The sequence below is a fragment of the Enterovibrio baiacu genome (assembly GCF_004120195.1).
Classification (GTDB): Bacteria; Pseudomonadota; Gammaproteobacteria; order Enterobacterales; family Vibrionaceae; genus Enterovibrio; species Enterovibrio baiacui.
In genome coordinates this window covers 288,357-514,989 of sequence record NZ_SCHN01000006.1, presented here as the reverse complement: position 1 = coordinate 514,989, position 226,633 = coordinate 288,357, and the positions used below count along the sequence as shown (strand labels likewise).

General features: G+C 48.3%; 180 protein-coding genes, 6 tRNA genes and 1 riboswitch (1 of these 187 running past the window's edge). Of the genes, 88 read left to right on the top strand and 98 right to left on the bottom strand.

Annotated elements, in window-relative coordinates; translation table 11 throughout:
- Positions 1 to 251: 251 nt before the first annotated feature.
- The 3 genes from EQP46_RS04830 to gap all read right to left on the bottom strand — a co-directional run bounded on the left by EQP46_RS04830 (position 252) and on the right by gap (position 2,759).
- Positions 252 to 422 carry a hypothetical protein gene (locus tag EQP46_RS04830; RefSeq protein ID WP_205685921.1) on the bottom strand — a complete coding sequence of 57 codons (171 nt, stop codon included), beginning with the start codon at positions 420 to 422 and terminating at the stop codon, positions 252 to 254.
- A 384-nt stretch (positions 423 to 806) separates the two neighbouring features.
- Positions 807 to 1,670 carry a D-hexose-6-phosphate mutarotase gene (locus EQP46_RS04825; protein WP_129492549.1) on the bottom strand — a complete coding sequence of 288 codons (864 nt, stop codon included), beginning with the start codon at positions 1,668 to 1,670 and terminating at the stop codon, positions 807 to 809.
- A 93-nt stretch (positions 1,671 to 1,763) separates the two neighbouring features.
- Positions 1,764 to 2,759 (bottom strand): type I glyceraldehyde-3-phosphate dehydrogenase, encoded by a 996-nt coding sequence (gene gap / locus EQP46_RS04820; protein ID WP_129492548.1) that lies wholly within the window; start codon positions 2,757 to 2,759, stop codon positions 1,764 to 1,766.
- 659 nt (positions 2,760 to 3,418) lie between these two features.
- Between gap and msrB the strand changes: the two genes are divergently transcribed.
- Positions 3,419 to 3,817, top strand: coding sequence for a peptide-methionine (R)-S-oxide reductase MsrB (gene msrB, locus EQP46_RS04815; RefSeq protein ID WP_129492576.1), 399 nt, complete (start codon positions 3,419 to 3,421; stop codon positions 3,815 to 3,817).
- A gap of 141 nt (positions 3,818 to 3,958) precedes the next feature.
- Here the strand turns inward: msrB and EQP46_RS04810 are convergent, their stop codons facing one another.
- Positions 3,959 to 4,828 carry a DUF2989 domain-containing protein gene (locus EQP46_RS04810; RefSeq protein ID WP_129492547.1) on the bottom strand — a complete coding sequence of 290 codons (870 nt, stop codon included), beginning with the start codon at positions 4,826 to 4,828 and terminating at the stop codon, positions 3,959 to 3,961.
- A gap of 172 nt (positions 4,829 to 5,000) precedes the next feature.
- Positions 5,001 to 6,767, bottom strand: coding sequence for a calcium-binding protein (locus EQP46_RS04805; RefSeq protein ID WP_129492546.1), 1,767 nt, complete (start codon positions 6,765 to 6,767; stop codon positions 5,001 to 5,003).
- A gap of 476 nt (positions 6,768 to 7,243) precedes the next feature.
- Between EQP46_RS04805 and EQP46_RS04800 the strand changes: the two genes are divergently transcribed.
- Positions 7,244 to 7,528, top strand: a complete 285-nt coding sequence (locus tag EQP46_RS04800; RefSeq protein ID WP_129492545.1) for a YeaC family protein — start codon at positions 7,244 to 7,246, stop codon at positions 7,526 to 7,528.
- Between the two features lie 92 nt (positions 7,529 to 7,620).
- Here EQP46_RS04800 and EQP46_RS24530 read toward each other — a convergent pair whose 3' ends face one another.
- The 3 genes from EQP46_RS24530 to sppA all read right to left on the bottom strand — a co-directional run bounded on the left by EQP46_RS24530 (position 7,621) and on the right by sppA (position 12,808).
- A complete protein-coding gene (locus EQP46_RS24530; RefSeq protein ID WP_129492544.1) occupies positions 7,621 to 9,195 on the bottom strand; it encodes a calcium-binding protein in 1,575 nt (524 codons plus the stop codon).
- 659 nt (positions 9,196 to 9,854) lie between these two features.
- Entirely contained in the window at positions 9,855 to 10,865 is a 1,011-nt protein-coding gene (gene ansA, locus EQP46_RS04790) for an asparaginase (protein ID WP_129492543.1), read from the bottom strand.
- Between the two features lie 86 nt (positions 10,866 to 10,951).
- Positions 10,952 to 12,808 (bottom strand): signal peptide peptidase SppA, encoded by a 1,857-nt coding sequence (gene sppA, locus EQP46_RS04785; protein WP_129492542.1) that lies wholly within the window; start codon positions 12,806 to 12,808, stop codon positions 10,952 to 10,954.
- A gap of 269 nt (positions 12,809 to 13,077) precedes the next feature.
- Here sppA and EQP46_RS04780 point away from each other — a divergent pair, with 269 nt between their 5' ends.
- The 3 genes from EQP46_RS04780 (at position 13,078) to EQP46_RS04770 (ending at position 17,785) form a co-directional block, all read left to right on the top strand.
- The gene (locus tag EQP46_RS04780; protein WP_129492541.1) at positions 13,078 to 15,087 is read left to right on the top strand and encodes an NADPH-dependent 2,4-dienoyl-CoA reductase; all 2,010 of its coding nucleotides are present in this window, start codon (positions 13,078 to 13,080) and stop codon (positions 15,085 to 15,087) included.
- A 92-nt stretch (positions 15,088 to 15,179) separates the two neighbouring features.
- Entirely contained in the window at positions 15,180 to 15,728 is a 549-nt protein-coding gene (locus EQP46_RS04775; RefSeq protein ID WP_129492540.1) for an NAD(P)H nitroreductase, read from the top strand.
- A 110-nt stretch (positions 15,729 to 15,838) separates the two neighbouring features.
- Positions 15,839 to 17,785: a DNA topoisomerase III gene (locus EQP46_RS04770; protein ID WP_129492539.1), complete on the top strand. Its 1,947-nt coding sequence runs from the start codon at positions 15,839 to 15,841 to the stop codon at positions 17,783 to 17,785.
- Positions 17,786 to 17,949: 164 nt separating this feature from the next.
- Here EQP46_RS04770 and EQP46_RS04765 read toward each other — a convergent pair whose 3' ends face one another.
- From EQP46_RS04765 to EQP46_RS04745, 5 genes are all read right to left on the bottom strand, one after another.
- Positions 17,950 to 19,557 (bottom strand): GGDEF domain-containing protein, encoded by a 1,608-nt coding sequence (locus EQP46_RS04765; RefSeq protein ID WP_129492538.1) that lies wholly within the window; start codon positions 19,555 to 19,557, stop codon positions 17,950 to 17,952.
- A 240-nt stretch (positions 19,558 to 19,797) separates the two neighbouring features.
- Positions 19,798 to 20,556, bottom strand: a complete 759-nt coding sequence (locus EQP46_RS04760; protein ID WP_129492537.1) for a sulfite exporter TauE/SafE family protein — start codon at positions 20,554 to 20,556, stop codon at positions 19,798 to 19,800.
- Between the two features lie 130 nt (positions 20,557 to 20,686).
- Positions 20,687 to 20,763 (bottom strand) — tRNA-Pro (locus EQP46_RS04755).
- Between the two features lie 126 nt (positions 20,764 to 20,889).
- On the bottom strand, positions 20,890 to 22,764 hold the full coding sequence (locus tag EQP46_RS04750) for a DUF3413 domain-containing protein (RefSeq protein ID WP_129492575.1): 1,875 nt from the start codon (positions 22,762 to 22,764) through the stop codon (positions 20,890 to 20,892).
- Positions 22,765 to 22,818: 54 nt separating this feature from the next.
- The gene (locus EQP46_RS04745) at positions 22,819 to 23,037 is read right to left on the bottom strand and encodes a YejL family protein (protein ID WP_129492536.1); all 219 of its coding nucleotides are present in this window, start codon (positions 23,035 to 23,037) and stop codon (positions 22,819 to 22,821) included.
- Positions 23,038 to 23,113: 76 nt separating this feature from the next.
- Here EQP46_RS04745 and yejK point away from each other — a divergent pair, with 76 nt between their 5' ends.
- The 7 genes from yejK (at position 23,114) to EQP46_RS04710 (ending at position 31,775) form a co-directional block, all read left to right on the top strand.
- Positions 23,114 to 24,127 (top strand): nucleoid-associated protein YejK, encoded by a 1,014-nt coding sequence (gene yejK, locus EQP46_RS04740; protein WP_129492535.1) that lies wholly within the window; start codon positions 23,114 to 23,116, stop codon positions 24,125 to 24,127.
- Positions 24,128 to 24,523: 396 nt separating this feature from the next.
- Positions 24,524 to 25,624 carry an Hpt domain-containing protein gene (locus tag EQP46_RS04735; protein ID WP_240671649.1) on the top strand — a complete coding sequence of 367 codons (1,101 nt, stop codon included), beginning with the start codon at positions 24,524 to 24,526 and terminating at the stop codon, positions 25,622 to 25,624.
- A 10-nt stretch (positions 25,625 to 25,634) separates the two neighbouring features.
- Positions 25,635 to 28,133, top strand: a complete 2,499-nt coding sequence (locus EQP46_RS04730; RefSeq protein WP_240671648.1) for a hybrid sensor histidine kinase/response regulator — start codon at positions 25,635 to 25,637, stop codon at positions 28,131 to 28,133.
- Positions 28,134 to 28,218: 85 nt separating this feature from the next.
- Positions 28,219 to 28,548, top strand: a complete 330-nt coding sequence (locus EQP46_RS04725; protein WP_129492534.1) for a nitrous oxide-stimulated promoter family protein — start codon at positions 28,219 to 28,221, stop codon at positions 28,546 to 28,548.
- A gap of 230 nt (positions 28,549 to 28,778) precedes the next feature.
- Positions 28,779 to 29,765 (top strand): TRAP transporter substrate-binding protein, encoded by a 987-nt coding sequence (locus EQP46_RS04720; protein ID WP_129492533.1) that lies wholly within the window; start codon positions 28,779 to 28,781, stop codon positions 29,763 to 29,765.
- A gap of 52 nt (positions 29,766 to 29,817) precedes the next feature.
- Complete coding sequence (locus EQP46_RS04715; protein WP_129492532.1) at positions 29,818 to 30,375, top strand: TRAP transporter small permease; 558 nt, start codon at positions 29,818 to 29,820, stop codon at positions 30,373 to 30,375.
- On the top strand, positions 30,372 to 31,775 hold the full coding sequence (locus EQP46_RS04710; protein WP_129492531.1) for a TRAP transporter large permease: 1,404 nt from the start codon (positions 30,372 to 30,374) through the stop codon (positions 31,773 to 31,775). Before EQP46_RS04715 ends, EQP46_RS04710 begins: the two co-directional genes overlap by 4 nt.
- Before the next feature lie 116 nt (positions 31,776 to 31,891).
- On the opposite strand, the gene EQP46_RS04705 is transcribed toward EQP46_RS04710, so the two are convergent.
- From EQP46_RS04705 to nhaC, 4 genes are all read right to left on the bottom strand, one after another.
- A complete protein-coding gene (locus EQP46_RS04705; RefSeq protein WP_129492530.1) occupies positions 31,892 to 33,016 on the bottom strand; it encodes a M20 family metallopeptidase in 1,125 nt (374 codons plus the stop codon).
- A gap of 79 nt (positions 33,017 to 33,095) precedes the next feature.
- Entirely contained in the window at positions 33,096 to 33,557 is a 462-nt protein-coding gene (locus EQP46_RS04700; protein WP_129492529.1) for a YjiG family protein, read from the bottom strand.
- On the bottom strand, positions 33,557 to 34,282 hold the full coding sequence (locus EQP46_RS04695) for a nucleoside recognition domain-containing protein (RefSeq protein ID WP_129492528.1): 726 nt from the start codon (positions 34,280 to 34,282) through the stop codon (positions 33,557 to 33,559). The genes EQP46_RS04700 and EQP46_RS04695 overlap by 1 nt, the downstream gene beginning before the upstream one ends.
- 271 nt (positions 34,283 to 34,553) lie before the next feature.
- Positions 34,554 to 36,002, bottom strand: a complete 1,449-nt coding sequence (gene nhaC, locus EQP46_RS04690; RefSeq protein ID WP_129492527.1) for a Na+/H+ antiporter NhaC — start codon at positions 36,000 to 36,002, stop codon at positions 34,554 to 34,556.
- Between the two features lie 692 nt (positions 36,003 to 36,694).
- Here nhaC and asd point away from each other — a divergent pair.
- Entirely contained in the window at positions 36,695 to 37,813 is a 1,119-nt protein-coding gene (gene asd / locus EQP46_RS04685) for an aspartate-semialdehyde dehydrogenase (RefSeq protein ID WP_129492526.1), read from the top strand.
- A gap of 191 nt (positions 37,814 to 38,004) precedes the next feature.
- Here the strand turns inward: asd and sodB are convergent, their stop codons facing one another.
- Positions 38,005 to 38,589, bottom strand: a complete 585-nt coding sequence (sodB, locus tag EQP46_RS04680; RefSeq protein ID WP_017007675.1) for a superoxide dismutase [Fe] — start codon at positions 38,587 to 38,589, stop codon at positions 38,005 to 38,007.
- A gap of 259 nt (positions 38,590 to 38,848) precedes the next feature.
- Between sodB and EQP46_RS04675 the strand changes: the two genes are divergently transcribed.
- Positions 38,849 to 39,178: a Grx4 family monothiol glutaredoxin gene (locus tag EQP46_RS04675; protein WP_129492525.1), complete on the top strand. Its 330-nt coding sequence runs from the start codon at positions 38,849 to 38,851 to the stop codon at positions 39,176 to 39,178.
- 104 nt (positions 39,179 to 39,282) lie between these two features.
- Here the strand turns inward: EQP46_RS04675 and EQP46_RS04670 are convergent, their stop codons facing one another.
- From EQP46_RS04670 to rnt, 5 genes are all read right to left on the bottom strand, one after another.
- On the bottom strand, positions 39,283 to 40,605 hold the full coding sequence (locus EQP46_RS04670) for a Na+/H+ antiporter family protein (protein WP_129492524.1): 1,323 nt from the start codon (positions 40,603 to 40,605) through the stop codon (positions 39,283 to 39,285).
- Positions 40,606 to 40,833: 228 nt separating this feature from the next.
- Complete coding sequence (locus EQP46_RS04665) at positions 40,834 to 43,167, bottom strand: VolA/Pla-1 family phospholipase (protein WP_129492523.1); 2,334 nt, start codon at positions 43,165 to 43,167, stop codon at positions 40,834 to 40,836.
- 42 nt (positions 43,168 to 43,209) lie between these two features.
- Entirely contained in the window at positions 43,210 to 44,463 is a 1,254-nt protein-coding gene (locus tag EQP46_RS04660) for an outer membrane protein transport protein (protein ID WP_129492522.1), read from the bottom strand.
- 442 nt (positions 44,464 to 44,905) lie between these two features.
- Positions 44,906 to 46,237 (bottom strand): outer membrane protein transport protein, encoded by a 1,332-nt coding sequence (locus tag EQP46_RS04655; protein ID WP_129492521.1) that lies wholly within the window; start codon positions 46,235 to 46,237, stop codon positions 44,906 to 44,908.
- Positions 46,238 to 46,516: 279 nt separating this feature from the next.
- A complete protein-coding gene (gene rnt / locus EQP46_RS04650; RefSeq protein ID WP_129492520.1) occupies positions 46,517 to 47,188 on the bottom strand; it encodes a ribonuclease T in 672 nt (223 codons plus the stop codon).
- A gap of 249 nt (positions 47,189 to 47,437) precedes the next feature.
- Here rnt and motY point away from each other — a divergent pair, with 249 nt between their 5' ends.
- A complete protein-coding gene (motY, locus tag EQP46_RS04645; protein WP_129492519.1) occupies positions 47,438 to 48,325 on the top strand; it encodes a flagellar protein MotY in 888 nt (295 codons plus the stop codon).
- A 99-nt stretch (positions 48,326 to 48,424) separates the two neighbouring features.
- Here the strand turns inward: motY and EQP46_RS04640 are convergent, their stop codons facing one another.
- The 14 genes from EQP46_RS04640 to EQP46_RS04575 form a co-directional block, all read right to left on the bottom strand.
- Positions 48,425 to 51,331, bottom strand: a complete 2,907-nt coding sequence (locus EQP46_RS04640) for an HD domain-containing phosphohydrolase (protein ID WP_129492518.1) — start codon at positions 51,329 to 51,331, stop codon at positions 48,425 to 48,427.
- Positions 51,332 to 51,562: 231 nt separating this feature from the next.
- Positions 51,563 to 54,463, bottom strand: coding sequence for an HD domain-containing phosphohydrolase (locus EQP46_RS04635; protein WP_129492517.1), 2,901 nt, complete (start codon positions 54,461 to 54,463; stop codon positions 51,563 to 51,565).
- Between the two features lie 239 nt (positions 54,464 to 54,702).
- Positions 54,703 to 55,119: a lactoylglutathione lyase gene (gloA, locus tag EQP46_RS04630; RefSeq protein ID WP_129492516.1), complete on the bottom strand. Its 417-nt coding sequence runs from the start codon at positions 55,117 to 55,119 to the stop codon at positions 54,703 to 54,705.
- Between the two features lie 120 nt (positions 55,120 to 55,239).
- Positions 55,240 to 55,881 carry an endonuclease III gene (gene nth, locus EQP46_RS04625; RefSeq protein WP_129492515.1) on the bottom strand — a complete coding sequence of 214 codons (642 nt, stop codon included), beginning with the start codon at positions 55,879 to 55,881 and terminating at the stop codon, positions 55,240 to 55,242.
- A gap of 22 nt (positions 55,882 to 55,903) precedes the next feature.
- Complete coding sequence (locus tag EQP46_RS04620) at positions 55,904 to 56,596, bottom strand: electron transport complex subunit E (protein WP_129492514.1); 693 nt, start codon at positions 56,594 to 56,596, stop codon at positions 55,904 to 55,906.
- Entirely contained in the window at positions 56,593 to 57,225 is a 633-nt protein-coding gene (gene rsxG / locus EQP46_RS04615; protein ID WP_129492513.1) for an electron transport complex subunit RsxG, read from the bottom strand. Before rsxG ends, EQP46_RS04620 begins: the two co-directional genes overlap by 4 nt.
- On the bottom strand, positions 57,222 to 58,283 hold the full coding sequence (gene rsxD / locus EQP46_RS04610; RefSeq protein ID WP_129492512.1) for an electron transport complex subunit RsxD: 1,062 nt from the start codon (positions 58,281 to 58,283) through the stop codon (positions 57,222 to 57,224). Before rsxD ends, rsxG begins: the two co-directional genes overlap by 4 nt.
- A 2-nt stretch (positions 58,284 to 58,285) precedes the next feature.
- Positions 58,286 to 60,898, bottom strand: coding sequence for an electron transport complex subunit RsxC (rsxC, locus tag EQP46_RS04605; RefSeq protein ID WP_129492511.1), 2,613 nt, complete (start codon positions 60,896 to 60,898; stop codon positions 58,286 to 58,288).
- On the bottom strand, positions 60,895 to 61,479 hold the full coding sequence (gene rsxB / locus EQP46_RS04600) for an electron transport complex subunit RsxB (RefSeq protein WP_129492510.1): 585 nt from the start codon (positions 61,477 to 61,479) through the stop codon (positions 60,895 to 60,897). Before rsxB ends, rsxC begins: the two co-directional genes overlap by 4 nt.
- Positions 61,479 to 62,060, bottom strand: coding sequence for an electron transport complex subunit RsxA (gene rsxA / locus EQP46_RS04595; protein ID WP_017009631.1), 582 nt, complete (start codon positions 62,058 to 62,060; stop codon positions 61,479 to 61,481). Before rsxA ends, rsxB begins: the two co-directional genes overlap by 1 nt.
- A gap of 333 nt (positions 62,061 to 62,393) precedes the next feature.
- A tRNA-Asn gene (locus tag EQP46_RS04590) sits at positions 62,394 to 62,469 on the bottom strand.
- A 182-nt stretch (positions 62,470 to 62,651) separates the two neighbouring features.
- Positions 62,652 to 62,727 (bottom strand) — tRNA-Asn (locus tag EQP46_RS04585).
- Positions 62,728 to 62,908: 181 nt separating this feature from the next.
- Positions 62,909 to 62,984, bottom strand: a tRNA-Asn gene (locus EQP46_RS04580).
- 181 nt (positions 62,985 to 63,165) lie between these two features.
- A tRNA-Asn gene (locus EQP46_RS04575) sits at positions 63,166 to 63,241 on the bottom strand.
- 933 nt (positions 63,242 to 64,174) lie between these two features.
- Here EQP46_RS04575 and EQP46_RS04570 point away from each other — a divergent pair.
- Positions 64,175 to 64,948, top strand: coding sequence for a class II aldolase/adducin family protein (locus tag EQP46_RS04570; protein WP_194956713.1), 774 nt, complete (start codon positions 64,175 to 64,177; stop codon positions 64,946 to 64,948).
- Between the two features lie 66 nt (positions 64,949 to 65,014).
- Complete coding sequence (locus EQP46_RS04565) at positions 65,015 to 66,190, top strand: mandelate racemase/muconate lactonizing enzyme family protein (RefSeq protein ID WP_129492508.1); 1,176 nt, start codon at positions 65,015 to 65,017, stop codon at positions 66,188 to 66,190.
- Between the two features lie 105 nt (positions 66,191 to 66,295).
- Here EQP46_RS04565 and EQP46_RS04560 read toward each other — a convergent pair whose 3' ends face one another.
- The gene (locus tag EQP46_RS04560; RefSeq protein WP_129492507.1) at positions 66,296 to 67,141 is read right to left on the bottom strand and encodes an amidohydrolase family protein; all 846 of its coding nucleotides are present in this window, start codon (positions 67,139 to 67,141) and stop codon (positions 66,296 to 66,298) included.
- Positions 67,142 to 67,143: 2 nt separating this feature from the next.
- On the bottom strand, positions 67,144 to 67,872 hold the full coding sequence (locus EQP46_RS04555; RefSeq protein WP_129492506.1) for an SDR family NAD(P)-dependent oxidoreductase: 729 nt from the start codon (positions 67,870 to 67,872) through the stop codon (positions 67,144 to 67,146).
- Positions 67,873 to 68,065: 193 nt separating this feature from the next.
- Between EQP46_RS04555 and uvrB the strand changes: the two genes are divergently transcribed.
- From uvrB to EQP46_RS04540, 3 genes are all read left to right on the top strand, one after another.
- Entirely contained in the window at positions 68,066 to 70,090 is a 2,025-nt protein-coding gene (gene uvrB / locus EQP46_RS04550) for an excinuclease ABC subunit UvrB (RefSeq protein WP_129492505.1), read from the top strand.
- Positions 70,091 to 70,393: 303 nt separating this feature from the next.
- Positions 70,394 to 71,851 (top strand): quorum-sensing sigma-54 dependent transcriptional regulator LuxO, encoded by a 1,458-nt coding sequence (gene luxO, locus EQP46_RS04545; protein WP_129492504.1) that lies wholly within the window; start codon positions 70,394 to 70,396, stop codon positions 71,849 to 71,851.
- Positions 71,852 to 71,853: 2 nt separating this feature from the next.
- On the top strand, positions 71,854 to 72,204 hold the full coding sequence (locus tag EQP46_RS04540) for an Hpt domain-containing protein (protein ID WP_017010084.1): 351 nt from the start codon (positions 71,854 to 71,856) through the stop codon (positions 72,202 to 72,204).
- Here the strand turns inward: EQP46_RS04540 and yvcK are convergent.
- Complete coding sequence (gene yvcK / locus EQP46_RS04535) at positions 72,197 to 73,087, bottom strand: uridine diphosphate-N-acetylglucosamine-binding protein YvcK (RefSeq protein ID WP_129492503.1); 891 nt, start codon at positions 73,085 to 73,087, stop codon at positions 72,197 to 72,199. The two genes, EQP46_RS04540 and yvcK, sit on opposite strands and share 8 nt — an antisense overlap.
- Before the next feature lie 183 nt (positions 73,088 to 73,270).
- Positions 73,271 to 73,837, bottom strand: a complete 567-nt coding sequence (locus tag EQP46_RS04530) for an LON peptidase substrate-binding domain-containing protein (protein ID WP_167482749.1) — start codon at positions 73,835 to 73,837, stop codon at positions 73,271 to 73,273.
- Between the two features lie 511 nt (positions 73,838 to 74,348).
- Positions 74,349 to 74,484: riboswitch (molybdenum cofactor riboswitch) on the top strand.
- On the opposite strand from EQP46_RS04530, the gene moaA reads away from it, so the two are divergent.
- The 5 genes from moaA (at position 74,473) to moaE (ending at position 77,178) form a co-directional block, all read left to right on the top strand.
- The gene (gene moaA / locus EQP46_RS04525; protein WP_129492502.1) at positions 74,473 to 75,459 is read left to right on the top strand and encodes a GTP 3',8-cyclase MoaA; all 987 of its coding nucleotides are present in this window, start codon (positions 74,473 to 74,475) and stop codon (positions 75,457 to 75,459) included. (Overlaps the previous riboswitch by 12 nt.)
- Before the next feature lie 38 nt (positions 75,460 to 75,497).
- On the top strand, positions 75,498 to 76,010 hold the full coding sequence (gene moaB / locus EQP46_RS04520) for a molybdenum cofactor biosynthesis protein B (protein ID WP_129492501.1): 513 nt from the start codon (positions 75,498 to 75,500) through the stop codon (positions 76,008 to 76,010).
- Positions 76,011 to 76,013: 3 nt separating this feature from the next.
- Positions 76,014 to 76,493 (top strand): cyclic pyranopterin monophosphate synthase MoaC, encoded by a 480-nt coding sequence (moaC, locus tag EQP46_RS04515; protein ID WP_129492500.1) that lies wholly within the window; start codon positions 76,014 to 76,016, stop codon positions 76,491 to 76,493.
- A complete protein-coding gene (moaD, locus tag EQP46_RS04510; protein ID WP_129492499.1) occupies positions 76,490 to 76,735 on the top strand; it encodes a molybdopterin synthase sulfur carrier subunit in 246 nt (81 codons plus the stop codon). The genes moaC and moaD overlap by 4 nt, the downstream gene beginning before the upstream one ends.
- A gap of 2 nt (positions 76,736 to 76,737) precedes the next feature.
- Entirely contained in the window at positions 76,738 to 77,178 is a 441-nt protein-coding gene (moaE, locus tag EQP46_RS04505) for a molybdopterin synthase catalytic subunit MoaE (protein WP_129492498.1), read from the top strand.
- Between the two features lie 142 nt (positions 77,179 to 77,320).
- On the opposite strand, the gene EQP46_RS04500 is transcribed toward moaE, so the two are convergent.
- Entirely contained in the window at positions 77,321 to 79,840 is a 2,520-nt protein-coding gene (locus EQP46_RS04500) for a glycosyl hydrolase family 18 protein (RefSeq protein ID WP_129492497.1), read from the bottom strand.
- Positions 79,841 to 80,681: 841 nt separating this feature from the next.
- Here EQP46_RS04500 and EQP46_RS24190 point away from each other — a divergent pair.
- The 6 genes from EQP46_RS24190 to oppF all read left to right on the top strand — a co-directional run bounded on the left by EQP46_RS24190 (position 80,682) and on the right by oppF (position 86,995).
- On the top strand, positions 80,682 to 80,840 hold the full coding sequence (locus EQP46_RS24190) for a hypothetical protein (RefSeq protein WP_167482748.1): 159 nt from the start codon (positions 80,682 to 80,684) through the stop codon (positions 80,838 to 80,840).
- Between the two features lie 595 nt (positions 80,841 to 81,435).
- Positions 81,436 to 83,106, top strand: a complete 1,671-nt coding sequence (locus EQP46_RS04495) for an ABC transporter substrate-binding protein (RefSeq protein ID WP_129492496.1) — start codon at positions 81,436 to 81,438, stop codon at positions 83,104 to 83,106.
- A 72-nt stretch (positions 83,107 to 83,178) separates the two neighbouring features.
- Positions 83,179 to 84,099: an oligopeptide ABC transporter permease OppB gene (gene oppB / locus EQP46_RS04490; protein ID WP_129492495.1), complete on the top strand. Its 921-nt coding sequence runs from the start codon at positions 83,179 to 83,181 to the stop codon at positions 84,097 to 84,099.
- A gap of 11 nt (positions 84,100 to 84,110) precedes the next feature.
- Positions 84,111 to 85,025: an oligopeptide ABC transporter permease OppC gene (gene oppC / locus EQP46_RS04485; protein ID WP_129492494.1), complete on the top strand. Its 915-nt coding sequence runs from the start codon at positions 84,111 to 84,113 to the stop codon at positions 85,023 to 85,025.
- A gap of 9 nt (positions 85,026 to 85,034) precedes the next feature.
- Entirely contained in the window at positions 85,035 to 86,000 is a 966-nt protein-coding gene (oppD, locus tag EQP46_RS04480) for an ABC transporter ATP-binding protein (protein WP_129492493.1), read from the top strand.
- Positions 86,000 to 86,995, top strand: coding sequence for a murein tripeptide/oligopeptide ABC transporter ATP binding protein OppF (gene oppF / locus EQP46_RS04475; protein ID WP_129492492.1), 996 nt, complete (start codon positions 86,000 to 86,002; stop codon positions 86,993 to 86,995). Before oppD ends, oppF begins: the two co-directional genes overlap by 1 nt.
- 94 nt (positions 86,996 to 87,089) lie before the next feature.
- Here oppF and EQP46_RS04470 read toward each other — a convergent pair whose 3' ends face one another.
- From EQP46_RS04470 to rluE, 5 genes are all read right to left on the bottom strand, one after another.
- Positions 87,090 to 88,223 (bottom strand): ribosomal protein uL16 3-hydroxylase, encoded by a 1,134-nt coding sequence (locus EQP46_RS04470; RefSeq protein WP_129492491.1) that lies wholly within the window; start codon positions 88,221 to 88,223, stop codon positions 87,090 to 87,092.
- Positions 88,224 to 88,624: 401 nt separating this feature from the next.
- Positions 88,625 to 89,995, bottom strand: coding sequence for an adenylosuccinate lyase (purB, locus tag EQP46_RS04465; RefSeq protein ID WP_129492490.1), 1,371 nt, complete (start codon positions 89,993 to 89,995; stop codon positions 88,625 to 88,627).
- Positions 89,996 to 90,016: 21 nt separating this feature from the next.
- Positions 90,017 to 90,637: a high frequency lysogenization protein HflD gene (gene hflD, locus EQP46_RS04460; protein ID WP_129492489.1), complete on the bottom strand. Its 621-nt coding sequence runs from the start codon at positions 90,635 to 90,637 to the stop codon at positions 90,017 to 90,019.
- 13 nt (positions 90,638 to 90,650) lie between these two features.
- On the bottom strand, positions 90,651 to 91,763 hold the full coding sequence (gene mnmA, locus EQP46_RS04455; RefSeq protein WP_129492488.1) for a tRNA 2-thiouridine(34) synthase MnmA: 1,113 nt from the start codon (positions 91,761 to 91,763) through the stop codon (positions 90,651 to 90,653).
- Between the two features lie 85 nt (positions 91,764 to 91,848).
- A complete protein-coding gene (gene rluE, locus EQP46_RS04450) occupies positions 91,849 to 92,508 on the bottom strand; it encodes a 23S rRNA pseudouridine(2457) synthase RluE (protein WP_129492487.1) in 660 nt (219 codons plus the stop codon).
- Positions 92,509 to 92,732: 224 nt separating this feature from the next.
- On the opposite strand from rluE, the gene icd reads away from it, so the two are divergent.
- Complete coding sequence (icd, locus tag EQP46_RS04445; RefSeq protein ID WP_129492486.1) at positions 92,733 to 93,983, top strand: NADP-dependent isocitrate dehydrogenase; 1,251 nt, start codon at positions 92,733 to 92,735, stop codon at positions 93,981 to 93,983.
- 146 nt (positions 93,984 to 94,129) lie between these two features.
- On the opposite strand, the gene EQP46_RS04440 is transcribed toward icd, so the two are convergent.
- Both EQP46_RS04440 and cspD read right to left on the bottom strand, forming a co-directional pair.
- Positions 94,130 to 95,617, bottom strand: coding sequence for a cytochrome-c peroxidase (locus tag EQP46_RS04440; RefSeq protein ID WP_129492485.1), 1,488 nt, complete (start codon positions 95,615 to 95,617; stop codon positions 94,130 to 94,132).
- A 453-nt stretch (positions 95,618 to 96,070) separates the two neighbouring features.
- A complete protein-coding gene (cspD, locus tag EQP46_RS04435; RefSeq protein ID WP_017012120.1) occupies positions 96,071 to 96,292 on the bottom strand; it encodes a cold shock domain-containing protein CspD in 222 nt (73 codons plus the stop codon).
- 825 nt (positions 96,293 to 97,117) lie between these two features.
- On the opposite strand from cspD, the gene clpS reads away from it, so the two are divergent.
- Together clpS and clpA are read left to right on the top strand one after the other, a co-directional pair.
- Entirely contained in the window at positions 97,118 to 97,438 is a 321-nt protein-coding gene (gene clpS, locus EQP46_RS04430) for an ATP-dependent Clp protease adapter ClpS (protein ID WP_017012119.1), read from the top strand.
- A 58-nt stretch (positions 97,439 to 97,496) separates the two neighbouring features.
- Positions 97,497 to 99,758 (top strand): ATP-dependent Clp protease ATP-binding subunit ClpA, encoded by a 2,262-nt coding sequence (gene clpA, locus EQP46_RS04425; protein WP_129492484.1) that lies wholly within the window; start codon positions 97,497 to 97,499, stop codon positions 99,756 to 99,758.
- Positions 99,759 to 99,829: 71 nt separating this feature from the next.
- Here clpA and infA read toward each other — a convergent pair whose 3' ends face one another.
- From infA to ald, 7 genes are all read right to left on the bottom strand, one after another.
- A complete protein-coding gene (gene infA, locus EQP46_RS04420) occupies positions 99,830 to 100,048 on the bottom strand; it encodes a translation initiation factor IF-1 (RefSeq protein ID WP_016961517.1) in 219 nt (72 codons plus the stop codon).
- A gap of 233 nt (positions 100,049 to 100,281) precedes the next feature.
- The gene (locus tag EQP46_RS04415; RefSeq protein WP_129492483.1) at positions 100,282 to 100,983 is read right to left on the bottom strand and encodes an arginyltransferase; all 702 of its coding nucleotides are present in this window, start codon (positions 100,981 to 100,983) and stop codon (positions 100,282 to 100,284) included.
- Positions 100,976 to 101,692, bottom strand: coding sequence for a leucyl/phenylalanyl-tRNA--protein transferase (aat, locus tag EQP46_RS04410; RefSeq protein ID WP_129492482.1), 717 nt, complete (start codon positions 101,690 to 101,692; stop codon positions 100,976 to 100,978). Before aat ends, EQP46_RS04415 begins: the two co-directional genes overlap by 8 nt.
- Before the next feature lie 102 nt (positions 101,693 to 101,794).
- Positions 101,795 to 103,516, bottom strand: a complete 1,722-nt coding sequence (cydC, locus tag EQP46_RS04405; protein ID WP_129492481.1) for a heme ABC transporter ATP-binding protein/permease CydC — start codon at positions 103,514 to 103,516, stop codon at positions 101,795 to 101,797.
- Positions 103,509 to 105,278 (bottom strand): heme ABC transporter permease/ATP-binding protein CydD, encoded by a 1,770-nt coding sequence (gene cydD / locus EQP46_RS04400; protein WP_129492480.1) that lies wholly within the window; start codon positions 105,276 to 105,278, stop codon positions 103,509 to 103,511. Before cydD ends, cydC begins: the two co-directional genes overlap by 8 nt.
- An 80-nt stretch (positions 105,279 to 105,358) precedes the next feature.
- Positions 105,359 to 106,321: a thioredoxin-disulfide reductase gene (trxB, locus tag EQP46_RS04395; protein WP_129492479.1), complete on the bottom strand. Its 963-nt coding sequence runs from the start codon at positions 106,319 to 106,321 to the stop codon at positions 105,359 to 105,361.
- Between the two features lie 120 nt (positions 106,322 to 106,441).
- Positions 106,442 to 107,557, bottom strand: coding sequence for an alanine dehydrogenase (ald, locus tag EQP46_RS04390; RefSeq protein WP_129492478.1), 1,116 nt, complete (start codon positions 107,555 to 107,557; stop codon positions 106,442 to 106,444).
- Positions 107,558 to 107,722: 165 nt separating this feature from the next.
- On the opposite strand from ald, the gene lrp reads away from it, so the two are divergent.
- From lrp to EQP46_RS04360, 6 genes are all read left to right on the top strand, one after another.
- On the top strand, positions 107,723 to 108,217 hold the full coding sequence (gene lrp / locus EQP46_RS04385; RefSeq protein WP_016961524.1) for a leucine-responsive transcriptional regulator Lrp: 495 nt from the start codon (positions 107,723 to 107,725) through the stop codon (positions 108,215 to 108,217).
- A 259-nt stretch (positions 108,218 to 108,476) separates the two neighbouring features.
- Complete coding sequence (locus tag EQP46_RS04380; protein WP_129492477.1) at positions 108,477 to 111,458, top strand: DNA translocase FtsK; 2,982 nt, start codon at positions 108,477 to 108,479, stop codon at positions 111,456 to 111,458.
- Between the two features lie 14 nt (positions 111,459 to 111,472).
- Positions 111,473 to 112,069: an outer membrane lipoprotein periplasmic chaperone LolA gene (gene lolA, locus EQP46_RS04375; protein WP_129492476.1), complete on the top strand. Its 597-nt coding sequence runs from the start codon at positions 111,473 to 111,475 to the stop codon at positions 112,067 to 112,069.
- Between the two features lie 15 nt (positions 112,070 to 112,084).
- On the top strand, positions 112,085 to 113,419 hold the full coding sequence (locus tag EQP46_RS04370; RefSeq protein ID WP_129492475.1) for a replication-associated recombination protein A: 1,335 nt from the start codon (positions 112,085 to 112,087) through the stop codon (positions 113,417 to 113,419).
- A 172-nt stretch (positions 113,420 to 113,591) separates the two neighbouring features.
- Positions 113,592 to 114,878: a serine--tRNA ligase gene (gene serS / locus EQP46_RS04365; RefSeq protein ID WP_129492474.1), complete on the top strand. Its 1,287-nt coding sequence runs from the start codon at positions 113,592 to 113,594 to the stop codon at positions 114,876 to 114,878.
- A 325-nt stretch (positions 114,879 to 115,203) separates the two neighbouring features.
- Entirely contained in the window at positions 115,204 to 116,766 is a 1,563-nt protein-coding gene (locus EQP46_RS04360; protein WP_129492473.1) for a methyl-accepting chemotaxis protein, read from the top strand.
- Positions 116,767 to 116,901: 135 nt separating this feature from the next.
- On the opposite strand, the gene EQP46_RS04355 is transcribed toward EQP46_RS04360, so the two are convergent.
- Complete coding sequence (locus EQP46_RS04355) at positions 116,902 to 117,702, bottom strand: hypothetical protein (protein ID WP_129492472.1); 801 nt, start codon at positions 117,700 to 117,702, stop codon at positions 116,902 to 116,904.
- A 266-nt stretch (positions 117,703 to 117,968) separates the two neighbouring features.
- The gene (gene metG, locus EQP46_RS04350; protein ID WP_129492471.1) at positions 117,969 to 120,014 is read right to left on the bottom strand and encodes a methionine--tRNA ligase; all 2,046 of its coding nucleotides are present in this window, start codon (positions 120,012 to 120,014) and stop codon (positions 117,969 to 117,971) included.
- 218 nt (positions 120,015 to 120,232) lie between these two features.
- Between metG and apbC the strand changes: the two genes are divergently transcribed.
- The 4 genes from apbC to EQP46_RS04330 all read left to right on the top strand — a co-directional run bounded on the left by apbC (position 120,233) and on the right by EQP46_RS04330 (position 125,359).
- Positions 120,233 to 121,324: an iron-sulfur cluster carrier protein ApbC gene (gene apbC / locus EQP46_RS04345; RefSeq protein WP_129492470.1), complete on the top strand. Its 1,092-nt coding sequence runs from the start codon at positions 120,233 to 120,235 to the stop codon at positions 121,322 to 121,324.
- 177 nt (positions 121,325 to 121,501) lie between these two features.
- Complete coding sequence (gene udk / locus EQP46_RS04340) at positions 121,502 to 122,143, top strand: uridine kinase (protein ID WP_129492469.1); 642 nt, start codon at positions 121,502 to 121,504, stop codon at positions 122,141 to 122,143.
- Between the two features lie 206 nt (positions 122,144 to 122,349).
- Entirely contained in the window at positions 122,350 to 122,937 is a 588-nt protein-coding gene (dcd, locus tag EQP46_RS04335; protein WP_129492468.1) for a dCTP deaminase, read from the top strand.
- A gap of 265 nt (positions 122,938 to 123,202) precedes the next feature.
- Positions 123,203 to 125,359 (top strand): AsmA family protein, encoded by a 2,157-nt coding sequence (locus EQP46_RS04330; protein ID WP_129492467.1) that lies wholly within the window; start codon positions 123,203 to 123,205, stop codon positions 125,357 to 125,359.
- A 74-nt stretch (positions 125,360 to 125,433) separates the two neighbouring features.
- On the opposite strand, the gene EQP46_RS04325 is transcribed toward EQP46_RS04330, so the two are convergent.
- The gene (locus tag EQP46_RS04325) at positions 125,434 to 125,877 is read right to left on the bottom strand and encodes a CBS domain-containing protein (protein WP_129492466.1); all 444 of its coding nucleotides are present in this window, start codon (positions 125,875 to 125,877) and stop codon (positions 125,434 to 125,436) included.
- A 225-nt stretch (positions 125,878 to 126,102) separates the two neighbouring features.
- On the opposite strand from EQP46_RS04325, the gene EQP46_RS04320 reads away from it, so the two are divergent.
- Complete coding sequence (locus tag EQP46_RS04320; RefSeq protein ID WP_129492465.1) at positions 126,103 to 127,137, top strand: metal-dependent hydrolase; 1,035 nt, start codon at positions 126,103 to 126,105, stop codon at positions 127,135 to 127,137.
- Positions 127,138 to 127,214: 77 nt separating this feature from the next.
- Here the strand turns inward: EQP46_RS04320 and cobO are convergent, their stop codons facing one another.
- The gene (gene cobO, locus EQP46_RS04315; RefSeq protein ID WP_129492464.1) at positions 127,215 to 127,805 is read right to left on the bottom strand and encodes a cob(I)yrinic acid a,c-diamide adenosyltransferase; all 591 of its coding nucleotides are present in this window, start codon (positions 127,803 to 127,805) and stop codon (positions 127,215 to 127,217) included.
- Positions 127,806 to 128,051: 246 nt separating this feature from the next.
- Between cobO and EQP46_RS04310 the strand changes: the two genes are divergently transcribed.
- The 3 genes from EQP46_RS04310 to EQP46_RS04300 all read left to right on the top strand — a co-directional run bounded on the left by EQP46_RS04310 (position 128,052) and on the right by EQP46_RS04300 (position 130,671).
- Positions 128,052 to 128,786 (top strand): dienelactone hydrolase family protein, encoded by a 735-nt coding sequence (locus EQP46_RS04310; RefSeq protein ID WP_129492463.1) that lies wholly within the window; start codon positions 128,052 to 128,054, stop codon positions 128,784 to 128,786.
- Positions 128,787 to 128,973: 187 nt separating this feature from the next.
- Entirely contained in the window at positions 128,974 to 129,465 is a 492-nt protein-coding gene (locus EQP46_RS04305; protein WP_129492462.1) for a low molecular weight protein-tyrosine-phosphatase, read from the top strand.
- Positions 129,466 to 129,696: 231 nt separating this feature from the next.
- Positions 129,697 to 130,671 (top strand): LysR substrate-binding domain-containing protein, encoded by a 975-nt coding sequence (locus EQP46_RS04300; RefSeq protein WP_129492461.1) that lies wholly within the window; start codon positions 129,697 to 129,699, stop codon positions 130,669 to 130,671.
- Between the two features lie 86 nt (positions 130,672 to 130,757).
- On the opposite strand, the gene EQP46_RS04295 is transcribed toward EQP46_RS04300, so the two are convergent.
- The gene (locus EQP46_RS04295; RefSeq protein ID WP_129492460.1) at positions 130,758 to 131,156 is read right to left on the bottom strand and encodes a hypothetical protein; all 399 of its coding nucleotides are present in this window, start codon (positions 131,154 to 131,156) and stop codon (positions 130,758 to 130,760) included.
- 9 nt (positions 131,157 to 131,165) lie between these two features.
- A complete protein-coding gene (gene potE, locus EQP46_RS04290; RefSeq protein WP_129492459.1) occupies positions 131,166 to 132,485 on the bottom strand; it encodes a putrescine-ornithine antiporter in 1,320 nt (439 codons plus the stop codon).
- A gap of 531 nt (positions 132,486 to 133,016) precedes the next feature.
- Here potE and adiA point away from each other — a divergent pair.
- Positions 133,017 to 135,311, top strand: a complete 2,295-nt coding sequence (gene adiA / locus EQP46_RS04285) for an arginine decarboxylase (RefSeq protein ID WP_129492458.1) — start codon at positions 133,017 to 133,019, stop codon at positions 135,309 to 135,311.
- A gap of 95 nt (positions 135,312 to 135,406) precedes the next feature.
- Here the strand turns inward: adiA and EQP46_RS04280 are convergent, their stop codons facing one another.
- From EQP46_RS04280 to EQP46_RS04255, 6 genes are all read right to left on the bottom strand, one after another.
- On the bottom strand, positions 135,407 to 136,594 hold the full coding sequence (locus EQP46_RS04280; protein WP_129492457.1) for a M20 metallopeptidase family protein: 1,188 nt from the start codon (positions 136,592 to 136,594) through the stop codon (positions 135,407 to 135,409).
- Positions 136,595 to 137,044, bottom strand: coding sequence for a hypothetical protein (locus EQP46_RS04275; protein ID WP_129492456.1), 450 nt, complete (start codon positions 137,042 to 137,044; stop codon positions 136,595 to 136,597).
- A gap of 3 nt (positions 137,045 to 137,047) precedes the next feature.
- The gene (locus tag EQP46_RS04270) at positions 137,048 to 137,872 is read right to left on the bottom strand and encodes a DUF3100 domain-containing protein (protein WP_129492455.1); all 825 of its coding nucleotides are present in this window, start codon (positions 137,870 to 137,872) and stop codon (positions 137,048 to 137,050) included.
- A gap of 350 nt (positions 137,873 to 138,222) precedes the next feature.
- The gene (locus tag EQP46_RS04265) at positions 138,223 to 139,527 is read right to left on the bottom strand and encodes an ABC transporter substrate-binding protein (RefSeq protein WP_129492454.1); all 1,305 of its coding nucleotides are present in this window, start codon (positions 139,525 to 139,527) and stop codon (positions 138,223 to 138,225) included.
- 10 nt (positions 139,528 to 139,537) lie between these two features.
- Complete coding sequence (locus EQP46_RS04260; protein ID WP_129492453.1) at positions 139,538 to 141,511, bottom strand: methyl-accepting chemotaxis protein; 1,974 nt, start codon at positions 141,509 to 141,511, stop codon at positions 139,538 to 139,540.
- A 298-nt stretch (positions 141,512 to 141,809) separates the two neighbouring features.
- Positions 141,810 to 142,565: a DNA repair protein gene (locus EQP46_RS04255; protein WP_129492452.1), complete on the bottom strand. Its 756-nt coding sequence runs from the start codon at positions 142,563 to 142,565 to the stop codon at positions 141,810 to 141,812.
- Between the two features lie 328 nt (positions 142,566 to 142,893).
- Here EQP46_RS04255 and cysB point away from each other — a divergent pair, with 328 nt between their 5' ends.
- From cysB to EQP46_RS04240, 3 genes are all read left to right on the top strand, one after another.
- A complete protein-coding gene (cysB, locus tag EQP46_RS04250; protein WP_129492451.1) occupies positions 142,894 to 143,868 on the top strand; it encodes an HTH-type transcriptional regulator CysB in 975 nt (324 codons plus the stop codon).
- A gap of 100 nt (positions 143,869 to 143,968) precedes the next feature.
- Positions 143,969 to 145,192: a methyltransferase gene (locus EQP46_RS04245; protein ID WP_129492450.1), complete on the top strand. Its 1,224-nt coding sequence runs from the start codon at positions 143,969 to 143,971 to the stop codon at positions 145,190 to 145,192.
- A 58-nt stretch (positions 145,193 to 145,250) separates the two neighbouring features.
- The gene (locus EQP46_RS04240; protein WP_129492449.1) at positions 145,251 to 145,976 is read left to right on the top strand and encodes a sulfite exporter TauE/SafE family protein; all 726 of its coding nucleotides are present in this window, start codon (positions 145,251 to 145,253) and stop codon (positions 145,974 to 145,976) included.
- A 112-nt stretch (positions 145,977 to 146,088) separates the two neighbouring features.
- Here EQP46_RS04240 and EQP46_RS04235 read toward each other — a convergent pair whose 3' ends face one another.
- Positions 146,089 to 146,973, bottom strand: coding sequence for a DUF3943 domain-containing protein (locus EQP46_RS04235; RefSeq protein ID WP_129492448.1), 885 nt, complete (start codon positions 146,971 to 146,973; stop codon positions 146,089 to 146,091).
- A 149-nt stretch (positions 146,974 to 147,122) separates the two neighbouring features.
- Positions 147,123 to 148,307, bottom strand: a complete 1,185-nt coding sequence (locus tag EQP46_RS04230) for an aromatic amino acid transport family protein (protein WP_129492447.1) — start codon at positions 148,305 to 148,307, stop codon at positions 147,123 to 147,125.
- Between the two features lie 244 nt (positions 148,308 to 148,551).
- Here EQP46_RS04230 and EQP46_RS04225 point away from each other — a divergent pair, with 244 nt between their 5' ends.
- Positions 148,552 to 149,811, top strand: a complete 1,260-nt coding sequence (locus EQP46_RS04225) for a CinA family nicotinamide mononucleotide deamidase-related protein (protein ID WP_240671646.1) — start codon at positions 148,552 to 148,554, stop codon at positions 149,809 to 149,811.
- A gap of 107 nt (positions 149,812 to 149,918) precedes the next feature.
- On the opposite strand, the gene glsA is transcribed toward EQP46_RS04225, so the two are convergent.
- The 6 genes from glsA to EQP46_RS04195 all read right to left on the bottom strand — a co-directional run bounded on the left by glsA (position 149,919) and on the right by EQP46_RS04195 (position 157,092).
- Positions 149,919 to 150,860, bottom strand: a complete 942-nt coding sequence (gene glsA / locus EQP46_RS04220) for a glutaminase A (protein WP_129492446.1) — start codon at positions 150,858 to 150,860, stop codon at positions 149,919 to 149,921.
- Complete coding sequence (gene gadC / locus EQP46_RS04215; protein ID WP_129492445.1) at positions 150,857 to 152,416, bottom strand: glutamine/gamma-aminobutyrate antiporter GadC; 1,560 nt, start codon at positions 152,414 to 152,416, stop codon at positions 150,857 to 150,859. Before gadC ends, glsA begins: the two co-directional genes overlap by 4 nt.
- Positions 152,417 to 152,552: 136 nt before the next feature.
- Positions 152,553 to 153,932 carry a glutamate decarboxylase gene (gad, locus tag EQP46_RS04210; RefSeq protein WP_129492444.1) on the bottom strand — a complete coding sequence of 460 codons (1,380 nt, stop codon included), beginning with the start codon at positions 153,930 to 153,932 and terminating at the stop codon, positions 152,553 to 152,555.
- A gap of 306 nt (positions 153,933 to 154,238) precedes the next feature.
- The gene (locus EQP46_RS04205; protein WP_167482747.1) at positions 154,239 to 155,525 is read right to left on the bottom strand and encodes a TRAP transporter large permease; all 1,287 of its coding nucleotides are present in this window, start codon (positions 155,523 to 155,525) and stop codon (positions 154,239 to 154,241) included.
- A gap of 9 nt (positions 155,526 to 155,534) precedes the next feature.
- Positions 155,535 to 156,011, bottom strand: a complete 477-nt coding sequence (locus EQP46_RS04200) for a TRAP transporter small permease (RefSeq protein WP_129492442.1) — start codon at positions 156,009 to 156,011, stop codon at positions 155,535 to 155,537.
- Between the two features lie 67 nt (positions 156,012 to 156,078).
- A complete protein-coding gene (locus EQP46_RS04195; RefSeq protein ID WP_129492441.1) occupies positions 156,079 to 157,092 on the bottom strand; it encodes a C4-dicarboxylate TRAP transporter substrate-binding protein in 1,014 nt (337 codons plus the stop codon).
- A 282-nt stretch (positions 157,093 to 157,374) separates the two neighbouring features.
- Between EQP46_RS04195 and EQP46_RS04190 the strand changes: the two genes are divergently transcribed.
- Together EQP46_RS04190 and EQP46_RS04185 are read left to right on the top strand one after the other, a co-directional pair.
- Positions 157,375 to 158,148, top strand: a complete 774-nt coding sequence (locus EQP46_RS04190; protein WP_129492570.1) for a glycerophosphodiester phosphodiesterase family protein — start codon at positions 157,375 to 157,377, stop codon at positions 158,146 to 158,148.
- Positions 158,149 to 158,360: 212 nt separating this feature from the next.
- Positions 158,361 to 159,107: a DeoR/GlpR family DNA-binding transcription regulator gene (locus EQP46_RS04185; protein ID WP_129492440.1), complete on the top strand. Its 747-nt coding sequence runs from the start codon at positions 158,361 to 158,363 to the stop codon at positions 159,105 to 159,107.
- 73 nt (positions 159,108 to 159,180) lie between these two features.
- Here EQP46_RS04185 and yfaE read toward each other — a convergent pair whose 3' ends face one another.
- The 5 genes from yfaE to ubiG form a co-directional block, all read right to left on the bottom strand.
- Positions 159,181 to 159,471, bottom strand: coding sequence for a class I ribonucleotide reductase maintenance protein YfaE (gene yfaE / locus EQP46_RS04180; protein ID WP_129492439.1), 291 nt, complete (start codon positions 159,469 to 159,471; stop codon positions 159,181 to 159,183).
- Entirely contained in the window at positions 159,468 to 160,601 is a 1,134-nt protein-coding gene (gene nrdB / locus EQP46_RS04175) for a class Ia ribonucleoside-diphosphate reductase subunit beta (protein WP_129492438.1), read from the bottom strand. The genes yfaE and nrdB overlap by 4 nt, the downstream gene beginning before the upstream one ends.
- Before the next feature lie 67 nt (positions 160,602 to 160,668).
- Positions 160,669 to 162,948: a class 1a ribonucleoside-diphosphate reductase subunit alpha gene (gene nrdA / locus EQP46_RS04170; RefSeq protein WP_129492437.1), complete on the bottom strand. Its 2,280-nt coding sequence runs from the start codon at positions 162,946 to 162,948 to the stop codon at positions 160,669 to 160,671.
- A 401-nt stretch (positions 162,949 to 163,349) separates the two neighbouring features.
- Positions 163,350 to 164,006 carry an HAD family hydrolase gene (locus tag EQP46_RS04160; RefSeq protein ID WP_129492435.1) on the bottom strand — a complete coding sequence of 219 codons (657 nt, stop codon included), beginning with the start codon at positions 164,004 to 164,006 and terminating at the stop codon, positions 163,350 to 163,352.
- 81 nt (positions 164,007 to 164,087) lie between these two features.
- Complete coding sequence (gene ubiG / locus EQP46_RS04155) at positions 164,088 to 164,801, bottom strand: bifunctional 2-polyprenyl-6-hydroxyphenol methylase/3-demethylubiquinol 3-O-methyltransferase UbiG (RefSeq protein WP_129492434.1); 714 nt, start codon at positions 164,799 to 164,801, stop codon at positions 164,088 to 164,090.
- A 684-nt stretch (positions 164,802 to 165,485) separates the two neighbouring features.
- On the opposite strand from ubiG, the gene gyrA reads away from it, so the two are divergent.
- The 12 genes from gyrA (at position 165,486) to EQP46_RS04090 (ending at position 182,245) form a co-directional block, all read left to right on the top strand.
- Positions 165,486 to 168,152, top strand: coding sequence for a DNA topoisomerase (ATP-hydrolyzing) subunit A (gene gyrA, locus EQP46_RS04145; protein ID WP_129492432.1), 2,667 nt, complete (start codon positions 165,486 to 165,488; stop codon positions 168,150 to 168,152).
- 300 nt (positions 168,153 to 168,452) lie between these two features.
- Complete coding sequence (serC, locus tag EQP46_RS04140) at positions 168,453 to 169,535, top strand: 3-phosphoserine/phosphohydroxythreonine transaminase (protein ID WP_129492431.1); 1,083 nt, start codon at positions 168,453 to 168,455, stop codon at positions 169,533 to 169,535.
- A 321-nt stretch (positions 169,536 to 169,856) separates the two neighbouring features.
- On the top strand, positions 169,857 to 171,236 hold the full coding sequence (locus EQP46_RS04135) for a uracil-xanthine permease family protein (protein WP_129492430.1): 1,380 nt from the start codon (positions 169,857 to 169,859) through the stop codon (positions 171,234 to 171,236).
- A 161-nt stretch (positions 171,237 to 171,397) separates the two neighbouring features.
- Positions 171,398 to 172,525: an ion channel gene (locus EQP46_RS04130; RefSeq protein WP_129492429.1), complete on the top strand. Its 1,128-nt coding sequence runs from the start codon at positions 171,398 to 171,400 to the stop codon at positions 172,523 to 172,525.
- 115 nt (positions 172,526 to 172,640) lie between these two features.
- Positions 172,641 to 173,924, top strand: a complete 1,284-nt coding sequence (gene aroA / locus EQP46_RS04125) for a 3-phosphoshikimate 1-carboxyvinyltransferase (RefSeq protein ID WP_129492428.1) — start codon at positions 172,641 to 172,643, stop codon at positions 173,922 to 173,924.
- 167 nt (positions 173,925 to 174,091) lie between these two features.
- Positions 174,092 to 174,778: a (d)CMP kinase gene (gene cmk / locus EQP46_RS04120; protein WP_026024552.1), complete on the top strand. Its 687-nt coding sequence runs from the start codon at positions 174,092 to 174,094 to the stop codon at positions 174,776 to 174,778.
- A gap of 102 nt (positions 174,779 to 174,880) precedes the next feature.
- Positions 174,881 to 176,551 carry a 30S ribosomal protein S1 gene (gene rpsA, locus EQP46_RS04115; protein ID WP_129492427.1) on the top strand — a complete coding sequence of 557 codons (1,671 nt, stop codon included), beginning with the start codon at positions 174,881 to 174,883 and terminating at the stop codon, positions 176,549 to 176,551.
- Between the two features lie 74 nt (positions 176,552 to 176,625).
- Positions 176,626 to 176,907, top strand: a complete 282-nt coding sequence (ihfB, locus tag EQP46_RS04110) for an integration host factor subunit beta (RefSeq protein ID WP_017009646.1) — start codon at positions 176,626 to 176,628, stop codon at positions 176,905 to 176,907.
- Positions 176,908 to 177,076: 169 nt separating this feature from the next.
- Positions 177,077 to 177,361 carry a LapA family protein gene (locus EQP46_RS04105; RefSeq protein ID WP_017009647.1) on the top strand — a complete coding sequence of 95 codons (285 nt, stop codon included), beginning with the start codon at positions 177,077 to 177,079 and terminating at the stop codon, positions 177,359 to 177,361.
- A gap of 6 nt (positions 177,362 to 177,367) precedes the next feature.
- Entirely contained in the window at positions 177,368 to 178,537 is a 1,170-nt protein-coding gene (gene lapB / locus EQP46_RS04100; protein WP_129492426.1) for a lipopolysaccharide assembly protein LapB, read from the top strand.
- 6 nt (positions 178,538 to 178,543) lie between these two features.
- The gene (pyrF, locus tag EQP46_RS04095; protein WP_129492425.1) at positions 178,544 to 179,239 is read left to right on the top strand and encodes an orotidine-5'-phosphate decarboxylase; all 696 of its coding nucleotides are present in this window, start codon (positions 178,544 to 178,546) and stop codon (positions 179,237 to 179,239) included.
- Between the two features lie 234 nt (positions 179,240 to 179,473).
- Positions 179,474 to 182,245, top strand: coding sequence for a M16 family metallopeptidase (locus EQP46_RS04090; RefSeq protein WP_129492424.1), 2,772 nt, complete (start codon positions 179,474 to 179,476; stop codon positions 182,243 to 182,245).
- A gap of 115 nt (positions 182,246 to 182,360) precedes the next feature.
- Here the strand turns inward: EQP46_RS04090 and EQP46_RS04085 are convergent, their stop codons facing one another.
- The 6 genes from EQP46_RS04085 to pspF all read right to left on the bottom strand — a co-directional run bounded on the left by EQP46_RS04085 (position 182,361) and on the right by pspF (position 188,736).
- Positions 182,361 to 183,167 (bottom strand): peptide ABC transporter ATP-binding protein, encoded by an 807-nt coding sequence (locus EQP46_RS04085; RefSeq protein ID WP_017012179.1) that lies wholly within the window; start codon positions 183,165 to 183,167, stop codon positions 182,361 to 182,363.
- Positions 183,151 to 184,161 (bottom strand): peptide ABC transporter ATP-binding protein, encoded by a 1,011-nt coding sequence (locus EQP46_RS04080; RefSeq protein ID WP_129492423.1) that lies wholly within the window; start codon positions 184,159 to 184,161, stop codon positions 183,151 to 183,153. Before EQP46_RS04080 ends, EQP46_RS04085 begins: the two co-directional genes overlap by 17 nt.
- Complete coding sequence (gene sapC / locus EQP46_RS04075) at positions 184,161 to 185,048, bottom strand: putrescine export ABC transporter permease SapC (protein ID WP_129492422.1); 888 nt, start codon at positions 185,046 to 185,048, stop codon at positions 184,161 to 184,163. Before sapC ends, EQP46_RS04080 begins: the two co-directional genes overlap by 1 nt.
- On the bottom strand, positions 185,035 to 185,997 hold the full coding sequence (locus EQP46_RS04070; protein WP_129492421.1) for an ABC transporter permease: 963 nt from the start codon (positions 185,995 to 185,997) through the stop codon (positions 185,035 to 185,037). The genes sapC and EQP46_RS04070 overlap by 14 nt, the downstream gene beginning before the upstream one ends.
- Before the next feature lie 3 nt (positions 185,998 to 186,000).
- A complete protein-coding gene (sapA, locus tag EQP46_RS04065; protein WP_129492420.1) occupies positions 186,001 to 187,620 on the bottom strand; it encodes an ABC transporter substrate-binding protein SapA in 1,620 nt (539 codons plus the stop codon).
- A 111-nt stretch (positions 187,621 to 187,731) separates the two neighbouring features.
- Positions 187,732 to 188,736, bottom strand: coding sequence for a phage shock protein operon transcriptional activator (gene pspF, locus EQP46_RS04060; protein WP_129492419.1), 1,005 nt, complete (start codon positions 188,734 to 188,736; stop codon positions 187,732 to 187,734).
- 186 nt (positions 188,737 to 188,922) lie between these two features.
- Between pspF and pspA the strand changes: the two genes are divergently transcribed.
- The 6 genes from pspA (at position 188,923) to tyrR (ending at position 194,794) form a co-directional block, all read left to right on the top strand.
- A complete protein-coding gene (gene pspA / locus EQP46_RS04055; RefSeq protein ID WP_129492418.1) occupies positions 188,923 to 189,588 on the top strand; it encodes a phage shock protein PspA in 666 nt (221 codons plus the stop codon).
- A 28-nt stretch (positions 189,589 to 189,616) separates the two neighbouring features.
- The gene (gene pspB, locus EQP46_RS04050) at positions 189,617 to 189,844 is read left to right on the top strand and encodes an envelope stress response membrane protein PspB (protein WP_129492417.1); all 228 of its coding nucleotides are present in this window, start codon (positions 189,617 to 189,619) and stop codon (positions 189,842 to 189,844) included.
- Positions 189,844 to 190,230 carry an envelope stress response membrane protein PspC gene (gene pspC, locus EQP46_RS04045; protein WP_129492416.1) on the top strand — a complete coding sequence of 129 codons (387 nt, stop codon included), beginning with the start codon at positions 189,844 to 189,846 and terminating at the stop codon, positions 190,228 to 190,230. The genes pspB and pspC overlap by 1 nt, the downstream gene beginning before the upstream one ends.
- A 176-nt stretch (positions 190,231 to 190,406) precedes the next feature.
- A complete protein-coding gene (locus tag EQP46_RS04040; RefSeq protein ID WP_129492415.1) occupies positions 190,407 to 191,801 on the top strand; it encodes a YcjX family GTP-binding protein in 1,395 nt (464 codons plus the stop codon).
- A gap of 8 nt (positions 191,802 to 191,809) precedes the next feature.
- Positions 191,810 to 192,835, top strand: a complete 1,026-nt coding sequence (locus EQP46_RS04035) for a YcjF family protein (RefSeq protein WP_129492414.1) — start codon at positions 191,810 to 191,812, stop codon at positions 192,833 to 192,835.
- Between the two features lie 420 nt (positions 192,836 to 193,255).
- Complete coding sequence (gene tyrR / locus EQP46_RS04025; RefSeq protein WP_129492413.1) at positions 193,256 to 194,794, top strand: transcriptional regulator TyrR; 1,539 nt, start codon at positions 193,256 to 193,258, stop codon at positions 194,792 to 194,794.
- 210 nt (positions 194,795 to 195,004) lie between these two features.
- Here the strand turns inward: tyrR and EQP46_RS04020 are convergent, their stop codons facing one another.
- Complete coding sequence (locus EQP46_RS04020; protein ID WP_129492412.1) at positions 195,005 to 195,484, bottom strand: methylated-DNA--[protein]-cysteine S-methyltransferase; 480 nt, start codon at positions 195,482 to 195,484, stop codon at positions 195,005 to 195,007.
- Positions 195,485 to 195,513: 29 nt separating this feature from the next.
- On the opposite strand from EQP46_RS04020, the gene rimJ reads away from it, so the two are divergent.
- Both rimJ and EQP46_RS04010 read left to right on the top strand, forming a co-directional pair.
- The gene (rimJ, locus tag EQP46_RS04015) at positions 195,514 to 196,101 is read left to right on the top strand and encodes a ribosomal protein S5-alanine N-acetyltransferase (protein ID WP_129492411.1); all 588 of its coding nucleotides are present in this window, start codon (positions 195,514 to 195,516) and stop codon (positions 196,099 to 196,101) included.
- Positions 196,094 to 196,720 (top strand): HD domain-containing protein, encoded by a 627-nt coding sequence (locus EQP46_RS04010; RefSeq protein WP_129492410.1) that lies wholly within the window; start codon positions 196,094 to 196,096, stop codon positions 196,718 to 196,720. Before rimJ ends, EQP46_RS04010 begins: the two co-directional genes overlap by 8 nt.
- Before the next feature lie 83 nt (positions 196,721 to 196,803).
- Here the strand turns inward: EQP46_RS04010 and EQP46_RS04005 are convergent, their stop codons facing one another.
- Positions 196,804 to 197,166, bottom strand: coding sequence for a HopJ type III effector protein (locus EQP46_RS04005; protein ID WP_129492409.1), 363 nt, complete (start codon positions 197,164 to 197,166; stop codon positions 196,804 to 196,806).
- Between the two features lie 377 nt (positions 197,167 to 197,543).
- Between EQP46_RS04005 and galK the strand changes: the two genes are divergently transcribed.
- The 7 genes from galK (at position 197,544) to EQP46_RS03970 (ending at position 208,545) form a co-directional block, all read left to right on the top strand.
- On the top strand, positions 197,544 to 198,743 hold the full coding sequence (gene galK, locus EQP46_RS04000; RefSeq protein WP_129492408.1) for a galactokinase: 1,200 nt from the start codon (positions 197,544 to 197,546) through the stop codon (positions 198,741 to 198,743).
- Positions 198,740 to 199,798: a galactose-1-epimerase gene (galM, locus tag EQP46_RS03995; RefSeq protein WP_129492407.1), complete on the top strand. Its 1,059-nt coding sequence runs from the start codon at positions 198,740 to 198,742 to the stop codon at positions 199,796 to 199,798. The genes galK and galM overlap by 4 nt, the downstream gene beginning before the upstream one ends.
- A gap of 108 nt (positions 199,799 to 199,906) precedes the next feature.
- Positions 199,907 to 199,997 (top strand) — tRNA-Ser (locus EQP46_RS03990).
- Between the two features lie 424 nt (positions 199,998 to 200,421).
- Complete coding sequence (locus EQP46_RS03985) at positions 200,422 to 201,930, top strand: DUF3360 domain-containing protein (protein ID WP_129492406.1); 1,509 nt, start codon at positions 200,422 to 200,424, stop codon at positions 201,928 to 201,930.
- Between the two features lie 829 nt (positions 201,931 to 202,759).
- Positions 202,760 to 205,042, top strand: a complete 2,283-nt coding sequence (locus EQP46_RS03980; protein ID WP_129492405.1) for a tellurite resistance TerB family protein — start codon at positions 202,760 to 202,762, stop codon at positions 205,040 to 205,042.
- Positions 205,043 to 206,353, top strand: a complete 1,311-nt coding sequence (locus EQP46_RS03975) for an ATP-binding protein (protein ID WP_240671645.1) — start codon at positions 205,043 to 205,045, stop codon at positions 206,351 to 206,353.
- A complete protein-coding gene (locus tag EQP46_RS03970) occupies positions 206,350 to 208,545 on the top strand; it encodes a DEAD/DEAH box helicase (RefSeq protein WP_129492404.1) in 2,196 nt (731 codons plus the stop codon). The genes EQP46_RS03975 and EQP46_RS03970 overlap by 4 nt, the downstream gene beginning before the upstream one ends.
- 776 nt (positions 208,546 to 209,321) lie before the next feature.
- On the opposite strand, the gene EQP46_RS24070 is transcribed toward EQP46_RS03970, so the two are convergent.
- The 3 genes from EQP46_RS24070 to EQP46_RS03955 all read right to left on the bottom strand — a co-directional run bounded on the left by EQP46_RS24070 (position 209,322) and on the right by EQP46_RS03955 (position 213,839).
- Positions 209,322 to 209,831 (bottom strand): hypothetical protein, encoded by a 510-nt coding sequence (locus EQP46_RS24070; protein WP_161972838.1) that lies wholly within the window; start codon positions 209,829 to 209,831, stop codon positions 209,322 to 209,324.
- A 435-nt stretch (positions 209,832 to 210,266) separates the two neighbouring features.
- The gene (locus EQP46_RS03960) at positions 210,267 to 212,123 is read right to left on the bottom strand and encodes an MFS transporter (RefSeq protein ID WP_129492402.1); all 1,857 of its coding nucleotides are present in this window, start codon (positions 212,121 to 212,123) and stop codon (positions 210,267 to 210,269) included.
- A 177-nt stretch (positions 212,124 to 212,300) separates the two neighbouring features.
- Complete coding sequence (locus EQP46_RS03955) at positions 212,301 to 213,839, bottom strand: phospholipase D family protein (RefSeq protein ID WP_129492401.1); 1,539 nt, start codon at positions 213,837 to 213,839, stop codon at positions 212,301 to 212,303.
- Between the two features lie 362 nt (positions 213,840 to 214,201).
- On the opposite strand from EQP46_RS03955, the gene EQP46_RS03950 reads away from it, so the two are divergent.
- The 3 genes from EQP46_RS03950 (at position 214,202) to EQP46_RS03940 (ending at position 215,860) form a co-directional block, all read left to right on the top strand.
- Positions 214,202 to 215,041: a hypothetical protein gene (locus tag EQP46_RS03950; protein WP_129492400.1), complete on the top strand. Its 840-nt coding sequence runs from the start codon at positions 214,202 to 214,204 to the stop codon at positions 215,039 to 215,041.
- Between the two features lie 73 nt (positions 215,042 to 215,114).
- Entirely contained in the window at positions 215,115 to 215,462 is a 348-nt protein-coding gene (locus EQP46_RS03945; RefSeq protein WP_129492399.1) for a hypothetical protein, read from the top strand.
- A gap of 41 nt (positions 215,463 to 215,503) precedes the next feature.
- On the top strand, positions 215,504 to 215,860 hold the full coding sequence (locus EQP46_RS03940) for a hypothetical protein (protein WP_129492398.1): 357 nt from the start codon (positions 215,504 to 215,506) through the stop codon (positions 215,858 to 215,860).
- A 95-nt stretch (positions 215,861 to 215,955) separates the two neighbouring features.
- On the opposite strand, the gene EQP46_RS03935 is transcribed toward EQP46_RS03940, so the two are convergent.
- The 3 genes from EQP46_RS03935 to EQP46_RS03925 form a co-directional block, all read right to left on the bottom strand.
- The gene (locus tag EQP46_RS03935) at positions 215,956 to 216,801 is read right to left on the bottom strand and encodes an enoyl-CoA hydratase/isomerase family protein (protein WP_129492567.1); all 846 of its coding nucleotides are present in this window, start codon (positions 216,799 to 216,801) and stop codon (positions 215,956 to 215,958) included.
- A gap of 97 nt (positions 216,802 to 216,898) precedes the next feature.
- Positions 216,899 to 217,681: a CmcJ/NvfI family oxidoreductase gene (locus EQP46_RS03930; protein ID WP_129492397.1), complete on the bottom strand. Its 783-nt coding sequence runs from the start codon at positions 217,679 to 217,681 to the stop codon at positions 216,899 to 216,901.
- A 266-nt stretch (positions 217,682 to 217,947) separates the two neighbouring features.
- On the bottom strand, positions 217,948 to 218,847 hold the full coding sequence (locus EQP46_RS03925) for a LysR family transcriptional regulator (protein WP_129492396.1): 900 nt from the start codon (positions 218,845 to 218,847) through the stop codon (positions 217,948 to 217,950).
- A 156-nt stretch (positions 218,848 to 219,003) separates the two neighbouring features.
- On the opposite strand from EQP46_RS03925, the gene EQP46_RS03920 reads away from it, so the two are divergent.
- Positions 219,004 to 219,429 (top strand): PACE efflux transporter, encoded by a 426-nt coding sequence (locus EQP46_RS03920; RefSeq protein ID WP_129492395.1) that lies wholly within the window; start codon positions 219,004 to 219,006, stop codon positions 219,427 to 219,429.
- Between the two features lie 137 nt (positions 219,430 to 219,566).
- On the opposite strand, the gene EQP46_RS03915 is transcribed toward EQP46_RS03920, so the two are convergent.
- The 3 genes from EQP46_RS03915 to ppsA form a co-directional block, all read right to left on the bottom strand.
- Entirely contained in the window at positions 219,567 to 221,051 is a 1,485-nt protein-coding gene (locus tag EQP46_RS03915) for a diguanylate cyclase domain-containing protein (protein WP_240671644.1), read from the bottom strand.
- 15 nt (positions 221,052 to 221,066) lie between these two features.
- Complete coding sequence (locus tag EQP46_RS03910; protein ID WP_129492394.1) at positions 221,067 to 221,591, bottom strand: hypothetical protein; 525 nt, start codon at positions 221,589 to 221,591, stop codon at positions 221,067 to 221,069.
- A gap of 374 nt (positions 221,592 to 221,965) precedes the next feature.
- The gene (ppsA, locus tag EQP46_RS03905; protein ID WP_129492393.1) at positions 221,966 to 224,335 is read right to left on the bottom strand and encodes a phosphoenolpyruvate synthase; all 2,370 of its coding nucleotides are present in this window, start codon (positions 224,333 to 224,335) and stop codon (positions 221,966 to 221,968) included.
- Between the two features lie 175 nt (positions 224,336 to 224,510).
- Here ppsA and ppsR point away from each other — a divergent pair, with 175 nt between their 5' ends.
- Together ppsR and EQP46_RS03895 are read left to right on the top strand one after the other, a co-directional pair.
- Positions 224,511 to 225,344 (top strand): posphoenolpyruvate synthetase regulatory kinase/phosphorylase PpsR, encoded by an 834-nt coding sequence (gene ppsR, locus EQP46_RS03900; RefSeq protein WP_129492392.1) that lies wholly within the window; start codon positions 224,511 to 224,513, stop codon positions 225,342 to 225,344.
- A gap of 309 nt (positions 225,345 to 225,653) precedes the next feature.
- Positions 225,654 to 226,633, top strand: partial view of a diaminopropionate ammonia-lyase gene (locus tag EQP46_RS03895; RefSeq protein ID WP_129492391.1) — the 5' portion only. Its footprint extends 211 nt past the window's final position; the window shows 980 of its 1,191 coding nt (coding positions 1-980); it begins with the start codon at positions 225,654 to 225,656; its stop codon lies beyond the right edge, outside the window.

Sequence of the window (226,633 nt, the reverse complement as noted above, 5' to 3'; positions counted from 1 at the left end):
TCGGGCGAATATGAATATCTAATTGTGTTTTCCCTGTATCAACACCGACGTTGATATTTTGCGTGATATTGGAATTCATAATAAGCTCACTCATGCTTGCGAAATGCGGGTTCGAGACCCAGTCGACTATTCGAGGTTTAAGCTTGGAGTCCTATGTGGCGTTCCTGTTTGTTATCGGTCTCTCGATAGAGGAGCCAGCGTTCAATCGAACTGCCATATAGAAAGCTTTAGTTGCAGCTAAAGCCTGGGTCTCACTTTACCCAAAACAGGTCATTTCGGTCAGGATATTTTCCATACAAGCGTTCAGCCGCATTGGCATAAACACTGCGATCTTCCCGGCAAAGGTCCAGAAACTCTTGAAGGCTCAGCTCTTCGTCTTTCGCTTCTTCGTAGCGCTGACGATAGTGGTCGAAAATACTCATGGTCCTGCCCCCTAAATCGTGCTGTTAACATTAAGAAAGGATATCGGCGCAGTCGCTTTCATATCCTCACTAATTTAAGACTAGTACCAACTGATCAATTTGCTTGGTTGAATTACTTGTTTTTTCGATATTTTTCCCTTTTGTGATAAGGCTTTGTATTCGGTATGTAACTTTTGCCAGTCGCAATTGTCCTTGTGTATTTCCTTGATTGAAGCGGGAAAATCTAAATCTTGAGACGGCAATAGTGGAATTTGCTGTTTGATGGAGAGGAGGTTGGTAGGGAAAATTTTGGGACAAGGTAACAAAAAAGAAAAGCCGAAGCGGGGGGGCTTCGGCTTCGTCATTTACGCGGCAGGCGGCGTTTTGCCGTCGCTTTACGTGTGATTAGCGGCTTACAATTTTTGTAGAAAGCGTATGCGTTTCGCCAGCGTTCAATGTCACGCTGCGATCGTATACCGCAGATTCAACGCAGACCATGGTTTCGTAGCTGTTATCTGCCATGTCACCCATGCTGATCGACAAGGCTTTCCAAGGGTTCCAGACAACCACGCCATTGTTGCCACTGTTGATCACGTGAAGGCGACGTTGCAGGGCAGGATCTTCTACAACGACCGTTTCGTCTGCATGCGGGTAAATGCGGTCAACTTCTTGGTCAAATTGCGTGTTACCAGCGCTTGGTTTACGTACGCCACCTTCAATGTATTCGTTGCCGAGGCCTGATACTGTGGTTGTGGTGATGTCACCGATGTTGAGGTAAGTGTGCAGTGCGCCGCCCAGTTGGAAGGGGGCATCACCTGTGTTGGTGCTGACCAGTTTTACATCTAGCGTGTCAGTCACTTCAACGAGGAGCTCAGCCTTGAATGCATGTGGCCAAATCGCGCGGGTTTCCGCAGAATCTTGCAGTGTTAGGCTAATGATCACGCCTTCATCGTTCTCACGGTGTTCGTTGAGCGTCCACTCGCTGGTGCGCGCGAAGCCATGAGAAGGTTCAGCGGCTTTACCAAACCAAGGCCAACAGACAGGAATACCACCACGAATGGCTTTGCTGCCACCAAAATCCGCTTTCTCGCTCATCCAAATGGTGTCTTTCTTACCGGTTGGTTGAAAGCTGAGTACGTGAGCACCAAAGAGAGAAATCGCCGCGGTTGCTTTTGGGTGAATAACGCGAACAACTTTGATGCCGTCTAATTCGCAAACGGTAACATAGTCAGAGAGTACAGCGAGGGTAGGGAGCTGTTTAACGTCCATGAAGAATGCCTTCTGAATGTGAAATTTAGGTACAAAAAAGGCGGCTAATAAGCCGCCTTTTGTCACTCATGCCTTAATGGCAATCCGGAATGATCACTTAGAGATGTGAGCAATCAGGTCCAGAACTTTGTTTGAGTAACCGATTTCGTTGTCGTACCAAGATACAACTTTAACGAATTTGTCAGTCAGAGCAACACCTGCTTTCGCATCGAATACTGAAGTTTGAACTTCACCGATGAAGTCTTGAGATACAACTTCGTCTTCAGTGTAGCCAAGAACGCCAGCCATTTCGCCTTCTGAAGCAGCTTTCATTGCCGCACAGATTTCTGCGTAAGTAGCAGCTTCTTTCAGGTTAACAGTCAGGTCAACAACAGAAACGTTTGCAGTTGGTACGCGGAAAGCCATACCAGTCAGTTTGCCGTTTAGTTCTGGAAGAACTACGCCAACTGCTTTAGCTGCACCAGTTGATGATGGGATGATGTTCTGAGAAGCACCACGACCACCACGCCAGTCTTTCGCAGAAGGACCGTCAACAGTTTTCTGAGTTGCAGTAGTAGCGTGAACAGTAGTCATAAGACCAGATTCGATGCCCCACTTGTCGTTCAGTACTTTCGCGATAGGCGCAAGACAGTTAGTAGTACAAGAAGCGTTAGAAACGATGTCTTGACCAGCGTAAGAAGCGTGGTTAACGCCCATTACGAACATTGGCGTTGCGTCTTTAGAAGGACCAGTTAGAACAACTTTCTTCGCACCAGCAGTGATGTGTTGGCGTGCAGTTTCGTCAGTCAGGAAGATACCAGTTGCTTCAGCAACAACATCAACACCTACTGCGTCCCACTGAAGTTCAGTTGGGTTACGTTCTGCAGTTACACGTACGGTTTTACCGTTAACAACTAGGTTACCGTCTACAACTTCAACAGTACCGTTGAAACGGCCGTGAGTTGAGTCGTACTTCAGCATGTACGCCATGTAATCAACGTCGATCAGGTCGTTGATTGCTACAACTTCGATGTCGTTACGCTCAACAGATGCACGGAAAACGAAACGGCCGATACGGCCAAAACCGTTAATACCTACTTTGATAGTCATTATGTTGCTCCACAACTTAATATCTAGTGAAAGGAAATTGGTAGTAAAATTACAGAATCGGTATCACCCATGCAAGCGAAAAACCGATCTAAATTGCGTAAAGTCAAAATTTAGTACGGATTATTTTTACACCACCCAAACAAATTTTGTGTTTCCTGTTAGAAAAGTTGAATTTATTGGGGTGAATGACGCGATGACTGATTTTTGAACATTGCGCACTGAAATGCATACAGCACATAAAACGTACGCAAATCGGTATATCGAAAAGTATGGTGAGAATAATGCGATGTTTGAGTGCGAAATATGAGAATTGGAACGAGTTCCAAGTTATCGACGGTGGGGGTATTTTGCCGTGTCATTTATGGACACGCTTTGACCTTGCGGTCGAATGAAGCTGGTTGAGTGCTGACCCGTATTCTTTGCTTTGAAGAGAAACATGCAAATCGTTAGAACTCAAAGTAATGATGTTGGCTGCTTTAGGGACTTTTACGCCGATGCGAGGTTAGTTAGCGCTCAACGTTGGGTGCATTGACGGTAAGGAGCATGCGTTTGATCACATCTATGCGTGTGAATGCTTATTGTCTGCGCGAGAACTGTTTTAAATAGACAATGGATTGATGCTTCGGCACAGGTAAATGTATTTAGCACAGGGAGTAATGATGACAAAAGGCGGCGATGATAAGTGGAAAGCATCACTTTCTGAGTTGGCTTATAAGGTTTGTCGCCTGGGGCACACTGAGCCTGCATATAGCGGAACCTTACTTCACAACCACCAAACAGGCTCTTACCATTGCATTTGTTGCAATCAGCGATTATTTGATTCGAACACGAAATTTGATTCGGGGTGCGGCTGGCCGAGTTTCGATGCGGCGATTGAAGGCACGGTTCGCTATGTGGCTGACCGAAGCCATGGCATGGTAAGAACGGAAATTCGTTGCTTGCAATGTGACAGTCACCTAGGGCATGTATTTGATGATGGCCCAACGAGCACGGGTCAGCGCTATTGTGTGAATTCTGTTTCCATGAAATTTGAAGCGACATCGTCTTCGGACGAATAACGGCACGTGATTTTCGGGATAAAAAAAGCGAACGTAAGACGTTCGCTTTTTTGTTTATGTCCTGTCAGCTGCTTTTAATTCAAGCCTATTTCATATTGATGTGCTGAAGTAATAATCAACGGGACATGCTCCGCTCAAAAACTATTCCTTTTTGTCATCAATGATGGCCATTGTGCTTAATAAACCCGCATTGAAATCACCATCTTCAATGGCGCTAGCAATGTCGCCTGCGATGTCTGAAATTTTATCACGGCGTGCATCTTCCATTGGGTAAAGCAATTTCAATTGCGCTTGTTTCGCAACGGGAAGATCCATGTTAGATCCGACGAGGGCCCATAGGTAAGCAATGTCTAGTTTGCCGAGTGAATGGTTTGCCGTTGCCAAAGATTTGATTGCTTCAGGAACCGTCTTATCACGCGTCTTTCCCGCTTTTCCGTCATAAAGCGACAAGGACTTGTGCAGTAATTCAATGGTGTGAGATTTGTCTTTATCGACGTAGTACGTGGCAAGACCGAGTTGTAGCTCAGGCGTGTCGAGGTACTCGGTTTCTTCTAGCTTCAAAAACTGCTCTAACGCTTCATTGTCACCCTGAGTCCAACGGTAATAAATGATCGAGGGTTGATAAGAGCTTTTCAATTCCGTTTCTAGACGCTCAATGGAATCGAAGGCATGGAACAGCGCTTCTGTACGGAGTGTTTTCTTCGCTTTCAGCGTGGTGGTTTCAATCTGTGCGACGAGCTCCATACACCGAGCATATTTCTTGGTGAGCATGAGTTCGTCGAATTTATTGAGGTCGGAAGGCTTCTTGGTGACGTTAAAACGCTTCCAGATGAGGTCGGTGCGCTCATGACGACACTGACCATCTTGCACATTCAGCTTGGCGCAAATCGAAGGGTTGTTTTCACAAAGTTGAGCGGTACTGCGGTTGCTTTCAAAGCAGCCCGTGACCAGTAACGTACCGAATACGGTAACAGCGAGTTTGGTGCTGAATTTGGCTCGACCTATCTTCATTCCGTGAAATGCTCTTCTGTTTTTAAATCGGGACACAAGACTTATAACATAAACACTTCTTCTTAGTTTATCTCCAATTTTGGCCTTTTGCGTGACCACGCAAGAAGAAAAAAAGGCCAGCATTAAGCTGACCTTTCTCTTGCTTACGGATTTTATCTGAATTTATAGACCGTTATACGATATCCGTGCCGAGGTAAGTAATGTTCTCTGCGTCGGTCCAAATCGTGATTTGATCGTCACTGAACTGGTCGTCAAACACATAAGCTTGAAGATCGCTGACTTGCGCGTTGGTGAGCCCCATCTGCTCGATCATGGCAGGTGTGATGTCTGCGTTTGATGTTGCTGTAGCATTGTATGTCCAATTCACACCCGTGAGGTTCAACGTGTCGTCACCATTTCCCAACCAAGCAACAAAACCCTGCCAGTCGCCATTGTTTGTATCATCAGATTGCTCATCAATTTCATGAACATTGATGGTGATGGTCTGGTTGCTACTGTCGCCTACTACTGCTTCTATACCTGCAATAACGTTACCTGTAACACCGGGCGTGGTTTGGTAGGAAGCGCCTGTAAAATCGGCATGATGCTCGCCTTCCACCAGTAAGGTATCGAACCCGGTTGAGGCATCGTAGATATTTTTGTTTATCTGCTTACCGCTCCCCAAGGTTCGGATCTGTGCTTGGAAATCATCTTGATCGAACACCAAGGTGTCTGCGTTGAAACTGCCGACGAGAATGTCTTGGCCTTCTTGCCCATCCAAGTAGTTGTTATCGCTCATCCAGCCCGAGAACAGGTAGTCATTACCTTCGCCCCCTAACAGCGTATTGCTACCAAGAATACCGTAGACTTCGTCGTCGCCGTCTCCGCCATCTAAGTGGTCATCACCGCGTTGACCTCGCAAGATATCATCGCCATCTTCGCCATAGATTTCATCGTCGCTTGAACCGCCACGTAAGTCGTCGTTTCCATCGCCGCCGTAAATTTCATCGTCATCACGACCGCCAAAGACGAGGTCATCGCCATCGCCGGTATCGATATAGTTGCTGCCTGCGGTACCATGAACTTCATCGTTACCGCCGTCTGCCCAGACTTCATCATCGCCTGCGCCAGCAATGATGGTGTCATCGCCGTCTTGTCCGAAGATTAGGTCAGCACCGTCGCCGCCATCCAGGGTATCGTTGCCGCGCCCGCCGCGCAGTTCATCATCACCTTCGCCGCCTTCTAATGTGTCGGCACCGTTTTGCCCAAACAAGCGGTCATCGCCGTTTCCACCATGAATGAGGTCATCACCGTCCTCACCCCACATTCTGTCGTCACCTTCGCCACCTGAAAGCACGTCATTGCCGTCGCCGCCTATTAGAGAATCATCACCACCTTCACCGTAAAGGCGGTCATCACCGTCATAACCATAAAGGGAATCATTTCCGCCAACGGTGAGATCTCCCGTGACTTGCTCTACTTCGATAGTGAGAGAAGAGGAGGGGATATTGGTGTCCACGTCGTTAAGATCGAGTGGACGCCATTCGAATCCCGCTCTATCTACAACAGGGAGTGAGTAAAAGACGAGCGTGGTGCCATCGGTGACATTGATATCAATGGCACTGGTGTTTTGCGCAGCATCTGTTGATTCGATGAGGATTTTCTTGCTCAGCACATTTCCGCTGCTATCCAAAATGGCGTAACCCACGCTTCTATCGTCACCAGAAGGGAAAGCGAATTGTGACAAATGCACTGACAGGGAAGTCTCACTAGAGATACTGTAGCTACCATCAGCATTTTGCACGAGCTGGGAAACCTGACTGCTCGATGAGTCGCCATAAACAACGTCGTCGCCTTCATAGGCTCTAAGGGTGTCATTTCCGCCTAGGCCATAGATGAGGTCGTCATCTGTTGTGCCTTCGAGCATATTTGCGGCGCTATCGCCTGTGATCGTAGCCATGGGTTTTACCTTCTAGTGGGCGCTTTAAACAATAAATAGTGCGCAACAGAACCATTCGCATTGCGCATTGATGTTGTGCAAAGTGTCGGGGGTAAAACCTGAAGTCGTTGATTATATTTATATGCGACGAAAGAACGCTACTTGCTGGTGGCAAGTGAGTTCTTCTTATTAGCCAGATAAAACAAGTTTTAGTGAAATGAGTTTCTCTACACCCTCGATAGTAGGGATACGGTGGCAAAAGTGGACGAATGTCACAAGACTATGGCTGTCTATTAATAAGAAAATCAGTACTATTGGGGTCTGGTGATATGCTGTTTTTTACCTAAAGCATGATCAAAATATGAGATCTCCATTCAAATTAGAATGGGTTTCAAACAAGACGCAATCGTGAAATCTTTGGTGTAAAGTAAACCAAATACTGGCCTTACGCGTTGATTAATGCGAGATGTAGAACCGAGGGAAGGTGCAAAACAAACATGGATATCGAACAACTACTAGAAAGCATCACACCTGAAGCATTTGAACGATTAAATTACGCCGTTGCGACGGGAAAATGGCCTGAAGGAACACCGCTGACACAAGAGCAGCGAGACAATGCGATGCAAGTGGTCATGCTGTATCAATCGCGCAACAATACTGACCCTCAGCACATGTCTGTGGCTGCTGGTGGGGACATCAAATTCAAGTCAAAGAGTGAATTAAAGCGTGATTTTTCGCCTGCGCAAGAAACCATTGTTCAGGTGAAAGCAACTGACGATTGATCGGTACTTTTTTCATTCTTAAAGATGAAATAAACGGCCCGGATGGGCCGTTTGTTGTTACATGCTTTTTATCACAATAAGATCGTCGTCAATTAAACGATATCAATACCGGATTGCGTCACGTGCTCAGCGTCCGTCCAAACAGTAATCTGTGAATTGCTGTTGAAGTCGAAAGTGAAAACGTAGGCTTGAAGGTCGGCAACTTCTGCTGCAGTGAGACCCATTTGTTGAATCATCTCTGGCGAGATATCGGCATTAGACACGCCTGCTGCATCGTAGCTCCAATCTGCACCAACGAGGTTCAGGGTGTCATCACCTTCACCAAGGTAAGCGACGAAACCATCCCAGTTGCTCAGGTCGATATCATCCGATTGTGCAAAAATAGCAAACTCGTTCACCGTGATAGTTTGGTCACCCGCATCGCCGACAACCGCTTCGACGCCCGAAATGACGTTACCCGTTATGCTTGCATCAGATTGATATTCTGCACCCGTAAAGTCAGCATGAACATCACCATCCACTTTGAGTGTATCGAAGCTGCTAGACGCGTCGTAAAGCTTCACGTTTACTTCACGACCAGCACCGTTCACGAAGGTGCTACCGTCAAAGTCATTCACATCAAAGATCAGCGTATCGGTGCCGATACCACCGACATACTGGTCGACGCCAACGCCGCCATCAAGCGTGTTACCATGCCCATTACCCGCAAAGATAAAGTCATCACCTTCACCGCCGAGTAATACGTTGCTGCCGTCGTTACCGAACAAGCGGTCGTTACCAGCGCCACCTTCAATGGTGTCGTTACCCTCTTTGCCGTGCAGAACGTCATCGCCGTCACCACCGTAAATGGTGTCGTCACCTAGGCCGCCACGAATGTTATCTTGACCTTCGTCACCATACAGTTCGTCATCACCTTGGCCACCGAAGATCAGGTCATTACCTTCTCCACCAGAGATGGTATCTTCACCAAGACCACCGTAAACCGTGTCATCACCGCCTTCCGCTGAAATGACATCGTCGTCAGGCTGGTTTGGCAGGAATTGATTCACATACACGTCAAACGTTGTATCAACGAAATCGCCTGAGCCCAAGTTCCAACGGTCATCCCAGATACTTGTATCACCGTCAATCTGTTCATGGTCTTGGCCATCACCGTTTTCGTTTGCCTGAGAAACATAAACGATAGATTCAATCGCACCTTGGGTAATAATTGGAATTTGGCCTGAGATATCAAGAGCAACCTCACCTTCAACATAGCCTTGAGAAGCGCCGTCAGGAATAAGGAAAAGACTGAGTGACGTTGCACCTTCTGTGTCAACACTGAAGATCGTCGCGGAGGTTGCAGTTTGTGCATTGGCTGTAAGTATTTCAGCGCTCAATACATTGCCATTACTATCGAGGAGAAAATAGCCAACAGAATTGTTGAATTCAGTATCGTTGGTGAAATTCGATAGACTGATATTGAACGTATCACCTTCACTGACGTCGTAAGTCCCGTCAGCGTTTCGTGCGCTCGGAGATGCCCCATTGGCTAACTCGCCGCCGATAATGAGATCATTCCCATCACCACCATTGAGAATATCGTCTCCCTCCAACCCATAGATGGTGTCGTCGGTAGAAGTGCCGTTTAACGTATCGTTTTGGTTAGTACCAATAATAGAAGCCATTTTTCATTGCCCTGTATATAGATTGAGCCGAAGCTCTGCAACTGACATTCATCGAAAATCCCAACACCGTTTATGTTCGTCATCGTGATGAGATCGCGATGCGATTATTCGCCTTGCAGTCGACGCTTTATGTTGTGTTGAGTGAGAAAGGTACTGAGAAGACCGACGACTACCTGGCCTTGTACCTAGGGAGAATTTAAATGTACAAATTTCTATGACAAGCGATGAGCTGTGAATTAAGTGGAATATGGAAGATAGTCTGATGTAAGTGTGACCAGAAATTTTCTTAAAGTATGTAATACCGTATAGGGAAAGTGCTAATAAAGAGGGGATAAGGCAATATGGGAATGGGTCTCACGTCCGCGTTTTTTCGCGATTTTTTGCTTTAATCTGCATGTATTTCGATGTAAAGGAAGGGTGTCTGGAATTAATTGCAGGCTTTCTTTTAAAGTGCAGTTTGTACAATAATACGAATCTCTAATGTATGTAAAATCATACATTCGAAAGGGTGGATTGAGCTATAAGATGTGAGCCAATAAGGCACATTTATTCATACATCCATGCTTGATGTAAGGGCAATACTTGATGTCAGGTGAGTGCAAATGAAAAGCAAAAAGCCAGCCGAAAACGACTGGCTTTGAGTGCAAGCTAATAGGGAATTAGTGCGTCAATTCACCACGAAGATCTTGTTGCAGCATGGTTCGGATCGTATCCATTGGCAGATCTTGACTGAGCAAGTAGTGCAGCTTTGCCAATGCAGCTTCTGGGGTCATGTCATAACCGCTTAGCACGCCCGCTTCTGCAAGCGCACAGCCTGTGGCATAGCCACCCATGTTCACTTTACCCGCAAGACATTGGGTGAGGTTGAGAACAACGACGCCGCGCTGAGTGGCTTCTTTCAGTAAACCCAGCAGTTCCGCGTTTTGTGGGGCGTTACCAACACCAAACGTTAGCAATATCATGGCATTCACTGGTTGCTTGAGCGCATTGCTGATGACATCCGGTGAGATACCTGGGTACATCATGATGATGGCGACAGGTTGCTCTGTGATGGTGTGAACCTTAAACGCACCTTCTGGCTTTTTATCAATCTCCGCACCGTGAAGTTGAATATTGATACCAGCTTCAAGCAGGGAAGGCAGGTTTGGCGATGTGAAAGCGTTAAACCCATCAGCATGCGATTTGGTGCTGCGGTTGCCACGAAGCAATTGGTTGTTAAAGAACAACGTGACTTCGTTAATCGGGTAATTTGCCGCGATATGCAGAGAGTTCAACAAGTTGGCTTGGCCATCAGAACGAAGCTCTGCCAAAGGAATTTGTGACCCGGTTACGATAACGGGCTTATCCAAATTCTCTAGCATGAAAGAAAGCGCAGACGCCGTGTATGCCATGGTGTCTGTACCATGCAAGATCACAAAGCCATCATACTTGTCGTAGTTGTCGCGGATATCGTCAGCAATGCGTTGCCAATCCGCTGGCGTCATATCAGCAGAATCGATGAGTGGGCTGTACTCATGGATCGTGAATTCAGGCATTTCTGGGCGATGGAATTCAGGCATTTGCTTAAGTTGTTCTTGCATAAAGCCAGACACAGGAATGTAACCCTGTTCAGATTTAAGCATGCCGATCGTGCCGCCTGTGTAGGCGATGTAAATATGTTTTCTTTCCATCTTCACAAATTCAATGTTGCCGAGGTAGTGGCGGCATTATACGTACCAGTGGCGCGAAAAAAACCCCGGCACTTGCCGGGGAGTTCTCAGTTTTCGAAATAACGGCAATTTGGACATAGGGCATATCGCCCATTTGGGTCATTGAGGTTATTCAAGTTGTTGATTTCTGATGCCGCTGCGTTAGCAAACTGTTCAAATGCGGGGGGCAATGTAAACGCGGTATCAAGACCGACAAACACCATGGTTTGATTGATCATGTCATAAATAAACTGCTGTGCAGGCGTGAGCGGCTCTTCCATCCAATCCAGTGAGTAATCGGTAATGCCTGCTAACTCTGCAGCGACAGAAACCGCATCGTCAAAGTCACCCATCTGATCGACGAGACCACGCTTCATGGCGTCATAACCTGTCCAAACGCGACCTTGAGCGACTTGATCGACATCCTCTACAGATAGGTTACGCTGGCTCGCGACGAGCTGAATGAAGCGCTGGTAGCCATTTTCGATGCCAAGCTGCATGATTTCACTGACCTCTTCCGGCAAGGCGCGTGTTACGCCAACACCCGAAAGCGGCGTTGTGCCGATACCGTCGTTGTAGACACCATATTTGGCGAGCGCATCTTCAAAGGTAGTGAGAATGCCAAAAATACCGATAGAGCCTGTGATGGTGGTTGGCTGCGCCAAAATACGGTTCGCGCTGGTGGATATCCAATAACCGCCAGATGCCGCGACACTCGACATAGACACCACAACAGGTTTGCCTGCTTCTTTGAGTGCTTCCACTTCATTGCGGATCACTTCAGAGGCAAATGCACTGCCGCCCGGACTATCAACACGAAGCACAACGGCTCTCACGGTATCGTCCAAACGTGCTTCTCGAAGGAGGGCACCAGTCGTGTCGCCACCCACGGTGCCTTCTTGCTCGGATCCATCAATGATGGCTCCGCTCGCCACCACCACGGCAATTTGATCTGCTTTTGGTAGGGTGAAATCGTTGGCGTTGTATTCGTAGATGCTGACGTAGTTGAAACTGTCATCGCCGTCGCTACCAAACTTCTCAGCCAGCTTGGTTCGGATTTGTTGGCGCGTCACCAACTCATCAACCAAGCCAAGGTTTTGTGAAAGTTTGGCGAAATCACCGTCTGCGGCCTTGATGGCGTTGAGCAAGGTTTCAGAGTCTGGCGAAATGGATTCAACCGTCACACCACGGTTCATCGTGATATCGTCAACGAATGCACCCCAAAGCTGATTAAGCCATACGGCGTTGGCTTCGCGTGCTTGTTCCGACATTTCGGTACGGGTGTAAGGCTCTACAAATGATTTATACGTACCGACGCGGAACACATGGGTGGTGATATCAAGGTTCTTTAACAGATCTTTGAAATAAAGATTGTACGTGCCATAGCCGCGCAGCAGCACCGCGCCGTCTGGCGACATCATGATTTCGTCCGCATAGCTGGCGAGGTAGTACTGGCTTTGGTTGTAATGTCCGCCAATCGCCACCACGGATTTTCCTGCGGCTTTAAACTCGTTGATCGCTTTCGCAATGTAGCGCAGCTTTGTCAGACTGGTTTCTGACATGTCGGACAAACTCAGCACCATGCCATTGATCTTGTCGTCCTTGGTGGCAGCACGAATTTGGTCGACCACATCAAACAGCACAGTTTCAACCTCTGCCGATCGGCCAATGAGATTTTGGGCTGCGATGTCATACGGGTCTAGGCGGCGTTGTTTTTCAACAATCGGGCCTGAAATATCAACCAGCAGCGCACGAGCGGGTTGATCGGTAGGTGTTGGTAATTCTGTGTCTTCAATCGTAAAGGCGAAGTAAATCGCAACGAGTAAACCAATAAAAAGCACGTTAAGTATTAACTGACGTGCAAACCCCAATATCTTCCAACACCATTTCAATACGGTGCCTAGAAACTTAAAAAGCGTTTTCATGAATAATTCCAGCGACTTTCCCTAGACATAATCGTAACGAATCCTATTTGGAATGCTAGGGTCTGAGGGTTTTTGATAACACTATTCTACATAAACCCTCGGCAAGACCTCATAAAAGCCTATGTATTTAGATAAAAAAAATCGCTTATCCATACCTTAGGCATTGGTATTTGATCGGTGTTGTAAAAATGTAAACAAACGTTTGAATTTTTGGTTTTGCAGGCTTATCTTGGTCAGACCAGAACTCATAATAAGAATGGAAGCGCCTAATGAATTCGCCTTACCCTCACTTGCTCGCTCCACTGGATCTTGGTTTTACCCAGTTAAAAAACCGTGTGTTGATGGGCTCCATGCACACAGGGCTGGAAGAATCTAACGATGGGTTTAAAAAGCTCTCTGCCTTTTATGCTGAACGTGCCAAAGGGGGCGTTGGGCTCATTGTGACGGGTGGCTTTTCACCAAACTTCCGCGGTCGATTGCACCCACTCAGCGCGCAATTCAGCAGCGGCAGAGCAGCGAGGGCGCATCGAAATATTACGGATGCTGTGCATGAACACGGCGGGAAAATCGCCCTCCAGCTGCTTCATGCTGGGCGCTATGCCATGCACCCTTTTGCCTTGAGTGCGTCCGAGGTGCGTTCACCGATTTCAAAGTTTGCGCCTTCTGAAATGAGTGAGCGCCAGATCAGAAATACCATCAACGACTTCGCAAAGAGTTCAGAGCTTGCGCGCGAAGCGGGGTATGACGGCGTTGAAATCATGGGTTCTGAAGGTTATCTGATTAACCAGTTCATCTGTAAGCGCTCAAACAATCGCTATGACGCATGGGGTGGCAGCTATGCGAACCGCTCACGTTTCCCGATTGAAATCGTGAAAGCGGTGCGTGAACGAGTAGGGAAAGATTTCATTATCATCTTCCGACTCTCCATGCTGGATTTGGTGGAACAGGGCAGCACACATGATGAAGTGGTTGAGCTAGCGAAAGCCCTCGAAGCGGCAGGTGTGACCATTTTAAATACGGGTATCGGTTGGCACGAAGCCCGTGTTCCGACCATTGCTACCCAAGTGCCGCGAGCGGCGTTCAGTTGGGTCACTGAAAGGTTGAAAGGGGAGGTGAATATTCCTCTCGTGACCTGTAACCGCATTAACACGCCAGAAGTGGGCGAATCTATTTTGTCGAGCGGGCAGGCCGATATGGTTTCGATGGCGCGCCCTTTCCTTGCGGATGCCAACTTTGTGGTGAAGGCCGAAGCTGATCGCTCGGACGACATCAATACATGTATTGCGTGTAATCAGGCATGCCTTGACCATGTGTTTAAAGGCAAGCGCGCAAGCTGTCTGGTTAACCCACAAGCGTGTTATGAAACAGAACTGGTGGTTGCACCTGCGACTGCCAAACGAAAAGTTGCTGTAGTCGGCGGCGGCATGGCCGGTATGTCCTGCGCTGTGACGGCGGCCGAGCGTGGCTTTGATGTTGTGTTGTTTGAAAAAGCCCCTCAGCTAGGTGGCCAGTTCAATCTTGCTATGCAAATCCCCGGTAAAGAAGAATTCAAGGAATCAATCCGATACTTCACGCGTCGCGTTGAGCAGTGTGGCATTGACGTTCGCTTGAATACAGAAGTGAATGCGGAATCGCTCGATGGGTTTGATGAGGTGGTGATCGCCACAGGCGTGAAACCGAGAATGCCAAACATTCCGGGTATTGATCATGAGAAAGCCATCGATTACCAAACGTTTATTCGCGAGCAGCCTGAGTTGGGCGGACGCATTGCGATTGTGGGTGCTGGTGGTATTGGTATTGATGTCGCGACCATGATCACTGAACCTGAAGATCAAACCTTGGATGAGTGGCTGCAAGATTGGGGCATTGATAAATCGTTGTCTCATGAAGGCGGGTTACTTCCTGCGCCACATTATGTTGCCCAACGCCAAGTGTGGCTGTTGCAACGTCGCCAAGGACGTGTTGGTAAAGGCCCTGGTAAAACGACAGGCTGGATCCACCGTAAAACGTTAGAAAAACGTGGTGTAGAACTGCTCGGTGGTGTGAGTTACGAAAAGATAGATGATGCAGGTTTGCACATTACCTTGGAAGGGCAAGAGCATATTCTTCCTGCGGACCATGTGATTATTTGTGCAGGCCAAGAATCCGTGAATGGCTTGGTCGCAGAGCTCGAAACCAAGGGCATTAATGCACACATTATTGGTGGCGCAGAGAAGGCCGGAGAGCTTGATGCAAAACGCGCGATTCGACAAGGTGTTGAGCTCGCAATCACGCTTTAAACGTTCGATATAAATCCGCAAAAGCCAGAGGGAAATATCCTTCTGGCTTTGTGTTATCTTGAGGGTAATTGTTTTCTTACATTGGATCATTCATGGACGCTTTAAGCCTACTGACACAACGTCGCTCTATCCCTCGTCTTTCTGAGCCAGCGCCATCCGGCGATGCACTCAACAACATGATTGCTGCGGGGCTTCGTGCTCCCGACCATGGCGGATTAACGCCTTGGCAATTTGTGGTGGCGACAGGCGAAGGGTTGGAGACGCTTTCTGACATTTTGAAACGTGCCGCTGAATCCGAAAACGCCGAAGACGCTGTGGTTGAAAAAGCGATGAAATCGCCGTTTTGTGCGCCCATGGTGATCACTGTTATCGCTCGCACCAAACAGCATGACAAAGTCCCTGTGATTGAACAGCACATTTCAGCGGGTTGTGCTGCTCAGGCGATGCAAATGGCGGCGGTAGCTCAGGGCTTCCAAGGATTTTGGCGAACAGGGAAGTGGGCGTATCACCCTGTCGTACGTGAAGCGTTTGATGTGTCCGGTGATGATGAAATCGTTGGCTTTTTGTATGTAGGAACACCGGGGTGTGAGCCTGCCAATCCACCTAAGCGTGACACCGACAAATACGTTACCTTCCTGTGATCTTCTGAACTCAATCTAACGCAAATAACTGGATGAATATCCAGTTATTTGTTGTTAATAATCCGCGATTTCGCTAAATTAACGCCAAGACCCTCAGTTTAGATTTCTTCATGGCTCGACTCTTTATCGCAGAAAAACCCAGCCTTGGCCGCGCAATTGTTGCCGCTTTGCCTAAGCCTCATAAAAACAATGACGGCTTCATTCAGGCCGCGAATGGTGACACAGTCACATGGTGTATTGGGCACTTACTCGAGCAAGCTGAGCCGGATGCCTATGATGAAAAATACAAGACATGGCGTCTTGATGATCTGCCGATTATCCCGTCTGAATGGTTATTGAAACCGCGAAAATCCGCCGCGAAGCAGCTTTCTGTTGTGAAAAAACTCCTGCGTCAGTTCGATGACATCATCCATGCTGGTGACCCAGATAGAGAAGGGCAATTGCTGGTGGATGAGGTGTTCAGCCACGCGAAATTGCCTGCGGCGAAGAAACAAAAAATCCAACGTCTTTTGATTAACGACCTGAACGTGTCGGCAGTAAAAAAAGCACTGTCAGCATTACGTAGTAACCTTGATTTTGTCCCGCTCTCAGTTTCTGCATTAGCCCGCTCTCGCGCTGATTGGCTGTATGGTATGAACATGTCTCGCGCCTACACCTTGCTCGGTAAACAGGCTGGGTATCAAGGCGTGTTATCTGTAGGGCGCGTTCAAACGCCGGTATTGGGTTTGGTGGTTCGACGTGATCGAGAGATCGAGGCTTTTATCCCTAAGCCTTTTTATCAGCTAGACGCAGTGATTCCGTATCAAGGGAGTGACATTTTGGCGCGCTGGCAGCCCAGTGAATCCTGTGAGCCTTGGCAAGATGAAGAAGGACGTGTGCTGTCGCGAAAGCTGGTAGAGAACGTTGCGAAACGCATTGAAGGCCAGCCTGCAACAGTGACGGAATCGGAGCGCAAGAACAGTAAACAAGCACCGCCTTTGCCATACAGCTTGTCGACCTTACAGATAGATGCCGCAAAACGCTTTAACATGAGTGCAGCGGACGTATTGTCATGTTGTCAGTCGCTCTACGAAAAACATAAAGTCATCACCTATCCACGCTCTGATAGTCGCTACTTGCCGAAAGGCCATTTCAAAGAAGCAGGAAGCGTGACCGCGGCGATCAGTAAAACCGCGTCGTCACTTGGTGAGGCAGTGAAACACGCCAATTTGTCGCTGCGTTCCAAAGCGTGGAATGATGCCAAAGTAGAAGCGCACCATGCGATTATTCCGACGGGAAAAAGCAGCAGTGCGCTAAGCAGTTACGAGCAAAATGTCTACGAGCTGATTGCTCGTCAGTATTTAATGCAGTTCTACCCTGTCGCAGAGTATGCCGAAGCCAAGTTGAACTTTGATATTGCAGGTGGGCAGTTCATTGCCAAAGGCAAACAGCTTACCGCGCAGGGCTGGCGAGTGCTGTTATCCCGCGACAAAACAGCACAAAAAGAAGACATTGAAAGCCAAGTTCCACCTCTGGAAAAAGGCACGGTACTGACCTGTCAGCGCGGAGATATTAAAGATTGCATGACAGAGCCGCCAAGGCACTTTACGGAAGCCACTTTACTTCAGGCGATGACAGGTATCGGTCGATTTGTACAAGATGCTTCGTTGAAGAAAATTTTGCGGGAAACCGATGGCCTTGGGACAGAAGCAACCCGCGCAGGCATTCTGGATTTGCTCTTCAAGCGCAGTCTACTTTCTCGAGAAGGAAAACAGATTCGGGCAACAGCCTCTGGGTGCGGTTTGATTGATGCCTTGCCAGAAAAGGCGGCTTACCCTGACATGACAGCACAATGGGAACGCCAGCTGCATGACATGGCAGAAAAGAAGGGCGCTTATCAGCCCTTTATGACGGCATTAGAGTCGGAGTTGTTGGCGCTAATGGGCGCTGTTCGACAAGGGCCTGTTCCTGAAAGTTTGCGTTCATTACCCCAAAGTCCTTCTCCGTTTAGGAAGAAAAAAGGTCGCGCATTTTCAAACAAGAAGAAGGGATATCAAAAGAAAGCAGCGAGCAAATAGCAGCAAGTATCTGCGCCTGACATGAACGAAAAAATAGCGAGGCTTTCCTCGCTATTTTTTATCAATGATGCCTAGAGACTAGAGACTAGAGACTAGAGACTAGAGACTAGAGACTAGAGACTAGAGACTAGAGACTAGAGACTAGAGACTAGAGGCAGATGCTGCTACAAGACAAACGCGCAATCTTTGCCGCTGCTCTTGGCTTCATACAAAGCAACGTCAGCATCAATGAAGAGTTGCTGTTGATTGCTCGCTCTATCAGGGATCGTGGTCTTTCCGCCAATACTGATGGTAACGAATGGCGAAACAGGCGAGGTCTCATGCATGATTTTCAGTTTTCGAACGGCGTTCAAAGCGCGTTGGGCAATGGCTGAAGCGCTTTCTGAGTCACACCCTGGGAGCAAGTAAACAAATTCTTCACCGCCGAATCGAGCAAACAAGGCCCCAGCACGTCGTTCTACCTTGCTCAGCGCAGTTGCCACTTTCATCAAACACAAATCACCTAAGGCATGCCCGTATTTGTCGTTGTATTGCTTAAAGTGGTCAATATCGATAATCAGCATGGACAGCGGCATGTGATAGCGCCTTGCGCGTCGCCATTCTTCTTCAAGCTTTTCGTCAAGCATGCGACGGTTAGGGACTTGCGTTAGGCTGTCTTCGCGTGAAATTTGGTTAAGGCGCTTATTTGCATTCTCTAACTGTGCGGTGCGCTCTGCAACGCGATGTTCCAATGATTGGTTAAGCGCTTTGAGATCGTCTTGCGCATGTCGTTGGATCAGGTGTTGAGACATGGTCACGCCGAGCAGCTTCAACAGCTCACTGTGATAACTTTTTAGTGGTGTGCCCGTTAACAAGTTGTCGCACGCTATCCATCCTATGGCTTGGTCGCTGTCCCACAATGATATCGTGGCGTTCCAACCGACCCCAACCTCTTTATTGGCGTGATAGAGCGGAGTGCCCTCATTGATGGTGATATGTTGGCGTCGGTCGAGTGTCTTTTTCGCGTGATAATGTTCTTCAATGGCGGTGGAATACCACTGCTCGTTAGTCACGACACCATTGATGTCTGTGCCGTATGTCCCCCGAAGGATCCCCGTGCGATTATTCACCAAGAAGATTGCCATGCGGTCAAAGTCTAATGCATGAATACACTCGTAAACGGCTGTGTGGAGCATGTTATCCAGGGAATGGGCATGCCATAAGCGCATCGAGATTTTGTGCAAGATATGGAGTTGCTCTAGCAAACCTTTTTGCGAGCAGACTTCTAAATGCCACTTCTTCAGCGTGAGATCATGGTTGCTTTTCTCATGCGCTAACGCGTCATGTTGTAAGTGGCCATCTAGCGAACTTGCAATGAAGGTCGAAAGCATGGTCAGCGTCGAATACAAACTCGCATCTAAGGGTTGAGAGAAGCGAATGGCTAGGCAACCAAAGGTGTCGCCTCGCACCGATAAATCGATCAGTAAATGGTTTGAACCAAGAATATCGATGCGTTTATCCGCCGCGAGCCAAGTATTGATCTGTTCAGCGGATGTGGACGATTCTTTGCTAAAGACAATAGCAGGCACATGAACATGAATATCTTGGTTTTTCATGGCTGTGAGCAGGTGCCAGCCATTCTCTGAGCCAGAAACGACAAACAATTCGAGTTGGGAAATATCGGCATGTTTGGAGAGCGTTTGAGCGAGCGACAAACAAAAAGAGTGCGTGTCTTTTTGCTGACAAACGGCTTCACTCACGCTGAGGCAGAACGCAGTGTCTAAAGCTTGCATGCCCGCCAACTCCCTTTTCACGACTAAATTCAAAGTGTGATCTTGCTTCTAAAAGATGTAAGGGTTGAGTATGACATCTATTGGCATTAGAAATGCCTGAATATTTATCATATACGACTTATATCACAGGTGAGGTGGGCGACATGTGATCACGGTAAACTCTTTGATAACAAAGAGATGTGAAGTGGTTTTAGGGGTCACATTTACGTAGCTTGCAAAAGCGATTTATTGTCATTAATTCTATGCAGTGTAGGCGAAAACACATCCAACTAAGGTCATGATGAACAAGAACCATTTCAAGGTTTTTGGGTTGGCCTTGATAGCAAATTTCACCGCAATCCATGCGCCGAACATGGACCCAATGGCGAGCAACAAGCCCGGCAACCAAAGAATCAAATCCTGCCAAATGAATATCGCGAGGGAGACACCGGTGAATGCGAGCGTGCACACCAGTTTAAGGGCATTACCTCGCACGAGATCGTACCTTAGCGTACCGCACAGCGCGGCCAGCAGGACGAAACCAACACCGGCTTGAACAAACCCGCCATAAAACCCCGCGATGCCTAAGCTGAGCCATGAGGCGGGCGTATCTGCGACTTTCTTTACGTCTGTTGCTTCTTCTGGTGTCACCAACGACGGCTTCACGAGCATGATAAAAGCCATGAGCAGCATGGTGCCCAAAAGCAGCGGTTTGATGATGGATGATGGCAACCACGCTGCCGCTGAAGCGCCAGTAGCGCCGCCCAGCAAGGTTGGGATAAGAATAGGGATGAGATCAGAGGTATCAAGCCGCTTATGGTGACGAAAGCCCGCCACACCAGAAACACTTTGCATCATCACGCCCACGCGGTTTGTGGCGTTGGCCACTTCGGCAGGCATACCGAGCACAATCAACGCAGGAAGGGTGAGGTTTGAACCGCCGCCAGCAAGGGTATTGATGATACCTGCAACAAAACCCAGCACGATGAGCAGCGCACCAAATGCTATCGAGATATCCATATCTTCAACCTTTGCGTTATCAAGCGAAAAACCAGCGCGTAATACTATAACGTAACGCGCTGAAAAAACGGGGCGTGTAGCGTTTAAACGAAAAAAGCCCGCAGCGACTATGCTGCGGGCTTTCGAAGAATGGTCGGTCTGAGAGGATTTGAACCTCCGACCCCTGACACCCCATGACAGTGCGCTACCAAGCTGCGCTACAGACCGACTAATTGAAATTCATGTTACGAACAGAGCGTTAATGTGTCAATTGTCTTTATTCATTTTCTCTGGGTGATTCAACCAGTTGGATAAGGAAGCAAAAAAGAAGGCAGCCCATTGGCTGCCTTCTTTTTATTGTTCTTCTGGGTGATAAAACCGCTTGAGCTCGTGCATGACTTGCATCAAGACAGACAGTTGAGGCTTGCCTTCTGGCTGCTGCTTGTAGTTGCTGTCATAAACACGGTAGTTACCGAATTTATCAACCACAGTGGTTTTGTCCGGCTGTACCACCACGATATCTCGGCTGTCTCCCGCAAGCACCCACTTGCGTGGCTTGTCAGCAAGTTCAAAAATATTGCGACCACTGGTGTAAAGCTCTGATGGACTATCTACCGCCAACATCGACTCCATCAAGGTAGGAACGATATCTAGGTGTGAACTGTACGCGTCAATCACCTGTGGCCCTTTGTTTGGCCAATGCACGACCAAAGGCACTTGCAACTGATATTTGCTGTAGTTGGTGTTGGCACCCCAGCTGTTCGAACCTGTCTCGTTAAACTCTGTTCCGTGGTTCGACGTCACGATGACGATGGTGTTGTCGAGTTGATCATTCGCTTCTAGGGAATCAAACAGGTCGCCGAGCAATTCATCCACGTAATACGCGGCATTGTTGTAGCTGTTTTTCAGCACTAGCGCGGTGTGGTCGCCAACGCTCGCCAATTCATTATCAAGGGAAGGCTGGAACGGACGCGTATAATCGCCGCCTTGCTCGTAATTGGTGACGCTTTTTAGCTCGAGGTACGCGAACCAAGGGGCTTTCGTGTCCGAGGCATTGACCCACGTACTGAGGGCATCTGTTGCTTGGTCATCAGCAACCCACGACGCTTCACCGTCAAAACGCTGAGCGGTGTCTAAATGTTTACCAAAGACGCTTTGGTAATAAATCGGATTGCTGAAATTGTCTGCGCCGAAAAGCCCAAACGCGTATTTTTTATCTTCCAGGGTGTCGATAAGCAGAGGGCTTAATCCCTCTGTTCTCGCGCTTTGCGCGTAGCTACCCGGTAAGCCATAGAACAAACCAAAAATACCCGCCATCGCATCATTGCTGGTGCTGAAATGGTGTTCAAACTTGGTGTTGTTGCCAGCAAATTCATTCAAGCGAGGCATCACAACAGGATCAAGCATATCGGCACGGAGGCTCTCTACCATCACAACCAAAAGGTTCTGATTGTAGCTGCTCGCGTTGGAAGCGAAGGAAACATTATCAAGAGGATAACGGATGACTTCGCTGTCCTGCTGACCGAGTTCATCACGGCGTGCTTGATATTCTTTGCGATCAAGCAGACCGTATTTCTCCATGAAGGTTTTTGCCGTCATTGGGTAAGAAATTGGGAAATTAGAACGTTGCGCTGTTACCGGGCTATACAAGAAAGCATCTGCCCAGATGTGGATCAGATGACTACCGATGAAGCACAGCGAGAACACGGTGGCGATAGGCACACCGACACGCTTGCGCGAGAGTTTACGCAGCTTGCGCCATACCCATTCGGACATGGCAATTTCGAGCAAGAAAATCGCGGGCACGACGACAAACAAATATTGCCAGTGCGCGTTCATGTCCGTCTTTTCACCGCTCAAAAGCAGCTCCCACACCAAAGGGTTCAGGTGCAGGTGCAGTGTTTGATACGCGTAGATATCCAGCAATAACGTTGTAAGACCCGCCGTTGCTACAAGCACAGCAAACAAGCGCATTAGGCGCTGCGACGGTATGATAAAGCTGGCAGGGAAGATAATCAGAATATAGACAGCGAAAACCAGAAAGCCGAAATGACCTATCCACGTTAAAAGTTGATAAGTTTGTCCAAGCAGGGTTTCTGGCCAACCCGACTGAGCGATATAGCGCGTGCCCAGCAACATGGCTGCAATGATGTTAAAAAAACTAAACCAGTGTCCCCAGCTGATAAGCTGTGACACTTTATCCCTGTAGGTATTTCCGCTGTCTACCATAAAGGCCAATTCTTCTCTTTATTCTTACTGCGCGATAGCCGAATTAACGGCTTATTACTCTGTATCGATTGAAGACACGAGAGCTTGAGCAAATTTTTCAGCGATCACTTTACGTTGCGCGGCTGGCAAGTTGTTATTGATCAGATTTGTCGCAATGTTACCAACAACCATCAGTGATAGGTCAGTAGACGCTTTGTGCTTTTCAAGAACATTGACCACATCACTCAGGATCTGTTCAACGTTTTTATCTTGATATTTAGAAGTAACAGGCATAGAAACTCTTGTCTTGTGTTCACAGAAGCCGCGTATAATACCCCACACTCTAGTCTGACTTAAAATGTTTTCAATTATGAGCCTCACGCTTTCAAACGTAATTCTTCATCAACTGAAAAAAGACGGTGAAGACTCGCTGGTCGTTCAGCTACGCGATCAACTCCTAACCCATTCTCCTTCAACGGAAAATTTAATCAGTGAAATCCACCGCATTTACAACGCAAAAGCCGGAAAAGGTTTTGGTCAATTTGCGCAGGAGAGTGACGTATCTGCGTGGCTAAAGGCCTCTCGCAAGCAAGAAATGGATTTTTTAACCTTTTCTGCTCAAACCGCAGAGCGCTTAAAGACGGAACTTGCCAAGTATCCTTTTGCTGATGAAGGGGTTTTGGTATTGGCAGAATACCGTTCACTGGCGACGGAATATTTGTTCATTGGTCTTTTGGAATCAAAAGCCAGCATGAAAGTCACCGACGATCTGGAAATCAGCTCAACGGATTACCTTGATGTGGCCAAGATGGACATCGCTGCCCGTATCGATTTGTCGACGTGGGAAAGCGATGCGGATTCAAACCGCTACCTCACCTACATTAAGGGCCGTGTTGGCCGTAAAGTGGCAGATTTCTTCCTCGACTTCATGCAAGCCGAAGTCGGTATGGACACCAAGCAGCAAAACTTGGTGCTGATGCAAGCCGTCGAAGATTACTGCGCAGATTCGCGTCTTGAAAAAGATGAAAAGCAGCAATACCGCAAGCAAGTTTACGATTACTGCAATGGCCAATTGCAATCTGGCGATGAAGTGATTGTAAAAGAATTGGCGAGCGAACTTCCTAAGAATGACCAAGGCGTGGATTTTTACCAGTTTGCGTCCGAGCAAGGTTATGAGTTGGAAGAAAGCTTCCCTGCAGACAGAACCTCCATGCGTAAGCTCACAAAATTTGTGGGTGGCGGTGGCGGCCTTTCGATTAACTTCGACAGCATGCTGCTTGGCGAGCGCATTTTCTACGATCAAGATACAGACACACTCACCATCAAAGGCATTCCACCCAATCTCCGCGACCAACTTACGCGTCGTTTGAACGTGGAAGAGTAAATCTTGCTGATTTATCTGTAAAAATGAAGTCGCTTATTGCGGCTTTATTTTTATATACTGCTATGCAAAAACACGCACAACATTTGCAAAGTTGGGCAAAGTTCCTAACTTAAAAGAAGCATATCTAGAAATGCTTACAACGTGATTTTTAACGCTGGCAGATTAATGGCTTAGGAAAGTGAAATTTTACAAAACTAAGCCTTTTTTAAAGGATTCCCTGTGATATCACCACTATCCATTTTCGCTTTGAACAGTCGAAAAAAAACAAGAAATAGCCAGCGTCTTCAACTGAGTCGGCTTTCAAAGTTGGTATGGGTGCTTTTTTTCGTCTCTTTTTTCTACGCTATTGCAACCTACAAAGAGATGTATCACGTCAAAGAGCACGCGACACATGTTGTGAAGCTCAATAATGCGGCGCAGCAATTACGACAAGCGGTTTCTGCCTCAATGCTCAACCAGCAAATTGAGCTGTCGAATATTGAAAAAGAAATTCAACATTTCCGTTTTCTGCTGCTGCGTACCAAATCTCACTCGATAGATGATCAATGGAACGACATTCAAAGCACCTTATTAGATGCCGATGCATTCGTGGAAGATGTCGATAATCTGCTTGCCTCCATTTACTCCGTATCGAACGTAACAAAGAAGCTCAAACTGCTCTCTGAAACCGAGGTTACCGTTGAACAGCAATTGTTGTTTCAGAGTATTACGAGCTACCTGCTTTTCGAATTGCATGGGCTCAATGATTCCAGAACAACCAGCCGTGCAGACCGTTTTAATGAATACATTTCCAAGTTAGAGATCATGCTTGCGGCGCGTTCAAGCAAACCGACGAGTGTGGAGATTTACGCGCTGTACACAGGGCTAGAGCGATTGAATCAGCAGTTGGAAAATGTTGATAGTATTATGAATCATCGTTTCGTGAGGGCGATGACCCAGCAACAAACCTATTGGACAACACAAGTCATCGCGTTGCTCGATCGCACTTTGATGCTATCCGGCATTGCGTTTTTGTTCCTTGCGGCGCAGATCCTGATCCGTTACAAAATCGAAAGGCTGTCGACTAACTTTTCACGAAAAGTATCAGCAGTGTCCTCTGAAGAAACCGGTTTGATAGAGGACGCCGCCGTGCAGTATGAGCGCGCTATTTTTGAAATCGATAACTTGATGGAGCAGCTTGAGGGTGATGCAGATGCCATTGATGCGGTGCTGAGCATGTTTGTCTCCGAGCATCAAACCGATGGCAAGAAGCTGCAAGCCTTTGCCAATAGGGGCGATTTAGAAGGCATGCGCGCGCTCATCCACAGCATGAAAGGTGTCTCGGGCAACATTGGCGCTTACGCGATGCAACAGTTCTGCATCCAGATTGAAAAAACGTTGTTGGCGGGTGAATTGCCAGATAAGCGTGTGGTCGAACAGTTTGACCCATTGTTAGCACTCACTATCAAAGACGTGCAGGGCGAGATAGAAAAACTCAACAAAACCATTGCTTCCTGAGGCTCGGCCCGTGTTTAAAAACGATATTCCTTGGTACAAAACGATCAGCGTCAAAGCACTGTGGATCCTCGGGCTTATGCTGGCGGTCGTGGTGGTATCCATTGTTTATGTGCTGGAAACCACGGGTGATAGCATGGTTCGTGATAGTGCCAATCAGCGTGTTGAAGCACAGGTGGAAACCGTCGCACAAAGCCTTGGACAACTCTCAAACAACATCGGAACGGTTGCCCTCACCATTGCCGATGTTCTGTCTGTCGATGACACTGAAGCCCAGATTGAACAAAAACTCGCGACGCTGCTAAGTAATGCGAACATCAGAAATGTGGTTGCCAGTGGTGGTTTCTGGCCTGAACCTTATCTCTATAACCCGTCTAGATCGAAAGCCTCCGTATTTATCGCTTTCAACGATGACGGCTCTTATCGACGTGTCACTGACTATAACGACGAATCTGCGCGTCCTTACCAAATCGAAGAATGGTACGCGCCAGCTCGCTGGTCTGTGCCGGGCTCTGCGTATTGGTCTCGGGCTTACATCGACCCTTACACGCAAGAGCCCATGGTGACGTGCAGCGTACCGATATACTCTGATGGCGTTTTCTTTGGCGTTGTGACCATCGATGTGCGCTTGGCAGAGCTTCAAGCTTTCTTAACCCGCAGTGGACAAAAGCTCGGTGGTTACCTTGCCATGTTTGACCGAAGTGGGCGCTTAATGTCAGATGCGGAGTCGGTGACGAAAGGCAACCCTAAGTTTGGCCCTTTGCCTACCACGCGTGAAATTGCTGCCAGTGACCCACAATTTTCTGAACTGGCTTTAGTGATCAGTGTGGCGACACAAGGTGACCGCCTCGTGCGCCAAAGCAACCAAAGGCTACAATCCCTCGCGAGATCCATGGTGCAATCTTCACCGGACATCGACATTGGCTATGCGCTGTCGATTGCGTCAGAAATGGTGCCGGATGAAACCGTGTTTAAAGGCTCAGAAAGGCTCTTTACCCACCGCCTGCAAAACGACCCCATGCTTCAAGAACCCACCTTGGTGTTTGGGCGCATTTTACCGGGATCTAACTGGATGCTCGTCGGTGCGCTGCCGGAACGATTACTGCTGGTCGAAGCCACAACCTTAAAGAACGATTTGTTCTTCGCGATGGCATTGGTGGGGATTTTGCTGGTGGGCGTGACTTACGCGGCGATTCACTTTTACGTTGTTAGACCCATGGCCAAAGTGCGACTTGCGTTGATTGAACAACGTGGTGATGGGCCGTTCTCGCCGATTGACTACATGGAGCAAGATGAGCTGGGTATGCTGGTGCGAGAGTTTAATGACATCAGTACCGATCTTGTGGATGCGCGGGAGAAAGCGTTAGATGCTGCGCGCGCCAAGCAACTGTTTCTCGCGAATATCAGCCATGAAATCCGTACCCCAATGAATGGGATCCTGGGTGCAACCTCTTTGATGCAGGACGAGCCGATGACGGGCAAACAGGCAGAATACTTGTCAGTGATTGCTCACTCTTCCCGTGGCCTAATGTCGCTTATCAATAACATTCTTGATTTCAGTAAGATGGAATCGAATCACCTGAAACTGGAAGAAGCGCCGTTCGACCTAGAGCAAGTTGGGCGTTATGTGCATGATTTGATGTTGCCAACGATCAAAGACAAGCCGCAACTTTGTTTTGAGTATGAGTTTGATGAGCATTGCCCGCGCCGCTTTATGGGAGATGCTCACCGTATTGAACAAGTGATGTTGAACTTGGTGTCTAATGCGCTGAAATTCACTGAGACTGGCTTGGTGAAGTTGAAAATTTGTGTGAGTAAGCAAGGTGGCTTGTATTCCGGTGTCGTGCTGCGAGTTACGGACACAGGGGTGGGCATTCCGTCAGACAAGTACAAACTGATCTTTGATGAATTCCAGCAAGCGGATGCATCAACCACACGCCGATTTGGTGGATCTGGCCTCGGCCTTGCGATTACAAAGCAATTGGTTGATTTGATGGGGGGCGTCATTTCCATCGCGAGCAAGGTTGGACGAGGTAGCCAATTTGATGTTTCTTTGCCGCTTCAAATCGAGAACGACGTGTCGAGCGAAACGGCGCAGGAATTGATCAGCCAACATCTCGATGCGTTCTTGGGAAAACAGTGTTTGTTGGTGGAAGATAATGCCATTAATCGCATGATTGCAGAGAAAATGTTGTCTAAACTTGGCTTCTCCATTGATATCGCAAAAGACGGTGTAGCTGCGCTGGAGAAAGCAGCATCACGCAGCTACGACATCATTTTCATGGATATCCAAATGCCACGAATGGATGGTTTAGAGGCAACGCGCCAGATCCGCGCATCGCAAAATATGAATCAAAGTACACCGATTGTCGCGATGACGGCGAACGTGCTGAAAGATGATATTTGGCGTTGTATCAGCAATGGCATGCAAGGGCATATCGGAAAACCATTGCGTGAAAATGATATCTACTCAGCGTGCATTAAAGTCATGTCTCGTGAATTTGAATCGTAAATTGATGGCAGAGCAATCGATACCGAACAATTAACTTGATCTGGGTCAATGGTTTTTCGCCGCGCGCGAGCAAAATAGCGCGCCTATGAATACTGTATCTGTAACGTCAACCCAACGACGCCAGCCTCTGTGGCTCGTTCGCGCGATGACGACATATTATTGCAAGCACATTCACCGTGGCAGCCAACTTTGTCCTCAGTGTTCTGCCTTGATTGCCTTTGAAGAAGCGCGATACACCCAGTGTGCTACTCAAATGGGGAATGCGTCTTGTCGTGAGTGTCATCGTCAATGTTATCCCGATGCGAAGCGACTGGAAATCAACCACATCGTTCGATGGGCTGAGCCTAAAATTCGCTGGCGTATTCCGTTCATCATCGCTCGCCATTACATGCATGGCCTCTTCCAACCGCAGTAATTTCACCGCTGCTTAACGGTTAAGTACGCGTCTTCATTGTCTTCTTTCTTAGAATGGGAAATGGGTGGAAATTCACCCCTTTCCCAATTTCGATCTCTCAGTTTTGTTTCTTGATTGTTAATTAAATGTTTCACCGCATTTAACCCTCATCTTCCTTGCGCTACTGATTAAAGGGAAAGCAAACATTCTCTGTGTGAATGTTTATCAAGGTAGGAAGAAGAGGACATTCTATGAAAAACCTTCAAAAGATGGCTTCCGCCATCGCACTGTGTGTGGGCATGGTTGCTGGTGCACATGCGGCTCCCGACACCATAAAATTTTCTCACGTGGTGGCTGAGAACACACCCAAAGGCCAAATGGCGCTTAAATTCAGAGATCTCGTGGCTGAGCGCATCGGCGATAAATATGTGGTTGAGGTGTACCCCAATTCACAACTGTTCGGTGACGGTAAAGAAATGGAAGCGCTGATCCTTGGAGACGTACAGTTTATTGCCCCATCTCTCTCTAAGTTCTCCAAATACACCAAACAACTCCAAATTTATGATCTCCCATTCTTGTTCAAGGACATGGAAGCGGTTGATCGTTTTCAACGAAGCGAAGCGGGACAAGCGCTACTGAAGTCGGTGCAAGGCAAAGGCTTGACGGGGCTTGGTTACCTGCACAATGGCTTAAAGCAATTGTCAGCGAACGACCCACTGCGTGTGCCTTCAGATGCTGACGGCAAGAAATTCCGCATCATGAGTTCTGACGTACTGGCGGCGCAATTTGAAGCGGTAGATGCCGTACCGCTGAAAAAGCCGTTTTCTGAAGTGTTTACCTTGCTGCAAACGCGCGCGATTGACGGTCAGGAAAATACTTGGTCAAACATCTATTCGAAGAAATTCTTTGAAGTTCAACCTTATATCACTGAATCCAACCACGGCGTGCTGGATTACATGGTGACGACATCAAATGAGTTCTGGGCAGGCTTGCCTGATGCCGACCGCGATGTGCTGAAAAAAGCGTTGGATGAAGCCGTTGCACACGGTAACCAAATCGCGAATGAAAAAGGCATGAAAGATCGCCAAAACATCATTGATTCGGGGCGTAGCCAAGTGATCACACTCACTGATGCTGAGCGCCAGCAATGGGTTGAAGTCATGAAACCTGTCTGGGGTGAGTTCCAAGAACAAATAGGTCAATCGCTGATTGACGCTGCGGTTGCCTCAAACCAGTAAGTTGTTTTAGCCCGACTTAACATGTCGGGCTTTTTGATGTTTGGAGTGGAACATGGTTCAGTTTTTACACCGCTTTGAGGAAGCCGGCATTGGCTTGTTGCTGGTGGCGATGACCTTGTTGGTATTTTTCGAAGTGATTTTGCGGTTCTTCTTTAACGAAGGTCTGCTTTGGGCGCAAGAGCTTACTTTGTACATGTCAGCATGGTTGGTGTTGATGGGCGCGTCGTGGGGGCTACGAGAGGGCGCGCATATTGGTGTGGATGCGCTGGTGAAGCACTTACCCGTTGGCATGCAAAAGACCGTAACGTTGGTAGCGCTAGGTGGGTGCCTAGTGTATTGCGGACTCTTTCTGTACGGGTCTTGGATCTACCTGAGCAAAATGAAAATGATTGGCATTGAAATGGAAGACATGCCGATTGAAAAATGGAAAGCCATGTCGTGTCTGATATTTGGCTTTGCACTTCTGGCATTGCGCGTATGCAGCTTGGGCTATGAAGTATGGACTGGAAAACGCGCGGGCTTTGGTTTCCATGATGAAGCGAAAGAAAGCATGCATTTGGCGCAAGAGCTTGAAGATGAATACGACGCTAAGGAGGGGCAAAACAAATGACCATTGCAGCACTATTTGGATTGCTTTTCCTTTGTATGTTCATGGGTATGCCCATTGCTATCGCGCTCGGTTTGTCGAGTGTGGCAACGATTTTGATGTTTTCAAATGATTCATTGGCATCCATTGCCTTGAAACTGTTTGAGGCCACCAGTGAACACTACACCTTGTTGGCGATCCCTTTTTTCATTCTCTCATCGGCTTTCCTTTCAACGGGTGGCGTCGCAAGACGTCTGATTAATTTTGCCATTGATTCTGTGGGTCATGTGAAAGGCGGCCTCGCCATGGCGTCTGTTATGGCCTGCATGCTCTTTGCGGCGGTATCGGGCAGCTCTCCTGCTACAGTGGCTGCTATCGGCTCTATCGTCATTGTGGGCATGGTGAAAGCAGGGTACCCCAAAGCGTTTGCCGCCGGTGTGATTGCGAATGCGGGCACCTTGGGTATTTTGATACCACCTTCTATCGTGATGTTGGTGTATGCCGCAGCAACAGAAGTATCAGCGTCGCGCATGTTCATGGCGGGCTTTATCCCAGGTTTGATGATGGGCGGCATTTTGATGCTGGCGATCTATATCGTCGCGCGCATTAAAGGCCTTCCCTCACAGCCATTTCCGGGTGTCGCCGCGTTAATGCACTCTGGGCTTCGGGCGCTTGGTGGGCTCATGCTGATTATCATTGTGCTCGGTTCTATTTATGGCGGTGTTGCCAGCCCGACTGAGGCTGCGTCCGTAGCTGCAGTCTACGCGTGGCTCGTCAGTGTGTGGGGGTATCGCGACATTGGCCCGCTCAAAGATGTGCCTTGGCGTCGGGATGGTGAAGGCACAGCCAGCATGTTGCTGAGAAACCTTGTTTCGTTGCCGATGGTGATGGTCAAGTCGTTTACCGACAAAGAAGTGAATAACGTGGTTCGCGATGCGTCGAAAGTCAGCATCATGCTGCTCTTCATCATTGCGAATGCCATGCTGTTTGCGCATGTGTTAACGACGGAGCGCATTCCTCATACCATTGCGGAAACCATTGTAGCGTGGGGATTGCCGGCGTGGGGCTTCTTGATCGTGGTGAACATCCTGCTGTTGATTGCGGGTAATTTCATGGAACCATCAGCTATCTTGCTGATCATGGCTCCGATCTTATTCCCTATCGCGACGCAACTTGGCATTGACCCTATTCATCTTGGCATCATCATGGTGGTGAACATGGAGATAGGGATGTTAACGCCACCAGTTGGGCTGAATTTGTTTGTGACCGCGGGGATCACGGGGGAAAGCATGGGGTGGGCGATACGTGCGGCACTGCCTTGGCTGGGTCTGCTGCTGATCTTCCTGATTCTGATCACTTACATTCCGCAGATATCGTTGTTCTTGCCGGATTATCTCGATTCACTTCGAGGGTATAAATCCTGATGTAACGACCAAAGATGATAAAAAGGGGCGATATCGCCCCTTTTTTATTTGTACGTTTGCGAATAGCTGCCCGCATCGAGTCGACGCGGAGCAGGCGCGAAGACCCGCGATAATACTTACTTCGCCAACTTCTCAAGTACTGCTTTCAGCAGTTTGATGCGGGGCTCAATAGAGTGAAGCTCAAGGTATTCTGCATCGCTGTGGAAGCCCGCACCGATTGGCCCCAAACCATCAAGGGTTGGTACGCCTAAAACGGCCGTAAGGTTCGCATCAGAGCCGCCGCCCACTTCCTGCCAAGTGATGTCGATACCCAGATCTTTTCCGGTTTCTTCGATCATCGCCATCAGGCTTTCGGTTTTACTCGTCGGTGCCATGGCAGGTTTGGTTGCTTCACGCACCAAAGAGACGGTGACGCCATCAACAAACGGGGTTTCCGTCAATGCGCGGATTTTAGCATCTACTCGCGCATATTCATCGTTGTCCCAGAAGCGCACGTCAACAACCGCTTCAGCGTGTTGTGGAACAATGTTCGCACCGTCGCCGCCATTCACAACACCCACGTTCAGGGTGGTGCCTGATTCGAAGTCCGTCATTGCGTTCAAGGCTAGGATCCAATTGGCCATCTCAGTGATTGCACTGCGGCCATTTTGTGGTTCATTGCCCGCGTGCGCCGCTTTACCATGGAACGTCATTCTGTAACGCGCCATGCCTTTGCGTGCTTTTACCAATGAGCCGTCAGCACGCGCAGCTTCAGCAACGAGCACGTGACGTGCATCTTTTGCTACGGATTTCAGCCATGCTTCAGAGTGCAAAGAACCAATTTCTTCATCTGGGTTCATACAAACACAGATAGACAACGCATCGCGAACAGTAAGATCCAGCTCACGCAGTGCGTATACCACGTTGAGAAGACCTGATTTCATGTCAGAAACGCCTGGGCCGTATGCGCGGTTTTCATCAGTGCTCATCGGGCGCTCAGCCGCTGTGCCCACAGGGAAAACAGTGTCCATATGACCAATCAGCATCACATCGATGTGTTCTGCTTCAGGCTTGTTGCGGATCTCAAGACCCACGCCAGCAATGCCACAATCAACACGTTTGATGTTCCATCCGCCCATGTCTTCGTATTTTTCGGCCATGATGTTGGCAATCACTTCGATGCCTTCAACAGTCAATGTGCCGCAATCTACATTGATCAGGGGACGTAGTTCTTCTAGATAGGTGTTCAGAGAAAAGTTCATAGCAACTCCGGAAATCCGTTTGGAAAGCAACGCCGAGCCTTCATTGAATGAGAAAAGCGCTCGGCGTGAGAGAAAAGCGTTAAACCAGAATGTTCATCACCAACATTGCGCCAAGGGCGTTGATCACTGAGATGATAACCATGGCAGGGATGTAGCGACCTTCAGTACCGATTGGGCCAAGGATGCGGCCAAGGTATTGAACTTGTGAACCCATTAGGTAGATTGCAGGGGCAAGAATCGCAATGTGCTCGCCGTTCAAGATGCCTTGGTCAAATAGGCTAATCACAACGCCCACGGCACCACCCATCGACATCCATGCGCCGATAAGCACGGCCGCCGCTTCACCTGGAAGACCAAACACTGCCATCACTGGAGAGAATAGGGTGCCCATCAGATCTAGCGCGCCGGTAATTTGCAGCGCTTTGATGATCACGAATGCCATAAGAACGTTTGGTACGGTTGACGTTGTTGCGATGTTCCAGCCTTTCTTAGCGCCTTCTACGAAAATATCCGTCACCATTGGTTTTTTTGCTTCAGCCATTATGCTTTTTCCTCGGTTAGCGCGTTGTCGGTTTTGTCTTCTTTGCCTTCAGTGATGTTCAAGTAAACGCGGAACAGGTTTGCACCCACGAATTTGAATACGAACATCACGGCAACCGCGAGACCGATAGAAGAAGAAACGGCCAAAGAGCCGTCCATCAGTGTCAGGGTGAACAGCACCGCGCCTGATGAGAAGAAGTTCACGATCGCTGCACCTGCAGAGAACTGGAACATGGTGAAAATATCTGCTTCACGCTTGGTAAGGTGCCCCTCGTCTTTTAGCTGACGTGTCATGGCTGCACCCGCATCGGTACTTTGTAGCGATGCAATCAACGCAAGACCGGTGTTACCAGGTATGTTCATCAATGGACGAAGCAGAGGTGTAAGCAATTTACGCGCAGCATCCAGTGCACCGTAGTGCTCAAGCACGTTGATCATGCCCAGTGCGAACATCACGGTAGGGATCAGTGTTAACGCGAACAGGAAGCCGTCACGAGCACCGCTACCGCCTTTACCACGCATAGAGGTCGTTGCAGCTTGGATGCCGTCAGCGGTTTCGTTGACGCCGTAAACAACGCTACCGAACGAACCGTTCAATGTGGTGAAATCAAAAACGCCATACCATTCGTTAGATTGGAGTAATCCTGAAAAGAAAACGACGGCGAAGGCGAGGGCAAAGTAACTACCGATAGTAACTTTGCGAGTTTGCTCGCTAGGAGTGCTCATAGATACCTCTTTGGGCTAAGTGTGTTTGCGTATGCAAAATGAAATCTGCCTCCATTCTCTTCTGCGAGGGAATCCGCACTTTGATTGGGGTCAATATGTGCTACTAAATGGTGGGGATTTCGCGTGGTGCAATGTTGAATGTGTGATCGTGATCTACTATCAGCGGGCGTGTCGTGGTGGCGGATTTTTTGGGCTAAAACAAGGATGTAAACACTTTTCGCGAGATGTAAAAAAGGCAGCGTTCGCTGCCTTTATCAATGGCTTGTCGATATTACGCTTTTTGCAGTGCTGCAGCGCCTTCTAGGCTTGCGTTATCGGATGCAACTTCGTGCTGTTGGGTTGGCTCAACAGGGTCAACAAACCAACCAAGGTACGAGGTCACAATGGTCACGATAATACAGACAAAGCTCAGCCACATGAACGGGGCATAAGACAGGGTGGCAACACCTAAAATACTTGCCATGTAAATACCGTTATCACTCCAAGGCACCATACCTGATGTCAACGTGCCGCCAAACTCAGCGTTACGAGACAGGTTCTTACGGTGGTAACCAATGCGGTCATAGTTCTTCGCACAAATCTTCGGTGTCAGAATCAAAGACACGTACATGGCAGAACCAAATACGTTCCCAAGGAATGCCGTACCAATGGTGGACGTAGCAAGACTACCTGCTGAGTTCACTTTACGCTCGAAAATCTTCGCGATGGTTTCAAGTACACCTACCTTGTCTAGCAGGCCACCAAAGCCCAGACCGAACACAATCACAGCCACTGAACCTAGCATGGATTCCATGCCGCCACGGTTTAAGATGGCATCAATGAAGCTCACACCCGACTCAATTTGGAACGGTGCCCATGCCGTGTTGATTGCGGCAAGCGGGTTCATGTCTTGAACCACGATAGCCCACACGATACCCAATACAGAACCAAGTGAAATTACCGGGAATGAAGGAAGGCGAAGAGCCAGAAGCAACAACACTATCGCAACAGGGATAAAGGACATTGGTGAAATCACGAATTGTTTGTCCATCGCGGCAATCACGTCACTCACCTGTGCCATGTCAACGTTGCCGGCGTAGTGCAGGCCTAACGCGGTGAACAAAATACCAGTGATGATGTAACTGATCAGCGCGATTGGCAGCATGCCTTTGATGTGCTCAACGATTTCGACACCCGACATAGAAGACGCAAGGATCACGGAATCAGAAAGCGGAGACAGTTTGTCACCAAAGTAACAGCCAGAGAGCACAGCGCCCGCAGTAACGGGCGCAGGAACACCAAGGCCCTGACCAATACCCATCATTGCGATGCCAGCCGTACCCGCTGCACCCCATGATGTGCCCGTCGCCAGCGCAGTGAGTGAACAGATGATCATGGTAGCTGCGAGGAAGATGGATGGGTGAATCGCTTTCAAACCGTAATAAATGATGGTTGGAACGATACCGCCCGCAATCCAGGTGCCGACCAGTGCGCCGACAGCCAGAAGAATTAATACTGCGCCAAGACCATTTGCAATGCCGTTGGTGGCCGCTTTTTCAAGATCTTTGTACTGATGACCGAGCTTAATGCCGAGGCCGATGATTAAGAACCAACCAATGTACAGCGCCAATTGAATAGGTAAGTTAAGTTTGGCGGTAAAGGAGAATGCCAACAACAGGAACAGACCGAGCGCCATGAATACTTGGAACAAAGAAGGAAGTTGCGCCGAGCGTTTTTTCATATATCAAACCTTTCTTGAGAGTCGGGCCCGTGTCGGTTCCTTCCGGTGAAATACATAACCAAGTCACGTCAAAATGAACGTCTGTACGCGTAAATTTCGCGTTCTAACGTCGCTTTCTCTGAAGTCGCAGACATCATTACCTTGAGGTCGCTTGGGTATACAAACAATCACAAACAGTGGGCTGTTATTACTACCATCCTGGCGGCGAGAGTTACTTTAGCGAAAGAGGATAGAAGAGGTGAACAAGAATTTCATTTTATGTGACTTATGCGCTCAAGGGGTTATTTTTCATGGTTTACCTGACGATAATTGTATGGATATGGTTAATTTGTGTGATTGTAATGCGGTTAATGTGTGTTTCTAAAATGTGTGTGAAAATGTAAACCTGCAGCATTTAAGATGGTTTACTGGGATATTTTTGAAGTCATTGTTCGTCTAAATCGAATAGCTGAGGTTTTTACGTGTAAGGCTTAGTGAGAGAAGCCTCGTAAAAATTGTCTTTCAGTCGCTTCGTCCTACTTTTAAGTGGCAACCTTTAAAACTTGGTGTTTATTTTTTGTTCGGAACGCATTCTATGCGAATGTGTTGAGATTTTTCTCGTGCTTAGGCAAAAAGATGCAGTTTTTGCTTGTTATTTGTGTCGTTAATTTTCAAGATAAGTGAAGAAATTTAAACAAGGAGTGTGAGAGCGAATGAAAAGAGTAGGGTTAGTAGGCTGGCGCGGTATGGTAGGTTCTGTACTGATGCAGCGCATGGTAGAAGAGCGTGACTTTGATGTTATCGAGCCGGTTTTTTACAGTACCTCTCAAATTGGTATCCCTGCGCCAAACTATGGCAAAGATGCAGGTCTTCTCGAAGATGCCTTTAATATCGAAAGCCTAAAAACATTGGACGTTGTTATTACCTGTCAAGGTGGTAGCTACACAGAAGAAGTGTATCCAAAGCTACTGGCTGCTGGCTGGAAGGGATATTGGATTGATGCCGCATCAACACTTCGTATGAAAGAAGACAGCATCATTACGCTGGATCCGGTTAACTTTAAGCAAATCCAAGAAGGCATTCACAAGGGAACGAAAACCTATGTGGGTGGTAACTGTACTGTCAGCCTCATGCTGATGGCGGTGGGTGGCCTTTACAAAGAAGGTTTGGTTGAATGGATGACCGCGCAAACGTATCAAGCCGCTTCAGGTGCAGGTGCGAAAAACATGCGCGAATTGATCAGCCAAATGGGTGTGATCAATGACGCGGTGAGCCTTGATTTGGCAAACCCTGCAACGTCCATTTTGGATATCGACCGTAAAGTGGCTGAAACGCTGCGCTCTTCAAGTTTCCCAACCTCAGAATTTGGTGCGCCATTGGCTGGTTCTTTGATCCCTTGGATCGACGTGAAACGTGAAAATGGTCAAAGCAAAGAAGAGTGGAAAGGAACGGTAGAAACCAACAAGATCCTAGGTCTTGAAAGCAACCCTGTCCCGATCGATGGCACGTGTGTGCGTATCGGTGCAATGCGTTGTCACAGCCAAGCATTGACCTTGAAGCTGAAGAAGAACGTTCCTTTGGACGAAATCGAAGGCATCATTGCTGCGCATAATGATTGGGTGAAAGTGATCCCGAACGAGCGTGACATTACCGTGCAAGAGCTGTCTCCTGCAAAAGTAACAGGGACTTTGTCTGTGCCTGTGGGCCGTCTTCGTAAGATGGCAATGGGTGATGACTTCTTGAACGCATTCACTGTGGGTGACCAACTACTGTGGGGTGCTGCAGAGCCTCTACGTCGTACACTTCGCATTATTCTTGCTGAAGTGGCGTAACACCGCGTTCAACGCCAGTTAAAATATAAGACCTCAAACAAAGCCGCTGACCATCAGCGGCTTTTTTGTGACAGACGTTTTTGGCATCTTAGCTTCTAGCTTCTAGTTTCTCGGTGAACGACAAGCAAAAAAATACCCCGCCGAAGCGAGGTATTTCGTTCACACTCAAAGGTGCGGAAAGAACCGAGAGATTACGCTGCTAGGTTTTGAGCAACGAATTCCCAGTTAACCAATGCCCAGAATGCATTCATGTAGTCTGGACGCAGGTTACGGAAATCGATGTAGTAAGCGTGTTCCCACAGGTCAACAGTCAGAAGTGGTGTAACACCTTCTTCAGTCAGTGGGGTGCCTGCGTTTGACGTGTTCACGATATCGAGAGAACCGTCAGCTTTTTTTACCAACCAAGTCCAAGAAGAACCGAAGTTGTTGATTGCTGAATCAGTGAATTTCGCTTTGAATTCTTCGAATGAACCGAACGCTTTCGCGATGGCATCTGCAACATCACCTGTTGGCTCACCGCCACCATTTGGGCTTAGGCAGTGCCAGTAGAAGGTGTGGTTCCAAATTTGCGCAGCGTTGTTGAACACACCGCCAGTAGATGTCTTTATGATCTCTTCCAGAGATTTGCTCTCAAGCTCAGTACCTTCAACTAGGCCGTTAAGCTTAACAACGTAAGTGTTGTGGTGCTTACCGTAGTGGTATTCCAAAGTCTCTTGAGAGATGTGCGGCTCAAGTGCATTTTTTTCGTAAGGAAGAGCTGGTAGTTGAAATGCCATTACTCGATTCTCCATGATGGGTGGGGTTGCCCCCTGACATTATTGCTTCCTGTAGATTTGTCTTACACTTTAGGTGACTAAATTGTCGACGTTTCTACTTATAGACTGACTGCAAAACAGTTTAGCAAGTTTTTACTTTATTAAAAGAATAATTTTAAAAAAAGCGGCTGAATATGTCCTTACAGTTTTTAGGCATTTTTTTCCGCGCTTTTCCCAGTTAATATGAACGAAGTCATCACACTTGGTGTTCGAGGAAGTAATGGAAACTATTGATAAAATCAAACAGCAGATCGAAGAGAACGCGATCCTGCTTTATATGAAAGGCTCGCCTAAGCTACCTAGCTGTGGCTTTTCTTCTCAGGCTAGCCAAGCGCTGATGGCGTGTGGTGAAAAATTCGCTTATGTAGATATCCTGCAGAACCCAGACATTCGTGCTGAGCTGCCAATCTACGCGGAGTGGCCAACCTTCCCACAACTTTGGGTTGAAGGTGAGTTGATTGGTGGCTGTGACATCATTCTGGAAATGTTCCAGAAGGGTGAACTTCAACCTATCATCAAAGAAGCGGCAACACGCCGTGATGCGGAATAAAACCTCGACGTTTTTAACGCAATGATTCAAAAAGAAAAAGCCGCTGACCATCAGCGGCTTTTTTATTGAATATTAGTGTACCGTTTGGGCTATAAGTGCTTAGGTTACAGCACCATTGCAGCGATCCAACCAAAGCCAATCAATGGCAAGTTGTAGTGAACAAAGGTGGGCACAACTGTGTCCCATATGTGCTCGTGCTGACCATCAGCGTTCAGGCCTGAAGTGGGGCCAAGGGTTGAGTCAGAAGCTGGGGAGCCTGCATCACCCAAGGCTGCAGCTGTGCCCACCAGCGCGATCGTCGCCATCGGTGAGAAACCAAATGCCAATGCCAGTGGCACATAAATGGTCGCGATAATCGGGATGGTGGAAAATGACGAGCCAATACCCATGGTGACGAGTAGGCCTACAACCAACATCAGCAGCGCGGCGAGTGGTTTGTTGTCACCAATGCTAGAAGCCAGTGACGCCACTAAGGTTTCAACGCCACCCGTCGCTTTCATCACGGCTGCAAAACCTGCAGCTGAAATCATAATGAAGCCAATCATGGCCATCATATGCACGCCGCGGGTGAAGACATCGTTCGTGTCTTGCCATTTGATGACGCCGCCGACAGTGAACACCATGAAACCAGCAAGTGCACCCACGATCATCGAACCCGTATAAAGCTGTGCACCCAAGGTTGTCGCGATTGCGACGATAGCCACAATAATGTTTTGCGGTTTAATTTCCGTTTTTTCAGGCTCTGCCGCGCGGATTTTTTCTTCTGAGTAGTGTCGAGGTTTACGGTAGCTGATGAACGCAGCGACCAACACACCAAATAGCATACCCGCTGCAGGTAAGAGCATGGCCTGAGGCACTTGGCTTGCAACAACATCTAGTCCGTTATCGTGCAGGTTTTTCAGCAAAATATTGTTGAGGAAAATGCCGCCAAAACCAATCGGTAACACCATGTATGGCGTGATCAAGCCGAAGGTAAGAACACACGCTACGAGTCGGCGGTCTAGGTTTAGTTTTGCGAACACATGCAAAAGAGGCGGAATCACAATGGGAATAAACGCAATGTGTACAGGAATGACATTTTGCGATGACATTGCAAGCAGTGCGAGTGCAACCAACACCATGTATTTCAGTGCACTTGTCGCCGTGGCATTGTCTTTACCATTGAGTTTACGAATCACCGCTTGTGCAAGAAGATCGGTAATGCCAGAACGACTAATTGCAACGGCAAACGTACCTAACATGGCGTAACTCAACGCGATGGTTGCACCACCGCCAAGCCCACCTTCAAACGCTGAAATGGTATCAGTTAGCGATAAGCCACTAACCACACCGCCAAGAATGGCACTAAAGGTGAGCGCGACGACAACGTTAACCCTTAAAAGGGCCAACATTAGCATCACACAAACCGCGATAACGACCGGATTCATGAGTTTTTTTCCCTACTTCTCTGCGCCCAAAACGAGCAAAAAATTATCCCAAATGTGTATAACCAAACCACCTCGTCATCCTTGATGAGTCAAAAGGTAGCTTGGGTATCACCTTGCGAAGATCACAGTTTGCGTTTTTTTTTAACGTTGTCGAGAGGAATTTGTAAAGAAGAGAGAAATAAAGAAAAAGGCCAGCAGTGCTGGCCTTTTGGGGGGATTTTATTTAGCTTATTCAAGCACGCTTGTGTCCGATACTGAGTAGTCTTCTGCTACACCACTCAAGAACTGAACCAGCTGAGATTGCATCTCAGTGGTATGGCCTAGATCTGCTAAGTTTGCATCTTGAGGCGCAATCACAGAGCTGTGCTGGCCAACATCACTGAACTTCGTAAAGTTTCGACCATTGCTGGTGGCTTGTGAAGCGCTGTCTACAACAGCCAAGCCTAAGCTTGTGGCGAGCGGTATAGTGCCTGCGAAGGGAGCGTTTGTTACTGCATTAGGCACGGTGTCATCATCTTTTACCTGCTGCATGTAAATTGGAAGTCCATCTAAGACGTTTGTACCCTTATAATCATTGAGTGCAACAAGGTTAAATGGATCAACCGCGTCAATCACCGTTTGCGCGGCATAAGCAAACTGATTAATTACGCTTTCTTGCTCTGCAGCTGGCACACCAGCCGTCACCTGCGAACGAACCAGTGGGCCAAATGACTCTGAACCTAAAAGCAGATTTACGATTTGCCCACCCGTGTTTGCTGCCGCAACGCGAGAGAATGTAAATAAGGTATCTGCTGCGCTATTGTCCGTGGTAGCAGTGCTAAGCGTATTGTTAGCAGTGGCGACAGTGCTAAACCCGGTGATTCCTCCTAAAGAATGACCAAACAATGCTGGGTGAGTAGTCGCAGTATTATCCAGCGTGGCCAGTGGTGTATTGGTAAATAAACCTGCCGCTTGCGAGAGCGTAACAGCGGCGCGAAGACCGACATTGTCTAGGGCACTTTGGCGTAAGTTATCACGTCCTACTGGCAAGTAAGCCAAGTTGAGATAGTTAGTTGCGTCAACATTGGCCGAGCGAGTTGAATCCAAGCTACGTTCCCCGTGTATAGGTTGGTCAATCGCAAGTACCGCAATATCCTTACCTAACCCTTTCGCACCATTGATAATGTTAGCTGCAAACGCATACGCATTTTCTTTCGCTGACGTAATACCATGTTGATAAATCACTAACTCAACCGCACCAGAAGGGGTTGTCGGTGAGAATAGAACAAAAGGAACATCATCCAACGATTTTACCTGAGGGATAGGGCTGAATCCGGTGATGATCCGCTCAGCATCCAATTGAGCGCCATTTGCTCCTGTTAACGTTAAACCGACAAGCTTGAGTCGCTCTGTTACATCATCCGCCAGCTTCGCTGTATCAACACCTGCCGCTGCAAGTTGTTGAGCCACTGTGCTGGCGTTTTCATCACCGAGCGCGCTCAAAATGATAGCAAGGCTTGGCATCCCAGATTCGAAGGGGGTAGTGTTCCAATTAGCTGCTCCTTTTTCGAGGAAATAAGGCAGTTTAACGGTTCCCTTTGTGACGGTAACGGTATTGGCGGCGTACGATCCCACGAGCAGTGGCGCTATCGTTCCATTAGGGTCGATATAAGTCGCAAAGTTTGTATCAGCTTGAATTGCGGTTGCATAGTCCTCACCGGATGCTGGGACAGACATTAGGTATGCTTGTGATAGATCAACGTTGTTTGGGTTGGCAGAACCTTTCCAGATCGCGTTGAAATCACCAACACCGGACGCAATTGCCGCTTTTGTGGCATATAAGGTGCTGCCCACGGATTGGGTCGTAAACCAAGAACTATAAACAATATCCTGAGGCTGGACGCCTACCGCTGAGAATATGGAATTAACCCCTTGTGTAAGCGCACTGGCGGGTTTTAGTGATTCCACCAACGTTGGGTTTGAGTCTGAAATCAACGTCGCGTAAGAGCGGGTCATGCCCACGCCGTCGCCGTTTTTATCTGTAAACGCATTAGAGATTGCAAAGGCGTATTCGGAAGAGGGCTCAAGTGCTTGGGTAAAAACAACGATGGCAGACTCAGCGCTCGTAATGACATTAAAGTCAGTACCAAGTTGAAGTACCTTTTCTACGGAAGGATCGCCGTCTCGATCTGTTAGGCTCTTCGTTAATTTAACAATGCTGATCCCTGTGGTTGCAAAGCCATCGGCAAGGCCTGCGCCTTTAAACGATAGGCTCATTGGCATTGACACTGGCCATCCGTCCATCGTTCCCATTGCTGCGGCTGGATTTGATAGGGCATTGTCGCCACGTGTTGGAATATCTAGCGTTCCATCAGTTTGGTTCATCAAAAGAAAACTTGGCCCCGGAATGCTAGCGTCAGCCCCGGCCAATTGGAAATTAACTTGTGTTGGTGCGTTCAAGCTGTCCTGGATGTAGTCTTCATAGCTACCGTTTGCGCTTCCACCGCTTAATTCTGATTCACCGCCACATGCCGTTAAACCCAATGCTGATGCTAGAGCAAGTACAACTAATTTCTTGTTCATAGGTAATCCTTTATTCATCTTCAATACTCCCTGGATAAATGGCTAGAAGCTGTAGTTAGCTTGCATCGCACCGATATAAGCAGCCCCTTTTGCAGAGAACGTACGTTCTCCCGTCAGACTGGTTTCGGTGAAGGTTCCAGATTTACTGGCGATATAGGTAACGCCAGCATCGAAGGTTAAGCGAGGGGAGTAGCGATAGGTTGCACCAGCAGAAAACCAGTAGCGATCAGAGTCAGGAATACTCAGTGTTGATTTGCCTGCTTTCTCATCAAAGGCAAAACCTGTGCGAACGGTCCAGTCCTCAGAGATGTCATACGTTGTGCCTAAAGACCAACGGAATACACTTTCATAATCTTCTTTTTTGTCGAAACATACACCCTGAATACCATCAGAAGTACATTGAGCATTGGTTGCTTTTAGCTCTGTGAATGAACTCCATTGGCTCCACATCATGCTGTAGTGCACTGCAAGGGAAGGGTTTAGTTGGTGAAAGCCAGACAATTCAGCAATGGCGGGCAAAGGAACAGACAAATCACCAGTGACCACTTGTCCAGCGGTGTTGGTAACTTGACCAGTGTGGTCAGTGAATTCACCTTCGAAATCGAGATCGATTTGTGAGCGATAAGCAATGCCGAAGCGATTATCTTTGTCTAGCTCAAACAGCGCGCCTACGTTCCAACCAAACCCCCATGTATCGCCTTCCATGCTGATGAGTTTGTCTGAGAAATTGTCGGTGTTGAAGCTAGGAGCAAGTGCACCAACATGACGATTTAATTCTGCAATGGCATAAACCACGTTAATACCCGCACCAAAACTCACTTGGTCATTAAGGCGATACGCAATAGAAGGGTTGAGGTTTACGCTCGCGAGTGACGTGTCACCTGCTACATCGCCCGCTTCAAATGCATCTGGGTAGTCTGTTGCGACGCCGTAGACAGTGTATAAGCCGACGCCCCATGCCCATTTATCATTGATCGGGCTAACGTAATAGGTGGCGGGTACGAATTGCATGGGCGCAACGTCCGACGCTTTTTGATTGTTGCTGGTATCCGTGATGTCTATTTCTGGGTCAACAATGTGAAGAGCTGTAGAGAGTTGTGCTTCCTTAAACATGGTCATTTGTGCAGGGTTGCGTCCTATGACTGATGCGTTATCAGCGATGGCGGCGTCACCGGCATACGCTCGGCCTAACCCGCTTGCAGAGTGTTCTGATACCTGAAACCCCGCACTCCATGCGGATGGCGCAGCTAATGCAACTGCCAGTGCAATCGCTGTTCTTGATAGTTTTTTTGACATACAGCCTCTCATTCCAATTGAGCAATGGGTCGCTAAGCAACCTAAACGCAATACATTCAATGGGTTGAAACAGCAGAACGGCTTTTATAGGTTATTTTTAAGCTGTTCAGATTACTTCGGAAGCTAATATGTCACGGTATGAATAATTGTTAAATAGCTGTTAAATCACCTGTAAGTGTCTTAATTTTCGGGATTTATTGTCCAGTTTCAAAACTGACGTTTGAAGTAATTACACTAATCAAGGCTTTTTATCAGATAAACCCTAACAATTAAGGGGTTGGTCTATATTTTGACGCGATGGATATGTGAACGTATGTTTAAAAATGGAAGGGCGAGACGAAATTCTGCATTTCAATGGGTTACATTCACATTTCATTAATGTGACAGGCAACAAAAAAGCCGATTGCAAAGAATCGGCTTTTCTTATTAATGAAACAAGTTGTTAGAAGGTGTAGTTGGCACTTACGCTGTAGATATAAGCATCACCGCCAGCTTCGAATTCAAAAGCAGTACCGCTTTCAGTTTCGTTTCCTGTTACTGTGTCGCCTTTCAAGTAAGCAAAACCACCGTCAATAGTAAGCGCTTTTGTTGCTTGATAAGTTGCACCGACAGTATACCAAGTACGCTCACTATCTGGGATGCTCAATGTGCGGTGAGAACTTGGAACAGGACTTTCATCCAAAGCTAAACCTGCACGTAATGTCCATTGTTCGTTCAAAAAATGAGTTGTACCAATAGCGTAGCGCCATGAATCATCCCATTTTTCATCTTTCTGAAGGCAGACGCCGTCAGCAGCATTAGGGGAGGATGCACAATCGGTTGTAGCTCCAGTTGCTAACAATTCTTGAAAACTGCTCCAGCCAATCATCATTGCGCTATAGTGTATCGCCCATTTTGGCGCGACTTCATGATAACCAGAAAACTCGAAGATATCAGGTAAATTTAACTCCAGTTCACCGTTAACTTTTTGGCCTGGCTTTCCGGCATAAGCAGTATTAACACCGTTGTAATCACCTTCAAGGGTAATATCTGTTTGTGAGCGGTAGGATATCCCTAAACGGTTTTTTTCATTAATTTCCCATAACGCACCAACGTTCCAACCGAAACCCCATCCGTCTCCTTCAAGGTGAGATACAACATCAGTAGGCTGCGTCACACCAATATTCGCTAAATTTGAAGCATTTGAGCCGTATACCGCTGCACCAGCATTTCGGGTTAGTGAAGCATCTGCGTATATGGCGCTGATACCCGCACCCAAACTGAACTGTGGCGATATTTTATAGGCGTAATTTAAGTTGAAATCTACAGTTGCCAGTTCAGTTTCCCCTGCGATAGGTCCCGCTACTGAATCGGATGGAAACTCGGTCGCTAACCCAAAATTCGAAAATGCTGAAAGGCCAATTGCAGATTTGTCATTTAGAGGACGAACATAGTGAATGTTTGGTACAAAAGCGTCTGGAGCGACTCCACTATGCTCTGAAGACGTATTCGGGATAGCGGCCGGTGGATTACTACCAACAGATGTCACTTTTGCATCAACATCAGGCTGGATAAATGAAATACCACCTGAAACTTGGGCTGAATCAAACATGGTCATTGCAGCAGGGTTGCGCACAGCTACGGCTGCATTGTCCGCAATTGCTGCCTCACCCGCAAAAGCTCGGCCTAGGCCGCTCGCGGAATGTTCACTGATTTGGAAACCTGCACCGTGTGCTTGGAATGTCGCTACAGCAATCGCTGTTGATAGTAAGGTACGTTTTGTTAGACGGTTCATCTAAATGCCTCTCTTTCACTGCTTTATTGTTTTATCCGCTATCCCTGCGGGTTGACCGAGACAGGTGGTGCGGTTCAGTTCTAAGAGAGTATAAGCATGGAATTAAAAATGTAGGTTTTTTGTTATCAATAGTTTGCGCAAGATCTAACCTATTTTTTCGGCGGTGATGAGAGTGATTTCATACTTTTGTTTAAAACGTGCGATTGACAAGGTGGGAATAACGGCGGATCGCCTTATTTTTCATGCAGATCCGCCTGTTAAATTTTTGAAGAGGATGCGTTACTCTTCTGAAGTTTGTTCGGAATCACTTTCCACAGGAACGACAGGCCAGCCGCCCAATTTCTTCCATCTGTTAACAATCTCGCAGAAAAGCTCTGCGGTGCGCTCGGTGTCATAGAGGGCCGAGTGCGCTTCACGGTTGTCGAAGGCAATACCTGCGGTTGCACACGCTTTTGCTAATACGGTTTGACCCAAAGCAAGGCCGCTTAGTGCTGCCGTATCGAAGGTAGCAAAAGGGTGGAAAGGGTTACGCTTTAGTGCGCTTCGCTCGGCGGCTTCCATGACAAAGCTATGATCAAAGTTGGCATTGTGCGCCACCATGATAGAGCGTTGGCAGCCTTGTGCTTTTTGTTCTTTGCGAATGAGCTTAAAGATTTCTTTGAGTGCATGTGACTCATCAACAGCACCTCGAAGTGGACTGAAAGGGTCACGAATGCCATTAAACTCCAAGGCTTCTTTCACCAACACCGCGCCTTCAAAAGGGGCAACGTGAAAGTGCATTGTTTTGTCTGGCATTAACCAACCTTCTTCATCCATTTTCAGGGTGACGGCACAAATTTCCAGAAGCGCGTCTGTTTTTGCATTGAAACCTGCCGTTTCAACATCAACGACAACTGGGAAATATCCACGAAATCGTGCTTTTAGGGTATTTAGGTTGGTTTCTTGGCTCATGTCTACAAAGGTAAAAGTAAATCAGGTAGGCATTATGGCAGAAGCGACGCGGGTTCTAAAGGCATCTTCCCCTTAGTTATGTATATACTGCGCCCATTGCTAACGAACGAATTACGTTGTTACCTCAAATCTTGCCCACGTTTTCTGCGTGACAGGGAATGTGCCGTCTAAAATAGACCTAAAGAACTGCGCGTGTTTTCCGATACAATAAAGACTTATTCATTCACTTGAACAGGACGTAGCCCTGCCATGACATTCGCCAAGCCTTTTACGCTGTTATCGCTTTGCATTGCTGCTAGCACCTTGCCTGTGACAGCGAATGCCACCAAGTTGTATGGTGCAAAGCCAACAGAATCCGTTTGGCAAATGACGGTGGACTCTCCAATTGAGTGCCGCGTTGAACACATGATCCCCAATTTTGGCAATGCGACCTTTACGTCTCGCGCCAGTAAGAAAATTAACCTCGACTTTGAATTGCAAATGCGTCGCCCGATGGGCAAGACCGAAAACGTCGCGTTGCTGTCCATGCCTGCGGTATGGATGCCAGGAGACCGTGCGGAATATATCGATCGTATTCGTTTCTATAAGCAGTTTGATGGGTACGTCGATGGTCAAACAGCGTGGAGCATGTTGGCCGAGCTGGAAGATGGCCGCTTTCCCACTTTTAGCTTTAGAGAATGGCAGAGCAAGGGAAAACGCGTCGATGTGTCTCTGTCACCGGTGGCTTTTCAAACGAGCTATAACGAATTCAGCAGCTGTGTAGACAGACTATTACCTTATTCATTTGAAGATATAGCATTTACCACGCTGCATTATGACGACAATGGGGATGAGCTTAATAAATCGTCTATGGCGAAGCTGGCACAAATTGCCGAGTTCGTTCGCTACAGCCCTGACATTGATTTGGTGTTGCTGGCGACATACACAGACGGCCGCGGTGCGAAAGCTGCGAACCAAAAATTGTCGGAAAAACGCGCGAGAACCTTGGAAGGCTACTTCATGTCTCTCGGATTACCGAAAGATCGCATTGGTATTGAAGCGTTTGGTGAACGTCGACCGATTGCGGAAAACGATAGCCCAATTGGACGAAACAAAAACCGCCGCGTTGTGATATCTCTGGGTCGCTCGATTATCTGATCATTCGATGAATGGTGTCGCGCGCTAGGCGTTGACAATGCGTGACGATGTGAGTGATGAAAATCCCCGCTTTCGAAAGGAATGCGGGGATTTTTCGCTTTAGGCTTCGCTCACTGTTTTGGGCTTTGCTTTTTGTGCGGGTTTGATGATGGCCAGCAATGCTGCTTCATCAACGCTATCGCGCTGAGATGCAGGCAAGAACGCCTCTGCGTATCGTAGGTATACTTTCTCTTCAATGAAGATCCTATAAAGCTTCGGATCGATATGCTTATCCTTGGCCATAAACGCGAGGATTTTGAGTGCTTCGCTGAGCGATTTGGCTTTCTTATAAGGGCGATCGCTGGCGGTCAACGCTTCGAAAATATCGGCAACTGACATGATACGAGCGTCTATGGACAAATTGGTGTCATCCAATCCATAGGGATACCCTTTACCATCAAGTTTTTCATGGTGTCCGCCCGCAATCTCAGGGACGCGCTCCAAGTGCTTAGGGTAAGGCAGCTTTTTAAGCATATTGATGGTTTGGATGATGTGGTCGTTGATAATGAAACGCTCTTCTTCCGTTAACGTGCCACGTTGGATCGACAAGTTATACAGCTCGCCACGATTATATTGAAGTTCAGGGATAGCTAGGCTAAATTCCCAGTTTTCAAAGGTCTCTTGTTGCTGAGAAAGCCAAGGAATATGGTGGTACAGATCATCAGAAAGCACCTGTTCTTTGCAAGGCAGTGCGCGTGATGGCATTTGTTTGCGGCGGCTTTCCTCTTCCCACGACAGGCCAAGCGTGTCGTCAATGGTGCGATGCCAGGTACGTAGTGCAATGGTTTTGAGACGCGTAATGCTTTGTTCATCCATGAATTCTGCGCCGACATTACTTTTTGCAACGAACGCAAAATCATCATCCAGCGCATCAAGTTCTTTTTTCAACCAAACATCGAGTTCCTGTTGAGGCATGCCTTCGGCACGTTTCTTCCAATACTGAATTTCTTTATCGCGTTTTAACACTTCAAAGCGTGTACGCACTTCGTGGATACGGTTGTAAATGGTTTCCAATTTAGTGGCTTTATCGACGACATATTCTGGTGTTGTCACCTTGCCACAGTCATGCAACCACGCAGCGAAATACAGCGCTTCTCGTGATTGGTCATTGAGGGTAAAGTCAGGGAAATAGGCGGTGTCTTTATTGACCGCATCCGCGAGCATAAAGGTGAGCTCAGGAACACGTTGGCAATGTCCGCCTGTATACGGTGATTTGGTATCGATCGCAGAAGCCATCATCTCAATAAAGGATTTGAAAAGATGCTTTTGCGCAACAACGCGATCCCAGTTTTCTTTGATCAGCGAAGCGAAACCCAAAAACTGACGAATAAAGGGAAGCTTCTCTTCTTGTTTTGCAGTGACAGGGCGATTAAAGCCAACCATGACATAGCCAATGCAGTCACCATCTCGATTGTTCAATCGTAACAACCACGCATGGTGGAGAGTCGAAGGCAAATTACCGTTGTCTTGCTCTACCACTGTCGGCGCAAAACTCACGAAGTTTTGGTCAGAAATCTCTTTCTGAATACGTGTTGACGTAGACAGCAGTTTTTCCAGATGAATATCGCTGCCACACGTTGTTGATGGATATTGGGCTGTCAGTTCGAGTGCATCGCGATCATTGGCTGAATTTGTCCACATCAAGACATAGTTGGCATCTGTCGTTTGTTGGCAATGTAAAACGATGTCAGTCAGAAGCGAGTCAAAGTTCGAGCTGTGTGAGACGCGGTGCAAGGTATCTAGAAAGCCACTGATGGTGTCTGACATCATGCTGATGGACTCAGACAATTCTTTGACTTCAACGACATTCGATTTCACTTTCGATACGGTAGAAAAATCGAATTGGCGAATTCTCTTCGTAGCTTCACCCAGTTTTTTCAGTGGGGTAGCAATTCTTGCTGATGCGACTAAGACCATGGCTGTACCAAGGATTAAACCTAAGAAGCTAATGACGATTTGATTGTTTCTCGCGTCAATCGCACTGCCTATTAATTGTTTCTCTGGAATGGCTTTTGCCAACCAAAGGCCACGCTCGCCACCAAACGTGATACGCGCCAAACTGAGCATCCATGTTTCTCCACCATGCTCGACATTGATGGATGTTTTTTGCCAATCGCTGGTTTTGTAGAGGTGGTTCAAGGGGGAAGCTGCAAGGGCTTGAAGGTGCTCTTTCTGTGAGCGCCCCGATGAGGCGTCGGGCAGGAAGCCAGTGTGTGCGAAAATTTTACGGCTGTCGTCGAGTAACATAAGCTGGGTTTCTTCTGAGTCCACCAAGCTATTGAGGAAGCTAGACAGGGAAGCAAGGGTGATATCCGCCGCGATAACCCCATCATTGTCTGGTAACTGGCGTGACAGCGTAATCCCCATGCGTTGAATGAAGAAATAAAAATACGGATCAGTAATGTGGATCGCGCCGTTCTCCGGCGCAACCTTATACCAAGGTCGCGTGGTCGGTTTATAAGTGATGTTATTTGTGTCGATGGAGATGAAATTCAGCTTTTCGTCGTAATAAGAACGCACCTGAAGTCCGTTGTTATTATTGATGTCCACCATGATGTGGCTGTTGTCGGGTGTGGAAAATTGGTGCCGCATAAAAGCAGGCTTGGTGGAGCGAATAAACGCCGATTCTTCCGACGGATACCCGACATACACTGACAGGACATCGGGGTTGTTTTCCATCACGGCATTAATGGTGGAAAGCCATTGTTTATCGTTAGAGGCATGCAATTGACGACCATACTCAGACACCGCAAGAGAATCTATGGCGGTAAGGACGGGCAAGGTGAGCTTTTGAAAGGCGAGTTTCACTTGCTCTGCGTTTTGACGGGTGCGTTCTTCTGCAAGTTCTTGATTGAGTGCTTTCGAATTTTGGTAGCTGAGCACGATTAAGAGAATGGAAAGCGCAGACACCACGGAAAAGAATATCCCAGCAATGTGTATCTGAAGAGTGTAGCGACGGTTTAGCATCCTGGTTGTCGTCTTGTTAATGAGACATTGTGTAGAGACTACCAGATATAATTTCGCGCTTTATGGTTTCACTCAACCATTTGAATTGCATCACGAATATTTTAAGTTGCTGATAAATCGCTCATTCATTGAATGAGCATCAACACACATCATCATGTGTAATGAAGAAAGAAGCACAGCCTTTATTGTCTGGCCGTGCTTCTTTTTACTCTATTTCTCGGTGCGGATGTTCTACGAGGAAACTGTCGTTGTGTCTTTTTGCGGCGGAGTGACGATGGCAAGTAGCGTTTGTTCATCCACGTCATCGTGCTGTTCTTTTGGTAGGAATGCATTGGCGTATTGCATGTAGATTTTTTGCTCGATGAAAAGCTGGAACAAATGAGGATCGACGTGACGATCCTTTGCCATAAACGCCAATATTTTCAATGCTTCGCTAAGCTTCTTCGCTTTCTTATAAGGGCGGTCACTCGCCGTCAATGCCTCGAAAATATCCGCGACGGCCATGATGCGCGAATCAATCGGCAGATTGGCGTCAGACAGGCCATTGGGGTAGCCTTTGCCGTCCAGTTTTTCATGGTGTCCGCCTGCAATTTCTGGAATGCGACGCAGGTGTTCAGGGTAGGGCAGCTTGTTCAACATATTGATGGTTTGAATGATGTGGTCGTTAATGTTGAACCTTTCCTCGGCGGTCAAGGTGCCGCGCTGGATGGATAAGTTATAAAGCTCACCGCGATTAAATTGAAGTTCGGGTACGGTGAGCTTGAACGTCCAATTTTCAAAGGCTTTCTTCTGGCTTTGCGTCCAATGGATTTCTTGGTCGCTGGTGTCTGTTAGTAGGTGCTCTTTGCACGGTAAGTCATGATCCCCACGACGCTTGCGTCGCTGTTCCTCTTCCCAAGACAAACCCAGTGTATCGTCCATGGTTCGCATCCACGTACGCTGAGAAATGCGCTCCAATATCTCGATGTTCTTTTCATCCATGAACTCGCCGCCAATGTTCGTTTTGGCCACAAAAGCAAAATCTTCATCGAGTTTGCGGTGCTTTTCTGTGAGTATCTGTTTGAGTGATGCCGAATCACCACCTTGTGTTATGGCCTGCCAATACTCTATTTCGGCGTCACGTTTTAACACTTCAAACCGCATCCGAATTTCATGTATGCGGTTATAGATGGTTTCCAGCTTAGTGGCTTTATCGACGACGTATTCTGGCGTGGTTACCTTGCCACAATCGTGAAGCCAAGCAGCAAAATATAAAGCTTCTCGGGATTTTTCATCCAATGTGAAATCAGGGAAAAGCTCGGTGTCTTTGTGGGCGGCTTCTGCGAGCATGAATGTGAGTTCAGGAACGCGCTGACAATGCCCGCCCGTGTAGGGCGATTTTGTGTCTATCGCCGATGCAAACATTTCGACAAAAGACTTAAACAGGTTCTTTTGCGCCGTAATGTGGTCCCAGTTTTCTTTTATCAGGGACGCGAAGCCTAGGAACTCTTGAATGAACGGGATCTTTTCCTCTTGTTCAGGTGTGACTGAATGGTTGAATCCGATGAAAACAAACCCGACGCGCTCATCTTCTCGGTTGTGCAGTGGCAGCACCCATGCTCGTTGTAATGCTTCAGGAAGGTGCCCCGTCACCTCGACGCGATCTTGTGGCGTGAAGGTATAAAAGCTGTGGTTGTCCAATGCGGCCGCCATGTCTGGCAGGTCTTCTAACAGTTGGGCAAAATCAATTTGGGTCGCGCTGGTGGCTTCGGGAACATGTGCGGCGAGCGACAAGCAATTTCTGTCTTCCATGTCCGCTGCCCACAATAATACATAGTCCGCATCAGACGTCTTCTTACAGTGGGTCACCATGTCCGTCAGTAAGGACTCGAAATTGGAATTGTTAGACACTCGGTGCAAAGTATCGAGGAAGTCGGCGATGGTTTCTGACATGACGCCGATGGAAAGGGCGAGTTCTTTCACTTCAATAATGTTGGAATCGGGTGTTTTTACACCTGCGAAATCCAAATGTCGGATACGTTCGGTGGTTTGGTTTAACAATTTCAATGGCGTGGCAATACGCGCCGCCGCCCACAGTACGAGCAACGAGCCGACCCCAAGGACGAAAAAGGCAATGATGATTTGATTGTTCCGCGCTTCAATCGCGCTGCCGATCAGTTTTGTTTCTGGAATAGCATTAGCAAGCCATAACCCTTTGTCTTCCCCAAACGTCACATGGACAAGCGTGATCCGCCAAGCCTCGCCGTCAAACATCACGGTTGTCGATGATTCGGCCAATGTGTCTTCTTTGAATAAGCTGTTAAGGGGCGATTGTGTCGCTTCATTTTTATAGGTTTCTTGAGACGTATTTTCTGGTGCATTTTCCATGATACCGCTTTGGGCCAGGATGGTTTTGTTGTCATCGAGAAGCAGCATTTTCGAGTCGCCCGAAAAGGGCAGCGATTTGAGGAAATCGGCCAGTGATGCCAGTGTGATATCAGCAGCCAACACACCACCACTTTCCTTCATGCGTTTCGAGATCGTGATCCCCATGCGTTTGATGAAGATATAAAAGTAGGGGTCAGTGATATAGATGCTGCCGTCAGCAGGTGTATCTCGATACCAAGGCCGCGTGGTTGGTAGGTAATCAATGGTGTTTTTTGTTTCACCAATGAAGGCCAGATTATTGTCATAGTAGATGCGCGATTGGGCGCCACCCGTTTGATTGATGTCTACCATGATGTGGCTGTTCTCAGGCGTTGAGAACTGTTCTTTCATAAACGCGGGTCGGGTCGAGCGAATAAATGCGGAGCTTTCGTCTGGGTAGCCGACATAAATGGAAAGCACGTCGGGATTGATGTCCATGATGGCCTCGACAGAGGCGAGCCAATATTTGTTGTTGGAGGCGTCGAGATCATTACCAAAATCAGATTCTGCCAAGGTATCGAGCGCGGTTAGGACAGGGATGATTTTCCTGTCGAAAGCCAATTTTATCTGATCAGCACTCTGCGCCATTCTCTCTTGCGCTAATTGTTCATTGAGCGCTTTTGAATTTTGATAGCTCAATACGATCAGTAGTACAGCCAAGATAGACATGACGATGAAGAAGATACTGGCGATATGAAGTTGTAATGTACTTTTAGTTCCGAACATGTAGAGGTTGTATCAATATTGAGACGGTAATTAAAGCCTATCAGACAAAATGCGTTTATGCGGTTTTCATTCAAAAATTGAATATAGAGCAGGTTGGGCAAGGTCGGTATGAATGCATCGAGGGGGAAGGATGTTGAATGAAGTGGATGGATAACAAAAAGAGAAAAGCCATGCGGATTCGTTATCAGCATGGCTTTTAAAGATGGAACGTTAAGCGTTTGGGAAGGCGAAAACCTTGATTATTTCCCTAGACCGGCAGACGCGCTCTTGTTTTGAATAAGCTCGATTTTATAGCCATCAGGGTCTTCAACGAAGGCGATTTCGGTTGAGCCGCCTTTCACTGGGCCTGGCTCACGTGTGATGTTTGCGCCCGCTGCACGCAGGGCGTCACAGGTCGCATAGATATCATCAACACCAATCGCAATGTGGCCAAATGCGGAACCGTGCTCATACTCAGTGGTGCCCCAGTTATAAGTAAGCTCAATCACTGCGCCTGTTGATTCATCACCGTAACCCACGAACGCGAGCGTGTACTCGTATTGCTCGTTCTCGTTTTTACGTAGAAGTTGCATGCCCATTACATCGGTATAGAAGCCAATTGAACGATCCAAATCGCCAACGCGGATCATGGTATGCAGAATACGACCGTTGCTCATGTTGCTCTCCTTTATTGTATTTTTCACTGACAGCGACAGCCCTTTTTAGGTTGCCTCTGCCAACTATGATTCATCCAGAATGCCTAAGAGTGAGGTTTACCCTTTTCGATGAGGGCGAGATTATTCGTCTGGGTAGATTTTGTCTTTAAATTCACAAAGATCTTCAATCACACAACTACCACAACGTGGCTTTCTTGCGACGCAGGTATAGCGCCCATGCAGAATGAGCCAATGGTGGACATCCACTTTGAATTCTTTTGGCACGACTTTCAGCAATTTTTCTTCTACCTGATCGACATTCTTGCCCATCGCGAACTTGGTGCGGTTAGATACGCGGAAGATATGGGTATCGACAGCGATGGTTGGCCAGCCGAATGCGGTGTTAAGTACCACGTTTGCCGTTTTGCGGCCGACACCGGGTAACGCTTCTAACGCGTCGCGGTCTTCCGGTATTTCGCCACCGTGCTGCTCAACCAAGATACGGCATGTTTTGATGACGTTTTCGGCTTTTGAATTAAACAACCCAATGGTTTTGATATAGTCCTTAACACCATCAACGCCCAAGTCCAAGATGCTTTGCGGTGTATTGGCAACCGGATAAAGCTTATCGGTCGCCTTGTTGACGCTTACATCCGTCGCCTGTGCAGATAGCAGTACTGCGATCAGCAATTCAAACGGAGATGTCCAATTTAGCTCGGTTTCTGGGTGCGGGTTTTCGGCGCGAAGGCGCTCTAATATCTCAACACGTTTTTGGTTATTCATTCTTCATCCGTAAAGCGTTTTTTTAATCTGCCGAGGTGATGCGCACACGTTCGATCACGGCTTTTTCTTTTGGCTGTTTCTTCGCTTGGCGTTCATCCAACACGTTCTTCGCAGCAATCAAGAAGCCTACGGTTAAGAAAGCACCGGGAGGTAGCATTGCCAGCAAGAATGCACTGTCGAAGTGGAACACTTCAATGCGCATGCCCGCCGCCCAGTCACCAAGAAGGCGGTCTGCGCCATCAAATAAGGTGCCGTTACCTAGAATCTCACGAATCGCGCCGAGCACGACAAGCGATGCAGTCATGCCCATGCCCATCCAAAAACCGTCGAGCGCAGAGGGTAATGGCGTGTTTTTAGACGCAAAGGCCTCAGCACGACCAATGATGATACAGTTGGTCACGATCAGTGGGATAAAGATACCCAACGATTGATACAGGCCAAATGCATAGGCGTTCATGAGCAGCTGCACACAAGTAACCAATGATGCAATGATCATGACGAAGATCGGGATACGTACCTCTTTCGGCACCCACTGGCGAACCAACGAAACGATAAGATTCGAGCCGACAAGGACCAACATGGTCGCAATACCCAATCCCAGCGCGTTGGTGACGGTGGCGGAAACCGCTAGCAGAGGACATAAGCCTAGAAGCTGCACCAATGCAGGGTTGTTGTTCCACAACCCGTTTTTCATCAATTCTTTGTTTTGACTCATGATGCATCTCCACAGTCACGAGGTTGGCGAAGGATTTGTTCTTGATGTTGGCTCACATACCATGCCGCTTTTCGGGCTGCACCGACAACCGCTCGCGGCGTGATGGTGGCGCCCGTGAACTGGTCAAATTGACCGCCATCTTTGAACACGGCCCAACGTTTGTCATTCGCGTTTTCAAGCGTTTTACCACTGAACGACAATACCCAATCAGACACGTTTAAATCAATTTTATCGCCGAGACCGGGTGTTTCGTTGTGCTGAAGTACGCGAACACCTAATACGGTATTGTTTGTATCCACGCCAACGAGCACCTTAATGGCACCGTTATAGCCATCTGGCGCGATGGCTTCGACTGCCATTGCAGTCGGCTCACCGTTTTTACTGGCGAGATACACGGGCATGGGTTCATCTGTGCCAAGGTCTGGGCTTGTCACTCGCGTACAGGTTTGTGCCAATGGGTTGTCATGAATATCAGTTGGAATGACTTGATTCAGTACCTCTAGCAGCTGCAAGCGTTGCTGTTCGGCAATGGTGTCTTCTGTCAGTGAGTGAGTCACCGCCACTAACCCTGTGGAAAGCAGCGCAGCGAGTGCCAAAATCGCACCGTTGTTTCTCATTGCGCGGATCATTTGCTTTCCTTCTTATAGCCGTAGGTGGTGGGTTTGGTGTAGTAATCGATCAACGGCACGCACATATTTGCAATCAGAACAGCAAATGCGACGCCATCTGGGAAACCCCCAAAGGTACGGATGAGGTAGATCAACATGCCAATCATGGCACCAAATACCAATCGGCCTTTGGTTGTGGTGGATGCCGAAACAGGATCGGTTGCGATGAAAAACGCGCCCAGCATGGTTGCACCTGAGAACAAGTGAATAAGCGGGGTCGCGACAGCGTCAGGGCTGATGGCATAGCCAAAAACACTAAACATAAACAAAGTAACGAGCATGGCTACTGGGATCTGCCATTGAATAACGCGCTGTTTAAGAAGCACTAATCCGCCCGCGAGGAAGGCAAGGTTAACCCATCCCCAGCCGAGTCCAACAAACGTGCCGAATACGGGCTCTTGAACCGCTTCAGATGCAGTTTTACCGGCTAACAATGCTGTTTTTACCGTGTCTAACGGCGTCGCCATGGTGATGCCATCTACGGTATGACGCAGTTGGTCAACGCTGAATCCATCTGTGCTTAGCCCGGTTAGCACGGTCGATACGCTGTCCATGAAGCTTAATGGCTGCGCGATCAGCGAAGAAGGTGGGAGCCATGTCGTCATCTGTACCGGGAAAGAAATCAGCAAGACAACATACGCCACCATGGCAGGGTTGAAAGGGTTTTGCCCCAATCCACCATAGAGGTGCTTGGCTATCACAATGGCAAACAGTGCGCCAATAACAGCAATCCACCAGGGCGCGAATGGCGGTACCGCGATACCAATGAGTAAACCTGTGAGTAACGCGGAATTGTCTTGTAAATAGCGTTTTACTGGGCGTTTTCGCAGGGCAACGATAGCCGCCTCAGCCAACATGGCCGTGACAGAGGCAATGGCGATTTGCAGTAAAACACCCCAGCCAAAGAAATAACAAAGTGCCGCAATGCCTGGAAGCGTACAAAGGATCACCATCATCATGATGTCGCTGGTACTTTTGCGGTTGTGGCTGTGCGGGCTACTGGCAATAAAAAAGGCCACGTTTATTTATCCTCTTCGTTTTTCTTTATCTGTGCTGCTTTGCGTGCTTTTGCACGCGCAATGGCAGCAGCAACAGCCACTTTTTTCGGATCGATATTTTCAGCGACCGGTTCAACCGTCTCAGGCTCTGCAGATGCGCTGTCTGTTTTCGTGGCTTCTGCTTGTTGCGCAGCTTTGCGTGCTTTCGCACGGGCAACGGCGGCAGCAACTGCCGCTTTTTTCGGGTCGATATCTTCAACGACTGGTTCAACAGACTCAGGCTCTGCAGATGCATTGTCTGTTTCCGCGGCTTCTGCTTGTTGCGCAGCTTTGCGTGCTTTCGCACGGGCAACGGCGGCAGCAACAGCCGCCTTTTTCGGATCGATCTCTTCAACGACCGGCTCAACCGTCTCAGGCTCTGCAGATGCGTTGTCTGTTTCCACGGCTTCTGCTTGTTGCGCAGCTTTGCGTGCTTTCGCACGGGCAACGGCGGCAGCAACTGCCGCTTTTTTCGGATCGATATCTTCAGCGACCGGTTCAACCGTCTCAGGCTCTGCAGATGCGCTGTCTGTTTCCGTGGCTTCTGCTTGTTGCGCAGCTTTGCGTGCTTTCGCACGGGCAACGGCAGCAGCAACAGCCGCCTTTTTCGGATCGACATCCGCCGTGCTTTCATCTTCTGACGTTTGCGGTGTGTCAGCTTGTTGCGCTTCTTTGCGCGCTTTAGCCCGAGCAATGGCAGCAGCAACAGCGGCTTTTTTCGGATCGACGTCAGCTGCGCTTTCTTCTTTTGCTGCTTGCGGCGCATCAGCTTGTTGTGCATCTTTGCGTGCTTTAGCACGAGCAATGGCGGCAGCGACAGCCGCTTTTTTCGGATCTACATCTGTAGCGCTTTCGCTGGCATTCACGTTCGATGTTTCAGCCTGAGCCGCTTGCTCTGCTTTGCGCTCACGAGCTTGGCGTTTACGCTCTTCGCGCAGTTTCTTCATCTCGCTGTTATCAGGTTCGGCTTGGCCACTTGCTGCAGCTTCAGCTTGTTTCGCTTTTGCTTTTGCAATGGCCGCCGCGACAGCAGGTTTAACAGCCGTTGCAGCACTGCCTTGTTCTGACTTCGCTTTCACACGTGCAATCGCAGCGGCGATAGCGTCGCCATCACCGGATTTCTCCATCGCCTTACGACGATTTTCTGCGGCCTCTTTGTGGCGTGCTTCGCGTTTTTCTTTCTCGCGCTCCATGCGCATTTTTTTCGCTTCGAAGCGTTCACGCGCGCGTTCTGCGGCCACCGCTTCCGCATTTCGATGACGAATTTCTGCTTTTGCTTGGCGGTAGTACTGCACCAAGGGAATTTCACTTGGGCAAACGTACGCACAAGCGCCGCATTCAATGCAATCGAACAGGTTATATTCCTCGCACTTATCGAAGTCTTGGTCTTTTGCATACCACTGGAGTTGTTGAGGCAGCAAAGAGGCAGGGCAGGCTTCTGCACAAGCACTACAACGAATACACGCCATTTCGCCTTGTGAAGGTGCGATTTCGCGGCGGCTTGGAACCAATACGCAGTTAGTCACTTTGGTGACGGGCACATCCGCATGCGGGACGGTGAACCCCATCATCGGGCCGCCTATGATCAAACGTTCAAGGCGCTTATCTTGTTTGTAACCGTGTTTTTCAAGCAGGAATCGCACCGGTGTGCCAAGCAATACCCAGCGGTTACGTTGTTCTTCGAGTGTCGTGCCCGTAAGCGTTACTACGCGTTGAATCAATGGCTCACCATCAATGATGGCGCGCTTGATCGCGTGAACGGTACCGATGTTTTGCATCAGCACACCAATGGCGGCAGGGATCCCTTTCGCGGGCACTTCTTTGCCCGTGATCAGTTTAATGAGTTGCTTTTCACCGCCAGACGGGTACTTCGTCGGCACCACTTGAACGATGATGTTTTTCTTGTCACCAATCGCATGCTTTAGCGCGGCAATGGCTTCTGGCTTATTGTCTTCAAGCGCGAGCACTGCCAGTTTAGGCTGCACAATGTGTTGAAGGATTTCGACGCCTTGAATGATTTCATCGGCGTGTTCCTGCATCAAACGATCGTCAGCGGTGATGTAAGGTTCACATTCGGCGCCATTGATGATCAAAATTTCTGTGCGCGCGAGGCCTGTTTGCAATTTACGCGCAGAAGGGAAGCCAGCGCCACCCATGCCTGCGATGCCCATCATTCGAACATGATCGACCAGTGCGTCTGCAGCCGTGTCTTGGAAATTGTCGATGGGAGATTTGTCACCCCATTGATCTTCGTCATCAGGACGAATCACCAAGCAGGTATCGCTCAAACCAGATGCATGCGCAATCGTACGAGATTCAATGGCTACCACTTCGCCAGATGTCGGCGCGTGAACGGGACAAGATTGTAGAGAGTCTGATTTCGTCAGAGGTTGCCCTTTAAGCACGCGGTCACCGACGTTCACCAATACCTGACCTGCAGAACCAATGTGTTGTTTCAGTGGCAGAACAATTTCATTCGGAATGGCGATCGGAATGATGGATTGCTCGCTAGATTGACGCTTGTTTTCTGGCGGGTGAATGCCGCCATGGAAATCCCAGACCTGCCCATGTTTAATTTGTTCAAGTAACGCGATCATGCTTGATTAACTCCTTTCGCACTGTCGGCATGGAGTTGAACAACAGGAATTTGATTGAGCTGCCATTTCCAATTTTCTGGGGTGGTTTGAACCGGGATCATTTCTATACAGTCAGTAGGGCACGGCGCGACACAAAGATCACAACCCGTACATTCATCTTTGATGATGGTATGCATGGCTTTGGTGCTGCCAATGATGGCATCCACCGGACATGCTTGAATACATTTGGTGCAGCCAATGCAATCGTCTTCGTGAATAAACGCGACAGTTTTTAGGCTGGTTTCTTCATCATGCGCAGACTCAGTGGCTTCAACGCCCATTAGGTCGGCGAGCTTCACAATGGTCGCTTGACCGCCTGGCGGGCATTTATTGATGTCGTCACCGTTGGCAATTGCTTGCGCATATGGGCGGCAGCCAGGGTAACCGCATTGGCCACATTGTGTTTGTGGAAGAATGGCATCGATTTGATCGACGATCGGATCGGCTTCCACTTTGAAACGAATAGAAGCAAAGCCAAGCAAAATACCAAAAACGGCAGCAAGGACGGCGATAGCAAGTACCGCAATCAAGATTCCGGTCATTACAGTTTCACCAAACCAGTAAAGCCCATAAAGGCAAGAGACATGAGGCCTGCGGTGATCATGGCGATAGACGCACCTTTGAAAGGTTGAGGCACATCTGCTGCTGCGATGCGTTCGCGCATTGCGGCAAACAGGATAAGAACCAGCGAGAAGCCCGCGGCTGCACCGAAGCCATAAATAATGGATTCAATAAAGTTATGTCTTTCATTGATATTCAGCAACGCCACACCGAGAACGGCACAGTTTGTCGTGATCAATGGCAGGAAGATGCCTAACAGGCGATAAAGTGTTGGGCTTGTTTTGTGCACCACCATTTCCGTGAACTGCACGACAACGGCAATCACAAGAATGAAACTGAGTGTGCGCAGGTACTCGATGCCTAGAGGCTCAAGTACGTATGTTTCCACAAGGTAGGCGCTTACAGATGCGAGTGTAAGCACAAAGGTCGTTGCGAGACCCATGCCGATAGCGGTTTCTAGCTTCTTCGATACACCCATAAATGGGCATAAGCCAAGAAACTTAACCAGCACAAAATTGTTCACCAAGACGGTGCCGACAAGAAGCAATAAATACTCAGTCATGCCATTCTTCGAATATTTTAAAGAGATCTTTATATTATCGGACTTTGGCGCGTCTATAACAACTGATAGGCGGAAGGGTTTTTGATGAAAATGACCATAATGGTCATTCTTTATGCGACTTACTGCCGACTTTACACCGTATCAATAAGCCAGCAACAATTTCACGCAAGAAGAATTAAAGTGCAGATAACAAAAAACCCAGCTAAAAAGCTGGGTTTTTTGTTTAAACGTGGCTCGCCCTGTGAGACTTGACGGGGCCGCCTAGGCTTGCGACATATCGCGAAGCGATATACTCAAACCTGTGATTCGTTCTTCAAACAAAATCACGAAAAGTGGCTCCCCCTGCAAGACTTGAACTTGCGACATACGGATTAACAGTCCGCCGTTCTACCGACTGAACTAAGGGGGAACAGATTGTGTGGTTTGGTACACATCGCGAAGCGATACACCCAAACCGGTGATTCGTTCTTCGAACAAACCACGAAAAGTGGCTCCCCCTGTGAGACTTGACGGGGCCGCCTAGGCTTGCGACATATCGCGAAGCGATAAACTCAAACCCGTGATTCGTTGTTAGAACAAACCACGATAAAGTGGCTCCCCCTGCAAGACTTGAACTTGCGACATACGGATTAACAGTCCGCCGTTCTACCGACTGAACTAAGGGGGAACAGATTGTGTGGTTTGTAACACATCGCGAAACGATACGCTCAAACCGGTGATTCGTTCTTCGAACCAATCACGAAAAGTGGCTCGCCCTGTGAGACTTGACGGGGCCGCCTAGGCTTGCGACATATCGCGAAGCGATATACTCAAACCCGTGATTCGTTCTTCAAACAAACCACGAAAAGTGGCTCCCCCTGCAAGACTTGAACTTGCGACATACGGATTAACAGTCCGCCGTTCTACCGACTGAACTAAGGGGGAACGGATTGTGTGGTTTGGCACACATCGCGAAGCGATATGCTCAAACCTGTGACTCGTTCTTCGAACAAATCACGAAAAGTGGCTTTCCCTGTGAGACTTAACGGGGCCGCCTAGGCTTGCGACATATCGCGAAGCGATACACTCAAACCAGTGACTCGTTCTTCGAACAAATCACGAAAAGTGGCTCCCCCTGCAAGACTTGAACTTGCGACATACGGATTAACAGTCCGCCGTTCTACCGACTGAACTAAGGGGGAATTTCTCAAAGCGGGGCGAATCTTAGCTATCACCCTGATGGCTGTCAACACCAGAAACAGCACATTTTGCTGTTTTTAAATCATCTGATTATTCGGCGATCAGACTTGGCTGTTTTTTTGTTCTGTCGACGCAATATGGGGCGAATTTTCTTTTGGATCACTCGGCATAGAAATAATTCTGGGTGTGCTGATGGTGCACAATTTCTTTCGAAGGGATGGAAACAGAGGCAATAACCTTTGCGTTATCTTTGCACTTTGGGCGCACGCTCATTTGCCATATTGAGGCTAGGTAAAAACGGAAAGACTTAGATTGGTTAAAAAACGAACGCCTGCATAGCGGGAGATTTGTCAACGTGGCTCTTTTGGGTGAATTTCCCTGATAATCGGCGAGAGAAAACTTTGTGATGCAGCTCTCATTGCCTGTTTTGATGTGTGATAGCTCTATTTCAGTGACTTTGATTTAAAAATGGATTGACTTTGATGAGTGCTTTTAGTTTCTGGCTTGGCAAAGGTTACCCACAAATTCTGTGGATAACTATGTTAATCACGGCATTTATCCCCTAAATAGCGAAGGCCGTTCGTGAGCCTTTCAGTTGTCTTTCTCTTTGTTATGTGGAAAAGCCCCGATCACACAGCATGTTGCAACACCTATGTAACCAACGGATCCTTTTCATTACAAAATGGAGTTGTACACATGGCAGCTCTCTTTTAAAGTGATGAAAGGATCAACAAAGAGGTCTCTAACCTCTTTCTCTTTCACCTATCTTCTTTCTTGTTAATCAACCCTGTTCCATTTTTTTGCGTGTTGATTTGCAGCACTTGGCCAAGTAGTAGAAGCTAAGTGATAGAAGCAAGGTGAAAGAAGCCAAGCAACTATGCATACACAACCAGAAAATACTTAAACAAACAGACAGTACGCGCAAACAAAAGGACATGATTGTGGAAGCCCTACCTAAATTAGCCCTCAAAGGGAAAGTCAGTGATGTTGAATGGCAGCAGCGTGTCGACTTGGCTGCGTGTTACCGCCTTGTCGCGGATATGGGGTGGGGAGATCTCATCTATACCCACCTTTCTTTACGTATTCCTGATACGGACACTTACCTCGTTAATGCGTTTGGCGTTGCATTTGATGAAGTGACCGCATCAAACCTTGTGAAAGTGGATTTAGACGGCAACATTCTTGATGACACGCCTTTTAACATTAACCCGGCAGGTTTCACGATTCACAGTGCGATTCACGAAGCACGTCCCGATGCTCACTGTGTGATTCATCTACACACAAACGAAACCATCGCGGTCGCGACACAGAAAGACGGGTTAAAGCCGCTTAGCCAATATTCGATGTTTTCCCTGCCGTCGTTGTCTTACCATGCGTATGAAGGCTTGGCGGTTAACGATGCCGAAAGAAAACGACTTCAAAATGATTTAGGCGACACCAACCATATGCTGTTGGTCAACCATGGCGGACTCACGTTAGGGCCCTCGGTGGGGGATGCCTTCATGCGCTTTTATGACATGCAACGAGCGTGTGAAGTACAGTTGATGCTTCAAGCCGCGGGTCAAGATGTGGTCGCGGTGCCGCAATCCATTCAAGACAATATCTTTGCACAAGCAAAAGTCGTGCATTCTGGGACGACGGGAGGGCAAAAAGCTTGGCCTTCTTTACTGCGCAAAGCATGGCGACTCGACCCAAGCTTTATGGAATAACAATCTATACCCAAACAACCTGAGGGTGCGCGGGTCTAGAAATTGACGAATTCAAGGAGAGAATAAATGAAAGTCACGTCAGTAGAAGTGTTTGATATCCATTGTCCAGAGCGCCCACCGTGGAATCCGGTGTTTGTGCGCATTCATACTGACGAAGGGATCAGTGGCGTCGGTGAAGCGGGTTTGGCTTACGATCTTGGCCACAGTGCAGCTGCACACATGATCAAAGAAATGGCAGAGGCCTTCTTAATTGGCCATGACCCTTTCCAAACGGAACAGCTTTGGGCGCGTATGTTGCGCGAAAGCTTCTGGGGTTTGGGCGGCGGACCTGTGGTTTATGCCGCGATGAGTGCCATTGATACAGCGTTGTGGGACATTAAAGGCAAAGCGTTGAACTTGCCTGTCTACCAACTTTTGGGCGGTAAGGTGAATGACAAGCTTCGTACCTATGCCTCTCAGCTTCAATTTGATTGGGACAAAGACTTCAAAGCGCTTTCAAAGCCAGAAGAATACGCGGAAGCGGCATTAAAAGCTGTTGCTGAAGGCTATGACGCGGTGAAAGTTGATCCGATCATGTACGACAAAGATGGAAACACCTACTACGAACGCACGAAGATTATCTCGCGCGCCGAAATGAAACTTTACAGAGCGCGAATGAAAGCCATTCGTGACGCCGTGGGCGATGAAGTCGACATCATCTTCGAATGCCATAGCTTACCAGGTGCAACAACGGCGATTCAGTTGGGTGCGATTGCAGAAGAATTTGACTGCATGTACTACGAAGAGCCCGTGAATTACCTCAACCACTCATTGCATGCGAAAGTGGCAGACAAGGTCAATGTACCGATTGCGGGGGGCGAGCGCCTTTACAACCGCTGGCAGGTGCGTCCATATCTTGAAGACCAAAGTGTCGATGTGTTGCAGCCAGACATTGGTCTCTGTGGTGGTTTCACAGAAACCAAAAAAGTGTGTGATTACGCCGATATCTTTGATGTTCGCATTCAAGCTCACGTATGCGGTGGCCCTGTGGCAACGGCGGCGTCATTGCACCTTGAAACGGCCATTCCTAACTTCTTGATTCACGAGCACCACACCTATGCGATTAAATCGTGGAACCGTGAATTGTGCCTTCAAGATCCGCAGCCGAAGAATGGCTTCTTTGAAGTTTCTGAGGCGCCGGGCATTGGCATTGAGTTGAACGATGAGATTGTCATGCGTTCGCCAAGGTTGACGATCAAATAGGTTTGGTCGCACTCATTACGCCGTGCTCAATATTGAAAGCCCCTGCCAATTTGGCGGGGGCTTTTTGTTTAATGTGGCGAAACCGTCGGATTGATGCAGTCTGAATTAGAACCGATAAAACTGTCGAGCATTGGCAAAGCAGAGTTTCTCCATCACTTCTTTTGTGAATGGCAAAGAAGCATATTCCTGCCACACATCTTTATATGCCATGCGCAGTTCGCTGAGCGGGAAATTGCTCGCGAGCATGACTTTGTCTTCGCCAAACCAATTCATCAGTTCTGTGACGCGGTTAGCCACGGCTTCTACTGAATACGTGCGGTTTGTCATCTCCCAGCCAGAGGCTTTGACATACACGTTAGGTTGAATGGCGAGACTTTGGAGATTCTTAGCCCATTGCTCACTGTCGTTTTCTGGTGGGAAACCAGCATGGCTGTAAGCAATACGCAGTTTGGGGGTTTCATTGCAAAGAGACAGAAAGGCATCCATTGCGTTGGAATCAGCGCCGTCAAACTGTGCCTCAAAAATCAGTGCGGCATCAGCGATCACGCGAAGGTTGCTGATAACTTGCGGGTCTCGGAGTAATTGTGCTGCATCTTCATCGAGTATGTGGCGAACACCAGCCACTGATTTGTGACGCCGCAATTTCGCTAGGTGTTGGGTGAACGCGTCTGGCGATAACGTCAGGTCGACACAGCCGATGCTTCGAAAAGGTGCGCGTACTGTTTCTTCCAACCACGCAATCTCACGCCAAGGGGCGTCATTGTCAAAGCCCGCTTCCACGTGAAGAAATCCTTCGATCTTGTGACCGTCGTTTAAGATCAAATCGGATTCACACCAATCACGACAGAGGGTGTCCTTGTCGGCCCAATGAGGCGGATTTCCCGCCCTAAGCCAACCGTATTTCCCACGCTGTAAATCAATAAGATGGAGATGAGCGTCAATTATTCGCATTATTATTGTGCCGTATAGCCGCCGTCTGCGGCATGTAAACTGCCCGTAATAAAGCTGGCTTTATCACTGGCCAAGAATACAACCAAGTGGGCAATCTCTTCTGGTTGAGCAATTCGCCCTAATGGTTGAAGTTTGCCTTCTTCTTTATGTATTTCTGCTTTATCTGCACCAGACCGTGCGCAGTAAGCATTTATTGCATTGTGGTAAAGCGGCGTTTCCGTTGTGCCAGCGCATACTGCATTGGCGCGAATATTATATTTGGCGTAATCAATGGCGGTTGTTTTCGCCATTGATGCGATTGCGTGCTTACTTAAGTTGTAGGCAAAAGAGTTAGGTTTCGCCACGGTACACTGATCTGACCCGAGCAAAACAATGCTACCTTTTTCAGCCACTTTCATCGCTGGAAGGCATGCGCGAATAGCGTGATATGCGCCTTTAACATTGATGTCTAACACGCGGTCCAAATCAGCTTCTTCGGTGTTTTCAATGGTCGAACTGAAGTGAATCCCCGCGTTGCACACGAGTGCATCAACTTGGCCTTCGTTGTCCAATAGGGTCGTCACCGCGTGTTGAACGGCCGCCGCATCTGTTACGTCACATGCCAGCCAATGTCCTTTTGGGCCTTCTTGGCGATCGGCGTTATACACGACGTACCCTTCTTCAATGAAGCCTTCGACAATGGCGAGACCAATGCCTGCTGAACCGCCTGTCACGAGTGCGACTTTTTTCATTTTTATTTTCCTCAACACTGATGCGCTACGTATGCGCGAGATATTTGGATCATCCTTGGTAAAAAAAATATGTCAATAAAGGCGAGGGAGGGGAAAAAGCGAAGCCGTTGATGCACTTGCTGGCTTTGTCAGTTGACTTACCTCAGCGAGGGCGCAAAATGAGAGGTTTGGTAATCATTGTCACGGACGCGTCATGGGCAAGACCTTCAAACTGCATTCCCCATTTAAACCCTCAGGTGATCAGCCGACGGCCATTAACCAACTTCTCGATGGCTTAGACTCCGGTCTCGCGCACCAAACGCTATTGGGGGTAACGGGGTCAGGTAAGACATATACCATCGCGAATGTGATTGCGACGGCTGACAGGCCGACCATGATCATGGCACCCAATAAAACCTTGGCAGCGCAGCTGTACGGTGAGATGCGAGAGTTTTTCCCGGAGAACGCCGTCGAGTATTTCGTGTCCTACTACGATTACTACCAGCCTGAAGCCTATGTCGCTTCCACCGATACCTTCATCGAAAAAGATGCGTCAATTAATGAGTATGTCGAACAGATGCGTCTGTCGGCGACCAAAGCGCTCTTGGAAAGACGCGATGTCATTATTGTTGCTTCGGTTTCTGCGATTTATGGTTTGGGTGATCCTGATTCTTACTTAAAGATGATGTTGCACTTGCGCCGTGGTGATGTGATTGACCAGCGCAGCATATTGCGCCGCTTGGCAGAGATACAGTACACGCGCAATGACCAAGCCTTCACACGCGGTACGTTTCGTGTGCGTGGTGAAGTGATTGATGTTTTCCCTGCGGAATCTGACCGTGATGCTGTGCGCATCGAGCTGTTTGATGACGAAGTTGAAAATATCAGCATATTCGACCCACTCACGGGTTCAATCTCTGAACGAAACTTGCCGCGCTGTACGATTTATCCAAAAACGCACTACGTAACGCCGAGAGAGCGCATTCTTGAAGCGATTGAACACATCAAAGAAGAGTTGGTTGATCGCAAGAAAGTCCTGCTCGACAACAACAAGCTCATTGAAGAGCAGCGCATTTCGCAACGTACGCAATTTGATATCGAAATGATGACGGAGCTGGGGTATTGCTCTGGCATCGAAAACTACTCGCGCTATTTGAGCGGTCGCGCGAATGGCGAGCCGCCTCCGACCTTGTTCGACTACTTACCCTCTGATGGCTTGCTGATCATTGATGAATCGCATGTGACCGTGCCGCAAATTGGCGCGATGTACAAAGGCGACCGATCGCGCAAAGAAACGCTGGTGGAGTATGGGTTCCGTCTTCCATCCGCTCTCGACAATCGTCCAATGAAGTTTGACGAATTTGAAGCGCTTGCGCCTCAGAGCATTTATGTGTCTGCAACGCCTGGGAAATATGAGATCGAAAAATCAGATGGCGAGGTTGCCGATCAGGTCGTGCGCCCAACAGGCTTGCTTGACCCATTGATTGAAGTTCGTCCTGTGGCAACTCAGGTGGATGATCTGCTGTCAGAGATCCGAATTCGAGAGAAAATTAACGAACGCGTATTGGTCACAACGCTGACCAAGCGCATGGCGGAAGATTTGACCGAATACCTTGAAGAACATGGTGTTCGTGTACGCTATCTGCACTCGGACATTGATACCGTTGAACGTGTCGAAATCATTCGCGATTTACGCCTGGGTGAGTTTGATGTCTTGGTGGGTATTAACTTGCTTCGTGAGGGCTTGGACATGCCAGAAGTCTCTTTGGTGGCGATTTTGGATGCTGACAAAGAAGGCTTCTTGCGTTCTGAGCGTTCATTGATTCAGACGATTGGTCGTGCGGCAAGGAACTTAAACGGTAAAGCCATACTCTATGGTGACAACATTACCGGTTCAATGCGCAAAGCCATTGACGAAACCGAGCGTCGTCGCGCTAAGCAGGAAGCGTATAATGAAGAGCATGGCATTACGCCACAACGCTTGAACAAGAAGATCATGGATGTGATGGAAATGGGCGGCAAGCGTAAGTCGCACAAGCCAAAAGTCAGCACAAACTTGAAAGCCGTTGCAGAGGCGGATGCGGAATACAGCACCAAGTCACCACAACAAATCGACGCGCAGATTCAGTTGCTAGAAGGCAAGATGTACGAAGCTGCACAGAATTTGGAGTTTGAAACGGCGGCATCACTGCGTGATGAAATAGCGACGTTGCGGAATTTGTTTATTCAAAACAGCTAAAAAAAAAGCCAACCGTAAAGCATTCGGTTGGCTATCTTGTTTCAGTGAACGAAGTGCTCACAAACAACGTCAGTTGGCTAGGTGACCCCGAAGGGTCAATGTATATAAAGCACATACCGTGCCAGCTTTGAAAATCCAATAATCAGTCAATATATTGAGGATTTTGTTCATTTCTTTGCAAAACCTTTTGCAATTTGCAATGCAAAACGCACCCAAAACAAGGTCGCAAAAAAAAATCAGCGTTATACTTGGGCAGTATTTTGAATAGTAGAAACAGTTTTAGGGATCTAAGCCGAGGATCGAATGCAAGAATCTGGCGCTAAAAAGCGAATCTTGATGGTGGAAGATACCGCCTCTGTCGCTGCACTGTATAAGTCCTATCTAAATCCACTCGACGTTGATGTCGAGATAGCAAGCACAGGCCAACAAGCCATCGAGCATTTTGCTGCGGGGCATCAGTTCGCCCTGATATTGCTTGACCTTCGTCTGCCTGATATTTCTGGTTTTGAAGTGTTAGCGGAAATCCGTAAACACCAACCAGACATTCCTGTCGTGATCATGACCGCGCATGGTTCGATTGATGCTGCGGTGGAAGCGCTGCGCTATGGCGCAAGCGACTTTTTGATCAAGCCTTGTGAAGCCGATCTGCTGCGTGTCACGGTCAACAAAGCGCTTAAACCGAAGAGCATTGTCGACAGCAATAAACCGGAAGGTGCTTACTACGGCTTTATTGGCCGAAGTGTGCCAATGCAGGCTGTTTATCGCGTTATTGACTCTGCCGCACCGAGTAAAGCAACCGTCTTTATCACCGGTGAGAGCGGCACAGGCAAAGAAGTGTGTGCCGAAGCGGTTCATGCGGCGAGTGCGAGAGCGAAGCATCCGTTTGTTGCGATTAACTGTGCTGCCATTCCTAAAGATCTCATCGAGAGTGAGTTGTTTGGTCATGTGAAAGGGGCGTTTACGGGTGCAGCTGCAGAGCGTGAAGGTGCGGCTGAAATGGCCGATGGCGGTACCTTATTCCTCGATGAAATCTGCGAAATGGATTTGGATCTTCAATCCAAGTTATTGCGTTTTATTCAAACGGGTACGTTCCAGAAGGTAGGTTCATCCAAGGTTAAACAAGTTGATGTGCGCTTTATTTGCGCGACGAATCGCGACCCTTGGAAAGAAGTGGTAGAAGGCAATTTCCGTGAAGATCTTTACTATCGCCTCCACGTCATTCCCCTTTCGTTGCCACCACTGCGTGAACGCGGCGCTGACGTTGTTGAGATTGCACAATCTTTGTTGGTCATGTTCGCCATGGAGGAAGGGAAGGATTTCCGCGAATTCAATGAGGAGGTGACACAACGCCTGCTGACTTATGATTGGCCGGGCAATGTGCGCCAACTTCAGAACGTGATTCGGAACATTGTTGTGCTTCACAATGCTCGAGAAGTCACAGAAGAAATGCTTCCTCCACCGCTTTCTAACGTTTCTGGTGTCAAAATTGCATCTCCTTTCGTGAGAAGTAACGCCGAATCGACGATTGCACCCGCTCACGACAACAATGTTGCGGTTAATTCGGCCCTGTTATTAAAGCAAGGGCCGGTGACCAAAGCCGACATTGAGCCACTTTGGCTTACTGAGAAACGTGCAATCCAGATTGCGATAGATGCCTGTGATGGCAACATTCCACAAGCCGCCGGCTTGTTGGAAGTGAGCCCATCAACCATTTACCGCAAACTGCAGAGTTGGCAAGAATCACAAGAAAAAAGGAACTAGGTATGGCGACGACAGTGAATCATGAAACATTACGGCGATTGGCTGTTGAAGTTGGCGAAGAAACGGTTTCAAGCCTGCTCGTTGTCTTTAGCGATGAGCTTAGCCGTTATTATGATCAACTCGCAGAAACGCCAAGTACGAACCAAGTTCGTGAAATCAGCCATGCGATTAAAAGCAGTGCTGCCAGCTTTGGCGCTGATGAATTGGCAGAGCTAGCCCGTGAATGTGAATCACGCGTGAAGCTTGGGCAGGAATCGTGGGTGCACGAGCAGCTTCCTCGACTAACGTCAATGCTTCAGGGCACGGCCTCTGAATACAAAGCGTTAGCCGATCAGGAAAACTTATTCAATTAATCATGATGTCTTTAATGGCCTGCGACAGTCTGTCGCGGTCATGACGCCACTGGTGGTTTGCAGACGCTAAATCTGCTTCCACCTGTTGGTAAATCTCGTCTAATGTTTCGTCGGTGTTAGGGCCGAGAACAATATCAATCTTTCTCCCACCCATTGAACGCTCGCACCAAGACAACATCGTCTCTAACGACATTTTCCCAGCAGGGCCTGCTTCTTTCCCTAAGTTTCTGACAAAGACAATTTTTGCCGCGGTGGTTTTGAGTGCACGATTGATCTCAGGCATAAGCAGAGGCGGCATGACGCTGGTAAGAAAGCTGCCTGGGCCCAATATGACAATGTCTGCTTCTTGTATGGCACAGACCGCTTCGCGCGTTGCTGGAACGACAGGTTCAAGCATCAAGCGGGCAGGCGGCTCTTCCAAGTCATCAACGTCTGTTTCACCCGATATCATCAAGCCTGCGTGTGTTTGCGCGGCGAGATCGGCAGGGTGCTCTGACATGGGAACAATCTGCGTTGAGACTTTGAGCATATCTCTAATCAGGTTGATCGCTTCAAGTGGGCGGATAGATAAGTTGTCTAATGCTGTCAGCATCAAATTGCCAAGATTATGGCCGTCCAGTTCACCATTTCCTCTGAAACGGTATTCGAAAATCATTGAGCCAATCGAAGGTTCGGTGATGAGCTGGTTGATGCAGTTGCGCGTGTCACCCCAAGCAATGCCACCTTGGCAGGCACGAATTCGGCCAGTAGAGCCGCCATTATCTGTGGTTGTTACGATACCTGTGACGTTATCGCCAAACTCGCTGAGTGCGGAAAGAATGCGACCAAGTCCATGTCCGCCGCCGATGGCGACGATTTTTTGTTGTTGGTTGTTATTGTTCATTGAGTGCCATTAACCGTAGAGCCTATTAAAAATAATAAGGTATAACTCGAAAAAACATGACAATCTTCTTTCTCTAGACTGTGTTTTTTGAACGGGTGGTCACGCGGAGAATAAAAAAAGACCAGCGAGAGGCTGATCTTTTCGGGGTTTTTGCAGTGAGATTAACCAGTTGGTTTAAGCAATTTAATGCGGGTCTTTCATAAGGCTCAACAGGTATTCACACGTATCGCTGCACGAGTTTGCCGCCATGAGCACTTGTTTTTCGCTGGCTGGAATGGGTAATAACTCTAACCAACGTTGGCACAACCAAGTGAGGTTCTCAAAGTGCGGGCGTTTATGTAGCGAACTCAGTTCAGGGTAACGATCGAACATGATTTGTAAGCGCTCTGCCAGTGGCGCAGCATCATTGCTCACTTCACGTTCTGGCCAAGTTGGTAGCGTCTGGCAGACGGCAACAACAACGCCTTCTTCATTTTCTTTAATACTGTCGATCACAAAACTTTCGTGTCCACCCACGGTAATGGTTAACACGCCATCTTCGCCTGAGGTATTAAAGTCTTCAACAGTGACACGCGTACCGATCCCTGCACCAATCGGGCTCGTTTCATCCATGCATACTCCAATATCCAATCCATGCTGCATTGCATATTTCACGGTATTGAGTTGCTCTCCCGGCACCACTCGCAGTGGAAGACGGCCAGAAGGGAGGATATGACGATTATTGAAAAGTATAGGTAGAGTAATGGTCATAGTGAGCTCCCAGTCAATTTTTGTCTGAGCGTGTGACTGCCGCGGCAATGGTCTTTGTGGTTGCCCCTACACGCTTCCTTCGTTATTCATTTTTCATTCGGAACTGCTTGTGTACCCATTACTGCAAATTCAATGCCTATTTTTTTGAACGCAAAAACGCTGGTTTAACAGACGACATTTGCATTTTGCATTTTGAAATTGCGATACCTTTGTCATTTGACACGCAAAGGCTAACTACCTTGTCTATCAATAATAGAGGGTTAAACCCGTGCGTGTATGAGTACAATCCGTTTTATTGTTTTAGTATGTCCTTCACGACAAAAAGAAACTGTCGCAATTCGATTGTGCTTTAAGGTTAATGGTCAGATCTGTATGTGTTTTGAGACGGTAACAAAATAGTTATTGTTCGATAATATAATGAGAAAAGCGTCACCAATTCTTGTTTGCTGACCCTAAGGTTTGCTAAATTGGTGGAGATTGCTGACGCCACTTTGTAATTATTTACGCTTCTCAGCGGTCGTAACTCCGAAGCCTCTGTCCCTAAGTTCACCTGAATATGGGTCTTTGGCCGTGACATAAGGTCACCAGGGCGGTCATAGAAATGTGCTCGTCTCCCGATATTGGAAAGGTGTTTCGTGACAGTACAATTTGAAGATTCCTACAGTCGTAAGTTTTATTACTTACGCTTGTCTATTACTGATGTTTGTAACTTCAGGTGCACCTATTGTTTGCCTGATGGTTATAAACCTGCGCAAAAAAATTCCGGCTTCCTGTCGATTGACGAACTGAAACGTGTTGTTTCGGCGTTCGCGCATTGTGGCACGTCAAAGGTTCGTATCACTGGTGGTGAGCCATCACTTCGCAAAGACTTCACTGACATCCTTTCGATGATTTCTTCTCAAGAAGGCATTGAAAAGGTCGCGATGACGACCAACGGATATCGACTCGCAAAAAATGCACAAGCGTGGCGTGATGCTGGGCTGACCAATATCAACGTCAGCGTCGATAGTCTGGATGCGCGCATGTTCCATCAAATCACGGGCGAGAATAAATTCCGTGAGGTGATGGCGGGTATTGATGCCGCATTTGATGCGGGTTTTGAACAAGTCAAAGTGAATGCGGTACTGCTGAAAGACCTGAACAGTGCAGAGCTTCCTGCCTTCCTTCATTGGATCAAAGACAAGCCTATCCAGCTGCGTTTTATCGAATTGATGCAAACGGGCGAGATGAATTCGCTTTTTGAAAAGCACCATCAGTCGGGTGTGTCTATCCGCAATCACCTCATCGCGAATGGCTGGCTAATGAAAGTCCGTGAGCGCAGTGATGGACCTGCGGAAGTATTCTGCCACCCAGATTATGTCGGCGAGATCGGCCTGATCATGCCGTACAAAAAAGATTTCTGTGATTCTTGTAACCGTCTCCGCGTGTCGGCGCTTGGCAAACTGCACATGTGTTTGTTTGGTGATTATGGCGTGCAATTGCGCGATTTGTTGCAAGAAGATAAGCAAGAAGCGGAATTGATCGCGCGCATTCAAGGTCAACTTGCTGATAAGAAACAAAGCCACTTTCTTGACCAGGGACATACAGGCATGACGCCGCACCTGGCATCCATCGGCGGTTAAAACCGTTAATAGACATTACTCGTTGAGGTTCACATTTTATGGGTCACGCTGTCACTGAATTTTCGCCAGCTAAAATTGCCGTATTAACCGTTTCAGATACGCGCACAGAAGAGAACGACACCTCAGGTCAGTTCTTGGTGGATGCACTAAAAGAAGCCGGGCACACGCTGGCAGACAAAAAAATTGTCATTGACGATATCTATCAAATCCGTGCGATTGTGTCGCAGTGGATTGCTGATCAACATGTTCAAGCTATCTTGATCACGGGTGGTACTGGTTTTACGTCTCGCGACAGCACGCCTGAAGCCATCAAGCCGCTTTTCGACAAAGAAGTTGAAGGCTTTGGTGAATTGTTCCGTGCCATCTCATTCCAAGAAATCGGCACATCTACTATTCAGTCACGCGCGATTGCAGGCTTTGCTAACCACACAGTTATCTTCGGTATGCCAGGTTCTACGGGAGCGTGCCGCACGGGTTGGAACGGCATCATCAAGCAACAACTTGATGCGAGCCACCGCCCATGTAACTTCATGCCGCACCTAGGTCAGTAAGCCATGAGTCAGTTCACGCACATTAATGCCTCTGGCGAAGCCAACATGGTGGATGTCTCTGCCAAAGCTGAAACCGTCAGAGAAGCGCGCGCTGAAGCCTACATCGATATGGCACCAGAAACCCTAGCGTTGATTATTTCGGGTTCACACCACAAAGGCGATGTGTTCGCGACAGCGCGCATTGCGGGTATTCAAGCGGCAAAACGTACGTGGGATTTGATCCCGCTTTGTCATCCGCTGATGCTCACCAAAGTGGAAGTGCAGCTTGAAGCCTTGCCTGAAACCTCTCAGGTGCGTATTGAATCAGTGTGCAAGTTAAGCGGCAAAACCGGTGTTGAAATGGAAGCGCTGACGGCTGCATCTGTCGCGGCATTGACCATTTATGACATGTGTAAAGCGGTGCAAAAGGACATGGTGATTGGCCAAGTACGTCTGCTTGAGAAAACAGGCGGTAAATCGGGACACTTTAAGGTAGAACAATGATTCGAGTGCTTTTCTTTGCGCAAGTAAAAGAGCTGGTCGGCAAAGGCTCGCTGGAGCTTGAGGGAACGTTTTCTACGGCAGAAGAGATTCGTTCACATCTTGCTACTCAAGGTGACAAATGGTCACTCGCGCTAGAGTCGGGCAAATTGCTGGTGGCGATTAACCAGACGATTTCACCGCTAACCAGCACGGTTGCTGACGGTGACGAAGTGGCATTCTTCCCGCCTGTTACCGGAGGTTAATCATGATTTCAGTGCAGCACGACGATTTCTCTGTTGCGGAGGAATACCAATGGCTCAACGACAATGCCAGCGATGGTGCTGTTGTGACCTTCGTTGGTAAGGTGCGAGACATGAACTTGGGTGACAATGTAACAGGGTTGACCCTAGAGCATTACCCGGGCATGACTGAAAAGTCACTTGAAGAAATCTGCAACGATGCAAAAGCACGCTGGCCTGTGGGCAAAGTGCGCGTTATTCACCGTGTTGGTGCATTGAATCTGGGCGACCAGATTGTGTTTGTTGGCGTGAGCAGTGCTCACCGCAAAGCAGCGTTTGATGCGTGTGAGTTCATCATGGATTTTCTAAAAACCCGAGCGCCGTTCTGGAAGAAAGAAAAATTGGTTGATGACGAGCGTTGGATTGAAGCGCGCGACAGCGACGATGAAGCGGCGAACCGCTGGTGAGCCAACGAGGCTGAACTGAGGCGTGACGTGAATAAACAATAAAAAGGGATGCATTTGCATCCCTTTTGTTTTGTGGTTCTCTAGAGAACGTTACCTGAATAGACGATGCTCTCTAGGTAACAGTCTTGAGTGGTAAGTAACTTTACTGACAGTTAGCAGCACCTAACTCTTTCCAAACACCCCATTGACCGGTTGTGCCTGGCTCTTCGTTTTGCGTCCACCATTTCGCCGAGTATTCTTTGCCGTTGTGAGTCACAACATCACCAGAGTTATAGACAACACCTTCTTTCCAAGCATTTGCACACACAGGGTCAGTGGTATTTTTCGCAACGGTAACTGTGATGGAGGCACTGTCGTCCAGTTTGCCATCAGACACGCTCACTGCGAAGGTGAGGTTCTTCGTTGTTGCGTAGCTATCGGCAACAAAAGTAAGAGACGCACCGTTTACAGTCGCATTCACGCCTTCTGGAATGTACCAGCTATACGTTAGGGTGTCGTTTTCAGCATCGGTTGAAGCACTTGCATCAACAAGGACAACGTCGCCCGCTGTTACTACGCCAGGTGCTGAAACCACAGCAACAGGAGCAGTATTCACAGGATCGGTGCCACCTTGTTTCTTCGCCGTGACTGTCACAACGTCTGATGCTTTCGCTCCTTTGTTGTCTGTCACGGTGAGTGTGAATACAAACTGTGTATCAACAGTAACCGCTGGAATATCGGCGGAAGCGACAGCGTTATTCGCATTGGTCAACGACACACTTGGACCAGACGTTTGTGCCCAGCTGTATGAAACAACCTGACCGTCGGCATCAGAAGAATTACTTCCGTCTAGTGCGACTGCGCCAGCAGCCTCAACAACCGCATCTGCTCCCGCTTTTGCGACGGGTGCTTTGTTGGTTGGTGGAGGAACATCACCGGCAAGAGACTCTTGCATCGCGTTGAGGATATCGCCGTTATCTGCATCGATTTCCCATGCGAACAGACCAGCAAGACCTAACGAACGAACATAAGCGCCTTTCGCCATCACAGAACGCTTGTTGTCATAAGTGACTAGGTCACCGTTTGACGGATCCCATGCCCAAGGTGCTTCAGCGATTTCGTCATAACCGACAACAACGCCTGCCTTATTTTCATATTGGGTAACAACGTCTTTGTAGTCGATGACACCCGCTTCCCAAGAACCTGCAATCTTGCCATTGCCTACGCCTGTCATTGGGTTAGTCGGATCAGACATGCTTGCTTCTGTTACGCCTGTCCAGCCACGACCGTACATGGCGGCACCCACGACCAACTTGTTCGCAGGCACACCTTTTGCCATTAACAGATCGATACCGTTAGCTGTGGTGTACGCAGGTCCTTTACGTGGTTTCCCTTCGTCATCTAGGCCTTTACCCGCACATTCGTCCGCAGACATGTGGCTACCACAATTAAGCGCGGCTTGGTGCCCTACAACGTTATTCCATCCGCCATAGTAGTCATAGGTCATCGCGAAGATGTAATCCATATGAGGCACAGCGTCGGCGTAATTAACGTCTTCAATCTTGTCGTAGCCCACACCTACTGCCGATGTCAGTTCGTAAGTACGGCCTGTTTCAACAGAAAGTCCATCCAACATGGTACGCAGTTCAGCCATTAAGATTGCATAGGTATCGCCATCTTTGCTTGGATCGCCAAGGTTAGGGTTTGCGCCCTGACCGCCTGGGTATTCCCAATCAATGTCTACACCGTCATAGAATTTCCACGTTTGTAGGAATTTCTTCACCGAGGCAACAAATACATCGCGGTTCGCTTTTACGCCAAAATCATAGAAAGGGTCAGAAAGCGTCCAGCCGCCGATAGAAGGGAGAATTTTTAGATCAGGGTAGCGTTGTTTAAGCGCCATGATCTGACCATAAGTTCCTTTGTAAGAAGAGGAGTGGCTTTGGCCTGACTGTGGATGCGGCATTTGAACGGCTGCCCACGGGTCATGGATGACCACTTCATAGTCAGGCATGCCTGCACAAGCACGGTTAAGAGCTGCAAGAGGGCCGTCTTCTAAAGAAGGGTTGTTGCCACAAATAGGCACAAAGCCATAAATGATGTGTGTCAGGTTTTGCGCTGGAATTTTATCTACAGGGAATTTTCTGCCATAAACACCCCATTCCACAAAGTACGCACCGACAACCGTGTCAGCAGGCGTTACATAGCTTCCGTTGTTGGGATCAACGTTCATAGCGAGAGGGTCGAGGTGGCTACCGTCGGTATCCGCAACAACGATTTGTTTTGGTGCGCTTGGTGTACAGGCTTGTGCTGCGCCTGTACCACTACAGAGTTCGACAACCATGTCATATTTGCCGCCTTTCGCGACTTGCAGAACTGTCGATTCTTTTTGGCTGGCTGATGGCGTTACGCTGGCTTCATGTGCAACGACGCCGTTCAATAGTACGCGCCATGTGTCACCCGGCTCTCCAGACCAACGGTCCCAAGTAACAGGCACTTCTGCGAAAGGTTTAACAGTGACAAGATCTTTGTATGCAGAGGCAGCGTCGTTTACTTCGATGATGGAGAAGTTCGATTCCATCCAAGAAATCTGAGGAGCACCAGGTGCGGCGATTGCGGGCAGCGATAAGGCGCTCGCAATTGACGCAGAGGCTAACCCTCTTAGAAATACACGTTTGTTCATCCTTTTTATCCCTCAAAAATTTATATCGCGAAATATCTATTCATCGCGTAAATATGAGCCTTGTTGAATTGGCTCATCTCAGATACTTGTTCTGAATGGGAAAGATGGCAAAAAATCTCGTCGAGGATTTAGAGGCAATAGCGATAAAGGATTAACAATCTTGTTACATTGCGGTTATTTTTCGGACAGGAGGTCACAAAAAAACAGGACTTATTCATCGTGCGAAAATAAGTGGGTTTACATAGACAGAAGTTGTTAAGCGGGGCGTTGATAATTTCGGCATGTGTTTTCTTTGCGCATATTGACTGCGTTTAAGGCAAAAAAATAGCCTCTCAAAGAGAGGCTATCAGTTGATGTCTGGTTGTGTTTCAGCGGCTACCTAGTTGCTTTTCTTCTTTTACCTGCTTCTTGGGAGCAGTTGGAATAAAGCCGTGTCGGACGCGAGAGCACAGGGGTCTTGAGTTGGCACCAGCGGGTCTCATTTTATCGTTTCTCTTTCTCTGATCGTTAATATAGTTAGTTGTTTTTTTGCGAACAATGCACCTCTGTGCCGAAAAAGCGAGGCTTCATTACATCGGTACTGGCGCTATATTGCTCAAAAAATAAGACTTTAACAATTGAAACAGAGTCACTTTTGTGTTGATCGTGAATATATTCTAACCAGTAAAATTTTTATTCCGTTTAGTTATTAAAAACTTACGAATGCACGAAGAAGCCGCAATGTTGTGTTTGATCTCTCAATGTGTCAAATGTGGATCAAGCAAGATCCTAGGCTTTGCTACGCTTATTAAGCACTAGGAGTATTTGTGCCTGAGAGAACATCACAATCAGGAGGACCGTTATGGGACACAAACGCATTAGTAATAAGCGCATGAAACAAATGATGGAAGATATCTTGCCGGAAGAGATGAAGCATCAAAAAGATGATTCGCTTGTAGAAGGGAAGAGCCAAAGCAAATCAGACGACGGTGCTCTCGAGCTTAACGATCAGCAGAAATAGATTCGTCGTCACTTTCGAAAATAACATTCACAAAGAGCCAGTTGATAACTGGCTTTTCTTTTATATACACAGAATGAAATGTTACGAATTGTGTGTCTTTATTGTTAACGCTCACCGCTTTAATTAATTGAGTAAAAAATCAATACCCCTTCTTTAAGTGCGCGTTCTGCGTCAAAACCCTTCAATAACTATGCGTAAAAAATGATTTATTAGACAAATTTATTATCTTCCTGATATCGAGTTGTTAACGATTTTTGTTGTAAATAATTCACTTAATTGCAGTTTTTAATGCTTAATTAATGCTCGGATTAGGTTTTTTGTACGATTTTTCTCTTTGAATATGTGTTCGGTTGAAGTTTATGTTCACTAGTTGGAGCTGAATTGGAGTTATATGCTGATATTTCATCTCATGTTGGGTTTATGTGACTTTTATTGTTTATTATGTAGCAAATTAATTTGATGCTTGGTAATGTTTCAAACAATTCTCCGTACAGTGTGCGAATTAGGATCGGCCCATTTGCTTCATATTGGCCATTTTTATCACGCTGACAGAGAGTGTCATGGATGCAACTTAAGGATAGATTGGAGTATCTGCATGTATAAGAACAAAATCACTCAGGCGCTGCTGTTGGGCGCTGGTCTTTCTCTCGGTTTAGCTGGTTGTGATAATAAACCAGAAGAAACTCAAGCAACGCAGCCCGAAGCCCAGCCTCAAGCAACAGAAACAAAATTGGCGGAAGTGCAGGAACTCGTTCGTGGTAACGGCACTGAAGTCGCTTCACTTGATCCTCACAAAGTGGAAGGTGTGCCAGAGTCTCACGTTCTTCGTGACCTGATGGAAGGTCTTGTGATTCAAGATGATTTGGGTAATACCATTCCGGGTACCGCTGAATCTTGGTCAACAGAAGATAACCAAACCTTTACCTTTAAAATTCGCAAAGACGCGAAGTGGTCAAACGGTGATCCTGTCACTGCACAAGATTTCGAATACAGCTTTAAACGCGCAGCCGATCCGGCAACCGCGTCACCTTATGCTTGGTATATTGAATACACCAAGATGAAGAACGCGAAAGACGTGACTTCTGGTAAAAAGCCAGCGAGTGAACTGGGTGTGAAAGCGATTGATGACCACACACTGGTGCTTGAAACCGAGGTTCCATTACCATACTTCGTGAAGATGATGGCGCACACCACCATGTACCCAGTTCATCGCTCTACCGTTGAGAATTTCAAAGACTCCTGGACGAAGCCTGGTGTGTTTGTCGGTAACGGTGCTTATGTTTTGAAAGACTGGGTGGTGAACGAGAAAATCGTTCTCGAGCGTAACGAAAACTATTGGGATAACGCAGATACCGTTATCGACAAAGTCACTTTCCTGCCGATTGAAAACCAAAACGCGGAAATGAATCGCTTCCTTTCTGGTGAAATCGACATCACTTATGAGGTGCCAAACGAGCAATTCCGTCGTCTGGAAACTGAATATCCCGACAATATCGTCGTTTCGCCAAACCTGTGTACCTACTACTACGGCTTCAATACACAACGTGCGCCATTTGATGACGTTCGTGTACGTAAAGCTCTGTCTTACACCATTGACCGTGATGTTGTAACTAAAGCTATCCTTGGTCAGGGACAGAAACCTGCATATGCGTTGACGCACAGTGGGATTACTGGATTTAATCCTGAAACGCCTGAATATGCATCAATGTCTCAACAAGAACGAGATGCCAAAGCTAAGGAGTTGTTGGCTGAAGCAGGCTTCGATGCAGAAAATCCTCTTGATTTCACGCTGCTCTACAACACCAGTGAAAACCACAAAAAGATTGCTGTTGCAGCACAATCTATGTGGAAAAAATCGCTGGGTAACTTCGTTAGCGTAAACCTCGAAAACCAAGAGTGGAAAACTTACCTCGACAGCAGTAAGCAAGGCGACTTCGATGTACGCCGTGCGGGCTGGTGTGCGGATTACAACGAGGCCTCTACCTTCCTTGCCATTGCAATGACGGAAAATGGTTCGAACGATCAGAAATACTCGAGCGCTATCTTTGACAAAGCGATGAACGACGCGGTGAAAGTGGCGAAAACTGAAGAAGAACGTAACAAGTTCTATGCAATTGCCGAAGCGCAATTGGCGCAGGATATGCCAATTGCCCCTATCTACCAATATGTGCAACCACGCTTGGTGAGCACGGCAGTAGGTGGCTACCCAGATCAAAACCCTCAGGACAATATCTACTCGAAAGATATGTACATTATCGCAGAATAATAGAGGGCTGTTCTCCATGCGCCTGTAGCCCAACTGCGGGCGCATGTTTTTTTGAGCATAGTGAGATGCTTTATGTTTAGATTGATTTTTACTCGAACTCTGGAAGCAATACCGACCTTACTGGTATTGATCACCATATCGTTTTTCCTCATGCGTTTTGCACCCGGCAACCCATTCTCTTCAGAAAAAACACTGCCACCGGAAGTCATGCAAAACATCAACGCAAAATACGGTCTAGACAAGCCTTTGCATGAGCAATACACCACGTATTTAGGAAACATTCTTCAAGGTGATTTTGGGCCTTCCTTTAAATACAAAGATTACACCGTTAATGAACTTGTCGCGTCTGCACTGCCCGTGTCTGCCAAAGTGGGTTTCTATGCCTTTTTGTTAACTGTGGTGGCGGGTGTTGCGATCGGCACATTTGCAGCGCTTCGGCAAAACAGTTGGGTGGACTATGTGGTGATGTCGACCTCCATGCTCGGGGTGGTATTGCCTTCCTTTGTGTTGGCTCCCGTTCTTATCTACGTCTTCTCAATTGGATTAGGTTGGCTACCTGCTGGTGGGTGGAACGGCGGTGCAATTGAATACATCATCCTGCCCGTATTAGGCATGTCATTTCTTTATATCGCAACGTTTGCGCGTATTACACGCGGAAGCATGATTGAAACCTTGAACAGCAACTTTATCCGAACCGCGAAAGCGAAAGGGTTAAGCATGCCTTACATCATCATGAAGCATGCATTGCGACCAGCAATGTTACCGGTTGTTTCTTACATGGGGCCTGCGTTTGTCGGCATCATTACTGGCTCGGTGGTTATCGAAACCATCTTTGGTCTGCCAGGCATCGGTAAATTGTTTGTGAATGCCGCTTTCAACCGTGACTACTCGTTGGTAATGGGTATCACCATCCTGATTGGTGCACTGTTCATCATCTTCAACGCCATCGTAGACATCTTGTTAGCGTGGCTAGATCCGAAGATTCGTTATTGAGGTTTTGAAATATGCTATTGAACAAAGAACAAAATAACGAAGCTATCGATAACTTCTCTGCTCAGCTAGAAGTCGAGGGCCGAAGCCTTTGGCAGGATGCTCGCCTGCGCTTTATGCGAAATAAAGCGGCAATGACGAGCTTGTTTATTCTTGCGGTGATTACCCTTTGGGTGATTGTGGGCCCACTCTTTGCGACCTACGCCTTTGACGATACAGATTGGTATGCCATGCATGCTGCGCCGTCTTTGGGCGCTGAAGGGCACATTTTTGGTACCGATGCCCTTGGACGTGACATTTATGTGCGTACCCTTGTGGGCGGCCAGATATCACTGATGGTGGGTTTGATGGGGGCGTTGGTCGCTGTCATTATCGGCACGGTTTATGGGGCGACGTCGGGCTATATCGGCGGCCGAACTGACCGCGTGATGATGCGTATTCTGGAAATTCTGAACGCCATCCCCTTCATGTTCTTGGTGATTGTATTGGTGACCTTCTTTGGCCGAAATATCGTGCTGATATTTGTCGCTATTGGTGCCATTGCCTGGCTCGACATGGCGCGAATTGTACGGGGTCAAACGTTGAGCCTTCGCAACAAAGAGTTTATTGAGGCGGCACACGTCAGTGGTGTGAGCACGCGAAACATCATTCTCCGACATATCGTGCCAAACGTGCTGGGTATTGTTGCGGTTTACTCAACGCTGCTGATTCCAAGCATGATCTTGATTGAGTCTTTCTTAAGCTTCCTTGGCTTAGGCGTGCAAGAGCCGATGACAAGCTGGGGTGCATTGCTGCAAGAAGGATCGCAAACCATGGAGTTGGCCATTTGGCAGCTAATTTTCCCGACATTGTTCATGGTCACCACCTTGTTGTGCTTCAACTACGTGGGTGATGGTTTGCGTGATGCGCTGGATCCGAAGGATCGATAAGGAGGAAGTATGAGCCTATTAGATGTAAAAGATCTGCGCGTAGAATTTAAAACCCAAGATGGTTTTGTCACCGCAGTGAATGACTTGAACTTCTCCCTCGATCGCGGCGAAACGCTCGGTATCGTCGGCGAATCAGGTTCAGGTAAAAGCCAAACCGTGTTTTCCATCATGGGTCTATTGGCGAAAAATGGCATTGTAAAAGGCAGTGCTAAGTTCGAAGGCAATGAAATCCTGAACTTGCCAGAGAAAGCCTTGAACAAAATCCGCGCCGAGCAGATCGCGATGATTTTCCAAGACCCAATGACGTCATTGAACCCTTATATGAAAGTCAGCGACCAGCTCACTGAAGTGTTAATGCTGCATAAGGGGATGGGAAAAACAGAAGCGTTTGAAGAATCTGTGCGCATGCTTGAGGCGGTGAAAATCCCAGAAGCGCGCAAACGTATTAGCATGTACCCGCACGAGTTCTCTGGTGGTATGCGCCAACGTGTCATGATTGCCATGGCATTGTTGTGTCGTCCAAAACTTCTGATTGCAGATGAGCCTACCACCGCATTGGATGTGACGGTGCAGGCGCAAATCATGGAGCTATTGAACGAGCTGAAATCGGAGTTCAATACCGCGATCATCATGATTACTCATGACTTGGGCGTGGTCGCTGGTTCGTGTGACAAAGTGTTGGTGATGTACGCAGGCCGAACGATGGAATACGGCAGCGTGAATGAAATCTTCTATCAGCCAAGTCACCCGTATACCGAAGGGCTGTTGAAAGCGATTCCGCGCTTGGACACGGAAGGAGAGGTGTTGCCGACCATTCCAGGAAATCCACCGAACTTATTGAAATTACCACCAGGCTGTCCGTATCAAGACCGCTGTCACCGTGTGAGTGATCACTGTAAGCAAGAATCTCCGATTCTGACGCCGTTTGGCGAGGGTCGTCTTCGTGCGTGTTTTTCTGATCAGGAGGCGTGGTAATGGGCGTGATGGATAAAAAACTTTTACTGGATATTGAAGATCTGAAAGTGCACTTCAATATTGCCTCTAAATCAATGTGGCCTTGGGCAAAACCTGCTGTATTGAAGGCCGTTGATGGCGTCAACATTCGTCTTTATGAAGGTGAAACGCTGGGGGTTGTGGGCGAGTCGGGTTGTGGTAAATCTACCTTTGCGCGCGCAGTCATTGGGCTTGTAGAAGCCACTGACGGGCAAGTGGTTTGGCTAGGCAAAGACTTAACCAAGCTGCATGGCAACGAAATGCGTGAGAAGCGCAAAGAAATCCAGATGATATTTCAGGATCCGTTGGCGTCGTTGAACCCGCGAATGACGGTAGGGGATATCATTGCTGAACCGTTGAAAACCTTCTACCCGACGTTGTCGAAAGACGAGGTAAAAGCGCAAGTTCAAACCATGATGACGCGCGTGGGTCTATTGCCCAATGTGATTAACCGCTACCCACATGAATTCTCTGGTGGTCAGTGTCAGCGAATTGGTATTGCGCGTGCTTTGATTTTAAAGCCAAAGCTGGTGATTTGTGATGAGCCCGTTTCGGCATTGGATGTGTCTATCCAGGCGCAGGTGGTGAACCTTCTGAAAGAACTGCAAAAAGAGATGGGCTTGAGCCTTATCTTTATCGCGCACGATTTGTCGGTGGTGAAGCATATTTCCGACCGCGTACTTGTCATGTACTTGGGGAATTCGGTTGAGCTTGCTGAGAGTAAAGCACTGTTTGATAACCCCCAACACCCTTACACCAAAGCATTGATGTCTGCGGTGCCGATTCCCGATCCAGACAAAGAACGAAACAAAGAGATCCAATTGCTAGAAGGTGAATTACCTTCACCGATGAACCCGCCGTCAGGGTGTGTTTTCCGCACACGTTGTCCGCAAGCGAATGAAGCGTGCGCACAAAGAAAACCTGCATTGGAAGGGACTGATCAGCATTCAGTATCATGTCTTCAAGTGACCTTGTAAGCGTCGTTTTTCATCGTAAGAAAACAGAAAAGCCTTCCAGATGGAAGGCTTTTTACTGAGCATACCGTTCGAGGTTGTCACTCAATAGAGTCTGTTAAGCCTGCGGATACCAATAACCTTGGTTGCAAAGCTCAAGCAACAACGCCAGTAATGCAGGGTTGTTGGCGATCGGGCCCAAATCTTCACCAGTAAAGGCTTCTTGGTCACACAACACGCGCGCCGCAGCTTCACAACCTTCAGGCAGTTCGATCGATTCGCCGTTCAGGAAAATCACTGACAGGTCGTCTTCGTGGTAAAGCGCTTTTAGGCCAGAGACTTTCTCAAGCACCAAGCTCTCTTCCATGAATTGGAATAGCTCATCCGCTGCCCATGGTGGCTCTGCGGGCATGATGTCCAGCTCATGACGTGACTGGCTTAGTTGCTCGCCCATCCAGCGTGATTTCGCTTTCGGGTCGTTCAACAGCTTCATCAGCATGTTGTTCAACGCATCAAACTCAGCGGTTGGGATCATGCCGTGTTCTTCACGGGTTTGCAGGTTCGGATCGTAGTAGTGAATATCACCCAACTCATTGGTCAACACGTAGTCCGCAAAGCCGCTCAACAGCTCTAGTTTCTTCGGAGAACGGTAGCCAATGGAGTAGCTCATCGACACATCGATGGTGTTTCCTTCATGCGGGAAACCCGGCGGGATATACAGAATATCGCCCGGTTCTAGCACTTCATCGATGATCGGATCAAAGCCTTCAATTTGACGCAAACCTGTGTGGTGGTTAGCGTCTTTGTATTCGCCTTTATCACCCACGCGCCAACGACGTTTACCCATCCCTTGAATGATGAACACATCGTATTGGTCGATGTGCGGGCCTACGCCGCCATTGGGCATAGACAGGCAGATCATCACATCATCAAACAACCAGTTTGGGAGAACACGAAAGGGTTCTGCCAATTCGCGTAACCCTGGGTGCCAGTGGTTTGCCGCTTGGATGATCAGTTGAGAGTGAGTGTCTGGGAAGTCGTCGAAATTCTCGAATGGACCGTGTTTTGCTTGCCAGTTGCCATCGAGGTTCGTTACGAAGCGTGAATCGATTTCTTCTTCCATCGCCAGTCCCGCCAATTCATCTGGCGTGATCGGGTCATCAAACTCAACGAAACCGTTACGAATGATGGTTGGCTTTTTATGCCAATACGTCGAAAGGAAGCTATTTAGGTCGAAATTTAACTGATACATAAGGGAGTGCAGTTTTCTAAGAATGGGCTCAAGTATATACCCAAACAACCTGAAGATGCAGGATTCAGCGAGGTTTACTGACGTTATGATCTAGGCGTCCCTTTGCCGATGTAGTGATCTCCATCAAAAAGGGATAACACCGAGCATGGCGTCAGTAAACTCGCCCGAAGGGAGACCCTCAGTGCGTCCACTTCATCGTTAAATTTCTGTGAAATAGAATGACTATTCCTACAAGAATTTGCCTTGAACTGAACGCACTGATGGCCTCTGAAATCGAGCATCTTAAGGTTGATTGGGTATATACCCAAGCATGGTGAATATGCAGAGACGCGAGAGAAATAAAAAGCCCGGCAGAACCGGGCTTCAATCATTCTGCACGCTGTGGCAGAAAGAACAATCGCTTACAGCTGATCGGTCAGCTTGATCGCATCGCCGATGTAGTTGGCTGGGGTCATTTGCTTCAGACGCACTTTCTCGTCTTCGGGCAGATCCAGACCATCGATGAAAGCACGCATGCCTTCGCCATCAACACGCTTGCCGCGCGTTAGCTCTTTCAGTTTCTCGTAAGGCTTCTCAATGCCGTAACGACGCATCACGGTTTGTACTGGCTCTGCCAATACTTCCCAGTTTTTGTCGAGCTCAGCTTCAAGCGCGGCTTGGTTAACTTCCAGCTTGCTGATGCCTTTTAGGGTCGAGGTGTATGCAATGATTGCGTAACCCACGCCAACGCCAAGGTTACGAAGCACCGTTGAGTCAGTCAGGTCGCGCTGCCAGCGAGAGATTGGCAGTTTTTGCGCCAAGTGGCCAAATACTGCGTTCGCTAGGCCCAAGTTACCTTCAGAGTTTTCGAAGTCGATTGGGTTCACTTTGTGCGGCATGGTTGAAGAACCGATTTCGCCAGCAATGGTTTTTTGCTTGAAGTGGCCCAGTGCGATGTAACCCCACACATCACGATCGAAGTCGATCAAGATGGTGTTGAAACGCGCAATCGCATCGAACAACTCAGCAATGTAATCATGCGGTTCGATTTGCGTTGTGTAAGGGTTCCACGTTACGCCAAGCGATTCAGTGATGAATTCTTCGCTGAAACCGTGCCAATCCACTTCAGGGTAAGCAGATATATGCGCGTTGTAGTTACCTACAGCACCGTTGATTTTCGCTAGGATTTCAACGTTTTCGATTTGCTTGTACTGACGTTCCATGCGGTATGCTACGTTAGCCATCTCTTTACCCATGGTAGAAGGAGATGCTGGTTGACCGTGTGTACGAGACAGAAGAGGCACTTCACGATATTCAACCGCCAGTGCTTTTATCGCATCAATCACGTTGCGAATTTCTGGCAAAATCACGTCATCACGCGCTTCTTTAAGCATCAATGCGTGTGAGGTGTTGTTGATGTCTTCTGAAGTGCATGCAAAGTGGATGAACTCGTTAACAGCGTTCAACTCGGCATTGCCAGCGACTTTTTCTTTCAGGAAATACTCAACCGCTTTAACGTCGTGGTTGGTGGTGCGCTCGATGTCTTTGATGCGTTGTGCATCAGCTTCGCTGAACTCAGCAGCGATTTGGTCTAAAAGCGCGTTTGCTTCTGCGCTGAACGCAGGTACTTCCTTGATAGCATCTGTTGCTGCCAGTTTTTGCAACCAACGAACTTCTACGATTGTGCGGTACTTCAATAAGCCAAACTCACTGAAGATTGAACGCAACGCAATCGTTTTCGTTCCGTAACGGCCATCCACCGGTGAAACAGCTGTCAGTGCTGACAGTTCCATGGTCTCTCTCCTGAATTAAAATTACGAATTTCGGGCTAAGATGATTTTGGCCTGCTCGATCATTTGTTTGCGACCAAAGATAAGATGACGGCGTTTGCCGCCAACCTGACGCCAAAGCACGGCGCTTCGGATACCCGAAAGCAATAACGCGCGTACTTTATGTTGTACGCCTGTTATTTGAAGCTGTGCTGGTGTGCCCGTCACTTGGATCCTTGGGCCCAGCGGGCTAATAGTGTCCAAGTAAACGCTGGCAAGGTTGCTTACCATTTGTTCATCAAGCAGGTCAAAGTGCTGAATCTGGCGTTGGATTGTGTCTAAGCGATCACCAAGCTGTGCGAGGCTGTCGCGACGGCCTGATAGCTTACGTTCCAAAGCCAGAATATTGATCAGATAACGAGTGAGTTCACTGCCACCAGGGCTGTTGTCTAACTCGTTAATGAGGGTAGTCAAACCAAGATTGAGGTTTTCTTCTTTGCCGAAAACCTCAATCGTTGAAGCAGGGTTGGTGACGATAATACTGTTTAAGCTTGCGCTGAGCGTATCGCGATCACAGGTGCCTGTGCGAGCGACCTCTTGAACAAGTTTGACGGATTGACAGATACTCGCAAATGCGATGGTACGATCAAACAAAGTATTAGCCACTGACGATTGCTCCTTAAATACGCGCTTCGATGATGCCGCCGCCGAGACACACATCACCGGAATAAAATACGGCTGATTGACCAGGGGTAACCGCGACTTGCGGCTCATCAAAGATGACTTTGATCTGGTCTCCATCAATTGGCTCGATGGTACATGATATGTCAGTTTGGCGGTATCGCGTTTTTACGGTGCACTTCAATGGTTCGGTCATTGTTGCGCGATCAACCCAATGAAGTTGAGCGGCGATCAAACCTTTTGAGAATAGACGTGGGTGATCATGGCCTTGAGCAACAATCAACACATTGCGTTCTACATCTTTATCAACCACATACCAAGCAGCTTCTAGGCCGCCACCACCTTTTTGACCACCAATGTGTAGGCCTTTGCGCTGGCCCAATGTGTGGTACATCAAACCTTGGTGTTCACCAATGGCTTGACCTTTGGTGGTTTCAATCACACCTGGTTGTGCTGGCAGGTATTTCGACAGAAAATCAGTGAATTTACGCTCACCGATGAAGCAAATACCGGTCGAATCTTTCTTCTTCGCGGTGATCAGATCTTGTTCTTCTGCAATACGGCGAACTTCTGGTTTTTCCAACTCGCCAACAGGGAACAGGCTGCGTGCCACTTGCTCATGACTAAGCGTGTACAAGAAGTAGCTTTGGTCTTTGTTGTTATCTACGCCGCGCAGCATTTGCGCTTTTTCGCCTTCCTGAGTAGGGAAGGTACGACGTACATAGTGACCCATGGCAATGTAGTCAGCTTCAAGCACTTCATCAGCAAATTCTAAGAAGGCTTTAAACTTGATTTCTTTGTTACAAAGAATGTCTGGATTAGGCGTACGACCCGCTTTGTACTCTTTAAGGAAGTGTTCAAAGACGTTGTCCCAGTATTCAGCTGCAAAGTTAATGGTGTGCATCTCAATACCAAGCTTGTCGCAGACGGCCTGTGCATCGGCCAGATCTTCCGCTGCCGAACAGTACTCGTCGTTATCGTCTTCTTCCCAGTTTTTCATGAAAAGGCCTTCTACCTGATAGCCTTGTTGCTTCAGTAGATAAGCTGATACTGAGGAATCGACGCCGCCGGACATACCGACGATAACTTTTTTGCTGCTGTTATCTGACATGACGAAATTTCAAGCTCCAATTAAATCGGTGGCAGAGTTTACCAGAAACCTTTGCGCTGTTACAGATGAGAACTCAATCACATTTTCATTGTTTTTGAGGAAGGGAAACCTCTTTCCATTCACCCGGTTGCAGATCGTCAACCGTCCAATCCCCCATTCGGTGACGAATCAGGCGCAGCGTAGGGTGGCCAACGGCTGCCGTCATTCTTCGTACTTGGCGGTTACGGCCTTCTTCCAAGGTAATCGCTATCCAAGATGTTGGGATAGAAGGGCGGTGACGGATCGGCGGATTGCGATCCCAAATGTTGGGTTCTTGCATCAGCTCAATGCCCGCTGGCAATGTCCATCCATCATTGAGCTCAACACCTTCACGCAAACGGGTGAGAGATTCTTCCGTCGGAATGCCTTCAACTTGCACCCAGTAGGTCTTTGGCGATTTTGATTTAGGTTGTGTTAATCGCGCTTGAAGAATGCCATCGTTGGTCAGCACTAAAAGCCCTTCGCTGTCTTTATCGAGACGACCGGCGGCATAGACATCCTTCACAGGAATAAAGTCGGCTAACGTCGAATCTCCCGGTTCACCTGTGAACTGCGTCAAGGTGTTAAACGGCTTGTTGAAAAGGATGATTTTCGTCGGACCTTTCGGGCGCGCAGGTTTATTGGAACGCAAGCGTGAAGTGCGTCGAGAATTTGGCTTAGAAGCTGATGTTTTTGCGCTTCTTTTTGGGGTGGTTTTAAACGTCATTAAATACTGTCAATCAGGTCAGGTAACAAATGAGACCTCCGTATTATACATGGAATAATGTGATTGGCGTGTTGCATGATTTACAGTATTCTTTTGCCCGCATGTTATACCAAACAGAACAATTACCTGTTGCACCAATTTGGAACAAAAGGACGTTTCCGGTGTGCCAGAAAATTGCTCTGTTTGGTGAGCAAAAGATAACAAATGGACGCTAGGAGAATTAAATGGAAAGTAAAGTAGTCGTGCCAGCTGATGGTCAGAAAATTGCAGTAGAAAACGGCAAGCTGGTCGTTCCTAATAACCCTGTCATTCCTTACATTGAAGGTGACGGTATTGGCGTTGATGTTAGCCCTGCGATGATCAAAGTTGTTGATGCTGCGGTTGAAAAGGCTTACGGCGGTGACCGTAAGATCTCCTGGATGGAAATTTACACCGGTGAGAAATCAACCCAGATCTATGGCGAAGATGAGTGGTTACCTTCTGAAACCCTCGATTTTATCCGTGATTACAAAGTAGCAATTAAAGGTCCTCTAACGACGCCAGTAGGCGGCGGTATCCGTTCTTTGAACGTTGCCCTTCGTCAAGAGCTTGACCTGTATATCTGTGCTCGCCCTGTTCGTTATTTCGAAGGTGTACCAAGCCCACTAAAACAACCCGAACTGACTGACATGGTTATCTACCGTGAAAACTCAGAAGATATCTACGCAGGTGTTGAGTTTAAGGCGGGTACGGCTGAAGCAGACAAAATCATCAAATTCCTTAAAGAAGAAATGGGCGCAACCAAAATCCGTTTCGACGAGGAATGTGGTATCGGTATCAAGCCTGTTTCTGAGCAAGGTACTAAGCGTCTTGTTCGCGCGGCAATCCAGTACACCATCGATAACGATCGTGACTCAATGACGCTGGTTCACAAAGGCAACATCATGAAGTTCACCGAAGGTGCCTTCAAAGATTGGGGCTATGAAGTAGCAAAAGAAGAGTTTGGTGCTGAACTGTTGGACGGTGGTCCATGGATGACGCTGAAAAACCCGAACACGGGCAAAGAGATCATCATCAAAGACGTGATTGCTGATGCATTCCTACAGCAAATCCTTCTTCGTCCAGCGGAATACGATGTCATTGCAACCATGAACCTTAACGGTGACTACGTGTCTGACGCACTTGCTGCGCAGGTGGGTGGTATTGGTATCGCACCGGGTGCAAACATCGGTGACGGCATTGCATTGTTTGAAGCAACACACGGTACTGCACCTAAGTATGCAGGTCAGGATAAAGTTAACCCTGGTTCACTGATCCTTTCTGCTGAAATGATGCTTCGTCACCTAGGTTGGACTGAAGCAGCAGACCTGATCATTTCTTCTATGGAAAAAGCGATCGCAAACAAGACAGTAACGTACGATTTCGAACGTCTAATGGACGGCGCAACGCTGCGTAAGTGTTCTGAGTTTGCAGAAGACATGATTCAACAAATGTAATCCATAGGATTCACTTGTTTCTAAGCCCGGCAATCGCCGGGCTTTTTTATGCCTAGGGTTTCGCTGTCTTGACGCGGTTACCCAGCCTGATTTAAAACTTTGGCCTGAGTAAAACCATCAGTTCGACGTCAGCAGCGTTGTTTGGTTTAGAGCGGTTGCAAGTTGATGTCGACGGCTTCAATGCGCAAACCATCAGGGTCGATGTCGTTATCGACGAGCCATGGGGCCATACATTGCCGATCTTTCACACACGGATCGGTCAAGGTGCGAAGAAACGCGGTTAAGTCTTGAATGTCTTCTTCGTCATAGGATTGATTACTCAATTGACTGACACCGACGATCTGCTGAACAAACAATATGTTTATTGCTTCTTGCGTATTGTTTTGCATATCACTTTGCTGAACAGAAGGCTGTGTGCCGTCATATTGATAACGTGCCACGGCGACTGCAGGGTTCATATGATGGCGTATGGTGTCCTCTAAGCTGCTATATGCACCAGAGTGACCATAGGGGCCAGTCACATCCACATTGAGCAGTGACGGCGTTCTGAAGGCGAATAAATCGGTAAAGCGGTTGGTCTCTCGGTAGCGTCCAAAATCATTGGTGCGTGTGTAGCTGTCACCTTTACCACGCCCCAACTGCGGCATGGCGATATTATGAAAACCTTCATCCGTCATCAGATTGCCGCTGTGGCAGCGTTGACAATTAAATCCGTTTGCACTTGCAGGCGCTAGAAACTTATAAGCGCCCCGTTTTTCTTGTGGCGTGAGCGCGAGGGTGTTGCCCTGAACGTAATCAAACCATGGGTTATCGACAAAGACCTGAGAGCGCATGTATTCCGCGAGCACTTCTCGTATGGCAGCAGGCGTGATCACTTCGTTGAGTGGGACGTCGGGAAGGTTAAACGTTTCACGAAAAAGCGTTGGCCATTGATTCAATGCCAAAGGCTCAAGTTCTCCCCGCATTCTCGCCGCAACCCGCTCCCGTGTTTCTTGATTTGATAACCCTTCTGCAAAGGTAAAACCTCGCATCTCTTCAAGCGTGACTTGTGGGAAGGCTGCTTGTGCGGTGCTGAGGTTGTTGCCGGCATCGGGATCTGGCAAGTCTTTGCCTGAATCCGGCGTGCTTATGCCGCCAATCCCACCATGTTGGAAGGGAAGCGGCAACAAGGCTTCCACCCGCCCATCGTGAAAAATATGCTTATCCCAAAAGCCAAGGTTGAAACTGGTTGGGACATTTCGGGGCATTGTGGGGCCGCCATCGTAGAAAGGCGCGGTTGATCGGTGCTCGCGACCAGGACCGAGCAAGTTAGGGTTGAGGGTATCAACGCCTATCGCGATCGAGAGCGCATCGGCACCGCCTAACATGGGGTGATGGCAAGAGACGCATGCAGTGTCGAAATTACCGCTTTGGATTTTACTGAAAAACAGCAGCTTCCCGAGTTGTGCTTTGGGGGTGTTGATCGAGGGGAGTGAGCGCGGGGATAGCGGGTCTCCTGTGAGGCTCAGTTGAGAAATTCGTTGTCGGAGCGCTGCATCCAGCTCGGCATCGGACGTGAAACTGAGGGTACTGGCGTTGGTTGGGATGGAAAAAAGGAATAGGAATCCCGCCAACCATAAGTCGGATATTTTCATCGAATAGCCCTTTGTCTAACAGATATCTAGTCCCGAACACTATGAAAAGGCTCGGGTATATGCCCAAACAATGAGATGGCCTTGCTTCGGTAGCGATTACGAACGATGAGAGCGGTGTGCGTTTGGCGAATAGTGCTGAGTGATGAGAGCACTGCCTGAAAGAGAGCCTTTGCGTATCGTTGTAAATCTCACGGAATCCTGCATCTTCAAACTGTTTGAGCGTTTGTCTGAGCGATGTGTATGAAAAATTGGTCTCGCCCTAAGGTGAAATTAGACTTTTACGTGAGGGAGCACGTTCTCAGTATTGATAATCTAGGATGTTTATTGTGAGGAGGAGGAGGCTGGACGCCTTTTAGACTCTGGGTTGTAGCGTATAAAACAAAAGAGCGAACACAATGTCCGCTCTTTCAAACTTCGACCTTACGGCAGCAAAAAGATTTGTAGCAACACTAATTATTTTAAGGCTTCGCTTTCTATTGGAACAATCTGGCTAGCGTGGTAACCCTTAGGACCTTCCAGCACTTCATAGTTCACGGTCTGTCCGGCTTTTAATGTCCGGTAACCATCCATTTGAATCGTAGAGTAATGAGCAAAAATATCACCATCACCCTCATCAGGGCATATGAAGCCAAACCCTTTAGCGTTGTTAAACCATTTAACTGTACCACTTGCCATGCGAAACATCCCTCTTGCATTCAAATTGCATAACTATGAGTAAAACCAACATCTGCAATCACGTTACTCATTGGTAATTGATGCTGTATGTTTTTACTTCAATTCACACTCTAGTAGAAAGATTTAGGCAGTCAAGCCCCTTAGAAGCCATATAACAACATTTTAATAAAAATAACTGAAGATGTTCGCGAAGGATGATGTGTGTACCATTATGTGTCTTTTTGTTTCATAAATAAGTCAATCGAATCAATGTTAAAGGTCGGATGTGTTAAGTTGATTTCAAGGGTTCTTAAAAAATAGCTTCATGACTGTTAAACCCTCCCATCAAGGCGTTAATTGTAACATCATGATAATTAAGGTTTGAGAAAGCGGTTTTTTTTTACTTTTGTCAGTGTATTAATACACGTAGTGGAAAGTATTTAGAGGGTGAATAGTTAATGAATGAATATTAACGAAGAGAATTAAGTTTTTGTGCTGATCAACAAAGTGAAAGCAAGAGGATGATAGTGGTAATCCAAACAGATGTATGGATATTCTTACATTGTGGATTCTGTTTGTAATACGCGGCGTGTTTTGACGGTCTGATTGGATGACAAGGTGATTTGAGCGAGAAGCGAAGTGGCAGGATTGGTGAACTGTGGCACTATTTCTGCATCGCAAATATTGCTCATCATAGCTTTGTCGCGGTTGCTGGAATACAATCTGTGAATTACGTTTTAAGTATCGGTAGCGTTTCTTGTGTATGATGTCCCAATATACAAAACACCTAGATAAATAATTGTTTTGTAAGGAACACTTGAGCTACCTTAAAGATTGTAAGCAGTTATGAGCAAAATGTACGAATGGATAGTTCCGGATTCTGACGTTAAAGAAGCGGAAGAAACCAAAGTAAAACCGCCATCATTATACAAAGTGCTATTGAATAATGATGATTACACCCCCATGGAGTTTGTAGTGGAGGTGTTACAGCGATTCTTTTCCATGGATTTGGAAAAAGCGACACAGTTGATGCTAGCTGTTCACTATGAAGGAAAGGCTGTCTGTGGCATTTATTCCTCGGAAGTTGCCGAGATGAAAGTCGCACAGGTAATGATGTATGCAAAAGAACATCAACACCCACTACTGTGCACAATGGAGAAAGCCTAAGTTATAGAAAAAGGATTTCTTCGGCACACCAGAATGTGGTTATTGAGGGAGGTGCCTTATGCTAAACAAAGAACTTGAAGCGAGCCTGAACGGGGCGTTCGCAAGAGCACGTGAGAAGCGTCATGAGTTTATGACCGTGGAACACCTGCTACTCGCGCTGTTAGAAAACGTTGCCGCTCGAGAAGCGCTACTCGCTTGCCGCGCCGATCTTGATGCCTTGCGCAAAGAATTGGAAGCATTCATCGAACAAACAACACCGTTGATTCCTGTTGATGATGACAATCGAGAAACCCAACCAACGCTGAGTTTTCAGCGCGTACTTCAACGTGCTGTTTTCCACGTCCAATCATCGGGCCGCAGTGAAGTGAGCGGTGCGAATGTGCTGGTGGCTATTTTTAGTGAGCAAGAATCCCATGCGGCCTACCTGCTCAAGAAAAATGATATTAGCCGCCTTGATGTCGTTAACTACATTTCACACGGTACAACCAAATCTGCAAGCAGCGATGAAGAACTGCCGGGTGCGGACCTTTCTTCTGAAGAAGCGGCCGTAGAAGGTGGTGAAGAGCGCTTAGAGAACTTCGCTACCAACCTTAACCAACTCGCACGTGTCGGTGGTATTGACCCTCTTATTGGCCGTGACAAAGAGCTTGAGCGTACAATCCAAGTGCTTTGCCGTCGTCGTAAGAACAACCCACTCTTAGTTGGTGAAGCCGGGGTCGGTAAAACTGCGATTGCAGAAGGTCTTGCTTGGCGCATCGTTGAAGGTCAAGTGCCAGAAATCATTCAAAACTGCGTGATCTACTCTCTCGATATTGGTTCGCTTCTTGCCGGAACCAAATACCGTGGTGATTTTGAAAAGCGCTTCAAGACCATTTTGAAGCAGCTTGAGAAAGAAGAGCATGCGGTTCTGTTCATTGATGAAATTCATACCATCATTGGTGCAGGTGCAGCATCAGGCGGTCAAGTAGACGCCGCTAACCTGATTAAACCGTTGCTTTCGAGCGGTAAGCTTCGTTGTATCGGTTCAACCACTTACCAGGAATACAGCAGCATCTTTGAAAAAGAGCGTGCGCTGGCGCGTCGTTTCCAAAAAATCGACGTTGTGGAGCCATCACTTGATGACACCACGAAGATCCTGATGGGTTTGAAACCTAAGTACGAAGCACACCATGAAGTGCGTTACACCAATAAAGCCATCCGTGCAGCGGTAGAGCTGTCAGCCAAATACATTAATGACCGTCATCTTCCCGATAAAGCCATTGATGTGATTGATGAAGCGGGTGCGCGCTGTCGCCTTGCGCCAGCAAACAAGCGCAAGAAAACTGTGGGTGTGGGTGATATTGAAGCCATGATTGCGAAAATGGCCCGCATCCCTGAGAAATCCGTTTCTTCGACTGACCGCGAAGTGCTTCAATCGCTTGAGCAGAAGCTCAAAATGCTGGTCTTCGGACAAGACGATGCGATTGGTGCATTGTGTGAGGCGATTAAACTCAGCCGCGCAGGTTTGGGTGCAGAGAATAAACCCGTCGGTTCATTCTTGTTTGCAGGTCCAACCGGTGTGGGTAAAACCGAAGTGACCGTTCAACTTGCCCGTGCGATGGGTATCGAGCTGCAACGCTTCGATATGTCTGAGTACATGGAGCGTCATACCGTCAGCCGTTTGATTGGTGCGCCTCCAGGCTACGTGGGTTACGACCAAGGTGGTCTGTTGACGGATGCGGTTATTAAACATCCACACAGTGTTGTGCTGCTTGATGAAATCGAGAAAGCACACCCAGATGTCTTTAACCTGCTTCTTCAGGTCATGGACAACGGGACATTGACGGACAATAACGGCCGTAAAGCAGATTTCCGAAACGTGATTCTCGTGATGACAACCAATGCGGGTGTGACGGAAACCATTCGTAAGTCGATTGGCTTGATCCAACAAGATCACAGTCACGATGCGATGGCTGAAATTAAGAAGGTGTTTGCACCTGAATTCCGAAACCGCCTTGATAACATCATTTGGTTTAACAACTTGGATAAAGAAATCATTCTTCAAGTTGTCGACAAGTTTGTTGTCGAGCTTCAAGCTCAATTGGATGCGCGTGGCGTTTCTCTTGAAGTGACAGATAAAGCGAAACTGTGGCTGGCAGAGAAAGGGTATGACAAGTCTATGGGTGCACGTCCAATGGCGCGTGTCATGCAAGAGCATGTGAAGAAGAACTTGGCGAACGAACTGCTGTTCGGTTGTTTGGTGAATGGCGGCACAGTGAAAGTGGGTGTGAAGAACGACACGCTTACCTTCAGCTTTAGTGATGAGATGGAACCTGCTTGATTCGTTAAAAAGCAGGAACCAAAAAACCCGGCGCATGCGCCGGGTTTTTTTGTGTTCGCGAGACGTGAGGATTAACGCGCGCGGAAGATAATGCGACCTTTCGACAAATCGTAAGGTGTCATTTCAACAGTAACTTTGTCACCCGTTAGGATGCGGATGTAGTTTTTACGCATCTTACCAGAGATGTGAGCAGTAACTACGTGGCCGTTCTCAAGTTCTACGCGAAACATAGTGTTTGGCAGGGTGTCCAATACGGTACCTTGCAGTTCAATTACGTCTTCTTTTGCCATTTAATCCTCTTAGGCTATCTCTCAGCCATTTTTTGACTGGCAGATAATGCCTTGATTGTTTGAGTCTGTAAAGTTCAGGGCCGAAATTTTACCCCTTTGTATTCACAGTGACCAGCAAAAATCCGCCAGAGGTCTAAGTTTGACGTGATTCAGGCCAGAATTTATGGGGTATTGTCGAAATCTATGATGATAAATCAGGCGTATACAGTGCCAGATACACAAAGGGTGGCGGATCATTTTTCGAAAGAAACCCATTCACCGGCAATGTAACGCTGATTAGGTTTAAACTTTTCTTTGTAGCGCATTGCACTGCATGCATCGATTTGGAAGCCAAGATAGAGCCAAGGCTTCTGATTTTTGCTTGCCAGCGTTAGCTGGGCGAGCACACACAGCGAACCCAGCGACCATGAATGGTCAGGGTCGAAGAAGCTGTAAATGGCACTGTATCCTGCATCAATATCGTCTGTCACCGCGATGGCGATCAATCGATCTTGGTCATAAATATGGAGGTAGCGCACCGTTAGCCAGTCACTTTGCACGAATGACAAGAAGTCGTCTTTTCGTGCGGGATACATGGAGCCGTCGCGATGGCGCGCGGAAATGTATCGGTCATAGAGTTCAAACCAATTGTCATCGAGCGTGTCTTTTAATTGAAGGTCGAGCCGCTTTAATTGGTTGAGTTGTCGCTTCTGACTCTTGGACGGTTGGAAATGTTCCACCGACACCCGCAATGAGTGGCAGGCCGTGCACGCGCCACAATGTGGACGATAAATATTGTTGCCGCTGCGTCGAAAACCCGCTTGGACGAGATAGTTGTAGCCTTCGCTTGATAGCACATCATCATCCATCACAATGGCGATGGACTCTTTTTCTGAGGGCAAGTAGTTGCAAGGCGATGCCGCCATGACACCGAGTTTGATGGCATGTTTAATCATCCTGCACTCCTAGGCGCTGTGGCTTATATACTGACGCGTCGAGCGTGATGTGCTTAAGCTGGTCCAATTCGGTCAAGAATGTGTCTCTCGATACGGCGTGTGCGCCCATAGAAGCCAAGTGTTCTGTCATCATCTGACAATCTATCCATTGACCGCCATGAGAAAGAAAGTGCTCACAGAAGAACCACAGCGCCGTTTTAGAGGCATTGGGTTTAAGTGAAAACATGGATTCGCCACAAAACATTGCACCGACGCTCACTCCATACAGTCCGCCAACGAGTTCATCGCCTTGCCACACTTCGACGCTGTGCGCGCCACCTTGACGGTGAAGCGCTTTGTAAGCGTTACGCATTTCAGGCGTAATCCACACCATGTCTTCGCCTCGAATCAAGGCACAATGTTGGATCACGTCGTCAAAACATTGATTAATCGACACGCGATACCCGTTTTTACGCACAAACTTTCGCAGACTTTTTTGAGGTGTAAACGTAGCAGGGTGGATCACTGCACGCTCAGAAGGGGACCACCACAAAATAGGTTCATCGACACCAAACCACGGAAAGATCCCTTGTCGGTAGGCTGATGCCAATCGACGAGGAGAAAGGTCGCCACCTATCGCGAGCAATCCGTCAGGATCATCGAGTGCTGATGAGATAGGTGGGAAATGCTCAGGCTTATTGTCATCCAGTGGCGGTAAATAGATGGTCATTCAATGATCCGATATTCCAAGGTGAACGGTTGGGTAGAGAAGCAGCAAGGCCATTAACAAAAAGGGAGCCGAAGCTCCCTTAAGTATACAATCTGAAACGTATTACTGAATACGTTGCAACAAACTTGTGTAGCGCCCACCTGCAGCTTTTAAGTCGCTGTGAGACCCTTGCTCGATGATGCCACCTTCGTCCATAAGACAAATGGTATCCATATCTTTCAAGCCAACCAATCTGTGCGTAATGAACAACACGGTTTTGCCTTGGCTGTGTTCAAGCAGCAAAGACAAGATCTGTTGTTCCGTTTTCACGTCGAGCCCTTCGGTAGGTTCATCCAGCAACAAGATAGGCGCATCACGTAACAAGGCGCGTGCAATGCCAACACGACGGCGTTCACCGCCAGAAAGCTGGCGACCACCATCGCCTAGCCACGTATCCAATCCTGGCCCATCGAGTAGGGCGGAGAGCCCCACTTTATGGATAACATCGAGCAGCTCTTCATCAGTCGCTTCGGGGTTTGCCATTGCAAGGTTGTTACGCAGGGCACCATTGAAAATATCCACGCGCTGACTGACGACGGCCACGGACGAACGCAATGCGGATTCACGCCAGGTTGAAAGCGGCACGTTGTCGATGCGTATTTCACCTTCAGTTGGATCCCAAGCGCGGGTAATCAGTTGTAACAAGGTAGATTTACCACAGCCTGTTCTGCCTAGCAGTGCCACTTTTTCCCCGGCTTTGATGTGAAGAGACACATTGTCGACAGCAGCCTGATCTGCACCATGATAGCGATACGTCACGGCATCAAAGGTGATATCGCCTTTTGCGGTGTTGTTATAACCCAAGGGATCAAACGGCGTTTCTGGCGTCGCCTCAATTATTTCGTTCAGGCGTTTTGCCGACGTCACGGTTTGGCTGAGGTACTGGAACGCGCCTGCGACAGGCATCATAAGTTCGAAGCTTGCCATGGTGGCAAAGGCAACCATAGCAACCATTGGATTGGGATAGTCCCCACCCACGCCATCCGCGGCAAGCCAAAGCATAAGCACCAGAGTTAAGCCGTTTGCCGCTAGGAGTACGCCATTTGCGAGGCCCGTTATCCCTGCCATTTGACGTTGTGCGTGAAGCAGGCTTTTTTCATCGTTATGCGCTTGTTCGCGGTAACGCTCTGCGGCACCGAAAATCTGCAGCTCAGCATGACCTTGAAGCCAATCAAGGAGAGAAGTGCGCAAACGCGACTTTGCATGGGTGATTTCCGCGCCATGTGGTCGCCCAAGAACAAAGAAAACTACAGGCAGGATAAACATCAGTGCGAACAGTATGCTGCCGAGTGTTAATCCGATAGCAGGGTCAAACCAATACAGGAAAGCACTGATGCTGAGAATACCCAACACGCCGACAACCATCGGGCTGACAAGACGCAAATAGACGTGGTCCATGGCATCGACATCAGCGACTAACCGGTTGAGGATATCCGCATCGCGCAGATTGCCAACTTTTCCTGGGATCAGCGGCGTCAGTTTTTCGAAAAAGAAAATACGCAAATCAGCGAGCAACTTAAAGGTTGCGTTGTGACTCACCACGCGCTCACCCCAACGTCCAGCGGTTCGCGCGATAGAGAAACCGCGAACCCCCGCAGCGGGTAACATGTAGTTAAAGTTTTGCGTTGCGGCAAGACCTGCAACAGCCGACGCAGCAATAAACCAGCCTGATAAGGTCAACAGACCAATTGCAGCGGCGAGCGTCGCAAAGGATAGCAACATGCCTAACGACAAGCCGAACCAATGCTTTTTATAAAGTTTCAGGAAAGGAATGAGATCACGCATCGAGGTCACTCCTGTCTACGGCATGGATCATTTCTGCAAATACGCCAACGTCTTTAAGCGCGTCGAAGGTGCCTTGTTGAACGAGTTTCCCGCTGTCCATCACCAGAATTTGGTCGCTGGTATCGAGTTGATCAATGCGATGGCTGATTAACAAGGTTGTCGTCTCTTTAGTCGCATTGTCCAAGCTCGCCATCACCAACTTTTCGCTTGAGGCGTCAAGGCTGGCGGTCGGTTCATCCAACACCCAGAACTTTCCGTTTTGCAGCAAAGCGCGTGCGACGGCGATACGCTGGGCTTGGCCTACGGAAAGACCTGCAGCACGGTCGCCCACATGGTGTTCGTAGCCGTTTTCTAGCTTAGAAATAAATTCGTCAGCGTAAGCGGCTTTTGCCATGGTGTGCATGTCAGCGTCTGATGTGAGCGTCGATGCCAAGCAAATGTTATCGCGAATGGTGCCGTGGAATAGCTGCGGGTTTTGCCCAACCCAACTCACTTGTTTACGCCAATGCGAGAGATCGGCGGTATTGAGCTCGACACCCTCTATTTTGAGACTGCCTCGGTAAGGTAGGAAGCCAAGTAGGGCGTTGATCAAACTGGTTTTACCCGCGCCGCTTTGTCCAACCAATGCCACTTTCTGTCCTGCTTGAATGGAGAAGCTAAGAGGGCCTGCTAATACGGCACCATCAGGACTGAGTACTTCAAGATCCGTTGCTTCAAGCGTAATGGCGTCAGCGGTTATCTTTGCATCGCCCGAAGACTGATGCTCTGGCGTTGAATCCAAGAAATTCACGATAGATTCGGCTGCCCCGATGGCTTGGGCTTTGGCATGGTAGTAAGTGCCTAGGTCTCGCAAGGGCTGATAGAACTCAGGTGCAAGCACCAAGACAAACACACCAATAAACAGCGTGATACCAATACCATAGTGGCCGAAGTTCAGCTCACCAATATAACTAAAACCGAAATACACCGCGGTCACCGCAATTGACAATGCAGTGAAAAACTCCAGTACCGCGGACGACAAAAATGCAAGGCGCAACACTTCCATGGTGCGTTTACGGAAATCTTCAGAAGCAACACGAAGGTGTTTGCTTTCCGCTTCTGCTTGGTCAAATAAACGTATGGTTGATAAGCCACGAAGACGATCGTAGAAATGCCCTGATAGGCGCTGTAACGCTTTAAAGTTACGACGGTTGGCATCGGCTGCGCCCATACCGACCAGTGCCATAAAGAAAGGCACGAGCGGGGCCGTAACAAGGAAGATCAATCCTGCCGCCCAGTTAAGCGGGAAAACGGCAATAAGAATGATAAAAGGAATAAGAACTGCAATGGCCATTTGCGGCAGATAGCGAGCAAAGAAATCTTGCATCTCTTCGACTTGTTCAAGAACAAGGCTTGCCCACGTACCTGCGGGTTTCCCTTGAATGGTCGCTGGGCCTAAGGCTTCCAATTTATCCATAATAAGGTGGCGAATATGCAGTCGAACTGCTTCCCCCGCGCGGTAGCCTGCTTGTTCTTTTCCCCAGCTACAGACGGCACGAAGGCAAACGATAATGGCGAGACCAACGAAAGAGAGCCATAAGTCGGATTTGTCGGCTTTTTCAATAATGAGTTCATGCAGAATATTGGCCAGCAATGCCGCTTGTGCGACTAAAAACAAACCTGACAAAAATGCCAAGCCAATTGCTGTCATAAGCCATGTTTTGCCTAGCTTGCTCTGCCCTTTGAGCCATTGGGCAAGAGAGCGCTGTTTCTTTTTATCCATAAAACTTCAATGATCGTGGAATGGGAAGGCGGGTCTGGCAAAGCATAGGCCTGCAAGTGTGCAGGCCTAGAGGTAGAGTGTTACTTAGCTTGTTCTTTTGCGTCAAGGAAGCGTTCTGCGTCAAGCGCGGCCATACAACCTGTACCTGCAGACGTGATTGCCTGGCGGTAGGTGTGATCCATAACGTCGCCTGCTGCGAACACGCCTTCAATGCTGGTTTGCGTCGCGTTGCCTTCAAGACCAGATTTCACTTTGATGTAGCCATTGTGCATGTCTAGCTGGCCTTCGAAGATGCCGGTGTTAGGCTTGTGACCGATGGCCACGAACAGACCCATTACATCGAATTCTTCCGTTGCATCAGATTGCGTGTCTTTAATGCGAACACCCGTCACGCCCATGTCGTCACCCAGCACTTCGTCAAGAACACGGTCTGTATGAAGAACGATGTTGCCGTTTTCTACTTTGTCCATCAGACGGCTGATCAGAATTTTTTCAGCACGGAAAGTGTCACGACGGTGGATAAGGTGAACTTCAGAGGCAATGTTTGACAGGTACAGTGCTTCTTCAACCGCGGTGTTGCCGCCGCCGATTACGGCTACTTTTTGGTTACGGTAGAAGAAACCATCACAGGTCGCACACGCGGATACGCCACGGCCTTTGAAGTTTTCTTCTGATTCCATACCTAAGTATTGTGCTGACGCGCCCGTTGCAATGATCAATGCATCACAGGTGTATTCGCCGTTGTCACCCTTTAGGCGGAAAGGACGTTGCGTCAGGTCGGTTTCGTTGATGTGGTCGAACAGGATTTCTGTGTCGAACTTTTCAGCATGTTCTTTCATGCGATCCATCAGTGCAGGGCCTGTTAGTCCTTCTGCATCACCCGGCCAGTTCTCAACCTCAGTCGTGGTCGTTAGCTGACCGCCCTGTTGAATGCCCGTTACCATTACCGGGTTCAGGTTTGCGCGCGCAGCATAAACTGCGGCTGTGTAACCAGCAGGGCCAGAACCTAAGATAAGAAGGCTTGCATGCTTTACGTTGCTCATTATTTCTCCGGGTGGATTTTGTATTTATATTGAAGCTGATTGTAGGGAAAATAAGAAGCTAAAGAAAGGGCACCGTGCGGTGCCCTTAATCTAAATATGTTATCTCTTATTACTTATTGATTACGCAAGCGCCGCTCGCGGATCAACATATTCCAAGTCGAAAGATTCCGCGACCTCTTTAATGGTCACTTTGCCATCAATAACGTTCAGTCCGTTTAGCAGGTTAGCGTCCGTCAATAGCGCTTCGCGATAGCCTTGGCTCGCCAATTTAACGATATAAGGAAGTGTCGCGTTATTCAGGGCAAATGTAGACGTTCGTGCTACAGCGCCAGGCATGTTTGCGACGCAGTAGTGAACAACATCATCAACGATATAAGTAGGATCGGCGTGTGTGGTTGCGTGAGACGTTTCGAAACAACCGCCTTGGTCTATCGCGACATCCACCACAGCTGCACCCGGTTTCATACGCTTGATATGGTCAGCATTTACCAATTTTGGTGCTGCTGCACCAGGGATAAGCACTGCTCCGATGACCAAATCTGCGGCGAGAACGTGCTTTTCGAGAATTTCTTCTGTTGAGTAGAGTACTTTTGCACGTCCTTGGAACTCTTCATCGAGTGCGCGCAGTGTATCAATGTTGCGATCTAAGATGGTTACGTCAGCACGCATGCCAACGGCCATTCTTGCCGCATTTGAACCAACAACACCACCGCCCAACACTACGATTTTCGCGGGTTCGACGCCAGGTACACCACCTAGCAGCATTCCTGCTCCGCCACGGGATTTTTCAAGCGCTTGTGCACCGGCTTGGATCGACATTCGACCAGCAACTTCGGACATAGGTGCAAGGAGTGGCAATCTACCCTTAGAATCTGTTACGGTTTCATAGGCTATACAGACAGCTTTGCTCTTGATAAGGTCTTGTGTCTGTGGAAAATCTGGTGCAAGGTGCAAATAAGTAAACAAAATTTGCCCTTCGCGAAGCATGGCACGTTCAACGGCCTGCGGCTCTTTAACTTTTACAATCATTTCAGCGGTAGCGAAGACATCTTCAGCCGTGGGCAATATTGTTGCGCCTGCCTGAACATAGTCCTCATCACTGAACCCGATTCCCATGCCTGCCTGTGACTGGACGTTAACAGAGTGGCCACGGGAAGTAAGTTCTCGAACGCTAGCAGGGACCATGCCTACACGGTACTCGTGGTTTTTGATTTCTTTAGGTACACCAATGATCATCCTGATTCCTCGATTCTTTGTAGAGTTATTAGCTAGTGTTTTGTGTTATTGTTGTATTTAGAGCCAGTATAGTTCGCAGAAAGCCAGATTTGATGCTAAAGATAAAAGTTATGTTAGGAAAAATGGCATTTAACATTGCAAGGAAGTAAAAAGGTGGAATAAAAAATGGTTGACGCCAAAAAGAAACCCTCCAAGGAATTGGACCGTATAGATAGAAATATTCTTAATGAGCTACAAAAGGATGGGCGTGTATCTAACGTCGAATTGTCGAAGCGTGTCGGCCTATCGCCAACACCATGTCTAGAGCGTGTTAGACGCCTAGAGAGACAAGGTTACATCAGCGGATATACCGCGTTGCTTAACCCGCAATTCCTTGATGCCTCTCTGTTAGTTTTTGTTGAAATTACGCTTAACCGTGGTGCGCCGGATGTTTTCGAGCAATTCAACAAAGCCGTACAACAGTTAGAAGACATTCAGGAGTGTCACCTTGTATCGGGTGACTTCGATTACCTTTTGAAAACCCGCGTTTCTGACATGTCTGCATACCGTAAACTGTTAGGCGAAACATTGCTTCGTCTTCCAGGTGTGAATGACACCCGCACCTACGTGGTGATGGAAGAGGTTAAGCAGACTAACCATTTGGTCATTAAAACGCGTTAACAACCTCACACCGCTCGGACACATTGGGCTTAGAAGAGTGTTATATTCGACAAACCGAGTAGCTTGCTGCTCGGTTTGTTTTTTTGTTTGGTGTACACTTTTGCAAAAGGCTGATGTGTTGAGTGATTTATGCTTCGCAACTCAACAATTCACCGACATGAACAATTGTAACCCTTCACCGATGGTATGGGATGGCAAAAACGTAGAATAACGAAGCCAGCATACGCAGATCGGAATAAGATTAAATAGATAGGTGATAATGGAGTTTTCCTTGCGTCAGGAGCACAAACAGACAGAGACCCCGCGTCGATTAAACGGAACGCAGCGCTTAAAAGAAACCGCGCTCATTCTCGCTTTGCTGTCAGCCGTGTTTATCCTAGTTTCTCTCCTCAGTTATGATTCTGCAGATCCATCTTGGTCTCAAACCGCGTGGGATGGCCCAGTTCAAAATGCCGCGGGCACATTTGGTGCTTGGGTGGCAGATACCTTCTTTTTCTCTCTCGGCACCTTAGCGTACCCACTTCCACTGCTGCTTGTTCTTGGTGGTTGGGTGTTTTTCCGCCGCCGTGGCGAGGCTGAACCTTTAAATTACACGATTCTCGCCACACGCATTCTTGGTGTGGTGTTGCTGTTTCTGACCAGTTGTGGCCTTGCAGACCTAAACTTCGATGATTTCTGGTATTTCTCATCCGGTGGGGTAGTGGGGGATGTGCTGTCAGGCATTGCGCTGCCTCTGTTTAATATTTTGGGAACCACCCTCGTATTCTTGTTTTTGTGGGCAGCCGGTTTCACGCTATTCACGGGTATTTCATGGTTAACCATTGTTGATACCTTGGGCGAGAAAACCTTGTCTGCGGCAACGTGGGTTGTTAACCGCGCACGTGGTGATAAACCTCAAACACTTGGCTCCACGGTAGATACGTCAGAAAGCGTTGAATTGTCGGATGCGGATAAAGATGATCCGTTGTTCGCGCAACAAGCAACGACCAATGGTCGCGAACTGGCCGATTTGACCGCACTAAACAAGGTGCAGCGGGTTGAATCATCAGAAGGCGCACCTGCACCCATTATTCATGCGGCCTCTTCGCCTAGTCCTGTACCTGTGACGGCGGCCATTGCTGCAACTGTGTCTGCAGCTGCATTGGCTGGTGAGCCAGCAGAGCGAAAAGAACCAACCATTAGCTTTGGCGATGCCAACGTTGAGGATGGTGCCTCTGACAAGGTGCATGATGATGTTTTGCTGTCACCTTCTTTGCCGACTGATGAGCAACGAACAGCGTCGGATGAGCATGTGTTAGACGATACGGCACCTTCATTCGGCGTGAATGATCGCGATGAACCACCGTTCGACATCGATGAAAACGAAGGTTTCACGCCAAATTTGGCCCCACACCTTGATGCTGCACCGCAAAACGATGTCGCTCAGAGTGACGCTCTGAAAAATTCACCAGAACAAGACGAAGAAGGTTTGGGGGCGGCTGATAATACCGCTTATCGCGAAGCTGAAGACGCGCCAGCTGAATGGGAAGCAGTTGAAGAGACGCACAGTGATGCCGCGGCGCGAGAGATTGAGATCGGTAATACCGATGGTTTGTCAGAGCTTGACCGTGCCCAAGCACAATCCGTGATCCCTGATGATGAAGATCCCTTCCTCGAAACCATTCGAGAAGCACAGAAAAATGCTGCAGGCGCAACGCACCCATTCTTGATTAAAGATGAGCCAAACCTGCCAAAACCTGCAGAACCCCTACCTACGTTAGATTTGCTCGATCCTGCGCGTAAAACCGCGACCCGTGCGTCTGACGAAGAGTTGCAATACCAAGCAAGGCTGATTGAAACGCGTCTTGAAGATTACAAAATCAAAGTTACCGTCAAAGGGATTTTCCCGGGGCCGGTGATCACGCGTTTCGAGCTAGAGCTTGCTCCGGGTGTGAAAGTCAGCCGCATCATGGGTTTGTCGAAAGATATTGCACGTTCCTTGTCGACCAGTGCGGTGCGCGTGGTAGACGTCATCCCGGGTAAGCCTTATATCGGTCTAGAGCTTCCAAACACCAGCCGTGAAACTGTCTTCATGTCAGAAGTTGTTGCGAGTGAGCGATTCCAAGCGTCAAAGTCGCCGCTATCTGTGGTACTAGGTAAAGATATCGCAGGCGAAGCCATTGTGACTGACCTAGCAAAAGCCCCGCATATGCTGGTGGCTGGTACGACAGGTTCTGGTAAGTCTGTCGGCGTCAACGTCATGATTGTCAGCATGCTGTATAAAGCGGGCCCAGAAGATGTTCGTTTCATCATGATTGACCCTAAAATGCTGGAATTGTCGGTGTACGAGGGTATTCCGCATCTTCTGACCGAAGTGGTCACCGACATGAAAGACGCCGGTAACGCGCTACGCTGGTGTGTGGCAGAGATGGAGCGTCGTTATAAACTGATGTCAGCCCTTGGTGTGCGTAACATCGCAGGCTTTAATGACAAGGTGAAAGAAGCCAATGACGCGAACCATCCTATCCCTGATCCGTTATGGAAACCGGGTGATAGCATGGATGAAACGGCGCCTGTTTTAGAAAAACTTCCGTACATTGTTGTCATCGTCGATGAATTTGCTGACCTAATGATGGTCGTAGGTAAGAAGGTTGAAGAATTGATTGCTCGCTTGGCGCAAAAAGCGCGTGCGGCAGGTATTCACCTTGTACTGGCAACCCAGCGTCCATCGGTGGATGTGATTACCGGTTTGATCAAAGCAAACATCCCAACGCGAATGGCGTTCACGGTATCCACCAAAACCGACTCCCGCACCATCCTTGACCAAGGTGGCGCAGAATCGCTATTGGGTATGGGTGACATGCTCTTCATGCCGAATGGGTCTAACCATCCTGCGCGTGTTCATGGCGCGTTCGTGAACGATGATGAAGTGCATCGCGTGGTGAACAACTGGAAAGCACGCGGAAAGCCACAGTACATTACTGACATCACAAACGGTGACCAAGGTTCTGAAGGCCTGTTACCAGGTGAAGCGGCTGAAGGTGCGGACGGTGATGAGTTGGATCAGCTGTTTGACCAGGTCGTCGAATTTGTGACTGAATCACGCAGAGCCTCAGTCTCCGGCGTACAGCGCCGATTTAAAATTGGCTATAACCGCGCTGCGCGAATTGTCGAACAACTTGAAGTGCAGGGCATAGTGAGTCCACCCGGACATAACTCAAATCGCGAAGTGTTGGCACCGCCACCTCCTTCGAGAGATTGATTGGAATGATACGAATGAAGAAGATGTTGTTGTCTCTACTGCTGATTGCACCTGCAGTGTTTGCGTCTCCTCAGCAAGAGTTGAATACGCGTCTTGATAAGCTGAACAGTTTTACAGCGGCCTTCAACCAAACGGTAACCAGCCCAGAAGGAGAGGTTATCAGCGAAGGTGAAGGCACCTTAGCGATGAAGCGTCCAAACCTGTTCAACTGGGAAACGGTAACACCGGATGAAAACCTGCTGATCTCAGACGGTAAAACCCTGTGGTACTACAGCCCGTTTATTGAGCAAGTCACCGCAATGTGGTTGGATGATGCTACGTCGCAAACACCGTTTGTCTTGCTAACGCGCAATGACCCAACCGATTGGCAGAACTACAATGTCAGTCAAGACGGTGACAAGTTTGTGTTGTCACCAAAGCAAGCGTCTAATTTGGGTGAGTTCGTCGTGAATGTTCGCCCTGATGGCCGAATCACAGAGTTTGCCGTGATTGAACAAGATGGCCAAATGAGCCGTTTTGCCCTCGACAATGTCAAAAATGCGTCGCCAAGCGCGTCACTCTTCAGCTTTACTGTTCCTGAAGGCGTAGAGCTGGACGACCAACGACAGTAAAACGAGTATTTCCTATTGAGCAATCTAAGTCTCGATTTCGCCGATGACTTCCGTCCATTGGCCGCGCGCATGCGGCCAACGAACTTGGCCGAATACATCGGACAAAAACACCTACTCAGTGAAGGTAAACCGCTTCGACGTGCGTTAGAAAGTGGTCAACTGCACTCCATGATCTTATGGGGGCCACCAGGCACAGGAAAAACCACGTTAGCGGAAGTCGCTGCGGGTTATTCGAACGCGGAAATTGAACGCGTGTCTGCGGTAACCTCAGGGGTGAAAGACATTCGCCTTGCCATTGAAAAAGCGCGAGAGAATCAGCTGGTAGGCCGACGAACCATTCTGTTTGTGGATGAGGTGCATCGCTTCAACAAAAGCCAACAAGACGCATTTCTCCCGCATATTGAAGATGGCACCATCACGTTTATCGGTGCGACGACGGAAAACCCTTCCTTCGAATTGAACAATGCACTCTTGTCTCGAGCGCGTGTTTACAAGCTGAAATCGTTAGATAAAGACGACATTCTCGACGTTATCGAGCAAGCGCTAACCGATGAAACTCGAGGTCTTGGCGCGGAGAAGCTCCATTTCCTAGAGGATGTCAAAGAACAACTGGCGAACTTCACGTCAGGTGATGCACGCATGACGTTGAACTATCTTGAGCTAATGTCAGACATGGCAGAGCCAGATAGCAAAGGTCAGAAGAACATATCACTTGAATTGTTGGCTGAAGTGGCCGGCGAAAAAATTGCGCGCTTTGATAACAAAGGCGATCTTTGGTACGACCTGATTTCTGCCTTTCATAAGTCGGTGCGTGGTTCAGACCCAGACGCCGCGCTTTATTGGTATGCGCGTATTATCACCGCGGGCGGTGACCCGTTATATGTGGCAAGACGCCTATTGGCCATTGCCTCTGAAGACATCGGCAATGCTGATCCTCGCGCGATGGAAATCGCCATCAATGCGTGGGATTGCTTCACGCGTGTTGGCCCTTCAGAAGGTGAACGCGCGATTGCGCAGGCAGCGGTTTATTTGGCGTGTGCACCAAAGAGTAATGCTGTTTATACAGCGTGGAAACAAGCCTTGCGTGATGCGCAGATGCACCCAGATTTTGAGGTGCCCAACCATCTTCGTAATGCCCCCACCACATTGATGAAAGAAATGGGGTATGGCGACGGGTATCGTTATGCCCATGATGAGCCAAACGCTTATGCGGCAGGAGAGAGCTATTTCCCAGCGGAAATGAAAGGAACGCGGTATTACGAACCTGTAAATCGCGGACTGGAAATTAAAATCGCTGAGAAGTTGGCATTTCTTGAACAATTGGACGCAAATAGCCCTCAAAAACGCTAGGAAAAAAGGGGTATTTTGGGTATTGTTTAAATCCATAAATACCCACTGTCTGCGATACAAATATCTCTCGATTTAGCGGGTACAGATCCTTTCATATTGGCGCTGTCATATTAGTGCGTGGCAGCGTTAAGTCTTTTTCAGGCACTGTTAGATAACGATTCACAGGATTAACATGCTGGATTCTAAACTACTTCGTACCGAGCTGGACGCAACAGCTGAAAAACTGGCGCGTCGTGGCTTTAAGCTTGACGTAGATACACTTCGCGACCTTGAAGAAAAACGCAAATCGCTACAAGTTCGCACAGAAGAGCTACAAGCAGAGCGTAACTCTCGTTCCAAGTCCATCGGTCAAGCGAAAGCGAAAGGCGAAGACATCCAGCCACTGCTGGCAGAGGTTGAAAACCTTGGGGACGAGCTAAACAAAGCAAAAGCAGAATTGGCTGATCTTCAAAACGAATTGAACGCTATCGTTCAATCTGTGCCAAACGTCGCCGATGATGCAGTGCCAGTCGGTAAAGATGAGTCTGAAAACGTTGAGATCTCTGTTTGGGGCGAACCTAAATCTTACGATTTCGACGTAAAAGACCACGTTGATCTTGGCGAGCTTTCTGGCGGCCTAGATTTCGCAAGTGCGGTTAAATTGTCTGGTTCACGTTTTATCGTGATGAAAGGCCAAATGGCGCGTCTGCACCGTGCAATTGCACAATTTATGCTAGATCTTCACACCACAGAGCATGGCTACACCGAAATGTACGTGCCTTACTTGGTGAACGCTGACAGCTTGTTTGGTACAGGTCAGTTGCCGAAATTCGGTGAAGATTTGTTCCACACGCAACCAGCGACGGAAGAAGGCGTTGGCATGTCACTGATCCCGACGGCAGAAGTACCGCTGACCAACATGGTTCGCGATACCATCGTCGACGAAGCAGATCTTCCAATTCGCATGACGGCGCACACACCATGTTTCCGTTCAGAAGCGGGTTCTTACGGTCGTGATACACGCGGTCTTATCCGTATGCACCAGTTCGACAAAGTTGAATTGGTTCAAATCGTGAAGCCAGAAGATTCAATGGCAGCACTGGAAGAATTGACCGGTCACGCTGAGAAAGTGTTGCAACTGCTGAACCTTCCGTACCGTAAAGTGATCCTATGTACGGGTGACATGGGCTTCGGCGCAGCGAAAACCTACGACCTAGAAGTCTGGGTTCCAGCACAAAGCACGTACCGTGAGATCTCTTCATGTTCAAACATGACTGACTTCCAAGCGCGTCGTATGCAGGCACGTTTCCGTCGTAAGTCAGAGAAGAAGCCTGAGCTTCTGCACACCTTGAATGGCTCTGGTTTGGCTGTTGGCCGTACCATGGTAGCAATCCTAGAAAACTACCAACTTGAAGACGGCCGCATTGAAGTGCCAGAAGTACTTCGTCCATACATGGGTGGCCTTGCTCACATCGGCTAAGCATGTAAAAAACGACATTGAAAACCGGCCTCCTTGGTCGGTTTTTTTGTGCCTTATTTTTACAGGACGTGAAATCAACGTGGTAACGTAAACGGCAGAGTTTGCAGAAATTTTGATGTTTCGTCTCAGTCATGTCCGTTAACTGTATCGCAAGAACAATGCACTACTGATAAACTTTTCAACAGCTATTCTACTGATTAAAAAGGAAAATCTTATTTTTAGCACGTAAGTGATTAATTATTCAGAACCTTACCCTTACAGACGAAATATTTCGTCTAGTATTAATTACTAGAAAGATGTCTCATTCAATAAAGGGTAGTGCCGTATGCGAGTCAATAATCCTGTAACGGACAAGGAAATCCGATTTCCAGTCGATTACAACTTACTATCCACGACGGATACACGCGGAATCATCAAATACGTTAGTGATGAATTCTGCGAAGTGGCAGGTTACACGCGCGACGAGTTGATTGGTCAGCCACATAACATGGTTCGTCACCCGTCTATGCCGCCAGCAGCATTCCAAAACATGTGGGACTACATCAAGTCCGGCAAATCGTGGATGGGTATGGTGAAGAACCGCGCTCAAAATGGCGATCACTATTGGGTGAATGCGTTTGCATCACCGATAAAATCAAACGGACAGATTGTCGAGTATCAATCAGTGCGTATGGTGCCTGACAGAAAAGCTGTCGAGCGTGCTGAGAAGCTGTATCCTCTTTTACTCGCAGGTAAAACACCTTCTGCACTCAAGAAGCCCAGAACCAGAATGTGGCAACGCGCCTCTCTTTGGTTTGTTATTTCTGCAGCAGTGGCTGCGGGGGCAGGATTCTTTGGTGGCTTCATTGCATCGGTCGGTGTTCAGCTTGTTGCTTCAATCGTAGCGATTTATATGCTCACTCGCCGCCTCGAGAACGTGACAAAACTTGCGAGGGAAGCGTACGACAACCCTCTCATGGAACACTTGTATAACGGCGCAATTGATGACGTTTCAGAAGTTGAGCTCGCGCTTAAAATGCGTGCAGCAGAGCTAAATGCTGTGGTTGGTCGCATCATGGATGGCAGTGATCAAGTGCTTGCGGCTGCAAGTCTTGCGAAAGAAAACGGGCAGCGCACAACCAATAACCTTGATAAACAAAACGCTGAAACCGATCAAATTGCAGCGGCGATTAACGAAATGTCAGCGACCGCGAATGACATGTCAGGGAATACGCAAAGCGCCTCTGATGCGGCGATGGAAGCCCAAGAAGCCACCCTTGCAGGGATGGAGACTGTGGGTAAAACCGTGGATGCCATTCAAAACTTGGCAAAACAACTTGATGGCGCGTCCAGTGTTATCTCTGAACTTGAAGAGCACGGCAAACGCATCGGTGCGGTGTCTGATGTAATTCAGGGCATTGCTGAACAAACCAACTTGCTGGCATTGAATGCCGCGATTGAGGCTGCGCGAGCAGGTGAACAAGGTCGTGGTTTTGCGGTGGTAGCAGATGAAGTGAGGGCACTGGCTCAACGTACCCAAGAATCGACGTCCGAAATTCAAGATGTGATCTCGCAGATTCAAAACGGCACCAAACAAGCCGTTGAATCCATGGAACGCGGTACAGCCTTGTCGGTTGATTGTGTATCAAGCGCCGAACAAGCAGGTGAAGTACTAAGACGTTCGCAAGAGTTGGTGACGGATATCAATGATCGAAACCACCAAATCGCAACGGCTGTTCAAGAGCAAGCTGCGGTATCGAATGAGATGAACGGCAATATCCAGTCGGTATCAGAAGTGTCTCAAGAGACGATAAACATCTCTCGTGAATCTGTCCAAGAAGCCGAGATTCTGTATCAAGCGTTGCAAGAGCAGAAACGCTTGGTAAGACAGTTCCGCCGAACGGGTTAACGCCTTTTCGTTTTAAAGCAAAACTGTTTGAGACAAAAAACCGCCATTGATGGCGGTTTTTCTTTTTCTGTTTGGTACTCAATGTGATGTCGTGTTTCTCTTCCTCGTCTTACTTCGACTGCTTACTTCGACTGCTTACTGAGAAGCCAGAGTGATTGCGGTCACTTTAGGCTCAGGCGTTTCAGCAGTTCGAATGGAGAGCTCTTGGTCGAAGAGATGCAGCAATACTATGCTCAAGTCGGTACTGATTTTTGTCAGTGACTCGGCGGGGATCTGCCCATCTTCTGCGTGAATGATGGAATCAAAGCGGCTATCAATGCGTTCGAACGCCATTGATGCCTCTGATGATGTCATCAAAGAAAGCTGATGCATTCGTTTTTGCAGTATGCGGCTTTGCAGGTTCACCGATTGCCACGCGGCGATTTTACCCTCTGAAAAACGCATGGTGGCTTGTTCAAAGCGTAATTGCGCTTCTTTGGTATCAATCCAAATTTGCCAGAACGCTTGATATTCTTCGTAAGAGGTGTCTTGCATGTTCTCGCTGAAATAAGCGCGGGTCACTTCGTCAATAATGTAAACCAGATGGTCTGATGCACGGGCATGAATGGCATACCAAGCCGCTTTCGATTGGTTAGGCAGGGCAGAGAGCGCATTTTCCATACGACTGTTGAGCACACGAAAAAGAGGGCGTTGAGGGGCTGCGCACTCACGCTGCATTTTCAGACAATGTTTATAAATGTCTGAACGTGCCTCTGACGCTTTTGGCGACTGAGGCGCAAGTACAAAGCGAGAGTTGTGCTCATGCAGCATCCACAGTAACGAACGCAGTGACGAAATTTGAGCGCGGTAATGCTCCTGTCTTAAATCACGTGAGCGCGTAAAACTTTTTGCGAACTGACGAAACCAGTTTGGGGTGATGGACGTTAGCATTGTCATAGCATTTTCCTCAGTAAGAGAGCCTGTCTGACAAATTGCAGGGGTTGTGCCAATTTTTATGGACGACATTTCAATGGTTTACAAAGCTTATATGCAACCAGTGATGCGTGTTGATGCAAGCATGACCTAACGTGGTGCAAGTTAGGGAGCTGTTAAGCAGAGAAGACGAGGAATAGGCGAGAGAAAAACAAGCAATAAAAAAAGAGAGCCGAAGCTCTCTTTTCAATGGTGTCGCGCTATAAGGCTATGCATTGGCGAGTGCCAAATTACATGACGCGCATACCCGCTTGTGCACCTTCGTGTGGCTCAAGCAACCAAAGGTCTTTACCACCAGGGCCTGCCGCAAGGATCATGCCTTCAGACATGCCAAACTTCATTTTGCGAGGCTTCAGGTTGGCAACCACCACGGTGTACTTACCGACAAGGTCTTCTGCTTTGTACGCAGACTTGATGCCGGAGAACACTTGACGCGTTTCGCCGCCGATGTCCAATTGGAACTTCAGCAATTTGTCTGCTTTAGGCACTTCTTCACAAGAAATGATTTTCGCGATGCGAAGGTCAACTTTTGCAAAGTCATCGAACTCGATTTCATCAGCAATCGGCTCTTCAGCCAGTGGGCTCTTCGCAGCGGTAGACGTTTCAGACAATGCTTTCTCAGCGGCTGCATCTTCTTTCGATGTTTCCACCATGGCTTCAACGTGTTTAGGGTCGATGCGGCTGAACAGTGCTTTGAATGGGTTCACAGTGTGGTCAGTCAAAGGTTGAGCAATACCTTCCCACGTCAGGGTTTCATTCAAGAAAGCTTCTGAACGTTTTGCCAGTTCAGGCATAACAGGTTTCAAGTATGCCATCAGTACGCGGAACAAGTTGATACCCATGGTACAGATTGCTTGAAGTTCAGCGTCTTTGCCTTCTTCTTTCGCAACAACCCAAGGTGCTTTCTCGTCAACGTATTGGTTCGCTTTGTCTGCCAGCGCCATGATTTCACGGATAGCACGGCTAAACTCGCGTTTCTCGAACAGGTAACCGATGCGATCTGCTGCGTTAGCAAACTCTGCATACAGCGCAGGTTCTGCACATTCAGCAGACAGTTTGCCTTCGAAACGCTTCGCAATGAAACCCGCATTACGTGATGCAAGGTTAACCACTTTGTTCACGATGTCAGAGTTAACGCGCTGTACGAAATCATCCAGATTCAAATCCAGATCATCAATGCGGTTGTTCAGTTTAGCGGCGTAGTAGTAACGCAGGCATTCTGGATCCAAGTGCTTAAGGTAAGTGCTCGCTTTAACGAAAGTGCCTTTTGATTTTGACATTTTCGCACCGTTGACGGTCACGTAGCCGTGAACGAACACATTGGTTGGTTTGCGGAAACCCGCACCTTCAAGCATGGCAGGCCAGAATAGGCTGTGGAAATACACGATGTCTTTACCGATGAAGTGGTAAAGCTCGGTCGTTGAATCTTTTTTCCAGTACTCGTCAAAATCAACGTGGCTGTTTTTATCACAGAAGTTCTTGAATGAACCCATGTAGCCAATCGGTGCATCTAGCCATACGTAGAAGTATTTGCCAGGCTCACCCGGGATTTCGAAACCAAAGTAAGGGGCATCGCGAGAAATATCCCACTGTTGTAGACCCGTTTCGAACCACTCTGCCATTTTGTTTGCGGTTTCTTCTTGAAGCGCACCCGAGGTGGTCCAGTCTTTCAACATGCCTTCGAATTGTGGCAAGTCAAAGAAGAAGTGCACGGAGTCTTTCATGACTGGCGTTGCACCACTTACCGCTGATTTAGGATTGATCAGTTCGGTAGGGCTGTATGTCGCACCACAATTATCACAGTTGTCGCCGTATTGGTCTTCAGACTTACAGTTCGGGCATGTGCCTTTCACGAAGCGGTCTGGCAAGAACATTTCTTTTTCTGGGTCAAACAGTTGAGAAATGCTGCGGCTGTTGATGAAACCATTGTTTTTCAGTTGCGTGTAGATGTGCGACGCAAGCTCACGGTTTTCATCACTGTGGGTGCTGTGGTAGTTATCAAAACTGATATCGAAGCCTGCGAAATCTGTTTCATGCTCTTTTTGCATTTCCGCAATCATGGCTTCCGGCTCAATACCCAACTGCTGAGCTTTCAGCATGATTGGTGTACCGTGCGCATCGTCTGCACAAATGAAGTTAACCGTGTTGCCACGCAGGCGCTGATAACGCACCCATACGTCTGCCTGAATATGCTCGAGCATATGACCCAAATGAATAGAGCCATTTGCGTAAGGCAGGGCACAGGTAACCAGAATTTTTCGTTGGTTTGCAGCCATAATCTAGATCGTTCGCTTTTGACAGAATGAATCGGAAGAATGCCGCAAATCTTACCTGATAGACAGTGGATTGCCTAGCATGTGGTGTTGAATCACTCACTTTCGCAGATTATCGTTACTTGGTTATTCAAAGCGTGTAAAAACCGTGTGAATTGGTGCAATTTTCATTAGGCTAAGGAAAACCGCAGTGGGATTCGAACGAGGAGACGGTGCTCACCATGATATTTGGTCGTAGTAAAAATAAGGATGCGGATTTGTCTGCCGCGATAGCCTTCTTGAATCAATTTGAACACGCTGCGCTGATTGGCGATTGGGCAAGTCAGCGAGGCATGGTGACGCAGTCCGGCGATAACGCGTTTACTGTAACCTTGCCATTCGCTGCCAGTGAACTGGCCTCTGAACTGGATGCATGGATTGAGGCGCAGATTGAACAAGATGTTTCCCTTCCTCGCTTTAACGTCACACAAAACATTGTGCCGCTGAAAGCGGGTGACAAAGCCTTGCTCAAAGGTGTTAAAAACCTGATTGTCGTTAGTTCGGCAAAAGGGGGCGTCGGGAAATCGACCACGTCAGTGAATTTGGCATTGGCCTTGCGTGCACAAGGTGCAAAGGTGGGGGTACTCGATGCCGACATCTATGGGCCTTCGTTACCTCTTATGTTAGGTACGAAAGGTAAACAGCCCCACTCGCTTGATGGCAAAACCATGGAGCCGATTGAAACTCATGGGCTGTTCAGTAATTCCATCGGTTATCTCGTGCCGGATGAAAACGCGATGGTGTGGCGTGGCCCCATGGCATCCAAAGCGTTCGCGCAATTAGTGAATGAAACGCGCTGGCCTGACTTGGATTATTTGGTGGTGGACATGCCGCCGGGCACTGGCGACATTCAATTGAGCTTGGCGCAGCAGTTTCCTGTGACTGCTGCGATAGTCGTGACAACACCGCAAGATCTTGCGCTCGCTGATGCCATTAAAGGCGTTGCTATGTTTGAGAAAGTCGCGGTTCCTGTACTCGGTGTGGTGGAGAACATGAGCTACCATATTTGCAGCCAGTGTGGTCATCATGAAGCCATTTTCGGCGAAGGTGGTGCACAAAAAATGGCCGCGCAACATGGGCTGTCTTTGCTGGGGCAAGTGCCGCTTCATATCAGTATTCGAGAAGACATTGATGCCGGCGCACCTACGGTGGCGAGTCAACCCGATAGCGAGCATTCGGTGATTTATCGCCAGATGGCGTTGGGCGTGGCGAGTAAGTTGTATTGGAGTGGTGAGGCAGCGCCTGCTCAAATTTCCATTACTACAGTAGAGTGATCTGCGTCACAAGCCGAAAGCGCATAGAAAATAGCGGATAAAGTAACGTCACATTGATGAAGCTTTGTCCGCTTTACGTTTCAAATGGGCGCTTTTCCTAATTTTAGTTGGCACCTGAGAGCTCAACTCCCTATAATCAGGCGGTTTATTTCTCGCCAAATTTCCGGGTATTCATTTATGAGTGACAACAACCAATGTGTCATTATCGGTATCGCAGGCGCATCTGCATCCGGTAAAAGTCTGATCGCCAGTACAATTTATCAGGAACTAAAAGAGAAAGTCGGCGACCACCAGATCGGTGTTATCACGGAAGACCGCTACTATCGCGACCAAGGTCACCTCAGCATGGATGAGCGTGTCAAAACGAACTATGACCACCCGCAAGCGCTAGACCACGATTTGCTTTGCCAACATCTTCAAGCGCTGACCGAAGGTAAAGCTGTAGACGTACCACAGTACAGCTACGCAGAGCATACCCGTATGGCGGAAACCACCAAGTTGACACCGAAGAAGGTGATCATTCTTGAAGGTATCTTGTTGCTTACCGATCCGCGTCTACGTGATTTGATGCACGCGAGTATTTTTATGGATACTCCACTCGACATCTGTTTGCTTCGCCGTGTAAAACGCGACGTCGCAGAGCGTGGCCGTACCATGGAATCTGTGCTTCAACAGTACCAAAACACGGTTCGCCCAATGTTCATGCAGTTCATTGAGCCATCCAAACAGTATGCAGACATCATTGTTCCACGCGGCGGTAAAAACCGTATCGCGATTGATGTTCTCAAGGCGCATATCGCCAAACTACTGAAAGATTAATAAAAAGCCGGCTGAGTCCGGCTTTTTTTCTGTCTGTCCTTCGATAAAATAACACGCATCCGAGGTGTCACTCGGACAAATGCGTGTGAAATCCCAACGCCGTTACTGTGCAAGGCTCGACGTCGCTTGCGGGTTGCTTGGGTTTGAGAAACATAAAGACAGAGAACACGTCACACCATTGAATAGCTTGCGAAAGGGAATGCGCGATGAGATTGAGCGATAAACACATCATCGATTATTTGGATGAAGGCAAGATAGTGATCGACCCGCGTCCAAGCAATGATGATATTTCTGGGGTGACAGCAGATGTGACCTTGGGGAACAAATTCCGAGTCTTCAGTGATCACGGTGCGCCGTATATTGATTTATCAGGGCCGAAAGACGAAGTCTCAGCCCAAGTCGATAAAATCATGAGTGAAGAAATCCACATTGCAGACGGTGAAGCGTTTTACCTTCACCCAGGGCAATTGGCGTTGGCGGTGACGCAAGAAATCGTGACGCTGCCAGATGATATTGTTGGTTGGCTTGACGGCCGTTCGTCGTTAGCGAGATTGGGGCTGATGGTGCATGTTACTGCGCATCGTATCGATCCCGGCTGGAAAGGTCGTATTGTATTGGAGTTTTTCAACAGCGGTCGCTTGCCCCTTGCGTTAAGGCCAGGCATGCCGATTGGTGCGCTTAGCTTTGAAACGATGAGCGGGCCTGCAGATCGTCCTTATAACAAGCGCGAAAACGCCAAATACAAAAACCAGCAAGGTGCGGTGGCATCGCGCATCGAAGATGACGGTGCGTAATCTTACAACCGTCGCGACACAGTATTCACAACAGATGGTGCTAGCGATCGAAGACGATTTTCCGTCAACGCTCAGCAGGAAGGTTGGAATTATGCTGAATCTGCATTGTCTACTACAGCAATTGCAGTGAGATTTCGCTAGGCTTCCACTCATCTCGTTATACCGCCTCATATGCGCTATGTCTTTGAGACGTCAATGTCATTGATAAACATGGCATTCGTCAAAGATGAAGAGGCAAGCTCTAAAAAAGGGACGACATATTATTATGAAAAAAATCCTCTACGTACTTCTTGGCTTGGTACTGCTCGTTGTGGTTGCCATCGGTGTGCTTGTCACCGTCATTAACCCGAACGACTTTAAGCCCCTGATTACTGAAGAAGTGAAGAAAACAACGGGCCGTGAGCTGATCATCGATGGTGATATCAGTTGGCGATTCTGGCCGAGCCTTGGCCTGTCTGTTGAAAAGCTTCAATTTAAAAACCCTGAAGGCTTTGCTGAGCCGAACCTGGTGAGCTTGGATAAAGCGGAACTGTCTGTTTCGGTGATGCCATTGTTGTCAGACACGCTCGACATTGGCCTTGTTAGCCTTTATGGCGCGCACGTATTTGTTCAAACCTTGCCAAACGGCACTACAAACCTTGATGGTTTGACGGGTGGTGAACAGGGTGCTGCGCCAGCGGAGAGCGCTGAAACCTCTGCGCCTGCATCTGAAGCACCTCAAGAAAGCACAACACCTGCTGACCCAGCAACAGCATGGACTATCGCAATCGGTGGATTGGATTTGGTAGATGCAAGTGCAACCGTTCGTGATGATAAAGCAGGCACAGTAAGCGAAATCAGCACGTTGAACCTGAATGTGGGTAAATTGGAAACGGGCCTTTGGGTACCGATCGAATTTAACGTTGAAGGCAAGCAAAACGCGATGGCATTCACCGCCCGCGGCACAACGGAAGCGATGTTGGCAAAAGACGCCATTAAATCTCAGCTTCGTAAGTTGTCGTTGTCTGCCACGTTAAATGATCCGCAACTGACGCTTGAAAGCGTGAGTGTAACCGCTGACCAAGCGGGCATCGCGATCCCTGCAAACATTGGCTTTTCGGTCAAAGGCAAAGCGAATGATTTGGCGTTCGATACCTCGGGCACGGCAGAGTTGCTGGTTGATGAAACCATGCAGCAAATCGCGGTGAAAGGCATTGATGTCGCGACGGCGCTGGTGGGCTCAACGCTTCCTCGCCCGAAAATGAACGTAGGCTTTAAAGGCGACGTTGATTATAACGGCGCGGTTCAGAAAGTGTCGCTGGCAAACCTCGTCGCGAACGTGGATGAGTTGGTTGTTGATGGCAACGCGTCTGTCGTATTGGCTGATATACCCGCTGTGCGTTTTGATCTGCACAGCAAGAAGATCAACGTTGATGCCTTCTTGGGTGGAAAAGACGCTGCAGCGCAATCTTCTGATGGCAATGCCTCACAAGGTGAAGCACCTAAGCCATCTGCACCTGCTAAGAAAGCGCCATTGAGTGATGTAGAACCGGATCTGTCAGCCCTGAAAGGGTTAGACATTGCAGGTAAAATCCTGATTGAAGAATTCATCGCGAATAACGTTGTAGTGACGGATGTGACGACAGCATTTGCGGTTAATCGAGGCAAAGCGACGCTCAAGCAATTTGATGCGAAGTTGTATGACGGTACCATCGCTGCGACAGGTTCGTTGAATGCGACCACATCCCCAGCGCGCTACCAAGTGAAAAAAGTGATTAAGAACGTGAACGTTCAGCCATTGCTTAAAGCCGCGGCTAACCAAGACATGCTTTCTGGTAAAGGTAACATCGATGCAAATCTAAGCGGTGTTGGCCTATCTGAGAAGCGTTTGCGCGCAGGTATCACCGGGACGATCGCAATTAACTTCGCAGACGGTTCTGTGAATGGCATTAACATTCCAGAAATGATCCGTGAAGCGAAAGCAACGCTCAAAGGTAAGCGTGCTGAGTATGTTGAAGAAACCAAGAAAACGGACTTTAGCGCACTCACAGCGACCTTTAACTTGGGCGGTGGGAATGCATCAACGCGTAATTTGAAACTCGAAGCGCCAGCGATTCGTGTTCACGGTGAAGGCTCAACCAACTTGTTGTCAGAAACTATCGATTTTGACATTGTCACATCGGTTGTTGGCACCAGTAAAGGACAGGGCGGTAAAGACATTGACGAGCTAAACGACGTGTCGATTCCTGTCGCATTGGGTGGAACATGGCAAGCACCGACGTATGAGTTAGACGTCAAAGCGCTGCTTTCAAACAACAAAGTGTTGGAAGAGAAAGCACGCAAAGAAGCGGAGCGCGGACTGAAAAAACTGTTGGGTGATAAAGCCGAAGACGACAACGTAAAGCAAGTGGCGGACAAATTGCTGAAAGGCTTGTTCAATTAAGCTTGCGCAGTGAGTTACTCACGCATGAAAAAGCCGCTGAATGCGGCTTTTTCTTTATGTATTGAACGTGATGGTTACGCGCGCTGTTTCTTCTGGCTCTTCTCTTTGTTCAATAAGTCTTGCAACGCGCCGAGCAAATCCACCGCGGACAAAATGCCTACAAGCGTGTCAGTTTTATCCAGCACGGGCATCGCGCCGACATTGGCGTTCAAAAGGGCTTTGTTTGCTTTGGAAAGGGTTTCATAGGTACGACAGGTAATGACATCTCGTTCCATGACATCGCCCACGGTTAAATCGTCAGACAACAAATAGGGATGTTCGATGTCTGGTGTTTCATCTGCCCAATTGGGTCTGCGTAGCTGACGGTCGCTGATAATGCCGACGAGCTCATCGCCATCAATGACCGGTAAGTGGCGAATTTCCTCATCACGCATGGTGAAGTAGGCTTCTCTTACGCCCATTTGCGGGGTAACCGTTATGAGTTTTTGCGTCATGTAATCTGAAACTTTTCCTGGCATCTTCGCGATCCCTCCTCTTCATCATCATGTCTCCCTATAAACCTACAGAAAGTGAGGACTAATACTGAGAGCTATGCCTAGGAATTTTGTGGCGCTTTCAGAAAAATTCTGTAATAAAACGGGGAATTACTTTCACTATTGATGTTGATCGATAGAATCGAGTCTTCAGTCAGCGAGTGTCTTTCTTTAGGCTGACACAGCAAAGATGCAATAAGGAACGCGTTAATGGATTCAATTTCTCAAGCTGCTTTGGGTGCAGCGGTAGCCGGGGCTGTCGCAGGTAGACGTTGTACACCAAAAGTACTGCTTGCTGGAGCAGCACTCGGCACCTTGCCCGACCTCGATGTTCTGTTGGACTACGGTGACCCCATCTCAAACATGGTCAAGCACCGTGGTTTTAGTCATTCCTTATTTGTATTACTGCCTTTTGCGGCGATACTCGCTGTGCTTTGGAAGCGTTTTGTCGCAAAAGATTGGCCGCTTTGGCAGTTAATGGCATTGATTGGACTGTCGCTGATCACGCACCCACTGTTGGACTCTTTTACCAGCTACGGCACTCAACTGTTTTGGCCTTTTGCTGTGCCGCCTGTTGCTATCTCTAGCATGTTCATTATTGATCCTGCTTACACCATACCGCTTTTAGTGCCTGTTCTTGCTGCGTTTATTTGGCGCAGCCGAGCCGCCAAACTGTGTGCGGCGGGTTTAACGATTTCGAGTTTGTATCTGGTTTGGTCCTTGGTCGCGCTTGGCATGATGAAAGAGCGTGTTGAAGAAAACGTAGCGGGAACGCATTTAGAAGGCCAGCCCGTCTTTATGGCACCATCACCATTAAATACCGTGCTGTGGCGCATTGTTATCTTAGACGGTGACAAATACTGGGAAGGGCTCGCCTCCTTAATGGATGAAGACCCTGCGATTGATTGGATGCCGATGGTGAGAGGGGAATGGCCGTTTCCAGCACCGCCGCCATTGCTGATCGACTTGGAACGATTTACCGACGGGTTCGTGAGCTTTGAGCAGCAAAACGATGACTTGGTTGTCACTGACTTGCGCCTAGGCATGGCGAGCTATCACCCGTTTAGTTTCGTTATGGCGACGCAATCAGAAAATGGTGTTTGGGCACTTACTGAGCCAACCCAGCTTGACCCTGGTCCTGTTCTTCCTCGTACCATTCCCGCGCTTTGGTTGCGATTGCTTGGTGCTCAGCACATTGATGCCATGTTGTGTAATGAAAATGATTGTTTCCGCGACGAGCCATAAAGCGACAAAGACGGAGAGATAAAAAACGCCCCGCAAAAAAGCGGGGCGTTTTTTATCGAATGAATCTGCGGGAATGATTACCAGTCTATGCCTTTACGCACCTTCACGCCCGATTCAAAGGCATGCTTCACATTGCGCACTTCCGACACGGTATCGGCCATGTCAGTCAGCGTGCGGTGTGCTGCTCGCCCTGTAATGACAACAGATTGCTCACTCGGTCGATTCTCAAGCGCAGTGACAACCTCATCCAGCGCAATGTAGCCATAGGTCACCATGTAGGTCATTTCGTCCAGTAACACCACGTCATAGCTTGGGTCTGCCAGCATGCGTTTGCACTCTTGCCATACCTCTTGCGCGGCTTTTGTATCACCGGTTTTGTCCTGTGTGTCCCACGTGAAACCGGTCGCCATGACATGAAATTCAACACCGCATTTTTCCAGTAGATTGCGCTCACCACACGCCCACGTGCCTTTAATAAACTGGGCGACGCCACATTTCTGGTCGTGGCCAGTCGCGCGAGTAATGACGCCAAACCCCGCGGTGGATTTTCCTTTCCCATTGCCGGTAATGACGAGCAACAATCCTTTTTCGATCTGGGCGGCAGCGACGCGTTCATCCACTTGTTCTTTTACTTTTTGTTGTCGTGCTTTGTAGCGTTCGTCGCTCATATCAGATCCTTTTCAGTGCCAATGCGTATATTTCAGTCGGGAGGGTATGGTGAGCCTCGAAGATTGGATCACAACATACCAAAACTCTCTCTATTTGGAAGCATTCATCGCGCGTCGTCTTATATGTAAAGCTACGTAAAGCCAAGGGAATACCCCGCAGGCTTCTCTATTGAGTGACTACACTTTAAGGCTTGCTAAAGCAAAAACGTACACGATGAACATCGACAAGCAAACGAGGGAAAGAGCATGAAACGATTAGGGTTAGCGCTTCTTGGGTTGTCATTTAATGCATTTGCAGGGCAAGTCGTGGATTACAGTGCAGATGGCATGGAATTGGAAGGCTACTACGCGAAGGCACAAGGCACACCGAAAGGCTCAGTGATCTTAATCCACGATTGGGATGGTCTGACTGGCTATGAGCAAAAGCGCGTCAGCATGCTGTCGGAAATGGGGTACAACACGTTTGCCGTCGATTTATACGGTAAGGGCAACCGCCCAACAGACACTAACGCCAAAAAAGCGGAAGTGGGTAAACTGTACAAAGACAGAGAAAAAATGCGCAGCTTGATCCTCGCCGGTTTAGACAAAGCCAGAGAGATGGGGATTGATGACGTGGTTATTGCCGGTTACTGCTTTGGCGGTGCAGCCACACTGGAGCTTGCGCGTTCTGGGAAAGGGCAGGGGGTGTTGGGCTATGCAACGTTTCATGGTGGTCTGAAAACACCGAACGCGCAGTCTTACCCAGAAGATACCGCGCCGATCTTTATTGCCCATGGTGGTGCAGACGCCAGTATTCCTATGGGTGACGTTGCCATGTTGTCTGAGCAACTTGAAGGGTCGAAAGTCCCTTACCTGATTGAAGTTTACTCAGGTGCGCCTCATGCATTCACTGTGTTTGAATCGCCGCGCTACCGCAAAATTGCGGACACGCGCTCTTGGGAAACTTTCGGCACTTTTCTGAATGACAACTTCAGTAAATAACGGCCGAGCTTGAGAACTAACGAGGGTTCAGTACAAGCGAGCGTTAAGCGCAAACACGTTTACGTACATTGCCGACGTTGTGTGACACAGTGTGCGATGCTAAGTCGGCAATTTAACGGATGTTTTTTGCGCAAAAGCGCGTGTTTCGATAGAGTGTTAGTTCATTGTATCGCTGCATGGAAAGCCAATGTCCCTTCAATCCCAATCTGCCGTACACGGCACCCCTCGCATTCTCGTTGTTTGTATGGGCAACATTTGTCGATCACCCACAGGTGAAGCTATCTTGCGGGCAAAAGCCGCTGAAAGGGGCATAGACGTAGAGATTGATTCGGCTGGCACCATTGGTTATCACACTGGAAGCAAACCTGATCCTCGTAGCCAACAAGCGGGGGAAGCCAGAGGCTACAGCTTCGCTGGCATTCGTTCGCGACAAGTGGGTGTGGAAGATTTCGAAACGTTTGATCTTGTACTCGCAGCGGATAAAGCCAACCTTGCTGATTTGATTGATATTTGCCCCCCCGAATATCGCCACAAAGTGTCTTTATTCCTCAGCCATGGGGATGTCACCCTTGATGAAATCCCTGACCCTTACTTTGGCGGTAGCCGTGGATTTGAACGCGTGTTGGATTTGATTGAAGAAGCCAGCGACAGCATCCTCGATTTGTTCGATAAGCAATGAGTTCACGTTTTTAGCCTTGCTGCAATACTCTCATGCGATCTAAAGGTATTGCCTCACCTATCTATTCCTGCATGGCCATATAAGCAAAGACATGGCCATCTCTCTCCTCAATGGCAAGAGCCTTTAATAAATGCATCCTTGTTGTCATTTTCACGCACTTATACTTGTCTAAAGCGGAATGCTCTTATAAATTCAGGATCTATAGCTGTATTCTATGTGTGAGGTAAGGGATTGAAACTTCAACAGCTCAAATACCTAAAAGCGATAAAGGACAACAACCTGAATGTGTCCGCGGCTTCGCAATCGCTTTTCACGACGCAACCGGGCGTCAGCAAGCAAGTGGGTTTGCTGGAAAAAGAACTAGGCGTTCGGATTTTTGAGCGACGCGGTAAGAACCTCAGTGGTGTTACGCCTATTGGGGAACGTATCCTTGAGCAAGTCGAGCGCATGTTGGCGCTTGAACAAAAAATCAAAGCGCTCGCCAATGAGCACTTAGACCCAAGTGTCGGGACGCTCAACATTTACACCACCCACACGATCGCACGCTACTTGCTGCCGAACAGTGTGTCTTATTTCACGCAGAAATACCCCAATATCAATTTCCATCTTCAGCCTACCTTGCCACTCCAAACCAAAGGGGTTATTAGCAAAGGGCATTCAGATTTTTCTATTGTTGCGCATGATATTGGCGCAGATAACGATCTGATCGTGTTGCCTGCTTACCTTTGGACATTGGGGTTGGTTGTGCCTGAGACCCATCCATTGGCCGAGGTGAAAAAGCCGACGCTCAAGCAATTGGCTGAATACCCGATCTTGAGTTACGAGCCGGGCTCAACGGGCCGACAAACCCAAGATGAAGCATTTGCTCGCGTGGGCATTGCGCCAAACTACTTCATGACCGTCATGGATGCAGATGTGATTAAGCGTTACGTCCAATTGGGATTTGGCATCGGTATTATCTCGACGCTTGCAGCACGTGATATTGAAAATAGCGGCCTGACGTACATCAATCTTGATCATCTGTTTGCGCCATCAAACGCATGGATTTGTTTCTCGAAAGACATTCTGCTGCAGAACTACATGTATGATTTCTTGACCTCGTTCTCGCCGCATTTGACGAAAACCTTGATGGAAAACGTATTGATGCAAAACAGCAGCGACAAAGTCGATAAACTGTTTGATGGCTTAGAGTTGCCAGTTTACTAACACACAGACAGCGTTAAAATCGACATCAAAACGCCAGCGCTTATTCACGCTGGCGTTTTTCATGCTGGTATCAAATTTTTAAGCGGTTAGTTACTTTCTACCTTGGTATCGCTCGCACTGGGTGGCGTTCTGATTTTTCGCCCTTGATTGTTATTGAGTTCAGGGTGATCCACCAGTAAGTGTTTTCTGATTTCTGGCTCGACCGCGGCGTTCTCCGGGTGGTGGTGGTGAAAGATCGGTGTGCGAGGTCGATATACATGGGGAGGGCGATCGCCCTCTCTGATCGTTTCAGGAATTCGCTTACCAATAATGATTTCGATAGCCGTCATGGGATCTGAATCGCTGGCATTCTCAACCTCAACGACTTCATTGATTTCCATTTCTTCCGATGTAAATGCAGGTGTGCTGATGGCGAGCACCAACACACTCGCGCCGACAGCGACACAACGAAAGACCAACCTATCAAGTGCTGCATGGTTGCACATGTTGTCCTCCTAGGCGGCTGCGCCATTGTTGTTATCTCGTGCGGCGACAAAACCATAGAATATGTAGCCAATGAAGGTCACGATTGCGCCGTAGAAAACGGCAGACTGCCCGCAGGCGTATACGCCATAAATACTGTAGGCCACTGCGAATGTGCCGATGATCGCGCTGGTTTCATACTCTTTCTTACCCACATTCTTCTTACGCAGAATCACTTCGAGACCTGTGAGGGATAGGATGTAAGGCACCATGTTGATGAAGACCGCAAGGTTAAGCAGAACGTTGAATTGCTTCACCAGATTTGGCGAAATGGTCATCAGTGCCAACCCGAGTTCCAAGGCAAGCATGATCATCATGCCTTTGATGGGAGCATTCGATTTATTCACATCACCAAAGACTTTCGGAAACAGGCGAATGTCTGCTGCGGCTTTAGACACTTGCGCGTTGGTGAACTGCCAACCGAGAAGTGAACCAATACAGGCGATAACCGCCAGCGCTGTAATCACTTGCCCGACGGTTTCATTGAACATATAGGTGTAAACAAGGCCAAAAGGTGCATCCGATTTCGCTAACTCTGCGTTGGGTATGATCCCCTGAATCACAGACGTTGAGGTGATATACACAACCGCAGTAAAGCTGGTGGCAAGCATACAGGCTAAGGGGACGTTCTTTTCGGGGTTCTCAACAGCCCCCGAGTTTGCCCCCGCCGATTCAATGCCGAGAAAAGCCCAAAGCGTTAGGGCAATCCCTGAAGAAATGGCCGTGACCGTGGTGTCTTGATGAGGGTTCCACGCCTCTGAAAACAACTCTGGTTGAAACCAAAACCAGCCACCAATCGACAGACCGACCACGGGAATAATGATCCCCCAGACAGTAATGGCAGAAATCTGCCCTGTGATTTTGGGTCCCCAAAAGTTGGCGACCATGGTGACGACGAGAATGCCGACCACGGCAACAAAGGTATGTATCGGCGTGGTCTTAATCCAAGGGAAAAAGGGAACCAGATACCCTGCAGCCGACACTGCAATGGCAACGGCACTGATCACCAAACACACATAGTAGGTATAAGAGGCGATAAAAAACGAGGATTTACCGTGTGCTTCTGCGGCATACGCTGACATGCCGCCATCTCTATTGCAGTACATGCCACACTTTGCAAATGCATAGGCGATACACATTGCCCCAAGCGCCGTCACGATCCATGACAACAGAGAAATTGCCCCTGTTTGCGCCAAACTGGCCGGCAGCATGATGATGCCTGACCCCATCATGTTAACCGTCACAATGGTGGTAAGGCCAACCAATCCCATTTTGTTTTGTTCTGAAGCCATGCTAATTCTCCACCTCGTTTATCTTGGTGTCACGTCGGTAGGTTTCGCTTCGCTTGGCCTTTTTCCTACTGCTACGGCATGAATTCTTTGCATGCTTGTTATCGAACATGCCTGATACCGAAGATAAAAACGCCAAAGTCCAAGTGAAAACAAATTTATACCCATGGATTCACTGCTCTCATTGAAGAGATTTCATGGGGTGATAAATCGGAAACGTTTATCGTTGTCGAATTGAACTTAGATGTTGCGCTAAGGCGGAATTGATTCTTTTCCAAGACATGCGGGCTTTAAACTGTGAGGCAAAAACCAATAGCGCATTGAAATTAAGCGCTATGAAAAAAAATGCATTTATGTCGGCTGATTATTGAGACTTTTTCTATCTGTTTTTCTGGCGGTGTTTTTCTGCGTTTATGTCTTTTTTGCGACTTTTTCTACGTGTTGGCTCTTCTATGGTGAATATACCCAGTCGCCTGAAAATGCAGGATTCAGTGCGCTTTTGCTTGTTCATTCTTACCGTGCCGGAGCAGGGCCATGAAAAAATATGGAAAGAAATACAACGTTTTAATTTTAGAGGAAGCTCACCGACAGGGTATTGTCGGTAACGCGATTGAACGACTCATATCAGAGCTTGAAGCGAGTGGTGCAAACGTGACGGTAGCGACCAGTTTTGATGATTGCTACTCGATCATTTTTACGAACACTGCCATCGATTGTTTAATGCTGACATCCGCCATGAGTGGCTCACAATCGGAGGAAAACGACCGCTTCTATGTGTTGATTGATAAGCTGAATCGACGCCAAGAAAATGTCCCTGTTTTCCTATTGGCAGAGCGCAAGAAGATCACCCTTCATGTCACCCGTGAGATGATGGAGAAAGTCGATGAGTTCGCGTGGATCATGGAAGACACCCCTGACTTTATCGCAGGGCGCGCTGTTGCCGCGATGACACGTTATCGCTCAAAACTGCTGCCTCCGTTGATGGCGGCATTGATGCGCTACGATGATATTCACGAGTATTCATGGGCGGCACCTGGGCACCAAGGTGGGGTAGGTTTTACCAAAACGCCAGCAGGGCAGCGTTTCTACAATTACTATGGTGAAGGTATTTTTCGTACCGACATGGGGATTGAGCGTGGGTCATTAGGTTCCTTACTCGACCACACCGGCGCCTTTGGTGAAAGTGAGAAATACGCCGCCAAAGTCTTTGGTGCGCATCAATCCTATTCCTTGGTGACTGGCACATCAGGCTCTAACCGCACCATCATGTCTGCCTGTATGAACGAAGACGATATCGTGATTTGTGACCGCAACTGCCATAAATCTATCGAGCAAGGGCTCATGTTGTCTGGTGCACGACCGGTCTACCTACTGCCAACACGTAATCGCTACGGCATCATCGGCCCGATCTACCCTGACCAACTCGCCAAACCTGTTCTGCAAAAACGCGCAGAAGACACAGCATTGACCAAAGCTCATGCCCACAAGCGCGCGGTTTACTCTGTACTGACGAACTGTACCTATGATGGCTTGTGTTACAACGCCAAACAGGCGCAAGACATTCTGGCAGAGAGCAGTGACCGCATTCACTTTGATGAAGCGTGGTACGGCTACGCACGGTTTAACCCCATTTATGAAAATCATTACGCCATGCGCGGCGAACCGGTAGAAGACCCCGATGGCCCGACGGTATTCGCCACCCATTCCACACACAAGCTATTAAACGCATTGTCACAAGCATCGTTCCTTCATGTAAGAAACGGAAAAGGGGCGATCAGCTTCGAACGTTTTAATCAGGCGTATATGATGCACGCGACAACGTCACCTTTGTACGCCATTTGTGCATCGAACGACATTGCTGCGTCTATGATGGATGGCAACCGAGGTCATTCGTTAACACTTGAAGTGATCCGCGAAGCGGTGGATTTCCGTCAAGCGATGGGACGCTTAAACCGAGAGTTCAATGATGCGGGAGATTGGTTCTTCAAACCGTGGAATGCAGAATCAGTCAAAGACCCAGAAACAGGCCAGTCTTACGCATTTGAAGATGCGCCAGCAGACTTGCTGTGTGAAAGCCAGGATGCGTGGGTGATGCATCCTAACGATGATTGGCATGGCTTCAAAGATATGCCTGCTGACTGGTGTATGCTCGATCCAATCAAAGTCAGTATTCTGGCGCCAGGCATGGGGGATGATGGCAAATTGCTGGACGCTGGTGTGCCAGCAGCACTCGTGACCTTGTACCTTGGCCGCTTTGGTATTGTGCCAACGCGTACCACGGATTTCCAAGTCATGTTCCTCTTCTCAATGGGAGTAACAAAAGGGAAGTGGGCAACCTTGGTGAACACCCTAATGGGCTTCAAGCGTCATTATGATGCCAATACGCCATTGTCGGAATCACTCCCTGATTTGGTTGCAGACTTCCCTGATGTGTATGGCGATCTCGGTATGAAAGACTTAGGCGATAAGATTTTCAAATACCTGCAAAAACACAATCCGGGTGAACTGCTTAATGCGGCGTATGAAAATCTACCAGAAGCTATCATCACGCCAAGGGCGGCGTTCCAAGCCATTGTTGCTGACAATGTCGAGATGGTGCCGTCGCATCAGTTAGAAGGGCGCGTGGCGGCAAATGCCGTGATTCCTTACCCTCCGGGTATTCCAATGCTGATGTCGGGCGAAAGCTTTGGTGACGAAACCAGTGCACAGATTAAATACCTGAAAGGGCTCGAAGTGTGGGATGAGGAATTCCCTGGCTTTGAGAAAGAAACAGAAGGCACTGAGCTGCATGATGGCGTTTATCACGTCATGTGTGTGAAGTCGGTATAGCACCGCATGGGTGTTCATCTTCTGGGTTGAAACCAAAAAGGCCGGATATTGCATCCGGCCTTTTGTTTTCTTACGTGCGTAAGTATCTGTGAGCGTTATGCACAGGCGATACGAATGAAGATCTGTGCGCCGATCAGCAGGAAGTCGTCATCCACGTAGTAAGGGCTTGAGTGCAGGTAGTTACAAATGCCTGCCTCTTTGTTGCCACTACCAAGGAAGAACATCGCGCCTTTTTTGTTTTGCGCTGCGTTCACCATCAAGCTGAAATCTTCAGAACCCGTCATTGGGTTGCCGTTTGGATCAAGGCGATCGGCTGGCACGGTGTCACGCGCTGCATCCACCACGCGTTGGTACGCGTCTGGGTGGTTGATGACCGCAGGGTAACCTTCGCATTCCATGGTGGTCTTGAAGCCACGGATTTCACTTTCCTTCACGAACATGCTGAAGCTGTCTTTCAGAATTTGATCCGTTTCTGCGTCCATCGCACGAATGGTGCCGCGAGCCTGCACATAATCAGGGATCGCGTTTGGAATCGTACCGCCATTGAACATGCCACAGCCAAATACCGCAGGGCTGAATGGGTTGGTGCGTTTAGCAACAACGTAATCCATGTCCATGATGATACGGCTGGCTTCACGAATCGCATCTAGGCCTTTCTGTGGCGTAGAGCCGTGCGCTGATACACCGTGCACGTCAAGCGTCCACGCCGAACCGTAAGAAGACATGATGCCGTTGTTGATCTTCACCATGCCGTATTCCAGCGCCGCGTCGTTATGCAGTGCATACACTTCCGCCACGCCTTCCATGCAACCCAGCTCAACCATTTTGTTTGCGCCAGGTACGCGCATGTCTTCTTCGGCCATTTGGAACGCGAAACGCACGTTGTGTTTCAGTTCGCCTTGGTTTTCCGCCAAGTATTTTGCCGTGGTCAGAATGATTGCCATGTGGGTGTCATGACCGCAGTTGTGTGAACACCCCGCGTGTTGAGAGCGGTAGTCGTTCTCTGTCATGTCTTCCATTTCGAGTGCGTCCATGTCCGCACGGAACGCCACACGATCCCAATTGTCGTTGATGGTGAGATCAGCAATAAAACCGGTGTACCCTTCGTAGGTCGTCAGGGTATAACCCATTTCTGTCATCAGTGCCTGACAGTACGCCGTGGTTTTCAGTTCTACGCCCGATGCTTCTGGGATCTGGTGTAAATCGCGGCGTGTTTTGATGCTGAATTCGTGCATTGCCAGCAGTTTGCCGTCTAGGTTAAAGCGGCTGTATTTGTCAGACATTTAGATAATCCCTTTCATTTGGAAACCGATTTGCGCAATCATGGACGCGCCAAAGAAACAGCTTGTTGCCACAATCAGGAAGATGACGATCACTTTCCAAGACATCTTCTTCAATTCTTCCATTTGGCCGCCCACAGACAAACCTGCGAATGCTAGCAAAGGTACACACACGGATAAGAACTGAATTTTACCCACAGATTCTAGGAAGTAAGTACGAACCGCTGTTTCAGGCAAACAAATCAAAATACCGATGATGGTCGCGTACGCAAAGGTTGGCAGAGAAGACGGAAGGAACTTCTTTGCAACCAGTGACAAGAAAACGATCACCGACATCGCGATAAAGCTGTCGACCATCTCCAACGGCGCAGTGCCATTGGTTAAAAATTGGGTGAAACCTGCCAGTACAATCGCAAGCGAGACCAGCTTCATATCAGTCAGAATGGCTTTCATGGCTTATTTACCTTTGTTGCAAAGTTTGTAAGTGAGTTCAGCAAGTGGCAGACCGAGGAAGGTCAGTGACAATGCGCCAAGTACAGATGAAAGCAGGTTGGATGCCGCTGCAATGCTCAGTACTTGTTTTGCCATTTCTGGCTCAAGACCGGATACCAGTGCGCCTGATGCTGCACTTAGCATTGACCCACTGCCCACACCAGAACCAGCGGCCAGTGCCAATGGGTGAAGGCCTGTCAACGGCGCGATACTGCCCAGCACGCTGAACCACAAGGTACCGATAACAGAACCACACAGGTAAATCGCCAGCACGCCAACATACTCTGGGCTGCCAGTACCAAATTTACCTTGGATAACCGCAATGGAAGGTTCACGGCTGATCGATGAACATGCGCCGATGGCTTTACGACCAAATTGGAATTTCACTGCCAGCGGAATGGCAATCAAAATTGGAAGTAGGTTGCCCAACTCTTGGAAGAGAAGCGGAATACCCGCGTCGATGATCATTTCTAGGTTAGGGATGATCATGCCCGCATATTGCGTGCCCAGAACAAGCAGGCAGTAGCCCACCATTTTGCCGCAGAAACCTTCTTCTTTTTCTGTGAAGGTTTTGCCCCACACTTTGATTTTTGATTTGGTCCAGTTGACAGAAAGCGCCATACCGAACATCACAGCGAATAACATGGGAAGGATAGAGATGGTCGCGAAGCCAAGATCAATTTTTTGGGTGCCGATCAGGGCCTGAGAAACAAAAATCAGTGCAGCAACGGCAAGTACGCTCGTGATGACGACGCGTGCTTGGCCAGCTTTGTTTTCTTCTGTGTTCATACTTCTTCATCGAGTAAGGGTGGAATTCGCGGCGATTATAGGGCGTTGTGAAAAGCGAAACGTGAATGAGATCAACACTTGTATGCGGTGACTAGATGAAAACTAACTATCATATTCCCATACGGAATTAGTGGTTATTAAGGTGTAAATGGAGGGGCTTTTTCGTGCTTCATCTGTTGTGGGAAAGAGGCAAAACGTAACAATTTGCGGTGGAAGTTGTAGGCGAATATCAACGCGCACTTTTTCATGTGCGGTGCGCTTGATGGGGGTTGAATGTGTATCGATGGTTGGCAAAAAAAAGCCCAGCGTGAAAGCCGGGCTTAGAGGTTTTTTGAGTAAAGACGAACGCGTTATTGCATCAAGGGTGAGCAATTGCACAAGGCACTGCTTGATGCGGACTTCTTGCTGTCTTTTTGAGGCTGGTACCAGCTTTCTAAACCGCTTTGTAGTTGGTTCACGGCTTGTGTGGGTGTCATGGAACCACCCATCACGGACGTGGTGGTATTCCATACTTCCATTTCAAGATCTGGCTTGCCGCGGGTGAGTACTTGTGCGGTGTTGCGAATGGTAGAATCACACTTATCACGCCATGACATCATTTCCTGCGCGATAGGGTTTTTCACGTCGAAGAAATGGTTAGAGAGCGAGAAGAACCCTGAGATCTCGTTCGTCAGCAACTCTGCAAATTCCGCCGTTGTCATCCATTTCAGGAAGGCTTCTGCCGCTTCTGGGTACTTTGAATTGGCATTGATGCCCATGCCGAGATCGGTATGGTCACTGAAGTAACACGCGTCGCCTTTCTTTTCGACTGGCGGTGGGAAAACCCCCATGTTCACTTTGTCGTTGAAACTCATGATGTCCCAAGAGCCTGCTGGATAGACCGCGGCTTTTCCATTCGCAAAGAGACTGATGGCGTCGTTATAGCCGCGTTGGTCGAAATCCTCACCCATGTACTTCGCCCACTTTTCCAATTGGCGGAATGTGTCGCGGTAAGGTTTGCTGTCCATGCGTTCTTCGCCGTTAAGCAGAGCGCCACGGCCATCTTCGCCTTTCCAATAGGTTGGGCCAATGTTTTGAAAGCCCATGGTTGCCGCTTCCCATTTGTCTTTGGTGCCCATGGCGAGTGGCAGGTAGCCACCGCGCTTGGCTTTTTCTAGCACCCAATAGAAATCTGCATTGGTGACTGGCTCGTTTACGCCCAGCTCTTTGAAGATATCTTTGTTGTAGAAAAAGCCATGGATCACGGACGCCATCGGCAAACAGAACGTTTGTGCGCCAGAGTCGGTTTGCCAAGGTGCTTGCGCAAAACTTGGGAAGTTTTCCATGCCTTCCATTTCGGTGACTTCTTTAAAGATGCCACGCTTGAATAGCGCTAATGACCCATCAAATGGACGGCACGCAATCAAATCGCCAGCGGTTTGGCTCTTAAAGCGGGCCTCCATGTCACCGTTCCATTTAGACGCATCTAAATCAGGTGGAGAACGGTACTCCACTTTGATGTTTGGGTAATGCTTGTTAAACGCGGGAATGATTTTTTCATTCCAAACGGCATCGTCGCTGCGCCAAGAATCAATCACCAGTGTGGTTTGCGCGCTCGCGAAAGCAGAAGCGGCTAGCATTGCTGCCGCGAATGGCATAAGTATCGATTTTTTCATAGTCATGTCCTCACACGCGGAAGTTGGCAATCAGGTTTTGCTGGTCTTGCGCCAAGTCAGCCAGAGATTCGCTGCTCGCGGCTGAAGCACGGGCTTCTTTCTCTGCTTCATACGCAACGTGCGCAATGCCATTAATGTGCTCAGCCACATCGATACTGACTTTGATTTGTTCTTCCGTCGCTTGTGCAACATGCACGGCCATTTCTTGAATGGCTTCCATGCGTGACACGATGTCTTGCAAGGTTTCATCCGTCAGACGTGTTTGCGTTAAACACTCTTCCATCTGCTTCTGGCTCACGTTCATGGTTTCGGCCATGCGCGATGCGTTCCCTTGCAGATTGTTGATCATCTGCTGAATCTCTTCCGTCGAGCTTTGCGTGCGGTTCGCCAGGGCGCGTACTTCATCAGCAACCACAGCGAAACCACGGCCATGCGAGCCTGCGCGCGCCGCTTCGATGGCTGCGTTCAGGGCAAGCAAGTTGGTTTGCTCCGCGATTTCCTGGATTACATGCAAAATTGACCCGATGTTGCTGGAGTAATGGTTCAACTGCTGGGTGTTCGACACCGCTTCGCTGATATTGCCTGAGAGTTGTTCCGTGAGCGTTCGGTTGCGAGAAACCTGCGCACGACCGCTGTTGGCCGCTTGGTTGGTGTTTTCTACTTCCACCACGGTGAGCTCTGTCGAACGGGCAATTTCCTTGGCGCTGACTTCCATTTCAGAAATCGCTGCTGCGACCTGATCGGTACGCGATTTTTGGTCTTCAACGCGTGACATTGCACTGTCACTCACAGAGGCAGCACGGCTGGCTTCGTCGAGCAGGTGAGACGCGCCATCACCGAATTTCGAGAGCGTTTGCGACATGGTGTCAGCCAACATATCGATAGAGCGACTAAGGTCGCCAAACTCATCATTCGCAACATAGTTAGCGCGAGAGCGCATGTCGCCGCTGGTCATTTTCTCAAGCACGTTAGTGATCATGGCCAGTGGCTTCTGGATGCTACGCGTGATGCTAAAGCCAACCACGAGGCTAATGACAGCTGCTACAGAGGTCATCACAATGATGTAGAACAGCGCTTCACGAACGGCATTCTCTGCATCTACACGGCTTGTTGCAGCAAGCTGTTGTGCATATTTGGCGTGATCTTCTAGCAGCGACTGAATGCTGTCGGTCTGCTGTGTGGTTCTTTCGCGCTCGACATGCAGCTGGCTGTTCACAGATTGCTGTTGTGCAAGCACATCCAACAAGCCATTGTCATCCAAGGTGAGCACTTCTACCTTCTTCAGATTACGCGCATAGCGCGCTTTGACATCGTCTTCTACAGAGATGAGTTCTAAACGTTTGAATGCGATTTCGATGTCTTTAGCCAGGGCTTTGCGAAGCACGACCAGATCGGTGTCTTGATCGGCGCGGCGTAGCAATTTCAAATCGCGCGCGATACCGCTGGTGATCAACTCTGCGCGGTTGTGCAAAGAGCGCTTCACTGACGCTTTTTGAAGCAAAAGGTTTGCCGCCCATTGGTAGGTATCTTCAAGACGCAAGAACTTGAGATCAAGCGCTTCGCGTTGTTCCACCAAACGGTCGGATTGCTGTTGCAAATCAATCAGGGCAGAAGCCTGTTCGAAGTAGCGCGACGATGCCGAGGAAATCTGGCGGATCTGCTGGCGTTCTTCATTAAGGTTCGCATTGAGCTGTGCATTGTTTAGCGTGTCGAAGAAGCGTTGCTTCTGGCGGTCGAATCGCTCGTCAATGTTTGCAGCAATGGCTGGGTCATCTTGGAAAGTGCTCACGAGAAGGTTCGTGTGCATCAACTGGGTGATAAGGTTGCCAGAGGTGACAACCATTGGCGTGGTTTGGTCGGTGATTTGCTCGACTTTGCTTTGAAGTGTGTTGGCGTTGAACAAACTGACACTGCTTAGCAATGCAATCAACACAAACATCAAGGCAAAACCTGCTATCGTTCTTTGTACGACGGACAACTTCATTGTTCTCTCACTCTACAATAGCCTGCGATGGGAAGGTGGATGCCACAGCTTGGCTAAAATTCGCGCTTCTAAAAAATGGTGCTTAAGCGTGAAAAATCGGTCGTGGATTGTGACATTAAACGTACCTATCGGCACGATAGTTGATTGTCTTTAGCGATTTTTTGTTATCAAACGCACAAATAATTCGCGATAGAAAATAAATGGAAGCAAGATCGGGTTTCCGCCGAGGGGAGTGAGGAAGAAGGCAGAAAAAAAGCCCCTTGCGGGGCTTTCTTGGAAATCGAAAAAGGTAAGGGTGTTACCATTTCTTTTTAGGGGCAAAAAGCTCATCAAGCTCTTTGTTGTCATTGTCTTTTGGTTTAGCGATTTCGTGGCTCTTATTCAATGACTGTGTGATTTCTTCCAGCATGCCATTGAGTGATTCTTTTGCCGATTGGCAGTAGGGATCGTTCTTTGAACTGACTACATCAATCGCTTTCTTCAACAGTTGTTGCGCTGTGCCCATTTGACCTTTGATCTTGGCATCGTTAACACGCTTTAGCACGTTCTCGATGTTAATCTTCATCTGCATTTGTTCTAGGCGCGTGTTTTCAGCGACGAACTGCTGCGTGGGCATACGGCCTTTGGTGTGCTCCGCTTTGATCACGGCACGCAGACGTTTTACCAATTTCAGCATGGAAATCGCTTCTCTATCGCTGTCAGGAACGCGAAAAGAGGTCGACTCTTTGTTTTGGTAAGTTTGCTTGATTTGGTTTATTTGCCCTTGAACATCGGCAATTCGACTTTGTAAGGATCGATCGGACTTGTCGAATTCATGCATTGTCTTCAACGCATCAAGGATTTTGTTGTTTAGACAAACAAGCAAAGACCCGCTGTAGGGTAAGTTGTGTGCATTACCGATCAGCTCTTCTGTGGCATCAATAACTGCAATATATTTTGCCATTTCTTGGCGCTTTGTTGACTCAACGCGTTGTTTTTGCTGAGCAATGATGTTGTAACCAACAATCAGGCCAAGCAAGATGACACATAAGCCAGCAACGAGGGCGATATTCATAAGCGAGCGTCGATATTCCCGGTTAAAACTAAGACGGCATAAGATACACGATCTGCTACTATGGTCATAGTTTGTTAATGCTATTTTCGATCTTAGCTAAATTCTGGCGTTTCGTAACGTATTTCTGGTACTTAGTGCGTAATGACGCACGTTTATCGCCTGCTTTTTCATTGCTTTAACTAAGGGTAAAAAGTTTCATCATCACACTAAAGAAAAGAAAGCCTTAACAATTTCTGAGCGCTATGTGGCGGTTATCGGCACGAAAGCTACTTTCTTTGAGTGGAAGGCGATATAAATTTACCTGTCCCTTTGTTTTCCTGCGTTTTCTATGAAATTACAACAACTAAAATACATCGTTGAAGTCGTGAATAACGATCTGAATGTGTCTTCCACTGCGGAAAATCTTTTCACGTCTCAGCCGGGTATCAGTAAGCAAATTCGCGCGCTGGAAGACGAGTTGGGCGTTAAGATTTTCGGTCGTAGCGGTAAGCACCTTACCAAGCTAACGCCAGCGGGGGAGCAAATTGTCGATATTTCACGCGATATCTTGTCTCGCGTGAATAGCATTAAGTCCGTTGCGCTTGAATACACCAATCCAGAAATGGGGCAGCTGAACATCGCGACCACGCATACCCAAGCACGCTATGCGCTGCCAACCGTGATTTCAGCGTTTGTGCAGCGCTACCCGAAAGTGTCTTTGCACATGCACCAAGGCGCGCCAAGCCAAATTGCAGACTTCGTTCTAAAAGGGACATCTGAATTTGCGATCGCCACCGAAGCGTCACACCTTTACGACGATTTGGTGATGCTGCCTTGCTATCACTGGACTCGCTCTCTGATTGTGCGCAAAGATCATCCGCTGGCGAACAGAACCACCATTTCCATTCATGACATTGCGCGTTATTCGCTGGTGACGTATGTGTTTGGCTTTACGGGCAGATCGAGCCTGGACTCCGCGTTTGAACGCGCAAAGCTCAAACCGAAAATTGTCTTCACCGCCACGGATGCTGACGTGATTAAAACCTACGTCCGGTTAGGTGTCGGCATTGGCGTGATGGCGACCATGGCATACGACAAAGAGTTAGATAACGATTTGGTGGCCATTGATGCCAGCCATATTTTTGATGCGAGCACGACGCGCATCGGCTTCCGCCGCGGCACGGCACTACGAAGTTATATGTATGATTTCATCGAGCGCTTTGCGCCACATCTGACCCGCGAACGCGTCGATCACGCCATGACGCTCAAAGACGGGCATGACATCGAAAAGCTGTTTGCGGATATCGAGCTTCCCGTAAGATAAAAAGTTCTGATAGACCGCATAGAATCCAAGGATTGAAGGTTATACTTGCGCCAACTGACGTGGTTTTTTGCCCCATATTTGTTGGCGATTGGAGTTAGCTTTGCCTCATCCCTCTTTTTCTCTTACAGAACGTTTTCTCGCACTGGATCGTGCGTTGGAACGACACCGTCCTTTTTGGCAAGGAATGCCGTTTGATTTTGCCGATCTGCCTTGGCGAAATGCGTATCCCGAGCTTTGTGATTGGTTGGATGAGCAAACCGTCGCATCTCTCGCGTCCTTAAAAGCGTCACCAGCACAACTGACTGCCATCGTTAAGCAATGGTTGCCTGACACTGAATCTTTGCTTGAGCTATGCCACGTCAAAGAAAGCCACCATGCGGACCTGTATTGTGATCCTCATTGGTCGACCGGTATTCCTGGTCGCAAGTGGTCTCAAATCGCAGCCTTCAACGCATCCATGCCGAAAGCGAATGGAAAACATTGGCTGGAATGGTGTGCGGGGAAAGGGTATTTGGGCCGCGTTTTGTCTGTTTCGCGTGAATCCAACGTCACCAGTTTGGAATGGCAAGAGGCACTATGCCGTGACGGTCAGCAATACGCGGAAAAGCACGATTTATCCATGCAGTTTGTCCAAGGCGATGCATTTGCGGCTGAAAGCCAGCGACTGGTTGACGACTGTGACCATGCTGTGGCGTTGCACGCGTGTGGTGACTTGCACGTGACCTTGTTGAAGCACAGCGTGGCTGCAGAGCACCTCTCGGGCCCCTCGACAGTCACTGTGTCACCCTGTTGTTATCACCTTATTCAAGATAAACGTTATCAGCCGCTTTCTACGTTGGCGAAAAGTTCCAAGTTGTCTTTGAGTAAACATGATTTAAAACTGCCGCTGCAAGAGACGGTGACGGCGGGTCAAACAGTACAAAATAAGCGCTATGTCGAAGTGACGTTCCGATTGGGGTTTGATTCTTTGCAGCGCGAGATGACGGGGAGCACGGCTTACTTGCCTGTGCCAAACGTACAAAAATCGCTGTTGAACGAGGGGTTTGAAGCCTTTTGTTATTGGGCGGCAGAACAAAAAGGGATCGTGATCCCTTCTGATACCGACTTTGCGGCATACCAGGCGCTCGGTGAAGCGCGTTTTCTATTGGTAGAGAAAATGGAAACGCTCCGCACTCTGTTCCGTCGTCCACTGGAAATGTGGCTGGTGTTAGATCGTGCACTGTATCTCACCGATAACGGCTTTGATGTGGATGTTTCAACGTTTTGTGAACGTGCACTGACACCGAGAAATTTACTCATACACGCGACGCGAATCCAACGATAGGTGATCGGCGTTAGGTTTTTTTAATTGAGATGATGACTGTGATGGAAAGAAATCACTGATGGAAATGACTGTCGAACAAACCCTGCTTGTCATGCTCGCGTTGGGTGCAGGCGCCTTTGTGCAAAGCTTGATTGGCTTCGGGTTAGCCATTGTTGCAGCGCCTATTGTCATGATGATAGAGCCGTCGCTGGTTCCGAGTGCCGTGACCATGGTGACTTTGTGCCTTGCCGCGATTAATACGTGGCAATACCGCCGACAAATTTCGCTAAAGGGGTTGGGTTGGGCGTTTGTTGGGCGTATTCCCGGCACATTCGTCGCGGGTGTAATGCTGATTTACCTCTCTTTGAATGTGCTTGAAATCGCGATGGGTGTGGCAGTGCTATTTGCCGTCTTGGCGAGCGTGTTCAAGTTTTCTGTCGAACCGAATAACAAGAACATGTTTTGGGCAGGGTTCACGGCGGCAGTCATGGGCACCACCACCAGCATTGGCGGACCACCAATGGCGCTGGTTCTACAGAAAATGGACGTGGCAATGATGCGTGCAAACCTTGCGGGTTACTTTGTGTTCAGCTGCGTGATTTCTTTGGTGGTTCTTGCGATGACAGGGTATTTCAATCTTTGGCATGTGAAGGTGAGCCTGATGTCTTTACCGATCGTGTTCGCATCTTCTTGGGTGGCGTTTCGCATTGCGCCGCACATTCGCGCTGAGTGGGTGAGGTATGGGCTCTTGGTGCTGTGTTCGTTTGCGGGGATCACGACATTGATTCGCGGCATTTCCGCGTAAGGGGTTAAACCCCACTTATTTTCTCTTCCTATGAGAGACAACAAGATCAAAAAAGCCGACATGATGTCGGCTTTTTCATTTTTTCAACACGCTGTTTTGGTAACGCGTTGAATTAGAACTTCAGGCTAACCTGCATACCGATGAACTGGTGGTCATACGGTGCGCCAGCATCTAGTGCGAACTGGGCGGCGTCTTGGTTATCAAACCAAGGGTTGTAGTTCATGTTCACTTCCGTATCGCCTTGCCACACGCCGGTGATCCAGTGGTGAATATGTCCCACTGGGTTCAAGAAGAACAGGCTCACACCGCCAAGTGTGTCTGAACCAAGTACCTCGCCACCATCGGCAACGATGTCTTGCTCAGTCAGGTACATCCACTCACCCACAGCCGCACCAAAGAGAGGTGTCACGATAATGTCTTGGATAGACGGTACTTCTGCGAAGGACTCTACACCGTATTCCCAGAAAAACGTGGACATGGTGAAAGAGTAAACGAATGATTCCCACTCGTTGAAGCCTGAGTGACGTGCCGCGGTGTAGTAAACACCACCGAAGTATGGGTGCATCACATAGTTGAGGTAGTGATCATCTTTATCCCAAACAGGGCCTTCAGAAACGTTGTCCCACCATTTGCTTGCCAAGTTGCTGAAATCACGGTCTTCCGCCGTCCAGTTAGTCACGCTTTCTGGCAGCAAGGTCATCATACCTACAGTGGCAACACTCAAACCGAGAATGGTGTAGGTTTGGCCCATCAAGTAGTCCCAGTCTTTTTCGGGTGCTGTTGACAGGTATTTAGGCAATGCATGTCTTGGTTGATCGTGGAAGCCTAGTGTATCCGCAGATTCCAAAGGTTGCTCGCTCAGCGATGCAGGAGCAAAACCATAGCTGTTAGCGTAAACGCTAGCTTGCTGTTCAAAATTGATGGTCGTTGAGTCAAAAGCAAAAGCGGATTGAGCACAAAGTAAAGCGGCCGCAGCCACGGTTGAGCAATAGCGCACGTAGGATCTCCCACACAACAAAATGCCAAACCTAAGGGCCTCTCGAAGAGGGATAGGCTTGGCAGCGAAAATTTAGGTCATGAAAGCGTTAACTAAGCGAGTGCTACGCGAAACATCCTTGCTCAAGACACCGCTAGGGGCGTTTTCTCTCAATTAATACTAAGTACCAATTGTGATGCAACCACAGTAAAGCCGCCAATCATAGCAAGTGATAGGCCAATATTTCCACCAAAAACTTGATACTTGTCGCGGTTTAATTCTGCTTGGCGGACCTTAAGTGCCATTAAAACGGGAAGTACAACGGCAAGCAGAACAAGTGCGATGGCAGCATACCCCAAAGCGGCAACGAACCCTTGCGGATAGAACAAAGCAATGAGCATTGGTGGAACGAAGGTCATTAAACCTGTTTGTAAACGACCACTTACGGTGTTCTCTCGCTTTAACGCATCAGACAGAAAATCAAACAAACCAAGACTGACACCTAAAAACGATGTGGCGAGTGCAAGATCTGCGAACAACGAAATGACTGAGGTAATGTAGGGAGAAGTCACTACTTGGCTCATTGCACGAATAAATTCAGGCAGTTGGTCGTTGTTGAGCAGGGCGTTCTGGCTCAAAACACCAAAGCTGACGCCTTGCCATAACACGTAAATAATGAGCGGAAGTGAGGAACCAAACAGCATGACTTTTCGCAAGGTGCGAATGTTTAAACCCGTGTAAGCCACGACCGAAGGAATGCTGCCGTGAAAGCCAAACGAAGTGAACATCACTGGAATGGCGGCAATGGCAAGGCCTTGGTCGATAGGCATTTCGGTGAGATGCAACATGGAAACGTGCGGGGTAAGGAGCCCCAGTGAAACGCAAAGCAGCACAATCTTGAGCAGAAACAAGCATCGGTTAATCAAGTCTACTTTGTGTGTGCCAAGCATGACCGCGCCAGCGATGATAAAGGTAAACAAGAAAGTACCCATTGAATCTGGCAATGCGCCGTTTGTAAAAGCAATGAGCTTGGCGTTCAACTGGCTTCCACCGCCTGCAATGTAGGCAGCGCAAAGCGCATACAAGAGAAATAAGGTCGCAAAGGTCGCGAGGGTTTGGCCTTTACGACCCAGAAATTGTCGCGCCAGACTGTTGAGCGTGGCACCTTCGTGTGCGTGCTGGTGGATTTCTAACATAAGTAGGGCTGTGTAGCTCATGAGTAGCCACATAGCGACCATAATGAGAGAAGACTGAATGAATCCTAGCCCTGCGGATGCAAGAGGGAGGGCGAGCATGCCAGCACCAATGGTCGTGCCAGCGATAATGAGGGTACTTCCGACTAATTTACTGCGCATAATGTCGACTTCAATAGGTGTAATATTAAGTTTACATAGTGGGTTGGGTGACGAGCTGAACAGTGCGAGGTCAATTAAACACTATGCTTTCTGAGTCTGTCCTGCGCTGCAGGTTTCAGATTGCGAAAGAGTGTAACAGATATAAAACACATGGTGTAATTTTAAATGTACATTTATGCGAGTTGCGGTGTAGGTCAGCTTCTGGGCATAATGAAATAAGTTGAACGCACACAAGGAGATAGCGGTGGGTCAGAGTAAGCTTCGGGTTGCCATGTTAAGCACGGGAGAAGAAGTGCTTCATGGAGATATCACTGATACCAATGCTGCATGGCTTTCAAGACGTTGCTTTGAAGAAGGCTTTGCCATGCATCGCCGCGTCACTGTGGGTGATTCGTTAGATGAACTTGCGATTGAATTGGTGCGTTGTAGCCAAGTTTCAGACATCGTGATCGTGAATGGTGGGCTTGGTCCGACAACGGACGATCTCACCACGGAAGCCATGGCGATGGCGATGAATGTGGATGTTGAACTTAATGCGCATTGGCTTTCTGAAATGAAAGCCCGCTTTGAGAAAAACGGCAAAACAATGCCCAAGAGCAACATCAAACAAGCGATGTTGCCCGAAGGTGCGGAACTCATCGACAATCCCGTTGGCAGTGCGTGTGGGTTCGTGGCCACGCTAAATGATTGCTTGTTCTTCTTTACGCCGGGCGTGCCGAGCGAATTCAAGCAAATGTTTGATAATGAAATTCTGCCCTACCTGCAAACGCAGTTCCCGAACAACCTCAAGCTAGAAATTCAGCGCCTCTATACGTTCGGGCTTTCTGAATCGTTATTGAACGACAGACTCGAGCCGCTCGAGCTGCCTGATCTGTTTGAGATTGGCTACCGCTCTGCCTTGCCGTTCATTGAGGTAAAACTCTTTTCTCCTCGCCAGCACTCTGACATTTCGTTAATCACGGATGCGATCCGAAAGATTTTGGCGGATCACATGGTCGGTGATGGCGTGCCTATGTTGGAGTCCGTTGGCGGATTACTGGCTCAGAGTGGTCAAACCGTGGCCGTGGCAGAAAAATTCACCGGCGGGTATCTCTCAAATTGGTTTAACCAATCTGCGATGACCAAGGATGCCTTGGTGCAAGGATGGGTACTGAACGAAAATGCGCTGAACGCGGATGGCGACTACAACCCGCTCGCGGCAGTATTAGCAATGGCGACCGCTTCTCGTGAAAATGCAGGTGCACACTTTGGCCTTGCTTGTGGAAATGCAGAGAACGGGGAAGTGGCGCTGGGATTGTCAAGCGTCGAAGGGGATTGGGGAATGATCGTCAAAACCCGCCGTTCACTCACCCATGAAGATTTTCGCTGCTATGCCTCAACCATGCTAATGGATATGTTACGCCGTTACTTGCAGGGTAAAGAGGTGTTTGGCGAGATCAGCTCTCTGATCACACTTGAATCGCTGTTTATTCCCGCAGAGGATGAGCCAGCTGACGCACAGTAATGGTTCGACATAGAAATGGATACGCATAAAAAAGTGAGGCTTACTGCCTCACTTTTTCGTTTGTTAGCATGGCGATTCTCAATGCTCTTTCCTGTGACGAGAAATAATCACGCCGCGTAAATATTGAGATCCAGTGCCTTTGCTACTTCTGCAATCATGCGTTGGGCGCGGACACTGTTCCCCGACTCATCGAGAGGTGGCGAAAAGGCGGCAATGCCAAGTTTGCCCGGACAGACGGCGAGTAAGCCACCGCCCACACCACTTTTCCCCGGTAACCCAACTTCAAATGCCCAATCGCCTGAATAATCATAAAGCCCTTCCATGGTCATCTCCGCCAGAATATGCGGGATATTTTCTGGGGTAAGCACCTGCTCACCAGAAAGCGGGTTTTTGCCGTGGTTGGCCAGTGTTGCGCTCATTGCGGCGAGATCTTTACAGGTCACCAAGGTTGAGCATTGTCGGGTATAAACCTCGCAGGCTTCCATCGGATCGCAGAAGCAATTTCCGGCCGCATACAACAGCCAAGCAATGCCACGATTATGAAAATTGGTGGTTTGCTCCGATTCATTAATGGCATCGGAAAGCACCACGTTGCCTGCTGTCATTCGACGCTGTATATCAAGGATCCGCGACCAACGTTCTTCGCCGGATGTGGCATTCAACAAACTTACGCTCGCCATAGCTCCGGCGTTAACAAGCGGAGACAGCGGCTTGTCTTGGTGTTCACACAAGGCCAGCACGGAATTGAATGGCAGGCCTGTGGGTTCTGCGCCGATTTTCTCTCTGACTGTCTCTGGGCCAACATCCTCCATCAACAAAGACAGTGTGGCGACTTTCGAAATGGATTCGATGGCAAAGCCATAGTCACTGTCTCCAGCTTTATAGATATCACCGTCTGCGGTGACGATAACCAGCGCAGCAAGCCGTGACGGCACCGAATCTAAGTAAGGAATATAACTCGCGTTTTCACCACCGGGTAAAGCGTGGTAGAGCGCGAATGTTTTATCCACGAGTGCTTGAAGCTCTGTGGCAGAAGGAAGCACGTTCATGACTGTGCTCCTTGGCGTTCTTTGTGGCTCGCGGTCACCGAGTCGGTGTGCAAATCGGAGTGGTTTTGCAGCCCAGGATGTACGTCTTCAATTTGCCAAGTGAAAGGTGCAAAGTCTGAATTTTCATCGCGCCAATGGGGTTTGCGAATGGCGTAAATCACCAAAGGTATCGCGATGAATAGCGCACTCAAACCAATCAGTATCGACATGAACACCGTCGGGCTGCCGACGGCAATTTGGCTCGGCGGAATAAAACTAAACGCGAACGCGGTCAGCGACGCTGTAAAGCCGACGCCCGCGACAATATACAGGCCTTTCTTACCGCCCGGCACATGATAAGGGCGAGGACGATTGGGTTGGCTGAATCTTAGGTAAATGGCTGACGAGAACATCAGCATATAGAGCGTAAGGTAAATCACTGCGGCGAGCTGGCTTAGAATCTGGTAGGCCGCTTCTACTGATGGCAATACCACAAAGGTGACGGCAAGGAAGCTCACAATGATGCCTTGCACTAACAGAATGTGCGTCGCCATGCCGTTCTTGTTGGTGTGCTGCCAAAAGCGTGGCATGTAGCCAGCCTTCGCGACTTCTAGCAACCCTGTTGAAGGGCCTGCAACCCAAGTGACAATACCCGCGAGCACGCCAATGGCTAAGCAAATTGCCATGACGGGGGCAAGGAAGCCCAAGCCCGCCCAATGGAACATGTCAAAATAGGCCACCAGCAAACTCTGGGTGAGATTGATTTCAGTGCTTGGAATAACAAATGCAATGGCCAGCGTGCCCATGATGAAGATTACCACCGTGCCCAATGCTGCCATGCCAATGGCAAGCGGGTATGAGCGCGTGGGATTATCGAGATCTTTCACGTGAATGGCATTCATTTCCATGCCCGCATAGAAGAGGAAAATACTGGCTGCGAGCACCACATTATTGAAATTGGAGAAATCAGGGATCAGCTCAGACCATGAGAGATCGATTTGGATCTTTGCGCCACTAAGGTAAAACGCAAAACCCAAGATGATCAGAATGATGGCGGGGATAATGGTCCCAATGATGCCGCCCCATTTCGACAGTAGGGTAAAGGCGGATACACCTTTGAAGGCAACAAACGTCGCGAACCAATAGATGGCCAACACGATGGCAAGAACAAAGAACTTGTTCTGGGATAAGGCCGCATCAAAGGTTTGATCGGGTCCAATAAACGCCAGCGAAACGGCGCCAAAGGTGAGGGCGGTCGGAAACCACACACACACCTGCACAAAGAGCAAAAACATCGCCATAAACGCTAAACGGGGGCCAAAGGCTTCGCCAACCCATCTAAAGATACCGCCTTTTTCTGGCCAGCCTGTAGCGAGTTCTGCCGCCACTAAGGAAACCGGGACTAAGAAGAATGCGGCCGCAAACACATAGTAGAAAACAGAACTGAGGCCATACTCGGCTTCTGCCGGTAAACCACGAAGACTTACGACAGCCACGATGTTCATGATGGCGAAGGTGAAAACACTGATTTTGCCTGCTTGTTTTACATTCGCAGTAGAGTGGGCTTTCTTGTTCATACGCGTCGTCCTTCAATCATGCTGACCATCTTGTCGAGGGTCAGCATTGATCAAATAAGAGTGTGTTTATTAACGGTTGTCTGTTGTTGAACTGAGCGAGTTAAATGAGCCAGTTCAGGGCGATTACACGAAGACGCTATCCATGATGGAACGTGGATGTCGCCCCGGAATGCACTTGTGGGTACTGCTGGAAGTACTCGACGCATCGCTTCAGATCTTCGAGCATGAGCGAAGCCATATCGAGGCTTACGCCGTGCCGGATCATGATGCGTTGAATTACGGTATCTTGTCGGTTACCGGGAAGAGGGTAGGAAGCAATCTGCCAGCCCCGCATGCGCATCCGGTCAGAGAGGTCATAGAGTGTAAAGCCCCAGTCGCCCTCTTTTAGGCTGTAGCTCAGTGCAGGGAGGCCACCTCGACCATCGTAGAACAGGTCGAAAGGACCGATTTTGGCGATTTCATCGGCCAGCCATTGTGCCGTGCTCAGGCAGGCTTCTTGAATGCCCTTATAGCCATTAAAGCCGAGGTGCAGGAAGTTGTAGTATTGCGCCACGATTTGCCCGCCGGGGCGTGAAAAGTTCAGCGCAAATGTTGGCATGTGCCCGCCTAAATAATCGACATCAAAGACGAGCTCTTCAGGAAGGTGTGCAGCATCTCGCCATACCACCCAGCCCACACCGAGTGGGGCGAGGCCGTATTTGTGGCCAGAGCTATTGATAGAGACAACACGAGGTAGCCTAAAATCCCACTTCAACTCGGGGTTAACGAATGGGGCAATGAACCCACCGGATGCGCCATCAACATGAATGGGTACATCAATGCTTTTCTCGGCGTGCAGTTCATCGAGTTTTTGCGAGATCACTTCTACAGGTTCAAACACACAGGTATAGGTCACGCCAAGCGTCGGCACAACGCCAATGGTATTTTCATCGACATACTCTGCAAGCTTGTCTGGGTTCATGCAGACTTCGTCGCCATCGAGTGGGATTTCTCGCATTTCAACATCAAAGTAGCGGGCAAACTTGTGCCAGCATATCTGCACAGGGCCACACACAATATTGGGTTTGTCGGTGGCGAGCCCTTGTGCTTCGCGTTTTTTGCGCCAGCGCCATTTCATTGCAAGGCCACCCAACATGGCGGCTTCAGAGGAACCTGTGGTTGAGCAACCTACTGTCGTTTCGCTTTCTTGGCTATTCCAAAGCTTGGCAAGAATGTGTACGCAACGTGATTCAATTTCGGCAGTTTGAGGATATTCGTCTTTATCGATCATGTTTTTATCGATACAAACATCCATGATTTCGTGAACACTGGGCTCCATCCATGTCGAGCAAAACGTCGCGAGATTTTGGCGTGCATTACCATCCATCAGAAGCTCATCTTTCAATAATTGTGCGACAAGATCTGCGGGCTGGCTTTCTTCGGGGAGTGAGAACTTAGGTAGCTGTTTGCGAGAGAGGACTTCTTCGTAGAGGTCTTCGCAGTTATCGCCTTTTTCTTTCCCGTAGTGCAGTCCCATCTTTGGTGCTCCTTAATGTGCTTATTATTAGGTGTCTCGGTAAACCCTTGAAGAGATGCTTGTGTATAAGGTAGATACAAGCGGTTTAAGCACAGATAGGTATAGTCAAAAAATACCGTGACGGATGTCCTTTGTTTTAGCAACAACCCTCATTGGGGGAGAGAAACGGCGGTGTGTGAAGGTTTTAATCTTTGCTTTCAAACAGTTTGAAGTGAGGAGTAAGGTTAGCCTTCCTTTTCGAAAATGAGGGATTGATGCAAGAAAAAAGCGCGCCTTTGGAAGGCGCGCTTTGCGGATTTCATCTGATTACTTAAAGAGGTTCGGTAAGAACATCACCAAGCCTTCGAAGTAGGTCAAAATCATTAAGACAGTGAACAGTGCCGCGAGCAAGGGAGCGGCTTCACGGACAAAGTCGACCATCCTTACCTTCAATATCGAACAGACGGTAAACATCATGGAACCAAATGGCGGCGTCACGCCCCCAATCATGATGTTCACGATAATGATGATACCGAAGTGAACCGGGTTTACGCCCAGGTTTAATACTGCAGGCAGCAGCAGAGGCGTTAAGATAATCATCGCCGCGCCACCCTCAATAAACATACCCACCACAATCAGCAGTATGTTGATGATGAGCAGGAGTACGTTCTTGTCGTCGGTCAGGCTAATGAGCATGGACGCCACGTTCTGTGGAATCTGTTCCAGCGTCATGTAGTAGCCAAACACCATCGCCCCGATGATGATAAACATCACGCTGCTCGTGCCTTGAATGGTCTCACGTAATATCGCGGCAAAGTGATGGATCTTCAATTCTCGATAGATCGCAAAGCCAATGACGGAACACAGCAACACCGCAATTGCGCCTGCTTCTGTTGGCGTGAACAGACCAAATCGCATACCCAGAATAATACCAAACGGAATGAGCAGCGCAGGCACGGCTTTGCCAAAATAGCTCAGCCTTTCTCTGCCGGATGCGGGATGGACACGAGAGGGTTTGTACTTCCGCTTTTTCGAGATAAATGCAATCGTGATCATCAAAGACGCAGCCATCATAAACGCAGGGACATACCCAGCGATAAACATGGAGTGCACGGAAACATTGGCCAACAATGCGAAGATGATGAGATTGATACCCGGCGGAATAACAGGACTGATGCTAGACGACGCGGCGGTAACGGCTGCAGTAAACGGCAGGTCATAACCACGTTTCGTCATCTCTGGGGCGAGGATTTTTGATTGCATCGCGGCGTCTGCGTTCGCGGAGCCTGAAATGCCGCCCATCAAGGTACTGAGCAATACATTGACGTGCGCTAAACCACCCACCCGATGTCCTATCAGTGAATCCGCAAATGCCAGCAAGTTTCGGCTTATTCCCGCGTAGTTCATGATTGAGCCAACCATGATGAAGAAAGGGATAGCAAGAAGAGGGAACGAAGAAACGGTAGAAATAAACCGCTGCATCACCAAGCTGACAGGGATTGAGTCGTTGATAAACAGGAAGTAATACATCGATGAAGCGATCAACGAAAAGGCAATCGGTATGTTAAGCAGGAACAGTATGAAGAGCAGAATAATAGGTATATAGATATCCACAGCGATCACCTATTGTGTTTCATTTAACGTGTTGCTATCTGACGGCTTTAAATCATCAATGATGAATCTGATGGTATGAATTGCCATCAAAGAAAAGCAGATAACCAACACGCTGTTGATTGGGAAATATGACATCCCCATGACGGGGGTGACTTTCGTCGAAAGCATGGTGTAGTTGACGCTGAGGTAGGCCATTGTGACGTTCAATGCCAAAAGGAAAAGCGAAATAAGCAGTCTGAAATAACGCTGTCCATTTTGAGGAATGAAACTCATGATGACATCGACGCCCATGTGTAGTTTGTGTTTGTAGCAAGAACTGATACCGAAGTAGACGGACCATGTAAAACAGATGACCGACAGCTCTTCACTCCAAGGCACGACAAACCCAAGGCAGTAGCGAAGAAACACATTCACGATGACGACCACGACAGTGACGGAAATGGCTATCGACGCTAAAATTTCTTCTAAGTTAGCTAAAAGCCGCATTGTAACTCCAGGACGGTGAGGCAGATGAAATTTGCCCCAGCGTGGTGCCGGGGCAAAGATGAGGCGGTTACTTGGCTGCGCGGATTTTTTCTAGTTCAGCATTGATTGTGCCGTGTACACCTTCGCTCCAAGATGGGAACTGGTTGTATACGTCAGCCGTGAGTGCATTGAACGCAGCGGTGTCGACTTCGTTGAACGTCACGCCTTGTTCTTTCAGCTTTTGCTCATACTCGGCATCAAGCTTCACCAAAGAGGCAGTGTTAGATTTTGCACCTGCGTTGATTTCTTCCATGACGATTTTTTGTTGCTCATCAGAAAGCTTGTCCCAAACGCTTGGTGAAATGTACAGACCCACTGTGCCTAGGAAGTGACCTGTCTTAGACATGTTTTTCGCCACTTCGTAAATCTTGGTCGAATACATGGTCAGAATTGAACCTTCTAAACCGTCAACAACGCCTTGCTGAACGCCTGCGTATGTTTCTGGGAAAGGAAGTGCCGCCGGTGATGCGCCCATCGAAGAGAGGGTGTTAATAAACAGCTGGCTGCCTGGAACACGAATGCGCATGCCTTTCATGTCTTCTGGCGTTTTGATCTCTTTGTTTGTGATCATATGGCGGAAGCCAAAGATGTAATCGGCGCTCAGTACCTTGATGCCTTTCTTCTCAACTTGCTCTGTGAGGTTAGCAACGTAGTCAGAGTCCATCATGGCGAGGTATTCATCGTACGAGGTATAAAGCATAGGACCCGCAAGTGCTGCGAAATCTGGTACGTAATCGCCAAGGTAGCTTAAATCTTCAACCGCAATCCAGTTTGCACCATTCACAACCTGTTCAAGGTTATCTTTGTAAACGGGTAATTGCCCACCAGGGAATACCTTGATATTTACGCCGCCATCAGTGCGTTCTTTGATCTTGTCAGCCACTTTGATCAGCTCTTGCGTGAGCAGTTCGTTTTGGGTGAAGACAAGGCTCATATTGATTTTTACAGGGTCGTTATCGCTTGCGATAGCAGCAGTTGATGCCATGCCAAATCCGAATAACGTTGAGGCAGAAAGCACGGTACCAAGTAGTAATTTTTTCATATTGTTCATTCCCTTCTTATTTTTAGAAAGTCCGTTTTTACCTTAACCAAGCATGAAAATGTGATATGCCTCGAGAAGATATGACGATCTCTAACGCAAGATATAGCAATTGGAAATAGTTTCAAATGAACATCTAAATGTTCATACGAACGCTGTGATCATCTTAACAAAGCCAAATTGAATGTGACTCATGCACTGAAATCCCTATTTTTAGAATGTTCAGATCGCTATTATGCTCAACAAGGCAGTTTGGTTTTCATATGAACATGAATGGGAAAGGAAATGATCATTGGACATAGAGGCGTAGCGGCATTAGCACCGGAAAATACGCTGTCTGGCATCCGCAAAGCGGCTGAGTGTGGGCTTAATTGGGTTGAAATTGACACACAACTCAGTGCTGATGGGGTGCCTGTTATTTTCCATGATGACACCGTTGATCGCTGCACGGATGGAGAAGGGAAGTTAGGCGCATTTAATGTCTCTGCGCTGAAAAACTTGGATGCGGGAAGTTGGTTCGATAAAGCACACACCAACGAGAGTGTTCCAACGCTAGAGGAAACCTTGTCTTTTTGTGTCGATGAGGGCATGAGCATCAACCTAGAGATCAAAGTTTACCGTGATGCTCAGGTAGCGCCACTGGTTGATGCGGTGTCGGCGGTGTTGGCCTCCTCGGCGTTTCCTGCTGAAAAGCTGTTAATCAGCAGTTTCTCTAAAGACGCGCTACTGCGTTGTAAAGCAGCGATACCGCAGTGTCGATTTGGGTTTATTGCCGATAAGCGCAACATCAGCGATCTGCATGCATTTGATGATGTTGGGCTCTACAGCGTACATGTTGATCATCGTATGCTGACGCCAGAACTGGCAAAAGAGATCAAAGGTAAAGGGTACATATTGAACATTTGGACGTTGAACGAGAGTGAGAAAGCGGATGCGTTCATTGCGATGGGGGTAGATAATATCATCACGGATGACCCAACGCTGTTTATACCCAAACAACCTGAAGATGCTCGATGTCAGAGGCCATCAGTGCGTTCAGTTCAAGGCAAATTCTTGTAGGAATAGTCATTCTATTTCACAGGAATTTAACGATGAAGTGGACGCACTGAGGGCCTCCCTTCGGGCGAGTTTACTGACGCCATGCTCGGTGTTATCCCTTTTTGATGGAGATCACTACATCGGCAAAGGGACGCCTAGATCATAACGTCAGTAAACCTCGCTGAATCCTGCATCTTCAGGTTGTTTGGGTATAACCTTAAGTAGAGTAAATAATGGAAGTAACCGACCGCCAACGTCAGATCCTTGATTATATTCATCGCAATGGCAACGTTCAGGTTGAGGAGCTTGCAGAGATGTTTTCGATCACAACGCAAACGGTGCGTCGTGACGTTAATGCTCTGTCTGAAAAGGGGCTTGCTCGGCGTGTTCACGGCGGTGTGAGTTTGCCAGCGGTGCTGACCAATACAACATACCAATTTCGTTACGATCTTGAATCTGGTGTGAAAAAGGCGTTGGCACATCGTGTGGCGTCTGAAATACCTGATGGGGCAACGGTATTCATTGGTATCGGAACGTCTGCAAGCTATGTGGCGCAGTACTTGTCTGGTATGAAGCAGTTAAGGGTGGTGACAAACAACCTTCAGGTTCTACGAATTTTAGAAAATGCGCCCGGTGTTGAAGTGCTCATTACAGGTGGTCTTGTGAGAAGCGATCACCAGGACGTTGTGGGCTCGAGCGCTGTGCAATTTTTCGATGCATTTGAGGCGGACATTGGCATTGTTGGGTGTGGCTCGATATCGTCAACGCAGGTTGCGATGGAACATGAAACCCAAGAGGCGGATGTTTCAAAGGCGATTATCGCGAATGCCAGAGCGTGTTGGCTGATGGCGGATGCGAGCAAGTGGGAGCGATTTGCGTCAGTCAAAGTGGCGTCACTTTCGCGCTTTTCTCGTATTTTTACGAACAAGTCTGGACTGAGTGCAGAGTTGCCCGTCAGCATGGTGGCGTCAGACGTTTAGCATTCACGCTACGCATCTTTTGGACAGTGGAACTGGATAAAGAGACGCAACAAAAAAGCGCCGCGAGACCGAGTCAGAGGTTCGCGGCTTTTTTTGCTACAAAGGAAAGCTGATAGTCGAATTCCAGCTCTACGTTGCCAGAAGGCACGGAAGCGCAGGTCAATATTTCCCCCGCGGCAACATACGCCATCGCATCTTGCTGTGAGACTGTGCCTTTATCGAGTTTGCAGCGGCAAGCACCACACACACCGTTACGGCATTGGAATTCAGGCTGAAGTCCTGATTGCTCGAGTTGTTCGAGCAGAGGCTGATGAGTATTCCCCACCAGCATTTCGCCATTCACTTTGATAGTGATTTGACTCATAGTTCGAAGTCACCCAAATCATCGATGTTCATGTCGTTATCAATTTGGCCAACAAGGTATGAACTGATTTCTGCTTCTTGTGGCGCGACCTGAACGTTGTCAGAAGACAGCCATGCATTGATCCAAGGAATCGGGTTTTGAGAGGCGTTCGCATACGCAGGTTTCAGACCCACCGCAGACATGCGCAGGTTAGAAATGTATTCCACGTACTGACAAAGAATGTCTTTGTTCAAACCAATCATTGAGCCGTCTTTGAACAGGTATTCTGCCCACTCTTTTTCTTGCTCCGCCGCCGCTTTGAACAGCTCAAAACACTCTTGCTCACACTCTTTCGCGATGACCGCCATTTCAGGATCGTCTTCGCCGCTACGCAGAATGTTTAGCATGTGTTGTGTGCTGGTCAGGTGCAGTGCTTCATCACGCGCAATCAGTTTGATGATTTTTGCGTTGCCTTCCATCAATTCACGTTCAGCGAACGCAAATGAACATGCAAAGCTCACGTAGAAGCGAATGGCTTCTAGTGCGTTCACCGACATCAGGCACACATACAGTTTCTTCTTCAATTCACGAAGAGAAACGACAACGGTTTCGCCATTGATGGTGTGCTCACCTTCACCTAAACGGTGATAGTCGCTGGTGGCTTGAATCAAATCATCGTAGTACTTAGCAATGTCGCCAGCACGCTTGATGATGTGCTCGTTATCGACGATGTCATCGAAGACCAACGCAGGGTTGTTCACGATGTTTCGGATAATGTGAGTGTATGAGCGAGAGTGGATCGTTTCAGAAAACGACCAAGTCTCAATCCAAGTTTCCAGCTCAGGGATAGAAACCAGCGGAAGCAGCGCTACGTTCGGGCTGCGGCCTTGGATGGAATCTAATAGCGTTTGATACTTCAAGTTGCTGATGAAGATATGCTTCTCGTGTTCAGGCAGCTTGTTGTAATCGATACGGTCGCCAGACACGTCCACTTCTTCTGGACGCCAGAAGAAACTCAGTTGCTTCTCAATCAAGCGTTCGAAGATTTCGTACTTTTGTTGGTCGTAGCGAGCAACATTAACTGGCTGGCCAAAAAACATCGGTTCTTTGAGCGCATTGTTGTTTTCTTTAGAAAAAGTACTGTAAGCCATTACCGTAAATATACCGTTTCGAATTAAACCTTAAAGAGGGAGCTATCGCTCCCTCCCGAATGTAGTCTTAGATCTTACAAGCGCCGCCTGCACAATCATCATCTTGTGCTGCCAAATCTTGTTGAGCATCGTCTGCACCATCACGTGTGTTGTGATAATACAGGGTTTTCACGCCCAGTTTGTAAGCCGTTAGCAAATCTTTGAGAAGCAGTTTCATTGGTGTCTTACCACCAACTTGTTTGCTTGGGTCATAGTTGGTGTTGGCAGAAATCGCTTGGTCGATAAATTTCTGCATGATGCCAACCAACTGCAAGTAGCCGTCGTTCGATTCGATGTTCCAAAGCAACTCGTAGTTTTCTTTGTACTTGTCATACTCAGGCACAACTTGCTTCAAGATGCCGTCTTTCGATGCTTTAACAGAAACGAAACCACGTGGTGGCTCAATGCCGTTTGTCGCATTCGAAATCTGTGAAGAGGTTTCCGAAGGCATCAGGGCAGATAGGGTTGAGTTACGCAGACCGTGTTCAACGATTTCGCCACGCAATGTTTCCCAATCGTAGTGAAGCGGTTCTTCACACACGTTATCCAAATCACGCTTGTAGCTGTCGATTGGAAGAATGCCTTTCGAGTACGTTGTTTCGTTGAACAACGGACATGCACCTTTTTCTTTTGCCAAACCGACAGAAGCTTTCAATAGGTAGTATTGAATCGCTTCGAATGTGCGGTGCGTTAAGCCATTTGCGCTGCCGTCTGAGTAACGTACGCCGTTTTTCGCAAGGTAGTAAGCGTAGTTAATCACACCAACACCCAAGGTGCGACGGTTCATGGTCGCTTTGTAAGCTGCCGGCAGTGGGTAATCTTGGTAATCAAGCAGTGAATCCAACGCGCGGATTGTCAGGTCTGCCAGATCTTCTAATTCATCAAGGTTGTTCAGTGCGCCAAGGTTGAACGCTGACAGCGTACACAATGCGATTTCGCCTTGGTCATCTTCCACGTTCGTCAACGGCTTGGTTGGCAACGCGATTTCAAGACACAGGTTCGATTGACGAATCGGTGCAACCTCAGGGTCAAATGGGCTGTGCGTATTACAGTGGTCAACGTTTTGGATGTAGATACGGCCTGTCGACGCGCGTTCTTGCATCATCAAAGAGAAAAGCTCTACTGCTTTCACTGTTTCACGTTGAATTGAACTGTCTTGCTCGTACTGCGTGTACAGACGCTCGAACTCTTCTTGGTTCGCGAAGAAGGCGTCGTATAGCCCTGGTACATCTGACGGTGAGAACAATGAAATGTTCTCGCCTTTGATGAGGCGGGTGTACATCAGCTTGTTGATTTGAACGCCGTAGTCCATGTGACGAACACGGTTCTCTTCAACACCACGGTTGTTCTTCAATACCAACAGGTTTTGAACTTCACGGTGCCACATTGGGTAGAACAGTGTCGCTGCACCACCACGAACGCCGCCTTGTGAACAACACTTAACCGCTGTTTGGAAGTATTTGTAGAACGGAATACACCCAGTGTGGAAAGCTTCACCGCCACGGATAGGGCTGCCCAATGCGCGGATTCGACCTGCATTGATACCGATGCCTGCACGCTGACTTACGTAACGCACAATCGCACTCGCGGTGGCGTTGATGGAATCAAGGCTGTCATCACACTCAATCAGTACGCATGAGCTGAACTGACGGGTTGGTGTGCGAACGCCGGACATGATTGGCGTTGGCAATGAAATTTTGAATTTAGACACCGCATCGTAGAAACGACGAATGTAATCGAGGCGTGTCTCTTTCGGGTAGTTTGCAAATAGACATGCTGCAACCATCATGTACAAAAACTGTGCACTTTCGTAGATTTCGCCCGTAACACGGTTCTGTACTAAATATTTACCTTCAAGCTGTTTCACTGCCGCATAGGAAAAGTTCATGTCGCGCCAGTGGTCGATGTAACCATCAAGGATGTTCAGTTCTTCTGTCGAGTAGTCTTCGATGATGTGCTTGTCGTACTTGCCCATGTCGATCATTTTGTTGACATGGTCGGCCAGTGTCGGTGGCTCAAACTGGCCGTAAGCCTTTTTGCGCAAGTGGAAAATCGCAAGGCGCGCGGCCAGATATTGGTAGTCTGGGGTTTGTTCAGAGATCAGATCTGCAGCAGCTTTGATGATGGTCTCATGAATGTCTTCAGTTTTGATACCGTCGTAAAATTGGATGTGAGAACGGAGTTCGACTTGTGAAACAGAGACGTTGTCGAGGCCCTCAGCTGCCCAGTCGATAACGCGGTGGATTTTGTCTAGATCGATGTTTTCCTTCACGCCACTGCGCTTTTGAACGGTAATTTGTTGGTTCATTTATCTTGTTCCTGGTGTATCCATGCCTGAAGACGTGTTTTTCGCAATTCTCACTGTTCACGCAAATTTTTTGTGACCAATGTTAAACTAATGAAGTAGATGCTCAAACACTACATATAGGGCTGCTGCCTGACTTGAGTAACAAGATAGTGTTGAAGGGAGGATATTGCAAGTTGGGTAAAATGGGCGTTCTGTGGATATCTTGGGGATTAGAAATACATTGTTAGTGGTTACTCACCCCTTTATCCCAATAACGGCAACAGCATAGAGAAAATCAATCATTTTTCTGTCATCAATTCGAAATAAAAAAAGATTTTTATCTTGCCTCAAGGTACAAACAGTGAATCGAGATAACCCCCTGTTATTCGGTTAAATTGTGCTCAAGGTGGGTGTGATAGGGATCAGAATAATGACAGAATCTCTTCAGGTTTGTTAAAAACCAGATCTGCATCCCACTCGAGTGGTTTGTGCTCGCTGCCGATATAACCCCATGCTGCAACAGCGGAAATCATGTTCGCAGCATTGGCTGCGATGATGTCTCCCTCAATGTCCCCTATATATAGACAAGCTTCATTGTCGATACCGAGTGCCTTGGCGGCGTGCAGAAGCGGTTCTGGGTGCGGCTTGGCTTTGCTTAGGGTATCGGCACAGACCAAGGTGCCCGTTGAAAGAAGGCGAGGGAAATAGGGAAGAAGCATCTCTGTGAGAAAGCCCGGCTTGTTTGTCACAATGCCCCACGGCACGTTCATGGCCTCTAAACCATCAAGCAGCGTCACCACGCCTGAATAGATCTGTGTCGTCGTACATATATTGTTGGCGTAATGCTGAAGGAATAATTCTCTCAGCGCACCAAGATCTTTGCCTTCAATCTGGTCGCCAAAGCCTGCCCGTAACAATCCGCGTGCGCCATAGCTGGTGTTTGCTTGAATCTGGCGCGCATTTAGAGGAGATAAACCATAATCAGCCAGCACACAATTGGCAGCATTTGCCATGTCGGGAGCGGTATCTAGCAAGGTGCCATCCAAATCAAACAGAACCGCTTTTACATTAACGTCCATGTGTTTTCTCTACGTGGTTGAGGGCTGGGTAAGGTGTAACTGGGTTGCCGTCGATAACTATCAGACAAAAAAATACCCGGTTTAAGCCGGGTAATGAGTATGTACGATGTAGTTCACGTCTACATTCTTCGGAGACAACCAATACTGCTCTGTCAGCGGGTTGTAATGAAGACCTGTCATTGCCCGTTCTTGTAGCGGCGTGGCATCCACCATGCGCAATAACTCAGAAGGACGAATGAACTTGTTATGATCGTGTGTGCCCTTTGGCACGACTTTCATGATGTGCTCGGCACCCACAATCGCAAACAGCCAAGATTTGGTATTTCGGTTTAACGTCGAAAAGAAAACATGACCGCCGGGTTTTACCATGCGCGCACACGATGCAATGACAGATGCAGGGTCGGGCACATGCTCAAGCATTTCCATGCATGTCACGATATCATACTGTGCTTCATTGCTCGCCGCGTGTTCTTCAGCCGTTGATTGGATGTACTTTACCTTGGTGTCTGTTTCTAGGGCATGCAAGCGCGCCACGGTAAGAGGTTCTTTACCCATGTCTAGGCCGGTTACGTCTGCACCTTCTCTCGCCATGCTCTCGGCTAAGATACCGCCGCCACATCCTACATCGAGGACTTTCTTGCCGAAGATGCCATTGCTACGTTCAATCACGTAATCCAAACGAAGAGGGTTGATCTGGTGAAGGGGCTTAAACTCGCCCTCAAGATCCCACCATCGAGACGCCATATCTTCGAATTTTTTAATTTCTGCCGGATCGACATTGGCCTGATTTGTCATCGAATGTTTGTCCCTAACTCTTACTTATAGTGTCTGGGTACAAATATATGGGAAATGCAGATCATTGAGAAGCATGAAGATCTGAATCGGTGCTTGTGATTGCGTACGGCGTTGCGGGGAATGAAATCATGCAGGCAGCGATGCTGGCGGCTTTACCAAAGCAACAAGGTTCGGCAAAGCCGATGGTACGGTGCGTGGTGAATGGTCAGTGAAACTTATGTGGCATTGGTGATGGTCACTGCTGCCAACAGCCCAAATAAAAGGTATTTACCGACAATAATCGCCACCCCAACAGCGTTGATCGCGTGAAAAATCATAGCGCCCCCTTATGAACACGAAAGTGTGTCATGCGTTATTTGACCTTAACTAAACTAGGGTTATTGGGAGCAGTTTCTCACTGTATCCATCCTTCCTTTATTACATGCTGAATCGTGAACTGAACATGTTTCAAACGCCGCGGGCAAAAATTGACTCAGTGCCTCTGTAAGCAATGATCATGAAAGTATCAACCTCCACCTTGAAGTTGAGCGTTTTTTCGCCCTGTTGAGCCTTAGAGCGCCAAAATAAGAGTAATCCGTGATTTATCTCTGGTTTAGACTGTGACTCTTTGGCTGCTTTTATGATATTATTTACGGTCTTGCACGTAGTCATCTTTGACATACTTACCTGAGGGATATTGGCTCCATGAGCGATCTTGCTAAAGAGATCACGCCCGTCAACATTGAAGAGGAGCTGAAAAGCTCTTATCTCGACTATGCGATGTCAGTTATCGTTGGTCGTGCTCTTCCAGACGTTCGTGATGGTCTGAAGCCAGTACACCGCCGCGTTTTATTCGCGATGAATGTACTAGGCAATGACTGGAACAAAGCATACAAAAAATCTGCCCGTGTTGTTGGCGATGTGATCGGTAAATACCACCCACACGGTGACAGCGCTGTTTATGACACCATCGTCCGTATGGCACAGCCTTTCTCGCTGCGCTATATGCTGGTTGATGGACAAGGCAACTTTGGTTCAATTGACGGCGACTCTGCGGCGGCAATGCGTTACACCGAAGTTCGCATGTCAAAAATTGCCCACGAACTATTGGCGGATCTCGACAAAGACACCGTCGATTACGTACCTAACTATGACGGTACTGAACAGATCCCAGAAGTCATGCCGACGCGAATTCCTAACCTATTGGTTAACGGTTCTTCGGGTATTGCTGTGGGTATGGCAACCAATATTCCTCCGCATAACTTAACGGAAGTTGTTAGCGGTTGTTTGGCATACATTGAGAATGAAGACATCACTATCGAAGAGTTGATGACGCACATTCCAGGTCCAGACTTCCCAACAGCTGCAATGATCAATGGCCGTAAGGGCATTGAAGATGCGTACCGTACCGGTCGCGGCAAGATTTACCTGCGCTCTCGCGCGGAAATCGAAGTCGAGAAGAACGGTAAAGAAACGATCGTTGTGACGGAAATCCCTTATCAAGTCAACAAAGCACGTTTGATCGAGAAGATCGCCGAGCTGGTGAAAGATAAGAAGATTGAAGGTATCAGCGCGCTTCGCGACGAGTCTGATAAAGACGGTATGCGCATCGTTGTTGAATGTAAGCGTGATGCGGTGGGTGAGGTTATCCTCAACAACCTATACGCACAAACGCAACTTCAGACCTCTTTCGGTATCAACATGGTTGCGCTGGACAATAACCAGCCACGTTTGTTTGGCCTTAAAGACATGCTGAAGTGCTTCGTGAATCACCGCCGTGAAGTGGTGACACGTCGTACTATCTACGAATTGCGCAAAGCGCGTGACCGTGCCCACATCTTGGAAGGTTTGGCGATTGCACTGGCGAACATCGATGAAATCATCGAAATGATTCGTAATGCACAAACCCCAGCGATTGCACGTGAACAACTACAACAACGTGGTTGGGATCTAGGTTCTGTTGCTGCAATGCTTGAAGCAACGGGTGTTGATGCTGCTCGCCCAGAATGGCTGGAAGATGAGTTTGGTGTTCGTGATGGAAAATACTTCCTTACTGAGCAACAAGCACAAGCTATCTTGGACTTGCGTTTACACAAACTGACCGGTCTTGAGCACGAAAAGATCCTTGATGAATACAAAGAGCTGCTACAACTTATCGGCGAATTGATGTTCATCCTGTCTAGCCCAGAGCGCCTCATGGAAGTTATCCGTGAAGAGCTTGAAGCAGTACGTGATGGCTATGGCGATGAGCGCCGTACCGAAATCACCGCTGCAAGCCATGACATCGATATCGAAGATCTGATCAACCAAGAAGACGTGGTTGTGACATTGTCTCACGAAGGCTATGTGAAATATCAACCACTTACTGACTACGAAGCTCAGCGTCGTGGCGGTAAAGGTAAGTCAGCGACTCGCATGAAAGAAGAAGACTACATTGAGCGTCTTCTGGTTGCGAACACGCACGACACCATTTTGTGCTTCTCAAGCCGCGGCCGTATGTACTGGCTGAAAGTGTATCAATTGCCACTTGCGTCGCGCACTGCGCGTGGTAAGCCAATTGTTAACTTGCTACCGCTTGAGGCCAATGAGCGCATCACAGCAATCTTGCCTGTGAAAGAATACTCAGACGACAAGTTTGTCTTCATGGCAACCGGCGACGGTACTGTGAAGAAAACGCCGTTGACTGACTTCAGCCGTCCACGTAGCGCGGGTATCATCGCGGTTAACCTACGTGAGAACGATTCGCTGATTGGTGTAGATATCACAACCGGTGATAACGACATCATGCTGTTCTCTCGTTTCGGTAAAGTGGTTCGCTTTAACGAATCTCAGGTACGTGGCATGGGCCGTACTGCGGCGGGTGTTCGCGGTATTAAGTTGGCAGAAGGCGATAAAGTGGTATCACTGATCGTTCCTCATGTTGATGGCGATATCCTGACTGTGACTGAAAACGGTTACGGTAAGCGTACTGAGCTTGAAGAGTACCCAGCGAAGAGCCGTGCGACACAAGGTGTTGTGTCTATCAAGGTGTCTGAGCGTAATGGCCCAGTGGTTGGTGCGGTTCAAGTGAGCGAAGGCGACGAGTTCATGATGATCACCAACGCGGGTACGCTGGTACGTACGCGTGCGTCTGAAGTGAGCCAGGTTGGTCGTAACACCCAAGGTGTGACACTGATCCGCACAAGCAAAGACGAAGCGGTTGTCGGTCTGCAACGTATCGAAGAACCTGATGAAGACGAACTACTCAACAACATCGAAGACGGTGAAGTTGTAGAAGGTTCGGAAACATCAGCCGATGCGCCAACAGCAGAATCTGCACCAGAAGCGCCAAAAGCTGAAGACGACGCTGAAAGCGAGTCTGACGAAGAGTAATCTTCACGCTTTTATTAGCGCCTAATAAAAACGCAGCATTCGCTGCGTTTTTTTATGCCCGTCATTATTGATGCCTAAATCGCCTGTCTAAGCGTGAATCGCGCATCTTCGTGCTGTTTGTGTGTAAGCCACGTTTGTCCCGCTTTTCTCGTTTCAATTACGGTGGTAAGGTGATGAAACATATTTTTCTTCTAGTGTTTCCGACGACCGCGCAGAGGGCGCGATTTGGGTTCAGGGATAATCCAATTGTATTTGGAAACGCTACAGTCTCGCGATGTAACGCAGGAGCATTCAATAATCATGGAAAAGGTATACAACTTCTCAGCTGGCCCCGCGATGTTGCCACAAGAAGTCTTAGCAAACGTTCAATCTGAGTTAGTGAATTGGAATGGCATTGGCTCTTCCGTCATGGAAATTTCCCACCGCAGCAAAGAGTTTTTAGCGGTAGTGGCAGATGCAGAGAAAAATCTGCGTGAATTACTTTCTATCCCAGAGAATTACCACATCCTGTATTGTCAGGGTGGGGCGCGCGCGCAATTTGCTGCTGTGCCAATGAACTTGCTGGGCAGCAATACCATTGCCGATTACATTGATGCTGGCTTCTGGGCAAACAGTGCCGTTAAAGAAGCAAAGAAATATTGCACCCCGCACGTCGTGAATGTGCTGACGACCATTGACGGTAAGCGCGCTGTATTACCCGCGAAAGATTGGAAATTGAGTTCAGATGCAGCCTATGTGCACTTCTGCCCGAACGAAACGATCGATGGTATTGAAATTCGCGATTTGCCAGAAACGAACAAGCCGATCGTCGCTGACATGTCGTCTACCATTCTGTCTCGTCCAATCGACGTATCAAAATACGGTGTGATTTACGCGGGCGCACAGAAGAACATTGGTCCTGCTGGTATTACCTTGGTGATCGTGCGTGATGATCTGCTGGGCAAAGCGAAAGAGTTTCTACCGAACATTCTGAATTACACCACGTTGGTGGATAAAGAATCTATGTTCAACACGCCGCCAACATTTGGTTGGTACCTTGCAGGAGAAGTGTACAAATGGCTTCTGGCGCAAGGCGGTGTTGAAGCAATGCGCGTTAAGAACGAAGAGAAAGCGGCGCTGCTTTACAGCTGTATTGATGAATCAAGCTTCTATGTGAATAACATTCATGAAAATAACCGCTCTCTAATGAATGTACCTTTCCAGCTTGCTAATCCTGAACTAGATGCTGCTTTCCTAGAAGAAGCGGCAGCACAAGGTTTGGTTGCACTGAAAGGTCACCGTGAAGTGGGCGGCATGCGTGCGTCTATTTATAACGCGATGTCGTTGGAAGGTGTGCAAGCGCTGGTAGCTTTCATGAAAGCATTTGAAGCAAAAAATGCCTAAGCGACCATTCGCAGCCTAACGAAAGAAAAGCCGTCGAAAGACGGCTTTTTTGTGCCAGTAACGTCGCTACGCGATCAAATACCCCACCTTTTTACCACAAGATATTAACGATTGATTACGCGGTGAGCACTTGTGCTCCGATGCTTGCGCAAACGTTTGCTATTTTGTTTTCTGACTATAGAATGACGCGAAATTTCCTTCACATCAGACGTTTATCCTTTCAGGTGTTCTGAGTAACAGCAATCACAGAGCAAGATACCTGTCGGGCCTATTACCCATTCAGCGTAATAGTGAATGTCCCACCTTCAAAGGTAGAGTTGTATGAGTGTTTCCCAGTCTTCGAATGATGCGCCCGTTAGAAATTCTGAACTTGTTTATCGTCTTGATGACAAGCCACCGCTACCACAAACACTTTTCGCTGCTGTTCAGCACTTGCTTGCGATGTTCGTTGCCGTGGTTACGCCGTCTCTTATTATCTGCCAAGCGTTAGGGTTGCCAGCGTCAGACACCAACACCATAGTCAGCATGTCTCTTTTTGCGTCGGGGTTAGCGTCGTTTATCCAGATCCGTACCATCGGCCCACTGGGTTCTGGTTTGCTTTCCATTCAAGGGACGAGCTTTAATTTTCTTGGCCCCATTATTGGTACAGGCCTTGCGATGAAAGCGGGTGGTGCGAGCGTGGAAACCATGATGGCAGCGATTTTCGGCACCATCATGGTTGCAGCCATGGCAGAAGTACTGCTTTCGCGCGTTCTTGAGCATGCACAGCGCGTGATCACGCCGTTAGTGTCAGGCATTGTCGTGACCTTGATTGGTTTGACGCTTATTCAAGTCGGCTTAACGTCGATGGGCGGTGGTTATGCAGCGATCGAAAACGGCACTTTCGGTAGCCTTGAGAACTTGACCCTTGCGGGGACGGTGCTGGGTGTGATTGTGCTGCTTAACCGCATTGATAATCCTTACCTTCGTGTATCTTCCATCGTAATTGCTATGGCATCAGGGACCTTGGTTGCGTTCTTCTTTGGCATGGTAAACACATCGCCGGCAGAAAATGTCGAATGGATTGCGATTCCTCAGCCAATGCAATATGGCTTGTCGTTTGATTGGGGTTTGCTGATCCCACTTGTCATCGTGTTCTTGGTGACGTCCTTGGAAGCGATTGGTGATATTACCGCGACATCGGAAACCTCCGAGCAGCCAGTTTCTGGACCAATTTACATGAAACGTATCAAAGGTGGCGTGTTGGCTGATGGTGTGAACTCTGCGTTGGCGGCGGTATTGAACAGCTTCCCGAACTCCACCTTTAGTCAGAACAACGGCATCATCCAGCTTACGGGTGTGGCGAGTCGCTACATTGGTTACTTCATTGCGGGAATGTTGGTGCTGCTGGGCTTGCTCCCTGGTGTAGCAACCTTGGTTCAGCTCATCCCTGAACCTGTCTTAGGTGGGGCAACCATTGTGATGTTCGGTACGATTGCCGCATCGGGGATCCGTATCATTTCGCGTTGTGAGTTGAACCGCCGAGCGATCCTGATCATGGCGCTGTCGTTCTCAATGGGATTGGGCATCGCGCAGAAACCAGAAATCCTTCAATTTATGCCAGAGTGGATCCGCAACATTCTTTCTTCCGGCATGGCGGCGGGTGGTATTACCGCCATCATCTTGAATCTTGTGCTGCCACAAGAACATAAAGACGATTAAGCGCGCGTCAAACTGCAAAAAAGCGACGTGCACTGTGTGGCGTTTGTTGAAGTAGCCAGTCTGTTACTTCAACGCGTCGCCTTTTTATATGCACTCAATGGCGTTGATTTGTCTCAATTCTCACCTCTTGTTTCTATACTGAGAAAGTTGGAGGTGCAGTTATGTCAAACCGTTCTGAAGCTGCTCAAGAAAAAGGAGCAGCCATTGTGTCAGATTCTACATCTAGTCAAACGCAAGTTTCCCCCGAAAATAGCGGCTCTATCTCATCGGATAGCTCGCCGTTGGACACCAGTGAAAATCCAGAATCCCATCACCATACATGCCAGTATCTCGATCCTGATGGCAAGGAGCACGTCTGCTCTGAGGTCGCAGGGGAATCAGGTTTTTGTTTTTGGCATGATGAAAATCAGCCCAGAGACCAAGAAGACATCAAAGCGCGACTCGAAGCCTTCGCAAAACAAGGGGGGCAACTACGCGGCATCATTGTTAAGCGCGCGGATTTGCAAGACGTGAATTTAGTTCGGCACGGGCCGGGCGGCGGCTATGATCTGAGTTATGCAAATTTTTACCGCTCGAACATGACGAATGCACATCTGTTCAACGCAAAGTTTGATAACGGCAGTTTGATGAAGGCGGACTTACATGATGCAAACATTCATTGCGCAAGTTTTATCAACTGTAACCTTTTGGGCGTAAAACTCACCGATACCAAAATAGATAACATTAAAATCGGGACGTTACTCCAACAAGAATCGGAAGGTAGGGTTGCCGAACGGCAAGGAGATTTAGAGAAAGCCCTCGATCTCTATGAGCAATCAGAAGAGATCTATCGTGATTTACGCAAAGCATCCGAAGCGCAGGGCATCTTTACGATGGCGGGATATTTTTTACAAAAAGAACTCACAATGCGTCGCTTCCAAATGCCAATGTTTTCCACTCAGCGCGCCATGTCAAAAACCGTTGATTTATTCTGTGGTTACGGTGAAAGCCCTATCCGCGTTATCTTCTTTTCGTTAGCACTGATTCTGTGGTGTGCGATTATCTACTTCTACATGGGAATACAATTTGCGGGCGAAACCGTTGCGTATTCTGCACAACAAACGTTCGCAGACAACTTCTGGGCGTTTTCTGATTGTCTTTATTACAGTGTCGTCACCTTTACCACCTTAGGGTACGGGGATTTTATTCCCATTGGCATGTCGAGATTGGTGGCTGCCACCGAAGCATTTACGGGCAGTTTTACTATCGCACTCTTCGTGGTGGTGTTTGTTAAGAAAATGACGCGTTAGCTGCAAATCATTCTGAAAAGCAGTAAAACGAAACATCCGAGCAGCTGGGGGTAGCCCCTCGGCTGCTTTTTCGTTACTCTCATAGTACGAAAAATAAAGGATCTCAGAAGTTCAGATGGAGCAATTGACGTTACAACCTATTTCTAAGATTAACGGCACCGTTAATCTTCCTGGTTCAAAAAGTGTGTCTAACCGTGCACTGCTATTGGCAGCACTTGCCAACGGAACCACCCGCCTAACCAATCTTCTCGATAGCGACGACATTCGCCACATGCTGACAGCACTGGCTAAATTGGGTGTTACCTACCGTTTGTCAGATGACAAAACAGAATGTGAAGTTGTCGGCTTAGGCGGTGCATTTACTACGTCTGAATCTATGGAGCTGTTCCTTGGCAATGCGGGAACCGCAATGCGTCCCCTTGCTGCAGCGCTGTGTCTGGGTAAAGGCGAATACGTCTTAACTGGCGAGCCGCGCATGAAAGAGCGTCCTATCGGCCACTTGGTCGAAGCGCTTAAAACCGTGGGGGCAGACGTCACTTATCTCGAAAATGAAAACTACCCACCGCTGAAAATTGTCGGTCGTGAGATCGCGGGTGGACGCGTTGAGATTGACGGCTCTATCTCAAGTCAGTTTTTGACTGCCTTTTTGATGACAGCACCGTTGTTCAGTGGTGACACCGAGATTCATATTAAAGGCGATTTGGTTTCCAAGCCTTACATCGACATTACGCTGCACATCATGGCGCAATTTGGTGTGTCGGTTGAAAACGGCAACTATCAAGTCTTCAAGGTGAAGGGCAACCAAACCTATCAAGCCCCTGGTGACTTTTTGGTCGAAGGCGATGCCTCATCTGCGTCATATTTCCTTGCTGCTGCAGCCATTAAAGGCGGCGAAGTGAAAGTGACGGGCATTGGTAAAAAGAGCATTCAAGGTGATGTTCAATTTGCAGATGCACTTGCTGCGATGGGCGCAGATATCGAATGGGGCGATGACTATGTGATTGCTCGTTGCGGAACGCTGAATGCAGTGGATTTAGATTTTAACCACATTCCAGATGCTGCCATGACCATCGCGACGACAGCGCTGTTCGCCAAGGGCACTACGGCGATTCGCAATGTTTACAACTGGCGAGTGAAAGAAACGGATCGACTTGCGGCAATGGCGACGGAGCTACGCAAAGTGGGTGCGGAAGTCGAAGAGGGTGAAGATTACATCACCATCACGCCGACGGATAACCTTCAGCACGCAGCCATTGACACCTATGATGATCACCGCATGGCGATGTGTTTTTCTCTGGTTGCATTAAGCGACACTCCCGTGACAATTAATGACCCGAAATGCACCTCGAAAACCTTCCCTGACTATTTCGAGAAGCTTGAAGGGTTGGCGGAAAGATAACGCAACAGCGTGTAATAAAATTGAGAGCAGGTCAGTTTACAGCTGGCCTGTTTTTTTTGTCCTAGTTTCCTTATAATACGCCCCCGATTCTTCGGAGTAGGTACTTGGTGCTGCATCTGTTGATGCTCTGCTAACCTATTCTGAACGTAAATGATTTGGAGAAAAGAATGTCTACCCAAGCGCCTGTAATTACCGTTGATGGCCCAAGTGGAGCCGGAAAAGGAACTCTTTGTATGCTATTGGCGGAGAAGCTGGGCTGGCATCTGCTGGACTCTGGCGCGATTTATCGCGTGCTTGCGCTGGCGGCTATTCACCACGGTGTCGATCCTGAATCTGAAGATGCGTTAGTGCCTCTGGCTGCGCACCTTGATGTGCAATTTAAAGCGGAAGGGGAGCTTGTCAAAGTGATCCTAGAAGGCGAAGACGTCTCTAGCGAATTGCGCAAAGAAGAAACAGGCATGGCCGCGTCAAAAGTGGCGGCATTGCCACGTGTTCGTGAAGCATTGCTGCGCCGTCAACGCGCATTTGCAGAAGCGCCAGGTTTGGTTGCTGATGGTCGCGATATGGGCACAGTGGTTTTTCCTAAAGCAGAAGTGAAAATCTTCCTTGATGCAAGTGCTGAAGAGCGCGCCACTCGCCGCATGAACCAGTTGCAACTAAAGGGGTTAGATGTTAACTTTGACCGCCTTTTGAACGAAATTCAGGAACGTGATGACCGAGATCGCAACCGCGCAGTCGCGCCATTACGTCCCGCGGACGATGCACTATTGCTAGATTCAACCTCTCTCAACATTGAGCAGGTGCTCGAGCAAGCTTTGTCCTATATTGAAAGTAAATTTACCGTTACTTCTTGAAGTAGCGGCAAAGCCGTTGGTCGCAAGGATGATGACCGACATTAATATCAACCCCACGCGGTAGGATACCCGTGGACGTTTAAATAATTGAAGATCAAATTAATGACTGAATCTTTTGCTTCACTCTTTGAAGAGTCTCTTAAAGAGCTAGAAACCCGCCCAGGTGCCATCGTTAAAGGTACTGTTGTAGCTATCGAGAACGGTTACGTTCTAGTTGACGCTGGCCTGAAATCAGAATCTTCTATCCCTGCTGAGCAGTTCAAAAACGCTGCTGGCGAGCTAGAGATCGAAGTTGGCGCTGAAGTTGACGTAGCTCTAGACGCGATCGAAGACGGTTTCGGTGAAACTCAACTGTCTCGTGAAAAAGCGAAACGTCATGAAGCTTGGATCCAACTGGAGAAAGCTTACGAAGAAGCTGAAACTGTTATCGGTGTTATCAACGGTAAAGTTAAAGGCGGTTTCACTGTTGAGCTTAACGGCATCCGTGCGTTCCTACCTGGTTCACTGGTTGACGTTCGTCCAGTTCGTGACACTGCTCACCTGGAAGGCAAAGAGCTGGAGTTCAAAGTTATCAAGCTAGACCAGAAGCGCAACAACGTTGTTGTTTCTCGTCGTGCTGTTATCGAATCTGAAAACAGCGTTGAGCGTGATGAACTGCTTGCTTCTCTGCAAGAAGGTATGGAAGTTAAAGGTATCGTTAAGAACCTGACTGACTACGGTGCATTCGTAGATCTAGGCGGTGTTGACGGCCTGCTTCACATCACTGACATGGCTTGGAAACGCGTTAAGCACCCATCAGAAATCGTTAACGTTGGTGACGAGATTCTGGTTAAAGTTCTTAAGTTCGACCGTGACCGTACTCGCGTATCACTAGGTCTTAAGCAACTTGGCGAAGATCCATGGGTAGCAATCGCTAACCGTTACCCAGAAGGCCACAAGCTAACTGGTCGTGTAACTAACCTAACTGATTACGGCTGCTTCGTAGAAATCGAAGAAGGCGTTGAAGGTCTAGTACACGTTTCTGAAATGGACTGGACTAACAAAAACATTCACCCATCTAAAGTTGTTAACGTGGGTGACGAAGTTGAAGTTATGGTTCTGGACATCGACGAAGAGCGTCGTCGCATCAGCCTAGGTCTGAAGCAATGTAAAGCGAACCCTTGGAACTCATTTGCAGAAATGCAAAACAAGGGCGACCGTGTAACTGGTAAGATCAAGTCTATCACTGACTTCGGTATCTTCATCGGTCTAGACGGCGGCATCGACGGTCTTGTTCACCTGTCTGACATTTCTTGGAATGTTGCAGGCGAAGAAGCGGTTCGTGACTTCAAGAAAGGCGACGAAATCTCTGCAGTAGTTCTTCAGGTTGATGCTGAGCGTGAGCGTATCTCACTAGGTATCAAGCAAATGGAAGAAGACCCGTTCAACAACTATGTTGCTGACAACAAAAAAGGCACCATCGTAACGGGTAAAGTAACTGCTGTTGACGCGAAAGGCGCAACTGTTGAGCTAATCGAAGGCGTTGAAGGTTACCTACGTGCTTCTGAAGCATCACGTGACCGCGTTGAAGATGCGACTCTTGTTCTTGCTGTTGGCGACGAAGTTGAAGCGAAGTTCACCGGTGTTGACCGTAAGAACCGCGTAATCAACCTTTCTGTACGCGCGAAAGACGAAGCAGACGAGCAAGAAGCTATGGCTACTCTGAACAAAGCAGACGATGCTGCGTTCGGTAACGCAATGGCAGATGCTTTCAAAGCTGCGAAAAGCGAATAATTTAGTGCAATGAGGGGGAAATATTCCCCCTCTATGTTTATACTGTTGAGAAACTTACTAAAAGCGGGGTATTCATGACCAAGTCTGAGTTAATCGAAAGACTGTGCAGTCAGCAAACCCATCTTTCTGCCAAACAGGTAGAAGATGCCATCAAGGAAATCCTTGAGCACATGGCCACTACGCTCGAAGAGGGTGACCGAATCGAGATCCGTGGTTTCGGCAGTTTCTCATTGCACTATCGCGCTCCTCGCGTTGGACGCAATCCAAAAACTGGCGACAAAGTTGAGTTGGACGGTAAATACGTTCCTCACTTCAAACCTGGCAAGGAGCTTCGTGATCGCGTCAACCTTGGTTGATTCGCTTTCGAACAAAAAAACGGCATGCTATACGTATGCCGTTTTTTTTATGCCTAATACAATGGTCTGACAAGCCAAATTACTGCATAATCACACATAAATAGCGCGGCGGATGATATTGGCTTATTCTCGATATTCGCTGATGGCTGAATTTTAAGAGGGAGTGACTGTGAAGATTATTGGTATCGTAATACTCGTTCTGTGTTTCCTAATCACACTCGCCTTAGGCGCGCAAAACCAAGAAGTGGTCAACTTCAACTATTTGGTCGCGCAAGGAGAGTTCAGATTATCATTGCTTCTGGGTGTGGTGTTTGGCACTGGCTTTGCACTCGGTTGGCTGATCTGCGGCATGCTTTACCTTCGAGCTCGTATGTCTACAGCGGTATTGAGAAAACAAGTTAACAAGCAACGCCAAGAGCTGGACAAGCTGCGTACGGACCCAGTAAAGGAATAATCGTAAATGCTTGAGCTGTTGTTTCTATTGCTGCCAATTGCCGCCGGTTATGGTTGGTATATGGGTAATAGGAATGCTCGTCATCGTCGTCAGGATCAGTCTCATCACCTATCGCGTCAATATGTAGCAGGTTTAAACCTTCTCTTATCTGATCAGTCTGATAAGGCGGTAGACCTTTTCATTGAGCTGCTCCAAGTCGACAACGAGACGATTGATACCCATTTAGCGCTCGGGAACCTATTCCGTTCTCGCGGGGAAGTCGATCGCGCAATTCGCATCCACCAAAACCTCATCGCTCGACCCAATCTCACGCTCGATCAACGTAACCTTGCTTTACAGCAACTCGCCAAAGACTACATGGTCGCGGGCTTCTTTGACCGCGCGGAAAAGATCTTCCATCAACTCATTGATGAACCCGATTATCGCGAGTTTGCATTACAACAATTACTCGCTATTTTTCAGCAAACCCGAGAGTGGGAAAAAGCCATCGACATAGCAAGTCGTTTGGTGAAAGGTGGTAAGAGCAAGCTCAAGCGCGACATCTCGCACTTTTACTGTGAACTTGCCATGCAGTCCATGGCCGACAGTGATGAAAAAGCAGTAAGACAATTGCTACGTAAAGCATTATCGACAGATAAAGCCTGCGTCCGAGCGTCCTTGATGTTGGCGCGAATAGACATCGATAATGGCGACTACAAAAGCGCCACGAAATCTTTGGAATCAGTGCTCGACCAAGACCCTGACTTTGTTAGCGAAGCGCTTCCTATGCTTGAAGACTGCTATCAAGAAATGGACAAAGAAATGGCGTTGGTTCGCTTCCTCAAGCATTGCATCGAAAAGAACACCGGTGTATCTGCTGAATTGATGATGTCTGACATCATTAACTCCCACGAAAATGCCGCCATGGCACAAACCTTCCTGACTCGACAACTCACGCGAAACCCCACCATGAAAGGCTTCCACAAATTGATGGAACTTCATGTCGAGCAAGCGGAAGAAGGACGCGCGAAAGCGAGCTTGAACACCTTAAAACACCTTGTAGAAGAACAACTAAAAATCAAACCACATTACCGTTGCCGTAAATGTGGCTTTTCAACACACTCGTTATACTGGCACTGCCCTTCGTGCAAAGGGTGGGGCTCAATTAAGCCTATCAGAGGGCTAGACGGAGAATAAGCAAGAATGCAGGACCCTAAAGTAATAGTTGCATTGGATTACCCAAACATTGATCAAGCGTTAGCCTTTGTTGATCGTATCGAGCCGGGTAGTTGTCATCTGAAAGTGGGTAAAGAGATGTTTACCCTATATGGTCCTGACTATGTGCGTCAGTTACACGCGCGTGGCCATACTGTGTTTCTTGACCTTAAGTTTCATGATATTCCAAACACCTGCGCGCGTGCTGTTGCAGCAGCGGCTGAACTCGGTGTGTGGATGGTTAACGTTCACGCAACGGGCGGAGAGCGCATGATGGTCGCTGCGCGAGAAGCGTTGGAACCTTATGGCAAAGACAAACCTTTGTTGATTGGCGTTACCGTGCTGACCAGCATGGAACAAAGCGACCTAGAAGGCGTGGGCATTGCGCGTGCACCACAAGACCATGTGATGTCTTTGGCAACCCTAACCCGCAACAGCGGCCTCGATGGTGTTGTATGTTCAGCTCACGAATCGAACATGCTTAAAACGTCTCTGGGCAGTGACTTCAAACTCGTTACTCCGGGTATTCGCCCTGCGGGCAGTGATGCTGGCGACCAGCGTCGCATCATGACACCGGTTGAAGCCGTTGCAGCAGGTTCAGATTACCTTGTGATTGGTCGTCCTATCACGCAAGCAGCCGATCCTATGGCTGTGTTGACAGAGATTAACGCCTCGCTGGCGTAAGCCTCTCGCGTTTATCCTAAAGCCGCTCAATGAGCGGCTTTTTTGTTTCCGACACGCTATGGGTTCGTCGTTTGAGCACGCAACACTAATGTGTGGTTGCTAAGAAGCGCCAGTTACATTTTTGAAGTGATTTCTCTCGCAACTTATTGAATGTTCAGTGAGTGTTAATGGTCGGTGCTCGTTTGTATTCAGGATGTGAATTACTATTAATCCTTATTTTACAAGGAGGTAGTGATGAGGTTATTGGTTACGCTTGCTACCCTGTTTCTCCTGATGGGGTGTCAAAGTACGTCGAACAGCAAGCTCGACGCAGACCCTGAATGGGTAACAGGGGAACTAGAAAATGGTCTGACTTACCATATCTACGCGTCAGACAAACACACACCTGTCTCTCTCCGATTTGTATTTGAAGCGGGTAGCCTTCAAGAAACAGATGCTCAGCTAGGCTATGCGCATTTTGTCGAGCATATGGCGTTCAACGGTTCTGAACACTTCGAACAAAATGGCATTCTTGATTATATGCGGAGCATTGGCGCCACCTTTGGCCCCGATGTTAACGCCTACACGAGCGAAAAGAACACGGTGTATGTCCTCGACCTACCCAATAATGCGCACCTCGACAAAGCGTTTAATTGGTTCAGTGATATCGCAAATGGGCTGAACCTTGACGCGAACGAAGTTGAGAAAGAAAAAGGGGTCATTGTTGGTGAATGGCGCGACTCCCGCAGAGAGAACAAATCGGCTTACATGTACATGTACGAGAAAGCGATCGCGCAATCCCAACTTGCTGCCCGTGATCCTATCGGTACGGTTCCAAGCATAGAAAGCGCAACGGACGTCTCTCTTCGTCAATTTTACGAAACCTGGTATCAACCGCAGCTAGCGCACATTGTTGTCGTGGGTGATGTGTCTGTTGACGAAATTAAAGCCCACATTCAACGCGAACTTGGAAAATGGGAACGTGGAAATACACCCGCCCCCGACACCTACGTCATCCCAACACCGCTTCCAGAAACCATTCTGCAGCCTGCACTGTCTGCGGAAGGCACCTCAGCAAGTTTTGCCTATGATTTAGGACCGACGGCGACGGAAAACAAAGGGCAGCTCTTTAATCAGTGGACCAACGAAGGCACGGCGTATTTGATCCGTGAGCGCTTAGCGGATGAACTGCTAGGCATCACTGGCAAGCCGAACAGCGTCGAAGTGGGTATTACCAGCGCTGGCGAACGCGATTTTCTCATCATCCGCGGATTGTTCCCTGCTGAACGTCGTGAGGAAGCGCAAACCGTGATTGTGGAGACGCTCGCCAGCATGCGTGATCGTGGTGTCGATGAAAAAGCCGTGGGGAATATTCGCTGGTATCAGGATGCACGAAAATACTACCAACAGTACGACGACAATTTGTTGCCCAAAGATCGTATCAGCAACTTCACGTGGGACTTAATGCGTGGAGAGCCGTCCCTTGGCACCGAAGATCTCTTGTCATTGCGTCTTGCTTGGTCCAGAACACTCAACCGTGATGGTGTGAGTGATCACCTTGAAACCATGCTGTCGAGTGAACCTGTGGTGTTTGGTTTTTGGTTAGACGATGAGCAAGAAGCGCAGGTTGAAGACCTGCTTGTTGATGCGCATACACGTCTTATGGAGCAAGGGAAAAAACGAGGCTCTCGTGGCGGCAATACCTTGTTGGCGGCAGTCTCGCATAAAGGGACAGTGGTTGCTGAGCAGAATAAGACCGAGACATTAAAGGTGTGGACGCTAAGCAATGGGGTTGAAGTTTGGTATCAACAAAATCCGAAAGCCAAAGAACAAGTTCGCATTGTTGTGGGTGATAAGGGCGGTCGCGCGCTGTTACCCGAGCACTTGGTCTCAGCCAGTTTCTTAATGCCCGATGCACTGTTCCTGTCTGGTTTAGCAGGGCAAGATGCTAAAGGTATTTCCCGCTATCTCAACGAGCGCAGCACTGCGATTTGGCCTGAAATTACACCGACTCGACACGCCCTGCACATTGATACTAACCGCTACTACATGGACGATGCGTTAGCGCTGACGCATCACCTCATTCAAAGCCCTGCATTTACAGAAGAGGGGCTGGCGCTGTCCAAGCAGAAGGTGAGCGAGGACTTTAAAAACTTCCATGCGTCCATAAACGGAAAGTATGACGATGCTGTCTTTAACAAGCTAAGAAACGACAATCCTGCTTACCGTTTATCGACAGTGGAAGACATTGATGCCACGTCACTTGCTGATATATCAGCCGTGCACGATGTGTATTTCAGCAAAGCGAGAAACACCAAGGTATACATCGTCGGTAACCTGTCTCCGAACCGCTTAAAACGCGCCGTTGCGAGAAATTTAGGCGGCATTGTGTTTGCAGAACCGAGTGTGCCTGAACTGAATATTCAGCCTGACACTTGGTCGCCAGCTTTGTCTGATGTACTCGGTATTTCTGAGGAAGAAAAGGGCAAGGGGCTCTCGGCACTTTATGTATTGTCTGAGGTGGAAAACGATCAAAGTGCAGAAATGGTATTCATTGATGACATTCTTACGCGTATTGCCACCAGAAAAGTACTGAACAGCGTGCGCGAACAAGCCGCTTTGTCTTACTCTCCAGGGTCGTTTGAGTTATCGATTGATAATGAAAAGTACACCGGGTGGGCGTTTGCTGCGTCTGTGAATCCGCGTCAAGCCAAGCAAGCGAACGACCTGTTTGAAGGCGTTGTTCAAGACATGGCTCAGGGCGTAAGCGACGATGAAGCAACCGTGGCATCGACACAATTGAGAGAAGCACTTCAAGGCCTCGATGAGAATGCACATCATCAAGCGAATATCTTTAGCCGCTATTTGTTCAATGGATGGGGTGTGGATGCATTGCTTGATGTGGATAAGACCATTGAAGGTATTTCTCCTGAAGAGGTCTCAGATCGTGCGAAGCTCATCTTTGGCAAACAGAGTAAGGTCGTCAGGGCCTACAACATGCCTGAAGGTGTGGCGCTGCCAGAGTAAGGCGTCGAACACGTGAAAATGGTGGTTTGTTAACTAGGCTACTTAAACGAACAACGCCCCGCATATTGCGGGACGTTTTATTTTCTCTAGAGACTAGAGACTAGAGACTAGAGACTTACACCGCGTTGTAACGTGAACGTCTATCCAGCGAAGGAGCCGTGAAGTGGCTTTCAATCAGGCGTTGTGTCAGTGCGTGTTTAGGGGCCGAAAAGACCTCTTCCGTCGCGCCTACTTCGACCACTTCGCCGTTTTGCATCACCATGACCTTATCCGCCATGTGCTTTACCACGCCCATGTGTTGCGATACATACACGTAAGACAGACCCATCAATTCTTGAAGCTCGATAAGAAGGTTCAGAATCTGCGAACGCATAGACATATCCAATCCGTTCAAGGCTTCATCGGCAACCAATACACACGGTTGAAGGATAATCGCACGCGCAAGTGACACACGCTGTTTCTGGCCTGTCGCCAGCATCTGCGGATAGAAATACGCGTGCTCTGGCAGCAAACCCACTTGGCGGAGCGTGTCTGACACACGTCGCTCTCGCTCTTGCGGCGTCATGTTTGTGTTTCGCTTTAGCGGGCTTTCTAAGATCTGGCCGATCTGGTTGCGTGGGTTGAGTGACGTGTTGGGATCTTGGAAAATCATGCGGATCAACTTACAACGTGTCTTATAGTCGTTGGGTTGCATGATCTCGCCATTCACGCGAATTTCACCGCCAGAGGGATCAACAACGCCTGCCAGCATTTTCGCCAGTGTCGACTTTCCTGATCCATTTTCCCCAATGATCGCCAATGTCTGCCCTGCATCTAATGAGAAAGACACGGGTTTCACCGCCTCAATCACGCGTTTGGTGAACAGGCCAGTACGGTATTGATAGTTCTTACACAAGCCATCAACTTCAAGCAGTGCGGTCATGCTTTTTGACTTCCATATTGAGAGGGAAATGGCAGGCAAACTTGTGGTTTTTCACTTTTCGCGTGCGTGGTACTTCAACACACTTACGTTGCGCATAGGGGCAACGTGGGCCTAAACGGCACCCAATCGGTAAGTGTTGAAGGGGTGGAATTGCACCGGGTAGTGCTTCCAGTTTGCTCTTGTGAGGGATTTCTTTGCTGAAATCAGGCATCGCGCGAAGCAAGGCATCGGTATACGGGTGGTGTGGTGATTGCAGAATCTGTTTGCGGCTTGCGGATTCCACCGATTGCCCGCAATACATTACCGTAATGCGGTCAGCCCATTGAGTCACTGTGGTCAGGTCATGGCTGATCAGCAAAATCGTGGTATTTGAAAGCTGATTGGTTCGGCTCAACAAACGGAAAATCTGGGCCTGCGTGATGGGGTCCAAGTCGTTAGTGGGTTCATCAGCAATCAATAGGCGAGGGCGGTTCGCAATCGCCATGGCAATCATAACCTTCTGACACTCTCCGTCGGTTAACTCGTACGGATAGCTGTTCATGATGCGCTTGTGGTCTTTAATCCCCACTTTATGGAGTAAGGCGATGGATTGCTGCTTACGCCAGTTTAAGCGCTGCCACCAACTGCCACTGAACGAGCTGGGTGGAATGGCTTCTTCAAGCTGATAGCCAACCGCTTCTGAAGGGTCGAGACAGGTTGATGGCTCTTGGAAAATCATCGCGATGTCTTTACCAACAACATGTCGGCGGTCGCGAGCTGGCAGAGAGAGCAAATCGATGTTGCCGAGACGCAAACGGTCAGCACTGATGCGCCAGTTGTCTTTGGTCACACCACAAATGGCCTTCGCCACCAAGCTTTTTCCCGAACCGGACTCACCCACAAGGCCACGGATTTCCCCTTCGTTGATCGTCAAACTCATACGATCAACGGCTTTAACTGGCCCTTGAGGTGTGTCGATTTCAATGGTCAGGTGTCGAATATCTAACAACGGCATTATTCAGTCCCCGAGTTAATCGCTTGTGTCAGGCCATCGCCGACGAGGTTAACAACCAAGACACTCATCATGATCGCCAAGCCCGGCAAGGTCACTGTCCATGGTGCAGTAAAGACGAGCTCAATGGAATCGCCCAACATGGTGCCCCATTCTGGTGAAGGAGCTTGTGCGCCCAGCCCCAAAAAGCCCAGTGCTGCAATGTCCAAAATCGCCACTGAAATTGCGCGTGTCAGCTCAGTACTGAGCGTAACGAAGATATTGGGTAGCACCGAGTGATACAGCAAGTAGAAGCTGTTCGCCCCATCAAGACGGGACGACAAGATATATTCTTTTTCCATTTCCGCGTGAACAGCGGTATATACCGAGCGGATAAAGCGTGGAATAAGCGCCAGCCAAACGGCCAGTAGAATGCTCATTTCGCCAGGGCCATAAAAGGCAACCATGATAATGGCGAGCAACAGAGAAGGAATTGAGAGCACGGTATCGAGTAAGTGGTTAAGGAAACTCGACTTCAAGCCCGATGTCATCCCCGCCAAAATACCGATGAAAACGCCGATGATACCTGCCGCCAAAGCCACGGAAATGGCGTAGCCAAAGGTGAGTCGTGAGCCTGCAATCAAGCGCGACAACATGTCTCGGGTTAGGTCATCCGTGCCGAGGAAGTAATCAACCGACCCCAGATTGTCCCAAGACGGTGGCAGCAATAGCTGACCCGTTTGGAATTGAGGGCCATATGGGGTAATCCACGGTGCGAAAATCGTGATGAGGATAAGCAAACATAAACACCACAAGCCAAAGACCGCGAGGGTGTTTTCACGAAAGGCAAACCAACAGCGTTCAAGCTGGTTGGGAATGCGTTGCTCTAGGTAAACACTATTTGAGGGCATACCATTCCTTCCTTGCCAGTGGGCTGATGGCAGCACCGGCTAAATCGGAGAAAATATTGGCAAGCAATACGATGCTACCTACGGTTAATACGCCTGCTTGAACCGCGACGTAATCTTGGAAACTTAATGCATCAAGCAGCCAAGTGCCAATGCCCGGCCAGTTAAAGATGGATTCCGTAATAATGGCAAATGTCATCATAGTAGAAATCTGAATACCGAATTTAGGGATGATGGGCGGCAGGGCATTTTTGAGCACATGGCGCATCACGATTTCGGATTTCGACAAGCCTTTGGTTGCTGCCGCCTTGATGTAGTTTTGTCCCATCACGTCTGACACGGAATCACGCAGCAAAGTGATGATTTCGGTGGTGGGTGCAACCGCGAGTACCAGAGTGGGCATAATCAGGTGGCGAATAATGTCTTCGAGCGCTTGTGAGCGCTGCGGGTGGTTTGACATCAACACATCCACCAAGGCAAACCCCGTGACTTGTGGGATTTCGAAGAGCAGGTTGTAGCGCCCAGAGACAGGCAACCAACCCAAGTAGAGTGAAAACACCATGATCATCAAAATCGCCATCCAGAAAATCGGAATGGAGAAGGTCAATAAGGTGATCGACGAAATGGTGATATCAGCGGGAGAGCCACGGCGAATACCGGCGAGTGTGCCTAAGGGAATGCCAATGATGAGCGCTAACAAGAACGCAAAAAAGCACAGCTCCAAGGTCGCAGGGAATACCCGCGCAAGTGACTCCGTGATCGGCGTGCCATTTGCTGCAACACCTAAATCACCTTGCAGAAGTTGTTTCAAATAGTGCATCCAACCGACCCAGAATTCTTGCTGGTTAAAAATGGAAGAGGGGTCGAGTCGTACAATGTTGTAGCCAATCAAGGTGAGGATCAGCAACGTGATGATGAATAGATTGAGCCGACGCAAAGCATAGATCAACATAGATCAGCGGCTCCTAGACACGTTTGCAAAAGATTTATCTCCGAAGGGACTAAGCGTAATACCCTGCAGTGTGGCGTTTCTCGCTTGATAATGAACACCGTGGGCAAGAGGGATAATTGGCATACGTTCGCGCAAAATCCCTTGCGCTTGCAGATAAAGATCGCGACGGTCGGCGCGCACATCAGTGGCGATGGCAGCATCGAGGAAACGGTCAAAATAGCGGTTACACCAGTTTGATAAATTCCATCCGGTAAATTTAGCGTTGCATGTAAGTAGTGGACGCAGAAAATTATCAGGGTCGCCATTATCGGCAATCCAGCCCGTCAGCACCATATCTAAACTGTCTAAATCTTCCCTTAATTGCTTACGGTTGACGTCTTCTTGAGCAATTAGCTTCACCGTGATGCCGATGGCCTTCAAATTCGATTGAATCAGCTCCGCCGTTTTACGCGGACTTGGGTTATAAGGTTTAGGCGTAAGTGGCACGAGCAGGTTCACACTAAAGCCGTGACGATAGCCCGCTTTGGCCATCAAACCAATGGCGAGTTGCGGGTCGAAATAGGTTTGTGTCTTCTCGTTATACGCCCAAGACATAGGCGGCAACATCCCCGTTGCAGGCGTGCCTGTACCGTAATACACAGATTGGATCAGGGCTTCACGGTTGATGGCCAAACTAATGGCTTGTCTCACTTCAAGTTCGGACAGCGCAGGGTGGCGCGTATTGAGCGACAAGAACGCCACGTTCATGCCGGTTTGAGAAGACAGAATAAAGTCGGGGTCTTTTTCGATAACAGACAGTTGGCTTGCGATGGGAGATGACAACACATCACATTCGCGCGTCACCAACTTTGCCAATGTCCCTGTCCCGCGAATACTGACGTCATACACCACTTGTTCCATGGGCGCTGCGCCGTTCCAGTATCCCCAGTGGCGCTTCAAACGAATAATTTGATGCGGCTTGTATTCATCAAGGTAGAAAGCCCCAGAGCCGACAGGGTGTGTATCGATGCGAGAAAGCGTATCTTCGCGGCGGAGCTTTTCAGCGTATTCCGCAGAATGCACAACGGCATAGGTGGTGGCGAGCGTGGAAAGGAACGACACATCAGGGCGAGAAAGGGTGAACTTAACGGTGTAATCATCAAGGGCTTCAACACGCTCGACAAGACCAGAAAAGTCCATGCTATCGAACCAAGGGTATTCACCGCCTGACACTTCGTGGAACGGATGATCGGGGTCAATCAAACGATTGAAGCTGAATACCACGTCTTCTGCATTCACGCCGCGATGGGGAATGAACCAATCTGTGACTTGGAATTTCGCGCTGCGGCGCAGTGAGAAGGTGTATTCTTTGCCATCAGGGCTGACCGACCAACTTTGCGCAAGCATGGGCACAGGTTGATACGTTTTCGGATCAAGCTGCAGCAGACGGTCAAATATCTGACTTGAAAGGGCATCCGCTGTCAGCCCACCATCGGTCAACTGTGGGTTGAATGTGTTGGGTTGACCCGGACCACAGTAAATAAAGCCGCGGTTGCGAACTGAATTGTCTGAGAACGGATCTTCGCATCCTGCCAAAAGGAGAATGGTTACGCTTGCAACCAGCAAGCGGCTTAGTGCTCTCATAAGCCAATGAATACGTAATAAAGTTAAGTGAGACAATTTACCACTTTAGCGCGTGTGTCACCAAGTAGCCGTATGAATATCTGTTAAAAATCAGGACATATGGCGGCGATTCTATTCAGAATCCTCTTTTTCATCGCCAACGAGATTGTACTTTCGCAATAATCCCCTTACTTGATGGTAGCTTAACCCGAGTTGCTCTGCGGCACGTCTTTGGTTGTACTTGGCTTGTATCATCGCAAATTCAACAATTTCTTTTTCTTGCGCCTGTTGCCACTGGCGTAAATCCATGGGCAGTGTAAATGCAGGCTCAGACACCTCTTTTTCTAACGATGTCACGGATTCCCAAGGCGCCGTGAAAGGGTCTAAGTGAATGGCATCAACGGGAGAGTCTTCATCGTTATGGCGATAAATCGCACGTTCTACCACGTTTTTAAGTTCACGCACGTTACCCGGCCAGTGGTAGGTGTTTAAGGCTTTTTCTGCTTCTTTGGTAAAACCTGCAAAGTAGCCGTACCCCAGTTCACGACACATTTTCAGTGCGTAATACTCCGCCAGCAGTGCAATATCCCCATGTCGCTCGCGCAGTGGCGGCAGATGAATCACGTCAAAGGCCAACCGGTCAAGCAAGTCAGCGCGAAACTTTCCTTCTTCGGCCAAGCGCGGCAAATCTTCATTGGTGGCGCAGATCAGCCTGACATCCGCATTGAGAATGTCGCTACCGCCGACGCGTTCATACTCGCCGTATTCAATCACGCGGAGTAACTTCTCTTGCACGCCAAGGGGAGAGGTGGCGAGCTCATCCAAAAACAAGGTGCCGCCTTCCGCACGCTCAAATCGGCCTTTGTGACGGCCTTTTGCGCCACTGAAGGAGCCAGCCTCATGGCCAAACAATTCTGAGTCGATTAATCCGTCGCTGAGTGCCGCACAGTTTAAGCTCACCAAGGGACCATCCCAACGACGTGACAAATAGTGTAGGCGTTTCGCGATAAGCTCTTTACCCGTGCCTCGCTCACCCAAAATCAAAAGTGGGCGGTTAAGAGGCGCAATGCGGGAGACGTGATCGAGCACAGAAAGGAAGTGGTCGGATTCACCAATCAGATTGTCAGGCTTTTGCATGGTTAAATTTACCAACTGTTAGTTTATTTCATCATACGCGGATTGGCGTAAAATGCACATAAGGCGTTAAGTGATTGAAATTTATAGTCTATAAAAGTTGGCACGCACTTTGATATAGGTAAGGCATATGAGGATTACCTCGTCACCTGTTAGCGCACTCAGCGCGATTGTAAAAGGAGCAATACAATGGGTATTTTTTCTCGCTTTGCAGATATCGTAAATGCAAACGTAAATTCACTGCTTGATAAAGCAGAAGATCCACAAAAAATGGTTCGCCTGATTATTCAGGAAATGGAAGACACTTTAGTTGAAGTTCGTACTTCTTCAGCACGCGCGCTGGCTGACAAAAAAGAGCTAGCACGTAAAGTGGATAACATCGAACGTCAAATGCACGACTGGCAAGAAAAAGCGACGCTGGCCCTGCAAAAATCCCGTGAAGATTTGGCGCGTGCCGCACTGATTGAAAAGCAAAAAGTGCATGATATTTTGCTGACGCTAAAAGAAGAGTACAACTTGGTTGAAGAAACCATTGAAAAGCTCGGTAACGAAGTCGCGGAACTGGAAACCAAATTGACAGAAACCCGTGCACGTCAAAAAGCCTTGGTCATGCGTCGTGAAGCGGCGGGCAATCGTCTTGATGTTCGTCGTCAATTGGACACTGGCCGTACGGATGAAGCAATGGCAAAATTCGAACAGTACGAACGCCGCATTGATGAGTTAGAAGCGGAAGCCGACAGCCTCAGCATTGGTAAAGGCAAGCGTTTGGAAGATGAGTTCGCCGACCTTCAAGCGCAAGACGACATTGAAAAAGAGCTGGCTCGCATGAAAGCAGAGCTAAAGGACAAAGAATAATTATACCTGCTTAAGGTAAGGAGAAAGCATGTCAATGGCGTTTCTATCTATCCCACTGGTGGTGTTTCTAGTACTTGTTGCACCACTGTGGCTATGGCTCCATTATCGCAGTAAGCGTCAGGTTGGTCAGGGTTTGAGTGGTGATGAATTCGCACAGTTACAAGCCTTGGCAGATCGCGCAGAATCACTGCAAGACCGTATCCATTCCCTAGAGCGCATTCTTGATGAAGAAGCGCCAAATTGGAGACACAAATAATGAGCAAAACACTGTATCGTGACCCGGTAAACGGAAAGCTCGGCGGTGTTTGTGCAGGCGTCGCCGATTACTTTGGTGTTGAAATATGGTTGGTGAGGATCCTCACAGTGACAGCATTTCTAATCGGCATGGGCTTCTTTGTGTTAGTGGCGTATCTCGCAGCAATGCTGATACTCGAAAAAATGCCACCGGAAGAAGCGCAGCAAACGCAACATACGCGTGATCACCAAGTCAAACAAAAGCCTTGGCAACGAGGCAAAACAGCGAGCGATTTGTTGGTTGATATCGACAATGAAATGAAAGAGATGGAGCAAGATGTAGCAAAAATGGAGGCGTATGTAACGTCGTCAGAGTTTGACTTAAACCGTAAGTTTAAACAGCTATAAGCGCATTCCTCTCATTCCCCCGCCTTATGCGGGGGACATACCCAAATTTCTTCTCATCATATTCTCGGTTTGGTTTCTTCTTTCGGCGTAAACTCTTCCGTGAGCCTTGTTTTGATTGAAGATGCTTTCACACTGAAGTGATTTGGGTATGTGTTTATTAGGAGTCATTGCTTTTAATGAAATCCGTAAAAAATCAGGTTAACAAATGGGTTAACCGTGGCTTAGACCGCCATGTTCGTCTTGCAGTTACCGGCCTTTCAAGGGCGGGTAAAACGGCGTTTATAACGTCGGTCATCAATCAGCTTCTTCATAGCGCGACGAACCCAAGAATGCCGCTTTTTCAGCCTGTTCGAGACGGGCAGGTGTTGGGGGCGCGCCGCGTGCAGCAAAGCCAGCTTCATATCCCTGCGTTTGATTACGACATTGGCATTCAGTCATTGCGTTCACAGCCGCCAACGTGGCCTTCGCCGACGCGAGACGTGAGTGAAATTCGCCTCGCGATCCGTTATCGCCCGAAAAAAGGCGCAATGAAGCTGCTGCAAGAAACCGCAACCTTGTACCTCGACGTGGTGGATTACCCCGGTGAGTGGTTGTTGGATTTGCCGTTGTTGAGCATGAGCTTTGACGAATGGTCGCGTAAGCAAGCCGCTATCTTGAAAGGAAAACGCAAAGAACTTGCTGAGGAATGGCTTCAAGCGCTGGATGCATTTGACCCTTTAGCAGAAGCCGATGAGCAGCGCATTGCTGCGTTGTCAGAAGGTTATACCTCGTACCTGCATGCCTGCAAAGACGAAGCGGGTTTGCATTGGGTACAGCCGGGTCGGTTTGTGTTGCCGGGTGAATATGCCGGTGCGCCTGTGTTGCAGTTCTTCCCCTTAGCGAACGGGCAATACAGTGAAAGCCAACTGGCATCAGCTTCGCCAAACAGCAACTATGCCATCTTGAAGCAGCGTTACGACTACTACTGCCAGCACATCGTGAAAGGCTTTTACAAAGACCACTTTTCGAAAGTGGATCGCCAAATCGTGCTGGTGGATACCTTGCAACCATTGAATGCGGGGCCAGAGTCATTCAACGATATGCGCTTGGCGCTTGAACAGTTGATGCAGAGCTTCCGTTACGGCAAAAGTGGTTTGCTTCGCCGCTTGTTCTCACCACGCATTGATAAGATTTTGTTTGCCGCGACCAAGGCTGACCATGTCACGCCTGAGCAGCACCCGAATTTGGTGTCGTTGCTGCAGCAATTGATTCACGAAGCGTGGCAGTCGGCAGCGTTTGAAGGCATTGATATGGAGTGCGTGAGCCTCGCGTCTATTCAAGCCACCGAGCCTGGCATGGTTGATCACAAAGGCGAAACGATTTCAGCGCTGCGAGGCACGTTAGAAAACGGTGAACCGATGCTGATGTACCCAGGCGACGTGCCAGCACGACTCCCGGGGGATGCGTTTTGGCAAAACAACCATTTTGAGTTCCGCCAATTCCGCCCGATGCCGTCAGATGTGGATGAGCCATTGCCCCACATTCGCGTGGATAAAGCGCTGCAATATTTGCTGGGCGACAAGCTCAGATAAGGTAAGACATGACTGAATATAAAAAAGCGATTGTGTTTGATGAGCCAAAAGATGACACCGATGCTTCGCCTGAATTAACGGCGCAGCAGCAATTCGATCATGACGCAACGACGTTTGCCATCACCACCGTGGATGAAGAAAACGACGCCGAACAAGCATTAGAAGCCACGCTGGCACCGCGCAAGAAACGCTGGGGTTTGCGTGCGCTTGCAGCAGCAGGTTTAGCGCTGGTGGGCTGGCAAACCGTTGATAACGTGGTCACCGCCGTACAAACCGCTGACTGGCTTGCCGTCGGGTGGAGCGGCTTTGTTGCTGGTCTTGCCGTGCTGGGTGTGTCGGCACTTGGCAAAGAGTTTCTCGCGCTTCGTCGTTTGAAAGGGCGTCAAGATGAACGCGAGACGGTACAAGCCATTATTGATGCTGATGGCATTGGTAAAGCGAAAGCCGTTTGTGAAAAGCTTGCGCATCAAGGCCATGGTGAACTGACCGCAGGGTTTGATCGCTGGCAGAACGCGCTTGCTGCGACCCATAACGACAAAGAAGTCTTTGAGCTTTACGACAGCATGGTCGTGACAGAGCAAGATGTCGCCGCGAAAAAAATGGTGACCAAATACGCCAGCGAGGCCGCAGTGATGGTGGCGATGAGCCCGCTTGCGTTGGCAGACATGTTGCTGGTGGCGTGGCGTAATTTCCGTTTGCTGGAACAAGTCGCAACCATTTACGGCGTTGAACTTGGCTATTGGTCTCGCATTCGTTTGCTGCGCTTAGTGCTGGCAAACATGGCCTTTGCGGGGGCGAGCGAAGCATTAACGGATGTCGGTGCAGATCTGCTTTCCGTCGATCTTGCGGGTCGATTGTCTGGGCGTGTCGCACAGGGGTTGGGTGTCGGCTTGCTCACCGCACGTTTGGGTTACAAGGCCATGGCGCTGATGCGCCCGCTGCCTTACTTGAGTGCGCCAGCCCCTAAGCTGTCGGACATGCGTCGCCAACTGCTTGGCAAGCTGACACCGAAAGGCAGTTCATCAAACGGCTAACGTAAACAGCTAACGTAAACAGCTAGCATTAACAAATAGGGCTTCGGCCCTATTTGCTTTCCCGCTTTCCCTTTGTATTCTTTTCTCGCTTCTCGCTTCTCGCTTCTCGCTTCTCGCTTCTCGCTTCTCGCTTCTCGTTTCGTGCGCGCCAAAGCACGCTTTTTCGCCAACGTTTGCAGCGAAAAAGGCATTCCTTACCCTTGGGGAAATTTCTTTCTCACGTTTTCTAGCACATCGCTTGACTCATACAGTGTTCGGGCGCAAACTTCTGAAACTGTCAACATTTCCTGACACTTTTTACATGCGCCAATTTGCGTAATAAATGTACGTGCCAGAAAGTGCGAGCTTCTTCCTGATCAACATGTCGGAACGCAGAAGTAACACATACAGTGTGTTTCGACTTTCAAGTAGGACATCAACGTGAGATTACAGGTCTATTGTGAAGATCGACTTGGATTAACCCGCGAACTTCTCGACATTCTCGCAAGACGTAATATCGACCTCCGTGGTATTGAAATCGATCAAGTCGGCATTATTTACCTTAACTGCCCCGAGGTAGAGTTCGATGAGTTCAGGCAACTTATGTCTGAAATCCGCCTGATTAGTGGCGTCACCGACGTTCGAAAAATCCAATTCCTACCCGCAGAGCGTGAGCATCGTGAACTGCGCGCATTGCTAGAAACACTGAGCGATCCTGTCTTTTCCCTCAACCTAACGGGGAAAGTGGACATGGCCAACAAATCTGCCTTCAGGCTGATGGGGTCGCACCATGAAAACCTCATTGGCGAATCGGCCAATGTGCTGTTCCCTGACTTCAACTTCGCGCATTGGTTAGAGCGAGAAAAAGCCAGCCAAGTGTGCCGACAAGTGGTGTTAACGGGCATTGATTACCTAATGGAAGTGATGCCTGTCTATGTTACTGACAGCGAAGATAACGATGTATTAGCCAGCGCCGTGGTGCAGCTAAAACAAGTGTCGATGAACCACTTACCAACCACCTTGTACCGCACGCCGGGCGAGCATGGTTTTGAGCATCTTGTGGGGCAATCCAGCAAATTCCGCGCCTTGGTCAATCAAGCGAAGAAATTTGCCTTACTGGATGCGCCGTTGCTGATCCAAGGCGAAACCGGCACAGGGAAAGAACTGCTCGCGAAAGCGTGTCATCAACGTTCACACCGCGCAGAACATCCGTTCTTGTTGGTGAACTGTGTGTCCATGCCAGACGATGCGGCAGAAACTGAATTGTTTGGCTGTGCGCCTGGCCCCGAACGCGAAGGCAAGAAAGGCCAGTTTGAACAAGCCGATGGCGGCACTGTGTTCTTGTACGAAGTGGGTGAGATGAGCCCGCACCTGCAAATCAAATTGCTGCGCTTCATGCAAGACGGCACGTTCCGTCGCGTGGGCGAAGAACATGAAGTCAAAGTGGATGTTCGCGTTATTTGTTCAACGCAGAAGAACTTGTCCGAGTTGGTCACCGCAGGGCAGTTCAGAGAAGATTTGTATTATCGTTTGAACGTGTTGTCGCTAACTGTGCCACCGCTGCGTGAGCGTCCTTCTGATGTGCAACCGCTGGCGGAATTGTTCTTGAATCAGTTCTCTGCGGAGTTAGGTCAAGAGCGCCCCGCACTGCAATCCGGTGTGCCCGATTTTCTGTCGCAATACTCGTGGCCCGGTAACGTTCGCCAATTGCGTAACGTGCTTTTCCGTGCGGTCACGCAAATTGAAGATGGCACCTTAACCAAAGAAGACATTCAACTGCCAGAAACCGAACAAAGCGCCTTCTTAACCGAAGAGTCAATGGACGGATCGTTGGATGACATCATGAAGCGTTACGAGTCAGGCATTTTGACCAACTTGTACCGTAGCTACCCGTCAACGCGCAAGCTTGCCAAGCGTTTGAGCGTGTCACATACCGCGGTTGCCAACAAACTGCGCGAATACGGCATCGGCAAAAAGTAGCGGGTTAGGCACCGTTGATTGGGGTGTATCCTTGAACGGGGCGTGCACACGTCAAGCCTGTTCAGGGCGACTGCCAAGCGAAAATGAAAAACGAAAAAAAGGTGGCAGAACTTCTGCCACCTTTTTTGATCGGTATATACCTTGTTGATCGGTTTATACCTAAGCAGTCTGCACGTCAGGTTGCTTGGGTATAAATAAAGCGAGAACAGACTACTCCGTTACAAGAGGGCATCCTTCAATATCGAGCAGTTTTTGTTTGATCTCGAGGCCGTAACGGTAACCGGTGAGTTCACCTTTGCTGCCAATCACACGGTGGCAAGGAATGATGAAGGGGATAGGGTTAACGTTGTTTGCCATGCCGACAGCGCGACTGGCTTTCGGGTTGCCAATCTCATGAGCGATTTGGCCGTAGGTGCGTGTTTCGCCGTAAGGAATACTGCGAAGTTGCTGCCATACCTTGTGTTGGAATTCCGTGCCTTCGGGGGCAAGGGGTAAATCAAAGGACGTTCGCTCACCGGAAATAAACTCGATAAGCTGGGTGCGGTACCCCGAAAGTTGCGCCGGAGAGTGATGCCAATCACGGCTATGCTCAAAAGGATGCCTTAGGCATAACGTCAATTGTCGAAGGCCAGTATCATCGGCCAGAAGGTGTACTTTTCCCAAATCTGTTTCAAAACTATCATAGAACATAGGCATGCTGCATTTAGACTGGAGGCAAGTTGACTGTCGAAATTATAAACCCTTTCCCGTGTTTGAGTGTGGATAATCTTGTCGTACGTGCAATACAGAAGGCAGATGTCGCTCGAATTGTTCGCTATTTCCAATTAAATCGCACTTATTTGACACCTTGGGAGCCGCTTCGCCCCGAAGGATTCTTCACGTATGAAGGGTGGGAACGACGTGTCATCCAGTTGGTGGAGCTCCAACGTCATGGTTTGGCCTACTATTTTCTGATTTTCGAAAAAGACACGGATGAGGTGGCGGGCGTGATCACCTACAACAACATCATGCAGTTTCCTTTTCACGCCTGTAACGTTGGTTACTCCCTCGCAGAAGCCGCACAAGGCAAAGGGTTCATGCGCCGTGCGCTCAACCTCACGAACCAATGGCTGTTCGATAACCTCAATATGCACCGCATCATGGCCTCTTACATGCCGCGAAACACCCGTAGCGAAGCCGTATTAAAAGCCGCGGGCTTCCAAGAAGAAGGGCACGCGAAAGACTATCTCTTGATCAACGGCAAGTGGGAAGACCACACGCTCACCTCGCTGATCAATCCAAACTGGGTGGCGTCCATCAATGAATAACGTGCCTGAGACGTCGCTATCGCGCTTAGAAAAACAGCTCGCGCTGCTGATTGAAATCGACAAGCTCAAAGCCGTGCTGCGAAGAACACGCATCAAATCTGACAATGCGCGGTTAGAAAATTCCGCCGAGCACAGTTGGCAAGTCGCGCTCATGGCGCTGTTGCTCGAAGAGCACGCGAACGAACCTGTCGATATCGCCAAAGTCGTGAAAATGCTGCTCATCCACGATGTGGTGGAAATTGATGCGGGTGATACCTTCGTTTACGACCTAGAGGCCACGAAGTCTCAAGAAGAAAATGAAAAGAAAGCTGCCGCGCGTTTGTTCGGTATGTTGCCGAAAGAGCAAGGCGACGAGTTACTTGCGCTATGGCATGAATTTGAAGCCGCGCAATCGCCCGAAGCGCAGTTCGGCAAAGCGCTCGATCGCCTGATGCCCATGCTACTGAACGTCAATACCAACGGACAAAGTTGGAAAGAGCACGGTATCTCGCTACAGCAGGCATTGACGGTGAACAGCAAGATAGAAAAAGGCTCGAAAACGTTGTGGGACTACACCCAAACCATGTTGAAAGATGCCGCAGATAAAGGCTGGTTAACGCAGCCACCTCGCGAGCGCTAAACAGCGCATTAACGCCAGAAACGAAAAAGGGAGCGTGATGTGATCATCACGCTCCCTTTCTATTCTTTGTGGTTGAACGTCGCTTAGTTGGAAGACACCGTGGATTTGGGTGTCAACGCAGCGCGATCAAACTGAACACCTTTCCAGCCCGATACCATAAAGTTGCGAATGTTCTGATGATCCGTGCCCGATGGGTGACAAAGCACATCATCGCGGTAGTAACCACCGAAACACGCAAGTACCGCGCTCTCCTCTAACTCATGCAACTGACCAAACGCCAGTATTTTGCATGATCCTGAATTCTGCCCCGCTTTGTTGACGAGATCGCCATTGGTAAAGCGTGTTGGCGAGAAATCGTAATGCCCGTCAATCACACTCATGGTGTCTTCAAACTCAATAAGCGCAGGAGTATTCGCCAGTTTTGCGAGAAATTCGTTGAGTTGCATTTTGTTCCTGTTTCGATGTGTCGCGTCCATTTCTCCCCCTTGTATCAGGATGAGGCGCCAAAGTGAAGCGCCAATCTTGAATCTCGTGGGGATCTGCAAAGCTTTACCAAACTATCCAGATTTATTGCATAACTTTCACTGCCGAAGAGGTTGTTATTTGATTCACTGTCTACAATTATCATAACAATTGGAAACGTTTACATTTTTCTCGTGTACTTTAGGTCACAGGCGGCGATTTTATGACGACGCATTGTTAAGCAAGGGAGCGGCAGCTCACCTTGGCGAGTTGTTCGATAGTCGATTGATTTTATTGTCAAAGCCAACCCGAACCCGTTGTGGCGCGTTAAGTACAGGTAATAATTTTTGTTGAGGTGAAAATGACGGATCAGCAGCGCAATCAACAACAGCGCCAATTTGTGCAATCGACGTTCGAGCACCATTTTGGTGTTGCGCCTACGCATTTATTCAGAGCGCCGGGTCGCGTCAATCTCATCGGGGAACACACCGACTATAACGACGGTTTTGTGCTGCCATGTGCCATCAACTACCAAACCGTGGTTGCAGGCCGAGCGCGCAACGACGGCATCGTTCGCGTAATCGCTGCCGACTATGACAATGAAGAAGACACCTTTTCGCTCAATGATGTCATCACACACAAAGACGATGCGCAGTGGGCGAACTACGTGCGTGGCGTCGCGGTGCACTTAATCAAACATGGATTAACGCTGACCGGCGCAGACATGGTGATCACAGGCAACGTGCCGCAAGGGGCGGGGCTGAGTTCCTCTGCATCGCTGGAAGTTGCGGTTGGGTTGGCGTTATCGCACCTCAGCCAAGATGCGGCTTCCGCGATATCACTGCAAGACATCGCGCTGGTGGGGCAGGCGGCAGAGAACTATTTTGTCGGCTGTAACTGCGGGATCATGGATCAGCTGATTTCCGCGCTTGGCGAGCCGGGGCATGCCTTGCTTATCGATTGCCGATCGTTAGAAACAAAACCCGTCAGCTTGAACAGCGACATGGCCGTGATGATCATCAACTCGAACAAGCAACGCGGCTTAGTGGACAGCGAATACAACAGCCGCCGAGAACAATGCGAAGCCGCCGCAGATTTCTTCGGCGTGAAAGCGCTTCGAGACGTGTCTGTAGAGACATTTGAAGCGCAGAAACACGAACTGAATACCGTCATCGCAAAACGTGCCAAACATGTGGTCACTGAGAATGCCCGCACCTTGGCTGCCGCAGACGCCTTTGCGCGCAGTGATTGGAAAAGCCTCTCCACATTGATGGCGGAATCTCACCAATCAATGCGCGATGATTTTGAAATCACCGTGCCGGAGATAGATTTAATCGTCGATATCGTGTCCAAGGTGATCGGTGATGAAGGCGGCGTAAGAATGACGGGCGGTGGCTTTGGCGGCTGTGTTGTCGCACTGGTGCCTGTTGCTCAGATCCAATCGGTGACCGATGCCATCGTGAAACAATACGATTTAACCTCAGGCCTCGTGGCAGACATTTATGTATGCAGTGCGGAGAATGGTGCAGAAGTGATTGTGCTCAAGGAGGATGCACTATGACAACGAATGAAAGAGAGGCAATCCAGGGCGTTCACTCCCACATACCTTCTGATGGGAACTCTCCAAACCTGTATGAGCTCACCAATGCCAACGGCATGTCGATTGCCCTCATGGACATCGGCGCAACCTGGGTTAGCTGTCTTGTGCCCGTGGATGGCATCAAGCGAGATGTCATTCTTGGTTGCTCAAGCGCCGAAGATTACGAAAAGCAAACCGCCTACTTTGGTGCGACCGTTGGCCGATACGCCAACCGCATAGCAAAAGGGCAGTTTTCACTGGAAGGCGAAACCTATTCGCTGTCCACCAATCACGGTGATAACACCTTGCACGGCGGGGAAGCAGGGTTCGACAAACAGCGTTGGCACGCGGAATCCCTCAGCCACAACTCCGTCACCTTCTCGCTCATCTCGCCAGACGGCGACCAAGGCTTTCCTGGCACACTCAAATTGTCTGTCACCTACACACTCAGTGATGACAACGCCGTCGTCATTCGTTACCAAGGCGGCTGCGACAAAGCCACCCCCGTGAACCTCACCAATCACGCGTATTTCAACCTTTCAGACACCGAAGACGACTGCCTCTCACACCGACTGCGGCTTAACGCCGATCATTACGTCGATGTCGATGAAAACCTCATCCCAACAGGCACCTTGATTGCCGTGGATGGGGATGACATGGATTTTCGCGTGAGCAAGGTCATCGGGCGTGATTTGATGCAAAGCCCAACCCAGCGTATTGCAGAAGGGTATGACCACGCCTATCTGTTGAATGCCGACACCGCAGAAGCAAGAGAAGTCGCGGCATCACTGATTTCACCAGATAGAAAAGTGATGATGGAAGTGTTCACCACCAAACCCGGCTTGCAGGTGTACACAGGCAACTTCTTAGCGGGCGAACCGTCCCGTTCAGGCCAATACAAAAAACACAGCGGCGTAGCGTTAGAGACGGGTTACTTGCCTGATTCACCGAATCAGCCAAGTTTTCCGAATTCTGTGCTCGCCAAAAACGCGCCTTACAACCACGAGACCACGTATAAATTTACGGTAATGGGTTAATTTTGATGTGATTATCACCAGATTGCTGTGAAAGTGCGCGAACGAACGATTTTCGAGAAAAAAGGGTTTACAGCCCCCCGAGAGGACTATAATATTCGCCGCAACCACGGAGAGATGGCTGAGTGGTTGAAAGCACCGGTCTTGAAAACCGGCGTGCGTTTATAGCGCACCTAGGGTTCAAATCCCTATCTCTCCGCCAAATTAGAAAAGGCCGCTAGCTCTTATATAAAAGAGACAGCGGCCTTTTTGCATTTCAGCGATGGTGATTTCAGGCAGAGATTTGAAAATCCCTCTATACCTCGATCTGGCACCACCAAATGAGATTAAGCCCGCGAGCTCCTACTAACAGGAGCTAGCGGGCTTTTTCGTATCTGGAATCTGCCTCAATGCAGACAGTTAGACATTAGTCGTACCTTACGACCAATGTCTAACTGTCTGAGACTATTCGTGTTTTTTCGTTTGGTATAAGGTACTAGCAACTACATTCCAAAGGTTCATAAAAATCAGTCATCGAGTTCTTATGGCAGAAAAGATATAGACAACGGCTCGCTTAATTTTCGTTTGGTGAGTCAATAACGCTGGTTGGAAAAACACACCTTAGAGTGTGAATGAAAGGAATCATAATGAGCACTACGTTAGAGTCCGCAGATATACGAACAAATACGCCTCAAGCCAATGAGGATGCACTCACTTATGAACAACAACATAAACCAAGATCGGAATTTGATTCCCGCGAACAGTATCTAGAACATGAATTACAAATCATGGCGCCTAAACGCTGGCGTCCTAATTTGCCGTTTAAAGATTATCGATTCGAGGTAGAAGACACCATTCCAGCGATGGCCGCGACCATTGGTAAGGTCGTTATGGTGGGCGCCATTGCAGCAACGTTTGCCGGGGCGCTAGGGCTGAATGAAGGCTTTATTTTAGAAAATGTGCGTTATGAACTACTTATCGCCTCTGTTTTCATTATTCTTTTCTCAGGCTTTCTCTTGCCGACCGCCAACCTCGCGGGTACACACGGCCCACTCATCCCTTTAATTCCTATCGTCGTTGCAGCAGGTGGGCACCCAATGGCGTTTGGCTTGCTGATTGGCGCTTTTGGCTTACTCTTGGCCATCAGCAAAGGTGGCAGCATGTTGGCCAACCTCACCAGTAAAGGCGTGTGTGGCGGTTTACTGCTCTACCTTGGCTTTGTGGGCACCGCTTCTCAAGTGAAAAAGCTGTTCGCTTGGGCGGAGGGCATCGGAATGAGCCACATCGCTTTTGTCGTGATCTTTTGCACCATTGTACTGTATGCGTTATTGGAACATTTCCGTAAACGTTGGCTAGCCGTGCCTCTTAGTTGCTTGCTGGGTGGTACGTTAGCGTTTGCCATGGGTGCACCGTTTTCTTTCCAAACCGAGCCGGGTTTACCCAATATGAACCCAATGTATTGGTGGGGAGAAGACACAGGCTGGATGCTTGGCCTACCGACGCTTGAACATTTCATGGTGGTATTACCGTTTGCGATTCTAGCTGTGGCGATGTGGTCGCCAGATTTCTTAGGACATCAAGTATTTCAGAAAATCAGCTATCCAGAACGTACCGAAAAAGTACACATGAACATTGATGACACCATGACCACAGCTTCCATTCGTCAAACGTTCGGTTCTTTGCTTGGCGGTACGAATTTTACGTCTTCATGGGGCACTTATATCGTACCGGCAGCGATTGCTAAGCGTCCTATTCCTGCTGGCGCGTTGCTCACGGCGCTGTTCTGTATCATCGCCGCGATTTGGGGCTACCCGATGGATTTAGCTATCTGGCAACCTGTGCTTTGTGTCGCGCTCATTGTTGGGGTATTTGTGCCATTGCTAGAAGCTGGAATGGAAATGACGCGTGAAGGTAAAACCACACAGTCGGCAGCGATTGTTGTATTTTCTTCAGCGCTCGTTAACCCTGCATTTGGTTGGGCTCTCACCATGCTGTTGGACAACTTAGGCTTAGTCGGTTGTAAAGAACGCAGTAGTGAGCTGAGTAAAATGAGCCGTTGGGTGTTGCCTGGCATTATGTTTATCGTGCTAAGTGGCGTGATGGCATTAGTCGGTTTACTTCCAGGGATACCAGCGATCATCCCAAGCTTTCGTTAACCCTTGAATAAGCGCTTTTAAATTAGCAGCAGGATAGAAAACCAGCGCGCGTTGATAGCGCATCTGAGGTTCAGCCGAGCGAAGAGAGACAATGTTGCCCCGACGCAGTCGGAAAAGGCAACGGCCCTAAGGGCAAGGGAGCGTAGCGACCGAGTAAATCCCGCTTTCGCTTTTCTTACCTCCGCTAAATGAGATTAAGCCCGCGAGCTCTTACTAACAGGAGCGAGCGGGCTTTTTTGTATCTGGAATCTGCCTCTATGCAGATAACAATACAGAACCCTAGGTCGAGCCGCTTTTGATTTTGATCCTCCCCACTTTTCAAGGGGGGAGTTAGAGGGGGGTTATTGCTACGGAGAGAGGTGTTTGGTGGAGAACGTTAAATGGCTTTTCCAACATCGAGCTAGTGATGTGACTGGCTTGGTTGTGCCCCAAAGCGTGTTACCCAATTTTTCAATAATCTTCAAACGAAGGACACATTCACAGGAAGGCATCTTTCAGGTGCTATCCATTCATTAAACAAATCTTGCTTCCACTTCTGTCTAATCATTCGTCACTCACTCTGCAATGAGATCAAAATCAAGTCTTGCTTTATGAACTTCGTGATACATTCCAGCCGGAGAATTTAGACAGTGGTGGCGTGTTTCATGCCGAGAAGCAAAGGGTGGCAGTGTAAGACGCCTTTGCCCTTTTGTGTTTTATCATTAAAACGTCCCTCACTTTCTTATGCTTCCATGTGACCAAGTTTATCTAAAACACCAATATGTGAATTATTAACTACTGAGTGGGTGGTTGCCAGGACCTATCTACCTCATTGATACAAAGGTACAAAATGGAATTTTTTGTTGGGGCTTTCATCATCTATATTCTGTACAAACTGATAACTGGGAATTCTAAGTCCAAAACTTCCAACAGCTATAACTCTCCCAAAAATAATGCAGTCTCCAAGCCTTCTGCTCAAAAGAGTGACGCCTATAGCACGCAAGCTGTATCAGTTTCCTCATATCATGGCAATGATGAAGAGTTTGCAACGTTCACAATTCACACGAGTTTTGGAAGAGAAGCTGAAAAATCGTCTAATAAACAAAAGGGCCGATGGATCGGGGAAAGTGAACAGCTAACCATTATCGGAAGAAAGTTCAACAAAGGTCTTTTTTACTTTGGTGGAGTGATGAACTCACTTGATGGATATGGGTTAGAACCATCTCTTGTAGATGAGGAACGCCCCGCATCGAAATCTTCAATGAACATAGGATCGGAATTTCATACCGACGAAACATTAGGATACTGGCCAAGTTATTCCTCTTTATCAAAAGAGTGCAGAGGAGCCTATTTAGACTGGTTAGCGTCTGACCGCTCTGATCCAAACACACCAATCGGGTACGTATTCATTTACTTCTATGGTTTTGAAAGAAGAATCATTCAAAATCAAGCTAACTCACAAGTATCAGATCAAGAATTTACCACAATATTTGAAGAAGTATTACGACTCCATACAGTGTTCAATGCAAGCCGCTCTTTTAGAGGATATTCAGCCAATTTTCTTGAGTTGATGGCTTTACTCAGACCGACTCTACTCGAGCAGCGGATTGCAAAAATACCAGATACAAACAATGCATTGTCATTCAAGCTGAAATTAGCCAAAACCATAGTTAATGGGCAACCCGTCGGAGCTGAGTTAGCTTTAGACTGGTTAAAAAATACATTTGAATATTCACTAAAAACTCCTGCTCGTAGATGTGAAGAAGAGTTTCGAAAACTTTTCGAAATAAGGTTCTCTCAAAAGTTTTGTGATGGTATATCAGTCAAGCCAAACAAAACGAAGCTTCGACTCTCATATCACGCGGCAAGCAACGGCATTAATGGTATTGACTTAAATCTCGATGGGTTGCCTGATCCTAGTATTCTCAAAGGTCCTATAAACAAGCTTATTCCTATTGCAGAGCAGTGTACGGAAGAGTTAAGTAGCTATAGTCGCTACCTAGGCAAGGCTGACACCTCGAAAAATGATATAGCTGCACTGATGTTACTACCAAAAGAACTAGCAAATGAATCCAACTCATCAGTCATTGAATCTTTTAAGTCATGGGCTGTTCAAGTGGTTCAGAACAATAACGGGATAACAACTGTTGAAGAGTTCTGGTCTCACACTGGAATACCGTTTCCCAAAGCTATGAACAAGAAAGAAAATGAGCTCCTTATCAAACTTGCTGCTAAAGCTGATATAGGTATCGCCCCGGATATGCGTTTTCATCAAACCAAGTTCAAAGCTGATGGAAACATTGTATTGTTCTCACCAGGCCATGGCGAATTTTTTGAACCTAGTTCTGCTTTCAATCAGGTAAGTCTGTGGATGAGGCTTGGCGCAATGGTGGCTACTATTGACGGTATCGTTGACCAAGATGAAAAACTGACGCTGCAAAAACTAATTGAACATGATGACCGACTGTCTCCATCCGAGAAAAGTTCATTGAATGCTTACCTAACGTGGCGACTTAATAGTCCAGCGAACACTGCGGGATTAAAAGCAAGAATAGAACAGTTCAATTCACCACAAATTGAATCCTTAAAGAAATTTATGATTTCAATTGCTCTTGCTGACGGTAAGGTCGATTCATCTGAAATAAAACAAATGGAGAAACTCTATACATACCTGGGGTTAGATAAATCACTTGTTACGAGCGATATTCACAACCTAGCATCCACGAGATTAACTGATTCTGGCTTTCCAACAACTACCGATGAAATCAGAGATAAGTTCCAGTTGGATGAGGGGATTCTGGCGATGCATGAGAGTGATACCAGCGATGCTAAGAGTATCTTAGAAAGCATATTTACGGTTGATATTGAACCAGAAATAGAGACGATGAGTTCGCTCTCTACAGATCATGATGGACTGGATACTGCGCATAAAAACCTGTTCGATATTCTGCTTAGCAAAGAAATATGGCCTCGAAATGAAGTTAATAAACTTTGTAGCAAACTGAACTTGATGGTTGATGGCGCTATAGAAACTATCAATGATTGGGCTTATGAAAAAGTAGATGCTCCTGTCTTGGATGATGATGGTGATATATACGTCGATCTGGAAATTGTAAAAGAATTAGAAGGTTAAATGATGGTTGCAAAAAAAATACGTGCAAAAGAAAGAGATGCAATTATCCAATCGCTGAAATCAGGTGTAACTCCAAAAGTTGGGATTCAGCATATTCAAGTTGGTCGCGTTAACGAACTAAAAGCACTTCTTCAAGATATTGAACGGATCTCCGATGGAGGCTCAGCCTTTAGGCTTATTATTGGCGAATATGGCTCAGGCAAAACATTTTTTATGAGTGTTGTTCGAGCTATTGCTTTAGAAAGAAAGTTGGTAACTGTTAATGCTGATTTGTCTCCAGATAGGCGAATGCATGCATCTGCTGGGCAAGCCAGAAATCTATACTCAGAGTTAATGCGCAATATGTCCACGCGCAATAAACCAGATGGAAATGCGCTAACCAGTGTGGTTGAAAAGTTTATCACCGAAGTGAGAAAGGAAGCCGATACTACTGGAAAAATCATCAATACAGTTATTCATGAAAAACTATCTTCAATTTCTGATCTTGTTGGTGGATATGACTTCGCCAAAGTCATCGAGGCTTATTGGATTGGACATGAACAAGACAATGACACACAAAAAGCTAATGCTATAAAATGGCTTCGCGCTGAATACTCAACTAAAACGGACGCTCGCAAAGATTTAGGCGTTAGAACAATAATTTCAGATACGTCTTTTTATGATGCACTCAAAATAATGAGTCTATTCGTTCGCCAAGCGGGATATCAGGGGTTGCTCGTTAACCTTGATGAAATGGTAAATCTGTATAAGTTGAATAACACAGCAGCCAGGACTTCTAACTATGAACAGATATTACGAATTCTCAACGACTGTCTACAAGGCACTACCGAGTATTTAGGCTTTTTACTTGGTGGAACGCCTGAATTTCTGCTTGATCCTAGGAAAGGTCTTTATAGTTATGAAGCCCTTCAGTCCAGACTTGCGGGTAATAGCTTTGCGAAGCGAGCAGGCCTTATCGATTACTCATCTCCAGCACTGCACCTTGCAAGCTTGACCCCGGAAGAGCTTTATATACTCCTTAAAAATTTGCGTCACGTTTATGCCGAAGGTGATGAAAGCAAATATCTTGTTCCTGACGAATCCTTAATGGCATTTCTAAAACATTGCAGTCAGACTATTGGAGACGCTTACTTTCGAACTCCACGCAACACTATAAAAGCTTTTTTGGATATGCTTGCGGTAATCGATCAAAATCCAACAATAAGCTGGAACAACCTAGTTTCATCGGTTGGAATTGAAGAAGAGAAACCCTCTGACGTTGAGCTTGAGTTAGATGAAAACGAGGGCGACCTCGCCGACTTCAAATTATGATTAATGAACATGAAAAGCTTGATGTTCGAGTTCAGCGTTGGATATTTAAACAAGGTTGGTCAAACCTACGAGAAATCCAATGCTTAGCTATTGAGCCTATTCTGTCTGCGAAAACTGACCTTGTTATCAGTGCATCGACAGCTGCGGGAAAAACTGAAGCGTTTTTTCTTCCTGCTATCAGTGCTATTGCTAATCAAGATGAAGGGGTTGGTATCCTTTATATTAGCCCACTCAAAGCTTTAATAAATGATCAAGATAGACGTTTAGAAAGCCTCTCAGATCTAATGGATATGCCTGTCACTCCGTGGCACGGGGACAGTGCTAAAGGCCGAAAGAATAAGTTAAAAACTACACCAACGGGAATTGTACTAATCACTCCAGAATCGCTCGAATCGTTGCTTATCCGAGATTCGGGCTGGATGAAGTCTGCATTTTCTGATTTGAAATATATCGTTATTGATGAGTTTCATGCATTTATTGGCACAGAGCGCGGACATCATTTACTTTCTTTGCTTCATCGATTGGAACATCTTCTTGGGAGGTTGAAGAAGCCGATTCCAAGGGTTGCTTTGAGTGCAACTCTCGGTGAGTTAGACAAAGTCCCGTTGTCACTTCGTCCCAACCAATCTTTGCCATGTAAAATAATAAGGGACTCGAATTCGACATCTGTACTTAAGGTGCAAGTCAAAGGGTATGTAAACCCCACTCAGGTAGATAGGGAAGCGACAATTGATGCTGAATCCAAAATCTGCCAAGACCTGTTTAAATTTTGTCGAGGAGATAACCATTTAGTTTTTGCAAATAGCCGGAATAGGACGGAAAGCATTGCTGCAACGCTTAGCGATTTCTGTAATCAGCAATGTGTGCCGAATGAGTTCTTTCCTCATCATGGCTCTCTTGCCAAGGAATTGAGAGAAGATCTAGAGAAACGTCTTCTACAAGAGCAGTACCCTACGACAGCGGTGTGTACCATGACTCTTGAGTTGGGTATCGATATTGGTAAAGTGAATTCCGTCGTTCAGGTTACGGCCCCCCACTCAATTTCGAGTCTGCGACAGAGGATGGGACGCTCAGGAAGGCGTGGTGGCCCTTCTGTACTGCGAGTGTTAATTGCAGAGGATGAACTCACAAAAGATTCAAATGTTGTCGATATACTCCGCTTGGAGTTAATACAATCCCTAGCAATGATCAGGTTACTCATTGGCAGTAAATGGTATGAGCCTGCAGATACATCTCTTTACCATTTTTCTACACTTCTACATCAAATACTCGCTGTTATAGCTCAATGGGGGGGTATTCGAGCTGATCAATTGTTTAACTTGCTCTGCAAAGAAGGGCCATTTCAGAAAGTTAGCGTAGACAACTTCAAAGGTCTTCTAGTCCATATGGGAAATACCGATCTAATTACTCAGTTAGGAAATGGTGAATTAGTTTTGGGCCTATTAGGTGAGCGTATTACAAGTCACTATTCATTTTATGCTGTATTCAAAACGCCAGATGAGTACAGGGTTATTAGTGGAACAAAAACGCTGGGGACACTTCCTATCGACTCACTTGTGTTGGTTGGGCAGAACATTGTGTTTGGTGGGAAGCGATGGAAAGTAAATGATATCGATAGTGACAAAAAAAACATTTACGTTGAACACGCTAAAGGTGGTAAACCACCAAAATTTGGCGGTAGTGGAATGACAGTTCATGACGTCGTTCGCCAAGAAATGTTTCGCATACTCAAAGATGGTGATTACAGAATATCAGTAGGTGATAAAAAAGTAGACTTTGCGGATGCGATCGCAAGGGAGCAATTCAAGGAAAGTATCACCTTTTTTCAACTATCAGATTTAGCAAGAGAACCGCTACTGAAAGCTGGCAAAAATACATATTTGTTTACGTGGTTGGGTGATAAAGTGGTCAATACTATTGTGGTTCTCCTCATCATAAATGGATACGAAGCTAGCGCATATGCCGGTGTTATTGAAGTAGAAAAAACATCCGTTGAGGATGTTAAACTGACGTTATGTTCTCTAGCTTCAAGAAAACTGCCTAGTGAAAAAGAGTTAGCACAGTCTGTATTGGAAAAGCAAATCGATAAGTTTGACGAGTTTTTGCCTGAGGATATTCTCTCTATTGGGTATGGTACAAAGGCGTTTGATATAAGCGGGGCTAAAGAGTGGCTTAGTTTTTTTGATATTTGACCTAGGTATAGGTTTTCCCAAACCTGATTTAATCCGTATATTGCTAAATTAAGAAGAAACTCTAACGAACTTCTGTACAAAAACAATCCAACGCTAACTCGAAAATCCAGCTCTTCGTAGCAATAACCCCCCTCTAACTCCCCCCTTGAAAAGTGGGGAGGATCAAAATCAAAAGCGGCTCATACCCGTTGTTCTAAGAAATTCGGGGTTGATTCTGTTCGAGAACCATAATAGCTCCATACAAACACCAAACCCAAAGGCCGCCAACGCTTATACAAAAGAGCTGACGGCCTTTGTCTCATCTGTACCTAAATACGGCTAACCAGATCTTCCGTAAGTCTTCACGGAGCCGTCATCACACCGTATCGTCAATGTTTCTCCGTATTCTTCTTCAGCTAATTCATATTTGCAGTAGAAACCATAATATGCCCAGTCTTCGGTTACCCTAGGCTCGCTAAATTCACCACCTCTATAACTTTCGCTGCGAAGAATTTGCCCCGCCCAAGCATCAATATAGAACTCACTATTAGTTATACCGGAGATCGACTGGTGAGGGGTAAATGATTCGCGCACTGTATAGAATCTATCCCAGTAACCGAGTATTGGCTTGAAAAAGTATTCGTAACCGCCTTCCCTATAGAAAATGTGTTCGCAGTTTTCGGTGATTTTTAAAACTATCTTTCCCCGCCCAGAGTAACGGTAATCGGATTTAGACCAAGTTCCTATCAGATTTGTCGGGAGTCGTGTACCGTCATAGCAGGGGATAGTTTCCAAGCTTACATCGGTTCTGTCAGTTTCATCGGTGCTGTCAGTTTCATCGGTGCTGTCAGTTTCATCGGTGCTGTCAGTTTCATCAGTGCTGTCAGTTTCATCAGTGCTGTCAGTTTCATCAGTGCTGTCAGTTTCATCAGTGCTGTCAGTTTCATCAGTACTGTCAGTTTCATTGGTGCTGCCAGTTTCGTCAGTGCTGCCAGTTTCATCAGTGCTGTCAGCTTCATCAGTGCTGTCAGTTTCATTGGTGCTGCCAGTTTCATCGGTGCTGTCAGCTTCATCAGTGCTGCCAGTTTCATCGGTGCTGTCAGTTTCATCGGTGCTGCCAGTTTCGTCAGTGCTGCCAGTTTCGTCAGCGCCGCCAGTTTTATCGGTGCTGTCAGTTTCATCAGTGCTGTCAGCTTCATCAGTGCTGTCAGTTTCATCAGTGCTGTCAGTTTCATTGGTGCTGCCAGTTTCATCAGCGCTGTCAGCTTCATCAGTGCCGCCAGTTTTATCAGTACTGCTTGCTTCATCAGTGCTGCCTGATTCTCCCGTACTACCAGAATCGTTCGTATCACCGATATCAACAGGAGTTTCTGTATCGTTGGGCGAGCTCTCTGAGCTACCGCCGCAGCCAGATAGGAAAAAGGTGATCAATAAAGAAGCGAGAAGAGGGCTATTTTTCACTTTACGGTCCTTGTAACGTGAGAGAGTAAGTTGAGTTCTTCCGAGAAAATGACAAACTCTATTGTTCAAGTGCTCTTCTGAGTCAGAGCCCCACTATAATTCGAATTTTTTAGCGGCATTTGTAAAATTAATTAGACCTAGTGTCGATTACTCATGCGCTTTAGGTGACGGGAGTTCAAGGACAGAAACTCTCTAAAGAACCACTTTCTCTCCCCCAAAACCCAAAAGGCCGCCAACGCTTATAAAAAAGAGCTGACGGCCTTTGTCGTATCTAGCACCCATTAATTCAGCAATAATTCTCGCACCTGCGCTTTCGCCACATGGCGGTCTACCGTGTCTGAATGCATTGTTTCACCGATGTTCACCTCGAGTTTTGACCAAAAGCGCGCAGGGCGGGTGGTGAGGGCGTGGCCGCCTTTGTGACTGAAGAATGACCCCCACAACCCTTTGAGTGCGACGGGAACCACCAAGGTGGGAGTGCGCGCCAGAATCTTCTCAACGCCTGCTTTGAACTCGCCCAATTCACCGTCTGACGTCAATCGACCTTCTGGGAAAATGCAGACCAATTCGCCATTGTTTAACGCAGCATCTATTTGATCGAAGGCGGCTTCATAGGTGTTTGCGCACTTATGTTTTGCGCAGATAGGAATGACCCCGGCATGACGAAACACGTATTTGAGTAGCGGCAGTTCACTGATGGACTTGTCCATCACGAATCGCACAGGGCGGGTAGACGCACCCATTAAAATCAACGCATCCACATAGCTGACATGGTTGGCAACGATCAGGGCTGCGCCTTTGGTGGGAATGTGTTGGCGGCCTTTTACAGAAACACGGTATAGGCAATGGCTGAGTACATAGCTAATAAAGCGCTGCGTTAACTCAGGCACTTGGCGATATACATACACGGCAACCACGAAGTTCCCCAATGCCATTAAGGCAAACAACTCGACAATGGAAAAATCCAGCACACTCAGCACCAAAATCGACACGGCCGCCGAGACCACCATGAACAACGCATTCATGATGTTGTTCGCTGCGATAGATTGCGCGCATTCCCCATCGGCAGAGCGTGATTGAATGAACGCATACAAAGGCACAATGAACACACCGCCACTCACGCCGACAAAGAACAAGTCAATCATCACTCGGTAATGCATGGATTGCGCTAAGAAGGCTTGTACGTTGTAAAACTGCGTAGGGAAAGAATCGATGCTCGGCACGGCCCACAACAAATCGCCCGTGAACAGGGTTAATCCCAAAATACCAAAAGGAAGAATGCCTAACTCGACATGGTTGAACGAGAGCTTTTCACACAGCCATGAACCTGTCGCGACGCCAATGGAGAACAGCGCGAGCAACAAGGACACGACCGTGCTGTCGGCATACAGGTGTTCGCGTGCAAAGTTGGGGAATTGCGTTAAGTAAGTTGCGCCCATAAACCAGAACCAACTGATGGCGAGAATGGCCATCCAGATCCCGCGTTGTTTGTTCGCAATCTTGAGGGTTTTCTTTAGCCCTGAAATGGGTTCAAAACGCACCTTTTTAGGCTGCTGGCTCGGCATAGACGGAATGCGTAAGCTACTCAAAAAGCCCAGCACTGATAGTCCAACGACAAGACACGAAGCGAGGTAAGTACCGCCAGGAACCGCGAGCAACAGGCCTGCACTCAGCGTGCCGATAAGAATGGAAAGGAACGTGCCCATCTCGACCCATGCATTGCCTTTTACCAGCTCGTCCTGATTTAACGCTTGAGGCAACAGTGCGTATTTTACAGGGCCAAAGTAAGCGGATTGTGTGCCTGTCATGAACAGAAGCGCGAGCATGAGCATGACACTCTGGGTCATGATTGCCATGGCTGCACACAGCATGATCAGCAGTTCGACCACTTTCAAACGACGAATGAGCGTGGCTTTATCCATGCTGTCAGCCACGGCACCTGCGTGTGCTGAGAACAAAAAGAAAGGAAGAATAAAAAGGCCAGCAGCGAGGTTGATGAAGAGATCAACGGGCAGGGGTAGCGCGTCGATTTGGCTGTACGTCACCATCAACAACAGCACGTTTTTGTAGAGGTTGTCGTTCAATGCACCAAGGCACTGCGTGATGAAGTAGGGAAAAAAGCGTGTTGAGAAAAGCATGCTGGCTCCGTAGATGCAAATCACTGAGATAACTGCACCTTACGTGATGCTCAGTGATAAACCAGCCGCATTGAAAGAGTGACAATATAGGGAACCGAGGGTAACAATGGGCAGAACTTTTCGTCATCTGTGCCGAAAAGTTCTGCTGTTAATACACCTGGCACTGCAGGGGCAGTCTCAAAGGATATCTTTGGGCACAACCCTGCGTAGCTTCACTTTTAACTGCTTTGACGTCGACACCGTGCTGTCAGGATTGAAATCTTCCGTGATCCGCCAGGCATTCTCGGGCGCTAGCTCGACGTTCATCGCGTGGCTCACGTCCTTTGTTATCTCTGCAGATTTGATGATGGTAATGCTTTCGGTGTTCAGGTTGGCGCTTCTTGGGTCGAGGTTGTAAGTGCCAATCACCGTTGTATGGTCATCGATGGTCATCGTTTTCGCATGCAGGCCGAAAATAGGCTGAGAGGGCAGGCGCTTAAACATGTGCTCTGTCATGACTCTCTGCCTTACTTTGGCATCAGGCTTAAATTCGTAGATTTCAACGCCTGTTGCGAGCAAGTCGCTTCTGTCTCTTTGGTAGCCGCTAAATGCCTCTAAATTGTCATTCGAGGCGAGGCTGTTGGTGAGGATTTTTATCGAAATGCCGCGATCGACCAGTTGTTTTAGAAATTGCCTGTCCTGAGTGGTGGTCACTAGGTACGGGGTTTGGATAAGAATCTGCTTTTTGGCAGTATCCGCCAGTTCAACGAGTTTGGTTTTGGTGACGCTGCCGCCACCGAGAAACGCACTTTTATCATTCTTACCGGGTTCGTCGTAGACATACTCGACATCGTCAATGAACCTGAATTTCCCTTGTGTTTCTAGCTCACGAAACGTTTCAGGGACTTGGTCTATCTGCGCGCGTATTTCAGGGTGGAAGTTATCTGTGTTGCAGGCATAAGCATGCAGGCGTGAAAAATCTGGGTTGAGTGGGACTTCGTCTTCTGGGAACAGTTTTTCAATGCTGACGCTTAATGGGTGTTGCCAATATTCTCCAAACGAGGTGGTGAGTGTCGCGACTTCTTTCCCTGCCAAGAAAACGTCTCGGTCTCTAAAGTTATAGGTGTGGTCAAACCCGAAATATTCATCGGCAATATTCCGCCCGCCCGTTATGGCGACTTGGTTATCTACCACAAAAATCTTGTTGTGCATGCGTTGGTTTAAACCGTGAAAATCGGTCAGTAGCACTTTGATCTTTTGCGTGAGGTTTTTACCGATGTTGACGTTCGGGTTGTAGATTTTGATCTCGATGTTTTCGTGACCCGCCAGCATTAACAACTCGTCGCCACGCGCTTCTATCATCAGGTCGTCAACCAGCACGCGCACTTTTACGCCCCGCTCTGCAGCTTGCACCAGCATATCGCTGGCAATCAGCCCGATATTGTCCACCGAGAAGATGAAGTACTGAATGTCTAAGGAGGTTTCGGCACTTTCAGTGAGCCAAGCGCGTGACATCATGGCTTCTGCGCCCTGTTCGAGCACATAGACCCCTGTTTTTGTCGCAAGCATGTCTTCATAAGGCGCGAGGTAGGTGGATAACGGCTTACGTGCTTTCGAGGGGTGATTGGCGCAGTGGTCGAACTGGGAGACTGGGACGCTATCGCGAGGTGTATCGCACCCCATAAGTAAGAGTGCTGATGAAAGTAAGAGGGTTTTCATCGCGTGCATCGCGGGCATATTCAAGTGATCTCATTCCATGTTGTTTGATTCTCGACCAATGATTGAACATACACAAAGGGTGAGGGGTTGTCACGTGGCGGGGCAAGCGCGCCAAACGGGGTCAATCACTATGAATCGCATTGAAAAGGCAGTATTTCTTTTTCATCGGTATCAAAATACGTCGGTCTGTTTCTTTGGCAGAAAAGAGAAACAGAGGGTGCATTGCGTGATTTTGTCTTCACCGTCGCAGTTGATTGCATGAAATGGCAGGTTCGTCTTCTGGTCGCAATAGAGCAACGATAGGATAACGTGACGTATTAAGAAGGTTGCTTGGGTATCAGCTCACCGTTTTTCATCATGTGAGCGAAAAGGAGGTTAGGTTGAAGTTTGCGAAATACTGGAAGAAGCACGATGTGACCGTTGATGCTGACATTTTTGGGCGTGAGAAGATCTCCATCTGGGGCGCTTCAAATAGCAGTGAAAATGACGCGGGGCTCCATGCTGAGAAACGTCTGGCATCGATGCAGGCATTCCTCAAGGGAGACTTTTCGAAAGAAGACGAGTACGAGTATTGGATCGACTTTGTTAAAGAGGAAATTCTTGATGAAGTAGACGCAGCTGATGGGGAACCGCTGGCGGTGTTAAGTCGCAATGGCTATGGTGCGAGGGTGTTGAACACTGACAGTGTCGTGTTTGGCGACATTGATATTCACCCCGCCGGCTTCTTTGAGCGCATCATGCATCGCTTTGGACGACCTTTAAAAGATAAGTCTTTCGTTGTCGGACAAATAGAAAGCTATCAACGTCAGCATCCGTCTCTGTCTTTTCGTGTCTATGAAACGCACTCCGGTATTCGATTTATGCTGACCAACCAACACTATTCCCCTGGTGATGCCGTGGTTGAGGCAATGTTCCAAACGCTGAATGTTGACCCGTTATACACCACTTTGTGTAAGCAACAAGATTGCTTCAGGGCAAGGCTGACACCGAAACCTTGGCGAGTCGGTTTGGCACGGCCTAGCAGCCGTTACCCGCGTTCAACTGACAGTGAGCAGCGCGAGTTTGAACGCTGGCTAAAAGAATATGAATCGGCCTCTTCTGCGTATACGGCAACAAAATACCTTGCCTCGTTTGGCGAGGAGCGCGTCAGTACCGACATACAGAAAGTGATCGACATTCATGATGGCCGCCATTCGAAAGCATCAGCCGATCTCGCGTAATAAGACATAGAAAATCGCGAGTCTTGTATTGAAGTAATTACCCATTGATTGACGTTATTTGAAAGGACATAGAGTGAGTAAAGTAGGGAAATATATCGGTATCGTATTAATCGCATTGGGCGTGATCACCTTGATGCAGTTGCTTTTCAGCCTTCCTGATTATCTGAGGGATTTTCCGAACAGCCCCATTTATGCGTACATTGCGGGTGCTGAGGAAACATCTTACGTTGCCACACTTGAAGGTAACGATGTGACCATCTCCCATGACATGATGCGTATCGTCGCGCTGTTCTTTGGCTTCATGCTTCTGAAACTCTGGGTAAACATTGGATCAACACTGATCCATGTTGGCCGCAGTTTGCTGGTCGACGACATGGAAAATGTAAAAGGGCTTTTGAATACGCTGATCAAGAAAGAATAACGGCTCGCGTTATCAAGCGAAGTACATCATGAGAGTAAACGATGATTTTTAGACCTAACGCTGGCGCGATAGCGCATGGTAGCGCTTTATGCGGTGAGCTTAAGCAGTTCTTGATTGAGAATGAACCGGAGTATGGCGCGTCATTGGTGCCTAATTTGTCCCATATTAGTTTTCTCGCTAAAAACAATACGGGTATCGATATTGATGACGTCACGCATTTGGTTGGCAATGAATATCAACTCAAGTACCGCTACAAATGGTCAATATTCAATGGCTGCGCTGATATGGATCTTGATGGCGAAGAAAGCACCACAGTGTCATTCACCATGGATGACCTAGGCAGTATCAAATTCAACATCCACGATAATGAAGCGCGTGACACGCTCGACGAGTTTTAGTGCCCGCGGAATTGGCATCAATGCTTGAACAAGTCGTGAAACATGGAGCCTACGTGGAATAGGCTCCATGATCGAAAAGGCAGTGTCCGTGCGACTTATTTGATGTCTTGCACGTTCATGACTAAAGCGTCCCAGTTACGCTGGTTTTCAATGTCATGCTGAAGGCCTTGGTCATCGGCAAGGGTGAAGCGTTTTAGCGCAGGTGTTTTGCTGGTGGCTTGGTACAGCCAGTAAGCTTCTGCTTTAAGGGCTTCATCGATTGGCTTATCAATAGACTCATAAACCGCTTGTTTACAGGCATTGATCGATTCTGCTGGGAATTGCGCGATACGGTTCGCTAGGTTATCAACGTATTCACCGATCTCTTCTGGGTCGAGTGCGCGGTTGATGGTGCCCATTCTTTCGGCTTCATCGGCATCAAAGTCACGTGCGCTTAGGATGATTTCCAATGCACGGCCAAGTCCTGTTTGGCGTGCCATGCGTGACGCACCGCCACCACAAGGCAGAATACCCATCGCCACTTCCATTTGCATGAACTTGTATTTGCCGCGAGCCGCGAAACGCATGTCCAGAGCGAGTGCCAATTCATGGCCGCCCCCTCGCGCAAAACCTTCTAGCTTCGCGATGGTGGCTTGTGGAACCTTGCTGATGCGCTCACAAACGGATTGCAGGTCTAGAAGCTGAGCTTCTTCGCGAGAAACGGCTTCATCAGACATGTCTTTAAGCAGTTCTGTGTCGTAGTGACATACCCAAATTTCAGGGTTCGCTGACTGAAACACAACCACTTTGGTGTTTCGGTCACGCTCTAGGCGCATCGCGAGGCTGTTCAGATCAGCCAGCATTTCTTGACCTTGAACGTTCACGGTACCGAAGTCAAAAGTAACGGTCAGAATGCCGTTGTTCTGTTCGGTCGTGAAGGTAGTAAAGCCTGCATATTTCATCATCTCATCCTTTTTTATTGGCGTTATATTTTTGTTTTCTCTTCTTTTCTCATGCCCCAGAGGTGTTGAGCGCTCCGGGTATTCTTTTCAGCGAAGCTTATGCAAATCTCACGAGGGTGCGTGTTTCTATGCTCATCCGTGGTGCGGTTGCATCAGATTGACCCACAATATCCAGCGCGCTATGCGCCAAATAAGAGCGGCCTTGATTGTCGTAAACGTTGAAGATCACCACTTCATCCGAACGCATGTTGGATTGATAGAACCACTCATGCTTGGGGTTTGCAGCAACACCGAGAATTTCACCTCGACGGTCGGGGTAGACCAGATCGATCGTCATCCAATCCTCGTTATCCATCGATGTCGGATGAATAAAGCCGAGCGGCGAGGTTGTAATGACCGGACTGATTGGACGCCATACATTGACGAACGCAAACGCGCCTTCTTGGAAGGTTTTCGCGCGTTCTTCGCCCACTAAGTTGACCAAGCGTTGGTTTGCGCCGTCTGGGCTGTAATCGTTGTGAACGTTTCTGGCGGGTTGACGCGCCGAATGTGGGTCATCAATTCTGACGGTGTGGTCAAATACGATCACCTCGAGCGCATTAATCTCTTGCGCAAGCAGTGCTTGGATTTCTTGGTCGTAAGCGGGTTGCCATGCACGGCCTTCATCAAACTCAGTCACAGTAGAAGGCTGGGTAACAAACGTGATGCCATCGTTGGCAAAATTGATGTTGCTGCCGCTGTCGCGGTTGTCCCTGACATTCACTTGCGTGGAAACCAACTCTGGGACAATCAAGTTGCCGGAAATGCCATCAACATCAAACTGGAAGGCCTGTGCTTCATGGCTTTGTACGTGGTAATTCACTGAGGCTTTAAGTGTCATGATTGAAGACTCCATTCCATGTTTCACGGCTACACATCGGCACCGCATATCATGGAAACAGAGCTTAATCATTTAGGAGAGGCTGAAAAACAAGCGGGAAAAAGAATCAGAATTCGGGTTTTGAATATAATCGCGATTGGCGGGGAGAATTGGCGGACGAACGAGTCGCCAACACCTTAAGCCCAGCCGAAAAATTTGTGTTTAGGTTGTCGATTAACCAACGCGTTGTGCAAAACACCTCTGCCTATGAGCATGAGCCGCTTGATTTAGGCTTCCCAGTGGTCGTTGACAAAATGGGTGCGTTGAAGGGATTGAATGACATTCTCCAGTACAGGACCAACGGCATGACGGCGGGAAACCAAGCAACCCACAGACGTCATCCAACCGTTGTATTCATGGGAAACGGGCAGGGCGATCACATCGCCTTTTTGTATTAAGGGTTTGGCTGAAAGCTCAGGTACGTTTGCCCATCCCACGCCTTTACTGACGAGATCAACCAAGGTTTGATGGGTATTGGCGTACCACATTTTCGAACTGATGCCGTAGCTAAACCAAAGCTCCTTGTGTTCTGCGCTGCGGTGCACGCATTGGCGATACCGCTTTAAGTCTGCGTCATGAACAACAGGCAGTGTCGCCAGTTCATGATGAGATGCTGCAATGGTCAAAAACCGCGCCTGTCCGAGCAAAAAGAAGTCCATGTCCACTTTCAACTCACCATCCGCGTAGATGATCCCCACATGCGCTTTGCCGTCTCGCACCAAGTTTTCCACATCAAACGTGGAGGCGGTGATGATGTCGAAATGTGTGATAGGAAACGCGTCAGACAGCGGTGCAAGAATGGCGATGAGGTTCCCATCGATCAGGCTTTCATCCACCGCAATCACCACCTCATGCTCGTGTTCTTGGGTTAAGGATTCGACTTTCTGATCGAAGTAGGTTTGTTGATGAAGAATGGATTGGGCGATGGGCAGCAGTGCCTTGCCATTATCCGTCAGCACGGGGGTATTTTTCTCGCGGTTGAACAGCTCCTGATCAATGGCGATTTCAAGGTTTGCGATGGCTTGGCTTACACCGGATTGGGCGCGTTTCAATTTGCGTGCGGCGGCAGAGAAGGAGCCGCTTTCGCAGACTGTCACGAATATCTTTAATTGTTCGAAGCTGTACATGATGACACCACGGAAGAAGGTTACGCACTTTAGTTAAGGATTGACGTTATGCAATCAGGCTATCACTGATCGTGATGGCTGTTAACTTTGTTTATGGTTTTAGCCTGCCATAATCGCCACCTCGCAATGTTGGCTATCTTTCTTTTTGAGTGACCTATGACCACCTTAGAACGCATTTTTCATTCTGTTTTATTCGAAGCACTCGCCATCACTTTCTCAGTGATTGGCTTGTCTGTCTTTACGGATCACGATCTGAAAGCACTATCAGGAACCATGATAGTTGTGGCGACCATCGCCATGATTTGGAATTACTTCTTCAACTTGACGTTTGATCACTTTGTGAAAGGCGAGAAAACCGAACGCTCATTGGGTACGCGGGTGTCCCATGTATTGTTGTTTGAAGGCGGGTTGTTGTTTTTCACTATCCCTGTAATGGCGTACTTGCTGAACGTGAACTTGTGGGAAGCGTTCATCATGGACATTGGCGTGACTGTCTTCATTACGATTTACGCTTTTTTGTTCAACCTGACTTATGACCATGCTCGTGTGTTTATTCTCCAGCAACGTCAGGTGAGCGTGTAACGTTAACGGATGTTGAAATAAGAAAAAGCCCGTCGCGTTGTTAACGGAAAATCGTTAACCCGCGGCGGGCTTTTTTGTCTGCGCGAGGCTTGTCTTTGCTCGAGAAGATCAGTTTGAGAAAGCCAGCTAAGGTTCATTCAAGTTGTTTCAGAAAGCTTATCTTTTTCCTCTGCTGTTGAAGAGGGTTTGTGAGGCGTCAGTGTGCCGATGGCGATGCGGTTCCTTCCTTTGTCTTTTGCTTTGTAAAGAAGCGCATCGGCTTCATCGAACGCGTTAGAGTAAGTCCATTTTTTTGCAGATGGTGTGACGAGCAGTGCGCCCACGGACAGTGTGACGATGCCGCTTTCTGTGACATGAGGAATGGACAGTTTTTCTACGCTGCTGCGAATTCGTTCAGCAATGATATTGAGGAACTTGGCGTCACTTAATGGCAGGAGTGCAACGAATTCTTCTCCGCCAATACGGAAACACAAATCATCACTTCTCATTGCATCATGCATGGCATCTGCGATCGATTTAATGACGTCGTCCCCACGTCCGTGGCCGAAGGTATCGTTATAGAGTTTGAAATTGTCGATGTCACAAACAATGATGCCAAGCAATTGGTTTTCAGCTCGCGCCTGATTAAAAAAGCGTTCGGCTTGCTGCGCGTAACTGTTTCTTCCAGGCAGTCCGGTTAATGCATCCGTGGCAGACTCATGGCGGAGGAGTTTCATTTGAGACTGTGTTTGAAGGGTAAGTGTATTAATGCCACGCGCTAATACGCCAATCTCATCGTTACGTTTCAGTTCTTTTAACTGACTCATATCTATTGCTTCTACATCTTTACCCATTTGTTTGGCGAGATGGCGAAGAGGCTCGACGAGTGTGTGCGAGACCCAATAAACCAGAATGATCGAGATGATTAAAGAAACAAATGCTTCAGCGATAAGCGCATCATAAATTTGCTTTTTCAGTGAGAAGAGATGTGATGCATCAAAGATGGCGAGAACATGTCCCCCATTTCTGTTCAGAAGAGGCAACTTGAAGTAAAAAACTTTTTCTGAGTATGACAAGACATAATCTTTACCAGGCGGGATGGCGGGAAACTGCCACGGAATGAAAGCGCTCTCTTCTAAATGAACACTGTCTTGAAGGATATTGATGTCTCTTGTTGATTTGTTGATGAGAAACTCAAGTTTTTGCATTCTGGTTTTTTGTTGGTTACTCGGGTGGTTTTTCGCATGCACTAACTCTTGTGTCTTGGCTTTAGCTGCGTCGATTTCCTGTTGGGTAACGTTAGAGCGCCACACTTTATTGAGCGATCGATGATATCGCAAACCGTAGCTTTTATTGGAATAGTCGGATGTGCCTTGAATATCTAAGTAAAGAAGCTTCTCAATATTGTGAAATTGCGCTTTCTTTTGTGGCATCAGGAGCTTGGAATAACTGCGACCCGCGACGGCAAGGGAAATATCATGGAGCATAGGAACCAACGCGCCTTCTGCGGTGCCTGCTGCAAAGTTAACTCTCGTCGTCCATTCGGTTTGGTATCGAGAGTAACTCATACCCAGTATAAGGATGAGCACTAACAGTAAGTGAGAGAGGAATAGCGTTTGTTTTATCGAGAGTCTTTGTAACATGGTCGGTACTAATTCTTAGTTGTTACTGTCGGGCTGATAAATAGAGAGAACGGGCTCTGCACAGGTGCCGTTAATGCAGACATCCTTGTAGGTGTCATGGCAACGTTGGCAAAACTCTGCTTCAAGTGTGGGGTGCATGCCGCTGATATCTTGTCCTTCTCGGTTATAGCTTCCATAAATCGGTAAGCCACCAAAATGTTCTGTCACCCATATGATCCCTTGTACTTCAGACACACCGACGGCAGTGGGGCCATCCGTATATGGGCCGTGGGTTTTGTACTGTTCGAGTTTATCTGGGTTGACGCGAATGGTAAGTGGAGAGCCTTCGCCGTTGTTTATCCAAGAGTAGGCATCTACCGTCTCTTGGATAAACAATGTTGTGTCGGAGGGCAGAATGGTATTTGAAGGTAAGCTGACTGTTTCTTTGACTACGGGCCAGTTTTCCCAGCCTTCAGGGTAACTAGCAATGGATTCGGACGCACTTTGCGTACTAACGAAAGTTAGAGATGATATGAGATAAAATGAATAATAACGTTTCATATGGTGGTCCTAATTATTGAAGCGCAGAAATAATAATTAAGCGCTATCTATGTATCATAATTGCTACTTATTTTTTATAAATAATAAACATATCAATAATCGGAGTTAAATCTATTTGTTAGATCAATGTTGTTATTTTCAATGGTCGAGTTTGAATAATATATTTTTTGTTCTATGTGTTTTTTGATGGTGGGATTATTTAATTAAAACAAGGGGTTGGGCTGGGTGTAATATTTGCATTTTTTGGTCTTAATATTGATACAGTTACGCGGATTTGTGTTCTTGTAATTTAGAATGTTCTTATGAAATGAGTGGAATGGGTTATTTTAAAATAATAAAAAAGCCTGCTCTACTGAACAGGCTTTAACATTCATTTACTTCGCGACGTTCCCTAGCTTGGTCCAGGTATCAACCACAGTATCTGGGTTTAGCGATACAGAACTAATGCCTTGCGCCATCAACCACTCTGCCAAGTCGTCATGATCTGACGGGCCTTGACCACAAATTCCGACGTATTTGCCTGCGCGTGTTGCCGCATCAATCGCCATTTTCAGCATGGCTTTCACTGCTGGGTTCCGCTCATCAAACAAGTGGGCGACATCGCCAGAATCGCGGTCCAAGCCCAGTGTTAGCTGTGTCATGTCGTTTGAGCCAATCGAGAAGCCATCGAAGTACTTCAAGAAATCATCCGCAAGCACGGCGTTTGATGGCAATTCACACATCATGATGACTTTCAGGCCTTGTTCGCCACGGCGCAGATCGAACTTCGCCAGCAAGTCATTCACTTCAGCGGCTTCGCCTGTGGTGCGAACGAATGGGATCATGATTTCAACGTTCTTGAGCCCCATCTCATTGCGCACGCGCTTAATGGCTTGTGTTTCCAACGCAAAGCAATCTTCGAATACCGGAGAGATGTAACGCGACGCACCACGGAAGCCCAGCATTGGGTTTTCTTCATGCGGTTCGAATTCGCTACCACCAATCAGGTTGCTGTATTCGTTCGATTTGAAATCGGACATACGCACGATAACGCGCTTCGGCCAGAACGCTGCTCCGATGGTGGCGATCCCTTCCGTCAGTTTGCTCACGTAGAAATCGACTGGGTCTTTGTAGCCGCGAATGCGTTCATTGATTTGTGCTTTCAGCTCGTCACTTTGCGCGTCAAAGTTCAACAGGGCTTTCGGGTGAATGCCGATCATCTTGTTGATGATGAACTCTAAGCGCGCAAGGCCAACGCCTTCGTTTGGAATTTGCGCGAAGTCGAAGGCGCGGTCAGGGTTGCCGACGTTCATCATTACTTTGGTCGGCAATAATGGCAGTTCATCAACCGCAGATTGGCGCACCACGAAATCGAGTTTGCCGTCGTAGACATAACCGGTTTCGCCTTCCGCACAGGAAATGGTGACTTCCGCGCCGTCGCTCAGTTTACTGGTGGCATCGCCACATCCCACGATGGCAGGAATGCCCAGCTCACGGGCAATGATGGCGGCGTGACATGTGCGGCCGCCGCGATTGGTGACGATCGCCGCTGCTTTTTTCATGACAGGTTCCCAGTCGGGGTCTGTCATGTCAGTCACAAGCACGTCGCCGTCTTGCACTAACGACATTTCATCCAGCGAGGCAACAACGCGTACACCACCGCTGCCGATGCGTTGTCCAATGGCGCGGCCTTCAACCAGCACGCCGGCTTTGTCATTCAGCTCGTAACGTTCGATGACGTTAGCGTTCTTCTGTGAGCATACGGTTTCTGGGCGCGCTTGCACGATGTAAAGCTTGCCGTCGATGCCGTCTTTCGCCCACTCAATGTCCATCGCACGTTGGTAGTGCTTTTCGATGATCATGGCTTGCTTTGCAAGTTCCGCGATTTCATCGTCAGTGAGCGAGAATTGGTTCTGTTCTTCTGGAGAGGTATCAACAATGTCGACCTGTTTGCCAATCACTTGGCTGTCGGCATAAATCATCTTGATGAGTTTCGAGCCAAAGGTGCGTTTCACCACCGCTGGCGTGCCAGCTTCAAGCAGCGGTTTGTGCACGTAAAACTCATCAGGGTTAACCGCGCCTTGCACGACCATTTCACCCAGACCCCAAGAAGAGGTAATGAACACCACTTGGTCGAAGCCTGATTCGGTATCTAGCGTGAACATGACGCCTGATGACGCTTTGTCAGAACGTACCATGCGCTGAATACCCGCAGAGAGCGAGATCCCACGGTGGTCAAACCCTTGGTGGACGCGGTAAGAAATCGCGCGGTCGTTAAAGAGTGACGCAAAAACATGTTTGGTGGCTTCAAGTACCGCATCAATGCCTTTCACATTGAGGAAGGTCTCTTGTTGCCCAGCGAAGGAAGCGTCTGGCAAATCTTCCGCGGTTGCAGAGGAGCGTACAGCGACGGAAAGCTCAGAATTTCCATCAACCAGCGTGTCATAGTTATCGCGAATATCCTGCTCAAGATCAGCAGGGAAGGGGGCATCTAAAACCCATTGGCGGATCGTAGAACCGGCTTGGCGTAGTGCATCAACATCTTCAATGTCGAGGTCATCAAGCACCTGATGAATACGCTCGTCCAGCCCTTCAAAATCAAGGAATTGGTTAAACGCATACGAGGTGGTTGCATACCCATTTGGCACGGATACGCCCGCGTTGGCGAGGTTTGAGACCATTTCGCCGAGGGACGCATTCTTGCCGCCGACTTTGTCGACATCATCCATTGATAGGGAATCGAACCACAGGGTGTTCTTTTGCATTTCTTTCTCCAGAAATAGTGCAGCAATTGGGATTTTGGTAGCAACCTAGGTCTCTGCGCGAATAAAACCATGATGAGTTTTAAAAGCTGTGGAGACACGACTAGCTTGCTAAGTGTCGTTATTGTTATCGTTGTGTTTCTATCCTATGAAAAAATTGCGAGAAGATTAACCATCTATGCATAAAGATATTCAAAGACGAGACGTCTTCTATGTTTCGGATGGGACAGCCATCACATGCGAAACGTTAGGGCATGTCGTACTGGGACAATTTGCGTTCGACGTGAACGAGAAAACCTTTCCGTTTGTCGAGACGGAAGACAAAGTCTGCGAGCTGATAAAACACATTCAGCACGCGTATGAACGCGATGGCGTGAAACCCTTGGTTTTCTTTTCGATGGTGGTGCCAGGCATTCGCGAACGCTTGTTGAAAGCGCCCGCGTTTTTCTATGATGTGTTGGAAAGTGTGGTGCAACGGGTCGCGGAAGATACGCAGATTGAGCCCAAGCCCAAACTGCAGCGCTCCCGCAGTGTCGGCAAAGATTCCGATACCTATTTTGACCGAATTTCGGCCATTGAATACACCTTGGCGCATGATGATGGTGTCTCGCTAAAAGGCTTAGAACACGCAGATATCATTTTGCTGGGCGTGTCGCGCAGCGGGAAAACACCCACCAGTTTGTACATGGCGATGCAGTTTGGTTTGCGCGTGGTGAACTATCCGTTTATTGCAGAAGACATGAAGATGCTTCGCTTGTTGCCTGAGTTTGAGTTTCATCGTCACAAGCTGTTTGGCCTGACGATTGATCCTGAGCGCCTCACCCAAATCCGAGAAAACCGTCTTTCTGGCAGTGAATACGCCAGCACAGAACAGTGCGAACAGGAAGTGAACACGATTGAATCGTTGTTCCGCAGAGAAGCCATCTCCTACATCAACACCACCGCGCTGTCGGTGGAAGAAATCACGACGCGTGTACTGGAAAAAACAGGGCTGAAACGCCGTTTGTTTTGAGTATTACGCGTTTTCAGCAACGCCCATTTGTGTTTTGACGCGCAGATGGGCGTTTTGCTTCTTGATGGCGATCGTTTGTGTGTGCCGCCTAGGGGGCGAAAATCCGTCGGGATGGTAACCCTCTGCGTTGAGTGCGTAAATTCCGCGTGTACTTGAGGGAAATTGCGCATAACCCGCATGACCTTGCGCAAGAATAGAGAATCTAAGCGCGATCTCTCAGTACACTTTCCAATACCAAACGTAATGTCTTGCAGCCTGATGCGGCAAGCAAGCTTGCGCATTACCGATCGGAAAAGGATTTTATTACACATGCTGACACTATCAGGGACTCTCACCCTTTTCTCAAATCCTCTTGCGTCTGCCAAGCATGCTTACAGTGCTGAGCAACGTTCAGTGCTAAATGTTGAAGGTGCGCAAGCCGCAATTCGCGATATTACGCGCTGGCCGGGGTATGCACCTACGCCGCTGTATGAGTTGAGCGCCACCGCCAAGACGGCGAAGTTGGGTAAGCTTTGGTACAAAGACGAATCGCAGCGTTTTGGGTTAAAAAGCTTTAAAGCGCTAGGTGGTGCGTATGCGGTCGCGAAACAGCTTCAACTTGTGCTGAAAGCGCGTCATGGCGAAATGCCCACCATGGATGATTTGTTAGCGGGAAAGTGGCAGAAAGAGGCGGCTGATGTTGTCGTGAGTTGTGCGACGGATGGTAACCATGGCCGCTCGGTGTCTTGGGGCGCTCAAATGTTTGGTTGTCAGTGCATTATCTATATTCATCGTGATGTGTCCGAAGGGCGCAAACAGGCGATGGAAGCCTTTGGTGCTAAGGTGATTCGCATTACAGGTAACTACGATGAATCGGTGCGCACCGCTGATGCAGAAGCGAAAAAGCATGGGCGTATTATCGTGTCAGACACATCCTACGAAGGGTATATGGAGATCCCGAAAGACGTGGCGTTAGGTTACACCGTCATGTTGTCGGAAATCGTCGAGCAATTGGACGGCGAGATCCCAACCCATGTGTTTGTCCAAGGTGGAGTGGGGGGGTTGGCCTCTGCGGTGTGTGGCTATTTCTGGGACCTTTGGGGTGAAGCGCGTCCTCGATTCATTATTGTGGAACCGGAAGAAGCGAACTGCCTCCAACAGAGTGCCCTAGCAGGGAAACCTGTCCCAGTATTGGGTGATTTAGAGACTTTAATGGCGGGGCTTGCCTGTGGTGAAGTGTCCAGCTTAGCGTGGACCATTCTCGCCAATGGCGCAGATGATTTTATGACCATCAGCGAAGAAGCTATTCC

Bases quoted from the DNA above. Each gene is read 5' to 3' on its own strand.
- EQP46_RS04830 (WP_205685921.1), bottom strand. From the start codon at position 422: ATGAGTATTTTCGACCACTATCGTCAGCGCTACGAAGAAGCGAAAGAC.
- EQP46_RS04825 (WP_129492549.1), bottom strand. From the start codon at position 1,670: ATGGACGTTAAACAGCTCCCTACCCTCGCTGTACTCTCTGACTATGTT.
- gap (WP_129492548.1), bottom strand. From the start codon at position 2,759: ATGACTATCAAAGTAGGTATTAACGGTTTTGGCCGTATCGGCCGTTTC.
- msrB (WP_129492576.1), top strand. From the start codon at position 3,419: ATGACAAAAGGCGGCGATGATAAGTGGAAAGCATCACTTTCTGAGTTG.
- EQP46_RS04810 (WP_129492547.1), bottom strand. From the start codon at position 4,828: ATGAAGATAGGTCGAGCCAAATTCAGCACCAAACTCGCTGTTACCGTA.
- EQP46_RS04805 (WP_129492546.1), bottom strand. From the start codon at position 6,767: ATGGCTACGATCACAGGCGATAGCGCCGCAAATATGCTCGAAGGCACA.
- EQP46_RS04800 (WP_129492545.1), top strand. From the start codon at position 7,244: ATGGATATCGAACAACTACTAGAAAGCATCACACCTGAAGCATTTGAA.
- EQP46_RS24530 (WP_129492544.1), bottom strand. From the start codon at position 9,195: ATGGCTTCTATTATTGGTACTAACCAAAACGATACGTTAAACGGCACT.
- ansA (WP_129492543.1), bottom strand. From the start codon at position 10,865: ATGGAAAGAAAACATATTTACATCGCCTACACAGGCGGCACGATCGGC.
- sppA (WP_129492542.1), bottom strand. From the start codon at position 12,808: ATGAAAACGCTTTTTAAGTTTCTAGGCACCGTATTGAAATGGTGTTGG.
- EQP46_RS04780 (WP_129492541.1), top strand. From the start codon at position 13,078: ATGAATTCGCCTTACCCTCACTTGCTCGCTCCACTGGATCTTGGTTTT.
- EQP46_RS04775 (WP_129492540.1), top strand. From the start codon at position 15,180: ATGGACGCTTTAAGCCTACTGACACAACGTCGCTCTATCCCTCGTCTT.
- EQP46_RS04770 (WP_129492539.1), top strand. From the start codon at position 15,839: ATGGCTCGACTCTTTATCGCAGAAAAACCCAGCCTTGGCCGCGCAATT.
- EQP46_RS04765 (WP_129492538.1), bottom strand. From the start codon at position 19,557: ATGCAAGCTTTAGACACTGCGTTCTGCCTCAGCGTGAGTGAAGCCGTT.
- EQP46_RS04760 (WP_129492537.1), bottom strand. From the start codon at position 20,556: ATGGATATCTCGATAGCATTTGGTGCGCTGCTCATCGTGCTGGGTTTT.
- EQP46_RS04750 (WP_129492575.1), bottom strand. From the start codon at position 22,764: ATGGTAGACAGCGGAAATACCTACAGGGATAAAGTGTCACAGCTTATC.
- EQP46_RS04745 (WP_129492536.1), bottom strand. From the start codon at position 23,037: ATGCCTGTTACTTCTAAATATCAAGATAAAAACGTTGAACAGATCCTG.
- yejK (WP_129492535.1), top strand. From the start codon at position 23,114: ATGAGCCTCACGCTTTCAAACGTAATTCTTCATCAACTGAAAAAAGAC.
- EQP46_RS04725 (WP_129492534.1), top strand. From the start codon at position 28,219: ATGAATACTGTATCTGTAACGTCAACCCAACGACGCCAGCCTCTGTGG.
- EQP46_RS04720 (WP_129492533.1), top strand. From the start codon at position 28,779: ATGAAAAACCTTCAAAAGATGGCTTCCGCCATCGCACTGTGTGTGGGC.
- EQP46_RS04715 (WP_129492532.1), top strand. From the start codon at position 29,818: ATGGTTCAGTTTTTACACCGCTTTGAGGAAGCCGGCATTGGCTTGTTG.
- EQP46_RS04710 (WP_129492531.1), top strand. From the start codon at position 30,372: ATGACCATTGCAGCACTATTTGGATTGCTTTTCCTTTGTATGTTCATG.
- EQP46_RS04705 (WP_129492530.1), bottom strand. From the start codon at position 33,016: ATGAACTTTTCTCTGAACACCTATCTAGAAGAACTACGTCCCCTGATC.
- EQP46_RS04700 (WP_129492529.1), bottom strand. From the start codon at position 33,557: ATGGCTGAAGCAAAAAAACCAATGGTGACGGATATTTTCGTAGAAGGC.
- EQP46_RS04695 (WP_129492528.1), bottom strand. From the start codon at position 34,282: ATGAGCACTCCTAGCGAGCAAACTCGCAAAGTTACTATCGGTAGTTAC.
- nhaC (WP_129492527.1), bottom strand. From the start codon at position 36,002: ATGAAAAAACGCTCGGCGCAACTTCCTTCTTTGTTCCAAGTATTCATG.
- asd (WP_129492526.1), top strand. From the start codon at position 36,695: ATGAAAAGAGTAGGGTTAGTAGGCTGGCGCGGTATGGTAGGTTCTGTA.
- sodB (WP_017007675.1), bottom strand. From the start codon at position 38,589: ATGGCATTTCAACTACCAGCTCTTCCTTACGAAAAAAATGCACTTGAG.
- EQP46_RS04675 (WP_129492525.1), top strand. From the start codon at position 38,849: ATGGAAACTATTGATAAAATCAAACAGCAGATCGAAGAGAACGCGATC.
- EQP46_RS04670 (WP_129492524.1), bottom strand. From the start codon at position 40,605: ATGAATCCGGTCGTTATCGCGGTTTGTGTGATGCTAATGTTGGCCCTT.
- EQP46_RS04665 (WP_129492523.1), bottom strand. From the start codon at position 43,167: ATGAACAAGAAATTAGTTGTACTTGCTCTAGCATCAGCATTGGGTTTA.
- EQP46_RS04660 (WP_129492522.1), bottom strand. From the start codon at position 44,463: ATGTCAAAAAAACTATCAAGAACAGCGATTGCACTGGCAGTTGCATTA.
- EQP46_RS04655 (WP_129492521.1), bottom strand. From the start codon at position 46,237: ATGAACCGTCTAACAAAACGTACCTTACTATCAACAGCGATTGCTGTA.
- rnt (WP_129492520.1), bottom strand. From the start codon at position 47,188: ATGAGCCAAGAAACCAACCTAAATACCCTAAAAGCACGATTTCGTGGA.
- motY (WP_129492519.1), top strand. From the start codon at position 47,438: ATGACATTCGCCAAGCCTTTTACGCTGTTATCGCTTTGCATTGCTGCT.
- EQP46_RS04640 (WP_129492518.1), bottom strand. From the start codon at position 51,331: ATGCTAAACCGTCGCTACACTCTTCAGATACACATTGCTGGGATATTC.
- EQP46_RS04635 (WP_129492517.1), bottom strand. From the start codon at position 54,463: ATGTTCGGAACTAAAAGTACATTACAACTTCATATCGCCAGTATCTTC.
- gloA (WP_129492516.1), bottom strand. From the start codon at position 55,119: ATGAGCAACGGTCGTATTCTGCATACCATGATCCGCGTTGGCGATTTG.
- nth (WP_129492515.1), bottom strand. From the start codon at position 55,881: ATGAATAACCAAAAACGTGTTGAGATATTAGAGCGCCTTCGCGCCGAA.
- EQP46_RS04620 (WP_129492514.1), bottom strand. From the start codon at position 56,596: ATGAGTCAAAACAAAGAATTGATGAAAAACGGGTTGTGGAACAACAAC.
- rsxG (WP_129492513.1), bottom strand. From the start codon at position 57,225: ATGATCCGCGCAATGAGAAACAACGGTGCGATTTTGGCACTCGCTGCG.
- rsxC (WP_129492511.1), bottom strand. From the start codon at position 60,898: ATGATCGCGTTACTTGAACAAATTAAACATGGGCAGGTCTGGGATTTC.
- rsxB (WP_129492510.1), bottom strand. From the start codon at position 61,479: ATGACCGGAATCTTGATTGCGGTACTTGCTATCGCCGTCCTTGCTGCC.
- rsxA (WP_017009631.1), bottom strand. From the start codon at position 62,060: ATGACTGAGTATTTATTGCTTCTTGTCGGCACCGTCTTGGTGAACAAT.
- EQP46_RS04570 (WP_194956713.1), top strand. From the start codon at position 64,175: ATGATTGTGGAAGCCCTACCTAAATTAGCCCTCAAAGGGAAAGTCAGT.
- EQP46_RS04565 (WP_129492508.1), top strand. From the start codon at position 65,015: ATGAAAGTCACGTCAGTAGAAGTGTTTGATATCCATTGTCCAGAGCGC.
- EQP46_RS04560 (WP_129492507.1), bottom strand. From the start codon at position 67,141: ATGCGAATAATTGACGCTCATCTCCATCTTATTGATTTACAGCGTGGG.
- EQP46_RS04555 (WP_129492506.1), bottom strand. From the start codon at position 67,872: ATGAAAAAAGTCGCACTCGTGACAGGCGGTTCAGCAGGCATTGGTCTC.
- uvrB (WP_129492505.1), top strand. From the start codon at position 68,066: ATGGGCAAGACCTTCAAACTGCATTCCCCATTTAAACCCTCAGGTGAT.
- luxO (WP_129492504.1), top strand. From the start codon at position 70,394: ATGCAAGAATCTGGCGCTAAAAAGCGAATCTTGATGGTGGAAGATACC.
- EQP46_RS04540 (WP_017010084.1), top strand. From the start codon at position 71,854: ATGGCGACGACAGTGAATCATGAAACATTACGGCGATTGGCTGTTGAA.
- yvcK (WP_129492503.1), bottom strand. From the start codon at position 73,087: ATGAACAATAACAACCAACAACAAAAAATCGTCGCCATCGGCGGCGGA.
- EQP46_RS04530 (WP_167482749.1), bottom strand. From the start codon at position 73,837: ATGACCATTACTCTACCTATACTTTTCAATAATCGTCATATCCTCCCT.
- moaB (WP_129492501.1), top strand. From the start codon at position 75,498: ATGGGTCACGCTGTCACTGAATTTTCGCCAGCTAAAATTGCCGTATTA.
- moaC (WP_129492500.1), top strand. From the start codon at position 76,014: ATGAGTCAGTTCACGCACATTAATGCCTCTGGCGAAGCCAACATGGTG.
- moaD (WP_129492499.1), top strand. From the start codon at position 76,490: ATGATTCGAGTGCTTTTCTTTGCGCAAGTAAAAGAGCTGGTCGGCAAA.
- moaE (WP_129492498.1), top strand. From the start codon at position 76,738: ATGATTTCAGTGCAGCACGACGATTTCTCTGTTGCGGAGGAATACCAA.
- EQP46_RS04500 (WP_129492497.1), bottom strand. From the start codon at position 79,840: ATGAACAAACGTGTATTTCTAAGAGGGTTAGCCTCTGCGTCAATTGCG.
- EQP46_RS24190 (WP_167482748.1), top strand. From the start codon at position 80,682: ATGGGACACAAACGCATTAGTAATAAGCGCATGAAACAAATGATGGAA.
- EQP46_RS04495 (WP_129492496.1), top strand. From the start codon at position 81,436: ATGTATAAGAACAAAATCACTCAGGCGCTGCTGTTGGGCGCTGGTCTT.
- oppB (WP_129492495.1), top strand. From the start codon at position 83,179: ATGTTTAGATTGATTTTTACTCGAACTCTGGAAGCAATACCGACCTTA.
- oppC (WP_129492494.1), top strand. From the start codon at position 84,111: ATGCTATTGAACAAAGAACAAAATAACGAAGCTATCGATAACTTCTCT.
- oppD (WP_129492493.1), top strand. From the start codon at position 85,035: ATGAGCCTATTAGATGTAAAAGATCTGCGCGTAGAATTTAAAACCCAA.
- oppF (WP_129492492.1), top strand. From the start codon at position 86,000: ATGGGCGTGATGGATAAAAAACTTTTACTGGATATTGAAGATCTGAAA.
- EQP46_RS04470 (WP_129492491.1), bottom strand. From the start codon at position 88,223: ATGTATCAGTTAAATTTCGACCTAAATAGCTTCCTTTCGACGTATTGG.
- purB (WP_129492490.1), bottom strand. From the start codon at position 89,995: ATGGAACTGTCAGCACTGACAGCTGTTTCACCGGTGGATGGCCGTTAC.
- mnmA (WP_129492488.1), bottom strand. From the start codon at position 91,763: ATGTCAGATAACAGCAGCAAAAAAGTTATCGTCGGTATGTCCGGCGGC.
- rluE (WP_129492487.1), bottom strand. From the start codon at position 92,508: ATGACGTTTAAAACCACCCCAAAAAGAAGCGCAAAAACATCAGCTTCT.
- icd (WP_129492486.1), top strand. From the start codon at position 92,733: ATGGAAAGTAAAGTAGTCGTGCCAGCTGATGGTCAGAAAATTGCAGTA.
- EQP46_RS04440 (WP_129492485.1), bottom strand. From the start codon at position 95,617: ATGAAAATATCCGACTTATGGTTGGCGGGATTCCTATTCCTTTTTTCC.
- cspD (WP_017012120.1), bottom strand. From the start codon at position 96,292: ATGGCAAGTGGTACAGTTAAATGGTTTAACAACGCTAAAGGGTTTGGC.
- clpS (WP_017012119.1), top strand. From the start codon at position 97,118: ATGAGCAAAATGTACGAATGGATAGTTCCGGATTCTGACGTTAAAGAA.
- clpA (WP_129492484.1), top strand. From the start codon at position 97,497: ATGCTAAACAAAGAACTTGAAGCGAGCCTGAACGGGGCGTTCGCAAGA.
- infA (WP_016961517.1), bottom strand. From the start codon at position 100,048: ATGGCAAAAGAAGACGTAATTGAACTGCAAGGTACCGTATTGGACACC.
- EQP46_RS04415 (WP_129492483.1), bottom strand. From the start codon at position 100,983: ATGATTAAACATGCCATCAAACTCGGTGTCATGGCGGCATCGCCTTGC.
- aat (WP_129492482.1), bottom strand. From the start codon at position 101,692: ATGACCATCTATTTACCGCCACTGGATGACAATAAGCCTGAGCATTTC.
- cydC (WP_129492481.1), bottom strand. From the start codon at position 103,516: ATGCGTGATCTCATTCCTTTCCTGAAACTTTATAAAAAGCATTGGTTC.
- cydD (WP_129492480.1), bottom strand. From the start codon at position 105,278: ATGGATAAAAAGAAACAGCGCTCTCTTGCCCAATGGCTCAAAGGGCAG.
- trxB (WP_129492479.1), bottom strand. From the start codon at position 106,321: ATGAGCAACGTAAAGCATGCAAGCCTTCTTATCTTAGGTTCTGGCCCT.
- ald (WP_129492478.1), bottom strand. From the start codon at position 107,557: ATGATCATTGGTGTACCTAAAGAAATCAAAAACCACGAGTACCGTGTA.
- lrp (WP_016961524.1), top strand. From the start codon at position 107,723: ATGGTTGACGCCAAAAAGAAACCCTCCAAGGAATTGGACCGTATAGAT.
- EQP46_RS04380 (WP_129492477.1), top strand. From the start codon at position 108,477: ATGGAGTTTTCCTTGCGTCAGGAGCACAAACAGACAGAGACCCCGCGT.
- lolA (WP_129492476.1), top strand. From the start codon at position 111,473: ATGAAGAAGATGTTGTTGTCTCTACTGCTGATTGCACCTGCAGTGTTT.
- serS (WP_129492474.1), top strand. From the start codon at position 113,592: ATGCTGGATTCTAAACTACTTCGTACCGAGCTGGACGCAACAGCTGAA.
- EQP46_RS04360 (WP_129492473.1), top strand. From the start codon at position 115,204: ATGCGAGTCAATAATCCTGTAACGGACAAGGAAATCCGATTTCCAGTC.
- EQP46_RS04355 (WP_129492472.1), bottom strand. From the start codon at position 117,702: ATGACAATGCTAACGTCCATCACCCCAAACTGGTTTCGTCAGTTCGCA.
- metG (WP_129492471.1), bottom strand. From the start codon at position 120,014: ATGGCTGCAAACCAACGAAAAATTCTGGTTACCTGTGCCCTGCCTTAC.
- apbC (WP_129492470.1), top strand. From the start codon at position 120,233: ATGATATTTGGTCGTAGTAAAAATAAGGATGCGGATTTGTCTGCCGCG.
- udk (WP_129492469.1), top strand. From the start codon at position 121,502: ATGAGTGACAACAACCAATGTGTCATTATCGGTATCGCAGGCGCATCT.
- dcd (WP_129492468.1), top strand. From the start codon at position 122,350: ATGAGATTGAGCGATAAACACATCATCGATTATTTGGATGAAGGCAAG.
- EQP46_RS04330 (WP_129492467.1), top strand. From the start codon at position 123,203: ATGAAAAAAATCCTCTACGTACTTCTTGGCTTGGTACTGCTCGTTGTG.
- EQP46_RS04325 (WP_129492466.1), bottom strand. From the start codon at position 125,877: ATGCCAGGAAAAGTTTCAGATTACATGACGCAAAAACTCATAACGGTT.
- EQP46_RS04320 (WP_129492465.1), top strand. From the start codon at position 126,103: ATGGATTCAATTTCTCAAGCTGCTTTGGGTGCAGCGGTAGCCGGGGCT.
- cobO (WP_129492464.1), bottom strand. From the start codon at position 127,805: ATGAGCGACGAACGCTACAAAGCACGACAACAAAAAGTAAAAGAACAA.
- EQP46_RS04310 (WP_129492463.1), top strand. From the start codon at position 128,052: ATGAAACGATTAGGGTTAGCGCTTCTTGGGTTGTCATTTAATGCATTT.
- EQP46_RS04305 (WP_129492462.1), top strand. From the start codon at position 128,974: ATGTCCCTTCAATCCCAATCTGCCGTACACGGCACCCCTCGCATTCTC.
- EQP46_RS04295 (WP_129492460.1), bottom strand. From the start codon at position 131,156: ATGTGCAACCATGCAGCACTTGATAGGTTGGTCTTTCGTTGTGTCGCT.
- potE (WP_129492459.1), bottom strand. From the start codon at position 132,485: ATGGCTTCAGAACAAAACAAAATGGGATTGGTTGGCCTTACCACCATT.
- adiA (WP_129492458.1), top strand. From the start codon at position 133,017: ATGAAAAAATATGGAAAGAAATACAACGTTTTAATTTTAGAGGAAGCT.
- EQP46_RS04280 (WP_129492457.1), bottom strand. From the start codon at position 136,594: ATGTCTGACAAATACAGCCGCTTTAACCTAGACGGCAAACTGCTGGCA.
- EQP46_RS04275 (WP_129492456.1), bottom strand. From the start codon at position 137,044: ATGAAAGCCATTCTGACTGATATGAAGCTGGTCTCGCTTGCGATTGTA.
- EQP46_RS04270 (WP_129492455.1), bottom strand. From the start codon at position 137,872: ATGAACACAGAAGAAAACAAAGCTGGCCAAGCACGCGTCGTCATCACG.
- EQP46_RS04265 (WP_129492454.1), bottom strand. From the start codon at position 139,527: ATGAAAAAATCGATACTTATGCCATTCGCGGCAGCAATGCTAGCCGCT.
- EQP46_RS04260 (WP_129492453.1), bottom strand. From the start codon at position 141,511: ATGAAGTTGTCCGTCGTACAAAGAACGATAGCAGGTTTTGCCTTGATG.
- EQP46_RS04255 (WP_129492452.1), bottom strand. From the start codon at position 142,565: ATGAATATCGCCCTCGTTGCTGGCTTATGTGTCATCTTGCTTGGCCTG.
- cysB (WP_129492451.1), top strand. From the start codon at position 142,894: ATGAAATTACAACAACTAAAATACATCGTTGAAGTCGTGAATAACGAT.
- EQP46_RS04240 (WP_129492449.1), top strand. From the start codon at position 145,251: ATGGAAATGACTGTCGAACAAACCCTGCTTGTCATGCTCGCGTTGGGT.
- EQP46_RS04230 (WP_129492447.1), bottom strand. From the start codon at position 148,307: ATGCGCAGTAAATTAGTCGGAAGTACCCTCATTATCGCTGGCACGACC.
- glsA (WP_129492446.1), bottom strand. From the start codon at position 150,860: ATGAACGTGCTTCCTTCTGCCACAGAGCTTCAAGCACTCGTGGATAAA.
- gadC (WP_129492445.1), bottom strand. From the start codon at position 152,416: ATGAACAAGAAAGCCCACTCTACTGCGAATGTAAAACAAGCAGGCAAA.
- gad (WP_129492444.1), bottom strand. From the start codon at position 153,932: ATGGGACTGCACTACGGGAAAGAAAAAGGCGATAACTGCGAAGACCTC.
- EQP46_RS04200 (WP_129492442.1), bottom strand. From the start codon at position 156,011: ATGCGGCTTTTAGCTAACTTAGAAGAAATTTTAGCGTCGATAGCCATT.
- EQP46_RS04195 (WP_129492441.1), bottom strand. From the start codon at position 157,092: ATGAAAAAATTACTACTTGGTACCGTGCTTTCTGCCTCAACGTTATTC.
- EQP46_RS04190 (WP_129492570.1), top strand. From the start codon at position 157,375: ATGATCATTGGACATAGAGGCGTAGCGGCATTAGCACCGGAAAATACG.
- EQP46_RS04185 (WP_129492440.1), top strand. From the start codon at position 158,361: ATGGAAGTAACCGACCGCCAACGTCAGATCCTTGATTATATTCATCGC.
- yfaE (WP_129492439.1), bottom strand. From the start codon at position 159,471: ATGAGTCAAATCACTATCAAAGTGAATGGCGAAATGCTGGTGGGGAAT.
- nrdB (WP_129492438.1), bottom strand. From the start codon at position 160,601: ATGGCTTACAGTACTTTTTCTAAAGAAAACAACAATGCGCTCAAAGAA.
- nrdA (WP_129492437.1), bottom strand. From the start codon at position 162,948: ATGAACCAACAAATTACCGTTCAAAAGCGCAGTGGCGTGAAGGAAAAC.
- EQP46_RS04160 (WP_129492435.1), bottom strand. From the start codon at position 164,006: ATGGACGTTAATGTAAAAGCGGTTCTGTTTGATTTGGATGGCACCTTG.
- ubiG (WP_129492434.1), bottom strand. From the start codon at position 164,801: ATGACAAATCAGGCCAATGTCGATCCGGCAGAAATTAAAAAATTCGAA.
- gyrA (WP_129492432.1), top strand. From the start codon at position 165,486: ATGAGCGATCTTGCTAAAGAGATCACGCCCGTCAACATTGAAGAGGAG.
- serC (WP_129492431.1), top strand. From the start codon at position 168,453: ATGGAAAAGGTATACAACTTCTCAGCTGGCCCCGCGATGTTGCCACAA.
- EQP46_RS04135 (WP_129492430.1), top strand. From the start codon at position 169,857: ATGAGTGTTTCCCAGTCTTCGAATGATGCGCCCGTTAGAAATTCTGAA.
- EQP46_RS04130 (WP_129492429.1), top strand. From the start codon at position 171,398: ATGTCAAACCGTTCTGAAGCTGCTCAAGAAAAAGGAGCAGCCATTGTG.
- aroA (WP_129492428.1), top strand. From the start codon at position 172,641: ATGGAGCAATTGACGTTACAACCTATTTCTAAGATTAACGGCACCGTT.
- cmk (WP_026024552.1), top strand. From the start codon at position 174,092: ATGTCTACCCAAGCGCCTGTAATTACCGTTGATGGCCCAAGTGGAGCC.
- rpsA (WP_129492427.1), top strand. From the start codon at position 174,881: ATGACTGAATCTTTTGCTTCACTCTTTGAAGAGTCTCTTAAAGAGCTA.
- ihfB (WP_017009646.1), top strand. From the start codon at position 176,626: ATGACCAAGTCTGAGTTAATCGAAAGACTGTGCAGTCAGCAAACCCAT.
- lapB (WP_129492426.1), top strand. From the start codon at position 177,368: ATGCTTGAGCTGTTGTTTCTATTGCTGCCAATTGCCGCCGGTTATGGT.
- pyrF (WP_129492425.1), top strand. From the start codon at position 178,544: ATGCAGGACCCTAAAGTAATAGTTGCATTGGATTACCCAAACATTGAT.
- EQP46_RS04090 (WP_129492424.1), top strand. From the start codon at position 179,474: ATGAGGTTATTGGTTACGCTTGCTACCCTGTTTCTCCTGATGGGGTGT.
- EQP46_RS04085 (WP_017012179.1), bottom strand. From the start codon at position 183,167: ATGACCGCACTGCTTGAAGTTGATGGCTTGTGTAAGAACTATCAATAC.
- EQP46_RS04080 (WP_129492423.1), bottom strand. From the start codon at position 184,161: ATGCCGTTGTTAGATATTCGACACCTGACCATTGAAATCGACACACCT.
- sapC (WP_129492422.1), bottom strand. From the start codon at position 185,048: ATGCCCTCAAATAGTGTTTACCTAGAGCAACGCATTCCCAACCAGCTT.
- EQP46_RS04070 (WP_129492421.1), bottom strand. From the start codon at position 185,997: ATGTTGATCTATGCTTTGCGTCGGCTCAATCTATTCATCATCACGTTG.
- sapA (WP_129492420.1), bottom strand. From the start codon at position 187,620: ATGAGAGCACTAAGCCGCTTGCTGGTTGCAAGCGTAACCATTCTCCTT.
- pspF (WP_129492419.1), bottom strand. From the start codon at position 188,736: ATGCAAAAGCCTGACAATCTGATTGGTGAATCCGACCACTTCCTTTCT.
- pspA (WP_129492418.1), top strand. From the start codon at position 188,923: ATGGGTATTTTTTCTCGCTTTGCAGATATCGTAAATGCAAACGTAAAT.
- pspB (WP_129492417.1), top strand. From the start codon at position 189,617: ATGTCAATGGCGTTTCTATCTATCCCACTGGTGGTGTTTCTAGTACTT.
- pspC (WP_129492416.1), top strand. From the start codon at position 189,844: ATGAGCAAAACACTGTATCGTGACCCGGTAAACGGAAAGCTCGGCGGT.
- EQP46_RS04040 (WP_129492415.1), top strand. From the start codon at position 190,407: ATGAAATCCGTAAAAAATCAGGTTAACAAATGGGTTAACCGTGGCTTA.
- EQP46_RS04035 (WP_129492414.1), top strand. From the start codon at position 191,810: ATGACTGAATATAAAAAAGCGATTGTGTTTGATGAGCCAAAAGATGAC.
- EQP46_RS04020 (WP_129492412.1), bottom strand. From the start codon at position 195,484: ATGTTCTATGATAGTTTTGAAACAGATTTGGGAAAAGTACACCTTCTG.
- EQP46_RS04010 (WP_129492410.1), top strand. From the start codon at position 196,094: ATGAATAACGTGCCTGAGACGTCGCTATCGCGCTTAGAAAAACAGCTC.
- EQP46_RS04005 (WP_129492409.1), bottom strand. From the start codon at position 197,166: ATGCAACTCAACGAATTTCTCGCAAAACTGGCGAATACTCCTGCGCTT.
- galK (WP_129492408.1), top strand. From the start codon at position 197,544: ATGACGGATCAGCAGCGCAATCAACAACAGCGCCAATTTGTGCAATCG.
- galM (WP_129492407.1), top strand. From the start codon at position 198,740: ATGACAACGAATGAAAGAGAGGCAATCCAGGGCGTTCACTCCCACATA.
- EQP46_RS03985 (WP_129492406.1), top strand. From the start codon at position 200,422: ATGAGCACTACGTTAGAGTCCGCAGATATACGAACAAATACGCCTCAA.
- EQP46_RS03980 (WP_129492405.1), top strand. From the start codon at position 202,760: ATGGAATTTTTTGTTGGGGCTTTCATCATCTATATTCTGTACAAACTG.
- EQP46_RS03975 (WP_240671645.1), top strand. From the start codon at position 205,043: ATGATGGTTGCAAAAAAAATACGTGCAAAAGAAAGAGATGCAATTATC.
- EQP46_RS03970 (WP_129492404.1), top strand. From the start codon at position 206,350: ATGATTAATGAACATGAAAAGCTTGATGTTCGAGTTCAGCGTTGGATA.
- EQP46_RS24070 (WP_161972838.1), bottom strand. From the start codon at position 209,831: ATGAAGCAAGCAGTACTGATAAAACTGGCGGCACTGATGAAGCTGACA.
- EQP46_RS03960 (WP_129492402.1), bottom strand. From the start codon at position 212,123: ATGCTTTTCTCAACACGCTTTTTTCCCTACTTCATCACGCAGTGCCTT.
- EQP46_RS03955 (WP_129492401.1), bottom strand. From the start codon at position 213,839: ATGCCCGCGATGCACGCGATGAAAACCCTCTTACTTTCATCAGCACTC.
- EQP46_RS03940 (WP_129492398.1), top strand. From the start codon at position 215,504: ATGATTTTTAGACCTAACGCTGGCGCGATAGCGCATGGTAGCGCTTTA.
- EQP46_RS03935 (WP_129492567.1), bottom strand. From the start codon at position 216,801: ATGAAATATGCAGGCTTTACTACCTTCACGACCGAACAGAACAACGGC.
- EQP46_RS03930 (WP_129492397.1), bottom strand. From the start codon at position 217,681: ATGACACTTAAAGCCTCAGTGAATTACCACGTACAAAGCCATGAAGCA.
- EQP46_RS03925 (WP_129492396.1), bottom strand. From the start codon at position 218,847: ATGTACAGCTTCGAACAATTAAAGATATTCGTGACAGTCTGCGAAAGC.
- EQP46_RS03920 (WP_129492395.1), top strand. From the start codon at position 219,004: ATGACCACCTTAGAACGCATTTTTCATTCTGTTTTATTCGAAGCACTC.
- EQP46_RS03915 (WP_240671644.1), bottom strand. From the start codon at position 221,051: ATGTTACAAAGACTCTCGATAAAACAAACGCTATTCCTCTCTCACTTA.
- EQP46_RS03910 (WP_129492394.1), bottom strand. From the start codon at position 221,591: ATGAAACGTTATTATTCATTTTATCTCATATCATCTCTAACTTTCGTT.
- ppsA (WP_129492393.1), bottom strand. From the start codon at position 224,335: ATGCAAAAGAACACCCTGTGGTTCGATTCCCTATCAATGGATGATGTC.
- ppsR (WP_129492392.1), top strand. From the start codon at position 224,511: ATGCATAAAGATATTCAAAGACGAGACGTCTTCTATGTTTCGGATGGG.